The sequence below is a fragment of the Persicobacter diffluens genome (assembly GCF_036244895.1).
Classification (GTDB): domain Bacteria; phylum Bacteroidota; class Bacteroidia; order Cytophagales; family Cyclobacteriaceae; genus Persicobacter; species Persicobacter diffluens.
The window spans coordinates 576,716-807,401 of record NZ_BQKE01000001.1; the positions used below are offsets into that span (position 1 = coordinate 576,716).

Genomic DNA, 230,686 nt, shown 5'->3' on the forward strand with positions numbered 1-230,686 from the left:
CCGGAGAGCCAATTCCTGGCGTAAACGTAATGATTAAAGGGTCTTCGACCGGAACCATTACGGACATTGATGGTAAGTACAGCATCAATACCCCTTCTCCCAATGACTACCTGGTATTTTCATTTATTGGTCTGGCTACTGAGGAAGTGAAACTTGGTTCACAAACTGAGATTGACATGGTCATGACTGCTGACATTAAGCAATTGGAGGACGTGGTGATCGTGGGTTATACCAAGGTAGACCAGGCGACCACTGTTCCTGTTATTGAAAACGTAAAAGAAATTGTGACCCCAAACATTGCCCAAACTTTAACGGGTAAATCCACTGGTGTTACTATTCAGGCGTCCACCGGACAGCCTGGTGCTAAAAACAACATCCGTATTCGTGGTATCGGTTCTATTACCGGTAATTCTAACCCACTTTACGTGATTGATGGGGTGATTATGGACTCTGATGAGGTGATTACTGCGGGGCAGCAGGCCGAGCGTGACCCATTAGCGAACATCAACCCTACTGATATTGAGGATATTCGTATCCTGAAAGATGCGGCAGCTACTGCCCTATATGGTGCGCGTGCTTCCAATGGTGTGATCGTGATCACCACCAAGAAAGGTAAAGCCGGAAAAACGAACTTTACCGCTTCTTTGAGCGAAGGGGTTACTTCGGTATATCGTGGTAACTTTGAGCTTATGGACGGTAAGCAGTTTACAGAATTCCACGGTATGGAGTGGGATCCGGCAACGGGTATTAATACCGATTGGACCGACTTAGCTTTCCAGAACGGTAGAACTTCTGACTACCAAATCTCCGCATCCGGCGGTAATGAAAAAACGAGATATTATGCTTCCGGTGGTTATTTCAACCAGGAAGGGGTTTTAGTAGGCTCTGAGTTTGAGCGTTTCTCCGGTCGTTTGTCTGTAGATAATCAGGTAACGGACCGCCTGAAAGTATCTTTCGGTGTGGATTTATCGAAATCTTTCCAGTCAGATGCTTCTGATGGTAACCTGTATTCGTCTCCTTTATTAGGTTCTTACCTGCACGCACCGATCACCACTCCATTTGATGAAAATGGTAAACCTTACGATATTTTACCTTCTAATCCATGGACCTGGATTGATGCCAACTTCGTTTCCGACGTAGAAAAGAATTACCGTAAAACGGAGTCGCTTTGGGGAGGTGTTTCCGGTAAAATTGATTACCAGCTTATGGAAGGCCTGTCTTTCCGTTCCACGAATGCCTACCGTTTTGAAAACATGAAGAAAGACAACTGGAGTGATCCTACCTCTTTTGATGGTGCGGATCCGGTAGCTCCCGGTAATTTGGCTTTATATCAGGGGTATAGCGGTACGTTCACCACTACAAACTTGTTCAATTACGAAACCAACTTTGGCTTACATAACTTTAGCGCTTTAGCCGGTACGGAATTCCAAAATTCTCAGCAAGAGTGGAACTACATGTATGGTGCGGGTTTCCCTGAGTCGATTAATAACGTAGGTTCAGCGACACAGCAATTTTCTTTGGACGGACAGGGAACTGCTTACAAGTTTTTCTCTATCCTTTCGCAGGTAACTTATGACTATGACAACCGCTACTATGCTTCGGTTTCTTATCGTCGTGATGGTTCCTCTCGTTTCGGTTCTGAGAATCGCTATGGTAATTTTTACTCTGTAGGGGCGAGCTGGAAAGTTTCTAATGAGTCTTTCTGGAACTCTTCAGTGATTGATGATCTGAAAGTACGTGCTTCCTATGGTACCACTGGTAATGCCGGTATCGGGAACTTCCAGTCTATCGGGATGTATGCTTATGCCATCTACAATGGTCGCCCGGCAGCGATTCACGATCAAATCGCCAACCCGGATTTGACCTGGGAGGTGAAACATAAAGCCAACCTTGGTTTTGATGTGGCATTATTGAATCGCATCAATGTGAATGTGGACCTTTACCACGAAAACTCTACAGACCTGTTGTTGAATGTGCCATTAGCAGGAGAGACTGGTTTTACTTCGGTTACCATGAACGCAGGATCTATGGTCAACAAAGGGATTGAATTCAATATTTCGTCGAATAACTACGATAATGGCGCTTTCACCTGGGATACCGACTTTAATATTTCCTTCAACAATAACGAAGTGACTTCTCTGAATGGTCTTCAGCCTATCCGAACTTCTTTCAATACCATTGAAGAAGGAAAAGCGATCTATACCTTCTATATGCAGGAGTGGATGGGTGCCAACCCGACAACAGGGGAAGCTTCCTGGTATGTGAACCGTGAAGTAGCGCAGGAAGATATGACGGAAACCATGTTCGTGGCGCCTGATGGCCGATTGGCTACTACGAGCTATGCGGAAGCAGATCGTATTCATGCCGGTTCTGCTTTGCCAGTATGGTCGGGTGGTTTGACTAACCGTTTTTCCTACAAAGGATTTGACTTCTCTTTCTTGTTTACCTTCTCTGGTGGAAACAAGATTTTGAATGGTACGCGTCGTTACAATGATTCCGATGGTATCTATGCTTATAACCTTTCGACTGCCGCACTGGAAGATCGTTGGGAGCAGCCTGGTGACATCGCTTCTCGTCCGGCTTACGGTTCAACAGGTAACCAAATTTCAACGCGTTATGTAGAGGATGGCGATTACATCCAGTTGAGAAACGTAACCTTGGGTTACACCCTGCCGGACCAACTGATTTCTAAAATCGGATTGTCAAATTTAAGAGTATTTGTTTCCGGTCAGAACCTGTGGATGGCCACAAAATACACCGGATACACCCCAACCACTGTTGATTTCGACGGCTACAACTTCTTCGAATATCCTGAAGGTAGAGTCGTGACAGGTGGTCTGTCGGTAAGCTTCTAATTCTTTGACGCTAAATTTTGAATAAGATGAATTTAAATAAAATATTGATGGGGGGCGTTTTGGCCGCCTCCCTTTTAGCAACCGGATGTAGTTTGGATGTGAAACCTGACTACGCATTGGATGTAGAGGATGCCAATAAGTATCCACAAGATCAAATCAATGGTGCCATGAACACCATGTATGGTGTCGCTTATTATGGTCGTAACGCCTATATTTTCGGTGATATCGGTACGGATAATATTGTAGAAGGGATCAGTAACTCTAACCGTTACATCTTCGAGTCGCGCATGGAGAAATTCGAGGCGATGCCGAATACGGTAGGGAGTAATGAAACCAACCTTTATGATCAGATCTACCGTGTGATTAACAATGCAAACCGGGTAATCGCTAACCCGGAGGCAGATGACAACTTTAAAGGTCAGGCGTATTTCTTAAGAGCTTTGGCTTCTTTTGATGCAGTAAGATTCTTTGATGCGGTGCCTGTAGTGTTAAAGCCGGTGGAGAGCATTGAGGAAGCGGTGAACTTTCAGCCTGCTAATGATGATATGGCCGTGGTTTATAATCAGGTCATTGCAGACCTGGAAAAGGCAGCCACGATGATCACCAACGATCAGGTGAACGCACCGACTCCAAATGCGGCGCATGCCTTGTTGTCTCGTGTATATCTTTACATTGCAGATGAGGTATCAGATTTCTCTAAAATTGATCAGGTAGCGGACCGCGCAGACGCTTTGACAAAAGTAGTAGCAGCAGCTGATGCCGTGACAGGCGTTAAGATGATTGGTGTGGAAGGATTCGAGGAATATTTCTGGGATCAGGGAAATAATATGACCGAAACCATCTTTGAATTAGCGGTAGTAGAGTCTCAGAGTCGTGGATCAGATAACTTCGGCTATATTTACTATAAAGATGAGGGTGGATCAGGTTATGGTGCCTATACGGCTAATCCGGAATTCATGGAATTATTTGATGCCGAAGATGTTCGCCTTAAGCACTTTGTGGAGGTAGATGCTAAAAAACCTGGTTACCAGTATATTTATAAGTTTGCGCAAACCAGTGGAGTAACCGGATTGCACGCGCCAAAAATCTTACGTTATACGGAGGTATTGCTGAATAAAGCGGAAGCCTTGGCATCGGTAGATCCGGGACAGGCGGCATCCATCATTCAGGAAATTCGTGATGCGCGCTATATGGGCGATGCCCCTGAGGTAAATGTGGCAGACATTGAAAATGAAGTGTTCACAGAGCGTCGTAAAGAATTGGCTTATGAAGGTCATTATATGTTTGACCTGCGTCGCCACAATATGGGGGTAACTTTAGTGCGCCTGGTGGACGGGTCAAAAGACAAGGAAGTGGAGGAATTGTCAAGCGTTGCTGCTGGTGATAAGCAGTTCTGGTTCCCTATTCCACAGCGCTCCATGTTGGCCAATACGGCTTTGGAGCAACCAAAATATTAATGTTTTTGGTGCAGGAGGCTTCTTGCACTGAGTATTGTTCTTGTTTTGAGTGTTGAAAGCCGCCCCTTCATGGGGCGGCTTTTTTGCATGATATCCAAGGGTACCAAGCCGGCATGGAGGAGGGCGATCTGTTTTTTTAGGTTTTAACCCGAATGATTCACCACAAGATTCAGGGCTCAGCCGCAAGAGGATGATCACCCGTGTTTTGGGTTGGTATTGCTGGCTTGTTAATAGTCCAAATTGGGCAAGATTGCTTTCTCCTCCTTCATCCGTTTCGTTGGGGGAAAACTGGAAATAGCGCACGATTTGCTCATTTATTCTCCATTGCAGCTAAACGAGGAGGTATCCATGAATAATCAGGATTGAGAGGCCGTTTTTTTTAGGGGCAGTCCCTCGCCCAGGCTCGGCACCAGGCTTTCGGCAGTCGCTTTTTTTGCGAGCCGCTACGCTTTTAGGCTGCAAAAAAGAGCTTCAACAATGCCTCTATCCTTCTGCCGGTTGTACTCGAGGCACCTTCCGGGCGAATAGCCCGGCCGGGGCAGGGATGAAGCGGGCCTGTTTAAACCACAGCGGCCCAAAAGGCCGATGGGGGGAGCCGCGCCAGCCCGGTGCTGACGTCTAAGCCCAATTATTTACCGCCAGTTTCAGGAACAGGAGGCGAGAGGTTCAGTGCTTATGTTTTTTGCGGTTTTGCAGTTTATTTTAATAGCCCGAATTTGGGTGAGCTTGCTTTCTCCTCCTTCCTCTGCTTCGTTGGGAAAAATTCGAAATAGGAAACTATTCCTTCATTTCCCGCCTTGCAGCTAAACGAGGATTTAAGCATAAATAATTTGGGCTTAGCGGCAGCAGCCCCAAAAAAAAGCCACCTGCTGTCGCAAATGGCTTGGAGTATTTTTTATTTCTTTGGCTTGGCCAGTGGTTTTCCCTTATCCCAGAAGCGGATGGTGTAGAATAGGTTAAACTCCAGGAAATAGCGGGTGTTTCTCTGCAAATGTCCGAAGCCAGGGGCGTAAGAAGGGACAAAACTTTGAAGATCATCAGTGGGAGTGTTGGTAGCGAGCTGTACGCCACCAGTCATGCCGGCGGAGAAGTTTTGCCAAACATGTGTACGGTAGCCAAATAAAATTTCATACCAGCTGGTGTGATTGCCGCTTTGGCTGAGGCTTTCCTGCGTTTGCCCCCATACATTGTTGACCACATAGGAAAAATCCTCACTGTAGAAGCTATCGGCCCGGCGTACTCCGAAGAAGATCATGGAGTTGTCCCAGTTTCTTGGCGTCAGGTTAACATCGATGCCTGCTTTGATATACTGGCCTTGGGCTTCATAATCATAAACTGGTTCCAGCGGACGGTCCTCAATTGGGCTTCGGTTAGCCGAAAAGGTGGATCGGCCCATTTCAACGGACAGATTCCAGCGGCCAATATCAGTGTCGGCATGTATGCGCATATCGGTGAAGCCCTTTTCAAAAGCGGTTCTGCCCCAGCTGATCATATCTGTCCCTACCCGAATGTAGGAGGGAATAAACCAGCCCTCAACGGCCCTTAATTTGAACTCTTCGCCCAGCTTCTCGCGCTCCGGACGGGCGGGCATACGGGCAAGCTCTGCGGAATCCAGGGATATATCCTTGTCCATAATCCCATCATTTCGGTTGGAAGGATCTACATACTGGGCCGAAGCAAAATTACTGCTCAGTAATATTAGTATTAAACTGAATATTAAAGTTAAACTCGCTCCCTCTGAGATTTTTATTTTCATTGCCAATTGTAATATCGCTAATAATGGTGATCTTGGATTGTTCTGTTACATCGAGTTCGGTGAAAGTGACTCCCGGGCCACAGCCATTAGCAGCAAAATAGCGCTGGGCATTCACCTGTATAACAATAGAGTCGGGCTCGGCGAAATCAGCTGCTCCTCTTTTAAAATAATACGTTTGCTGAAAGGCCTCCTGATCTTCAGCAGGGATAACCACCGGTAGATCCAATGACACTCGCGCGCCTGTTCCGGCAATGACCAGGGTGTCATTAAAAAGGGGACGAAAAGTGTAAATAGAATCAAATTCCACTCCCGGGTTACCATCGCTGCCCAATAACTCCACCTTTATAAAATCATTATTGTCCTTTACCTGCTCGCATTCTAGCGTGAAAAGGATATTGGTTTGGTTATTTTTTAATTCATCATTGACCGTCTGCCCATTGGGGAGTACCTGCTGGGATTGTTCATCCTGGATCATTTCCAAATTATTGTAAATGAAGCTTACCCCGCAGTTTTCCGATAGGAACTGAGGGGTGGTTTTATAGGTGAAATCCAATTGGGTCCCGTAGCCTTTTTGAAAAAGGTAGTAAGTGGTTTTTGTTGTTAGCGGACTTAGTTCCAGTCTAAAAGGAACGCCCATGTCGAAGGGCAATAGTTCTCCGGTGGTTTCCGAAAATTCATTATAATAAATTTTCCTGCGGCCTTCCTCCGATTCTGTAATCGCGAAAAGGGAATCCACGCTGGCCCCTACTGCGGTTTCACGTCCCGCCTCGGTGACCAAAAAAGTTCCCACGACGAAAGCATTGTTTTCATCAAAGCATTCTTGATTATCGCGGCAGGCCGCAATGCTGAACATAAACAGGGCGATGAACAGCAAGTGGAAGAAAAGTTGAAAAAGGCTTAATCTTTTATTTTTCATAAACAAAAATGAGGGATCGCCTCAAATATACTAATTCTGCCAAAGTTAGTGTTTCCGATTTATTTATTCAGTGAAATGTCCTAATAATTCCATGGATATAGTTTTATCCTCGGGCGGTATCAAAGCAATCAATTTGTCCGTACGGCGCTGATTGCTTTTCTTGCATCTTCAACTAAAACGAGCGATGATGATGAGCCATATCCGGCTGGAAAATATTAGCAAAACCTACGAAAATGAAGAATTCCCTGCTGTGCATGAAGTCAATCTGGCAGTGGAGCGCGGAGAGATTTTGTCCCTGGTAGGAGGGAGTGGTTGTGGGAAAACCACTTTGCTGCGCCTTATTGGCGGATATGATGATCCGACCGAAGGAGCCATTTGGTTTGGTGATCAGCAGGCGGAGAAAGTAAGCAAGAAACTTTTGCGGGGCCATCCGAATGTTCGTTTTATCCAGCAGCATTTTGATTTAAAGCCTTTCCATACCGTATCGGGCAATATTGGTGAACACATTCGCGGTTTAGTCCGATCGGAAAGGGATAAGCGGCTAAAAGAACTAATTGCTTTGGTGGGCCTGGAAGGCTTCGAAGATAAACTACCGGGTGCTCTTTCGGGAGGTCAGCAGCAACGGGTGGCCATTGCGCAGGCCATTGCCAAAACACCGGAAGTGTTGTTAATGGACGAGCCCTTTAGTAATCTGGACACGCCTACCAAATTGGCGCTGATTCAGGATTTGAAAAAGATCATCAAAGATCTGGGCATTACGGCCATCATGGTCACACACCAGATGGATGAGGCTTTGCGAATGTCGGATCGGATAGTGGTGATGGATACCGGAAAAGTGGTGCAAAGTGGCACGGCGCAACAACTGTATGAGCAGCCCTTTAATGCTTATGTGGCGGGATTTTTCGGAAATGCCAATATTTTATCACGGGAGGAAGCCCATCGCTTGGCTTTGTCTGCGGAGCAATCGGTCTGCATTCGTCATCAGGATATTCATTGGGGGAGTGAAGGGATGCCTGTAAAAGTGCTTTCCGCCCAGTTTTTAGGGCATACGACGCAATATGAAATAGAGTCGGAGGGGATCCGGCTTTTTCTGAATAGCACGGAAGCACCCGAGGAGCATATTTCCATTAAGCGTTTTGTGGCGCTTCAGTAGTCGGAATAAAAGGTGGTGAGGGAAATTCAGGTTGGAGTAGATACAGGAACGAAAAAGCCCGCAGCTTGAAATCAGCTTGGCGGGCTTTGTAATATTATTGATCGCAACAATGGACTTCTAATACTGAAAGCTTCTCTGACGATAAGTCTTTATTCTTTGATAAAGCAGAATATCCAATCTGTTAAGTTCCTGCACTCGCTCCAGAGTTACTGTATCCAATTCTTCCACCTTAATTCTCCCTGCCGTGGCATTGGCCAAAACAGGCTTGAAAGCCGAAATAAAATTGAAGTGTTTTTTAGCCACGGCCAAATCCTGTTCCAGCTGTTCCAATAGACCAACATAGGCATATTCTTGCGTCAGTACCTGAAAAGCCATATCTACCGCAGCATCCCCCAACTCCAACATTTGACCTTCCTCTAATTGGGTAAAGCGATGCACATAATTATTACGTAGCTCCTTGCTAATTTCCAGCGTGATATAGTCTTTTAAGTCCAGCTGCTGCTCGATAACAGCCTGATGAAGGTAGTGGGTCGGACGACGCAAAACGTAATAATAATGAGACACCATCCGATCGATTGGATCTCGGAGAATGGTGAACTTTTTGGTAGCCGGATGGACAAAATCCTTAATCAGGTGCGCCTGATGACCATATAAAAAACGGTATTGGAATCTTTTCTCTTCGGGTAATTTACGGAACAATTCCACCGATTCCAGTGGCGCGCGATTGTCCATGGAAAAGGTTTGAAATCCGGGATATTGTTGTCTGAGGTAGGTAACCACTGAAGTACCTCCGCATTTAGGGACATGCTCGAATAGCAATCGGTGAGGTTGTTTATAAAGAAAGAACCTGACGTCCCAAATATTCTTAAGGCTTTGTTTGATAAGGGTCATTTTAAACTGCTCTGTTCATCTTAAATACCCCTGCCTAGCGTAAAGGTTAAATATCTCTTGATTTTCAAAGAATATTAATGATCAATATTGAATAGTTGATTTTAAGGTAGGTGTTTCATCGCCAAACTCAAGGGCTATCAACAACGCTGGAGCTGGCTAATTTTGTGGTGTTTAGTTTTTTGTCGTGGATGGTGGGGGAGCTGTATGTCTGTTGGAGCGATGATTTTTTTGCCACGAATTACACGAACTTACATGAATCACACGAATGATTTTTATTAATGGCGTTATTAAAAAGTTGATCCGACAAGCTGTTCTGTCCACTGCCCTATTGTTCGTCACCTTCGATTCCAACAACCGCGGCCTTGATCAATGGGCGGAAAGGCGAGGGTTCTGCTGTCGAAAAGAAGGTATCACAGCGACATTTCAGTAAGGTCGTTACTAGTTTGTCGTCTTTTCCAAATGTCGCCTTGATGGATTCCGACAGCAGGTTCTTCGTCCCGCCAACATTGATCACAGCCTTGATTTTTTTGTTTCGTTTTTTATCAAGAAAAAATGAAAAGAAAGACTGGATGCTGATTCATAATTTTGGGCGGGGAAGTGGGTGAGGTGAGTGTTGAGTTGTTTGTTGGAGTGGTGATTTTTTTTTTTTAACCACTAATTACACAAATTATCACGAATGATTTTTATTAATGGCGTTATAAAAAGGTGATCAGACAAGCTGTTCTGTCCACTGCCCTATTGTTCGTTACCTTCGATTCCAATAACCTCGGCCATACAGCTAGACATTTATTGATTTGGGGCAAATTTTCCGATCATGGCTTAAGAAGTGAATCAGGATATACTCGCCCCAATTTTCTATTCTGTAATCAGCTTCTGCGATGCATTCGACTCCTTTTCGAAAAACGGAAATGGATCTGTACCTTTTACCATTGGCATAAGTTTTCAGACGAACATTTTTGTACTTTTTTAACCCATGAGCTATGGATACCGAATATGCAAAAACGACAATAGCCATCATTAACCGACATCTATCTGCTCCCTGAACATTCATTTTTTCAAGGTCAAAACCATTGGTCTTCAAATGTCTGAAACATGTCTCAATTTGCCATCGCTTCCGATAGTCCTCAGCTACTTTATATGCGTTTTTAGATAGATTTGTCAGAAGGAAAATCACAGGTTCCTTTTCCGCATCTTCACTTTTCTTGATGACCATCCGGCAATTGTCTCCGGCTTCAAACTTCATCTTAGCGGACATCGTTTTGCCCTTCACCTTACTATTTATGACTTTTGAAATCATTTGCGCTTTCGTCATAGATTTTTCATTCCACTGATTCTTAAAGTTGCATTCTTTTACCCGAAGCACATATTTAAAGCCGTTATCCTCAAGGTATTTGATGAATTTCTGTCCTGCGTATTCACGATCAGCCAAGAGAATTTTGCCTTCAAGATTGAATAACTTTGACGCCTCTTCAAGCAACTGAATTCTTTCTTCCTGATTACTGATGCCCTTCTTTTCCAGATTCATGAAATAGATCGGCACCGCTACTCCATTATACAAAATGGCCAAGGTCATGAAATGAAAAGTACGATCCCCTTGCGTCCAGCTGGTGCCATCGACCATCAAAAAATCCCCACCTTTGTGCATATGCATGGCGGATAATTGCAATAGATCACTCCATAAATGGGTGTCAGAATATTCCGTAAATATGCGGGTTAAGCGTTTGTAATGGCCAGAGGCGGAAGTACGCTGATTATCTAAAATGCTACCGATGGAATCTTTCACTTTATTAAGACAAACGGTTCCTTTTCGGATGATGCCTAAACTTAGGGCGAGTACATTTTTCCAGCAAGCTTTACCCCATTTTGGAAATTCTTGCGTAAGTTTGCTGTGAAGCGAATTGAACATAGATCTTTGTTGGCGTTGGAACCCAAAGTTACTATTGTTGATTCGCTTTTTACGTTTTTAGGCAAAAATGTCTAGCTGTATGAACCTCGGCCTTGATCAATGGGCGGAAAGGCGAGGGTTCTGCTGTCGAAAAGAAGGCATCACAGCGACATTTCAGCAAGGTCGTTACTAGTTTGTCTCCTTATCCAAATGTCGCCTTGATGGATTCCGACAGCAGGTTCCTCGTCCCGCCAACATTGATCACAGCCTTGATTTTTTCTTTTTCGTTTTTTATCAAGAAAAAATGAAAAAGAAAGGCTGGATGCTGATTCAGAAGTTTTTTTGGAAGTGCGTTGGGTGGGTGTAGTTTTGCTTGTTGGAGCGATGATTTTTTTGCCACGAATTACACGAACTTACATGAATCACACGAATGATTTTTATTAATGGCGTTATTAAAAAGTTGATCCGACAAGCTGTTCTGTCCACTGCCCTATTGTTCGTCACCTTCGATTCCAACAACCGCGGCCTTGATCAATGGGCGGAAAGGCGGGGGTTCTGCTGTCGAAAAGAAGGCATCACAGCGATATTTCAGCAAGGTCGTTACTAGTTTGTCCCCTTATCCAAATGTCGCCTTGATGGATTCCGACAGCAGGTTCCTCGTCCCGCCAACATTGATCACAGCCTTGATTTTTTTGTTTCGTTTTTTATCAAGAAAAAATGAAAAAGAAAAGCCTGAAGCTGATTTGGAAGTTTGGTAGGCGAGGTGGGTTAGGTGGGTGTTTTTTAGTTTGTTGGAGGGGTGATTTTTTGCCACGAATTACACGAATTATCACGAATGATTTTTATTAATGGCGTTATAAAAAGGTGATCAGACAAGCTGTTCTGTCCACTGTTCTATTGTTCGTTACCTTCGATTCCAACAATATGGCCTTGATCAATGGGCGGAAAGGCGAGGGTTCTGCTGTCGAAAAGAAGGCATCACAGCGACATTTCAGCAAGGTCGTTACTAGTTTGTCTCCTTATCCAAATGTCGCCTTGATGGATTCCGACAGCAGGTTCCTCGTCCCGCCAACATTGATCGTAGCCTTGATTTTTTTGTTTCGTTTTTTATCAAGAAAAAATGAAAAAGAAAGGCTGGATGCTGATTCAGAAGTTTTTTTGGAAGTGCGTTGGGTGGGTGTAGTTTTGCTTGTTGGAGCGATGATTTTTTTGCCACGAATTACACCAACTTACATGAATCACACGAATGATTTTTATTAATGGCGTTATTAAAAAGTTGATCCGACAAGCTGTTATGTCCACTGCCCTATTGTTCGTCACCTTGGATTCCAACAATGTGGCCTTGATCAATGGGCGGAAAGGCGGGGGTTCTGCTGTCGAAAAGAAGGCATCACAGCGACATTTCAGCAAGGTCGTTACTAGTTTGTCCCCTTATCCAAATGTCGCCTTGATGGATTCCGACAGCAGGTCCCTCGTCCCGCCAACATTGATCACAGCCTTGATTTTTTTGTTTCGTTTTTTATCAAGAAAAAATGAAAAAGAAAGGCTGGATGCTGATTCAGAAGTTTTTTTGGAAGTGCGTTGGGTGGGTGTAGTTTTGCTTGTTGGAGCGATGATTTTTTTGCCACGAATTACACGAACTTACATGAATCACACGAATGATTTTTATTAATGGCGTTATTAAAAAGTTGATCCGACAAGCTGTTCTGTCCACTGCCCTATTGTTCGTCACCTTGGATTCCAACAATGTGGCCTTGATCAATGGGCGGAAAGGCGAGGGTTCTGCTGTCGAAAAGAAGGCATCACAGCGACATTTCAGCAAGGTCGTTACTAGTTTGTCTCCTTATCCAAATGTCGCCTTGATGGATTCCGACAGCAGGTTCCTCGTCCCGCCAACATTGATCGTAGCCTTGATTTTTTTGTTTCGTTTTTTATCAAGAAAAAATGAAAAAGAAAGGCTGGATGCTGATTCAGAAGTTTTTTTGGAAGTGCGTTGGGTGGGTGTAGTTTTGCTTGTTGGAGCGATGATTTTTTTGCCACGAATTACACGAACTTACATGAATCACACGAATGATTTTTATTAATGGCGTTATTAAAAAGTTGATCCGACAAGCTGTTATGTCCACTGCCCTATTGTTCGTCACCTTGGATTCCAACAATGTGGCCTTGATCAATGGGCGGAAAGGCGGGGGTTCTGCTGTCGAAAAGAAGGCATCACAGCGACATTTCAGCAAGGTCGTTACTAGTTTGTCCCCTTATCCAAATGTCGCCTTGATGGATTCCGACAGCAGGTCCCTCGTCCCGCCAACATTGATCACAGCCTTGATTTTTTTGTTTCGTTTTTTATCAAGAAAAAATGAAAAAGAAAGGCTGGATGCTGATTCAGAAGTTTTTTTGGAAGTGCGTTGGGTGGGTGTAGTTTTGCTTGTTGGAGCGATGATTTTTTTGCCACGAATTACACGAACTTACATGAATCACACGAATGATTTTTATTAATGGCGTTATTAAAAAGTTGATCCGACAAGCTGTTCTGTCCACTGCCCTATTGTTCGTCACCTTGGATTCCAACAATGTGGCCTTGATCAATGGGCGGAAAGGCGAGGGTTCTGCTGTCGAAAAGAAGGCATCACAGCGACATTTCAGCAAGGTCGTTAGTAGTTTGTCCCCTTATCCAAATGTCGCCTTGATGGATTCCGACAGCAGGTTCCTCGTCCCGCCAACATTGATCACAGCCTTGATTTTTTTGTTTCGTTTTTTATCAAGAAAAAATGAAAAAGAAAAGCCTGAAGCTGATTTAGAAGTTTGGTAGGGGAGGAGGATTAGGTGGGTGTTTTTTAGTTTGTTGGAGGGGTGATTTTTTTTTCACCACTAATTACACAAATTATCACTAATTATTTTTGATAGTACTGAGAGGAAGAGAAGGTGGTGAATAGGGGGGTATTAAGATGGATTGATGTTGAAATTGGAGTGATGATTTTTTTATTAAGCAAAAGACTGAGAATTAGAAGGAGGTGATTAAGGAGGGCTGAATTACGAATTGTGGAGCATTGAAACGTCTGCCGCCTTACATTCACATTATTTGAAAAAATAGGAATTCAAGCTAATAAAGTGATCAAATTACTTTTTGTAAAATGCTTTAGCTACCTTTGCAGTCGAAAAAAATACGATAAAAGTTTGAAAGCTAGAGGTCTTAAAAAAGATAAGGTAAATGTGATTACTTTGGGATGTTCCAAAAACCTGGTAGATTCTGAGGTGATGATCACACAGTTGAAGGGCAACAATATTGATGTGGAGCATGAGTCTGAAAAGAATGACTCCAATATTGTCATCGTCAATACCTGCGGATTCATAGCCAATGCCAAGCAGGAATCCATTGATATGATTCTGAAATTTGCCGAGGAAAAAGAAGCCGGAAATATTGATAAACTGTTCGTGACGGGTTGTCTATCTCAGCGATATAAAGAAGAATTAACCGCTGAAATCCCAACGGTTGACGCCTTTTTTGGTACCAATGAGGTTCCAGCCTTATTGCAACGATTTAAAGCCGATTATAAGGCAGATCTTTTGGGAGATCGGGTGACCACTACTTCGAACCATTATTCCTATTTAAAGATTGCAGAGGGCTGTGATCGCCCTTGTTCTTTCTGTGCCATTCCGATTATGCGCGGAAAGCACGTTTCTCAGCCCATTGAGAATCTGGTCAAGCAAGCAGAGAATTTGGCCAAGAATGGCACCAAAGAACTTTTGTTGATTGCCCAGGATTTGACCTACTATGGTTTGGATATTTATAAAAAACGCAATCTAGCGGATTTATTACGTCATCTTTCAGACGTCAATGGTATTGACTGGATTCGTCTGCATTATGCCTATCCGGCGGGATTCCCAATGGATGTAATTGACGTAATGGCAGAGCGCGATAATATTTGTAATTACCTGGATATTCCATTGCAGCACGGTTCGTCCAATGTGCTGAAAGCCATGCGCCGTGGCATTGACCGCCCAAAAACGGAGCAGCTGATCACTGATATTCGCGAAAGAGTACCGGAAATTGCCATCCGTACTACCATGATTGCCGGCCACCCAGGCGAAACGGAGGCTGATCATGAAGAGATGCTGAGATTTGTGGAGAAAATGCGTTTTGAGCGTTTGGGTATCTTTACTTATTCTCATGAGGAAAACACCCATGCATTCTCTATGGAAGACAGCCTTTCTGAGGAAATCAAACAAGCCAGAGCCAATGAGGTGATGCAGCTACAGGAAGGGATTTCAATGGAGCTGAATCAGGCAAAAATTGGGCGTATTTACAAGACGATGATTGACCGTAAAGAAGGTGGTTATTGGGTAGGCCGAACAGAATTTGACTCCCCGGAGGTAGACAATGAGGTGTTGATTCCTGCCAATGATTACCTATTGCGTTTGGGAGATTTTGCCAATATTGAAATTGAAGATGCCTCTGAGTTTGACCTATTCGGAAAACCAGTTTAAAGCGTTTTACACTATATTTTCAGGCCGGTTATGTTATTAACCGGCCTTTTTTATTTATGGTGTGTGTATCAGCTGAAGTAATCACCACTAAATTCAGCCGCTTTTTTCTAAGGACTTTTAGGACTGTGTCTTTCGAGTGGTCTTACTGTTTTTTTGTCGGCCCAAATTTGGGCAAGCTTGCTTTCCCCTCATTCATCTGCTTCGTTGGAAAAAACTCGAAATAGGAAACTTTTCCTTCATTTTTCCGCCTTGCCCCTAAACGAGGAGTAATCCAGAAAAAATCGACTAAAATGCAGCAGGGCAGTATCACGAAAAATTGAGGAGGGCAGCATGGCAAAAGGCTTATTTTTGTAAGAATAAAAAGTTTATTGTTGAATTGTAATCCGAAATCAATTCCAATCCTTCAAATTTGCCTTGTGAGGCGCGGTTTTTCACCCGATCAAAAGCATATTGCAGGATGAGATTAATACTGACCTTTCTTTTAACAATGGTGGCCGGCATTGCTTTTTCCCAAAAATATGGGGTGAAGATTGGGCCCAATATCACTAATCATAAGATTTCTGCCAGTAATGATGTGGATTTTCTATCCATGGACGAGCAATGGGGAATTTCTGGGGAGTTTTTTGCCGATTGGGATTTAGGGGAAGATATTTCCTTTTATACCGGCCTGAGTGTACAGTCTTTTGGGGCAAAGAGCAAATATGAGTTTGATGATGTGGTGACAGAAGAGGAAATTCAGGCTTATTATCTGCAACTTCCCATGCGATTCAGGGCTAATCTACAACTGGAGGAGCATTTAAGTGCTTATGCATTTGCCGGTCCATATGTGGCAAGATCACTTAGTGCTAAAAGAGATACGCCTGCACCAAATAGTGCTCAGATTGGTGGTTCCCCCTCCATGGCAACCTCTCCTGAGCAGTTGAAACCGGAAATGAACCCATGGGACTTTGGATTTTCTTTTGGGGGTGGGGCTTTTTATAGACAGCTGGTCTTCGAAGTGAAGTATGATATGGGAGTGACCAATGTATGGAAGTTGGAAGAACCGATTATACGTAAATCGAACTACTCCTTCAGCATGATGTTCGGATATATATTTTAGACTAAAATGCTTTGCGTCATTAATAGGAAGGTTTAAAGGGGTAAGTTGTTTTTAATAAATGCTTTAACGGGTGTTTGGTGCTAGCCATGTAGATTTTGGAGAGAATAGTAGAGGTGAATAGTGCAATATTTTATATAAATAAACTATATTTACTTCACCATTTCATTAACACCCATTATCATGAAAAACCTATTTACACTTATAGCACTTCTTTGCTGTATTTCAATATCACCGGCTTTAGCTCAAAAGCATAAGTACAAAAAAAAGCAAAAAAGAAAGTATAAACCGGAATCCCGGATGCACAATAAAGTGTTTATTGGCGGAGATTTTGCAAAAATGCAGGTTTTTGAAGGCAACAGGACCTATGAAGGTAACCCGATGAAGGGAGGTCATTTAGGCTATGTGCACTTTTTTCCTATTCATCCGGTAGTAGGAATAGAGACAGGGGCTATTTTCTCCATATATGGTATTGATCCAGCAGCGACTAATGGTATTGCCGACTATACTTTTGCAGATAATATGCTGATGGATATTTCCATTCCAGTTACCGCAAAAGGGACGTTTATGGTTCGGGAAGGGGTATTTTTATCCGGTTTTCTGGGTCCCTATATTGGAATGGTCAGAGGTAGAACCGGCTCCATTGATTATCAGGGAGGGGACTTTTATAACGGTAGTTTAAGACCAGAAGAAGATGAAGATGCCATGTACCACCAATTAGATGCTGGTGTAACGTTGGGAGGTTCCATACGCGTAAAGCGAATTGATTTTGGCCTGAGCTATAACATTGGTTTAATGGATGTCAATGGTGATACTTATTCAGAAGCGAAATTTGAAAAGCGATTGATGCGTTTAAGCGTCGGTTTTTGTTTTTAACCCGGATCATTCGGTGTGTAATTCATTTTTTTGATGGATGTTGGGCGGGTTGTTTAGTTTGAATAACCATAATTTGTGTGCTTAGAGCGTGTTTGACAGCCAAAATTCGCAGCGAATATTTGATTATTGCAGAGGCGATCGCCCGATTATTTTGAGAGAATAGCAGCGCTATTGTTGAGAATTTATCCAAAATCGCTTCCAATCATTCGAATTTGCAGTCGGAGGGTGCGCTTTTAAACACGCTTTTAGTGTATTGAAAATAATCTTGTTGATCCTAGTGAAGTATAATTCGGCTTAACACGGCTTTTTCATAAAACTATAAATGAGAAATTTATAGGAATGACCTAGTTCCTAATGAGAGTCTATTTGATTTGAGCGCTTTTTGATGAGTTAGCTTTCTATCTTTTTCAGCATTGACTTTATAGTATAAAATCTTCCACATCAATAATCCGGCCTTGATCAATGTGCGGATAGACAAAGGCTCTGTTGGCGACAAGAAGACATCACAGCGGCATTTTAACCATATTTCACCAGTTTCCTGCCTTGTCCAAATGTCGCCTTGATGGATTCCGGCAGCAGGTTCTTTGTCCCGCCGACATTGATCACAGCCTTGATTTTTTTGTTTCGTTTTTTATCAAGAAAAAATGAAAAAGAAACGATTGATTATTCAATATAAGGTATTGAATGACTGATCTAGCTTTTTATGAAAAAGCCCTGTTCAGCTTAATAAACAGGCATATAAATCAACTTTAAGTACCCTACCCTACAAAGAAAAAATCCCCAAACAATAATTTGAATGGGGATTTCTATTCATTTATGCTCGCATAAATTGAGGAAAAAGTCTACTTATAGCTATTATTCAAATAGCGCCGCTATTTCTGCTCCATCCAGTTGTTTTAACAGGGCCCCATCCGTGGAGATAAGCTCTTCAGCCAAATGCTTTTTCTTTTCCTGTAAATTCAAAATCTTTTCCTCAATGCTGTTTTTGCAGATCAGTTTATAGGTGAAGACGGTTTTGTCCTGTCCGATTCGGTGGCTACGGTCTATGGCCTGTTGCTCTACTGCCGGATTCCACCATGGATCGACCAAAAAGACATAAGAAGCCTCGGTAAGGTTCAGGCCAAAACCACCCGCCTTCAGACTAATCAGGAAGGCGGCTTTGTCTTCCTCCGTCTTGAATTGCTCCACCAGCTGTTCCCGGTCTTTGCTTTTTCCTGTAAGTTTTACCGTGCCAATGTTTTGCTCATGGAGCGCCTGTTCAATCAGGTCCAGCATTCCAGTGAAAAAAGAAAAGACCAATATTTTATGCCCCTCCCGATGAATCTCCTTGATTTTGGATAGCAGCATTTCTAATTTGATGCCTGAGGAGCGAACCTCTTCTCCCTCTGTGATCAGTTGAGGGCTATTGCATATTTGCCTCAATTTAGATAAACCCTGTAAAACAGTCAGGGGGCTAGAGATTCCTCCTTCTGATTCATTGTCCAGGATTTCCTCACGAATTTTGTTTTTGTAGTAATCATACACCTGCTGCTGTTCTTCCTCCATTTCACAATAAAGGGTGGTTTCTATTTTTTCCGGCAGGTCCCTGGCCACTTCTTCTTTTTTCCTCCTTAGCATAAATGGGTAGACCATTTCCCTTAATTGGCGGGCAGCATGTTCATTTTTATCTTTATCTATGGGCTGTGCAAAGGTCTTTTTGAAATGACTCATGGTCCCCAACATGCCGGGATTAATAAAATCCATCTGCGCATATAAATCAAAAGTATTGTTCTCCACCGGTGTACCGGTCATAATCAATCGGTAGCGTGTTTTTAGCTGCTTGATGGCTTTGGTGGTGAGTGCCGCCGGGTTTTTAATGGCTTGTGATTCATCCAGTATGGTATATAAAAAAGTTTGCTTTTTCAGCAGCAAAATATCCTGACGCACGGTGGCATAGGTCGAAAGCAGCAGGTCGTAGTCCGCCCAGGCTTCACCGCTTTTATCTCGAAGCGCGCCCTGATGTACATAGGCGCTCAGGCTAGGGGCAAATTTTTCTATTTCCCGCTGCCAGTTAAATAATAATGACTTTGGTACCACGATCAGAGATTGTTGCCCGGCATGCTCCTGATGTGTTTTTAGTAGCATGGCCAATACCTGTACGGTTTTTCCCAGTCCCATATCATCTGCCAGGCAGGCTCCCCAACCAATCTGCTGTAGGCTGTTCAGCCATTGAAAACCGCTTTGTTGATAAGGCCGAAGGGTGGCCTGAAAGTCTTTGGGTAATTCCGGTATAGTCTCGCTCGAGTGCCAGTTTTTGAGTTGGTCTATTTTTTCCAAATGCTTTTCAATATGCTCCTGTTGTGCTAATTCCTCCTGATAGCGTCGGATCAGGTGTACATCAAAAGCACTTAGCTCAAAACCTGTTTTTGTAATGCGTGCCCCTCGGAAAAGATCCATATATTGATCCAGCCAGCTTTCGGGCAGGAGCCCACGGTTCCCATCCGAGAGCATCACATAGTTTTGCTTGCGATCAATGGCTTTTTTGATATCAGCAATGGCCACCCGCTGCTCACCAAAGTGTACTTCTGCTTTTAGGTCAAACCAGTCTTCTCCACTGGAAGAGTTGAGCATCATTTTGGGGTAATGTGCCGAAAAATTGAAGGACTTCAGGTTGGTCTCTCCATAAACGATCACCCCATCTTCCTTCCATCTTTCTATAGCTTTTAAAAACCAAAAGCCGTCCAGGGCCTCATTAAAGGATAAAAATTTGTCATTTTGCCGTTGCCTGCCAAAGCGCGGGTGCATTTGGGTCAGAGAATCCAGAAAAGCCGCTTCCCCTGTGAGGTCCCGATGGAAGGCGATTGTCCCTTTTGGGGAGGCAAACATGATGGATTGCTGTTCTGAAAGAGAAAATTCCTTGTAAAATTCCCCAATTTCATAGCCAACGCGAGGTTTTATCAATAAAAAGCCGTCCAGTGTATCCAGATAAAGAATTCTGTTTTTTAGGGCCTGATACTTCAGCCCCCGGGCAGCCTTCCATTCCTCTGGAAACTGGATGTCATATTGGCTTTCCAGCCGGACGATAACGGATAAATCCAGAGAATGAAAACTTTTTTTATCCAAAGAAAGTGTTTCCTCAAGCTTTAAATCATGCAACAATAACGCTTGTTCTCTGGGGAATAATACCAGTAAATCCTTTTCACACAACCATAATCCAAGTCCCAGGGATTTCTTCAGTTGATAGCTTCGTTGACCGTAGATTATCCTGGCCCGAATTTGTATTTTTTGATTTACCTTTTGCTGTTCTAAAGTTAATTTGAAATGCTCTATCCAGCGTAGTTCCCGGGCTTTTTCATGCAATTTGGGATGATCAGGTCGTGCATTTTCAGGCAATAAATAAGGCGTTAGATTCACCAGACGGTTGCGGTTTTCCCACATCAGCTCATGTGCCTCTATTAACTCCTGACGTTTGGGAGTATAGTCCGATGGTTTACGTTTCCTTTGTAGAAAATTCAGCCAATCCAGCGGCATGATGCGCTCAAAACCACTAGCAAAATAGGCGGCGGCATCATCGGATTTCTTAAAATCCTTTTTGCTTCGAAGGAATCGTGGCGCCTGTATCAATTGGTCTTTCGCATTCACCTTTGAAGTAAAGCCAATGATATTCGGCCAGCTGTCCGGAATGTGTGTTCCATGAAAAACCGCCAAAGCCGGAACCCTTTTTAAACCAAAAATTACCCTATAAAAATCTCCTTGCATATACCTGAGTATTGATGAAAAATTGGAAATCGTTTTTATCCGGATTATTCATGCTAAAATCTTCGTATAGCGCTGCCAGGCAGGAAAAATGAAGGGGTTTTCCCTATTCCGAGCTTTTCCATGGGAAGCAGAGGAATGAGGAGAAAGCAAGATTTCCCCAATTTATGCTATTAAAAAACCAGTCAACCCATCCCTGATGCTGTTAATGAATAACTAAATCCAGCGGTGAATAATTCGGCTTTAAAGATATTTATATAATTGGGGAGAGGCAAGTCCTTTTATTCGGGATAGGGGCTCACCAATAAAGCTTGGTGGTGGATTCATCCTTTCAAAAGTCAGTAGAACAACATTCCCCAAAACGGACTCCCTACTTTTTTTGTTCTTAGCACAATATGTAGATATTTGCTGCGGACAATTTAAGCTCAAAAAATAATCATGACTACTACAAAAATCGCCCTGAAGGATACCAAGCGTTTTTCCTCCCTTTTCCTGGATTATTTGGATCAAAAACCGGAATTAAGCCCCTTCTATCATCGATTTCCTACAGTAGAAAACTTCGGAGAACAGCTCAGGGAAAAGGCTGCTTCCTTTCCGATGGCGCACCGGATGATTACCGCACAGGTTTTGCGTAACCAATACGCTTCTTTGCAGCGTTTTGATGCGGTGAAGGAAAATTTGCGATTAATGATGAAGGATAAAAATACCTTCACCATTACTACGGGCCATCAGCTGAATATCTTCACCGGACCCTTATATTTTATTTTCAAAATTGTATCGGTGATCAATACCTGTAAGGCGCTAAAAGAAGCCTATCCGGAATATAATTTTGTGCCGGTTTACTGGATGGCTTCCGAAGATCATGATTTTGCCGAGATTGCCTATTTCCATCTTTTTGGGAAAAAATATCAGTGGGAAACAGAGCAGTCCGGAGCCGTGGGGCGAATGAATCCACAGGAATTGAAGGCTGTTCTGGAAGCACTGCCAGAGGCTTTGCCTTTGTTTGAAGAAGCCTATTTGAAAAAGAAAACTTTGGCGGAAGCAGTAGCACACTATGTGAATGAATTGTTCGGAAAAGATGGTCTGTTAGTGCTGGATGCGGACAATAATGGATTGAAATCTTTGTTTCGCCCGGTGATTCGCAAAGATCTTTTTGAGAATGAGGCGCAGCAAATTGTACAGCAAACTTCAGAAGAGCTGGTCAATGCCGGATATAAAGCACAGGTGCACCCCCGGGAAATCAATTTCTTCTATTTGATGAAGGATGTTCGGGAGCGTTTGGTCAAGAATGAAAATGGCGATTTTGAAGTACTGAATAAAGGCTGGACGATGAGTGCCAAAGAGATTGATCAACTCATTGAGAAATCTCCGGAAAGATTTAGCCCTAATGTAGTAATGCGCCCACTGTATCAGGAATGGATTCTACCGAATTTGGGATATTGCGGTGGTCCCGGGGAGTTGGCTTATTGGTTGCAGCTAAAGCCCATGTTTGAGCATTTCAAAGTGCCTTTTCCGATTTTGTTGCCTCGTCATTTCGGCATGATTTTCAGTAAGAATTTGCAACATAAATGGGAGAAGATCGGCCTGCCGGCAGATGAGATTTTCCGAAATGCGGAGGATATCAAAGCCGATTACATCAATAAAGAATCGGAGCAGGAAATCAATCTGGAGGAGAATTTAAAGGCTTTAGCGGAGGTGTTTGCCGCCATTAAATCAAAAGCCCACGAGGTGGATCAAAGCCTGGAAGGCTTTATTGGGGCAGAGGAAGCCAAAGCTTTGAAAAGTTTGAATAATATCGAAAAGCGATTGAAAAAATCGGAAGAGCGCAAGCATGAAACGGGTCTGAAGCAAATCGACAGCGTATTGGAAAAACTATTTCCGGGCGGTGGCTTACAGGAGCGTCATGATAACTTTCTAAATTTCTATTTGAATAATGAGGATTTCCTGGAAGAACTGAAAGCAGCTTTCATTGCTTTTGATTTTAGATTCAATGTAATGAGCTAGACCAAGCAGAGCAAATCCTTGTGATCGATTACGATTGCAGGGATTTTTTATATCGATAAACCTTTTGCTGTTGGGCTTTTATGCGTCCTGTGTAAAGGAAGATGAGCAGTAATGCCAGCCCGAAAATTATACTCAAAGGGTAAAACCAGTTGGCCGGTAAACCTAAACCACCCTGACTTAAAGGCGCACCCAAAAGATATGCACTGCATACCACCGACATAAAAGTAGCCGGAATGGAGGAGATCCAATGGATTTTTTCGGATCGTTGTAAATAAACGGCGATCGTCCACAATACCAAAACTGCCAGAAGCTGATTGGTGATTCCCAAATATTTCCAGATGGTGGTAAAGTCCAGTTGACTCATAAAAAAAGCAAGCAGAAAAAGGGGAATGCTGATCATAAGCCGGTTTTTGATCGCTCCCTGATCCCATTGGAATATGTCTGCCAATATGAGTCTGGCCGAACGGAAGGCGGTATCACCGGTGCTGATCGGGCAGGCCACCACCCCAATGAGCGCTAATAGTCCGCCGACTTTTCCCATCCAACTATTGCAAATTTCGCTCACCACCCAGGCCGGTCCATGTCCGGCTATTTGCATTTCCCGGTTCAGCCCTTCTACATCTCCAAAATAGGTCATGGCGGCCATGGCCCAAATCATCGCCAGTATTCCTTCGGCGATCATGGCGCCATAAAAAGCCATTCGCCCCTCTTTTTCATTGCTAAGGGTGCGTGCCATCATGGGTGCCTGCGTAGAATGAAAGCCTGAAAGTGCGCCGCAGGAAATCACAATGAACAACATTGGGAACAGCAGGTGAACTTCAGGCTGGTAATGGGCATTGGATAAATGGCGCCAATGGAGTTCCGGCATTTGGACGGATCCACTAAATTCTCCCAGCAGCATGGTCCCTGCCACACCGAGCGCCATGATCATCAAAACGATTCCAAAGATGGGATATACTCTTCCAATAATTTTGTCAATCGGCAACAGGGTGGCCAACAGATAATAAGCAAAAATACCATACAGCCAATAGACCAGCCCACCGCCAGTGTAGGAGGTCAATAAATCTGCAGGCCCTGCCACAAATGCGACCCCCACTATTAATAATAGCAATAAGGAAAGGATGCGCATAGCCTGCCGGCCGGCCGGCCCCAAATATTTTCCGACCACTTCAGGAATAGAGGCACCACCCATTCGGAGTGAAAGCATGCCGGAGAAATAATCATGGACTGCACCCATAAAGATGCAGCCAATCACTATCCAGAGGAAGGCCATCGGGCCATAAAGCGCTCCAAGTACGGCTCCGAAAATGGGACCCAGACCGGCAATATTCAGGAACTCAATCAGGAATACTTTCCATAAGGGCATAGGCTGAAAATCCACACCGTCTTCCTTGCTAAAGGCAGGAGTCTGCCGCTTTGGGTCGGCTTCAAACAGGCGTTCCATCCAGCGGCCATACAAAAAATATCCGGTGATCAGGGCGGCAATAGCAATAAAAAATGTCCACATGGGGTTAATAACTTTTTAGAAAACAGCTTGAATGGAGATGATATTGGTCAGATAGCCAATGCTATTTCTCATTAAATTCGGGATTTATTCAATTAAAGTCAATAGCCCATTTTTTATGAACATTTCCCCCCTGAATAGTTTGCCTTTTGTGTTGATTTGTGCTGACGAAAGTGCTTTTTTTGTACAAAATTAATATCGGACATGTGTGAAGAGCAACTCCCTACGAAAGATAAATCTGACCAAAAATCCGCGGTGAAGATCGCTCCTTTCAGGAAAAATATCTTGAAAACGTCACATCATCGCCATAATAAATATTTTGAGCTCATCTTCTTTTCAGATGCGGAAGGCTATCATAAAATAGATGATATTAATTACCCTATTCATGCACCTTGTATGTTTTTTGTAGGGAAGGATCAGTTACATTCTTTTGATATGCCCAGGGAAGCGGAAGGCCATGTCATGATTTTTAAAGAGGCCTTCTTGGAAGATATGCTGGATATTGATCTGTTGGTGCTTTTCAGAAAGTTCCAGGCAGAAGATTTAACCAGGCTTCGTAAGGCTGCTCCTTATGAATTATTATTCCAGCAACTTTCGGAAGCTTTGCAACAAAGTGGTTCTTGGCAAAAGCAAATCGTACAGGGTTTACTCAAAACGTATTTAGCCTTAGCCTCTCAGGAAGAAGGCGACAGTAAGAAGGAAGAATACCAGTTGAAATTTTCTGAATTTCAAAAATTGTTACAAGGACAGGAATTTCCGGAGCGTTCTGTGAAGTACTATGCGCAGGAACTGAACATTTCCCCACAACGTCTGAATCAAATTTGTCAAAAAGCGGCTCAACGAAATGCAGGTGCGCTGATCGAAGAGTATTTGCTGCTTCAGGTTAAACGCTGGCTGATAACATCGGAGGAGTCTATTGCAGAATTGGCCTACAGGTTCCATTTTCCTGATGCTTCTTATTTTGGGAAGTTTTTCAAAAGGCAGACGGGACTTACTCCAAAACAGTTTAAGTCTGAACAATAATAGCACGATCTGACTTTGAAAAAATCAATATTAATGCAAATTTAATCTTGATTTTCAAATTGACCACTTTTTGGGAAAATTGCACCATTTTGTCCATCAAGTCTGCCCTAATTTTGTAATAGGGGATTTGGATAATTCCCTATGTGCTTTTCAACTAAGTCATCAATGATAAAATTATTGTAAACACACATTATTAATGAAACATTTTTTATTTAGCCTGCTGTTGTTTGTTCCCCAATTGCTTTGGGCGCAGTCCAAAATTTCCGGGACGGTAGTCGATGGAGAAAACCAGGCACCATTATCATTTGCCCAGGTGGCGCTTTTTGAAAAAGACCAATTAGTAACCGGCGGGATGACGGATTTGGATGGTAAGTTCGAATTGAAGAAAGTACCCGCGGGAGACTTTCAATTACAGGTCAGTTTCGTGGGTTATCATGCTCATCAGACTGCCGTGAAGCTGGCAAAAGGAGAAGATTTGAAATTGGGAAAAATCGGTTTAGGGATAGATGCCAAACAGCTTGAATCCGTTGAGGTCACCGGACAGCGTGAAACGGCCACCCGTCAGATTGACCGACAAGTATTTAATGCAGAAGATTTTGCCACTGCCCGCTCCGGAGCAGCTACTGATCTTTTGAGAAATATTCCTTCGGTAAGCATCAGCCCTGATGGTGAAGTGAGTTTACGTGGAACTTCCGGTTTCCTGGTATACATTGATGGGAAGCCGACCCAAATTGAACCCTCCGTTTTGTTACAGCAAATTCCGGCGGCCTCTATTAAGAATATTGAGGTGATCACCGTTCCTTCTGCACGATATGAGGCACAGGGAAATGCGGGCATCATCAACATCACCACGACCGGAAATGTGATGCAAGGGACTACTTTCACTGCGGATGTGATGGGTGGGGGAACGCCATGGCATGAAGGGATGGACCCAAGAAGATATTCGGGCTCGATGAACTTTACGCATGCCAAAGACAAATGGACCTTATACGGAGGCGCAAGTTATAGCAGCCGTGATGTAAGAGGAAGTCGTACCGGGGATGCCCGTATTTTGCAGGAAGATGGTAGCTACTACCATATGCAGGCTGCCGGTGACCGTCCGGAATGGCATAGAAATGCAACAGTAAATTTGGGCGTATCTTATGATTTTAGTGAGAGCAGTAAACTGAATGCTTCTTATTACTACGGTTTTAAAGAGGAAACGCGAACTGCTGACTATTACTACCATAACTTCATCGGAGATATTGATGGAAATCCGATTGCCGGCCGTGAAAATGAGGTGATTTTTAACCCCAACACCCACGCCAAAAAAGGTGCGTTTCAGTCCTGGGCAATGGATTATGAGAAAAAATGGGAGTCGGGCATTCAGTTGAATGTGGCCGGTTTGTATGAAAAGTCCAGACTTTGGGGTGATTTGGATAACAAAAATCAGGAGTCTAATCATGAGCATGACCGTGGCGAGCTTTTGGTGCATTACCGCCAGCATGATAATAACCCATTGGATGGTTATCGCCTGAGTTTTGATTTTACCATTCCGGTAGCGGAGAATCAGAAAATCGAGACCGGTTTCCAACCACAGTGGTTGAGACAGGGTGGTGATTTTGATTATGAAGATTACAACATCTCCTCCGGGGAATGGGAAACGCCTTACAGTAATGGGGTAGACCTTCGCCGTGATATTTATGCTGCTTATGTGAACTATGGCGCTTCTTTTAATAAATTGAAGATGAATGCCGGTTTACGTTTTGAGTATACCGATCAGGAGTTGGAGCTGGAAAATACCGACTACCAAAATATCTTTGATCCGGAGCGCGAAGGCGAGAAGATTTATGAAACCAAGCAGCCGAACGTGTTTCCCTCTTTGATGCTGGATTATCAATTGGCAGAAGATCAGCGATTGATCCTGTCCGGTTCCAGAAGAATCAACCGTCCGCCAACAAAGAATATGGCGCCATTCTTATGGAGAAGACATTATGAGGTGTATGAAATTGGTGACCCGACTTTGCAGCCGGAGTACATCAACAATATCGAGGCTTCTTATTCCAGGGATATGGCTATAGTGGATGTGATGATGACGGCCTTCTACCGCGCTACTGAGAATGCTATTTTCCGCGTGAACACCGTGGATCAGGAGCAAAACGTACTGATGCGTTCTTACACCAATGCAGGTAATGATCAGGCCCTGGGGCTGGAGTTGAATACCAACTGGAGACTGGGCAGCAAGGTGAAATTGTTCGTAGGTGGTTCCCTATACGCTTATGCCATTCAGGGGGATATTTTTGATTATACCGTTGATACCAAATCCACCAACTGGACGATCAATACCAACCTGAATGCCCCGATCGTGAAGGGGCTGGCTTTTGCCTGGGACATGCAGGTGAAATCGGCTACGGTAACCGCACAAGGAGAAAATGATTTGTTCTATCTTTCCAATGTGGCACTGAATTATACGCCAAAGAAGATGGATCAATTACAGATCGCTTTGCGCGTAGAGGATGTGTTCGGCTCCAATATCAAGGGGTTGAATACTGCAGGATATAACGGTCAGGGAGATCAGATTTTCTTCCAGGATACGGAATACTACCGCTATGGCCCGATCATGGAATTAGGCCTGACTTACAGATTCCAGTCCGGAAAATCGAAGAAAGTGAAAAAGACGAACGGCTCATTTGGTAAGGAGCAGTTTTAGAAGATATTACTTCCAAACAACAACGTCGAGCACCTCAGCAATGAGGTGCTTTTTTTATTGAGTGAGCTTTTTAGGTGGGCTATTTTCCTCGATTATCCTGTATTCTTCATGCTAAAACCCTCGTTTGGTAATAGGGGGGGAAAATGATGGAATAGTTTCCTATTTCGAGTTTTATCAGGGAAGCAGATGAAGGAGGAGAAAGTAAGCCTTGCCAAATTGGGGTAAATTAAAAAATAGTAATAGGCCTCCATTGCACTGAAAATAATTTTCTTTGTTGTGCTTTTTGTATCTGACGGAGAATAATGTTTATTAATAATTAGTGGTTGAAGTGGGACTGTTTTAATGAGGTTTCATGGCAGGGAAAGATTATTACTTTTTTTGGTATGATATAGTATTAAATATAATGAAAATATGAATTTTTTGTTTTGGATGTAATGTATAAATCATAGATTTATTGAATTTTGATCCCTATTTTTGATGAGTGCACCGAACCAATAAGGAAGTAGCAAAAACAGGGGTATGTTTTATTATACCTCACTTACCAGTGATGAAATGGCTTGCGGTACCTCATTAAACTTATTCCTGTAGCCTTTTTTGACTACTTAGGTCTCGCCTATTGGGAGAAAGGGATTCAGAATAAATTAAATACTCGTTGTTTGGGCTGAAACTCAATCTTTATGGACTTCTATTTCTTTGTAAGTCCAAGGTCTTCTGTGAACAGCTTTTTGATGTTATAGTTTTGGCGTCTAAAATGGATGCCTACAGTTAGATGTTGTGTTTTGTTGAAAAAAATATAGGTGTAATTTCAAAAAATATTTATATTTCAATAATACTATTTTTTTAAAATATCAGTGATTACGGCTGTAATGGTTGGAGGTCTTATTGTTGATGGTTGTTTTTTTTCAATAAAGAGTGAGGTAAGGAAGGATCTCTTTTGGATCGATTATAATGGTGGAAATGATGCCTGACTATTAAGCCCAAGTTTTGGGACCAATTTTTTATTTGTCTATCTGAACTTTTAACATGCTCTCTAGAAAATCACTATCTTCGCCCTGATATATAATGAGTCACAGCGGCTTTGCCGCATAAAAATAGATCAGCATTGAATTACCTATCCATAGAAGAGTTGCACAAAAGCTTTGACGAGCGGTTGCTGTTAAACGGGGTGAGTTTCGGAATCAATCAGGGGCAGAAAATTGCCTTGGTGGGAGTGAACGGTTGCGGGAAGTCCACCCTGATGAAAATCATTGCCGGAAGAGAAGAGGCAGATAAGGGTGTTGTGGCCTTTCGGGAAGGGGTGAAAGTCGCCTTTGTGGCTCAGTCACCTGTTTTTAAGGAAGGAGATAGCATTCGGGAGGCGGTTTTTGATGCGGAGAATTCTACGCTGTCATTGATCAGAGACTATGAATATCATTTGGAACGCTCTGCGACGGATGAAAAGTCAGCGGAGCGCCTGCAGGAATTGATTGGCGAGATTGATGCGGCCAATGCCTGGGATTATGAGGCACAGGTCAAAACGATTTTGGGGCAGCTCGGGCTTCATGATTTGGAACAAAAAGTGGGTGAACTTTCCGGCGGGCAGCGCAAGCGGATCTCTCTGGCGAGAGCATTAATTGAAAAACCGGATTTTCTGATTCTGGATGAGCCGACCAACCACCTGGACTTGGAGACCATTGAGTGGCTGGAGCAATACTTATCTACGGCCAATATGGCTTTGCTTTTGGTGACGCACGACCGTTATTTTCTGGAAAAAGTGACCAATCATATTATTGAGTTGGATGGTGGTCAGATTTTCCAGTATCAGGGCAACTATTCCTATTTCCTGGAGAAAAAGGCGGAGCGGGAGCAGATTGAGGCAGCAGAGGTTGATAAAGCTAAGAATTTATATAAGAAGGAGCTGGACTGGATTCGTCGTCAGCCAAAGGCGCGTGGGACAAAGGCCAAATACCGTGTGGATGCCTTTCAGGATGTGAAAAAGGCAGCGCATAAGAATTTGAAAAAAGATGAAATGGAGCTCAGTGTTCAGGAAAGACGCCTGGGCGGGAAAATTCTGGAGCTGGACAAGGTGAATAAGGCTTACGACGGCCAGCCGTTCGTAAAAGACTTTTCCTATATCTTCAAAAAGAAAGATCGTATCGGGATTATCGGAAAAAATGGGGTGGGTAAATCCACTTTCCTGAATATCATTACCGGGCAATTGGAAGCGGACAGTGGAGAAATTGATCGTGGCATCAACACCCATATTGGTTATTACCGCCAGGAGGATGCGACTTTTAATCCGGAAGCCCGTGTGATTGATGTGGTAAAAGAGGTAGCGGAAGTGGTGGAGTTGGCCGACGGATCAACTTTGAGTGCTTCGGCATTTTTGAACCTCTTCCTTTTTCCACCGAAAATGCAGTACAATGTGGTTGGTAAACTTTCGGGTGGAGAGCGCAAAAGGTTGCAGTTGCTTCGCGTGTTAATAAAGAACCCGAACTTCCTGATTCTCGACGAGCCGACCAATGACCTGGATTTGATTACCCTGAATGTTTTGGAAGACTTCCTGGCGAAATTCGGAGGTTGTCTGATGCTGGTATCTCACGACCGTTATTTTATGGATCGCCTGGTAGATCATACTTTTGTTTTTGAAGGGCAGGGGTTGATCCGTGACTTTGCCGGTAATTATTCTGATTTCAGAACTGAGGAAGCGGAAAAAGAAAGAGCAAGAGTGGAGGCGGCCAAAGCGGTAGAAAAACCTAAGGCGGATTGGAAGGCTGAGCAAAAGAAAGAACAGCCCAAAAAGAAGCTGAGCTTTAAAGAACAAAAAGAGTTTGAGCAGCTCGGAGAAGATATTGAGCAGCTGGAAATTCAAAAAGCGGAACTGGTCGAGAAAATGAATGCAGGAACAGGCTCTCATGAGGATTTAGCCACTTGGGCAAAGGAAATTGAGGACATCGGAGACCAACTCGATGAAAAAGAGCTTCGTTGGTTGGAGCTTTCCGAATTTGCGGAATAGTTTAAAGTAATAGTATAATTATAAACCGTCTCATTTAATTTGGGGCGGTTTTTTTTGGTTGATATTTTTTAGCGGGTGAATGACGGACGATACATTCTTTAACCCGATTTATTCACCGCTGATATTCACCAAGTCAGTTCAAAGCGATTACTTCAGGATTTTAAATGTGCTATTCTTAAATTTTTGATAGCCCAAATTTGGGCAAGCTAGCGTTCCCCTCATTCAGCTGCTTCGTTGGAAAAAACTTGAAATAGGGAACAATTCCTTCATTTTTCCCGCCTTGCAGCTAAACGAGGATTTATGCAGGAATAAGCTGGCTTTACTGTAAATAATTGAAGGCGGGGAGCCTTGTTTCGGGTAGCACATTTAGGGGTGGGTCATCCGGCTTAAAGAGGTAGCCTGTGTATTGTTTTTAATTCTGACCTTGTGCCATTGCGGATAAAGCATCTCTTCGGCAGGAGCATTGGTAATTGCCAAAAATTGGAAGAAGAATTAAAATTGAATGGACCCCCCGCTTTTTTTGAGCGAATAGCATTGCTGTTGTTGAAAATTATCCGAATTCACTTCTGATGTTTCAAATTTGAAATCACATAATATGGTTTTTAAAAGCATCTCAGATGAGGGGGACATTAACCCGAATTATTCACCGCTATAATTATTAATTAAGCATAAGGGGTTTATTTTCAGTTCATTATAATTTATTTTCTTTGGTTGATAATAGCCCAAATTTGGGCAAGCTTGCTTTCTCCTCATTCATCTGTTTCGTTGGAAAAAACTAGAAATAGGAAACTATTCCTTCATTTTTTCCGCCTCACAGCTAAACGAGGATTTAAGCATGAACTAATCCGGGTTAATTTTTCAAATGGACTAGGCAGTTTACGGTTCTTTGATGAAAGATGGTTTTCCTGGTCGGTAATCAGGTGGTATGAAATATAGGTGTGGTACTATTTTGTAGGATCCATGTTCACTAAAATGGATATCGGGAGGATAGAGGAGGGGGCTTGGGGGAAGTTGCTTTTTGAAAATCTCATATTTTAGTAGTTTGAACGAATAATATTTTAAGCCGAAAGTGAAATCCGATTTTTTTCGGAGGTAAAATCTGGTCTTGTTAGTCATCCTTGGGAAAAGTAGTCAAAACTAGGATTGTTAATTTGGCAAAAAGCAGCTTGTTTTTTTGATGATTTTTCGTTTTTCGAAATGGATTGTTGAAAATCAAATCTCTTCTATTTTGTAATTAGAGCCCTTTTTTATTTTTTTTTAGAATTTATCAGATTAGAATAATGCAATTTTAAGAAGTTGATAAGCATGATAAATGTCATGTTTTGTTGTTATTGTTATTAGGAATTTTAGAGGATTAGTTAGTGCAATTTTTTAAATTATAAGCGACTATTTATCAGGAGATTAAATTTTTTTTGTTTGAATTAATCAAATTAATAAAGCGTTAAAATTTAAATAAAGTAGCCTTAATTTACTTCCTGCGAAACGCTGCTATTCTTGTTAGACTCTGTTAATAGGTCAATTTGTGCGCCCTCCTGAGCTGATTACCCAATAAAATTTCGCTAAGCATCTTTGCGAAGGAATAAAATATTGTATTAAATTTGAGTTAGATAAAAATGAAGAGAGGCTCATTTTTTTGTTTGAACACCTCTTCTTTTGTCATCCTAATCTTAACCACTTATTATGAAAAAAGCTTTACTGATGGCTTTCGCCATGCTGCTTACTATGTCCGCAGCATTCGCGCAAGGCCGTGTAGTTACCGGGACGGTAACTGCTGAAGAGAACGGGGATCCCATCCCTGGTGTGAACGTATTGATCAAAGGTCAGGCGACCGGTACTGTTACCGATATTGAAGGTAAGTACTCCATTCAAGTTCCCGATGCTAAATCTGTTTTGGTATTTACTTTTATTGGATTAGCCAATGAGGAAGTTGTGGTAGGCGGGCAGTCTAAGATTGACATGACCATGACAGCAGATATCAAGCAATTGACTGAGGTTGTTGTGACCGCTTTGGGAATTGAAAGAGAAGAAAAATCACTGGGTTATGCTATTCAGCAAGTTGATGGATTGCTTTAACCAGACGCAGGAATCTAACATTGTTAATCGTTATCGGTAAAGTAGCGGGTGTTCAAATTACGGTTCTGGTAATATGGGCGGTTCTTCACGAATTTTGATTCGTGGTGTAACTCTGTGACAGAATAACAGCCCTTTTTGTGGTGGACGTGTGCAATTGATAACTCAATTATAGAGATAATGCCAGTCTTCGGTGGTGGAGGTTACGATTATGTAACGCTGCTTCAGATATTAACCGGATGATATCGAAACCATGTCTGTATTGAAAGGGCATCTGCTGCTGCTCTTTATGGATCTCGTGCCTCTAATGGTGTAATCTTGATTACTACTAAAAAGGATCAAAGTCGAAAAGAATAGGTGTTTCCGTAAATTCCGGAGTTACTTTTTCTAATCCTTTGAAATTACCAAATTATCAAAATTCTTACGGTGGTGGTTACGGTGGTTTCGGTGTAAATGAAGCGGGTGAATTCGTTCCTTCATATGCAGTGGATGAATCCTGGGGACCTAAATATGATGGTCAGTTGGTACGTCATTGGGATTCTTACGATGAGTGGGATACAGAGAATTACGGTCAGGTGCGTGAGTGGAAAGCCAATCCAAATAATATCGAGGATTTCCTTAGAACTGGCCGTGTTTTTAATAACAACATTGCTTTGAGTGGTGGAAATGATAAAGGTTCTTTCCGTTTGTCTTATACCAATGTGGATACCGAGGGTATGTTGCCAAACTCCTCTATGGACAAAAACACGATGTCATTTGCCGGAACGTATAACCTTACGAAAAAATTTACCGCTGGTGTAAATGCAACTTATGTAGATCAGTCTGCAGTTGGTCGTACAGGTACTGGTTATGATGGTCGTAACCCATTCCAGCAGTTCAACCAATGGGGGCAGCGTCAGTTGGATATGGACCGTTTGGCAAATTATAAAAACCCTGATGGTTCTCAACGTACTTGGAACCGTCGTTCAGCTAGTAATCCAGCACCTAAATATGCGGATAACCCATATTGGACACGATATGAGAATTATAATAATGATAATCGTCGTCGTGTTTTCGGTAATGCTAATTTGACTTACAAATTTACAGATTATCTTTCTGTGACTGGTCGCGCTATGTTGGATCAGTATACTGATCGTCGTGAGGAGCGTATTGCTGAAGGTTCAGTGGATTTATCAGAGTATAAGCACCAAACCTATCAGGTTCAGGAAACTAACTTTGATTTGATTGCGACTTTCAACAAGCGTTTTGGTGAGGTTTCGGTGAATGCCAATGCTGGTGGTAACCGCATGAAAAAGTCCATGTTCTGGAACTATGGTAAAACAGAGGGTGGATTATCAGTGCCTAATCTTTATACCTTAGAGAATTCCGTTTCTCGTCCGACGATTTACGATCAACGCGAAGAGAAAATGATTAACTCTGTATTTGCTTCCGCTTCTGTGGGCTATATGGATATGGTTTACGTGGATGCCACTTTCCGTAACGATTGGTCTTCTACATTACCTGACGGTAATAACTCTTATTTGTATCCTTCAGTATCGACCTCTTTTGTCTTTACGGAGTTGCCTGCGCTAAATAATAGCAGTGTACTTTCTTTCGGTAAGTTAAGAGCTGGTTGGGCTCAGGTTGGTTCCGATACCAATCCTTATAACCTGATGGACACTTATGTAGCGAACCCTAACTATGGATCTGATCCAGCATTTACAGTTCCGGATACTAAGAACAATGCTGATCTAAAGCCTGAATTCCAAACTTCTTATGAATTAGGTTTAGATTTGAGATTCCTTCAGGAGCGCGTAGGATTGGATGTTACTTATTATCACATTCGTCAGACGGATCAAATTATTCCAGTAAAAGTTTCTGGTGCTTCCGGATATACTGATATGTATATCAATGCAGGGGAAATGGAAAATAAAGGTTTTGAGGTAATGTTGTATGGTACTCCAATTAAAACCAAAGATTTTTCTTGGGATGTAACCGTGAACTATTCTCGTAACCGAAATAAATTGGTGGAATTGGTTGATGGACTTGAAAATATTCGTTTAGGTTCCCTGTTTGGAGGTTCTGTAAATGCGAGAGTTGGACAGCCATACGGTACTATCGAAGGAAAAGCTTTTGAAAGAGATGCTGCCGGTAATCCTGTTGTAAATAGCAGCGGTACTTACATCAGAACTGGTGCTGATGAAGTTTTAGGTACTACAATGGCTGATTGGACAGGTGGTTTGAATAACACATTCCGTTACAAAGGTTTTACTTTATCAGCATTGGTGGATGGTTCATTTTGGAGGATCATTATTCTCAGTATCTAATTATTTCGGAAAATATTCTGGTATGTTCGAAGAAACTGCGGCGAACGGAATTCGTGAAAACGGAATGGTTTTCGGAGGCCAAATGGCGGTTTATGATGAGGACGGCGCTGTAGTAAGAGATGAAAATGGAAAAATCGTTACTGAGGGTGCTAACAACCAGCTAGTATCTGCAGCAGGTGGATTTGCTTCTCTTTACGGTACGCATGAGTCTGCTACTTATGATGCTTCCTTCGTGAAATTGAGAGAATTGTCTTTAGGTTATACTTTACCTAATAGCATGTTGGGTAAGCTTCCATTTAGAGATGTAACCCTTTCTGTAAACGGAAGAAACTTAGCGATTCTTTACAGCAACGTTCCTCATATCGATCCAGAGGCTGCGGTTAACGCTGGTAACGTACAGGGTCTTGAGGGGGCGCAGGTTCCTTCAGCACGTACTTGGGTTTCAACTTGAAATTCAAACTGTAATCCTATCCATCACCTAGATTTTCAATAATATGAAATTAGTTTCAAATAAAATAAAAGTATTGGGTTTGGGAGCAGCGCTTTCTATGGCTGCTTGTACCTCTGGTTTTGAGGAGGCGAATACAAATCCATATCAACCCACTGAGGTTCCAACAGCTTATTTAATGACCAATGCTCAAAAACATGATGGACTTAACATGGGATGAGTGGCAGAATGGTCGTATGGGAATGTTGGTGAGCCAGTATTGGCTCAGAATGATTACCCGGAAGAATCTCACTATAACTGGGCAGGTAGAGCAAGTATGTTTAATAATACCTGGAACCGTTTATATGCAAGACCATTGCGCGATTTTCAAGAAATTCTTGATTTGATGCAAAGTGAAAATGCAGCATCCTATGAAGCTTCCGGAGCTGCAGTCAACCAAATTGCAGTTGCCACCATTTTGAGAGCCTGGGTTTTACAAAACCTTACTGACCTTTGGGGGCCAATTCCTTACACGGATGCTCTTCAGGGATCTGATCAAAAGTCTCCGGCTTATGACTCTCAGGAAGCAGTATACAAAGGTGTTTTGGCTGAATTGGAAAATGCTGTAGCGATGATTGATGCAGACAAAGCCGGAATGGAAGGTGATTTGATTTTTGGAGGGGATATGACCAAATGGAAAAAATTTGGTAATTCTCTTCGATTAAGAATGGCCTTGAGAATGGCAGATGTTGACCCGGCAACCGCCAAGACTCATGGCGAGGCAGCGATCGCTTCGGGTTTGATGACTTCTGTGGCTGATAATGCTGAATTCCCATATTTGACATCAGCACCTAACCAAAACCCATTATATGATAACCGCATCAATGGCGGTCGTAACGACTTTGCTCCTTCTGAGGCATTGTTGGAAACAATGAATGCATTCAATGATCCGCGTCGACCAATGTACGCCACTAAAGCCACTACCGGCGCGAATGCAGGTCAGTATAAAGGGCTTACTTACGGTCTTACCCGTGAGCAAGTGACGGCTATTCCATTATTCCGCTACCTCTCAGCCATCAGATTATGTTGAGGCTTCAGCGGATGCTCCTGGTTTTATTTTAAAGTATGATGAGGTAGAGTTCAACCTGGCTCATGCGAAAGAATTGGGATGGAATGTTTTCCGGTAGTGCTGCTGATCATTATTATAAAGGAATTACGGCCTCTCTACAGGCTGGGGAGTTTCAGACCTAGCGATTTCAGCCTATCTAGAACAATCGGCTATTCAATACAATGCTGCTGAATGGAAGCAGTCAATTGGAGTTCAAAAATGGTTGGCTTTGTATATGCAGGGTCAGGAAGGCTGGTCTTGCTACCGCCAATTTGATTTTGCAGATGTACTTTACGCACCAGCAGAGAAAAACGCTTTCGAGAAATTGGCTAACAGTGCGGTACCAACACGTTGGACTTATCCGGCAGATGAAGGGAACCTGAATGCTGCCAATATGAATGAAGGCGCTGCAATGCTTGACAATGGTGACGTACTTTATTCAAAGATGTGGTGGGATGTTAATCCAGCTGCCCCTTTAAAGTAATCTATAACAACATTTGAATTCACAATTATGAATAAGATATTAAAAAGTTTGGCTTTCGTGGCGGTAGCGGGTTTGGCGCTTTCCGCATGTACGGATCCCGAGGAGTCTTTTGATGTTTCAGTTCCTTCTGAATCGTTCCACGTGGCAGGTAATTATGCATTTACAGAGCTTGATCCCATCAAATTGTCGGTACCTTTAGAGGGCAATCCTTCCAAGGTTACGTTCATGGCAAATGGAGAAGAGATGGAAATGGTAGTGGCTGATGGCCTAGCGACCTATACAGGAACCTATGGGGATTTTGGTCTTGCGAATGAATCCGGCAAAAATAAATTAAGCATTGATTTTCGTTGTTACCAGCCTGATGGCTACATCGTTAAACATTCCGGTTTTTCTTTAGTAGATGCCAATAGCATCGAAATTGACGCACTGGTATATAACGAGGAGACATACGAAGCATTTGTGAGTATGGCGCGGTTGTATCTTCTGCTGAGGCGGCTGATATAAAATTGAAGTGGCCCTTAACAGTGGTGATTACGTTGAATTAGACCAAGACGAGATCGAAACTGTTACTGATAAGGATTCAGGTGATTTTCCTTGGATACAAAATCAGTAACGAAGGGGTTAATATCGGTATGATTGGTGATACCCTTAAGTAATGTTTACCTCCTCTAATGAGTTTGGAAGTAATACGGTAATGAATTACGGGATTGTAAGTAAATGGACATTCAGTGGCAATGCCGCCAATACTTTCACAAGCGCCACTCCTTATTATGATCTAGTAAGTAGCAAAGTAGTAGCTCCAGGAAGTGATTTTGATGTCATGTATACTGCAAATGGTATCGAAGCCGGAGATGACACTAAACTTGTAGTATTAGCGGATGGTTTCGATGTAAATAACCGTTATGAAGTGCAAGGACTTGATTTTGCTGCAGGTGTGGACAAAATCGATTTTGATGCGCCAGGTGCCGTTTTTTGCCTATCGTACCATGAGAGTGGTGGAAGAAGAGATGAAGATGGTAACAAAATGGATGTGACTTATTACTATTATGGAACAGCTTCTATTGATAATTATGTGTTATCTACAGGAGTAGACCATACTTTTGATTTGTCTATCTAAAGCATATGGATGGCGTAAAAGCGCCGGCATTATAATAAAAATTAAGAATGGATAATGTTGAGCCCCGGGATTTGTCTCGGGGTTTTTTATATTTCGAAATGAATAAAAACCTACTTTTTATTTGTTTTATTATCTTTACGTCTACCATTGTTTTTGGCCAGCGTAATGGTGGTGCGCAATTTACACAGGGATTGCTGAACTCCTCGGCCAATAATGTGGGGCGTTACGGTCAATTGGGACAAGCTTTAGAAAAGCATATTAATCAAAAGTCAGAGACTAAGGAGGAGAAGATTCCTTTGGTGGTCTCGGTTTTAGATATTGATCATCCGGATATTTCTGAAAAATATATTCGGGAAAAATATCCAAGTCTGGAATTTGAGGCTTTTGAAGGTGATTTTACCCTGCCTGAGGGTTTAACAGAAAATACCTTTATTCTGTATTGGGGCCTCAGCACAGAAAAGTCAAGTGAGAAATATATTCACGTAATGCTCGGGGAAGAATTTTCCGGGACAGTTCCAATTCTATCTGGATCTAGATGGGAATCGTGATTTTTCTTTACCGCCAGCATGATAATAACCATTGGATGGTTATCGCCTGAGTTTTGATTTTACCATTCCGGTAGCGGAGAATCAGAAAATCGAGACCGGTTTCCAACCACAGTGGTTGAGACAGGGTGGTGATTTTGATTATGAAGATTACAACATCTCCTCCGGGAATGGGAAACGCCTTACAGTAATGGGGTAGACCTTCGCCGTGATATTTATGCTGCTTATGTGAACTATGGCGCTTCTTTTAATAAATTGAAGATGAATGCCGGTTTACGTTTTGAGTATACCGATCAGGAGTTGGAGCTGGAAAATACCGACTACCAAAATATCTTTGATCCGGAGCGCGAAGGCGAGAGATTTATGAAACCAGCAGACCGAACTGTTTCCCTCTTTGATGCTGGATTATCAATTGGCAGAAGATCAGCGATTGTCCTGTCCGGTTCCAGAAGAATCAACCGTCCGCCAACAAAGAATATGGCGCCATTCTTATGGAGAACAATTTATGAGGTGTATGAATTGGTGACCCGACTTTGCAGCCGGAGTACATCAACAATATCGAGGCTTCTTATTCCAGGGATATGGCTATAGTGGATGTGATGATGACGGCCTTTCTACCGCGCTACTGAGAATGCTATTTTCCGCGTGAACACCGGGATCAGGAGCAAAACGTACTGATGCGTTCTTACACCAATGCAGGTATGATCAGGCCCTGGGGCTGGAGTTGATACCAACTGGAGACTGGGCAGCAAGTGAAATTGTTCGTAGGTGGTTCCCTATACGCTTATGCCATTCAGGGGATATTTTGATTATTACCGTTGTACCAAATCCACCAACTGGACGATCATACCAACCTGAATGCCCGATCGTGAAGGGGCTGGCTTTTTTGCCTGGGACATGCAGGTGAATCGGCTACGGTAACGCACAAGGAGAAAATGATTTGTTCTATCTTTCCAATGTGGCACTGAATTATACGCCAAAGAAGATGATCAATTACAGATCGCTTTGCGCGTAGAGGATGTGTTCGGCTCCAATATCAAGGGGTTGAATACTGCAGGATATAACGGTCAGGGAGATCAGATTTTCTTCCAGGATACGGATACTACCGCTATGCCCGATCATGGAATTAGGCCTGACTTACAGATTCCAGTCCGGAAAATCGAAGAAAGTGAAAAGACGAACGGCTCATTTGGTAAGGAGCAGTTTAGAAGATATTACTTCCAACAACAACGTCGAGCACCTCAGCAATGAGGTGCTTTTTTTTATTGAGTGAGCTTTTTAGGTGGGCTATTTTCCTCGATTATCCTGTATTCTTCATGCTAAAACCCTCGTTTGGTAATAGGGGGGGAAAATGATGGAATAGTTTCCTATTTCGAGTTTTATCAGGGAAGCAGATGAAGGAGGAGAAAGTAAGCCTTGCCAAATTGGGGTAAATTAAAAAATAGTAATAGGCCTCCATTGCACTGAAAATAATTTTCTTTGTTGTGCTTTTTGTATCTGACGGAGAATAATGTTTATTAATAATTAGTGGTTGAAGTGGGACTGTTTTAATGAGGTTTCATGGCAGGGAAAGATTATTACTTTTTTTGGTATGATATAGTATTAATATAATGAAAATATGAATTTTTTGTTTTGGATGTAATGTATAAATCATAGATTTATTGAATTTTGATCCCTATTTTTGATGAGTGCACCGAACCAATAAGGAAGTAGCAAAAACAGGGTATGTTTTATTATACCTCACTTACCAGTGATGAAATGGCTTGCGGTACTCATTAAACTTATTCCTGTAGCCTTTTTTGACTACTTAGGTCTCGCCTATTGGGAGAAAGGGATTCAGAATAAATTAAATACTCGTTGTTTGGGCTGAAACTCAATCTTTATGGACTTCTATTTCTTTGTAAGTCCAAGGTCTTCTGTGAACAGCTTTTTGATGTTATAGTTTTGGCGTCTAAAATGGATGCCTACAGTTAGATGTTGTGTTTTGTTGAAAAAAATATAGGTGTAATTTCAAAAAATATTTATATTTCAATAATACTATTTTTTTAAAATATCAGTGATTACGGCTGTAATGGTTGGAGGTCTTATTGTTGATGGTTGTTTTTTTTCAATAAAGAGTGAGGTAAGGAAGGATCTCTTTTGGATCGATTATAATGGTGGAAATGATGCCTGACTATTAAGCCCAAGTTTTGGGACCAATTTTTTATTTGTCTATCTGAACTTTTAACATGCTCTCTAGAAAATCACTATCTTCGCCCTGATATATAATGAGTCACAGCGGCTTTGCCGCATAAAAATAGATCAGCATTGAATTACCTATCCATAGAAGAGTTGCACAAAAGCTTTGACGAGCGGTTGCTGTTAAACGGGGTGAGTTTCGGAATCAATCAGGGGCAGAAAATTGCCTTGGTGGGAGTGAACGGTTGCGGGAAGTCCACCCTGATGAAAATCATTGCCGGAAGAGAAGAGGCAGATAAGGGTGTTGTGGCCTTTCGGGAAGGGGTGAAAGTCGCCTTTGTGGCTCAGTCACCTGTTTTAAGGAAGGAGATAGCATTCGGGAGGCGGTTTTTGATGCGGAGAATTCTACGCTGTCATTGATCAGAGACTATGAATATCATTTGGAACGCTCTGCGACGGATGAAAAGTCAGCGGAGCGCCTGCAGGAATTGATTGGCGAGATTGATGCGGCCAATGCCTGGGATTATGAGGCACAGGTCAAAACGATTTTGGGGCAGCTCGGGCTTCATGATTTGGAACAAAAAGTGGGTGAACTTTCCGGCGGGCAGCGCAAGCGGATCTCTCTGGCGAGAGCATTAATTGAAAAACCGGATTTTCTGATTCTGGATGAGCCGACCAACCACCTGGACTTGGAGACCATTGAGTGGCTGGAGCAATACTTATCTACGGCCAATATGGCTTTGCTTTTGGTGACGCACGACCGTTATTTTCTGGAAAAAGTGACCAATCATATTATTGAGTTGGATGGTGGTCAGATTTTCCAGTATCAGGGCAACTATTCCTATTTCCTGGAGAAAAAGGCGGAGCGGGAGCAGATTGAGGCAGCAGAGGTTGATAAAGCTAAGAATTTATATAAGAAGGAGCTGGACTGGATTCGTCGTCAGCCAAAGGCGCGTGGGACAAAGGCCAAATACCGTGTGGATGCCTTTCAGGATGTGAAAAAGGCAGCGCATAAGAATTTGAAAAAAGATGAAATGGAGCTCAGTGTTCAGGAAAGACGCCTGGGCGGGAAAATTCTGGAGCTGGACAAGGTGAATAAGGCTTACGACGGCCAGCCGTTCGTAAAAGACTTTTCCTATATCTTCAAAAAGAAAGATCGTATCGGGATTATCGGAAAAAATGGGGTGGGTAAATCCACTTTCCTGAATATCATTACCGGGCAATTGGAAGCGGACAGTGGAGAAATTGATCGTGGCATCAACACCCATATTGGTTATTACCGCCAGGAGGATGCGACTTTTAATCCGGAAGCCCGTGTGATTGATGTGGTAAAAGAGGTAGCGGAAGTGGTGGAGTTGGCCGACGGATCAACTTTGAGTGCTTCGGCATTTTTGAACCTCTTCCTTTTTCCACCGAAAATGCAGTACAATGTGGTTGGTAAACTTTCGGGTGGAGAGCGCAAAAGGTTGCAGTTGCTTCGCGTGTTAATAAAGAACCCGAACTTCCTGATTCTCGACGAGCCGACCAATGACCTGGATTTGATTACCCTGAATGTTTTGGAAGACTTCCTGGCGAAATTCGGAGGTTGTCTGATGCTGGTATCTCACGACCGTTATTTTATGGATCGCCTGGTAGATCATACTTTTGTTTTTGAAGGGCAGGGGTTGATCCGTGACTTTGCCGGTAATTATTCTGATTTCAGAACTGAGGAAGCGGAAAAAGAAAGAGCAAGAGTGGAGGCGGCCAAAGCGGTAGAAAAACCTAAGGCGGATTGGAAGGCTGAGCAAAAGAAAGAACAGCCCAAAAAGAAGCTGAGCTTTAAAGAACAAAAGAGTTTGAGCAGCTCGGAGAAGATATTGAGCAGCTGGAAATTCAAAAAGCGGAACTGGTCGAGAAAATGAATGCAGGAACAGGCTCTCATGAGGATTTAGCCACTTGGGCAAAGGAAATTGAGGACATCGGAGACCAACTCGATGAAAAAGAGCTTCGTTGGTTGGAGCTTTCCGAATTTGCGGAATAGTTTAAAGTAATAGTATAATTATAAACCGTCTCATTTAATTTGGGGCGGTTTTTTTTGGTTGATATTTTTTAGCGGGTGAATGACGGACGATACATTCTTTAACCCGATTTATTCACCGCTGATATTCACCAAGTCAGTTCAAAGCGATTACTTCAGGATTTTAAATGTGCTATTCTTAAATTTTTGATAGCCCAAATTTGGGCAAGCTAGCGTTCCCCTCATTCAGCTGCTTCGTTGGAAAAAACTTGAAATAGGGAACAATTCCTTCATTTTTCCCGCCTTGCAGCTAAACGAGGATTTATGCAGGAATAAGCTGGCTTTACTGTAAATAATTGAAGGCGGGGGAGCCTTGTTTCGGGTAGCACATTTAGGGGTGGGTCATCCGGCTTAAAGAGGTAGCCTGTGTATTGTTTTTAATTCTGACCTTGTGCCATTGCGGATAAAGCATCTCTTCGGCAGGAGCATTGGTAATTGCCAAAAATTGGAAGAAGAATTAAAATTGAATGGACCCCCCGCTTTTTTTGAGCGAATAGCATTGCTGTTGTTGAAAATTATCCGAATTCACTTCTGATGTTTCAAATTTGAAATCACATAATATGGTTTTTAAAAGCATCTCAGATGAGGGGACATTAACCCGAATTATTCACCGCTATAATTATTAATTAAGCATAAGGGTTTATTTTCAGTTCATTATAATTTATTTTCTTTGGTTGATAATAGCCCAAATTTGGGCAAGCTTGCTTTCTCCTCATTCATCTGTTTCGTTGGAAAAAACTAGAAATAGGAAACTATTCCTTCATTTTTTCCGCCTCACAGCTAAACGAGGATTTAAGCATGAACTAATCCGGGTTAATTTTTCAAATGGACTAGGCAGTTTACGGTTCTTTGATGAAAGATGGTTTTCCTGGTCGGTAATCAGGTGGTATGAAATATAGGTGTGGTACTATTTTGTAGGATCCATGTTCACTAAAATGGATATCGGGAGGATAGAGGAGGGGCTTGGGGAAGTTGCTTTTTGAAAATCTCATATTTTAGTAGTTTGAACGAATAATATTTTAAGCCGAAAGTGAAATCCGATTTTTTTCGGAGGTAAAATCTGGTCTTGTTAGTCATCCTTGGGAAAAGTAGTCAAAACTAGGATTGTTAATTTGGCAAAAAGCAGCTTGTTTTTTTGATGATTTTTCGTTTTTCGAAATGGATTGTTGAAAATCAAATCTCTTCTATTTTGTAATTAGAGCCCTTTTTTATTTTTTTTTAGAATTTATCAGATTAGAATAATGCAATTTTAAGAAGTTGATAAGCATGATAAATGTCATGTTTTGTTGTTATTGTTATTAGGAATTTTAGAGGATTAGTTAGTGCAATTTTTTAAATTATAAGCGACTATTTATCAGGAGATTAAATTTTTTTTTGTTTGAATTAATCAAATTAATAAAGCGTTAAAATTTAAATAAAGTAGCCTTAATTTACTTCCTGCGAAACGCTGCTATTCTTGTTAGACTCTGTTAATAGGTCAATTTGTGCGCCCTCCTGAGCTGATTACCCAATAAAATTTCGCTAAGCATCTTTGCGAAGGAATAAAATATTGTATTAAATTTGAGTTAGATAAAAATGAAGAGAGGCTCATTTTTTTGTTTGAACACCTCTTCTTTTGTCATCCTAATCTTAACCACTTATTATGAAAAAAGCTTTACTGATGGCTTTCGCCATGCTGCTTACTATGTCCGCAGCATTCGCGCAAGGCCGTGTAGTTACCGGGACGGTAACTGCTGAAGAGAACGGGGATCCCATCCCTGGTGTGAACGTATTGATCAAAGGTCAGGCGACCGGTACTGTTACCGATATTGAAGGTAAGTACTCCATTCAAGTTCCCGATGCTAAATCTGTTTTGGTATTTACTTTTATTGGATTAGCCAATGAGGAAGTTGTGGTAGGCGGGCAGTCTAAGATTGACATGACCATGACAGCAGATATCAAGCAATTGACTGAGGTTGTTGTGACCGCTTTGGGAATTGAAAGAGAAGAAAAATCACTGGGTTATGCTATTCAGCAAGTTGATGGATCTGCTTTAACCCAGACGCAGGAATCTAACATTGTTAACTCGTTATCGGGTAAAGTAGCGGGTGTTCAAATTACCGGTTCTGGTAATATGGGCGGTTCTTCACGAATTTTGATTCGTGGTGTAAACTCTGTGACAGGAAATAACCAGCCCCTTTTTGTGGTGGACGGTGTGCCAATTGATAACTCCAATTATAGAGATAATGGCCAGTCTTCCGGTGGTGGAGGTTACGATTATGGTAACGCTGCTTCAGATATTAACCCGGATGATATCGAAACCATGTCTGTATTGAAAGGGGCATCTGCTGCTGCTCTTTATGGATCTCGTGCCTCTAATGGTGTAATCTTGATTACTACTAAAAAAGGATCAAAGTCGAAAAGAATAGGTGTTTCCGTAAATTCCGGAGTTACTTTTTCTAATCCTTTGAAATTACCAAATTATCAAAATTCTTACGGTGGTGGTTACGGTGGTTTCGGTGTAAATGAAGCGGGTGAATTCGTTCCTTCATATGCAGTGGATGAATCCTGGGGACCTAAATATGATGGTCAGTTGGTACGTCATTGGGATTCTTACGATGAGTGGGATACAGAGAATTACGGTCAGGTGCGTGAGTGGAAAGCCAATCCAAATAATATCGAGGATTTCCTTAGAACTGGCCGTGTTTTTAATAACAACATTGCTTTGAGTGGTGGAAATGATAAAGGTTCTTTCCGTTTGTCTTATACCAATGTGGATACCGAGGGTATGTTGCCAAACTCCTCTATGGACAAAAACACGATGTCATTTGCCGGAACGTATAACCTTACGAAAAAATTTACCGCTGGTGTAAATGCAACTTATGTAGATCAGTCTGCAGTTGGTCGTACAGGTACTGGTTATGATGGTCGTAACCCATTCCAGCAGTTCAACCAATGGGGGCAGCGTCAGTTGGATATGGACCGTTTGGCAAATTATAAAAACCCTGATGGTTCTCAACGTACTTGGAACCGTCGTTCAGCTAGTAATCCAGCACCTAAATATGCGGATAACCCATATTGGACACGATATGAGAATTATAATAATGATAATCGTCGTCGTGTTTTCGGTAATGCTAATTTGACTTACAAATTTACAGATTATCTTTCTGTGACTGGTCGCGCTATGTTGGATCAGTATACTGATCGTCGTGAGGAGCGTATTGCTGAAGGTTCAGTGGATTTATCAGAGTATAAGCACCAAACCTATCAGGTTCAGGAAACTAACTTTGATTTGATTGCGACTTTCAACAAGCGTTTTGGTGAGGTTTCGGTGAATGCCAATGCTGGTGGTAACCGCATGAAAAAGTCCATGTTCTGGAACTATGGTAAAACAGAGGGTGGATTATCAGTGCCTAATCTTTATACCTTAGAGAATTCCGTTTCTCGTCCGACGATTTACGATCAACGCGAAGAGAAAATGATTAACTCTGTATTTGCTTCCGCTTCTGTGGGCTATATGGATATGGTTTACGTGGATGCCACTTTCCGTAACGATTGGTCTTCTACATTACCTGACGGTAATAACTCTTATTTGTATCCTTCAGTATCGACCTCTTTTGTCTTTACGGAGTTGCCTGCGCTAAATAATAGCAGTGTACTTTCTTTCGGTAAGTTAAGAGCTGGTTGGGCTCAGGTTGGTTCCGATACCAATCCTTATAACCTGATGGACACTTATGTAGCGAACCCTAACTATGGATCTGATCCAGCATTTACAGTTCCGGATACTAAGAACAATGCTGATCTAAAGCCTGAATTCCAAACTTCTTATGAATTAGGTTTAGATTTGAGATTCCTTCAGGAGCGCGTAGGATTGGATGTTACTTATTATCACATTCGTCAGACGGATCAAATTATTCCAGTAAAAGTTTCTGGTGCTTCCGGATATACTGATATGTATATCAATGCAGGGGAAATGGAAAATAAAGGTTTTGAGGTAATGTTGTATGGTACTCCAATTAAAACCAAAGATTTTTCTTGGGATGTAACCGTGAACTATTCTCGTAACCGAAATAAATTGGTGGAATTGGTTGATGGACTTGAAAATATTCGTTTAGGTTCCCTGTTTGGAGGTTCTGTAAATGCGAGAGTTGGACAGCCATACGGTACTATCGAAGGAAAAGCTTTTGAAAGAGATGCTGCCGGTAATCCTGTTGTAAATAGCAGCGGTACTTACATCAGAACTGGTGCTGATGAAGTTTTAGGTACTACAATGGCTGATTGGACAGGTGGTTTGAATAACACATTCCGTTACAAAGGTTTTACTTTATCAGCATTGGTGGATGGTTCATTTGGAGGATCATTATTCTCAGTATCTAATTATTTCGGAAAATATTCTGGTATGTTCGAAGAAACTGCGGCGAACGGAATTCGTGAAAACGGAATGGTTTTCGGAGGCCAAATGGCGGTTTATGATGAGGACGGCGCTGTAGTAAGAGATGAAAATGGAAAAATCGTTACTGAGGGTGCTAACAACCAGCTAGTATCTGCAGCAGGTGGATTTGCTTCTCTTTACGGTACGCATGAGTCTGCTACTTATGATGCTTCCTTCGTGAAATTGAGAGAATTGTCTTTAGGTTATACTTTACCTAATAGCATGTTGGGTAAGCTTCCATTTAGAGATGTAACCCTTTCTGTAAACGGAAGAAACTTAGCGATTCTTTACAGCAACGTTCCTCATATCGATCCAGAGGCTGCGGTTAACGCTGGTAACGTACAGGGTCTTGAGGGGGCGCAGGTTCCTTCAGCACGTACTTGGGGTTTCAACTTGAAATTCAAACTGTAATCCTATCCATCACCTAGATTTTCAATAATATGAAATTAGTTTCAAATAAAATAAAAGTATTGGGTTTGGGAGCAGCGCTTTCTATGGCTGCTTGTACCTCTGGTTTTGAGGAGGCGAATACAAATCCATATCAACCCACTGAGGTTCCAACAGCTTATTTAATGACCAATGCTCAAAAAACCATGATGGACTTAACATGGGATGAGTGGCAGAATGGTCGTATGGGAATGTTGGTGAGCCAGTATTGGGCTCAGAATGATTACCCGGAAGAATCTCACTATAACTGGGCAGGTAGAGCAAGTATGTTTAATAATACCTGGAACCGTTTATATGCAAGACCATTGCGCGATTTTCAAGAAATTCTTGATTTGATGCAAAGTGAAAATGCAGCATCCTATGAAGCTTCCGGAGCTGCAGTCAACCAAATTGCAGTTGCCACCATTTTGAGAGCCTGGGTTTTACAAAACCTTACTGACCTTTGGGGGCCAATTCCTTACACGGATGCTCTTCAGGGATCTGATCAAAAGTCTCCGGCTTATGACTCTCAGGAAGCAGTATACAAAGGTGTTTTGGCTGAATTGGAAAATGCTGTAGCGATGATTGATGCAGACAAAGCCGGAATGGAAGGTGATTTGATTTTTGGAGGGGATATGACCAAATGGAAAAAATTTGGTAATTCTCTTCGATTAAGAATGGCCTTGAGAATGGCAGATGTTGACCCGGCAACCGCCAAGACTCATGGCGAGGCAGCGATCGCTTCGGGTTTGATGACTTCTGTGGCTGATAATGCTGAATTCCCATATTTGACATCAGCACCTAACCAAAACCCATTATATGATAACCGCATCAATGGCGGTCGTAACGACTTTGCTCCTTCTGAGGCATTGTTGGAAACAATGAATGCATTCAATGATCCGCGTCGACCAATGTACGCCACTAAAGCCACTACCGGCGCGAATGCAGGTCAGTATAAAGGGCTTACTTACGGTCTTACCCGTGAGCAAGTGACGGCTATTCCATTATCCGCTACCTCTCAGCCATCAGATTATGTTGAGGCTTCAGCGGATGCTCCTGGTTTTATTTTAAAGTATGATGAGGTAGAGTTCAACCTGGCTCATGCGAAAGAATTGGGATGGAATGTTTCCGGTAGTGCTGCTGATCATTATTATAAAGGAATTACGGCCTCTCTACAGGCTTGGGGAGTTTCAGACCTAGCGATTTCAGCCTATCTAGAACAATCGGCTATTCAATACAATGCTGCTGAATGGAAGCAGTCAATTGGAGTTCAAAAATGGTTGGCTTTGTATATGCAGGGTCAGGAAGGCTGGTCTTGCTACCGCCAATTTGATTTTGCAGATGTACTTTACGCACCAGCAGAGAAAAACGCTTTCGAGAAATTGGCTAACAGTGCGGTACCAACACGTTGGACTTATCCGGCAGATGAAGGGAACCTGAATGCTGCCAATATGAATGAAGGCGCTGCAATGCTTGACAATGGTGACGTACTTTATTCAAAGATGTGGTGGGATGTTAATCCAGCTGCCCCTTTAAAGTAATCTATAACAACATTTGAATTCACAATTATGAATAAGATATTAAAAAGTTTGGCTTTCGTGGCGGTAGCGGGTTTGGCGCTTTCCGCATGTACGGATCCCGAGGAGTCTTTTGATGTTTCAGTTCCTTCTGAATCGTTCCACGTGGCAGGTAATTATGCATTTACAGAGCTTGATCCCATCAAATTGTCGGTACCTTTAGAGGGCAATCCTTCCAAGGTTACGTTCATGGCAAATGGAGAAGAGATGGAAATGGTAGTGGCTGATGGCCTAGCGACCTATACAGGAACCTATGGGGATTTTGGTCTTGCGAATGAATCCGGCAAAAATAAATTAAGCATTGATTTTCGTTGTTACCAGCCTGATGGCTCCTACATCGTTAAACATTCCGGTTTTTCTTTAGTAGATGCCAATAGCATCGAAATTGACGCACTGGTATATAACGAGGAGACATACGAAGCATTTGTGAGTATGGCGCCGGTTGTATCTTCTGCTGAGGCGGCTGATATTAAAATTGAAGTGGCCCTTAACAGTGGTGATTACGTTGAATTAGACCAAGACGAGATCGAAACTGTTACTGATAAGGATTCAGGTGATTTCCTTGGATACAAAATCAGTAACGAAGGGGTTAATATCGGTATGATTGGTGATACCCTTAAAGTAATGTTTACCTCCTCTAATGAGTTTGGAAGTAATACGGTAATGAATTACGGGATTGTAAGTAAATGGACATTCAGTGGCAATGCCGCCAATACTTTCACAAGCGCCACTCCTTATTATGATCTAGTAAGTAGCAAAGTAGTAGCTCCAGGAAGTGATTTTGATGTCATGTATACTGCAAATGGTATCGAAGCCGGAGATGACACTAAACTTGTAGTATTAGCGGATGGTTTCGATGTAAATAACCGTTATGAAGTGCAAGGACTTGATTTTGCTGCAGGTGTGGACAAAATCGATTTTGATGCGCCAGGTGCCGTTTTTGCCTATCGTACCATGAGAGTGGTGGAAGAAGAGGATGAAGATGGTAACAAAATGGATGTGACTTATTACTATTATGGAACAGCTTCTATTGATAATTATGTGTTATCTACAGGAGTAGACCATACTTTTGATTTGTCTTATCTAAAGCATATGGATGGCGTAAAAGCGCCGGCATTATAATAAAAATTAAGAATGGATAATGTTGAGCCCCGGGATTTGTCTCGGGGTTTTTTTATATTTCGAAATGAATAAAAACCTACTTTTTATTTGTTTTATTATCTTTACGTCTACCATTGTTTTTGGCCAGCGTAATGGTGGTGCGCAATTTACACAGGGATTGCTGAACTCCTCGGCCAATAATGTGGGGCGTTACGGTCAATTGGGACAAGCTTTAGAAAAGCATATTAATCAAAAGTCAGAGACTAAGGAGGAGAAAGATATTCCTTTGGTGGTCTCGGTTTTAGATATTGATCATCCGGATATTTCTGAAAAATATATTCGGGAAAAATATCCAAGTCTGGAATTTGAGGCTTTTGAAGGTGATTTTACCCTGCCTGAGGGTTTAACAGAAAATACCTTTATTCTGTATTGGGGCCTCAGCACAGAAAAGTCAAGTGAGAAATATATTCACGTAATGCTCGGGGAAGAATATTTTCCGGGACAGTTCCAATTCTATCTGGATCTAGATGGGAATCGTGATTTTTCTTCGGAAGCACCACATCGATTTAAGCCAAATGAAATGGGAGAGTGGTTCGAGATCCAAAAGGGGATGCAGCCCTACAAATTATATTTTACTAATCCTGGCTACGTAAAAGCCCAGGAAAAGCATTCTTTTGAAAATGAAAATGTAAATGAGGCTTTGGAGTGGCATTATGGAAGGGAAAGACCGGTATTAATGTTGCAGTCTTCTATTTTATCCTCCTCCGCACCGACAAAAATTGGATTTAATACCACCTCAGGAGAAAGTGTATATTACTCCTCACGCGTAAGATCCGGTTTTAATGGAAGTTTAGGTTTGGGTTTAGCTTATAAAGGAATTCAAATAATGACTTCGGTATTTTTTGAGCAAAGAGAAATCACGGATCGATACCGGTCAATCAGAGGGAATGGAGGAAGTAGTGAAGATTATTCCAAAGGCTTTTTTCCAAAACAATCCGTGGGATATAAGTTTAATCTCTCTTATGACTTGCGATTAGGAAATGGGATTTATTTGGTGCCCTATGGTGCTTATGAAGTGGGCAACTTTAACAGTCAGTCAGAATTCGATCCCAATTTTAAATTTGCAAGTGGGATTGAAACCAATAAGGCCTTCGCCAACTATGATTTATGGGAGTGGGGCATGGGGATAAAATTGATTCTGCATCGCTCTACCAGTTTAATGCTTTCTGCGGCTTTTACCAATAATAATTTTACGGCGGTTTCTTATTTTAAAGAGGTGACTCCCGGGACTTATTTCAATGATTTTGAGCCGTTGAGGGTTGGGGTTACCCTACAGACAAAGCTCTATTCCTTTTAAAATAAATGAAAAGGATAGGTGGTCTCGTTTAAAAAAATTGTGAGATATTTTAGCCACGAATGGCCCGAATTTTCACGAAAGATGCTTTAGTAGAGATTTAACAGAGAAAGTAGTCATCTGAAGTAAACCTACTTTTCAGTGTCTTTCCTTTTCACTTCGGCTTTATGTTATCGATTTAATAGGCGAAAAGCCGTCGGTTTTCTGCTACCGAAGTAAATGGTAGCTATGCTTTATTTCCACTATGCCCTGTTTGGCCCAAGCTTTCACTGATTGCTTCGGGCTTTGTGTTCCCCCCGAATTCTTCACCGCTAAATTCAGTAGTTCTGCTTAAACGGGTTATTTTTAAGTCATTAGTATTGTGTTTATTGACTTTTTAATAGCCCGAATTTGGGTAAGCTTGCTTTTTTTTCATTCAACAGCCTTCCTGGAATAAACGCCAAAAAGGAGGCTATCCTTTTATGAGTCACGTCTTTTGCAGCTACTTGAAGGTTTAAGCTTGAATATTCCGGTATAGCAGGCAAAATGCGGATTAAACTTCTTGCGATCTTAAAAAAAAGGCTTCGGATCATAAGCCATACCCCAATGGGCGAATGCTTTATTTATACAAAGCCTTGCTGGAAAAGGGGAGGTTTATTCTTGTTTATTGAAGACTAATTTTTCCATAAAATCAATGTTTTTTGAACTATTAGAGGTAAACCATACATGGTTTTTAATCGCTTCAAATTGTCGGTGAGTTACCTTATTTTTATTTATAAAGCTTAATTAAGGCTGAATTTAAGCTATTGTTATGAAGGAGATACTTTTTCCGCTTAACAGAACCTGAACATAGTAAGCTTTATTTCCCTAAAACCTTACCTGCGTTGTTCATTGCTCATTCTAATTCGTTATTAATTTTATCCAAGCGATTGAAAATGTTTCGGTTAGCTTGGAGGACTCCTAAAACCCGGGCATCAACCTTGGCCCCAAAACATCTAACCTATCCTTGCATGAAGCGGATTATACCCTTTTTGCTACTGTTGCTTTTTTGCCTCGCAGCGGAAGCCCAATCTCAACATACCATCAGCGGTACCATTAAATCCATTGAAAATGGAGAGCCTTTACCCGGTGTGAACGTGATGGTGAAAGATACCTCCATTGGTACGGTCACCAATGTGGATGGCTACTATTCATTAAGTGTACCTAATGATAATGTAGTGCTCCTTTTTACTTTTATTGGTTTACTTGCGCAGGAAATCCCATTACAGGGCCGAACCGTCCTCGATTTGGAAATGGAAGCAGACCTCAAAGAATTAGAAGAAGTGGTCGTGACCGGTTATACCGATATTAATAAAAAACGATTATCCGGATCGATATCCTCCATTGATGCCTCCGAAATTGAATCGGTGCCAGTGCCCTCATTTGATCAGGTGTTACAGGGAAAAGCCGCCGGCTTGTATGTCAATGCCGGTTCAGGACAACCCGGTGCGGCAGCCACGGTGCGTATTCGGGGGAACGGCTCCATATTGGGAGGCAATACGCCTTTATTTGTGATGGATGGCGTGCCGATAGAAGCAGCGGAGTTTGCAGCCTTAAATGCCAATGATTTTGAAAGTGTCAGTGTGCTGAAAGATGCTTCCGCCACCTCTCTGTATGGTTCTCGTGGGGCGAATGGGGTGATTGTGATCACCTCTAAAAAAGGAAAAGTAGGAAAGACAAAATTTAACTACTCCGGTCAGTTTGGTATTTCCGAAATTGGGGATTGGAAATATGAAATGATGAATACTGAGGAGCGTTTGCAGTATGAAGAAATGGTGCAGAATGGTCCGGGTTGGGATTTTTCCTCCAATAATCCGGAAAGACCATCAGGTTCCGATAATTCTCTGGACAGTCTTCGTCAGTACAATACCAATTGGTTAGATGTCGTTACGCGCACCGGTTTTACGCAGCAGCACCAGTTAAGTGCTCAGGGAGGAAAAGAACAAACCCGTTTTTTCATTTCGGGCGGATATCTGGAACAACAAGGCGTGGGTATTGGCTCTGCTTTGGAGCGGATAACCGGTAGGGTCAATATCGCCCACGAAGCTTCCAAACGCTTACGTTTTAACCTGGTTTCTTCTGTAGGTTATTCTCAATCTGATTTCCTGCCCTCGGAGTCTTTAAGCATCGCCAATCCTTTTGCTTCCACGCTGAATATGCCTTATCAGCCTCCACTAGATTCGGATGGGAATTATACTTACGGGCCATTGGACGCCAACCCTTTGGAATGGGATGAAAAAACCTCATTTCAGGAAGGGCAGCTCAAAACCAATCTGACTTTTGATGTTTCCTATGACTTCTATGAGGGCTTCTCATTCAAATCCAAAATTGGTCTGGACTATCGCTCTTCCAAATCCACCAGCTATATCAGTCCGGACTCCCAGCCCGGCAGTAGCCAGCGCGGACAGGAAGGTTCCTACGGTGCTTCAGATAATAAGTATTTCAAATACATCTGGCTGAATAGCGTAACTTACACCCGCACGATAGGAGACCATGATTTTTCCGGTGGTTTGTATATGGAATTAATCCGTAAGCAGGAATCCTCTTTTGGCTATTCCGGCTTTGGTCTGAATTCCAAATTACCCAATACGCCAGCAGCGATTACGCCCGGAACTGCCTCTAATGGCTTTATTCCAACCGTTGGAGGAGGGAATACGGAGAATGCCCTGAATTCTTACTTCTTTATCGGAAACTATACTTATAAAAGTAAATATAATTTGGCATTAAGTGCCCGCCGCGATGGTTCCTCTAAATTCGGTCAGAATAATCGCTGGGCAAACTTGTGGTCGGTCGGGGCTTCCTGGAATATTTCGGAGGAAGATTTTTTTAGCGCTTCCTGGGTGAATAGCCTGAAGCTAAAGGCTTCTTATGGAAAGTCAGGAAATCAGGATGATACCGATAGTTCGGTAGGGGATTTTCAAAGTGTACAGACCTTTGTGGCGACGAGTACTTATGCCGGGGTGAGTGGCATTTATCCGGCTTCAGTAGGGAATCCGGATTTGCAATGGGAGATTTCAAATCAGCTGAATGTGGGCCTGGATTATTCCATTTTCAAGGATCGCATCAGTGGCTCTTTTGAAGCTTACAATAACATTACTTCGGATTTATTCTTAGATCAAAAATTGTCTGCCACCGCCGGTTTTACCTCCGTAAGACGGAACGCCGGTAAAATGCGTAACCGCGGAGTGGAAATTACGCTGAATACGACCAATGTTTCCATAGGTGATTTTTTATGGACGACTAATCTCAATTATGCTTATAATGATAATGAGATTCTGGACTTGGGGCAGGTGACAGAATTTGAGTTCGGTACCTCCCTGGTGCGGGAAGGTTATCCTTTAGGATCTCATTATTCCGTGGGTTGGGCAGGGGTAAATCCGGCCAATGGGCAGCCCTTGTATTTGGATCAATTTGGCAATCCGACACCCATTTTTAATTCGTCCAATGCCACTTCTAATTGGGGAACCTCCAACCCTCCGCATGTGGGCGGTATGACCAATACCCTTACCTTTAAAGGTATTGAGTTTAGTTTCTTCTTTAACTTTCAGGCCGGGCATACCCTTTTCAATAACCAGTCTTTCTTCATAGAAAATCATAATGTGCCTTATAATCAGTCCACGGTGATGTTGACCATGTGGCAGGAAGAGGGAGATGTGACCAACATTCCTTCTCCCAGATATCAAAGACAGTTTACCTCTCAGGATATTGAAGATGCCTCTTTCTTAAGGTTAAGAAACGTGACTTTAGGTTATAACTTTCCGCGAAAATTGATATCCAGAATCAGACTGGATCGACTGAAGATATACCTGCAAGGGCAGAACCTTTATACCTGGACGGAATTTACGGGATTTGATCCGGAGATTGGAAATAATATTGCCCAATTCCAGTACCCTACACCGAAAATTTACACCCTGGGAATTGACGTTGGATTTTAAAAACCCCATGACATGAATCAATCATATCAAAAAATATTTTTGTTGTTGACAGTTCTTTTCGTTTGGGGCTGTACCAATGACCTGGAAATCGCCCCCACGGATTTAATCGACAGTGGGGTGGCCTATGAAAATGTAGCCGATCTGGAGTCGGGCCTGGCGGCGGTTTATGCCTTATTCCCCAAAAGCCCAACCCTTCGGACTTCCACCTATCAGACGGCTTTATGTAAGATGGCCTCCAAAGGGCGAAATATTGGCTCTTCGGCTTATAACTGGCAATATACTCCGGATACGCCCAGTCTGATGAGTGACTATGGCTGGTCCGGTTATTATAGTGTTATTAATGCGCTGAACTTGTTACTAATCGCTGCGGATCAGGTGCCTTTACCAACAGATGCTGATGTGGCTCTGGCCAATCAAATTAAAGGGGAAGCTTATGGATTAAGGGCTTTAGCGCATTTCGAATTATTTCGAATATTCTCAGAATCCTATACGCAGGAAGGAGCTTCTGCCATGCCGTATATGCTGGCACCACAAGTAGGGGAGCCTCCCAGGAATACGGTGGCGGAGGTTTATAACTTCTTAAAGGAAGACCTTCAGCAATCTGCCGCCTTTCAGCAGCAGGGGAGCCGGGAGGATAATGAATTGGAGTACATTTATTTCAATGAAAATGCCGTCAAAGCCCTGGAAGCTCGTATCGCATTATATGAAAAAGACTATCCCACGGCTATACAGAAAGCCACGGAGGTTTTGAACGTGAAAGACATTATTCCGCAAGGTAACTATGCCGATATGTTTGACTTTGATGCCCCTGATAATGCGGAAGTTTTATTCAAATTTGACATCCCCGCGGAGTCCGGGCGAATAGGGAATCTCTGGCGGGATAATAGCGGACTGGTGAATTTTTTCCCGACACAGGATTTTATCAATGCCTTTGCTTCTAATTCCCTTGGAGATCCGGAGCTGGATGTCCGCTTTGAAGTACAGGTCGCAGAGGATGCCGATCAAATTGAGCAAACGCAAATTGTAGGGAAATATATTGGCGGAAATTCGGCGGTCAACGCAGGAGATCTGATCGTCTTTCGGTCTTCGGAGATGTTGTTGATTCGTGCCGAGGCCTATTACTTCAATAATCAGCAATCCAATGCCCTGCAGGATATTGACCGTTTGAGGTCAGAGCGTATTAGCGGATTTACCAATGGGGGTGAAAATGGTCTTAGTATTTTAAATGCTATTAAGCAACAAAGGCTTTTGGAAATGAGCTTTGAAGGGCACCAATGGTTCGACTTAAGACGGTGGGGAGATCCGGTCATTCGGGTAGATGTGACCACGGTCAACACCCCCAAAGTGCTGGTTTCTTCAGATCACCGATTTGTGATGCCCATCCCCCAGCATGAAATGTTGGCCAATGATAATATGAGACAAAATTCCGGTTATTAAACCTTCAATAGCAACTGAACAGATGAAAAATATACTTCAAATATTAATCCTGTCACTGAGCTTTCCTTTATTGCTATCAGGCTGTGCGGATACTCCCAGCGAATACTATGAAGGGGCTAATTATGTCACTTTTAATTTGACAGATGCCGCCGTTTTTGACCTGACCGAAGGGGAGGGCGTACTGTTGGAGGTCAATATGTCATTGCCCAGAGAGGAAGATACAAAAATCAGCTTTAAGCTGGAAGAAGTGAATGCCCGAGAAGGAGTGGATTATGTTTTGAGTACCAAGCAGGTGATTATCCCCAAAGGAAAACAAGTAGGGGAACTGATCATTCAGGCCCTGGAAGATACGGAAGAAAATTTCGAGAGCCGTTCGGTGACCATTCGCATCATAGAGGTCAGTGCGCCGGAAGAGTTGGTCATCGGCTATGAAAATGGAACCGTTTATTCTTCTCTGCTGGTGAATTTTCGGGATAATGATTGCCCGGTTCTGCTTTCAGAGCGGTACAGAGGAGAAGTGGTGCAATCTACCTTTGGAGCCGTTGGGGACGGAAATCACGTTTTCCCGGCGCGTCTGGAGGAAATCTCGAATGGGGTTTATCGCTTCAATAATATATGGGGTGACTATGTGGCCTATCTCACCGAAAACCCGGAATTCTCCGGAGGATTTCCGGTTACCATGGATTTTCGAATTGACGAACAGGGAAATGTGACCATTATCGATGCGCAAATGGTTGGGTTTGAAGATGTGGAAATTTTGGTGGATGAAATGGAAGCCATTTATGACCCTTGTGAAGACCGCTTCCTCATTCACATGGTGCAAGTGGGGCTCTTCAGTGATGATCCCTATGATATCTACACTGAGTTTACTCCTTAGTGTATGGAATAGTCCTGATTTCTTTCCAAATTAATAAGGAAAAGAGAAAGCTTAACCTATAAACTTTGCCTAACACAACAGTAATGAAAATATTAATAAGACTTCTTTTTATTTGCCTGCCTTCTTTCCTGATGGCCCAAAGTACCGATAACCTCCGGAAGGTTGGAGGTGACTTAAAAGTAGCCTATGAGCTCAATATGGAAAAAGCCCGTGCTTTGGCCCGAATGCAAAATGCGCCCCTGTCTTTTAAATTGAAAGATGGTCGGACGGCATTTTTGGATGGACACCGGGGCGAACAGCTAATTTATATCACCAATTATAATAAGCAAGCCGCCATAACCACCGGGACAGTAAAGCTGGGGGATGGTGGTGATTTTCGCCTGGATTTAGAGGGGGAGGGCATGCGTATCGGCCTGGTGGAAATCGGCGATCCGAATTTTAACCATGTGGAATTGGTGGGCCATATTGAACGTTTTGGGAATAGTTCCTCCTCCAATACACCGGGATCTCAGGACCATGCAACGCATGTCGGAGGAACCATGGTGGGCGCCGGAGTAAATGCTGACGCCAAAGGAATGGCCCCCAAGGCGCAGCTTGTGAGCATGTCAGCAGCAGGAGACTTGAATAAAATGGCCACACAGGCGGAGGAAGGTTTGTTGATTTCTAACCATAGTTACGGCACCATCCGCGGATGGGACGGAGACCGTTGGTTCGGGGATGCCAGTGTTACGACCAAGGAAGATTACTTATTCGGTTTTTATGATTCCAAGGCACAGGATATTGATCGCCTGGCCTATAATGCGCCACACTATTTAATCGTCTGGGCGGCAGGTAATGACCGGGGAGATGCTCCCTCCAATTCCACCGTTCGCCCTGAAGTGGAAAAAAGAGTGGACGGTCCCTATGATTGCTTACCTCCGGAAACGACGGCCAAAAATAGCCTGACCATCGGAGCGGTAAGAGAAGTGTTGAATTATTCCGGGCCCCAGGATGTGGACATGAGTGATTTTAGCTCCTGGGGGCCTACAGATGATGGCCGCATTAAGCCGGAGCTCGTGGGGAATGGGGTAGGCGTGCTGTCTGCTGCAGCCTATAATTCCTCTTTTGAGTTGGATAATGAGGTTTATAAAACCCTTCAGGGGACTTCCATGGCGGCTCCAAATGTGGCTGGTTCTCTTTTGATTCTTCAGGAATTGTATGGGCTTTATCATCAGGGAGAATATATGCGGGCCGCTACTTTAAAAGGTTTGGCCATTCATACTGCCAGAGAAGCAGGTTCCTCCGTAGGGCCCGATTATTCCTTTGGTTTTGGTTTATTTGCAGCCGATCGAGCGGCTTATTTAATTCAGAATGAACACCAGGCGAATTATCAAATATTGGAAGATTCCTTAATTCAGAGTCAGACCAAGCGCTATGAGGTAGTAAGTGACGGTCAGCACCCTTTAATGGTCACCCTTTCCTGGACAGATCCGGAAGGAAGCTCTCCGGCAAAATCTTTGAATCCGCGGGATCCGGTACTGGTAAACAATCTGGATGTAGTGGTGAAAGATCAGGCCGGGACCTCTTATTATGCCTGGTCTTTAGATCCGGAATTTCCTTCCAGAGCCGCTACCAATGCTGCCAAAAATGATGTGGATAATAATGAAAAAGTTGAAATCGCCCTTCCTGCCGCAGGAACCTATACGGTAGAGGTATCGCATCGAGGTGCTTTAAGAGATGGAGGGCAGTCTTTTAGTTTGATTACTTCTGCGGGTCCATTAGAAGAAGAAAAAGATATTTTGTACTGGGTAGGTGGCAGTGGAGATTGGACAGACGGTACGCATTGGGCCGAGCAGTCCGGTGGGGATGCGGTAAATCGAATTCCGGATGAAGGAACGGATGTTTTGATTGATTCCAATTCCGGTAACCCTACAGTGGCCCTGATAGGAGCACCGGTGGCAAATTCTTTGACCATTTCTGCCGGAAACCTGAATTTATCCAACAGAACCCTGGCTTTGAATGGAGCATTAATATTAAAAGGGATCGGACAAATCAGTAATTCAGGCGTGATCGACCTTCGGGCTTCAGGAGGAGATTTAATTAATGTAAATGTTCAAAAAGAAATTGTCAATGGTGGCATTAACCTCACCGGGGCGGAATCTGCCGTATGGAATATCCGTGGTGAGCTGAATGCCCAAAGCCTGAACCTCAACGGAGGAACCTATTATATCGAAAATCTGCGTTTACAAGATATAGAGGTCAGTAATACGAATGCGCCTACATTGATGTATTCAGAAGGGGATTGGACTGTGGCAAATCGAATAGATTTTTCCAGTGGGGGAAATGCAGACTTAAATCAGGTAAGACTGGCGCTGACCAATGAAAACAGTAGCACCATTAGTTTATCCACGGGAGATGCCCTATTGGGCGCAATTGCCGCAAATGTGCCTGTTAACCTCTCCGGAGGTGAGGGTAAAATTCAGTCGATTGTAACCGCTTCTCCATTAAACGTTCTGAGTGATGCCACCATTGACAGCCTCTTCCTAAGGACTGGGGCGGCACTGGAGGTGCAGGCGGACCAGCGATTGAGTATTTCCGAACATATGGAAGGGATGGGACAGGAAGGAGCCTTGATGAATTTCAGTGGCGGTGAAGCTTCGGTGCTGTATAGTAATGCCCGCAGATTTTGCATGGATTATCTGAATATAGACGGCCTGAGTGTAGATGGGGCGGCGGTATTTGCTTCCGGAGATCATAGTCTTATCACCAATGCGACAGGCTGGGTGGAAAAAGATTGTGATGACATCATTTTCGCGCAAATGGACGTGGACTTTGCTTGTGCAGAAGGGGTGGCTTCTTTGACTTCCCTGAGCTCAGGGAGGATTTCAGAAACCACCTGGACCATCACCAAGGAGGATTATTCAGAAGTGATTCAGGGGGAGGATGTTGATTTTGTATTCCCGGAATCAGGAGAATATGAGGTGAATTTAAGCATCTCCAATGAAAATAATGAGCGAGACAGTTTTTCGGAAATTGTTTGGGTAGCGGAGAATACCATTAATGCGCGCCCATTGGTGCAGGAATCCGGCTTTTATATTACCCAAACCGTAGGAACCGATTATGAGTGGATTGTGGACGGGGAGGTTATTCCGGACTATAATCAAGGCTATTTTCAGCCGGAAGGAGAGGTGGGGAATATTGAGCTTTTTGTTGCGGATGGTACTTGTAGAGTGGTGCTCTCCTATGAAAATGTCTTATCTGTAGATTCGCTGGACCAGGTCAGATTAGTGCCCAATCCGGTGACCGACCAGGCCTCCTTGTTTTTGCCAAATGTAATGGGGCAGGTAGAATTGGTAATATTAAATCATCAGGGAGTGGCCCTCGATCGACAATATTTTTCAGATAAGCAAGAATTGAATTTATTGACGGATCAGCTGCCTACCGGCGTCTATTTGCTGGAAATAATCACAGAAGGAAATCGCAAGGTTTTGCGATTTGTGAAAAAATAGAGAGGTTATTTTGTGAAATTGATACCTTAAGCGGTTTAAGTAATCAATGAATCAGTTCATTTTCTTTTCCCTTATTTTAGGCGTGTATCTTCTTGTGTGATAAAATTGAATTAAAAATTGTCTAAAAACCGATTCTTTTAGGATCGGTTTTTTTTGTTGAATTCAGGGAGACCCGAGGGTTTGTTTTCTGCCTGAGCTTAAGTAGTTGATACTTAAGTTAAAGGGTGGGATTTGTGTTATTAGATGTTGGTTTTATTTATGATAAAAGTCATGATTGCTTGTATGAAATTAAACTTATGAAAGATGTAGTTTCCTATCAAATTTTTTTAAGTCAATTGTTTAAAGTTAAATTAGTGTTGCAGATTTTAACGTAAATCTAATTAAAATCCTGTTTTACTTGAGTTTTTAATAGAAAAATCCATGGATTATGATGGTTTTCGCAATCGGATGCGTAAACGATTGCGGAAAATTAATCAACTCAGTTCTCCCTTATTGTGCATTGTTTGACTTCCTATTTTTTAAAATTGAGCAAAATTACAAAGGTTTAATACGGTCAAATTTTGAAATTTTCAAAAAGCCCCTATTTGTATTATTCTAATGTGATGTTTGATGGAAACTTTATTAACCAATGTAAGCAATGACTAATTACTACTTAATCCGTAGGTCGCTTTCAATGGCAATCCTGTTCACTTTATTAACATTAACAGGTTTTGCACAAAGAGTTATTACCGGAACGGTAATCTCAGGAGATGATAGTGAGCCTATTCCCGGTGCCAGTGTGTTGATCAAGGGTACAACCCGCGGAACCATTACCAGTTTTGATGGAACCTTCCAGATGGAAGCCGAAAATGATGATGTTGTACAGGTATCTTTCGTCGGATATTTGCCACAAGAGATCTTGGTAGGGAACCAAGAGAAATTGGATGTGGTTTTAGCCACAGATGTAAAAAACCTGGAAGAAGTTGTGGTAATCGGTTACGGTTCGGCAAAGAAGGAAGACCTTACCGGATCTGTGACGGCCATTACCGCCTCTGATTTTAACCAGGGAGCCATTTCTTCTCCTCAGGAATTATTGAACGGTAAAGTACCAGGGGTACAAATTACCACCGCTGGTGGTGCTCCCGGTTCTGGTGCAACCATCCGTATTCGTGGAGGAGCATCCCTGAATGCCTCCAATGATCCTTTGATCATTATTGATGGAGTTCCAATGGATAACGGTGGTGTAGCCGGTATGCGTAACCCATTGAATACCATTAACCCAAATGATATTGAGACTTTCACCGTATTGAAGGATGCTTCCGCTACTGCTATTTACGGTTCTCGTGCCTCTAACGGGGTAATCATCATTACCACCAAAAAAGGAGCTCAGGGTAAGATGTCAGTGGATTATACAGGAACGGTATCGGTAGGTCAGGTGGTGGAGACGGCTGATGTATTGAACGCCAATCAGTACCGTGAATTAACACAGCAGGTATTCCCGGAAAATGCACACCTTTTGGGAGATGCGAATACAGACTGGCAGGATGCGGTATTCCGTACGGCAGTGTCTACCGATCACAATGTTTCTTTAGCGGGTTCTGTAAAAGACTTTTTGCCTTACCGCGTATCAGTAGGATACAATAAAAGCCAGGGGGTTTTAGAGGATTCAGACATGGAGCGTACCACGCTTGCATTGAATTTGAACCCTAAATTCTTTGATGATCACCTGAGTACAAATGCTTCGGTAAAAGTGATGGGCGTTTCCAATAACTTCTCCAACGAAGGAGCCATTGGGGCAGCCACTTCTTTTGATCCTACGCAACCTATCCGCTCAGGAGATGATAAGTATGCCAATTTTGGTGGTTATTACACCTGGTTAGATGCCAATGGAACGCCTCAGTATTCTATTGCGCCGGGCAACCCAATGGCCTTGATTGATCAGCGTGCTGATCAGGCAGATGTATTCCGCTCGGTGGGTAACTTACAGTTGGATTATAAATTCCATTTCCTTCCTAAACTGAAGGCGAACCTGAACATGGGTTACGATTACTCCAAATCCAACGGAAATGTATTGGTTTCCGGTCAGGCTGGTTTCGATCAGGGTGCGGCGCGTAATGACGGAACTATCCGTAATTACGAGCAAACCAAAAGAAATGAGTTGTTGGATTTCTACTTACAATACGCAGATGACCTGCCAGCAATTGATGGTAAGTTCGATGTGATGGGAGGTTATTCCTATCAGTATTTCAGAACAGAGGATTATGCAGAGAATATGTTCGGAAACGGTAACTGGCAACAGGATTCCGTTCAAACTTTCCGTAACCACAACAACCTGCAGTCTTTCTTTGCCAGAGCCAACTTCTCGGCTAAAGGTAAATATTTAGTAACTGCGACCGTTCGTGCCGATGGTTCTTCAAGATTTAACCAAGAGAACCGTTGGGGTATCTTCCCTTCCTTGGCTTTGGGTTGGAACATTGACAAAGAAGGTTTCCTTTCCAGTGTTGAGGCGATCTCTAGCATGAAGATCCGTGCAGGTTACGGGATCACCGGTCAGCAGGATATCGGATCTAACTTCGGTTATATGCCGGTATATTCTACTTCTCGCCCTGGTCATCAGTATTCTTTCTACAATCCGACCACCGGTCAGTGGGAGATTTTTGATACCATGCGTCCTTCCGGATACGATGAGAATTTGAAATGGGAAGAAACTACGACCTGGAACGTGGGTATGGACTACGGTTTATTCAATGACCGCGTAACCGGTTCCCTGGAGGTTTACTACAGAACAACAGATGATTTGTTGAACTATGTGCCGGTACCGGCAGGTTCTAACCTGACCAATATGCTGACCACTAACGTTGGGGCAATGATGAACAAAGGTTTCGAATTTGATATTAACACCAAATTGATCCAGACTTCTGATTTGCACTGGGATTTCGGTATCAATGCGACTTATAATGTCAACGAAATCACTTCCTTGACCATGACGGATGACCCGAACTATGAAGGGGTTAGAACCGGAGGTATTGCTGGTGGGCAGGATTTATATGCGCAGCGTCACCGCGTAGGTTATCCAGCATCTTCATTCTTCCTTTATGAGCAGGTATATGATGCCAATGGCACACCTGTGGAAGGAATGTATGTGGATCAGAATGGTGATGGCGTGATTGATGAAAACGATTTGGTTTACTCCGGTAACCCTGCTCCGAAATGGATGCTTGGTTTCACAACGAAACTAACCTATAAGAACTGGGATTTCTCTATGGCCGGCCGTGCTTACCTGGGGAATAAAATCTACAACAACGTTTCTTCGGACAAAGGGAACTATAACGCCATGCACACTTCCGGTCAGATCACCAACAACGTGCATGCATCGGTTTACGAAACCAATTTCCAGAACCCACAATTGTTGTCGGATCACTACCTGGAGAATGGTTCATTCTTCCGTATTGACAACGTAATGGTCGGTTACAACTTCTTCAATGTATTCGGTTCTGATATGAACGCCCGCGTTTACGGTACCGTAAACAACCTGGCCGTTTTCAGCCCATACAGTGGTTTGGATCCTGAGGTATTCGGTGGTATGGACAACAACCTGTATCCTCGTCCAAGAACCTATATGTTAGGAGTGAATTTGACATTCTAATCTGAAGCAAAATGAAATTATCATATATCAATAAAGCAATGGTAGCCGTGTTTTTAATGGCGGCTACCCTGTTGACTTCCTGTCTTGGTAAATTGGATTTGGATCCTATCGATCCGAATGACAAAACTACAATTGACACCGAAGAAGAGTTCTTTCAGTACCTGGTGAAGCTATACGCAGGTCTGGCGAACACCGGTCAGGGTGGTAACGCTGGCGGTGACCTGGGTGGAGGCGATGAAGGAGCCACCCAATACTGGCGGGTGTTCTGGAACGCTCAGGAATTTCCTACTGATGAAGTGGTGAATACCTGGACCGATGAAGGAGCTCCTCAGATGTCATTCATGACCTGGTCGGCCAACAACCCATTCGTTTTGGGATTGTATAACCGCATCTATTACCAAATCTCTGCCACCAATGAGTTCCTGCGTCAGGCTAAAAATGCGCCGGCAAGCTATGAGGATCTACCTGCATGGAAAGCGGAAGCACGTTTCTTAAGAGCATATTCTTACTGGCATGCATTAGATTTCTTTGGAAATAAGGTGCCTTTCGTAACGGAAGAAGATCCGATTGGGAAATTTTTCCCAAATCCGGCAGGTACACAGGAAAGAGGTGAAGAGCTTTTCATGTTTATTGAAAAGGAATTGAAGGAAATCGTTGGGGATGGAGAAAGCCAGGAAGAGGTGCTTCCGGCAGCGAAAACAGCCTGGTTGGGTCGTGCTGACAAAGGGGCCGCTTATATGGTTTTGGCAAAATTATATTTGAACCATGCCGTTTATTTAGGTGGAGAAGTAGATGGCTATTATCAGGCCGGACGCAACTACTTGAATAAAATGATTGCTGAAGGAGGTTATTCCCTATATACGCAGGGCGGTTCCGATAATGGTTATGCTTCCTCTGCTTACCAGCGATTGTTTATGGCGGATAATGAAAGAACGCATCAGGAAGCCATCTTCATGATCATGTCTGATGGATTGAATATGACGCATTGGGGAGGTACAACTTATATGATTGCTGCTGCAACCGGTGGAGAAATGGATGCCGCTGAAATGGGAATCGGTTCCGGTTGGGCAGGTAACCGTACCACGAAAACCATGGTGGAAAACTTTGATGCAGATAATGCCGGAGATCGTGCCATTTTTGCTACGGAAGAGGAAGGCCAGTCGCTGGAAATTGATGCTTATGAGCAGTTCACCCAGGGCTATGGTGTAAAAAAATGGAAGAATGTGAAGCAAAACGGAGAAGATGGAGAGAATAATGACGGCGTATTTTGTGCGACCAATATTCCGGTTTTCCGTTTAGCAGATGCCTACCTGATGTTGGCGGAGTTTGACCTGAGAATTTCAGGAGCAGTAACGGCTACTTCACAAGGATTGGTCAATCAGGTACGTGCGCGTTCCAACGCCAAAGCCCACAATGGTTCATGGAATTACGACTTTCTTCTGGAGGAGCGTAACCGTGAGCTCTACTGGGAAGGTCACCGTCGTACAGACCTGATTCGTTTTGGGAAATTTACCCAGGGCATGAGCTGGCCATTTAAAGGAGGAAGCAAAGAAGGAACTGATGTTGCTAACCATTTTGCTTTGTATCCAATCCCGGCAGCAGATTTGGGTGCTAACCCGAACCTGACCCAAAACCAAGGATATTAATTTTCCTGGCCTGTCAACTGGCAGGCCTACTAATCTTTGATTTTATCATCATGAAAAAATATATGATCTATATGTTGTCGGCATTGTCTATTTTGTCGACATCATGTAAAGAAGATGATCATGTAGTGGCTTCTGACCCTGTTTCGCCAGAAATCATTACAGATATTCAAGCTGAGAACAGTTTTGAAATTGCTAATGCCAATGAGCATTGGGACAATGTGGCCTGGTCTGATGCAGACTATGGATTGTCACTTGCGGTAAAATACTATGTGAATTTGGCGGTGGAAGATCAGTCTCCCATCACAATCGCGGAAGTAAGCCGTCCGGAGGCAAGCACTGAGGTATTAAGCGGAACCGTCAATAATGCTGCAATAGCATTAGGGATTGCGCCGGGGACTACGGGCGAATTGAATATTTTCGTTACCTCAAAAGTGTATAATGACAAAAATGATGTAGTAGATGGTTATGAATTGTCTTCCAATGCAAAGCCATTTAATGTAACGCCTTATGCATATGTTTCCCCGGTTCAAACTTCTGACCTTGCAGGAGTAGAGGAAGAGTTGCTGAAGGAAAATGCAAAAAGTGAATGGGCAACATTCTCCTGGGAGTTGGCCAACTATGGATTGAATGTTTCCTATAAATATACGGTAGTAGCACATGCGCAGGTAAATGGCGAAGAGGCAACTGCTGATGTGAAATCGGTTTCCGGTCAGGCTTCCGAGCTAACCGTTACCGTGGAGGAAGTGAACCGCGCCGTACTGGCCTTAGGAATTGGGGCTGATGAAGCGGGACAGGTTTCCTTTACCATTAATGCGATGGTGGAAGGCGGCGAGGAAGATGGTATTGCGTACGAAACTTTATCTTCTGAGGCTTCTGACGCGGTAAGTATTTTGCCTTATCTGGATATGCCAATGTTTGGATGGAAAGTTGGAAGCCGTAATGGTTGGGATCCCGGTGATCAGGATTCTTTCCGTTTCTATGAATTAGAAAAAGGAGTGTACACTGGTATTCATGAATTTGAAGCTGGAGAAAACTTCAAGATGTTTTTACCTGGAAAGGACTGGTTGGGTTATGCCTATTTCTCAGGCGGTGCAGATGCAGATTTCTCAGAAGATGGAGATGGAAACCTTGTATATAATGGTTCATCTGAAGTAAGAAAATTGGTGGTTGATGATAACGCGCAAACTATTTTCTTCGAAGAAATTGAGTCCGAGGATATATATTATAAAGTAGGTTCTGAAAATGGCTGGAATGATACTTCCAACCCGAACTACGATCAATTCAAGCTTTATAAGCGTTACGACGGCGTTTTCGAGGGGACCCTTGATTTTGTCTCTGGAGAAGAGTTTAAGTTTGTTCCTGAGGCAGGTAGCTGGAACGGAGAACTAAGTGGCGCTACTTTCCCAGTGAAATCTCCTGAATTATCAGGAGATGGTAACATTGAGTTCAATGGAAGCACCGGAACCTATTCCATGAAAATGGATATAGCTGCCGGAATACTGGAGGTAATAGCGCAATAAGCATCTGATACCTTATCGCATTTCTTTTAAAACCGCCCTAGTGGCGGTTTTTTTTGTTTCTGAGCTATTCCTATATAACCCGAGTTATTAATGGTTAAATCCTCTTTTTACCACTTGCCGGGAAAAATGAAGGAATAACTTCCTGTTTCGAGTTTTTTGCCAAGGCGGTAGAGGAATGAGGAGAAAGTTAGTTCTCCGAATTGGGGTTTTTGATATTTCAGTAATATAGATAGCAATAAATCGATGACAGGTGCTTTTTTGAGACTAACGAAAGCAAAGAACGAATTACTCAGTTTTAATTCTACTTTATCTGATATTAAAAAAAACAAGTTTAGGGGGCGCAGAGTATATACTGCTTTCTTAAACAAGCAGCTGTTTACGCAAATGATGGAGCTGAAATTTTACTTCCTATTTTTTGAAGATATTACGAAAGTCCAAATTTTGGTTCTATTGGACCCGAGCCGGATGTCGGAATTAATTATGAATCCCTTAAAATCAGAAAACCGCAGCCGGACTTCTTTTTTTTGACTGACTGCTTCTTTGACTTCCAATATTAGGCTTTAATCTCTTACAGTACCTGATAGAAATGCCCTCATGGAGCCTTAAAATCACTCAACATTAAAGTTGATAATAGATGAGAAGGCTTATTATTGGAATTTTAATTGATGGAGGTTTTTTTTAAAAATTTGGAATGGTCCTCACTTTGTTGTTTAAGGTTAAATTAATTTTCAGTTTTTTGAAAAATCCGCAGCAAGGCTAAAAATATCTCATTTTTTCAGGGGGAAGTAGATGATTCTGATTTTTTGACTAAAGAATTGTTAATAATTAACCAATATTATTGCTGCTATTTACATTTCAGGGGTTTCTTGGTGTTGAAAATTGCTATTGTTTTAATCGATCTGCCCGAAAACGATTGCGGCCTTTTTTTGCTAAATACTCTATATCGTGCGGAGATTCTGACTTAAATCTTTTTTAAGATTGTATAAATAATTACTGACAAAGGACTCCTGTTTTTAAAACTTTTTAAAAAAAGACCTGAAATCAGATTATTTCGCAAAAAAATGCTCAAAACTTACTTTTTACATTTTTTTAATAAAGTCCAATAAAACTATTTTCAACCAACAGCTATGACAAAATACTACCAATTGCGTAGAACGTTCTCGCTGGCTGTGCTTTTCACCTTGTTTTCGGTGGCAGCATTTGCACAAAAGATGATTACCGGGACGGTAACATCGGCAGAGGACAATGAGCCCATCCCTGGGGCTAACGTGCTAATCAAAGGTACTGCTTCTGGTACAATCACTGACTTTAATGGTGCTTTCCAGTTGGAAGCAGCTGATAGTGATGTGCTAGTGGTGTCTTTCGTGGGTTTCACCCCTCAGGAAGTAACCGTAGGTTCACAAACTAAAGTAGACGTTCAACTGGCTACTGATGTAACCAGTTTGGAAGAAGTTGTGGTAATCGGTTACGGTTCCGCTAAGAAAGAAGATTTGACGGGTTCTATTCAGTCCATTAATGCTTCTGACTTTAACCAAGGTGCAATTACCTCCCCTCAGGAATTGTTAAATGGTAAAGTTGCCGGTGTTCAGATTACTACTGGAGGTGGTGCTCCAGGCGCTGGTGCAACTATTCGAATTCGTGGAGGATCATCCCTTTCTGCATCTTCGGATCCATTGATTGTGATCGACGGTGTGCCGATTGATAATGGAGAGGTTTCTGGTATGCCTAACCCACTATCTACTATTAACCCGAATGATATTGAGACATTTACTGTACTGAAGGATGCTTCTGCAACAGCGATTTATGGTTCACGTGCCTCAAATGGTGTGATTTTGATTACCACTAAAAAAGGAACTAAGGATTTTACAGTTTCTTATACTGGTAATGTTCAGGTTTCTACGCCAATGAACACCGTGGATGTGTTAAATGCTAGTGAGTATCAGTCAGTAGTAAATGAGCGTTACGGTGAAGAGAATCGCTATAATGAATTCATGGGGATTGCAGGCGAAAATGGTGAACGCCAGATGTATAATACAAATTGGCAAGATCAAATTTTTCAAACTGCAGTTTCTACAGAGCACAATGTGGCCGTTGGAGGAACTTTAGCAGAGGTATTACCATATCGAGTATCTGTAGGATATAACCATAATGAAGGGGTGTTAAAGTCGTCAAGCATGGATAGAACCACTGTAGGCGTTAATTTGACTCCTAAGTTCTTTGATGATCATTTAAAAGTGAGCGTAAATGCAAAGTATTCCAATATCGCCAACCAATTTGCTGATGCAGGTGCTATTGGAGCAGCGGTAGCTTTTGATCCTACAAAACCAATTCATATTGAGGATCAGAAATATGGCGGGTACTTCGGTTGGGAAGATGCGGATGGCGCACCTAACATTTTGGCACCAGCCAACCCAGTAGCACTTTTGGAACAAAAGTCTGATAAGTCCAGTGTTAATCGTTTTATCGGTAACATGACTTTAGATTATAAATTTCATTTCCTACCTGATTTGAAGGCCAACTTGAATTTGGGATATGATCATTCTAAAAGTGATGGAAATGTATACATTGATCCACTTGGGGTTTTTGATGTGGAATCGTTCAATAAAGGAGGATATCACTCTTGGTTCAACCAAACTAAGAAGAATGAGCTGTTAGATTTTTATTTACAATACAACAAGGATATCTCTGCTATTGATTCTCGTATTGAGGTAATGGGAGGTTATTCCTGGCAACACTTCTGGTGGGAAAAGCTTGACGCAAATGAATTTGCCGATGGTACTCACCGTGGAGATACTGATGTATTGTCTCGTTCAGAGAATTATTTAGTGTCATTCTTTGGTCGTGCTAATTTCAACTTCAAAGAGCGTTTGAACTTAACTGCTACTTTGCGTCAGGATGGATCCTCTCGTTTCGTTGGAGAAAACCAGTGGGGACTTTTTCCTTCCTTTGCAGCGTCCTATAACTTCAAAAAAGACGGTTGGTTGAAAAATTCTTCAGCAGTTTCTTCTTTGAAATTTAGAGCTGGTTGGGGTGTGACGGGACAGCAGGATGTTGGATCCGATTACCCAGCTTTTGGTACTTACTCACGTGGTTTATCTTCCGCTCAATATGTGTACTACTCACAAGATGGAGTTGGAACAGTCATTCCTGTAAATACGCTTCGTCCAAATGCTTATGATGCGAATTTGAAGTGGGAAACGACCACTACCACTAACGTTGCTTTTGATTATGGATTCATGGATGAAAAGCTGACAGGTAGTGTGGATGTTTACTACAGAGAAACAACTGATTTGTTGAACCAAATTCCGGTAGCAGCAGGTACTAACTTCCGTAACCAGGTGATCACCAATGTTGGTTCAATGGTGAATAAAGGGGTGGAATTCTCGATCAATTACAGAGCGATCCAAACTTCAGATTTCAACTGGAACATGTCATTCAATGCGACTAGAAACTTCAATGAAATTACGAAATTGACCGCTGTTGATGATCCTAATTATAAAGGTGTATTGACTGGTGGAATCGAAGGTCCTACAGGTCAGACTGCTCAGATCCATGCTACTGGTCATACTGCTTACTCTTACTATGTGTATCAGCAAGTATACGATGAGAATGGACGCCCACTAGAAGATGTATTCGTGGATAGAAATGGTGATGGCCAGATCAATGAGGATGATAAGTATATCTCTGATAAAAATGCTACACCAGATTGGATGCTAGGTTTCTCCTCTAACATGACTTATAAAAATTGGGATTTCTCTTTTGCATTGCGTGCCAACCTAGGAGTTTACAACTACAACAACGTAGCTTCTCAAAACGGTAAATTTACCAATGTGAATACCGGTAATACTTTTGTAAATAATCTTCACAGAGATATTTATAATACTGGCTTTAATGGTAATTTGGATGAGGATCGTTTTTATCAGTCAGATTATTTCATTCAAAAGGCAGATTTCTTGAGAATGGATAATATCATGGTAGGTTACAACTTCTTTAATGTGATGGGATCCAAAATGAATGCTCGTGTTTATGCAACCGTAAACAATGCATTTGTAATTACTCCATACGAAGGAATCGATCCTGAGGTATTTGGTGGTATGGATAATAACTTCTACCCACGTCCACGCACTTATTTGCTAGGCGTTAATCTTACTTTTTAATCAATAGGAGATTAAGATTATGAAAATCAATAGAATAAAAAATATTTTTACTGCCATCGTTTTATTGATGGCGGTAGGCTTCTCTTCTTGTGTTAATGACTTGAATGTAGAGCCAATTGACCCAAACTTGGATACTGCTAATCGTATTTATAAGACCGAGGCAGATTTAGCCCAAGGATTGGCAAAAATGTACGCCGGACTTGCCGTGACTGGACAAAAAGGACCAGATGGTGATGGCGATATTGATGGTATCGATGAAGGGGCGTCAAGTTACTGGCGCGGTTACTGGATGTTGCAGCAGCTTCCAACCGATGAGGTTTTGAACGGTTGGGGGGATCCTGGAATTCCAGCGCTTAACAGAGTAAATTGGACTGCCTCCAATGGTATGGTAACCGGTTTCTATTACAGAATTATGTTCCAGGTGACTTTGGCAAATGAGTTTATTCGTCAGGCGAATAATATCATGCAGCCTGATTGGCAGGCAGCTCCTGGTTATGTGGCGGAGGCTCGTTTCCTAAGAGCATTTGCTTACTATCACGGTCTGGAGAACTTCGGTAACATCATCCCGAAGGTAACTGAGGAAGATGGTGTTGGTGCATTCCTTCCTCCTTCCTGGGGAGAGCTTGGAGGAGATGAGTTGTTCATGTACATCAAAGGAGAGTTGGAAGATGTTATTGCCGGAGATGCTCTTGTAGAGCAGGGAGCGGTAGGGCAAGTAACTAAGGATGTAGCGCGTACTTTGTTGGCGAAGATGTTATTGAATCATGAAGTGATTTTAGGTTCTTCTAATACGGCTTTTTACGCAGAGGCAAGTCAATTATTGGAGACGGTAGCAGCCAACCACTCTTTAAATACACAAGGTGGAGTAAATGGTAATAACCTGATAGGTGGTGATGGTGACCTTATTACGGTAAATGACGGCCAGGATTTTAGTGCTTATCAAGTATTATTCATGGCAGACAACTGGGAAAAAACGAATGAGATTATTTTCTCTATTAACTATCACCATCAGTTTGTTCAGACTTGGGGAGGCATGACCTTCTTGGTTTGTGGATCTGTATTAGGTGGAGAAGAAACCATGAATGCTGCAGAGTTTGGTGTGAGTGGTGGATGGTCAGGTAACCGCATTACCAAAACATTGGTAGATAAGTTCGATCGTGCAAATGATTTAAGAATTGCTGAAAATCAATTATTGTTTACCAAAAATCGCGGAGATGGTACTATCACGGAATTGGCGAACTCTAATCAGGGTTATGGTGTGGGTAAATTCAGAAACCTGATGAGCGATGGTTCCTGGGCCGGAAACGAAGGAACCAATGAGCGTGTCGATAATAATGTTCCTGTATTCCGTTTGTCAGATGTTTATTTGATGTTGGCAGAATTAGATCTTCGTCAGGGGAATGCGGTTTCTGGAGCGCACCTGGATATGATCAATCAAATTCAAAACAGAGCTGGATTGTCTGATGTTAGTGCAGGAAATGTAACCTTGGACTGGTTGTTGGATGAGCGCGCACGTGAATTATACTGGGAAGGTCAGCGAAGAATGGACTTGATTCGTTTCGGTAAATTCTCAGGTGGAAGTTATGTGTGGCCTTTTAAAGGAAATACCGTGAATGGTTCGGCTGTAGATGCTAAATATGAATTGTATCCAATTCCTACTGCAGACCAAACGGCTAACCCGAACCTAAACCGTAACCCTAATTATTAATCTGTAGCTATGGGGTGTAGAAGCCCCATACCTGAATTTTTTAAGGATATTATCATGAAATACGGATATAAATTAATGATGCTATTGTTAGGGAGCACAATGATGTTCTCGGCATGTAGTGAAGATAATAGTTTTCCTCGCTTGGATCCTGAAGTAGCGGTTCAGCCAGGTTTTGATCACACTTTTGACCAGTCTGAATATGTGCTAACAAAAGTGGACGAGTCGGGAGAAGTTATTGAAGATAACACCTGGCAGGAGTTATCTTGGGACGCTGCTCAATATGGCTTAGAAGTGGTTCCTGGATATAAAGTACAAGTTGTAGTTGAAGATCAGATGGCTACGGTTTTGGAAACAGCAGAAACTTCTGCGGCTATATCTATTAAACAAATAAATAATGGAGTATTGGCAGCAGGAGTGGCACCTGAAGCTACTGCAAACGTGACCATCAAGATTCAATCAGATTTAGCGGGTCAGCGCGTATTGTTTTCTGAGGAAGTCACTACAGTTATTACTACTTACAACCCTGAGCCTCCTCATATCTTCAAAGTTGGGTCTGAGAATGGATGGAATAATCCAGATGCTGATGATTTTGCTTATATGAAGCTTTACGAGCAAGAAGGACATGAAGATAAATTGTTTGAAAACACCATTAAAATGAAAAATGGTGAAGAATTTAAGTTTGTGTTAGTGGATGGCTCTTGGGACGCGCAGGTTAATGGTGGAAATACTACGGTTTACGCCGCTTTCAATTCTATCTCTGGTGATGATAACTTCAAGTACACTGGCGAAAGCGGTGATCAGTTGTTGACAGTTGAGTTTGTTGCAGAGAATGAGTATAAAATGTTCGTAGGTAGCCGTGTGTACATGGTTGGTAGTGCGAATGATTGGAATAAACCTGAGGCTGAGCGCAGAAATGTGATGGAAATTGAAGATGGAGTTTATAAAATTACTCAGAAAATGACGAAAGGTGAGCAATTCAAATTGGTTTACACTCTTGGAGACTGGAATGATCAATTGAATGGTTCGAACTTCTCTAATACGACAGATCCAAACTTCTCAGGAGATGATAATATTTCATTCTCAGGTAACGACGGTGTTTATGAAATCACTTTTGATACCAACGAAGGAACGATTACTTCTACTTTGGTTGATTAATAAGATAGACGACTAATCAATTCTTAAAATATAAAACCCACCCATTGCGGTGGGTTTTTTTATGCCCTCTTTTATGTCATTTCAGCTAGCGAAAGCCTAAACGAAAGCAGTATATACCTGAGTTTAGAGTTCGCGCCCGAAAAGTCGAATGCATTTAGAGCGCTGAAGCAGGCTTATGATAAGTTGAAGTAGCAAATGCTGAAGGTGGATTTTAAAAACCTCCAGGATTTGAGGTAGACGATGGGAGGATATTGGGCTTGAAAAGCTAAATGGATTTTAATTTTCCCAATGTTTTATTGTGAATGTGTTGTAATTCATTGATTTGTAGTTTAATAATGCTCGTTTTTGAAAACAGGATCTTTTGTTACAGCTGTACGGATCCTTTACAATAAGTGTATTAATATTGAACACTACCTGAATATATATTTTTTAAAATATGTGTTGTTGATGCCTGAGAAGCCTTTTGATTTCTGGCACTCCCTTGGCAATAGTGGTGGTAAATACCAAACCTTAAAACACCACTATTATGAAAAACTTACTGTATTTACTCGGAATCTGTGTTTTGTTGTTCACCTTCTCTTGCTCGGATGACGATGCCCTTGTTTCCCCTCAGACTTCCGGTGATTCAAAAGATAGTCCGGAGGCTGATTTTGCCCGGGCGATTCATGGAGATTGGACTTTAAATGCACAGTCCGATCTGAATAATTTGTTCAGCGACCTTGAGCTTTCCATTTTATGTAGTAGTCCACGAACGGCTTCAGGGAAAATTTATGCGAATAATGTACCCGAAGGGCTTGATTTAGGAACAGATTGGGAGTACGTTAACGGAACCTATTACACAATTAAATTAAGTGGGGAGAATGCCAATGTGATTTACCCTCAAATTATTTTCGTGGATGAAAGCGGAAATCCTCAAATACCCAATAATCAAAGCAAAATTTTGGTGAGATTCCGGGTTGAAAATGCGGATGATCCCCGATACTATGGCACTCATGAATTAGAGTTTATTGCCAGGTAAAAAGGCGATAACCATAAGCTTTTTTTTTTAGCCGAATATGGGTGCTTAAGCCGGATTATTCATGCTATAATCCTCTTTTAGCTGCAAGGCGGGAAAAATGAAAAAAGGCTTCCCTGTTTCGGTTGTTCCAGGTAAGTGGACGAAAGAGAGAAACTAAGTTTGCCCAATTTGGCTTGTCAAACATCAAAGGAAAAACACTTGTAACAGTGTATTGGTGAGTCTGTCGGTGCATAATTCGGATTCAATAGGCTCTGAACTTTTAGGAAACAGAAAGCCCTCAACATATTGAGGGCTTTTTGCTTTTCAAAGGGTCTTTCTTGGGAAATGCTGATTACCTTTTTCCTCTTCCTCCTCCGCGATTTTTGGCATTTCGGCTGCTTCCCGAGCGGTTCCGGTTTTTGCCGCCCCCTTTACTCCTGCCTCTGGAGGAATTACTAAAGGCGTTGCCGGTATTTCTCCTTCTTTCCTTATCTTCTCTGGCCTGAATCACCCGCTTCTTTTCATGGAAAGCTCCTTTAAAGTTAGGGTCTTCTTTTTTCTTCAGGTCATCAATATGGCGGAGATAGCCCTGTTGTTCTTCTTTTGGGGTGTCAAAAATCTTGACGCTTTCCGGTATTTCAGCCAGGGGAACTTCCATTTGAATCAGTTCCTCGATTTTTTTGAAATGATACTCCTCTGCCGGATTTATAAACGTGATGGAATTTCCCACAGCTTTTGCCCGTCCTGTACGCCCAATACGGTGCACATAATCCTCATAAATGGGAGGTACATCAAAATTGATCACATGGCTGACTTCCGAGACATCAATCCCGCGGGCGGATACATCGGTGGTCACCAATACACGCACATTGCCGGACTTGAATTCCTCCATGGCATTGATACGGGTATTTTGTCCTTTGTTGGCGTGGATAACTTTTACCGTTCCTTTGACTTTTCTTTCAATAAATTTGAAAATATTATCCGCCGTCGTCCGGGTATTCGCAAAAATGATGACTCTTTTAAATACTTCCTCCTCTTTCAGAAAATGTCCCACCATTTCAATTTTGGTACGGAAGTTCGGTACTTTAAAGGCCTGCTGTTGCACCGTATCCACAGTGGTGGCCTGCGGGGCGATTTCCACTTTTTCCGGGAATTCAAGGAATTCATGGGACAATTCTTCCACCCGTGGAGGGAAAGTGGCTGAGAATAATAAGTTTTGTCGCTTGGTAGGGATGATCTCCAGTATGTTCCGGATTTGTGGCATAAAGCCCATGTCCATCATTTTATCAGCCTCATCCAGAATCATGGTCTTGATCTGCTTGGTGTTGAAAGCGCCCGTCTTATAGATGTCTAAAAACCTTCCGGGGGTGGCCACGATGATGTCCACGCCGGCTTCTACCGCTTCCTTTTGTCGCTTGGGTCCCTGCCCTCCATAAAGCGGCACATGCCGGATTTCGGTGTATTTGGCCAATTCGCTGATGTTGGCATCAATCTGCATGACCAACTCGCGGGTAGGTGCTAAAATAACGGCGCGGGGATCATTTCCCTGCGGGTATTTTATTTTCATTAACAAAGGAAGCACAAAGGCAGCAGTTTTTCCTGTTCCCGTCTGCGCAATACCCAATAAATCATGCCCGGAGGTGGTCAGGGGAATGGCGGCTTGCTGGATTTCAGTGGGCTCAGCATAGCCGGCTTCTGATATCGCATTTAATAATTGACGGTTAAGTTTGAAGTCCTCGAAACTCTTTATTTCTGTTGCCATCTGTTTTTAGCCTTGTATCTTTGTGGAAATGTGTTCCTCGCCTCTGCGATTCACCTGTCAGAGAGCGGGGAAAGGATATTCATCAAATAAATACAATACCAATGAAGCTTCCCTCTATTCTCATTCAGAATGCAAATATAGTCAATGAAGATAAGATCTTTCAGGCCGATGTTTTAATCAAAGACGGAAAGATTGCAAAAATCGGAGAAAAGTTGACTGAAGTGGCAGATGAAACCATAGATGCGACCGGTCTTCACCTGTTGCCGGGCGTAATTGATGATCAGGTACATTTCCGTGAGCCGGGCCTGACGCATAAGGCGGAAATTTATACCGAGGCCAAAGCGGCCGTGGCCGGAGGGATTACTTCTTTTATGGAAATGCCTAATACGGTACCTCAGGCAGTAACCCAGGAGCTGTTAGCGGATAAATATAAGCGGGCGGAAGAAGTTTCCTTGGCGAATTATTCTTTCTTTATGGGGGCGACCAATGACAATCTGGAGGAAGTGTTGAAAACCAACCCTAAAAATGTTTGTGGAATCAAAGCTTTTATGGGCTCCTCCACCGGAAATATGCTGGTAGATGATGAGGCAACGCTGGAAGGACTGTTTTCGAAGGTGCCCATGTTGATCGCGACCCACTGTGAGGATGAGGCGACCATCAGAGCGAATACGGAGGCTTATAAGGAAAAATACGGAGAAGAAGTGCCGATTGCCTGCCATCCGGAGATTCGTTCAGCAGAGGCTTGTTACAAGTCTTCCAGCATGGCGGTGAAGCTGGCGAAGAAACATAACACCCGACTTCATATTTTGCATATTTCTACGGCGAAGGAGTTGGAGTTGTTTGAGAATCAAACGCCCCTAACAGAAAAACGCATTACTGCAGAAGCTTGTGTGCACCATTTGTGGTTCTCGGAGGAAGACTATGCGAAAAAAGGCACCCTGATTAAGTGGAATCCTGCTGTGAAAACCGCCAATGATCGCGATGAAATTTTTAAAGCCGTATTGGATGGCCGAATCGATGTGATCGCGACCGATCATGCTCCTCATACTTTGGAAGAAAAAGATAACAGCTATTTCAAAGCACCATCAGGTGGGCCTTTGGTGCAGCATTCTTTGGTGACTATGCTTGAAATGTACCATGCCGGCAAAATCACATTGGAAAAAATCGTAGAAAAAATGTGTCATAATCCAGCCATTCTTTTTGAGATAGAAAAACGAGGTTATATCCGTGAAAATTATTTTGCTGATATCGTTTTGGTAGATTTACAAGATGCCTGGACGGTGAGCAGGGATAATGTACATTCTAAATGTGGTTGGTCTCCTTTTGAGGGTCAGACTTTTAAGTCCTCTGTGAAGCATACAATCGTTTCGGGGCATCATGCCTATAAAGATGGAAATTTCAACGAATCAGTTAAGGGGCAACGTTTAACTTTTGATAGATAATCGACTTTTTTTTCAGGAGAGTTTTGCGTTTTAAAAAAACGATTCTACCTTTGCAATCCCAAAAGACAACAACAGTTGACTGAGGGGTTAGGAAGAGAATAGCTCTCCTGAAATATTTGAAATTTTTGGTGATTGAGTTTTGTACTATAAAAAGATCATCACACTGTTTGCATAAATTATTGGTTTGGTAGTTCAGCTGGTTAGAATGCCTGCCTGTCACGCAGGAGGTCGCGGGTTCGAGTCCCGTCCAGACCGCTAGCAATAGCAGTTTGTGTTTGATGTTTTAGCAAAAGATTTATTTAGGTTTGGTAGTTCAGCTGGTTAGAATGCCTGCCTGTCACGCAGGAGGTCGCGGGTTCGAGTCCCGTCCAGACCGCTAGCTCTTTGGAGCTTCTTGATAAATCTAATGCAAAGGTTTGGTAGTTCAGCTGGTTAGAATGCCTGCCTGTCACGCAGGAGGTCGCGGGTTCGAGTCCCGTCCAGACCGCAAAATTCATCACATAACAAAGCTTTTGCTTTTTTGGTTTGGTAGTTCAGCTGGTTAGAATGCCTGCCTGTCACGCAGGAGGTCGCGGGTTCGAGTCCCGTCCAGACCGCAGAAGAGAGGAATTATTGAAATAAAGATCATTTCAATATTAAAATGTAGAGTCAAGGCATGCCTTGACTGTACTGGAAGGATTTTAGATAATTCCGCAAAAGCATATGGTGATTGTAGCTCAGTTGGTTAGAGCGCCGGATTGTGGTTCCGGAGGTCGCCGGTTCGAGACCGGTCTTTCACCCCAGGGCTAAGCCCCTTAAAAAGCTTGGTTTGGTAGTTCAGCTGGTTAGAATGCCTGCCTGTCACGCAGGAGGTCGCGGGTTCGAGTCCCGTCCAGACCGCAGAAGAGTGGAATTATTGAAATAAGGATCATTTCAATAACAGGTAGAGAAAGCGCATGCCCTTTCTGTACTGGAAGGATTTTCGATAATTCCGAAGGAAATAAATGGTGATTGTAGCTCAGTTGGTTAGAGCGCCGGATTGTGGTTCCGGAGGTCGCCGGTTCGAGACCGGTCTTTCACCCACAGGGTTAAGCCCCTTAAAAAGCTTGGTTTGGTAGTTCAGCTGGTTAGAATGCCTGCCTGTCACGCAGGAGGTCGCGGGTTCGAGTCCCGTCCAGACCGCAGAAGAGTGGAATTATTGAAGTAAGGATCATTTCAATAACAGGTAGAGAAAGCGCATGCCCTTTCTGTACTGGAAGGATTTTCGATAATTCCGAAGGAAATAAATGGTGATTGTAGCTCAGTTGGTTAGAGCGCCGGATTGTGGTTCCGGAGGTCGCCGGTTCGAGACCGGTCTTTCACCCACAGGGTTAAGCCCCTTAAAAAGCTTGGTTTGGTAGTTCAGCTGGTTAGAATGCCTGCCTGTCACGCAGGAGGTCGCGGGTTCGAGTCCCGTCCAGACCGCATAAGAGTGGAATTATTGAAGTAAGAATCATTTCAATAATACGTAGAGAAAGGGCATGCCTTGACTGTACTGGAAGGATTTAAGATAATTCCGAAAAGCATAAATGGTGATTGTAGCTCAGTTGGTTAGAGCGCCGGATTGTGGTTCCGGAGGTCGCCGGTTCGAGACCGGTCTTTCACCCCAGGGCTAAGCCCCTTAAAAAGCCTGGTTTGGTAGTTCAGCTGGTTAGAATGCCTGCCTGTCACGCAGGAGGTCGCGGGTTCGAGTCCCGTCCAGACCGCAGAAGCCCGGAAGTGATTCCGGGATTTTTTGTATTTGGGGTTTTGAAACGGGAATGTTGGTGATGGACAGTTTTCAGACTCAGATCGCTGGAAATAAAAAAGAGGCTGTCCCAAACCCTGAGACAGCCCCCTTTCGATTGTTGATTTCTATTATTTAAACATCACTTTCTCCACTTGTTTCCAGCCTTCCTGACCTGAAACTTCCATGAGATAAACACCGGAGTTGAAGCGATCGCCCCCCAGATTCACTTTTAGTTCTTTTCCTTTCAGTTTTAATTGTTGAGTAGCTAAAACTTTTACAGCTCCGGCACCATCGACAATTTTCACTGCAGGTAAAGTAGAGGTGGCATTTTCTAACTGCACGGTAAACTGATCCACTACAGGATTCGGATAAACGCCGGCTTCCTCTTCCTGATCAAACCCATTCAGGAGGTTTTCATCTGCAATGGTGCGATTATCATCTGTGTATTCGTATTTTACACCCTCAATACAGATAGCAGAAACTTTCGGATAATTGGCTCTTCCTCTTTTGAATTCTAACTTCAGCCTTCCATTCTCTACGATGCAATAGAAGTAGTCGTAATTTGCATAGTCCTTGCCATAGCCATTTTTGTCATAGGACTCATAGAATGGGTCGTAATCATACCACTTTTGTTCGCCATTGGCATATACATTGAACTTTCGTTGTCCCGCTTCTCGGAAGTAAATTTCGGCACAGTAGATAGTCACCTTATATTTTCCATTTGGAAGATCTCTCAATTCCATATAGAACTCACCCCAACGTTCTGTTTGATAGAGGGCGTCGTCATCAGTACCATAGATCTCATGGCTTACATTATAACGGTTAGCCCCTATGAAATAAGAACCATCATCTGCTTTGAATTCGTTGCCATATTCATCTGTATGTGCACGTCCATTGGCATTGATGCAAAGTTTGCCCCATTGTTCCGGAGTGATACATACCTCTATTTGGAATTTCATCTTAGCTTCCCGTGATGGATATCCATCATCTTTAACGCTTACCTCAACCTCATAATACCCGGCTTCTGAAGCAACGGTACCATGGATCTGTCCGGTGTATTCGTCAATTTCCAATCCGTAAGGCAGGTTAGTGGCATAATAATGCAGGTTATGATCTTCTTCATCATGAGCGGAGACATAATAACTCACGTAATCATCCACATATATTTTTTTATCTTCCATCTGGACGATTTTCGGCGCAGCATTATACGGTAACGTTTCTTTTGGTTTGATACAAATGGCCGAGATTTTTGGATAATCTCTGTTACAGCTACCACCATAGAAGCGGATATTCACATAGCCATCTGAAATTTCCGTGGTGAATTTTCGTACGATGGCCACATTCTTACCCCCCTGTCCGTGATTCTCCTCATTGGCTTCTTTATAAATATCGAAGCAGTCTAAAACATTTTCTCTTTCGATGTCTACTGCAAACTTACGCTTGCCTTCCCGATCCCAATAGATTTCAGCAAAATGAAGCTCAACCTCATAGGCTCCGTTATCCACCGGAATTTGGTAGGTAAAATGCCCGTATCTTTCAGATTGGTATAAGTAAGGATCCTGAGTATTGTAAATCCTGGTTTCGCGGGAATAACAACGTCCACCTTCTACATAATGATCATCTGCATAAAAAGGAATGCCGGCATCCGAGCGGTATTCTCCTCCGCAGGCATTAAGACATTTTGGTCCGGTTACCGGAACTTCACATTCAATGTACGCCTCACAACCATTGGCATCTTTCACATAGACTTTATATGTCCCTGGTTTCAGTCCCATGAATTTACCGTGGTCCTGGTATTCTCCTCCTTCTATTTTAAACAGGTAAGGAGGAGTGCCACCCTGCGCACTTACTTCAAAACCACCATCTGCTTTTGAATAAGAAGAAGCGCCGTACGCCTGCCCCTGTACTAGTTCCAATAAGTCCGGTTCTCCAATGGTGAATCTTTTGGTTCTTTTACAATCCTTCGCGTCTGTTACTACTACTTTGTAGTCTCCGGCCGCCAATCCCATGATGGAGAATTTATCTCCAATAGACTGAATAGGTCTGTCATTGCGGTCAAACCATTCCACCATATACATACCCGTTCCGCCGGTAACCTTTACAGCGGCCATTCCATTAGCATCTCCATAGCATAGCGCATCAGTAGTTGCTAACTCAACTTTCAATCGTGGAGGATTGATCATGGTGAAATAACACACCTTATTACAACCCCGGGCATCCGTTACCAATACATAATATTCCCCTTTGGAGAGGGTTTCAATTCTACTTTCGGTTTCCCCTTCAATCTGGCTGCCATCAATTTCATACCAGGCATAATTATAAGGTGCTTTTCCTCCTTCAACATAGACCTCCGCAATTCCATTGTCATCATTGCGGCATTCCAGATTGGTTACTTCTATTACTTTGACAACCAGTTCATCTTTTTGCTTGAGCTCAACAGTTTTCATAATCATCTGCCCTGCAGCATCCCAAACTTTAATTTTGTAGGTTCCGGCAAGGAGGTCTCCCTGATAATTTCCTTCTTCCCCAACCATTTCCTGGTCTTCGTAATACCATTTGTAGGCGTAGGGTTCACAGCCACCTTCAACAATTACCTTTATGGATCCATTGGTTCCTTCATAGCAGGAAGGCTGATTTTTCTTAATGCTGATTTCAAGGGGGCTGGCTTTTACGATGACCGTTTGTTTTTGCTCACAAATATTTCCTGCAGCATCTGCATAATACCAGGAAATTTCATACTCCCCTTTTTGATCGTAATACAAAGGATCCTGAGTTTGTCCCAGGATTAAATCATCACAGTTATCGAAGGCTTTTGGGATATCCGTTACTTCTACTTTGCAATAACCCTCAATGACAGGTAAGTATTCCTTGGCGGGTACGGGTTTGCTGCCGTCTTTTACCGTTACAATAAAACTTTTGCTTCTACGGTTTCCATTGACGTCGCAAACCAATATCTCTACCTCAGTATCACCAAGGGGGAAAATAGTTCCGGATTCATTTCCTTTTACCACTTTGGTCCAGGCGATTTCACAGTTGTCCGAGGTCTGATATTCATACATTACTTTTGCGTAACATACTTCTCCGTTGTCGAGGCCGGAACCTGCATAGACGGTGAAATCATCCGGCACTTTTAGCTTGGGCTTCTCATTGTCTTTTACCGTAACATAAAAGGAGCAGGAAGCTTCATTTCCGTTTTCTTTCGCCGTAATGGTGACTTTGGTAGTCCCTACTTCGAAATAAGAGCCAGGCTCATGCGTGGAAGACCAATAAACTCCATCAGGCTCGGCCGGATATTCCCAATGGACAATTGCTCCGCATTGTCCGGCATCGTTATTTACCTCTATATTCGGTAGACATTCAAAAATATCGACGGGATCCGCCTTTGCCATAGATGACCATAAACCCGGGCTGGCCACCATCATCATACAGACCAGAACAGCCAAAAATGACTTTTTCCTGAAAATCTGATTAAAGTAGGTTTCTTTCATGTGAAAATTATGGTTATAGTGATTTGGTGAAATTCGCTTAAACATTACATGAATTTCTATCATGCCTATTTCAAGAGATATCACTGTTCAAACCCTGCCGATTAACGGCTGTTAGTCATTAAAACCTTAATCATTACCTGCTTTGGTGTTTTTTGATCAATTCCAAGAATTTCTATTGAACCCACCTAAAGCCTTCATTGTCAAGATGAATCAATTTTTAAATATGGTTTTTATGCCTTTTAATTTAATCATTTAAAAAATATCACATAAACAACTTTATTTAGTTATATTTTATCGTAAAATATCTAGTGTCTTTGTGGATCAGTGGGCCTTTCTTCCTAAAAAATCAGTAAAACTGCATTAAATGCCTGCTTTTTTTTAGATTTACATTTGATAGAGACCACATAGTGAAAAAAAATTGGTCGTCCGAAGGGTCGGGTATCATTTTAAATCCCTTTGGACCAATAAAAACTTATTAACCCATAGGATTTGAAATTTACAGACTTTGATCTTAACCCCAACATAGAGGATGCCATTCTGGCAATGGGGTTTGAAGATGCGACGCCCATTCAGGAGGCTGCTATTCCTCTTGCGATAGAAGGAAAGGATTTAATCGCCTGTGCACAGACAGGAACCGGAAAAACGGCAGCTTATCTTTTGCCGGTAATGCACAAATTGTTGGAGGGAGATGCTCCGAAAAGTAATTCGGTTAGTTGTATTATTATTGCCCCAACTCGTGAGCTGGCCATTCAGATTGATCAGCAATTGGAAGGCATGAGTTATTTTGCCCCTTTGAGTACGGTGGCCATTTATGGAGGAAATGATGCCGGGAACTGGGAAAAGCAGCGCTCAGCTATTAAAAATGGAGCTGATATTATAGTAGCCACGCCTGGTCGTCTGATTCAGCATTTTAATCAGGGCTACCTCAAAACGGATGATTTACAGTTTTTAGTACTGGATGAGGCTGACAGAATGTTGGATATGGGCTTCCAGGAAGATATCAACCAAATTGTGGGAAAACTTCCGGAGAGCCGTCAGACCTTGATGTTTTCTGCTACCATGCCACCAAAGATTCGCAGCTTAGCCAAAAATATCCTGAAAGATCCGGAAGAGATTACCTTTAAAGTATCTACTACTGCTGAGGGAGTGCTTCAGGGAGCTTTTATGGCTTATGATGAGCAAAAGGCCAGCATTTTGAAAGGTATTCTGGTTGGGAATGAGGAGAAATTGCCCACGGTATTCGTTTTTTGTTCTACTAAATCCAAGGTAAAGGAGCTGGGCCATGAAATGAAACGATGGGGCTTGAAAGCAGAGCCATTCCAGTCGGATTTGGAGCAGAAAGAGCGTGAGCAGATCATGCAGAGCTTTAAAAACAAGCAGTTCCAGGTTTTGGTGGCTACCGATATTGTTTCCCGCGGAATCGATATTGATGACGTATCGATGGTGATCAATTATGATGTGCCAAATGACCCGGAAGACTATGTACACCGTGTGGGCCGTACAGCAAGAGCAGAGCGTAAAGGTTTTGCGGTTACTTTGATAAACCCGAAGGATTGTGGCAAGTTCCGCAGAATTGAGGAGTTGATCGAAAAAGAAGTGATGAAGGTGCCATTACCGGAATCTTTCGGCGGGCAGCCAAGCTATTCCACGGAGCGCAGAGGAAATGGCGGACGTTTCAATAAGAAAAGAAACTACAGCGGAAATAAAGGTGGTGGAGGCCGTAAAGGCAATTACAACCGTCGCCCTAAAAACCAAAATGCTTAATTGTTTTTGGTGTTAAAGAAAATAAAAAAGGTTCGGAGACTATTCCCCGAACCTTTTTTTATGGCTTTCAACCGGTTTTACAGCACTGCCTTATCATCTTCCGGATAAGGAATAAAGACAAAATTCGTGAAAGCCCCATCCATCACGAACAAGCAACAAAACTCATCCGGATTTTTATAAGACTTTTTAAAGCCCTCTTCTTTCTCTCCTTTTTCAATCAGGCCTCTCTGAACAAATTCTTCCAGGAAGGTAATGTTGTAATTCCATTGTAAATCAAGCTCTCCCATTTTTAGGAAAACCTGCCCGACAGGCATTCCCATTTTGGAAATAGGGAAAATAGGAAAGTCAGAAAACCCTTTACGGCGAACCGCATAGGAAGCTTCCTTCAAATTATCTGCGATTTTGGCAAAATCCTGGGTGATGGTGCCCAGGTATTTACCGTCTAATTCCGGATCATTATGCATAGGTCGTATTCTTTTATTTCAATTCCAGTGCGACAACATTTTCAATATGGTGGGTGTGCGGGAACATATCCACCGGCTGAATTTTGGTTACCTTATATTTGACATCCAACAAGTTCAGATCTCTGGCCTGTGTTGCAGGATTACAGCTCACATAAACAATGCGTTTAGGCGCCAATTTCAACAACATTTCCACTACTTCCGTATCCATTCCTGCCCTCGGAGGGTCAGTAATCACTACATCCGGTGCAGGGTGCTTAGCGGCAAATTCATCCGTCAATACGTTTTTCATATCTCCGGCGTAGAATAAGGTATTTTCCACCTTATTGATTTCGGAGTTGATTTTGGCATCTTCAATCGCAGCTTCCACATATTCAATTCCCACGACCTGTTTCGCTTTCTTCGCTACAAAATTGGCAATGGTTCCGGTACCGGTATACAAGTCATAAACCACTTCCTCTCCGGTTAGTCCGGCGAAATCACGCGTAACGGAATAAAGCTGATAAGCCTGTTCTGAATTGGTTTGGTAGAAAGATTTAGGTCCCACACGGTAGGTCAGATCTTCCATGGTCTCCTCAATATAAGGGGTGCCATGGTGCAAAATCAATTCTTGATCAAAAATGGTTTCATTTCCTTTTTTGTTCACCACATAGTACAGAGAGGTGATTTCCGGGAATTCTGCTTTTAAATGATCCACCAAAGGTAAGGTCCACTTCTCCTCATCAGTAAACACTTGTAAAATCACCATGATCTGGCCGGTAGTATTGGCCGTACGAATGGTCACATTTCGTAAATGGCCTTCCTGAAATTTTACATTGTAGTAAGGGATTTCATTTTCCTTGGCGAAAGTATCAATCGCCGTTCTGATGGCGTTGGATGGATCCGGCTGCAACCAGCACTTGTTCACATGGATAATTTTATCAAATCCACCCGGAATATGGAAACCAAGGCCACGACGATCCTGATTCTCCTCTGAAGCGATTTCTTTTTTTGTCAACCAACGGAAATTCGTAAAAGAGAATTCCATTTTATTGCGGTAGAATTCGGTCTTTTCTGAGCCAAGCGCCAATGGAATCTCCGGGATTTCAATTTTTCCTAGGTGCTCCATGGTTTCACGAACCACCTGCGTTTTAAATTCTACCTGATGCTCATATTTCAGGTGCTGCCACTTACAGCCACCACAAAGGCCGTAATGCTCACACAACGGTTCCTGTCGCAAATCCGAGAAAGTATGAATTACCTCGGGAGCAGCCTGTATAAATTTCTTGCGTTTTTTTACCACGCGCACATCCATCACATCTCCGGGTGCTGCATGGGATACAAACACAATTCGACCTTCCTCATCATGACCCAGGCAGTTGCCTTCTGCTGCTACCTTCTCAATGGTCAATCCCTTAATATCTTTCAGTTTCTTTCTCGCCATAATACAAATTATTGTCCTCAATTGGACAACCAACGCTAAATCACTATTTTAACGCGCAAAGATAAGGAAATCCGATCTTTAGCCCTGATTTTTTTATAAAAAAACCGAGGCAGTGAGGATTGTTTACCCACATCAATTAGATTTTATGGATAATTATATAGAAGCCAATCGCGCACTTTGGAATGCGAAAACACCGCATCATCTGGAATCGGAATTCTATGATAATGAGAGTTTTGTTGACGGTAGGAATGCGCTGATGGAGATAGAATTAGCCCTTTTGGGAGAGGTAAAGGGCAAAAGTATTCTTCATCCCCAATGCCATTTCGGGCAGGATAGTCTTTCTTTAGTTAGGATGGGGGCAGAGGTTACGGGTGTTGATTTATCCGATGAAGCGATAAAGGCGGCGCAGGATTTAAGTAGTCAGACCGGATTGGCGGCTACTTTTCATCAGGGGAATGTTTTGGAAATGGATCAGGTGTTAAAAGGTAAAACTTTTGACATGGTTTTTACCTCCTACGGAACGGTAGGCTGGTTGCATGATATTAATCTTTGGGCAAGGCAAATTGCGCTGCACCTGAAGCCTGGTGGAACTTTCATTTTTGCGGAGTTTCATCCGGTGGTCTGGATGTTTGATGATAATTTTACCCAAATTACCTATCCTTATTTAAAGGCAGATACCATAGTGGAGGAAATAGAAGGAACTTATGCGGATCGTGAAGCTCCTATTAAAAACATTTCCTATAGCTGGAACCATGGCATGAGTGAAGTGATTCAGGCGCTATTGGATGCCGGATTGAAACTGGAAGTTTGTCAGGAATTTGATTATTCTCCCTATGACTGCTTTCCCAATACGGTGAAGAGCAAAAAAGGCTTTCAGATTAAAGGGATGGAAGGCCTGATCCCGATGGTGTATGCATTAAAAATGAAAAAATAAATCTTTAGTTATGAGTCTTCTGGGTAATATTATCTGGTTTGTTTTTGGCGGTGTTTTTATTGCCATAGAATATTTATTGGCCAGCGTGGCGATGATGCTCACGGTAGTGGGGATTCCTTTTGGTTTGCAGTCGATAAAGTTAACGGAGTTGGCACTATTTCCATTTGGGAAGGAAGTCCGCAAAAGAGAAACGGATCATGGTTGTCTGTGGACGATCATGAATATCATCTGGTTCTTTGTGGGGGGAATCTGGATCTGGCTTTCCCATATTGGTTTTGGCATCCTTTTTTGTATTACTATAATAGGTATTCCTTTTGGGAAGCAACATTTTAAATTAGCCGGTTTGGCTTTGAGACCTTTTGGTCGGGAGATAGTTTAAACCTTTTTACCAAGAAGATTTACTATCTTTGCGCACGAATTAAGCATGAAGAAATAAAATGGAAAATCCGGTAATTATTTTCGGTGCCAACAGCATCGGTAAAGCAGCCCTGGAAATCTTTAAAAGCAATGAGATTGAGGTTTACGGCTTTTTGGATGAAAATGAAGCATTACACCATACAGAAATAGATGTTGTTCCAGTATTAGGTTTCCCTGATGACGGAGGGTTTACCAAGCTTATTGGTAAAAAATGTGAGGCTTTTATCGCTACGGATGAAACTGAGCTTCGCAAAAATCAGGTGGAGATGCTGAATGAAAAAAGAAAAGTTCAGCCGGCTAATGCGGTTCATCAGGCAGCGATCATTTCAGATAGTGCTTCTTTTGGTTATGGGAATTTCATTAATGCCAAAGCATTTATCGGAAGTGGCGTGGAAGTGGAAAGCCATTGTGTAATTCACGCAGGCGTAAATCTGGACGCAGGTGTTAAAGTAGGGAATTTTGCTCAAATTGGTACGGGCTCTAATATCAATGCCGATGTTACCATTGAGGAGGAAGCGTTTATTGGATCAGGGGTTACCATCGTAGCAGGGGTTACCATTGGGAAAGGTGCTCGTGTGGGAGCTGGCTCAGTAGTGATCTCTGATGTAAAGGCAGGAGAGACGGTTTTTGGTAATCCGGCTAAAGCAATTGGATAAGCAGAAAATGTTAATTTGATAGGAAAAGCCCGGCAATTGTCGGGCTTTTTTATTTAATCCGGCTTATTCATGCTTCAATCCTCCTTTAACTACAAGGCGGGAAAAATGAAGGGATTTTTCCTGTTTCGAGTTTTTCCCAACGAAGCAGATGAATGAAGAGAAAGCAAGCTTATCGAAATTTGGATAATTATTCAATCAATGAAGTTAACTGCAATGCCCTGATAGTGATCCTCTTGATGGGGCTGCCTGAATCTATCGGTGCATAATTTGCCTTAGAGCGTGATTAAAGGCCAAAATTCGCAGCGAAAATTTGATTATGGCAGAAGTGATGCCCGATTATTTTGAGAGAATAGCATCACTATTGTTGAGAAATTATCCAAAATCGTTTTCAATAATTCGAATTTGCAACCGGATGGTGGGCTTTTAAACACGCTCTTATTCATCAGGCAAAAAAAAAGACCGTAACTGCTTTAGCCACGATCTTCTTAGTTATTCGCCTATTGATGTTCACTAATTCTAACGGGAACTATCAATTTCGGTTCCTTTTTTCCTGAAAAATTAAAAGGGAAAATAATCCGGTTTAAAATGTTACCATCGAATACCATCATCTTCTTCCACCTTGTTTCTATTCCAGCCTTTATTGTTTGGTCGATATATTTCAAACTCCACCCGACGGTTTAACTCCCGGTCAGATTCCGTTTTTTCCTCTACCAGTGGCTGTTGAGCGCCATAACCAATAGCCTCAATACGGTCTTTACTAATTCCTCCAAAATATTCAATATAATCTTTAATGGCGTCTGCCCGCTTTTGGGATAACTGAATATTGGCTTGTGGATTTCCTTTGGTATCGGTATGTCCCGAGATTTTGAGTTTAAAATCCGGATTATCGAGCAGGAAGTTTCCAATTTTGTCCAAATCGTAATACATGGCCGATTTTAATTCAAAGGAATTATTGTCAAATACCACAGATTCGAACTGCATTCGGGAGGAAATCGGACGGGTCTGATCATCGAAGTTAGTGTCTCCCTGCAGGGTGAAAATCTTCTCAATCCTGAAGAATTCATCTCCCTGAATCACCATTAAATATTGTCGGTTATCGATCAATTCAAATTGATAGGAACCATCTTCTCTCAAATACTTTGGCGCAATGGCAATCCCTTCTTCCATGTCAATGATGGAAACTATGCCGTCTGTAAAAGGGCTGTTGCTCAGGGAATCTGTCAGTGTACCGGTCAATTTCGTGGTCGCCAATGGTTGTGCGCCCATGGGCAGTGGGAAGGAATACAAATCCAGATTCTCCATATTGTTTTCTATGGATTTGGCATAGTAAAGATTTTCAGACTCCTGATCAATGGTGAAGTAAAACTCAGATCCCTTTCCATTAACCAGCGGGCCAATATTACTGGATTCGCCCCAGCGATTATTTTCTTCTAAATACGCTTTGTAAATATCAAATTCCCCAAAATTTATCAGCTGGCCACTGGAGCTGAAATACAATACATTATGCTTTGGATGAACGAAAGGGCTTACTTCACTTCCCCGGGTATTGATCACCGGTCCCATATTTTTTGCCGGTAGCCAGTTTCCGTTACGGTCTTTATGGGTGTAATAAAGATCCGACATCCCAAATCCTCCAATACGGTCAGAGGCAAAATAAAGTGTATCCTCCGTAGGAGAAAGACTGGGGTGAGAATCCCAGGCCGTAGAGTTTACGTTACGACCAAGGTTTTTGACTTCTCCCCAGGTGCTGTCCGCCTGCAATTGTGCCACAAAAAGGTCACAATTACCGAAGGTCTCCGGGGTGTTGCAACGTGAGAAATAGATGGTGGTGCCATCTTTCGAAAGGTAAGGAGAGCCTTCATTGGCTTCGGTGTTCAGTTCTTTTAAAGGAAGGGCCTCATCCCAATACCCATCTCCCAAGGATTTAATAATAAAAAGATCTTCATTGGGCACCGGATCAAAGTTGCGGCGAATACTATTGCGTTGGGAGGTGAAAATGATGGTGCTATTGTCCCAGCTGATAGAAGGGCCATAATCAGATTTATTGGAATTTACATAGAATCCCATATTCAGGTCAATCCCCTGCGGAGGTCTCAGTGTATCCAGTTTCTCTCTGAATTCCACCAAGTCATAATAATAATCTAAAGGAACGTAGTCTTCCGGTTTACGACCCGCCATTTTGTAATATTTGGATTGGACTTTCTGGAAATCCACCCCTGCATGATGATGTTTTAACACCAGTTTGTATAACCGTTGGGCATCATAAAATCGACCCTGTTCTTCTGTAATATTGGCCAATCGCCACAGCCAGTAGGTATCTCTTCTGAAATTATCAACACCAAATTTCGAAACATAATCCCATAGCAAAGGGTAAAGTGCATCGCTATCCTTGGCCTTGTCTAATTTGTTCAGCTTATTTAGTTCAGATTTATCGTAATAATACCTAATCTTATTTACATTGGGGAAAAGAAATAATTCCTGTAATTTATAATCATGGGGATTCTCAATAACATTTTTGTCTTTTTTTTGTCGTTTTTGTGCCAGCCCTTCTGAAAAAGGGTGTAAAATTGACATAAAAAAAAGCGCCCAAACCAAGGGGGTAAGCCTCAGGCTGACAATTTGTGTTTTATTTCTGCTCATAAAGTGCATATTGGCGCTCGAATAATACAATAATTAGCTATACTTTGCAAGATAGGGGTTTTGGCACATCCCTTGCCCAAATATAGTGACATCTTTATAATTTTTGCAGAATTTGCAATAACTGTCAATTTGACATATAAATATATCTATGGATTCAAAGAAAGACCTGTTCCAAAATGTGATTCTAGCGGAAATGCAGGAGACTGAAACCGGAGAATTCATTTCTATTAATGAGGAAATGGATGCCGCGGAGGTCAATAGTTCCGATATTCCGGATGAATTACCCATTCTTCCTATAAAAAATACTGTGCTCTTTCCGGGTGTGGTGATTCCGATCACCGTTGGACGCGCCAAATCCATTAAGTTGGTAAAAGAGGCTTATAAAGGCGACCGCATTATTGGTGTGGTGGCTCAAAAAAATAAAGACATTGAAGATCCTAAGGTACATGATTTTTATGCCATAGGAACGGTGGCCCGCATTGTGAAAATGCTGGTTTTGCCTGATGGAAACACCACCATCATCATTCAGGGGGTTCGTCGATTCCTTTTGCAGGACATCATTTCCGAGGACCCTTATTTTAAGGCCAGTATCCTAACCTTGGACGAGAGCTTCCCGGCGAAGGAATCGGAAGAAGCAGCGGCTTTGATTGAGACGCTGAAAGATTCCGCCAATAAAATTTTGAGGTTAAATCCGGATATGCCGCAGGAGGCACAGTCTGCGATCGACAATATCGACTCCCCGGCATTTTTGACCCACTTTTTGGCTTCTAACCTTTCGGTGCCGCCAAAAGAAAAGCAAAGAATTTTGGAGACAGACTCCGGAGTGGAGCGTTCTACGCTGCTATTGGAGTATATGTTGAAGGAAATTCATATGCTGGAGCTGAAGAATGAAATCCAAAGCAAGGTGCATTCTGATTTGGATGCCCAGCAGCGTGATTATTTCCTCCGCCAGCAGATGAAGGTATTGCAGGATGAGTTGGGGCAGGGTGGCCCTGAGTCTGAGGTCAGAACACTTCGCAAAAAAGGCGAAAAGAAAAAATGGCCAAAAGAGGTGAAAGATCACTTCCTGAAAGAGTTGGATAAATTGAGCCGGGTGAACCCTCAGGCGCCGGAATATGCGGTGAATTTGGGCTATGTAGAGTTCATGATAGACCTTCCATGGGAGGAGTTCACCGAGGATAATTTTGATCTGAAGCGCGCGCGTAAAATCCTGGATAAGGAGCATTACGGTTTGGAGAAGGTCAAAGAGCGGATCATTGAATACCTGGCGGTATTGAAGTTGAAGCGTGATTTGAAAGGCCCGATTTTGTGTTTATATGGCCCTCCGGGTGTGGGTAAAACTTCCCTGGGGCGTTCAATTGCCAACGCACTGGGGCGTGAATATGTACGGATGTCTTTGGGTGGATTGCATGATGAGTCGGAGATCCGAGGTCACCGTAAAACCTATATTGGCGCGATGGCGGGTAAGGTTTTACAGAATCTGAAACGCTGTAAAACGGCCAACCCGGTATTTGTACTGGATGAAATTGATAAGGTAAGTTCTGATTTCCGTGGAGATCCATCTTCTGCATTATTGGAGGTATTGGATCCAGAGCAAAACAACAACTTCGTAGATAACTATTTGGAAATTGGCTTTGACCTTTCCAAAGTACTCTTTATTGCCACTTCCAACTCATTGGAAACCATTCAGCCCGCTTTGCGTGACCGTATGGAGATTATTGAGCTGACCGGCTATACCCAGGAGGAAAAAGTAGAAATTTCTAAAAAGCACCTGATTCCTAAGCAACGCGAGGAGCATGGATTGAAGGCGGCGGATATTACCTTCAATAAAGCCGCCATTAAGTCGGTGATTGATGGCTATACCCGCGAATCCGGTGTTCGTAATCTGGAGCGTAAGCTTGGAGCAATTTGCCGTAATGTGGCCAAATCTGTAGCAATGGAGGAGGAGTACACCAAGTCCATTTCCAACGGCAGAGTGGAAGAGATTCTGGGGCCTCAGATTTTCGATAAGGAGCTGTATGAAAATAACCGTACCGCAGGTGTTGTGACTGGCCTGGCCTGGACACAAGCGGGTGGGGAGATCCTATTCATAGAGTCAGCTTTAAGTCGTGGTGCAGGTAAACTTACGCTTTCAGGCCAGTTGGGAGATGTCATGAAGGAATCCGCCATGGCAGCATTAACTTACCTGAAGGCCAATGCAGAAAGATTGGGCATCGATTATCGTATATTTGACCGATATGATTTGCACATCCACGTACCGGCCGGGGCAGTGCCTAAAGATGGTCCTTCTGCCGGTATCACCATGCTGACTTCCCTGGCTTCGGTTTATACGCAGAAAAAAGTCCGTTCCAAACTGGCCATGACGGGAGAAATCACCCTTCGCGGACAAGTGTTGCCAGTAGGTGGGATTAAAGAGAAAATTTTGGCGGCGCGAAGAGCGGGAATCAAGGAGATTTTACTTTGTGAGAAAAACCGAAAAGATGTAGAGGAAATTGAGGCACAATACATCAGCGATCTGAACATTCAATTCGTGAAAGATGCGCAAGAGGTATTGGATTTTGCCTTATTGAATGAGCAGGTCAGCGAGCCTGTGAACTTCATTTTGGAAGATAAAAAATCAGAAAAGGCATAATTAAAAAATTGGAGGAGCGATGCTTCTCCTCTTTTTTTGTTTTTTTAAATAATTCACGCTCCTGATCGTCTATATGCTGCAAGGTTAAAAATAAAGGACGAGAAAGCCATTACTTCTAAAATTGGGACTATTCTTGTTTTAAAAAACGCCCTAGAGAGGGTTATTCGATATATTTTGAAATAAAAAAATATAGCAGTGAATTATTCGGATTTAGGGAATTTTTACAAATTGACCCGATGCACCATTTATCCTTTAAATTGTTGAGAAATTTTTTTGGCTTACTGTTTATCATGCTGTTGTTTCAGCAACCTCTTTTGGCACAGTCCATCAAATCAAGTGCATTTGGTTTGTTGAACATGCCCTATTCAGCGCATTCCGCAGCAATGGGAGTAGTGATGCCAGCGGCTTATAAGCAGGATCCTTCAGCCTTTTTATCCAATCCGGCGGCGGCTCTGCCTGAATTTAATAATCATTTAGGTTTGCATTATGCAGGCCTGTATGCTGGCTTGAATCAAGGGGCGGTAGGCTATGTGTTGTCGAGTGAAAAGACGGGGAATTGGGGCTTCGGAGCCCAGTATTTGAACTATGGAGAAATGTTGGGCTATGATCCTTCCGGAAATCCGGAGGGGACTTTTACCGCCGCCGATTATGTGGTGTCAGTGACGAAGCAACATCAGGTGTCTCATTTTTCAGTAGGACTGACTGCCAAATTCATTTCTTCCCGAATAGAAAGCTATGGTGCCAGTGCCATGCTGTTTGATGCCGGGATTTTGTTTATTCATCCCAAAACGGATTTTACAGCAGGTTTAGTGATTAAGAATTTTGGTTTTCGTACCAGTAATTTTGACAGCGAACCGGTCCCGATTCCTTTTGATGTGCAAATGGGGGTGAGCTTTAAGCCGGAACACATGCCTTTGCGCTTTTCAGCCTCGGCTTCCTATCTGCCCCATGATGCGGCTTACCTGGAGGAGGAAAGTGATCAGAATACGACCATACGGGATGTTTTTCGCTATTTCAATTTTGGAGCGGAACTCTTGTTTCATAAAAATGTAAACCTGTTGGTCGGCTATAATCAGCATATTCGGGCAGGTCTGGCCATGGAAGATAAAAAAGGTTTATCAGGCTTCGCCCTGGGCGGAAGAATTCTCGTAAAAAAACTGACAATGGAGTACACCTATGCTGCTTATCATGCGGCGGCGGGAGCCCATTATGTAACCCTCAGTACCAATCTATCCAACTGGAAAAAATAAAATCATAACCGTCTGTAGATTTTAATTACAGGTGTAAAGAAATAAAAATGCTAGAAGATAAAAATTATTTGACCCCACGCGAGATTGTCGTGGAACTGGATAAATATATTATCGGACAAGCGGATGCCAAACGTAATGTGGCGATCGCCCTGAGAAATCGTTGGCGTCGAATGAATGTCCGTTCTGAATTGCAGAGAGAGATTGTTCCGAATAATATTCTGATGATCGGGGCGACCGGGGTAGGGAAAACGGAAATTGCCCGCAGATTAGCTAAAATCGCCAAAGCCCCTTTCACCAAGGTAGAGGCTTCCAAATTTACCGAAGTGGGTTATGTTGGCCGCGATGTGGAAAGCATGGTGCGCGACCTGGTAGAGCAGTCCGTGAACCTGGTGAAAAAAGAGAAGGAAAAAGGCGTTAAAGAGCGTGCGACGGAAGCGGTGGAGAATATCATTTTGGATGCTTTGATCCCACCAGTAGCAGGTTCGCAAAGCGTATCAACTACCTCCGGAGAACCAAAATCAGATGCCGAGCTGAATCAGCAAACGCGTGAGCATTTCCGTCAGAAAATCCAGAGTGGAGAGATGGACGATCGCAAGATCGAGATCAATGTGAGTCAGCCTTCTACTTCCGGTATTGGTATGGTTGGTGGTGGAATGATGGATGAATCATCCATGATCAACCTGCAGGAAATGCTGGGCAATATGATGCCGAAGAAAAACAAGAAGCGTAAGGTCACGATCGGAGAAGCGAAGAAATTACTTTTTGACGAAGAGGCCAGCAAGCTGATTGATATGGACGAGGTGAAAGAAGAGGCGATTCGTCGTGCCGAAAACACCGGAATGATCTTTATTGATGAGATTGATAAAATAGCTAAATCTTCCGGAAAAGGAGGGAGCGGTGGCCCGGATGTCAGCCGGGAAGGGGTGCAGCGTGATTTGTTACCTATAGTGGAGGGCTCTTCCGTCACTACCAAATATGGGGTGATCAATACCGAGCATATTCTTTTTATTGCTGCCGGAGCCTTTCATTTGTCTAAACCATCTGACCTTATCCCGGAATTGCAGGGGCGCTTCCCGATTCGCGTGGAGTTGCAGGATCTGACCAAAGAGGATTTCTATCAGATCATCAAAGAGCCCAAGAATGCATTGACCAAGCAGTATATGGCCTTGTTTGAGGCTGAGGAGGTGCGCCTGGAATTTAATGATGAGGCCTTGGATGAAATCGCACAGATCGCCTTTGACATCAACTCTGAAATTGAAAATATCGGAGCACGCCGTTTACATACCGTGATGTCCCGCTTGTTGAATGATTTCTTATTCGATATTCCGGATGTGATCGGGCCGAATGCCCATGTGATGGTCACCCGTGAAATGGTAAAAGAGAAACTCGATGGAGCGGTAAAAAACAAAGACTTGAGTCAGTTTATTCTGTAAAACACCAAAATGAAATAAAAAAAGAGGGTTTTTCGCCCTCTTTTTTTATTGCCTAAACGCTGAATTGCTTATCTTTTCAATGAATTCATTCACCAAATTTAAAGCAAATGCACTACTATATTATTACCGGAAGTAGTCGTGGGATTGGCCGCGCATTGGTAGAACAATTGATAAAGGAGGAGAATAATTTTGTGATCGGCATCTCCCGTAGCTATAGGGAAAGTAGCGATCGCTATCACCATATTGAATTTGACCTCGGTGATATTGCAGACTTGAAACAGCAGGTTTTTCATTTTTTTGAAAAAATACAGGCGCCCCAAAAAGTGGTGCTCATCAATAATGCCGGTACCCTGGGGGAAATAGGTCACGTGGGTGGGCTTTCTTCAGATGGTCTGGAAAAAGTGATGAATTTAAATGTGACTGCGCCGACGATTCTGATGAATGAGTTTGTGAAACAGTATGCCGGGATTTCCGCCGATAAAATCATCCTGAATATCAGTTCCGGAGCGGGTAAGTATCCGGTGGATGGCTGGTCGGCTTATTGTGCTTCTAAATCTGCACTGGACCTCTTTTCCAAAGTAGTGGCAGAAGAGTGCATTTTGAATGAAAATGGAATCAAGGTATTTTCGGTAGCGCCCGGAGTGGTGGATACGGAAATGCAATCTACCATTCGTAAGGCAGATCAGCAGGAGTTCAGAACACTGGGCAAATTCTTGAAATTGAAAGAGGATCAGCTCTTAAGTGCTCCGGAAGCGGTGGCGGATAAACTACTTCAAATCATTAAAGAATCAGATAAATACGCAGAGGTATTATTGGATGTCCGGAAGCTCTAGCTCGGGGATCATGTCTTCTATCGCAGTTCTGGGGCTGGATAGCCAATGAATTTTTCCTGTTCCTGCTTTTAGAGATTTCCAGTGGTCAACCGGAAGCTGAAGCCAGCAACTAGCTCCGGTGGGATAGTGCAATATGGAAATACCACTCAAGAGCTCTATGCAATGGGCAATTTCCGGATTGTGTCCGAAGACGATGAGCTTTTCAAATTGATCCGGTAGCTTTTGAAACATTCGGATCATATCATGGGCATCACAGCCATAGAGTTCCTCTCTCAGGTCTGTCTTTAGCCACTGGAAGGGGAGGGGCTCAACCACTGCCAGGCAGGTGTCCATTGCGCGTGTGGCGGTGGAGCAAAGGATTTTGTCCGGATGATAAGGCAGTTGCTTCAGCTTTTGGCCGATATCTAAGGCATTGGCTTTCCCTCTTTTGTTCAGGGGGCGGAACTTATCGGATAATTCGGGGATTTTCCAGCTGGATTTGGCGTGACGGATGAACATGATGTTTTTCATAGGAAATAATTTCAAAAATAACTCGCTGAATGTCAATCAGGAGGACCTAAGAGTCAAAAATAATTTTCAAATTACCTAGAAAAAGGCCTGACTGTTTCGTTCAAATAATGCAGGCAAATTAACAGAGAACCAATTTTTACCCGGGGAGGAACCGTTATGACTATTCGTGATCTAAAGAAACTGGTGCGGCAGGGGGAAGGTCAGTTTGTGGAGTTTAAGAAAAAGGCAAACCATCCTGAAAAAATTGTTAAGGAAGTAGTGGCGTTTGCCAATGCTTCTGGAGGAAAGTTGATGATCGGTGTGGATGACTTCGGATCCCTGGCGGGTTGTAAATATCCGGAAGAAGAAGCCTATGTACTGGAGAAGGCCTTCGCTGAAATGATCTCTCCGGCCATTATTATGCAAAAGGAAGAAGTGAAGTTGGATACCGGCAAGACGGTGCTCATCTATCATGTGCCCGAAGGCAGCCGCAAGCCCTACCGAGTTAAGTTTGAAGATAGTTCCAAAGTGTATATCCGCAGAGAAGACCGAAGTATTCAGGCTTCAGCACCAGTGAGAGAGATTATCCGCCGCAGGCAAAATCCCAAAGATATTCGTTTTCAGGTAGGAGAAGTGGAGCAAAAGCTGCTGGCCTATTTGGAGCAACACCGCTATATTACCGTAGCGCAACTCTCACAAATGGTGAAGGTCAATAAAAAATTAGCCGCCAGGAAGCTGATTATTTTGGTGTTGGCCAATGTGCTGGATATTCACCCTTTTGAAGAAGAAGATCGCTATTTTTTAAGAGCACAATAATATGAAAATCATTAAAGTTAGGGAAGGGAATAAGGGCATTTACCTACACCTTTGTCAGGCATATGAAGCCGAGTTTTCAGCCTTGACGGAAAAACTACCGGATGAAAGTGGCCTTTTTGCATTGGATACGCCATTGACAAAACCCTTTCTGGGCTTATTGTGGTATCAGGACCAGGATCAGGTTCCGGTAGGCTTTGCAAATATCCGCTTGGGGAAAGAATACAATAAGGTATGTGAATTTTATGTTATTCCAGCTGTAAGGAAAAAAGGGCTGGGGAAAGCTTTGGCTTTTGAAATATTTCAGAGTTTTCCAGGCAAATGGGACGTCCGGCAGTTGCAGGCAGCCAAGCAGGCGCAGCAATTTTGGAGGGCTACTATTGGGGCATTTACAGGAAATAACTTTCAGGAGAGCCAATTGAATGATCCTGATTGGGGAGAAGTGATTTGTCAGCGTTTTCAATCCTGATTGAGCATATAAAAACCGCAGAGCTTGAAAAACGCTGCGGTTGTTATTTTGTCTGGTGTTGAACGCACTACCAGGTTGTAGATTTCACCAAAAGCGCTGCTTTTAGAATGTCTCGACGGCTTACTAAACCCAACAACTTTCCGTTTTCCAGTACCGGGAATCGCTTGTAAGGCGAACGGGTAAACATCTGGGCAACATCGAAAAGATCCATATCCGAATGCACCGTGGTCAGGTCGGTAGTCATATAGTCTTTTACCAAATTGCCGCGAACGGGGTGGTTGTCGTAAGCTCTGTCCAAAACCATTCTTAGAAAGTCTGACTCTGTGATGATTCCAATCAATTTACCGGAAACATCCAGTACAGGAGCGCCAGAGATTCGCTTTTCCAAAAGGAAATCCATGGCGTCAAAGGCATTTTCATTCGGGGAAATGGTGACCAGCGACTTGTTCATGAAGCGGGTAACCTTTTCGTACTGATACCGATTAACCTCGGGCTCCTTTCTTGCAGGTTTAAAGTTCATAAGCTTAAAATTATAATTTGGACTCAAAGAATATAATCAAAAACTTGCTCAAAATCAAGTGATTGAGGTGGGGGTTGTGCAGTTTTATTGCGAAATTTAAAGAGGATTGCGGGAAAAAATGAAGAATGTTTTATTCAGGTATGGTTTGGAGATAAAGTGATTTAAAATCCCGTGATTCTCAGACAAATTATAGTGCAGTTATTGAGTTTTTGAAGATTTTACTTACCTTTGCACCACTAAAACATGAGACGGCTACTAAGCCGTTTTTTGGTGTTTTGAGAATTTCATTACCCCTGCATGCAATTGGTTGACATTCGGGGGTTTTTCAGTTAATTGGCAACTCAATTAAAAGTATACTACTTTGGATATTACATTAGACAAAAGCTCGAACACGGAAGCTTCTATCAATATTAAATTGACCGAAGCTGACTACAGTGAGAAAGTTGAGAAAAAAATCAAGCAGTACGCTAAGCAGGCTGATATTAAAGGTTTCCGTAAAGGAAAAGTTCCTGCAGGTGTGATCCGTAGAATGTACGGTACTTCAATTTTGGTAGATGAAGTAAATCACATTTTGTCTCATGCAGTAGAGGACTACATCCGTGATAACAAATTGCAAATTATTGGTCAGCCGTTGCCGAACGTTGAGGAAAACGCCAACATTGACTGGGATAAGCAAAAAGAATTCGAGTTTTCGTACTCAGTAGGTTTGGTAGGTGATATCACTTACACTACGGATCTTACAATCGATTCTTATTCAATCAGCGTTGATGAGAAGCAATTGAATGAGACGATCGAGAACTTGTTGCAAAACGGTGGTGAGCAAACTTCTCCTGAAGTAGCGGAAGAAACTGATAAAGTAACAGGTGAATTGACTATCGAAGGTGAAGAGGAAGCGATTCACGTGATGGTTGATATTGCTGATTTGGCAACTAAAACAGGAAAAGAAATCTTTATCGGTGCTAAAGCAGAGGACGAAATTACTTTCGATATCCGCAAAGCTTACCGTTCAAATGAGAAAGTGGCGAATTTCTTGCACCGCGAGGAAGCTGATGTAAAAGAGATCAAGGGCGACGTTAAAATGGTTGTGAAGTCTATCTCTCGCATCGCTGAGGCAGAAATGAACCAGGAATTTTTCGATAAAATCTTAGGTCCGGGTAAAGCATCTAACGAAGATGAGTTCCGTGCTGAGGTTTCTAAAATCTTGGGTGAAAACTATGACAATCAGGTAGAGAACTACACTGCTCGTCAGATCCAGGATAAATTGGTAGATGGTACTGAAGTAGAATTGCCAGAGGCTTTCTTGAAGCGTTGGTTGGTTGCTACTCAGGAAGAATTGACTGCTGAGAAGGTAGAAGCTGAATTCGATAATTATAGAAAAGAATTCAAGTGGATGTTGTTAGCGGACAAAATCGCTGCTGATAACGAAATCAAAGTAGAAGATGCCGATATCAAGACAAAAGCTACTGAGATGTTCAAAGTTCAATTCGGTGCAATGGCCGGTGGTGAGCAAAATGAGCAAATCGAGGAGATGTTGAAAGGTATCGTGGATAACTACCTAAAAGAGAACAACGGACAAAACTACATGAACTTGTACAATCAGGTTCGCTTCGATCGCATCATTAAATTGGTGGAAGAGAAAGCAACAGTAGTAGAGAAAGACGTTACTTTCGAAGAGTTTACTAAAGCAGTTTCTGCAGAGTAATATCCTTTGAATAATGATATTTTAGTCGGCATCTTTCAGGTGCCGACTTTTTTTATACTTTGGCAAACGTAAGCGGATCTCAATACGTATTTATAAAAGTATTATTCAAAACTAGGCGTATTTAACAAATTCCTGACAGGGAAAAGATCAAGTCCCCCTTTGTGATGGGGTCTTTTTTTTTATCTTTGTTATTTACAACCTGAATTAACCTCCAACACCAATGATGTTTGACAAAGACGAATTCAGAAAATTTGCCACTAAACACCAGGGCATTTCCAGTAGCTTGTATGACAGCTACGCACACCATGTAGAAGGAATGACGCGTTCAGTGATTGAGGAGCGTCCGACTAATTTCCGTGAAATTGACGTGTTCAGCCGTTTGATGATGGACCGTATCATTTTCCTGGGCACGCAGGTGGACGATCATATTGGAAATATCATTACGGCACAGTTGCTTTTCCTGGAGTCTGTAGACCCTAGCAAGGACATTTTGTTGTATGTGAACTCTCCTGGTGGTAGTGTTTATGCAGGTTTAGGTATTTATGACACCATGCAGTATGTGCGTCCTGATGTGGCGACCATCTGTACCGGTTTGGCCGCTTCTATGGGAGCCGTTTTGCTTGCTGGTGGTGCTGAAAACAAGCGTTCTGCTTTACCTCATGCCCGCATTATGATTCACCAGCCTTTGGGTGGTGCACAAGGACAGGCTTCTGATATTGAAATCACAGCCCGTCAAATTTTAACATTGAAAAAGGAACTGTACGATATTTTGGTAAAACATTCCGGTAAATCCTTCGAAGAGGTGGAGCGCGATTCAGATCGTGATTACTGGATGAAGGCAGATGCCGCCAAAGAGTATGGCCTTATCGATGAAGTTTTAACGCGATAAGCATTTAAAGCATTCCGCAACCAAGATGCGGAATGCTGTTAATTAAAATTAGTATGGCTCAAATTACTTGTTCGTTTTGCGGTAGACCTAAGAAGGATGTGGATTTGATGGTTTCGGGCATCAATGCGCACATTTGTAACTATTGTATCGATCAGGCATCTCAGATTTTACAGGAAGATGCCAAGTTACGTAAAGACAAAAAGGCGCCGCAATTCCAATTGAGTAAGCCGGCTGAAATTAAGGCTTATCTTGACCAGTATGTAGTGGGACAGGATGACGCCAAGAAAGTACTTTCAGTGGCAGTATATAACCATTACAAGCGTCTGATGCAAAAGACAGACCTGGATGATGGAATTAAGATTGAGAAATCCAATATCATTTTAGTAGGGGAAACCGGTACCGGTAAAACCTATTTGGCGCGTACTTTAGCGCAAATGTTGGAGGTCCCATTCTGTATTGCAGATGCGACGGTGCTGACCGAAGCCGGCTATGTAGGGGAAGATGTTGAAAGTATATTAACCCGCCTGTTACAGGCTTCCAATTACGATGTGGAGGCTGCAGAAAGAGGAATCGTCTTCATTGACGAACTGGATAAAATTGCAAGAAAGTCGGATAATCCATCCATTACTCGTGATGTGAGTGGTGAAGGGGTGCAGCAGGCTTTGTTGAAATTATTGGAAGGTACCTCTGTAAATGTTCCGCCTCAGGGAGGTCGTAAGCACCCGGATCAAAAAATGATTCAGGTAAATACCGAAAATATTTTGTTTATCTGTGGTGGTGCTTTTGATGGCATCAAGAAGGATATTGCCAGAAGAATGGATACCCGTCCTTTGGGTTTTGCATCGAATGATGAAAACGTTCAGAAAGGGGAGGTAGACAAGGAAAATCTGTTGCAGTATATTACCGCTCAGGATTTGCGCAGTTTCGGCTTGATTCCGGAATTGATTGGTCGTTTGCCAGTATTGGCGCACCTGAATCCATTGGATGGCGAAACCCTGAAAATGATTTTGACGCAGCCTAAAAATGCCCTGACCAAACAGTATAAAAAGCTGTTCAAGATGGAAGAGATTGAATTGACCATCGAAAAAGAGGCTTTGGATTATATTGTGGAGAAGGCCGTTGAATTCAAGCTGGGCGCTCGTGGATTGCGTTCCATTTGTGAAGCCATCATGACGGATGCCATGTTTGAATTACCCGGTCAGGATATCAAAGAATTTGTGATTACCCGTGAATATGCACAAGAGAAGTTTGATAAGTCAAAAATCTCCCAATTGCGTGTAGCGTAATCAAAAAAATAAATGATTAAAAAAAGCCATCGATTGAATTGTCGATGGCTTTTTCTTTGAAGAAGTATTTTTAATCCGAATTATTCACTGCTAGTTTTAGGGTCTTCTGCAAGAGCTTGTCTTTTAGTTTATTACGGGTGGGTTTGCTGAGTTTCTGATAGCTCAAATTTGGGCAAGATTGCTTTCTCCTCCTTCATCTGCTTCGTTGGAAAAAAACTCGAAAGAGGAAAAATTCCTTCAATTTTTCCGCCGGGCAGCTAAACGAGGATTTAAGTACGAATTATCCGGCTTCAGCATGAAAAATACGGGTTAATTGAGATAAGTCCACATTTTATCTGCCGCCCGGACAGAAGCCGGCTCCGTGCCCAGAATTTCTATATTCCTTTCATAGTCTGCCATAATCTCTTTTCGGCGGCTACTGTTTTCATCCAATAGCTGATCCAATTCCTGTGAAATATTTTCCACTGTCATTTTATCCTGAATCAATTCTTTGATTGCTTCTTTGTCCAGGATTAAGTTCATGAGGGCAATGTATTTGATCGTGGAGGAGATTTTAATGGCAAACTTCATGATATGGTACGAAATCGGGTTAATGCGATAACATACCACCTGGGGAACCTTCCATAAAGCGGTTTCCAGCGTAGCGGTACCAGAAGTTACAAGGGCCGCTTTGGCATTTGCGTAAAGATCATAAGTTTGTCCGGTCACCAGCTTCACATTGGGTAAGGAAGAAATGGGCGTATATAATGCCGGATCCAGATTTTCCACAGCGGCCACCACAAACTGATGATTGTGGTATTTTTTGGCAATCTCGGCAAAGGTGGGCAGCATATTTTTTAACTCCATCTTCCGGCTGCCCGGCAGCAGGGCAATAATGTCCTGCTCCTCACTCAATCCGTTTTGTTTACGGAAGTCAGGGTTTACCTGATGTGCCTGCACCGCATCCACCACCGGATTTCCGACATAATCCACTTCCCAGTCAAACTTGGCGTAAAATTCCTTTTCAAAAGGCATTATGCAGAACATGCGATCCACATTTTTCTTCAGCTTCCAGGCCCTTTTGGTATTCCAAGCCCAAACTTTCGGGGAGATATAGTAAAATACCTGAAGTCCCTTAGCTTTGGCGAATTCCGCGATTTTTAAATTGAAACCCGCGTAGTCAATCAGGATCAATACATCAGGTTGGTATTCCATTACATCCGCCTTACATTTCTTTAAAAATCCCTGAATGGTTCGCAGATTGGCCAATACCTCGACCACGCCCATAAAAGCGGTGTCTCTATAGTGGGTTACCGGTTTTTCACCGGAAGCTTCTTCCATCTGGTCTCCGCCCCAAAAACGGAAAGTGGCATTGGCATCTTTATTTTTGATTGCCCGAATTAAATTTCCACCATGTAAGTCACCGGAACGCTCTCCGGCAATCAAATAGTATTTCATATGTATGGGTATTGGGTATAAAAAAAGCACCTGAAAAACAGGTGCCTGAAGTTATTTCTAATTTTACAGACCTGAAAATATCTGTAAATATTATTCTCCATAGTATTCCGCAAAGCTGGTGCGGGTTTCATATAGCTTAAGCTTGTGCAATTGCGCATTACCTTCGCTGGCTTTCACAATTTTTGGTGCCAGTACTTCCCAGATGGCCTTGATGAAAACTTCTGCAGTAGTCATTTTTCCTTCCAGGAAATCAACATCAATATTCAGGTTTTTATGATCAACCTTCGCAATCAGTTCATCCTTAATGACTCTTTTAAGATCACGGAAATTCATCACCATACCGGTTTCCGGATGCGGCTCTCCCTTAACGGTAACCGTTAAATCATAATTATGGCCATGATAGTTCTCATGGGCGCATTTACCGAAGATTTCTTCGTTGACCTCTTTCGACCATTTGTCGTTGTAGAGTTTATGTGCAGAACAGAAGCTTACGTCTTTGCTTAAATATACCATATCACTTTTGAAAATAGCATGCGAATATAATTCATTATTGCGTGAAACAAAAACCATGTCAAAAAAGCTATCTGAATGATTTACAAGCCTTTTTTTGACAATGAAAGATCTTGGAATAATTAAAATTGAATCATATAAAGGAAGTTTTGATTTATCCTTTGATGCAGAAGTAAAAATTGAATGCCGATGTTTTCGCTTTTTTCATTTCAAATGGGATATTTGCAGCACAGAGAATAGTCGCATTTAAATTTACATCCTATGATCGTTGTTACGGGAGCTGCTGGATTTATCGCCAGTGCCTTAATTGCCAGATTGAATGAGTTGGGCTTCAAAGCCATAGTTGCAGTTGATGACTTTAAAAATGTCAATTCGGCAAAGGAGCGGAATCTTGAAGATAAGGCAATCCGGGAGCGGGTAGATTTAGAAGATTTCCATGCCTGGCTGGATGCCAATCAGGCAGAGGTGGAGTTTATTTTCCACAATGGCGCCTGTTCCGCTACCACGGTTTTTGATAAATCGGTTTTCGATAAACTGAATTATAATTATACCAAAAAGCTTTGGGAGCAGTGTGTGGACTATCAGCTACCGCTGGTGTATGCTTCCTCCGCTGCGACTTATGGTGATGGCGCTCTGGGCTATGATGATGACCACAGCTTTCCTCCTAAATTAAAGCCGCTGAATTTATACGGAGAGTCCAAAAATAATTTTGATATCTGGGCTTTAGAGCAGGAAAAAGCCCCCTTCTTTTGGGCAGGTTTGAAGTATTTTAATGTGTATGGTCCGAATGAATATCATAAGGAAAGAATGGCCTCTGTGGTGCACCATGCCTATAATCAGATCAAAGAAAAAGGCGCGATGAAGTTGTTCCAAAGCCATCATCCGGATTTTGAAGATGGCGGGCAAATGCGTGACTTTGTCTATGTGAAAGATGTAGTGGAAGTGCAAATTTTTCTGATGAACAGCCGTAAACATTCCGGTATTTACAATGTCGGGACGGGTAAGGCGCGTACGTTTAAAGATTTGGTGTTGGCCACCTTTGCGGCCATGGATAAGCCGGTAGACATTAGCTATATTCCTACGCCAGAAGATATTCGAGATAAATACCAATACTTTACCGAAGCGAAAATGGAAAAACTGAAGGCGGCCGGTTACAAAAAAGCCTTCCATACGCTGGAAGAAGGGGTGACTGATTATGTCAAAAATTATCTACTGAAGGAAAAGGCAATTTACTGATAAAGCAGATTTTTTTTCTTTTGGGGCAGCCCTCCTGACGTCGGTCGGGCTTTCGGGAGTCGCTTTTTTTGCGAGCCGCTACGCCTTAAGGCTGCAAAAAAGAGCTCCGACAATCCCTCTATCCCTCTGCCAGCAATGCTCGAGTACTACAGGAGCGAAGCTCCGCAGGGAAAGCGATGAAGCGGGTTTGTTTGAACCACAGGCGGGCGACAGGCCGAATGGGGTGAGCCGTGCGAGCGCGGTGCTGACGCTTGGGGCAGCATTCCCCCAAAAATATATCTCCTCATTTTAGGATAAAAAGGACTTTCTGAGAAGGAAGTCCTTTTTTTATTCTCCGACACTGTTTAGTTTTAAAAGAAAAGCATGTCGATAAAAATAAGAAAGGCGGAGCGTGCAGATGCCCCGTTGATATTTGATTTTATATATGGTTTGGCGGTATATGAAAAACTGGAGGATGAAATGGTGACTTCGGTCGCCGAGCTTGAAGAGAATATATTTGATAAGGGTTTTGCCGAGGTATTGATTGGCGAATATGAAGGTGCGCCAGCCGGATTTGCCCTGTTTTTCCACAACTTTTCCACTTTTTTGGGGAAGCCAGGTATTTTTCTGGAGGATTTATTTGTGAAACCGGAGTTCAGAGGCAAAGGGGTGGGTAAGATGTTGATAACGGCTGTGGGAGAGTTGGCTGTTGAACGAAATTGTGGTCGTTTTGAATGGTTTTGCCTGGACTGGAATCAGCCCTCTATTGAATTTTATGAAAGCCTTGGCGCACGCCCTCAGAAAGAATGGGTGCCATTTCGTTTAAGTGGGCGAGCGTTAGAGCAGATGAGGAAGGTTTAATCTTCCTTTACTTGCCAGCGGTAATTGCCAATTTTTTTACCGTTGGCAAAGCGTAAATCCATTTCCATGGCCACGGCCTTTTCTTGCAGCATGATCTTCAGTCGATCAATATTGGTAATGGAGGATTTGTGTTTATTTTCAAGCTTTTGGCGGATTTCTTCCCATTCTTCACAAGAGCCTTTGGCATTTTCTACATCGCAGAAGTTGTCCGGATCCACATTAACCATCTCAATGTTCATGCGGCTTAATGCTTCCCCTAATTCGGCCATGGATTGGCCAAAGCCGGAAAAGAAATCCGCAATGCCCATATCTTCAGCATCCTCAAATCTTTTTCCGAAGCTTTCGCCCCACTCTTCAAAGAAAGCTTCTCCATCAATTTCTTCCCCATTTTTATTGGTAATGGTAAAAGAGGTCAAGGAATCGGCGTCATTGATTTTAAGGTTTTGAGCCTGCACTTTTCCGCTCAGGAAATAGAGTAATACAATGGCAAAAAGTGTAATCTGATTTTTCATAGTGGTTCTGTTTACCATAGAAGCTAGAAAGATTATGCCAAAAATAAAACTACTGTTAATGAGGGGTGTAGAGCATTTATAAATGCTTAAAGCTGTTCGCATTCGTACAACTTGTCCGTTAATGAACAAATATTGTCCGGATTTTAATAGCGACTTTTAGGCTGAAAACAAACCTTCAGGCAGAGCAGAAAAATCAGAAAAGTACCGATCAGTAAGGCGCCGGCAGAGGGGATCGCTAACCAATTTAAACTTTCCTTAGCGGCATGTGTGCTTCCTAAACCCGGTGCTTTCAGGCCTGCCAATAACCAAAAAATGGGATAAATCAGGGCCCCCAGACCAATGAGCCAACCGTTGAATAGCTTGGAGATATAGCTTACCGGCAAGGCGCCCAATAACAATAGAAGCGCAAGGGCTGCTGCTCCGATAGCTCCTGCATGTAGGTGAGCTCTTTTTAAATACGACCAGGATTTGGCGACAGTCTTGTTCATGGCGGCCTCATCGTTTTGATAGACGGTCGACAAAACTGCTTGTCCTTCGGTTTTAAGGTGATTTTTTAGTGCATCTTCATTGGCGCCAAATAAGCCTCCGATCAGGAACCCCAAAAAAATGGCCAATACGCTGAGGGTAAGTCCCCATCGACAAGGATAAAGCATTCGCTCAAAGAAATCCATAAGTAAAGGTTGAATTGATTAAAATATAAATCTATTGATTTTCATGAATAATGCATAAAAACTTACATGGCTAATTTGAGTGACCTAATCTCTTAAGTGCTTAAAAAGATAGAACATCTCGAGGCTGATTTGCTTGTTGAGTGCAAAATCATCCAACTCACCAAATTCGTTGTAGGGCAGGTAAACGGTGAGGTCGGAGCCTTTTAAAAGGGGGCTGCTTGCGTCCACAATAACAGTGCAGTAATCCTCCAGAGGAGTCCCTTTTTCCTGAGGGCGATAGGACTTCATTTTTAATGGTTGTTGTTGATAACCATAATGAAGCTGAAATTGGAGTCTTCCGTATTCATCATTGTAGGCGATGAAGCCCATTTTTTCCAAGGCCTTGATGGTGTTGGCTTGAATGGCTTCGCCACTACCACTAACTGCATAAAAGGAAACTTTATTCACTCCATAGTAAAAGGCTGCAACTGTGGCCCATGCCATGGTGAATTGGATGGTCTGAGCATTTTGATCCGCATAAAAAATGAAACGTGCAGGCTTTCCCGCTTTTTGTTGCGATCTGAAATAAAAAGCCATTTCCTTGAGCGCTTGAATTCTTGGGCTGCTTACAGTTGGGTATTCCTCTCTAAGTTCCTTGTATCGATTATAAATGATAGGATAAATTTTCTGCCCTTTCCTGTCGGTGAGTGAGAGGGTGTTATTGGCCTGCCCAAAAAGCTGGCCTGGCAAAAAGGTCAACATCAGCAGGAGCAGCATAAGGCCCGTCCCAAGCAAAGGATGTTTGGTCATGAATATGGGGTTGGAATGGTTGGGTGTTTAATGACTTTCAATAAAGGATAAATTATTTAAATAAGAAATAACTGTTTTGACCATTTAGCTAAAATAATGACCGATTTAATACTTCAAGGCGGTGTTTTTTTGTGATAGGTCCTGAAATCTACGCCGAGATATTGAAGTGCGTCGTTTTCAGTGATATTGAATATTTCTTCTTTGAATCTTAAAAAAAGAAAGGATCACTCAACATTTTAAATTATTTCTAGTATTTAAAAATAGATATTATTTCTTATTAAACGATTTTTCCACTATGAACAAGGCAGGAACTGGAATATTTGCTTTTCTCACCGGCATCTCTTTGGGGATAGTAGCGGGCTTATTATTAGCACCGGAAGCCGGAAAAGACACGCAGGATAAGCTTAGTCAAAAAGCTAAAAAATGGGGAGGGGATTTAGAGCATCAGGCGGAAAGTGGCCGAAAGAAAATTAATGAAGTGGCAGAACAAATTGGTAAGAAAGCCAATGAGTTGATGTCTTAATTTCCCTATTAAGGATTTTGAAAAAACGACTGAGATCTATGACAGTCGTTTTTTTTTGCCCCATCCCAAAAGTTGAATGGCGAATCGAGGCATTTTGCATAAAATACGCGAAATGCAGTCTGTAAATAGGCTTGTGCTTTAGCCCAATTATTCACCACTAAATTCGGATAAGTCCGTCAAAGTTTTAAATATCAATACGTTTTGAGGGCTTTTAATAGTTCAGATTTCGGTTAGCTTGCTTTCTGCACAATCATCTGCTGCGCTCGGTAAATCTCGAAATGAGGAAACTATTTTTTCATTTTTCCGGCTTTACAGCTAAAGGAGGATAATTCAGCTTAATAAAACGCCTTTGGGTGAAATTATCGTTTTTTTTTCAGTCCTCCATTTATATTTAGAAGGAAAGTATGAATAATCCGGGTTAGGTATTGAAAAGCCGAATGCTTATTTTTGTTGCCAACATCAAATTATGAGGAAGTGATCAAAAATTGGGCTGCTCACAAGTGTCCGCAAGGGATTTTGTTTTTCCTGTTTTTATGCATCGGACTGTTTAGTCAGGTAAGTGTAAGTGCTGAAACGGCACAAAATGAAAAGGCGAAGGTGAAATTTTCAACCAAAACGCCCAAGGCCACTATGGCTTCTCATTTGTATTTTTTGGAGAAAGCGCATTACCAACCATCGGTGGCTGCATACACCATTGCCGGGGATAGCTTGAGTTTACAAGTGAAAATAGGCATGGCACTGCAGTTGAAACAAATATTTGGTCGCTTGGGTGGAGTAGACTGGGATGAGGTGCCGGATAAGCGCAATTATAAGGATGGTTTGCTTGGTGGCGAAAAGAAATTTCAGCCCTTTGATGATTTCCCGGAAATCTATTTGGAAAAGATTGGGGCTAAATGGCTTTATTCCGAGCCAACGGCCAATGCTATTCCTATTCTTTATGACCGGCTTTTTCCATCATTAAACATACAGGATGAATTGGTGGTGCTACCGGATACGCTACCAGATGAGCCGGTGGAGGAATTTGTACCCGAGGATTCTTTAAATGTAAAACCCAGACCGGTAAAAAAGCCGGTGGTGGAAAATAAGGGGACGCCAAAAGAGTTTAGGTTAAAAACTCCGCGGCAGACGCTTCAAACTATTTTCTATTTTTTAGCATCCGATCATTATCGACCTGATCTTTCAGCCCGAGCGATGGAAGGAGATGCAGAAACCGCAGAGAAAATTGAGGCGGCAATTAAGCTGAAAGAGATTTTTGATGGAATGGGAATAGCCATCAATTTTAGGGATTTATCAGATGATCCAAATTATACAGACACCCTGACTAATGAGCAACGCTTTGTGATTCACCGCAGGCTGCCGGAATTATATTTAGAGAAGGAAGGTAGTCAATGGCTCCTTTCCGAAGTAAGTGTGGCCATGTTGGATGATATTCATAGCGGAGTTTATTTATTTGGAAAAGAGCGGATAGATAATGTAGCTCAAAAAGTGCAACGCTGGGTGGGAGAAACCGCCCGGGATCCTATGTGGGGACTGGAACGCTGGCAGGTGGCCATGATTTTATTGACCATCATATTGGGAATTATCTTTTTTATTGTGCCAGTAACCGTATTCAATTTCTTGGTTCGGGCAATTTATGAGGATGAAGATGATAGGAAATATCCCATGATGATTTTCCCACCATTGTTGGCTTCAGGAATATTTTTGGTGGTTTTTAATTTTATGCCAGCGGCGGAACTCCCGATTAATTTCTACTCCTATCTACGTTTCTTTACCAAAGTTTTCTTTCTGATTTTATTATCCTCCGGAGCTTTCAGGGTGCTGGACTGGTGGACGGACAGAAGTCATAAAAAGAAAACGGCTAAGAAGCGAGGCCTTTATCCCTTCCTGGCCATGGTGATGAAGATTGTCACTGTGATATTCGTAATTCTGATTCTGTTGTCAGAAGCCGGGGTGAATATGGGGAAATTGCTAACGGGGCTTTCAATAGGGGGTATTGCCCTGGCACTGGCGGCACAGGAAACGATCAAAAACTTCTTTGGTTCTGTCATGATTCTGTTAGACCAGCCTTTCACCGTTGGGCAGTGGATCAGTGTGGATAATTTTTCAGGATCGGTAGAGGAAATAGGATTGCGATCTACTCGCATTCGAACTTCGGATAATTCTGTGGTTTCCATTCCTAATAGTAAGATGGCCGATTTTACGGTCAACAATCTGGGGAGGAGGGAGTATCGTAAGTTTAGGACGGTATTGCGAATTTCACAGAATTCTCCCTTACCTAAAATTAATGGTTATGTGAAGGGCTTAAGAAAATATTTTGAGGAGCATGAACATATACGGGAGAATCCAAGGGTATATCTATATGACGTGACGGCCTATAGTTACGATGTACTGGTGTATATTTACCTGAATGTGGCAGATTATAATGAGGAGCTGGCGCTAAGGCATGATTTGGTACATGAAATAATCCGATTAGCCGCAGAACTTGATATTCACCTGGCTTCCGGCAATAAGCTATCGCTTGCGGTGGATAACAACCCTCCGACAAACTTTATAGAGTAAATATTGATCCCTGGCTTTGGTCAGGGATTTTTTTTGAACGTTTGGTGAGCCAGGGAATCTCGGTTTGCTTTCAAACGCTTTTGGCATCTTAAGAAGATCATTTTTTTATTTTAGGGAAATTATTCAAGCCTGACCTTCAAATTTGACCTTTTCTCGAATTGATACCCCTCAAATTCAATATCAATGCTTTTTTTTTGATAAATTCGCAAGCTAGATGTAATACTGTTTTTTTGCGAAATGCTTTGAGGCATTTAAAGGTGGAAATTTTGGCAATTCATTTTTCAACCATCTTTTTATCTTTTTGGGCTTAGGGGGCAATGAGCTGCAGAAAGCAGAGAACCAAACGAATTTTAGGAATCTTATAATTTTAAAAATGGAAAAAACAGTCGATAGGAGCTTCTTCGGGCATCCAATGGGATTGTCTACGCTGTTTGCGACAGAATTCTGGGAACGCTTCTCGTACTACGGGATGCGCGCAATTCTAACCTTATTTTTAACAGCGCAGCTGGTTGATGGTGGTTTTGGCTATACAGATGATCAGGCTCTGGCTTTGTACGGTATCTTTACCGCCTTGGTTTATGTAACTCCAATTATTGGCGGAATTTTGGCCGATAAAGTACTAGGCCAGCGCAAAACAATTTACATAGGTGGAATTGCTATGGCGATTGGTCAATTTATTTTGGCTTATTCAGCCATGCATGGCAATGATCCTACTGCACATCACCAATTCATGTTCAACCTTGGATTGGCGGTATTGATTTTGGGTAACGGTTTCTTCAAGCCGAATATCTCGACCATGGTGGGGAGCTTGTATGATGCCAATGATGATCGTCGTGACGGTGCCTTCACCCTTTTCTACATGGGGATTAATGCAGGTGCGTTCTTCGCACCATTGGTTGCTGGTGCTTTAGCGGAAGGTATTGCTTGGTACTATGGTTTCTTGTCTGCTGGTGTGGGCATGTTGATCGGTACGCTTTGGTTCTACTTCCGTGCCGAAACTTTGGGTAACGTTGGTTTGCCTCCAAAAGCGCCAAAAGAGGCTTTGCGTATCGCCGCTTCAGATTGGAAAGACATCATTCTTTATGTAGCTGGAACCGTGCTTTTGGCTATTGGTGTAATGCTAGGTTGGGCTGCTTTGCCTGAAATCGGTCAGGATATTTTAGTTTACACCGTAGGTGGTGGTGGTATTCTTTACTTGTTATTCACAGTATTCAAAAATACGGAAGGTAAAACAGAGTGGAGCCGTGTAGGAGTTATCTTCCTTTTGACGATTTTCAACATTGTTTTCTGGTCTGGCTTTGAGCAAGCAGGGGGTACTTTCAACTTGTTTGCCCGTGATATGACAGAGCGTAGCCTTTTCGGAATGGAAATTCCTGCTTCGGCTTTCCAAGCGATCAACGCCATTGCTATCTTCATTTTTGCCCCTGTATTTACCGTAATTTGGGATAAATTAAGCCGTGCCAAAGCAAATCCACGTACTCCGGTGAAGTTTGCAATAGGTTTATTCTTATTGTCAGCTGGTTTCTTTGTAATGGCCTTAGCTGATGAGGCTACAGGCGGTGGTTTAAACAAAGTTTCTCCACTTTGGCTGGTAATGGTTTATTTGCTACACACCTGGGGTGAGCTTTGCCTTTCACCAATTGGTCTGTCGATGATTACCAAGCTTTCTCCACCAAAAATCGTCTCTGTTATGATGGGGCTTTGGATGGGTTCTATTGCCTTGGGTAACTTCCTGGCGGCTTCTATGAAAAGTATTGTGGAAAACTTTGACATTCCATTGTTCTATTTCATTGGTGCTGAAGCCGCGATTGCCGGGGTAATCCTTTTGGTATTGTCACCATTCATGATCAAAATGATGAAAGGTATTCACTAATCCTTTCTGCATAAGAGCCTGTTGAATCATGCTTTTACAAAACTAAAGGAGGTTGTCCACTACGGATGACCTCCTTTTTTTATGGGATTTATTGAACAATCACCTTTTGAGATTGTAGGCTGCCATGCTCCCGATATCGGAAAATGTAGAGTCCGGAAGGGATGTAGGCTTGCCCACTAGGGGCATTGGTTTTGTAAACGGTGTTGCCGTTCAGGTCGGTGATGTTGAGTAGGAAGTCGGGAGCAGTACTGTCCCATTGGAGGTGTTGGGAGGAGGGGTTGGGGAAATGAAATGTAGGGGGAGCGGGCTTTTCGGAAATGGGCATTTGGCGGAGGTTGTTGTTCGGTTCTGAGGGGCTTACCAGATATTGCGGAATGACTTCTTTCGCAAAATCCGGGCCCTGCCAGGACAGGGTGGCATTCGCCCAGCTTCCGGAATTATAATATTCCACCTGAATCAGATGCGTGCCGGCACTCAGGTTGATCTGCGCCGTCCGCTCTGTTCTTTTTTGGTTGAACCAGGCATCCATGATTAAATTACCATCAATAAATATACGACTTCCGTCATTGGCGTCCATGGTAAACAGGTAGTCGCCCTCCGTGCTAACTTCCACCGCTCCTGACCAGCGGGCGGAGAAAGCTTTTGGGTCAAAGCCTTCCGCAGGGGCGCTTTTTCTCCAATGGTTAAATATGGCACCGGAGGTATCCACCTTAGGGGTTCCGCTGAAATCGCTGGTAGGAAATAATTCCAAATGCCATCCTTTTCCCTGATAATGATCTTCAGGAATAAAAGGGTTTAGGAATTCCATGCCAATGGGAAATTGTTGCTCGCCGTCCGGCAGGGTCCAGCCAATGGTAAGATGATCATTAGAGCCGGTCTCTTTTCTAAGGGCTTCGATATAGTATTTTTTTCCGGCTTCAAGGGAGACTGGCTCAGAGCTTTGTGCGGTTTGTTCATTAAAAACATTGTAAGTCGTTTTTTTGGTGAGATTGATAATTCGAACAGCATTATTCATCTGCTCATTGGTACTTAGCCAAAGCTCCACCTTATTGTCTGCGCTGGCATGGAAAGTATATTGCCCACTTTGGGGAGCTGTTAGCCATCCCGATATCCGATCCCCATAGTAATTTCCCTGATCCTGTGGTATGGTGAACTCACTGATTGCTTCCTGAAAAGTGGGGGCCTCCTTCAGGGGGATCTCGCTGATTTTGCCATTTGACATATCGGTCCATACTTCCCGCCAAAGGCCTTGTGGCTGGCTGATACGGGAACTTCCACCTTGATTTTCATAGGCGCCGGCATCGGCCATTGCACCATAAATACGACTATTACCTTCGAAATCAGTACTCACCGGGAACGGTAGATCAGTCCCCTTGTCGATGGCCGGGGAATCATCATTCAGGCGTAAGTCAAAAGCGGCGGAGTCCAAAAAAGAAGCAGTCAGGGCATATTCGTACCGTTCATTGGCCAGGGTGTCCATTGTAGGAGAAATGTGATCCGGCACCATGATGTAGGACTTAATTCTTTTTGCAAATTGGTATTCTTGTAATTTTCCTGGGCCTACGATGAGGTTGTTCCGAATGGAGGTCAATCCAATTTCATAATTATAAGTGATGATGCCATGATGTCCGGGTTTGTATAAGGTGTTGTTGAAAATGCGAATGGCCCGATTGGCATCGGAGGATCGGTTGGCTATGTAAATGGCATCCTGAAACGCATTGATCACCACATTATTGTAAACTTGGGTGTCGTTGGCAGAAAAAAGGATAATGGAAACCCCGTAGCCATTTTCTACATAATTGTTCGAAATGACAGAGTTGATGGTGTTTTCTCCAAGAAAGATGCCTGAGGAATGATTTCGGATTTGTTCCTGTGAAAAGTCTTTCAGGCTATTGTGAGAAATGTTGACATCGCTAATGGCATTTACTACCTGTATGCCATCCCAGCCAGTGCGCTCGATTTGATTATGGGTGATGGTCACATTTTGCATTTTCGCCGGACTGAGGCCTGTGCATGCTCCTTGGTTAACGGAGGTCCCAGTATGGCCTATGTATAAGGCCTCTCCCCCGGTATCATGAATAAATAGGTGATGCAGGCTAATATTTTGGATGGTGAAATTTTCCCCCCAGGTTTCCGGTTTATCACAAATGGGGTCACATTTGATCTGAACCCCGGCGAATCTGGTATTGGAAATTTCAATATGATCAAGCTGATAATCCGTCGATACGCCAGAAATCCCAAATCCTGTATTTTCCTGATTGTTTATCCAGAAGCCATATTCAAAATTAGCATCTCCAGTACCGGTAAATATGAAATGCTTACTGTCTCTGAAGTTGATGCCATAATAATGCTGCAATTCACCAATTTTCACCTGACCGCCTTCATTAATGATGACCACAGGCTGTTCCGGGCTGCCGACAATCTCCACAAAACCAAGGAAGGGGTATTGTCCAGCCTGTATGGCCAAGGTGTCTCCGGGCTGAACCCCTAAATCAGGGCCTTTGACATAATTATTGGCAGGGCTAATGATATGCTTTTCTGCAAAAACCGAAAATGGCAAAATGAATAAAAGCAGGAGGAAAAGCAGGTTCGGGTGACTTTTAAGTGTAAAAATGCGAAACATTATTCTTTGGAGGTTTTATAGTTTTCTCCTCTCCTAACCTGCTTGAGTACCCATTGTTTTTAAAGGTGAATAATTAGGGTCTGCTGAAATAGTTCGAATTATCTAAAAACGACTGAAGATCAACTTATTAAATCACATTAAATCTCTTTTAGTGCAAGGGGAAATTTTGTAAATTGTCCTTTAAATAGCCCCAGGGCTCCTTTCCTACTTTTTTAGCTTGCACTATGATTAAGCATTCCCCTGATCAACTTGAGATTTCTGATTTTATGGACCCGTATTTGGGTGGCCTTAATCCCAATAATAGATGGATTATTATGGCCAAAGAAATTCCTTGGAGTCAATTAAAAAGGATCTATGAACGGAACATGTCCTTCGACAAAGGAGCTAGACCTAAACCAGCGCGTTTAGTGATTGGAGCCTTGATTATCAAACACAAATATAAGTTGTCTGATAGAGAAACAATTGAACAAATCAAAGAAAGTCCATATCTACAATACTTTGTTGGATTGCATAAATTTCAACATGATCAGGTATTCGATTCTTCATTATTTCCGACAATTAGAAAGCGTTTGACCATAAAAGACTTTAATGATTTAAGTCACTTACTCCAGAGTCATGACGTTAGTATTGATGAGCAAAGCGAACTTCGTGATGAAAAAAATGTAGAAAGTGATACAAAATATAAGAAGCCTGAAATTGAAAACTCGATATCAGTTGATGCTACTGTAGCGGTGCAAGAAATTCCTTATCCGACCGACCTGGCTTTGATCAATAAGGCTCGCATTGAATCAGAATCCAGGGAAACCTAGAAGCTATCGACAAAAAGCCCAAAAAGAATTTCTAGCGTTGACAAGAAAAAAGAAGAAAGGCGCCGATTTTTGGAGGGCTGCAAATCGAAAACAACTACAGTATCTTCATCGAAATATAGGGCATATTCATCGTCTATTAGACCAAATTAAGGTAGGTATTCCTTTGAATAAGCGTTTTTTGAAGCTATTGTATGTTATTCAAGAAGTGTATCGCCAACAAATGGAAATGATTGAAGAGAAGAAAAATACGGTTGGTTTCCGTATTGTAAACTTATATCAACCACATATTCGCCCCATCATAAGAGGGAAGTCTGGAGCGAATGTTGAATTTGGAGCTAAAATATCAATATCTATTGACCAAGGCTATTCTTATATTGACCATCATGATTTTGAAGCATACTATGAAGGGGAAGAGGAGATTATCAAAAAGCATATTGAAGCACATAAACTACGGCACCCTCACACTAAGCTAAATGGAATTGTTGGAGACAAAATTTATGGAAATCGAAATGCTAGAGAAGTTTATGATCAAAATGATATAACTTTCGTCGGCTCACCTCTTGGAGCTCCTCCTAAAGATCCTGAAAAAATTAAAGAGCGGGAAGAGAATAAGGTTATCCATCAAAAATTGAGGAGTCATGTAGAAGGAAAATTTGGACAAACTAAAAGGGGGTATGGATTGAATAATATTAAGGCACGAAGATCAGACACCACAAATTCATGGATTGGTGCCATCTTCTTTATTGCTAACCTTGAAAGATTCATGAAAGGAATCTTTTTTGACCTGTTTTTTAATATTTATAAATATGATTTATGGGCATTAGTTACATCAATCATCGAAGCTGGAATTGGTAAACCAAATTTCAAGAAAAATAAAGAGACCTTTTTAAGCAGACCCTAATTAGAGTTGTAAGTTTTGTCCAGGAATTGTGATTTCGTTTTTTATTCCTTACTCATTTTTATTTTTGTTTAGTAATCAGTATTTGTCTTGTAATTATTTAAAGTGCAATTGAATGGTGGATTAGTGAATAATTTATTGAGGTTTAAAGTTTTGATTTATTTTGGGGTTGTATCATGCGTCAAATCTTCATGTAAGTTTCATCGGTGGATTATGACAAGCGGTTTTGTTTTTTTTGAAATGAATCCGAAGCCGGCTGAACTTTAAAAATAAATGATGCAGCTTAATGGTATTATTTTTTGAGTCAAACTTTTATTTCCATTCCTATTTTTGGGGTGTACTCAAGTGAAATTTGATTGAAAATAAGTTTTAGTAGGGCTTTTTTAATAGATTTATGCTAAGGGCTTATTTATTTTCTAATCCCTATTGTTTCTCAATTCAATTTTCGGATATTTAAACACGGAAAAAGTGTTTTCGTAATTCCCAATGACTTTCGAGGCCTTTAAAACGCTGGTACATAATGGTATATCAGCGCATATTCGTGTGTCTAAGGTTTTGGAAGGATTGGGCCAAATAATAAAAATATGAATATCAAAAAAGCGTATAGTTTCGATGATGTACTGATTGTACCAAAGTATAATACCATTAAGTCTCGTCGAGATGTATCCTTCCGTACACGCGTAACCAAGAATCATTCTATCGATATTCCGATCCTGATTGCCAATATGGATACCGTATGTGAGGCAGATATGTGTATTGCTGTTGGAAAATTGGGTGGTTTGGGTGTATTGCACCGCTTTTTAACCATTGAAGAGCAGTCTTCAGAAGTCATGAAGATTAAGGCCGAAGGCTTGCTATGTGCTGCTGCTTTGGGGATTAAAGATTATGAGGAGCGTTTGGCCTCTTTGGCTGCTGCGGGGGTAGATATTATCGTTTTAGATATTGCTCACGGGCATTCGGAGATGGCTAAAGATACTTTATTGTTTATCAAGAAAGAATATCCAAACATTGATGTCATGGTAGGGAATATTGCCACTGCCGCTGCTGCTTTGGATTTTATGGAATGGGGAGCGGATGGCCTGAAAGTAGGGATTGGCCCAGGTTCCATGTGTACCACCCGCGTGATGACCGGTTGTGGAGTTCCGCAGCTTTCCGCAATTGATAATGTGTTTCAGGCTGTGGCTGGCAAAGTACCGATTTGTGGTGATGGCGGCATTAAGGTGCCTGGAGATGTGGTGAAGGCGATTGGTGCCGGATCGGATACGGTGATGGTGGGTTCTATTGTTTCCGGAACGGATGAGACCCCGGGGGAAGTGGTTTCCATGGATGGTAAGAAATACAAGACTTATCGTGGTATGGCCTCTTTCGATGCGGCAATCCAAAAATTGAAAAAGGACAATGTGAAATCAATGGAGGTAGTGTCTGTTGAGGGAGAAAAAACATTGGTAGATTATAAAGGTCCTGTAGAGCCGATCATTAAGAAATATTTGGGTGGATTGGCATCCGGTATGACTTATAATGGATCCAAGACCATTGGAGAAATGAAAGGTCAGGTAGAGTTCGTTGAAATATCTACACAGGGGATGAAAGAAAGCATTGCCCATGGGGTAAAGAAGATATAAGGATGTAAATCCTTTTTGATTGAGAGGAAGAGCGGCCAATGGCCGCTTTTTTTGTGGTTTTTGGTTTTTTTAAGCAATTTACTGGCTCATGTAAGGTGCATCGTAAAAAAGGTGATTCCTTATTCATGATTACCGGTAACATTCCATGTTAGAAAAGGAATGATTTTTTGTCGATTGCTCCAAAATTTTCGTAGAAGATTAAAGATTGTTTTGGCCCAAAAACCTATTGTATGAAAAAATATCTCCTGCCCCTGTTAATAGCCATGATCATCGGGGCCTGTCATGCTCCTCCGGAATTGCCTTCAATTCCTTTTATTGAATTTAAAAAAGTGGAGATTAAGTCTGGCGGAGAAACCACTGATTCTCTTAATATCTATCTTTATTTTGAAGACGGGGATGGGGATTTGGGCTTGGCCGTTTGGGATACCTTGCCGCCCTTCAATCCGATTAATTACCTGTTTGATGCGAGCGGAAACCCGATTACCTATGCGAATCGTCGTCCGGAAGATCCACCTTTTAACAGTCAAACCAATAATATTTACTGGCAAATATTGTCCTCAGGAAGCGGGGATAATTTTCGAGCGGACACTTTCCGGATTGAGTTAAACCCTAATCATAAAAATTTCTTTTTAAGAATTTATAGTAAACCCGCCGGGACAGATCAACCCTATGAGGAATTTGACCTTTTAGAAGAATTTGGATTGTCATTGGATAGTCGTTTTCCTTACCTCAATACTACAGATAAGAATCGACCCTTACAAGGAGAGTTGAAATATGGGTTAAATACGAGAGGATTGAATAATACCGATTTAAGGTTTGATTCCGTTAAATTTGAAATCTGGATACAGGATAGGGCTCTGAATGAAAGTAACAGAGTTTTTACACCACCATTTACCTTTAAAGATATAACAGTCGATTAAAGCATTACCAATCCTAAACTAAATTGATGATCAATGAGGAAAGTAATGTTATTTTTGGGGATACTGATTTACAGTAATGCCCTTTTCGCCCAAAACAACACCGCGATGAAAGAGCAGGATGATGCTTATTGGAAAGACAAACTCTCGGACCTGGAATACCATGTTTTGCGTGAGAAGGGAACAGAACGTCCCTTTACAGGAGCGTATGATGACTTTTATGAGGTAGGTTTATACTCTTGTAAAGGTTGTGGACAGGACTTATTCCTGTCGGATGCAAAATTTGCCTCTCATTGTGGATGGCCAAGTTTCTTTAAACCTATTAAGGAGGATGCGCTGACCGAGACCAGAGATGAGAGCCACGGCATGATTCGGACCGAGATTACCTGTTCTAATTGTGGCGGGCATTTGGGACACGTCTTCAAAGATGGGCCGCCTCCAACAGGCCTTCGGTATTGTATGAATTCGGTTTCTTTAAATTTTAAACCGCTTTCAGAAGAAGATCAAAAGTAATTTCAGGCTGCCTTTGGGTGGCCTTTTCTTTTAATATGATATCTAAACTATTTTTTATTGTGTAATTTACCGTTTTAAGAAACGCTATGAAAGTATATACCAAAACTGGAGACAAAGGAACGACCGCCCTGGTGAATGGAAAGCGTGTTCCCAAGTCGCATATTCGTCTGGAGGCTTACGGTACTACGGATGAGTTAAATTCCTATATCGGATTAATCCGTGATTTAACTACTGATGAGGAACGTCGTTCTTTATTTTTAGATATTCAGGATCGCCTGTTTACCATTGGCTCTCATTTGGCCTCAGAAGGAGATTCCAGAATCGTATTGCCGGCATTACATGAGTCGGATATTGAGCAATTGGAGCAGGCGATTGATAAAATGCAGGAAACTGTTCCTCCCATGCGTTCGTTCGTGTTGCCGGGCGGACATCAGACCAGTTCATATTGTCATATCGCCAGATGTGTCTGTCGACGGGCAGAAAGAAACGCTATTCGGGTGACGGAAGAAAGCGAAGTGCCTGAATTAGTGATTAAATATTTGAATCGCCTTTCGGATTATTTATTTGTCCTGGCCCGAATGGTTATTTATGAACAAAAGTTGGAAGAGATTCCATGGGTTCCAAAAAAATAAGCGAGAGGAAACTTTAATCTCTCAGAATTTCTCTACTTTTGAAGAGATTATAGACGAAATCCCTGTTTTTCGTTTTGAAACCAACAGAATTCGCCTTTATCACAATCATTTTGTTATCTTCAAGGCCGGTTTCTTATCAATTTGAGAATCCGTCTGGAATTTAATACCCTTTTTAAATATGGCAGAAACGCTCACAATCTCGGAAAATTTGGTGGCGGAGAGTCGCCTCCCACAAGTTGATTTTAATAACATTCCATTTGGTCGAGTCTATACCGATCATATGTTCGTCGCTGATTACGTCAATGGGGAGTGGACTGACTTGCGTATTGTGGAATACGGGAATATGTCGCTGAGCCCTGCTAATATGGCTTTGCATTACGGACAATCCATTTTTGAAGGAATGAAAGCTTTTAAAGATGAGGAAGGTAATGTGTTGATGTTCCGTCCGGAAGACAATGCGAAGCGTTTGAACCGTTCGGCGGTGAGAATGTGTATGCCGGAATTACCGGTGGATATTTTTATGTCCGGCCTGACCAGATTGTTGGAAATTGATCGTGGTTGGGTGCCGAATTTGCCCGGAACAGCTTTGTATATCCGTCCATACATGTTTGCGATGGATGAGTATGTAGGTTTGAAGCCTTCACAGAATTATCGCTTCATGATCTTTGCCTGCCCTGTGGGAGCTTATTATTCTGAACCAGTTTCAGTGAAAGTGGAGGAAGAATTTACCCGTGCGGCGGCTGGTGGAACCGGTGAAGCAAAAGCAGCAGGTAATTATGCTTCTTCATTGTATCCGGCGAAATTGGGTCAGCAGCAAGGCTATGACCAGTTGATCTGGACGGATGGCATTGAGCATAAGTATATTGAAGAAGCAGGGACGATGAACCTGATGTTCGTCATCGATAATGAGCTTTATTCTCCAGCATTGTCCGGAACGATTCTTCCAGGAATCACGCGTGCATCGGTATTGCAAGTGGCGGAAGAATGGGGGGTGAAGGTTCACGTTGGTCGTTTGGCCGTGGAAACGGTGATCAATGCGCATCGGGAAGGCAAGCTTCAGGAGGTGTTTGGTGTTGGTACGGCTGTGACAGTGAGTTCAGTTTCTAAAATCGGATATCGCGGAGAGGATTTCGAGTTGGATATGGATAATCGTGCGTTGTCACAGAAGATCGCGACTTATTTTGAAGAAATTCGTTATGGCAGAAAAGCAGATTCCCATGGTTGGGTAATTAAGCTTTGATGCTGAATTATAATATTTTTAAAAGCCGCTTCATTTATTTGGAGCGGCTTTTTTTTGTGCCGTTGAATTGAGGATTGAGCCAGGGCATACCCTGGCTGTACGGGAAGGGATTTTTGGTATGTGATATTTGAATGATGATTGCATTCATTTGCGGTAAAATTTGTCATTATTCCATTTTTCCGGGTTCCGGATGATGTAGTTGGAGATGTTTTCATAGGCGCGGCGGTCACGGATTACGATGTCGTAGTAGAGGCGCTGCCATTGGAATGCATAGTCGAGGCGGTTGCAGTGTTTGGTGACGGCGGATTTGTATCCGCCGATGATGGTGGAGATGGAGCCGTGGCCGATATTTTGATAGCGGGATTGTGCAGGTTGTGGTGTATTGGGTAGAGACAGGGCATGCTCTGTCTGTACGGAATTGGAGTCCTCCTCCAGGATTTCGATGATGCCGTGGATGTGATTGGGCATCACGATGAATTCGTGGAGGCGGGTGTTAGGGTTGTGATGCGGGATTTCATGCCAGAGCACATGTGCGATGGCGCCAATGGGGGAGAGGTGCATTTTTTTGGATTGGATGTATCCGAAGTAGTGGCGCATGTGTTGGGTGCAGATGGTGATAAAATACAGCGCTGGCCAACGGTAGTCCCAGGCAGGCCATCGGGCAGAGGGGATGCGGTATTTGTTTAGGTATTTGAGGTTGGGCATGGGAGTTAGGATGGATGAGGGAAGAAAAGTGGGAGGAGGGTGTTTTTGTTTGCAGGGGCTGGAGTAGGTTTGTGGTGGAATTCCACTCCAACCGGCTTAGGGATGAAGGCATTGTGGAGCTCCTTTTTGCAGCCTTAATGCGTAGCGGCTCGCAAAAAGAGCGACTGCCGCGAGCCCGACCGACGTCAGGAGGGAAGCCCCTAAAAGTCATCGGAATTATTTTTTCGTATAGTTGGATAAAAAGCTTAGGTTTGTAGTTCGATTGGGAGCGGATGTTTTTCGTTTTCTTTAATAAAATTATTTTCAACAATTTATTTATCCATGACAGTAGATCAACTGAAGGATTTAAAGGCGCGCATCTCGGCCTTGAGGGGGTATCTTTGACTACGATCGTAAGGTAACTGAGATCGCAGAAGAAGAAACTATTACAGCACAACCTGAATTTTGGAATGATCCGAAGGAGGCTGAAAAGATTATGAAGGGTATTCGCAATAAGAAGGTGTGGACGGATGCCTTTGCTATTTGCCAGACAGGTTTGGACGATTTGGAAACGCTCTATGAATTTTACCAGGAAGGTGAAGTGCAAATGGAGGAAGTGGACGTCGATTATGCCAAAGTGGTCAAGGATGTAGAGGAGCTGGAATTTAAAAAGATGTTGTCCGCTGAGGAGGATCAGTTGGGCGCCATGCTGGAGATTAACCCGGGAGCAGGGGGTACGGAGTCGCAGGATTGGTCTGAGATCCTGATGCGGATGTATATCATGTGGGGAGAGAAGAACGGCATGAAGGTGAAGCAGATTGACTATCAGGCGGGAGACGTGGCTGGATTGAAGCGTGCGACTTTGTCTTTTGAGGGGGAATTTGCTTACGGCTTGTTGAAATCGGAAAATGGGGTACACCGTTTGGTGCGTATTTCTCCATTTGATTCCGGTGGACGACGCCACACTTCTTTCTCGTCGGTCTATGTTTATCCGATGGTGGATGACACGATTGAGATTAATGTGAATCCGGCAGATATAAAATTTGATACTTTCCGGTCATCGGGTGCCGGTGGGCAGAACGTGAACAAGGTAGAGACGGCCGTTCGATTGCATCACGCGCCTTCGGGTATTGTGATTGAATGTCAGCAGGAGCGTTCGCAGTTGGGTAATAAGGAAATTGCGATGCAGATGCTGAAGTCGAAGCTATACCAAATTGAGGTGGACAAGCGTAATGCGGCACGTGCGGAGATTGAAGATTCCAAAATGGGCATTGATTTCGGTTCGCAGATTCGTAACTATGTCTTGCACCCTTACAAACTGATCAAGGATGCGCGTACCGGAGTGGAGCGTACGGATGTTCAGAATGTATTGGATGGCGATTTGGATGATTATATCAAAGCCTATTTGCTAGCCGCTCAGGGTGGAGGTGAAAAAGAGGATTAATCCGAATTTTACTCTGCTAGACTTAGTTTATCGTCTTGAATGATTTATTTATTAGTCTGATAAAGCTATGTTTGCCCATTTGTGAATAGCCCAAATTTGAGCAAGCTTGCTTTCTCCTCATTTATCTGCTTTGTTGGAAAAAACTCGAAATAGGAAAAATTCCTTCATTTTCCCGCCCTGTCGCTAAACGAGGATTAGCATGCATAATTCGGGTAAAATCTTTTAGAGATTGATTAAAATATAAAAGGAAGCTTGATTAATTTCGGCTTCCTTTTTTTTATCACGATGAATACCCTTTCGAAAAATATGACCGCTCCGGCATTGGACCAACCAAAAATTTATAATACTCAGTTTTGGCTTTTATGCCTGAGTTCGCTGCTGTTTTTCAGTAGTTTTAATATGCTGATTCCGGAGCTTCCAGCTTACCTCACGGCTATGGGTGGAGCGGATTACAAAGGCTTGATTATCGCATTATTTACTTTGACGGCAGGTTTGTCAAGACCATTTTCGGGGAAGTTGTCGGACCGGATTGGGCGGATTCCGGTGATGGTGTTTGGTGCCGTAGTCTGTTTTGTGATGGGCTTTTTGTACCCTTTGATGCATACAGTGGGAGGCTTTCTGACACTTCGCCTTTTTCATGGATTGTCTACAGGCTTTAAACCGACGGCGACTTCTGCTTATGTGGCGGATGTGGTGCCAGCGACGAGAAGGGGGGAGGCCATGGGGATTCATGGTTTCTTTAGTTCCACGGGAATGGCGATCGGGCCTTATATGGGTTCTTTGATCGCGAATGAATTTGGGATTGATGCGCTTTTCTATACTTCCTCTATGGTTTCCATTATGTCGGTTTTGATTTTGTTGGGCATGCAGGAAACACTACCGAATAAAGAGCCTTTCCGTTGGAGCTTGTTGAATGTTGGGATGGAGGATTTCTTTGATCGTGGCGTGGTAGTGCCGGCCGTAGTGATGCTGTTTACGGTTTTTTCCTTCGGCGTCGTGCTGACGATTGTACCGGACTTGACGGTGCATTTAGGCTTTGAGAATAAGGGGATTTTCTTCACCACCTTTACTTTGGCTTCCCTGAGTTGTCGGATATTTATGGGGAGGTTATCGGATAAATACGGACGTCGTCCGCTGTCGATTTTTGGTTTGGTGTTCCTGATTGCCGGGATGACTTATTTGGGCTTTGCGCATGATCTGTTTTCGCTGTTAACCGCCGCGCTTTTGTTTGGCTTTGGCTTCGGGACGATGATCCCGTCTATTTATGCCTGGACGATTGATTTGGCAGAGGAAGGAAAGCGTGGAAGAGCCATTGCGACCATGTATATTGCCCTGGAATTGGGGATTGGTTTGGGGGCATTGATTTCGCAGTCGGTGTATCAGAATAAGGCGGGAAATTTTCCATTTACCTTTTGGTTGGCAGCGGCTTCCGGGGCTTGTGCGTTGGTTTATATTTTGTGGGAGAGAGGAAAATAGATAAAGGTGTAGGTATGTTGGGGAAGCTTTAATATACTTGTATAAATTTATTTTTTAATACTTATAAGTCTATTTATGAAAGCCAGATGGTATGTAATCTGTTTAATTCTTCCTTTTTTAATTTCATGCGGAGAAGGGGAGGATGATTTGTCCTATGATAATCCTAATGATATTCCTGTAATTTGTGATTTGACAAAAATTACCTTAGAATATAATTATAATGAAAATCTAATTCAGTCTCAGACGATTTTTGATTATAAGCAGGGAAGAGTAGTTGCGATGTATGAGCAGTATCAGGATAATCCTGTAGAACTTAGCATGCTATATGATTATCTTCCTTCCGGGCAATTAGGGCGCCTTTATGATCAAAGTAACGAGATCTTATATAGTTATGATCCCTCAGGGAGATTGACCAGGATGGAGAGTTTATATTTGGGTTCAAACTTAAAGAAGCCTTTTGGCGGTAAGATTAAGCATAATTTTATGAATCGAAAGGCCAAAGCAGCAAGTAATTCATTGATTACCTGGGCTGATGAGCTGATTTACCCTGTGGCGAAAATGTATCCAACTCAATGGGTGGAATATATTTATGATTATGATGGTCAACTGGTGGACGAAATGACTTATGATCTTCATTATGAAAATGGAAATATGGTTTCGGCCATTTCAAAACTTATTTTGGAAGATGAGTATGGGTTTACTTTTGAAGAAAATGTTGAGGTTATTTTAGAATATGATCAGCAGCCTTCCTTTGTAGCCTCATTGCCATTGGCTCAAGTATGGCATGAAAATTTTTGGAGTAGAAATAATCCAACTAAGCTAATTTATAAAATAGGAAATCAGGTTATTCAGGAGACATTAATCACTTATGTGTATGGTGAAAATGGCTTACCGGTAAGTAGCCTAAACAAATCGACCTATTGGGATGGAAATGGAGGAGAGGAATATGTCGAGGTGGATGAATATGAGATGGAGTATAATTGTCCCTGATTACAGGAAGTGGTATTTAATTTAAAGTCCAGAAGGCTACCTTATAGGGTAGCCTTTTTTTACGGGAATTATGCACACCTGGATTTAAGCCGAATTATTCACCGTCGCATCCAGTAAACTACCCAAGTTATTTATTGTCGATTAGATGGTGGTGTTTTTTGTTGAGTTTAATAGCCCAAATTGGGGTAAGTTTGATTCCTCTTATTCAATTGCCTCACTTTTTCCGTCACGTAGCTAAACTGGCTTTGAAGCAAGTGAGTTCGGTTTAATCATTCGAGTATCATTATTGGAATTTTTTCATCTAATTAGACCGCCTTGGTGGATTAAATTATCCAATGATTGAATTTCAGAAGGAGATTAGGGTATTAACGGAAGGGATCGTTAGTAGAAATGAAAGGAGGGCAGGGGCGTAATTACGGTTTGTCATCAGTTTAATAAGCATTCAGGTTAAAAGAAATTGCTAATTATTTTTTATTTTAATCTCCACTTCCTCAAAGGATTAATTTTTGACGATTATTTTCTTTAAAAAAAATGCGAGCAGCTATTTGCAAATATCATTTAGCTGCGTACTTTTGCAATCCCTTAAGGAAACAACAAGCCTACAGGCTTGGGACTTTCTACGGAATCTTCAACGGAAGATCGGCAAAGGGCTTTTTAATGGATAAAGATATTCAACTGCGGGTGTGGCGAAATTGGTAGACGCACTAGATTTAGGATCTAGCGCCGCGAGGTGTGTGGGTTCGAGTCCCTCCACCCGCACGACTAAAGAATATCTTATCTGCGGATATGGCGAAATTGGTAGACGCACTAGACTTAGGATCTAGCGCCGCGAGGCGTGGGGGTTCGACTCCCTCTATCCGCACCAATCCATTAAAAAGGATTTATTTATAGCTTTTCGGAATACGACCTGCGGGCGTGGCGAAATTGGTAGACGCACTAGATTTAGGATCTAGCGCCGCGAGGTGTGTGGGTTCGAGTCCCTCCGCCCGCACAAAACCGAAAAGCAGCGGATATGGCGAAATTGGTAGACGCACTAGACTTAGGATCTAGCGCCGCGAGGCGTGGGGGTTCGACTCCCTCTATCCGCACTAGGAGTAGTTTTTGTACTCCTCACCAGGCCTTCGGGCATCAAATATATATCTTAAGCGGATGTGGCGAAATTGGTAGACGCACTAGACTTAGGATCTAGCGCCGCGAGGTGTGTGGGTTCGAGTCCCTCCATCCGCACAAGGGCAGCTCTTTTTAGAGCTGTCCTTTTTGTTTTATAGCCGAATTATTTACCGCCGTATTTTTTGGGCCAACTCAAGTTGTTTACGCACAATTTATTACAGAATTTTTTGAGTTTTAATAGCCCAGATTTGGGTACGCTTGCATTCTCCTTATTCATCTGCTTCCTTGGCAAAAAATTCGAAATAGGGAGCTATTCCCTCATTTTTCCCCTTTGCAGCTGAATGGGTGTTTAAGCATGGATAATTCGGGTTATTTTATAAGGAAGTGGGAGAGTGGTTGATCAGCTCCAAAAATTATCAATTGGATTTAGCATTACCGCTTCAATAAAAGTGGAACAAAGAAAAGCGCCCTGTTGAGCAAGGCGCTTTTTGTTTTAAATGAGATGGACTGCCCTTTTTCTTGCGTACAACAGGGCCGAAGGCCCGCAGGGGCAGGGATGAAGCGGGCTTGTTTGAACCACAGCGGCCCAAAAGGCCGATGAGGTGAGCCGCGCGAGCCCGGTGCTGACGTCTAAGCGGCAGCAGCCCCCCAAAACATCTAAACGGGCATATTACATTTTATACAGGCCGTCCATTTCTTCCAGTACTTTGCGGGAGATGACAATCCTCTGGATCTCGCTGGTGCCTTCATAGATCTGGGTGATTTTGGCGTCCCGCATCAGGCGTTCGACATGGTATTCCTTCACATAGCCATAGCCGCCGTGTACTTGTACGGCTTCGACGGAGGTTTTCATGGCGACTTCTGAAGCCATCAGCTTGCCCATGGCGGAGAATTTGGAGAAATCCCTTCCCTGATCTTTCTCAAAGGCAGATTTGAGTACCAATAACCTCGCTGCTTCGATCTCTGTGGCCATATCAGCCAGCTTGAAAGCGATGGCCTGGTGGCGGGCGATTTCCTTGCCAAAGGCTTTACGCTGCAGGCTGTAATTACGGGCTAATTCGAATGCACCCGAAGCAATGCCCAGGGCCTGTGCCGCGATGCCGATGCGTCCACCATTGAGGGTATTCATGGCGAAGTTAAAGCCAAAGCCATCTTCCCCGATGCGGTTTTCTTTGGGGACTTTGACATCGGTAAAGCTCAACATATGGGTGTCGGAGCCACGGATGCCGAGTTTATCTTCTTTTTTACCGACCACGAAACCTTCCATGCCTTTTTCCACGATCAGGCAGTTGATGCCATGGTGGCCTTTCTCCCGATTGGTTTGGGCAATGACGAGGTAAATGGAGGCATTGCCCCCATTGGTGATCCAGTTTTTGGTGCCGTTGAGCAGATAATGGTCGCCCATATCCAGAGCTTCGGTTTGCTGGCTGGTGGCATCACTTCCGGCTTCTGGTTCAGACAAGCAGAAGGCGCCGATGACTTCTCCTTTGGCGAGCGGAACGAGGTACTTTTGCTTCTGCTCTTCAGTGCCGTATTTTTCCAGTCCCCAGCAGACCAGGGAATTGTTTACGGACATGCATACCGAGGCCGAAGCATCCACTTTGGAGATTTCTTCCATGGCCAGTACATAGGAGATCGTATCCATACCACCACCTCCGTATTGGGGATCTACCATCATGCCCATAAAGCCTAGCTTGCCCATTTCTCGGATCTGGTCTTTGGGGAATCGTTGCTCATTGTCTCGCTCAATAACGCCCGGCAGAAGTTCTGTACGGGCGAACTCTCTGGCGGCGTCCCTGACGGCCAGTTGTTCTTCAGTTAAGTTAAAATTCATTTGGGTATTTATAGGGTTTAGTTGACAGGAATCTTTAGGTACTATATAATTTAAAAATTATCAGATTGATTAAAAAGGAGAATGGAAGGAATGTCTGCTTGTGGGTCAGGGTTTAGAAAGGCTATCTGAGAATCAAAATAAATCATAAGAATCATTAAGGAAATTAATGTTGGAGATCATTTTTGTAAAATTTTAACCTTAAAGACAAAATCATATACCGAAAGCTTGATATTATAAGGGTTTGTTCTGTAGTCTTCTATATCCAATGCTGCTTTGTTTTATGCCAATTTGAGCTACAAATAAGTGGAATGGGGTAGTTGAGTTTGGTTTTATGTTTGTAATTTTGAGGAAACATTTAGTTAGCATTAAAATAACATTCGGTTTGAAAAGATGGCTTGCCCTATGGGCCATAATTATATTAGGTTGGAATAACGCAAAAGCGCAAAGTTCAGATTTGGGTTCCTGGTATGTGTATAATGGTTTTTATGATTTAAGTCCGAAATGGGAATTGTTTTTAGAGAGTCAGGTTCGTACTTATTCAGTGATCGCTGAACCGCAAAACTTTTTCTTCCGACCTTATATTTCCTACAATTTCAATTCTAATTTTCAGTTAGGTATAGGAAATGAATATCATTCAAGCTGGACTCAGGCGACAGATGAGTTTGAACCGGAGCAATCCTCAGAATATCGATTAACGGTACAGTCGATAATAAAGAATAAAATTGGCCGGGTTAATTTGCAACATCGACTTCGATATGAATTTCGCTTTTTTGAGGGGAGTAGCAGGGGGCAAAGAACACGCTACCGCCTGCAAGCTTCCATTCCCTTGCAGGGAGAGCGTGTGGAGCAAGGTGAATTTTTCCTGACTGCTGGAAATGAGATTCTTTTAAATACGCAACCCTCTTTTGAGTTCAATCAAAATCGAATTTACGGAATGTTGGGCTATCAGCTGTCAAAAACCATTCACCTTCAGGCGGGCTATATGAATTTGCATTTTGGCAATAAGGTATCAGACCATCGTCTTCAATTCTTCTTTACCCACAAATTACCTTTCTACAAATAGAGGTTGAGCGCGTTCCAAGAGCATGCAGCGCTCAGCAAAGGAAATTGCTGCTAATCAGAAAATAATACTATTGGGCGTTGCGTTTTTCGATGCCCTTTTGTTTTTAGTGGTAATGTATAGCCTTTTAAGCCGAATGATTCACGGCTAAATGCATTAACCCATCACCATCCCTTCCTTATCAAAAATTACAGCTGTTTTTCTCTAATTTTTAATGGCCCAAATTGGGATAAGCTTGTTTTCTCTTCATTCATCCGCTCTGTTGGAAAATACCCGAATATTGGGAACAATTCCTTTATTTTTCCAGCTTACAGCTAAACGAAGATTTAAGCATGCATATTCCGGGTAAACTTTACTTTTTGATGAAGCTAATAAGCGAATCTCGCTATTCGGTAATATTAATGGAGGTGTGTTGGGTGGAATGATAAGAGGATAACTCCCTAAGCATAGAGGGCTATGGTTAGTTGCAATCCCAATAAACCCCTTTCACCGTGAGATCTGTTTCCGTGGGGGTAGTCAATAGATTCAGATTGTTGGCGCCATCACAAAGCTTCACATTTTCAAATGAAATATGGATGGTCGGGCTTCCACTACCCGGTGCCATTTCAAAAAGCTTACTTAAGCCGCCAACGTTAAAGGTGGTATTTTTGATGGAGAAGTTACTGCATTCCATGCCATAAAAAACTAATAAACCATTATTGGGACCGGTAAAGGTTCCCCCGACGATCTCAACATTTCGGATAGGATCTCTGAACTCAAAATAACGGTTACAAGACCCTCCGCCATCTACTATTGGGTTTTCAATATAAAGGTCATCTCCCCCAATGCCATCGAATTTATCCCATGTTCCTCCCTGTTGGGTATATTCTCCGATAAAGAAGGGCGCATTGGTTCCTGTGCACGATACAACAGGGTTAATAATCCGATTATTATCACTCCTGATTAGGAAACCCCCATTGCCATTTTTTACGGTGCAGTTGATCCAGTCTATATCGGAGGCTGCGCCATGGGTACTAAATCCTGATCGCCAGTCCGTATCGGTTTCGCAGTTTTCAATTCTGATATTCCGACTTACAGGTACTTCATTATAACCGGATATCTCGAAGGAGTGCTTATTGTTATAACCCTTACAGTTTTTGATAAGACCGTCTTCAGCTCCGGAAATATAAAAGCCGTAACCGTGCGGATTGCTGGTAGAGCGTCCATGCAAAATTCCCTCGGCATAAAGGTCAGTATATTCAAAGCCGTAAACATTCATAATTCGGAAGCCCTGCCAACAGCCTTCCGTGGGGTCTATGAGGTTGATGTTTTTATAAAACACATTAGTGGCAAATTCCATGGACATGGCGATGGAATTGTTGGAAACCCGTAAGGTAAAGTCTTGCATACCTACATTGTCCACGAAATTATAGGTGGCAATTCTCGGTGTTGATTTATAGTCTAATTTGATTGGAGATTCGACGGTAATCGTCCCCCCACTGATGGACTTCACCACCGCTCCTTCGCCATTTTTGTAATAACCCCTCAGGCCACAGTATAAATCCTGCGAGAAGATCAGGAATTTTTCTCCTACGGCTAATTCCGGATTTCCATTGACGGTAAAGGTGGTCGCACCTGCCGCAATGTTTCCACTAACATTAAAACGCCCCTGGTCTCCACGGCCTGTTTTTCGGCTACCTTTCAGGGTGATCGCTGTGCCCGTGGTGGAAATAATAGTGGTAGCATCTTTTCCTTTCCCCTGAAGGATATTGTTCCCTCCGGCGATGGTGCCATTGCAGCGGAAAGTACCAGAGGAAAGTTGCACCGTCTTACCTTGCTTAAATGCCTGGTTGATTTCATTTTGATCCGCATTTCCGTTACACTGAAAATCCGCCTCATTTTTTTCTGCCTGGGTAGCATCATTTGCCGCTACTTTGATTTGTGCAAAGAGAATGGAGGGGAGTAATAATAAGAACAATAAGCCGGTGAATTTCATTTGCATGATGGTTTTCTTTTTAAAACAGAATAAAAAGGAATTCCTCCCTCATTGGGGATAGAAAAAATGAAATAGGCCGATGTGAAAGGGTAAATGGTGTTGATCAGGAATTTAGGAGCAACAAACCACAATGAAAACGGACAAGCTTCTTGAAAGTTGTGCCCCTATTGTAAAAGCAAAGCGGACTTTGGTTCGTATGGATAAAAGATATAATTCGGGTTGAAAAATATGATGATGGGGGAGATTTCATTATACAGGGAAGGGAGCTTATCTTTCTTTGGTGGGCGTACTTTCCTTTTTTGTTTAAAACCAGGGGTTTATGTTTTGGTGTTCATTCGTTGAGATAATTTTGTCTTGAATTAAAAAAGGATTATTCAAGGTAAAATTTTGCTGCTTTCGGTTGGTGAAGGTAGAGCGTCTCTTAGGGTAATAATTTTTTTAGGGCAGGATTTTGTTTGTTAGCGACAAAAAGGCCACAGCTTCCCTATGCTGATTTGTTGCTGCTTTAAAACACCCATTAGCTGCAAGGCGGGAAATTGGAAGGAATAGTTTCTTATTTTGAGTTTTTCCAGCGAAACAGCTGAATGCGGAGAGAGTAGCTTTACCCAAATTCAGGCTGTAAATAAATCAGCAAAACCACTGACCAATACGCTGTTCTTTTAAGGTATCGGCTTGGTACCAAACAAATGGCTGTGAAATAGGAGTTAATCACAATTCCAATCTACTCCGCTGAATTGCAGGTCTGTCGCTACGGGGGAAGTCAACAGGTCCTGAGGGGCACCGCCTCCGCAGAGCTGTACATTTTCAAAAGAGACCTGCAGGGTGGTGTTGTAAGTGGTTTCGCCTTTACCCGGTTGCATCTCGAATAGATGCTTTAACCCTTTAATATTGAAATAACAGTTTTTGAGGGTGAAATTGCTACATTCCATACCGTAGAAAATGAGTAGTCCATTCCTTGCACCAGTAAAAGAGCCACCGACCACTTCCATATTCCGGATTGGGTCACGGAATTCAAAGTAACAATTGGTGACCCCGGCGCCGTCTACGGTGGGGTTTTCAATATAGAGGTTGTCTCCCCCAATGCCATCAAATTTGTCCCAGGTGCCATTTTGCTGGGTGTACTCTCCAATAAAAAAAGCGGAATTATAATCCCGGCATTCCACTACCGGGTTAATGATACGGTTATTGTCACTCCTGATCAGGAACCCACCATTGGCATTTTTGGCCGTGCAATTGATCCAGTCTATATCGCTGGCGGCACCGTGGGTACTAAAGCCTGCCCGCCAGTCATTGTCAGTTTCGCAATTCTCCAGGCGGATGTTACGGCTGACCGGTACTTCCAGATAGCCGGAAATTTCAAAGGAATGCTTGTTATTATACCCCTTACAATTTTTGATGATGCCATCTTCGGCGCCGGAGATGTAAAAGCCATAGCCATGAGGTGTCGTGGTGGAACGTCCGTGTAGTATGCCTGAGGCGTACAGGTTACTATATTCAAAGCCATAAACATTATTAACGCTGAAGCCCTGCCAACACTTCTCCGTAGGATCAATCAGGTCGATGTTTTTGTAAAAGGCATTGGTTGCATATTTGATCATCAGCGCAACTTCTCCATTTCTGGTTTCGAGTGTAAAGTTCTCCATCCCTACATTATCATGGAACTGGTAGGTCACGATGCGAGCATTCTTCTTGTAATCCAGTTTCAATGGTTGTTGTAGATTAATGGTTCCCCCGATGGCTGATTTCACCACAGCGCCTTCACCGTTCATATAATAGCCTCTCAGCCCGCAATACAGATCATCTGAGGCGATCAGAATAATATCTCCTGAACCGATATTGGGATTACCCCGGACATTGATGGCATTTGAGCCGGCATTTAACTCTCCTGTGGCATTAAATCGGGCAAGTAAACGACCTTCAAAATGAATTCCATTCTTAGCCGTGGTGATGATCTTGGTGGCATTCTTCCCTTTTCCGCGAAGAATGTTATTTCCTCCTTTGATTTCCCCATTACAGTTAAAAGTTCCGGAGGAAAGCTCTACGATTTTACCCTGCCGGAGGGCGTCATTAATTTCTTTTTGATCAGCATTTCCATTGCACTTGAAATTTGCAGCATTGATTTCTGCAGCGGTGGCATCTTTGGCAGCAACTTTAATTTGGGCAATGGAAAGTAAAGGAAGGAAGCAAAGTGTCAATACGCTGATCAGTTGCATAAAAGGATTTTTCTTTTTTTAACTGATTTTAAGGCCAACCTTCCCGCAACATTGGAGAAAGTCATGAAAAGGTCAGATGAATAGCGGAATTATTTTATAGGAGGACTCAAAAAAAAAGGAAGCCTGCTTAGCTTCCTCTTCTTCTTCTTATTATTTTTCTACTCCTGAATAACTTTTTTTTGTTCTGCTTCCGGCCAATCCTTAAAGGGATAGTTTACCAATGAAGCATTGTAAAATTTCGGATCTTCGGTAACTTCTTCCGCTATCCAGTCCGGTTTTTCAAATTCGGTATCTTCCGAAGGCAATTCAATCTCCGCTATGACCAGGCCCTGGTTTTCGCCATGAAATTCATCAATTTCCCAAATGAATCCCGCCCATGGAATTACATAGCGGTGCTTTTCAATGGTGGGACGAATGCAGAGCTCATTGAGCATTTCCTCGGCCTCATCCATCGGGATGTCATATTCAAACTCCGAACGGGTAGCGCCTTCTGTAATGCCTTTAATGGTCAGGAAGGCATCATCTCCTGCAATCCGTACTCTTACCGTCCGGTCTTTATCCGCATTCAAGTATCCCTGGTGGAAATAAGTACCGGAAGCCAGCGACTTATAAGCATCCGAGGACACTAAAAATTTGCGTTCAATTTCTTTAGCCATGTTGGTTCAAAAAGTGATTGGGCAACAAATTAAGTAAAAAACCCCTTCCGTCGCAAGGCGATTATGCAAACATAAAAAAATCCCGCTGCCCTCCAGCCTGGGAGCGCATGCGGGATTAATTTTTTATTTCCGGTCTTGGATTATTCCGCGTCCATGAATGGGTAACGGTGATCTACCGGAGGAACGAAGGTCTCCTTGATGGTGCGTGGAGAAACCCAACGCAACAAGTTGATCATTGATCCTGCCTTATCGTTTGTACCGGAAGCACGACCACCACCAAATGGTTGCTGTCCTACTACTGCACCGGTAGGCTTGTCATTGATATAGAAGTTACCTGCCGCATTACGCAAAGCTTTTGTAGCTAAAGAAGCCGCATAACGATCCTGAGAGAAGATCGCACCCGTCAAGGCGTAAGGGGAAGTTTGGTCTACAATTTCCAATGCCAAACCGAAGTCATTCGCATCGTAAACGTAAATGGTCAATACCGGGCCAAAGATTTCCTCAACCATAGTGGTAGACTGAGGATCGTGTGACAACAATACGGTAGGCTCCACGAAATAACCTTTAGACTTGTCATAGTTACCACCAGCAATTACTTCCACCATATCGTTGGCTTTCGCACCGTCGATATAGCCTGCGATATTGTCGAAAGATTTTTCATCGATTACGGCGTTCACGAAGTTGGTGAAATCCTCTACAGGGCCCATCTTCAATTCCGCAATCTTCGCGACCAACTTCTCTTTTACTTCCTCCCAAATCGTGTGTGGGATATAAGCACGAGATGCAGCAGAACATTTCTGTCCCTGGAATTCGAATGCACCACGTACCATACCGATTACCAAGGCATCGATATTAGCCGATTCATGCGCTACAATGAAATCCTTACCACCTGTCTCGCCAACAATGCGTGGGTATGATTTATATTTGTGGATGTTCTCTCCAATAGTTTTCCAGATGTGCTGGAATACACCAGTAGATCCGGTGAAGTGGATACCGGCAAATTCAGGGTGGTTGAAGATCACCTCACCAGCAACAGGACCGGAAACGTGTACCAGGTTAATTACCCCGTCAGGAACACCCGCCTCTTTGAATACTTCCATCAACACATTGGCAGAGTAAATCTGCGTGTTAGAAGCCTTCCAAACTACGGTGTTACCCATCATTGCAGCGGAAGTAGGCAAATTACCCGCAATTGCGGTGAAGTTGAATGGCGTTAAAGCAAATACGAAGCCTTCCAACGGACGCTGCTCCAAACGGTTCCAGATACCGTCTGCAGAGTTGGGCTGCTGTTCGTAGATCTCTTGCATATAGGCAACGTTGAAGCGCAGGAAGTCGATGATCTCACAAGCAGAATCAATCTCCGCCTGGTAAGCACTTTTCGACTGTCCCAGCATTGTCGCTGCATTTAATTTAGCTCTGTATGGTCCGGCAATCAAATCTGCTGCTTTCAGGAAAATAGCCGCGCGGTGTTCCCAGCTCAAATCTTCCCAGTCCGCTTTTGCTGCCAAGGCTGCATCAATCGCTTGCTCTACGTGTGCTGCATCACCCTCATGGTAATGTCCAAGAATATGTTGATGATCGTGAGGAGGATTCATCGGCTTGGTGTTGCCGGTTCGTACTTCTTCACCACCGATAAACATCGGTACATCCACCGTAGTGGAACGTGCCGCCTCCAAAGCTGCTTTTAATGCCTCGCGCTCTTTAGATCCTGGTGCGTAATTCAACACAGGCTCGTTTTTAGGGGTCGGAACGTTAAATACTCCTTTTGCCATGATAGCAGTGTATTTTATTTGATTGATAATATTTATGCTTTCTGCTTCTCAGAAAAGCCAAGCCTTCAGAGAAGGCTCCTAAAGTTAAAAGAATCCGTGGAGAATAGAAAATTAAGATTCCCTCCAAATGCTATTCTCTAAAGGAGAATTAGAAGATGATTTAGTGCCAAAGTCAGGCCTGAGGCCAAATTTTCACCTGAAATTGTTTCCTTCTTCAAGGAGTGAAAAGAAAGGTGGCGCGCTGACATTCTTTATGAAAATGAAGTGATGGGCGTGCTTTTGGGGCAGAGCTTCGTATGCACTTCGCACCGGGCTATCAGCTTTGCTCTTTTCCAGAGCCGCCACGCTTTTAGGTCGGGAAAAGGAGCTCCAACAATGCTTCTATCCCTCTGCCGGTGAGGGGCGGGTAGCTTTGCGGGCGATGAGCCCGCCCGGGGCAAGGATGAAGCGGGTTTGTTTAAACCACAGCGGCCCAAAAGGCCGATGGGGTGAGCCGCGCCAGCCTGATGCTGACGTCTAAGCGGCAGCAGCCCCCCAAAAAAATACCGCTAGTGGTTACCTGTTTTGATATTCCAATAGCGGTAAAATTTAGGCCTTTAATTTGGGGTTGTTTTTATGCCGGTCGGCATCCCGGATATTTTTCTTTTCCAGGTTTTTACGAAGGGCATCGGTAAGGTCGATACCGGTCTGGTTGGCCAGGCAGATGAGCACCCACAGCACATCGGCCATTTCATCGCCCAGGTTTTTGGCCAGGTCCGATTTTTTAAACGACTGGTCGCCATAGGTGCGGGCCATGATGCGGGCCAGTTCACCCACTTCTTCGGTCAGTATGGCCATATTAGTGAGCTCACTGAAATAGCGAACGCCCACGGTTTTGATCCAGTGATCCACCATTTCCTGGGCTTGGCGGATGCTGATGTCTTCTTGTTTTTCCATGTTTATTCTCGGTTTTTACTGTCGATCCAAATGGTCACCGGGCCATCATTGGTCAGGCTTACCTGCATGTCGGCACCAAATTCTCCGGTGAACACCGGCTTGCCCAGGGCTCCTTCCGTTTGCTTGATGAAAGTTTCATATAGGGGAATGGCCTGATCCGGCTTTGCCGCATTGATGAAGGAAGGACGGTTGCCTTTTTTGGTAGAAGCGTGCAGGGTGAACTGGCTCACCAGCATGATGTCGCCGCCTATATCCAAAACGCTGCGGTTCATTTTTCCCTCTTCGTCTCCGAATATTCTCAGGTTGATGATTTTATTGACCAGCCATTGAATATCCTCTTGGCCGTCTTCATTCTCTATCCCTATTAAAACGACCAGCCCTTGTGCGAAGCCACCTTTATCCTCGCCATCCACTGTGATGTGCGCATCTTTTGCTCTTTGAATTAATACCCGCATGATGATTATTTTATAGCCGTGAAATTACATTTTTCCGACGAAGGAAAAAGCCGGAGCGGGATGCTTTATTTTTACTAAGCGTTTTTTCCGGATAGACTTATAGCAGGCCTGTATATCAAAATACCTGTAAAATTAAACCATTTCTTACGTCATTCGTTGTAATAAACATTGTTTTAAATGAATACTTTAAATACAAGATCAGGTGGAAGCAGAACCTTATAAAGTGCTTCATCATGACCTTGGTTATGTAGAGGCCGGATGTTCGGGATTTGTGGAGGAACAAAAGTTCAGGCAGTGGGGAGAGACAATTCTGAGGTTCGCTCAGCAGAAAGGGGTTAGCCGTTTGCTGATCGATCTACAGGATTTAAAAGTCCTTCGTCCAGGGAATCAAATTTTTATTAGGGAAGAATGGTTTCCGGAAGCGTTGGAGCGAGGCATTAGCCGCTTTGCGATTTTGGAGCCGACGAATTTTTTTGGTAACGCATCAGTGAAGCAAGCGGTGGATCTGGCACCGGAATTATTCGAAAAAGTGGAAATTGAGTATTTTCTTCAGCGGGAGGCTGCTGAGGATTGGCTACTCGGAAAATAAATCAAAAGCCCGCTGATAATCGGCGGGCTTTTGTTATGAGCGAATTTTTCTGGTCCTCATTATGCTACCAAAAAGATCGGATGATTACACCATTTGGTCATTCAAAATAATGTTTTTCCCTTCTCCTGCTTCCTGAGCTTTTTGGTACATGGCCTGAGCGACTTGTAGCCCGGCTATGGGTTGGTATTTTTTTAATGGTCCCCGAAGGAGGAATTTCATAAGAGGGGCCAACGCTTTTCCAATATCCTCGGCTGTACGTTGCTCTTCTCTTTCCCCCATTAATAAGGAGGGGCGGAAGATGGAATAACGAGGAAAGTCGAGCTTCCCGATGGCTTGTTCCACTTCTCCCTTTACTTTGTTATAGAAGATAGAAGAATTGGCCTTTGCCCCCATGGCGGTTACTATTAAAAAGTGATGGGCTCCTTTTGCCTTGGCGGCCTTGGCAATGTCAATTGGAAACTGGTAATCCACCTGCCGGAAGGCGGCCTGACTACCGGCTTTTTTAATGGTAGTGCCGAGGCAACAGAAAACATCCCGCACATGGTTCGGTATCTCATGAGTCAAGTGCAAAGGCGAGAAGTCGCTTCTGATGAAATGAATTTTCGGATGGCTGGAAGCCGGAGCCCGCCTTCCCAAAACGTACACCTGATCATAATGAGGTGATTCCACCAGTAAATTCAGAAGATGCCCTCCGATCAGGCCGGTTGCCCCGACTAATACTGCAATTTTTGCCATGCTTATTGATTTAACAAAGCGATAAACTCTTCCTGAATGGTCAGCCCTTTATCCTTGGCGTACCATTTTTGAATAGCCACATTTTTTTCATCCGGATTGGTACTGCCGGAGGCTTTCCAGTCCAATACAATTTGCTGTGCCGGGGCCGGTCTTGGTCCCCAGGTGAAGAGCTCTGCTCCACTTTCGGCATCTACTGCTATAAGTTTGGGAATGGACCTGCCACCATTGGTGAGGTATTGATCCATCACCTCAGGGTTTTCATCTCTTAAAAGAATGCTCAGTTTAATGTGATCATTCACTTCGGCCATTTTGGCGATAGCCGGAAGATTGAGGGCGGCATCGCCACACCAGGCTTCAGAGAGTACCACCCAATAAATGGGGCGATCAATAGCCTGAAGGTGTTTTTCGGTCTCCTCATTGAGCATAAAGACTTTTTCTGCTCGCTTCATGCGTTGTACATTAAGCTGCGTGTATTCGATCATGGCTTCGGACTGATTGTCTCCGGTGGTTTTACCTTCGGACAACAGTTGATCAGTAAGTGCACGGTATTCGGCATAGGAATAACCCTGCTCTATTTTTTCAAAAGGAATGGCGATTGACATATTCTATAAAAATTATATTTCAGAAAAGCTAACGCAAAAAAAGGACTTCCCGCTCTGTTTATAAGGTCAGGTGGAAGACTTGCGGCTTATTCTATAGGGTTTTTATCCGGTTCTTCCCGATCCAGTATGGTTTGTTCTTCATGCAGCTTCCAGTCTTTAAATTTGTCAATCTCATGTTTGAGGGAATTGTAAATCCACAAAATGACGGAAATATCATCGACCAATCCCGCTACGGGGATAAAGTCTGGTATGGCGTCTATCGGGCTAATGAAATAAACCAGTCCGGCAGTAATCATGGTGATGGAACTCCAGGGGATGCCGGTATATTTTCCTTTGGCATAGGCTACTACCATTTCTGCGAATAGTTTGATCTCCTCGGTTGCCTTACGTAATTGTCCATTCCGATTCGTTAAATGATAATGGACATCCCCGTAGAGTTGGTCAATGCTTTTGTAATCAGCCAGCAGGGATGCGCCTCTTTGCAGGGCATAACGGAAAAAGCCGCTGTTAATCGCTCGGTTCAAAATTCTTTGTCTTTTGCTCATATCGAAAAAGAAAAATAAAAAAAGGCGAAGGAATTACCTCTCCTTCGCCTCATTCTTTTTTGTTTACGATTAAATCCCCTCGCTTGTTTGTCTTCCATAGCTCCTGTTTTGAGGTCACAGCTAACAGTTGTTTTGCTCTCAGGAGCTTAATGCCTGACATTCAAAAGAGAATGGGATGGAATGCTTCCTTATTTTTTGATTCCGGCTTAAAACAAAGTCCGGATTTCTTTTTTGATTTCGGATAGTGCACCGGTAATGAAATCTTCCTCCCTGCTCATGCGCTCAAAGATTACTTTCGCTAAATCCAATCCTTTGGCATCAGCGGGAAGCTTGCCTGCTTCCTCATTGATGAGGAGGATAAGGTTTTCCGAAGTGCCTTTGACCAGGTTCCAGGCATTATCACTCATATAGACCTGCTGGCTCAAGTTGTGATTCAGCTCTTCCCGGATTTCATGCGCCAATACGGACTTCAATTCTGCCGCAGTCAGGCCCGGATGATTCACTCTTGGCAATAAATTATGCGGGGAAACGCGTTCCAGAAATAAGCATATGCGCTCATAAGCCTGCAGGCGGTTGGGAAGGATGACTTCTGAATTTTTGACCTTGAGCTCGATGAGTTTCTTTTCGAAATCTTTCTGTAAAAAGGACCGGATGGTTAAAAACATGGCGTACATCACCAGGGCCGCCGGTAAGATTAGTTTGGCGCTTTCCGCTAAAAATTCCATTTATTTGTTTTATCAATGTTGGCTTAAATCAATGCGATGGAGCCATTTATTAGAGAATAGCTCAAAAGCATTATATTTACGCAAATTTGGCTTAAAAATTGGAATTACAAATATATGGAACCGATAAAAATTACCGAGAAGGCGGTGGCCTTTATTAAGGAAGCTTTCGAGTCAAAAAAGGTACCCGAAGGTTATGTACTTCGAGTAGGAGCCAAAGGTGGTGGTTGTTCTGGCGTGAATACCTACCTGGGCTTTGATAAAATTAAAGAAGACGATAAGGAATTTGTCATTGAAGGGCTGCAGGTGGTGGTGCAGAAGAAGGAGATGATGTTCCTGATTGGCAAGAAGCTGGATTATGTAGAGGAGGGAGAGTTGAAGGGTTTTGTTTTTGAATAAGGCCTTATCCGTTGAAGTCAGGCAAGAAAGCAGTCCGGTTGGGTTGCTTTTTTTTATGTCAATTTTTCAGCCTCACTATTGTGAATTTTTAAGAATCAGCGTGCTGAATGTCATAGATTGCTGAGATAATAAGAAAATATGTCACATTTTGTGGGCATTGTATAAAGTTTGATTGGGGTGATATAGACTGCATAGTTGAATTTTTTTGTTGAACCTTAAAAGAATCTCAGTTATGGAAACATCCTATTTAGATTATGCCAAAGAGGTGCTTTCAAAATTAACTTTCGATCCTTTACTGTTTGAAAAAGAGAAAATGAAAATGCAAGCTTGGTTGAGCCCTCAGGAGCGTCAGGCTCTTCAGGAGTGGCTGAGTGATTAACCTTAACCTTTGGCTTAATGATGAAGCAGTGGCTGTATAACCTATTATTATTGCTCCTTTCCTTTTTGTTAGCTCCTTATTTTGACTATGGCGAAAGCACCTTCAGCTTAATGATCGTCACTTTGTTGATATTCTTTGTTCTGAAATCTTTATTTGTGTCTTTCCAAAGTCTGTTGAAGGAGATTTTCTAGGTATTTTTTTAAGCCTGGATTCTGAGGGAGCGTCTGGGGGTAACGGTCAATTTTGCAGCCTTATCGGCTCCCTTTTAAATTGTGATTCACTTTCAAATTTTATTTTACTTAAAAAATGGAGGTAGTTATGATGACCAACGGAAAAATTTCCTCTTTACATGCTGATTTATTAAATCACCTGTTTTCTGAAGAGCAGAAAACCAATGATGAAGGCCATTCCTCGAAATTTCCACCAATGAATGTGGAAGAGGATGAGGACAGCTTTAAAGTGTACCTGGCAACGCCGGGATTGTCAAAAGAAGATTTAAGAATCTCTCTGAAAGGGGATCTTTTAGTCATTAGTTCTGAAAAAAAGGAACATAAAGAACGAGAGAAAAAATCCCAATTTATTCATCGGGAATTCGGAATCCATCCCTTCGAGCGAAGCCTAAATCTGCCCAGAGAGGTAGATAAGGAGCAAACGACAGCTAGCTATGAACGAGGTATTCTAATGATATATTTGCCCAAGAGAGAGGATGCCAAAGCCAGGTCCATTAAAATAATTGGGATAGCGTAATTTCCTTTTTTGCTTCCGGGGAGCGATTTTTTCCTGGCTGTTAAGCCGGGCTATTCATGCTTTAAGCCGGATTATTCATGCTAAAATCCTCGTTTGGCTTCTAGGCGGAAAAAATGAAGGAATAGTTTCCTATTTCGAGTTTTTTCCAAGGAAGCAGATAAATGAGGAGAAAGCAAGCCTAACTACCCAAATTGGGGCTACCAGAAATTTAGCGGATCCAATTATAATCAATTGATAAATAGGTTCTTTCGGTAGGCTGTAAAACTAGTGTTGAATAATTCGGGTTAATCCTCGGGATCTTATCCGTGAAGAGCAATGGTTTCACCTAAAAATTGAATATCATGAAATATTTATTTGGAGTATTCGTTTTGAGTTTGTTGCTGATTGGTCTTGATTTAAAAAGATATCCTAATGGCCATATTTTATCAGCTTCGTCAGAGCAGGACAGTTTGTTGTATCAAGAAAGATCTTTCTCTGCGGAGGAAGGGCCTGCCGCTGAACCCTTGGATAGTATTATTCCATTAAAATCTCCGATTTCGGTGAACTCAAAAGAAAAATATCAATGGGATTACCTATTTCCGCCTTATAGGCAGCCGGAATCAAATCAGTAAGGAGAGTTAGCCCGGATTATTCATGATTGAATGCTCGTTTAGCTGCAAGGGAGGAAAAATGAAGGGTTTTCCTATTTCGAGTTTTTTCCATGGAAGCAGATGAATGAGGAGGAAGCAAGATTGCCCCAATTTAGGCTATCAAAAACCAAAGAAAACACACGTAAGAATTTAAGAGTAAGTGTCTTGATTTGGTTTTGTTAATTTAGCGGTGCATAATTCGGCTTAGGAAAACAAAAAAGGAGGCTGTTTGGCCTCCTTTTCAGTTAAGGGTGATTTCCCCTTATTTCAATTTCTTCAGAATGTCTTCAAACTCATGCAATGGCACCATATTCGGGCCATCCGAGAGTGCTTCTTCCGGCTTCTCATGCACTTCAAAGAAGAAACCATCCACACCTACGGCCTTAGCTGCAGCAGCGATATAGGGGGCATACTCTCTGTTTCCTCCGGAAGCACCTCCAAGTCCGCCGGGCTTTTGCGTAGAGTGGGTCACGTCCATCACCACCGGGAAGCCCAGGGCTTTCATATCTACCAGGTTGCGAATATCCACCACCAAATCACCATAGCCCATCAAAGTACCACGCTCAGTCAACATGACTTTATTGTTGCCAGAATCAATGACTTTTTGTGCCGGATAAAGCATGTCTTTACCAGAAAGAAACTGTGCTTTTTTGATGTTTACAATCTTATCGGTCTTCGCACAAGCCACTAAAAGATCAGTCTGACGGCAAAGGAAGGCCGGGATTTGCAGGATATCACAAACCTCCGCTACCGGAGCAGCTTGGTTAGTCTCGTGAATATCAGTAGTGATGGGAAGGCTGAAATTATTTTTCACCTTTTCCAAAATGCGTAAGCCTTCTTCCAATCCCGGACCTCTGTATGAGGTGATGGAAGTACGGTTGGCTTTATCAAAAGAAGCCTTAAAGATATAGGTCAGTTCCTGACGCTCACACATGGCAGAAATGTTTTCTGCCAATCGCATGATCATGTCTTCGTTTTCAATCACACAAGGTCCGGAAATGATGAACGGACCGGATTTAAGTTTATTATAAAGTTCCATTGAATGAAATACTATTGCGCTTTATTATAACAATACAAATTAATGAAATTGAAAGGAAATGTGGATAATCGCTGAAATTTATTCTGTTTCCGCTTCAATAATCGCCTTTACCTTTTCAAAATCCTCCAGCGTATCCACGCCAATAGGAGAGTGTTCGGTCTCAATCATTTTGATCTTGAACCCATTCTCCAGCGCGCGTAACTGCTCTAGCTTTTCCACCTGTTCCAGGTAGGAAGGGGGCATTTGCGCATATTGCAAAAGGAAATCCTTGCGGTATCCATAAATGCCCAGGTGCTTGAAATATTTCAGATCTTCGGGAACATAGCCATTGGTTTGCATTTCTTCGACCCGGTCCCGGTAAAATGGAATCGGAGAGCGGGAAAAGTAAATGGCATGACCACTATGGTCCGTAATCACCTTTACATTGTTGGGATTGTTCACCTCTTCGCAACGCTTGATTGGTGTTTTGACCGAAGCCATGGGCAAGGCGGCATCCAGTTTGAACTGGGTGGCCAACAGGCTGATGACTTCAGGATGGATTTGTGGTTCGTCTCCCTGCACATTAATGATCACTTCGGCCTCTAATTGAGCCGCTGCTTCTGCAATACGGTCTGTTCCGGATTGGCAGGCCTCCGAGGTCATGAGAATGTTCTGAGTGAAGGTCTGGCATCGGTTACGCACTTCATCTGCGTCGGTAGCAATGTAAACAGCATCAATGCCTTCAGCAGCGATTGCCTTTTCATAAACCCATTGCACGACCGGTTTTCCCTTAATCTCCAGTAAAACTTTTTCAGGCAGTCGGGTTGACTTTAATCGGGCGGGAATGACAACGATGGTTTTCAATGGGTTATTGGTTTAGGTCGTAAATCTGAATCACTCCCAGTAGCTGATCTTCTTCAGCCACTAAAAGAGAATTAATTTTATGCTGGTTCATCAGCTGGTCTGCTTCTCCTAATTTGGCATCTTTATGAATGCATTTAGGATGCGCACTCATCAGTTCCCGGGCTGTTTTCTCAAAGAAAGCGGCTTGCTGACTTTCCATTGCGCGGCGGATATCTCCATCGGTAATAATGCCTACAATTTTTTGTTCTTCCTGAACGATGGCAAGCCCTAAACGACCTTCCGATACTTTTTGCACAACCAGCAAAGAGGAAGTGTCCGGTGCTACGATGGGTAATTGCTCCTTGCGCATCACCGTCTCTACATTGGTGAGCAGCATGCGTCCTAAACTTCCACCAGGGTGGAAACGTGCAAAATCCTTTTCCTGAAAAGAACGCTTTTTCATTAAGGCCACTGCCAAAGCATCGCCCATGGCCAGAGTAGCTGTCGTGGAACTGGTGGGAGCCAGTTTCAATGCGCAGGCTTCCTTCTCTACGGCTACATTCAGGTGAAAATCTACGTTCTTGGCCAAAATGGAATCCGGCTTGCCCGTCATTCCAATCAGTAAATTGCCATTGTCCTTGAAAAAGGGAATCAGGTTCAGGACCTCATCGGTTTTGCCGGAATTACTGATCAGTAAAACGGAATCTTCCGGAGTTACCATACCCAGGTCACCATGAAAAGCTTCTCCCGGATGTAGGAAAAAGCTGGGTGTTCCGGTGGAGGCCAAAGTGGCGGCAATTTTATTTCCAATATGGCCGGACTTGCCCATTCCGCAGACAATTAATTTTCCGGTACTTTTTAATACGGCTTCTATGGCTCCTACAAAATCTTCATCGATTTGCTGAGACAAATTTTTTACCGCTTGTGCTTCTATATCAAAAACTTCCTGCGCCAGTGCAAGAATTTCGTGTTTCCCCATGGGTTATGTTTCAAAAGGGTTTGAAATGCTGCAAAACTATAAAAATTCAATCAGGAATTCAGCTGATGTCCGGGATTTTGTCCGCATTAAAGAGAATAGAGGTCCGGGCTTTGGGGAAAATAAAAGGAATGAAGGGCGCTGGGAGTCCCCAGTAGAAATAGCATTCATTTGAATGTGATGGAAACTGTAATTGGAGGAATTAAAGAAGATTGAGTGATGTGGGTTGTAAATGATGTAAGATAAGAAGGTTATAAATCTTTTTTCAGGAAACTTGAGTACTAAAGGTATAGCAAATCAATTTTTTACAGCGATGAAGGGAGGTTTACATGAAACAGTTATTTACAGTTTTTATTTTTGTAGGGTTGATTGGTTGTACTTCTATCGCTGAAGAGGTTGACCCCGTTCCAGTTGCAGTGAACGCGCCCACCGAGCAATTTCCAAAATATTTTATTCAGCAGTTTGAGGAAGAACGAGACACGATCCTGTCTTTCCGGTACTCTTCTGCTAATCGCTATATTGAACTTGATTATTTAGGGCAATCTCAGTTTTTTTTCGCTTTTGATGAAAATGGTGAATTTTTGTCCTATACCTTACGTGCTCAGGGCGTGGATATTAAATCGCTGAAAGTTGTGGGGCGTGATCGACAAACGATCCGTTATGTGATGGAGCAAACGTCGTCTGAGACTCCTATTTACTTTTTTTACGGGCGAAAAAAATTATTGGATCCTGTTTTTGAAATAGAGGAGCAGTTAAGTGGAAATGGACAGGTGGAGCGTGTTCAGTTTTATGAATTCGGTCAAGAAAAGATACTGACGGATGAAATCACTTTCTTACATGATGAAAAGGAAAATCTGAATCGACTGGAGTATTATCAATATACCGAGGCGGGAGGAAGTCCCCGGCTTTTTGTTGATTTTGAATATGATCAGCAGGCTTCTGTTTTTCATTTTTTGGAAGCGCTGCCTATGGTGGTAATCCTTGATATATTGGTGGAAACCCGCCTGAGTGCCTTCAGTGGTTTAAACAATGCCCGCAAAGTCTCCATTGAGGATTTTAATTTACTCAATACTTTTCGAGAGGAAAATGAATATGTATATGCCTATAATAATTTGGGCTATCCAGGGCAAATAAGGTACATCACAAATCGCTTTGGAACTCCGGATAGTTTAAACTATTTAATAACCTATCGTTAGGAATCGGGGTAAAAAAAATATCGGCAGCAATCTAAAATGTTTAGCTGATTCAAACTAAAACCTTACCAATGAAACTATTTTCTAGAACATTAGCCTTATTCTTGTTGACTGTCGGTTTTTTCGCCTGTTCATCAGATGATGATGGGGTAGACCCCTCAATTGTTGCTACACCCTCTGAGATTTCAGTGGATGATAATGGTGTACCTTTTACGTTTTACCGATTTGAGTATAATGATGATCAAAGTGTCAGCAATCTCTATATTGTGCCGATGGGACTTAGAGCGAATTTCACTTACGATTCAGAAGGGAAGTTAACCTCCTATATTTTTCAAAATGAGGATGGTAGTCAAAGTTTTTGGGAATACCGGATAAGCTGGAACGATGGGCAGGTGGCGCAAATAGATTATTATCTGGACCTGGATCCGGTCCCTACAAGAGAGAGCCAGTCTAAGGGGGTAGATTTTGATGTCAAAATGCGACCTCCCGTATTTGGCTTAGAAAATGCCCGTACCGGAGAATGGACTGTTGTGCAGACTTTTGTTCCCTTTAATGAAGATGGCCGGATGACAGAAGCATCGATTAATCAGGGCGAGTTCAATTTAGGAACTATGGGCTTCTCCTATGATGCTGCCGGTCAGATTGTCGCTATGGAAGAGGAATATAAATATAATGATGGGGGAGATGAGGTTTATTTCAAAACCACCTATCAGTTTGCTTATGATGCACAGCCTTCTCCTTTCAAAAGTTTCAATGGTTTTCCTGCTTTAATTAAATATAAATTGACGGATTTATTATTTACAGGGCTTTTACAGTCCGGAGCATTTGACTTGTTACATTTTAGTAGTGTAAATAACCCGGTGTCTATTCAATATAATGTAACAAACGGGGAGGAGTCCGATGGCTTTACGCAACCCCTGAGTTATACCATAGGTGAAAATGGTTTTCCAGTCCAATTAATTATCGATGGGGATACGCCGGAAAATAATTTTGTAAAGAATGTATCATATCCATAATTCCGGTCATTTTTAATGATCAAAACCGCTTCTCAGGAGGCGGTTTTTTTTTGCATTCTGAATCCTTAATTTTATTGCTTTATAAATTGAAACTACGATGGAATACAATATTAAAATGGTGGTGACCGATGTAGATGGCACCCTGACCGATGGCGGAATGTATTATACCGAAACTGGGGATGAGTTCAAAAAATTCAATGCCAAGGATGGTATGGGGATGAATATTTTGCGTAAGGCCGGTATTGAGGTGGGGATCATTAGTCATGGGAAGGCCCCTCATATGGTGTTGAACCGGGCGGAACGTTTGGGTTTAAAATATGTGTATGTGGGTTCGGAGCCTAAAATGCAGGTTTTGGAGAAATGGTTGCAGGAGCTGGGCATTTCCAAATCGGAGGTCTGTTATATCGGAGATGATATTAATGATGAGGCTATTATGGAGTCCGTTGGACTTTCGGCTTGTCCCTCAGATGCGGTGAAGGTGATCCGGGAAACGGCCGATATAGTCCTGACGCGCGGAGGTGGGAATTGTGCTTTCCGGGAATTGGTGGATGAGCATTTGATTCCGGTGAAGAGCAAGCGGAAGGACAAAATTGGTTTTTAAATACTCCTTGGGGAAGGCTCTCGGATGTATTTCAACATTTGATTTTGAGCGTGTTTAAAAGCAGGGCATCCGGCTGCAAATTTGAATTATTGGAAGCGATTTTGGGTAATTTCTCAAAATTAGCGAAGCTATGCTCTCAAAATAATCGGGTATCGCTTCAAGAATCATCTAATTTTCGCTGCGAATTTTGGCTTTTAAGCTCGCTCTTAGATAGGGGATCCTATAATCACATTATATGTCATTGTGATTATCATGAAAAAGGAAGAGATTGAATTAAACACAATATCTGTGCGTGGTTTTTGATTCTAAGGGGGGATTGGTATTTTTGCATTCTGTAAGAAACAAAACGCTTTAAAGAAAGCTCATGAATATTAATAGTGCGATTAAAGAAGCCATCTCAAAGGCTTTTGAGGCTCAGTTCGGGGCCGCATTACCAGTAGAGGAAGTGAAATTGCAGCCATGCCGCAAAGATTTTGAAGGAACTCACACTTTTGTGACTTTCCCGTTTGCCCGCATCAGCAAGAAGAACCCTCAGGAGACCGCTCAGCTGATCGGGGAATATGTGAAGGAAAACAGTGAGGTAATCGCTGACTTCAATGTGGTAAAAGGCTTTTTGAATTTGGTATTGGATCGCACGGCATGGGTGAAAACTTTAGGCGCGATGGTAGCGGAAGAAAACTTCGGTTTTGCGGCGCCAAATGGCCAAAAGGTAATGGTGGAGTATTCTTCTCCTAACACCAATAAACCATTGCACTTGGGCCACCTGAGAAATAACTTTCTGGGCTATTCAGTTTCTGAAATTTTGAAGGCTGCCGGATATGAGGTGCAGAAGGTAAACTTGGTGAATGACCGTGGTATCCACATTTGTAAGTCCATGCTGGCTTATGAAAAGTTTGGAGAAGGGGAGACCCCGGAATCTGCAGGCATCAAAGGCGATAAGTTGGTAGGAAACTACTACGTGAAGTACGATCAGGAATATAAGAAGGAAATTGAAGCCTTGGTTGCTGATGGTATGGATGCGGAAGAAGCGAAGAAAGAGGCGCCATTGATGAAAGGTGCGCAGAAAATGTTGCGTGACTGGGAGCAGGGCGAACCGGAAGTCGTAGCGCTTTGGGAGAAGATGAACGGCTGGGTGTATGATGGTTTCAATGCCACTTACAAGACGATGGGCGTGGACTTCGACCAGTTCTACTATGAATCCAATACTTATTTATTAGGTAAAGATATTGTAGATGAAGGCTTGGAGAAAGGTGTTTTCTTCAAGAAAGAGGATAATTCTGTCTGGGCGGATTTGAGTAAAGAAGGTCTGGATGAGAAATTAGTATTGCGCGGTGATGGTACTTCGGTATACATTACGCAGGATATGGGTACTGCTGATTTGAAACATAAGGACTTTGCTTTTGATAAGTCGATTTATGTGGTAGGTAATGAGCAGGATTACCACTTTGATGTATTGTTCCGCATTTTGAAAAATGTTGGACGTGAGTACGCTGAGGGGATGTACCATTTGTCTTATGGAATGGTGGACTTACCTTCCGGTAAGATGAAATCTCGTGAAGGTACTGTAGTGGATGCGGATGATTTGATGCAGGAGATGTTTGATACTGCGGAGTCACATACCAAGGAATTGGGTAAGATCGACGGCTTTACCCCGGAGCAGGCAACAGAGCTTTACCGTAAACTAGGCTTGGGAGCATTGAAATATTTCTTGCTAAAAGTAGATCCAAAGCGTCGCATGTTGTTTAATCCTGAGGAATCTATCCAGTTTCAGGGGAACACAGGGCCATTCATTCAGTACACGCATGCGCGTATTTCCGCGATCGCACGCAAGGCGGCGGAGCTTGGGATTGATACTTCTGCGGAGGTCATCAGTCAGGTAACGGAATTGGCGCCATCAGAAATTGAAGGTATCCGTCTGTTGACCACTTTCCCTGAGGTAGTAGCAGAAGCAGCAGCAAACTATTCGCCGGCAGTAATTGCCAACTACTGTTTTGAATTGGCAAAGGAGTACAACCGTTTCTACGCAGAGGTGTCGATCTTCAACGAGGAAGATGCCAATAAGCTGGCCTTCCGCGTGGCTTTCTCTCAGCAGGTAGCAGACGTGATTCGTCGTGCACTATTGTTGTTGGGTGTGGAAGCTCCGGAGCGTATGTAATAAAAAGATCTGATATAACATTTTTAAAAGTCCTTTCGTAATTACGGGAGGACTTTTGTTTTGGAAGCCTTTTTGGATTAATTTGCCCAATCCGGTATTTTTATACCAACCTTATTTTTTCGAAATCAAACCGAAATCAATCAACGATAACCATACGACCATGAAAAATGTATTTATTGCCTTAGCGGCAGCGGCCATGATGGTCACGGCCTGTGGAGACGCAAAGGTAAAATCGAAACCCGTGACGGCGGCATCTGAAAAGGTAGAAACGGTGAAAGAAAACAAGAGTAAGCGTCCGGATGGAGTTTCAGAGTTTTACACTTTTAAGATGAATGATATTGATGGGAATACCATTGATTTCGCTGAATTTAAAGGACAGAAAGTGCTATTGGTGAATGTAGCTTCCAAATGTGGTTACACTCCACAGTATGAAGGCTTACAAAAGCTACAGGAGAAATACGGAGACAAAGTAACTATATTAGGTTTTCCGGCGAATAATTTCGGTGGGCAGGAGCCGGGCTCCAATAAAGATATTAAATCCTTCTGTACTGGAAACTATGGCGTGACTTTCCAAATGTTTGAAAAAATTTCCGTAAAAGGAGATGATCAGCATCCACTTTACCAGTGGTTGTCAATGAAAGACAAAAATGGCTGGAATGATCAGGAACCTAACTGGAACTTTAATAAGTATCTGGTGAATGAAAATGGCGAGTTGGTTAAATACTTTGGGTCAAAAGTCAAACCAATGTCAGAGGAACTGGTAGCAGCTATTGTAGAATAATGTTATATTTGCATAAAGTATTAAAGTCAGGCTAAAGTCTGACTTTTGTTTTTTCTGGCAGGTAATAGCATATAATGAAGGAGAATGATATGGTACTAGGAAAAGGGGCTAAAATTAAGGCTTGGATCACTGCATCCCGCTTGCGGACCTTACCGCTGGCTTTTTCCAGTATTTTTATGGGCAGTTTTATTGCGGCCTATTATGGGCATATGCGCTGGTCCGTGCTGGGCTTAGCAACGCTCACCACACTATTTTTACAGGTGCTTTCCAATCTGGCTAATGACTATGGGGATTCGGTGCATGGCGCCGACTCAGATCAGCGGCAAGGACCACAGCGCGTGGTGCAGCAGGGTTTGATTAGTTTGCCTCAAATGAAAAGGGGAATGATTATCTGTGGACTGCTTTCATTGTTGTCCGGTATTGCCCTGCTTTATGTGTCTTTTGGTGCTCAGTTAGAGCTCTTTCTCGTTTTTCTGTTATTAGGCTTGTTCGCCATTGGAGCCGCAGTGACCTACACCGCCGGCGTTCGGCCTTACGGCTATATGGGGCTGGGAGATATTTCGGTATTTTTATTTTTTGGGCCGGTAGGCGTATTGGGGGTATACTTTTTACATAGCGGAAATTTGGCGCCTGGCATTTGGTTGCCAGCGGCTGCATTGGGTTTTTTTAGTGCAGGGGTATTGAATGTAAATAATATCCGGGACATTGAGTCAGATCGTGAAGCCGGAAAATATTCGATACCTGTTCGCCTGGGTCGTAAGAAAGCGGTAGTTTATCATGCCCTTTTATTGCTGGCCGGCTGGGCGGCTATATTGGTTTATTCCATGTCAATAATAGACAAAAAATCCGTGTGGATTATTTTGTTAATGTTACCCTTGTTCCTGAAAAACTTTTGGGCGGTGAAAAATCGAACGCATCCCAGTGATTTAGACCCCTTTTTGAAGCAGTTGGCCATCAGTACGTTTTTGTTCGTTTTGGTGTATGGATTTGGGCTTTTAGTACCATTCTAAATAGTAGATTATTTTCGTAATCTTGGGAAAATCATGTATTTAGCTGTATCTTTGACTAGTTGTTAATGGTCAAAATCCTGATGATTGTCATTGTATTTTTTCTGGATTCCTGACCTGTTTGGTTGTTTAAATTTAAGGCGGTAATTGTGGCAGTAAATAAAGTTCCAAAAAACACCTGTGATTCCTGTCCAAGGGTATCGCAGACACTTTTTGACGGCGTCAATTCTGAAGAATTGGTAAAAGTTTCAGAAAATAAATCCTGTATCCGATACAAAAAGGGACAGACTTTATATTATGAAGGGACACGTCCTTTGGGATTGTTTTGTGTGAACGGCGGAAAAGTGAAAGTTTTTAAGATGAGTTCTGATGGTAAGGAGCATATTGTTCACTTAGCGAAGGATGGTGATTTTTTAGGGTATAAAGATTTGATCGGTGAGGAGTTTTATACAACTTCCGCTACGGTGCTGGAGGATTCTATCATCTGTTATATCCCGAAAACCAATTTCCTTTCCCTATTGCAGGGCAATCCGGTATTTTTTAATAAGGTCACCAAGGCGATCATTAAATCCCATGGTATCCTTGAAAATAAACTCTTGAACATTGCTCAGAAATCTGTGCGTGAGCGTTTGGCAGCAACTTTATTGATGCTGAAAGAAACTTACGGTATGGAAGGAAATGAGCAAGGAGTGTTACTGGACATTGCGCTTACTCGTGAGGACTTAGCCAATATTATTGGTACTGCAACCGAGACGGTAATCCGTTTATTATCCGAATTCAAATCGGAGGGAATGGTAGCCCTTCAAGGTAAGAAGATCCGAATTATTAATGAGGCGGCTTTGGTAAAAACAGCAGATTTTTACGAAGCGCTGAATTAACAATAAAGATTGACCTGAATAAGAAAAGTGAGTTTCGTTTCGGAGCTCACTTTTTCCATTTTTGTCCTATTACGATTTATTTTTTAAATAATTATAGGAGGTAGGGGTGAAATATTAATGATTTCACAGGTCTTGACTTTTTTCACACCTCTTCATGATATTTGTCAGAATGGCTTTCTGTGAATTATGCTAATTTCATGTATACACTTGAATTTAGCCCCCCATGATCAAGAAAGTATTAGTTCCCACAGATTTTTCCCAACAGGCAAATTACGCCTTAACCCTCGCTATAGAGATTGCCAAGCGCGCAGATGCTGGCCTGACTTTAGTGCATGTAGTGGAGATGTCGGCTCCGAATGTCTCGGCATTAGGAGTCCCTTATATGGAATCCGGCGAACAAATAGAAGTCGCCCGCCAGCAGCATGATGCTGCTTTGGAAAAGATGAAAAAAATTGTGGAAAGCAAGCAGTCTGCAGATGTGGCCATTGAAATGGCGGTAGAGTATGGCAGTACTTTCTCCGATTTGTATACGCAGCTGGAAGGTTTCCATGCGGATATGATCGTAATGGGGAGTAAAGGCGCAGGCGGCTTGGAGGAAATCATCATTGGCTCAAATGCGGAGAAGGTGGTACGTAATGCAAAAGTACCGGTTTTGGTGGTGAAAAATGAAACACACCTTAGGGATATTCACTCCATTATGCTGGCAAGAAAGTTCCATGACCATAAGGAAGATCATGCCATTGAAGCCTTAAAGGCGCTGCAGGAATTCACTGGGGCAGATTTACATCTGGTGAAGGTAAATACTCCAGCCAACTTTGAGGATGATCGAACCAATTATGCTCATATCAAGGCATTTGCAGAGAAATATCAGTTGGAGCGTTACTATTCCAAGGTTTATAATGCCTTTACCGAAGAGGATGGTATTCTCTTTTATGCAAGAGACAATGAGATCGACCTGATCGCATTGGCAAGTAGCGGAGGCAGCATTATGCAGTCTATATTTGGGTCCGTAACCGGTGATGTAGTTAATCACGCTCAGCGACTGGTGTGGACTTGTAGGATTTAATCATAAGGAATTTTTTAGAGTTAGAATATAAATTAAAGCTATATGGCAAGAATTTTTGCAGCCTTGAAAGGGGATTTTTCCTCTCTGGATAATTTGAGAGAGATGGGAGCATCTATTGGGAATGATGAAGTGAGCTTTGATGTGGCCCTGTTAGGGATGGAAGGATGCGAGGACCAGCGAAAGAAGCAGGAGCGCGAAATTCAGGCTAAAGCTCAAGAGCTTAAAATCAATCTTCGGGTGCTCAAAACAGATCACCTTGGCGTGAAGGAAATCGTAGAGAAGACCCCTTTTTATGATATGGTGTTTTTCGATTATGCCTCTGCTTTCCATTTTGTGGATGGTGAAGACAATTCGGAGCAGCTGTTTAAAATATTGATCGGATCACGTTGTCCGGTGGTGATTATTCCATCCAATTACTCAGAAGTGAATAATCTGATTTTCACTTATGATGGAAAGGATGCCTCTATCTTTGCCATTAAAATGTTTGCTTTGCTTTTCGGAAAAAATTGCAAAGACATGGAGGTGACCATTTTGTCTGTGGTGCAGGAAGATGAGTCCATGTTTGGCTTTGAACGTCACCTCATGGATTTTGTGCAAAGTCATTTCAAAAATGTCGGGCTTAAGCACGTATACGGAGAAGAGGTTTCTACCAATATCCATGATTTTTCACAGACATTAAGTGATTCTCTGGTCATCATGGGTGCTTATGATCGCGAAGCAGATACCTATAAGGAGCGTCCATCTGCCGCCAGAGGAATTATCTTCCAACAAGATACCCCGTTATTTATTGCGCATCACTAATAAGGCAAAAGGACGAGTTTCAGGAGTTAAAATAAAAGGATAATTAAAAAACCGCTGGAGGAAATCCCGCGGTTTTTTGCTTTAGGTAACTTTACTCTCAATAATTCTCGTGAATGGCTTTGGTAGTGGAGGAAAGCGGAATAAACCACTAAACGACATGAATGCCCCTAATTAGCGTTGATGCTTTGAAGAGGTGATTTTTGCCCCAGATTGCACAAATTATCACTGATTTTTGAAAGGGTCTGTTAGGGTGATTTTTGCCTTAAGCCGGATTATTCAAGCCTAAATCCTTGTTTAGCCGCATGGCGGAAAATGAAGGAGAAGTTCCCTGTTTCGAGTTGTTTCCAACGAAGCAGATGACTGAGAAGCAAGCAAGTTTGCTCAAATTTGGCTCATTAAAAATCAAAGAAAAGCGTCTACATTAATCTGGATGTGAGTCGATTGAGTTGTGCTGGTGAATTCGGTGGTGAATCATGCGGCTTAAAAACCGCATGGAAATTCGCCTGAAACAATCTTGACTTAAATAGTGGACCTTTAATTAACCCACCCCATTCTGGCTGTAAAAGGCTCGCTTGGAAAAGGGTGCTCACCATCAAAAGCCTACATCCTATTTATCCTACGCCCACTGCTTCTTCAAAAACTTCTTCCACACCAGCTTAATGCTCGGGAAAGTGTTGCTCAGCGCCGCCTGTACTTCATAGTCGCTCATCCAGCGCACTTCATGAATATCTTCCTCTATCTGTGGACGCATATGTTTGTCCGAAAGGCAGGTCATTTCATACCAATACGTTTTCTTCAACACATTTTTGCCCTTATACACATAGGTATGCCAGGTGTGGCATATTTTATCTCCCAGCTTCGCCTTAATGTTGCACTCTTCCTCTACTTCCCGCAAGCCCGCAGCAGCCGGCTTTTCTCCTTTATCCAGCTTGCCTTTAGGAAGATCCCATTTGCCCAAGCGGAAGATCATCAGCTTTTGGTCTTTGCCATTCGTCACCAGGCCACCCGCCGCTTCCACAATATTGAATTGCTGCTTAAAAAAAGTCTTGGCGCGCTCAAGATCTTTGAACTGCATCGTCAGGGCCTTCCAGTTTCCCTGATCCTTCCTCCGGCTGATCTCAATACTTTGTGCCAAATGCACCAAATCCGCATTCTTAATCAGAACATTGCCCTCCAACTCTGGGCTAAGGTGCTCTTTCTTGCCATCCAGTCGGTGCTGATAACTACGATGGGAAACCTCTTTATCCCGATCAATCAGGCGGATCACCCGATCATTGATAAAAACTTTCATCTCAAATTATGGCCCTGTTAATTTTTTTCCAAAAGTGAACATTGAGATGCAAAATCACAATGCTTCCACCAAAATACTTTTTAAATTTGCGACATGAATATGGATCCTAAAGAAATTTCACAGAAAGTTGCTTCCCATTTGTTGGAAGTAGAAGCGATTAAATTAAGCCCGAGCAAGCCATTCACCTGGAGCTCAGGATGGAAATCACCGATCTATTGTGATAACCGCGTGGCACTGGCTTACCCTGCTGTTAGAACCTATATCAAAGAAGCTTTGGCAGCCATGATCAAGGCCAACTATCCTGAAGTGGAAGCGATCGCCGGTGTGGCTACTGCAGGTATTCCACAGGGCGCTTTGGTAGCAGATGCTTTAGGGGTACCATTTATGTATGTACGTTCTAAGCCTAAAGGTCACGGCATGGAAAACCTGATTGAAGGGGATCCAAAAGGGGGACAGAAGGTGGTCGTGTTGGAAGATTTGGTTTCAACCGGTGGAAGCTCATTAAAAGCAGTAGACGCATTGCGTCAGGCAGGTATTCAGGTATTGGGTATGGCCGCCATTTTTACTTACGGTTTTCAGATTGCGGATGATAATTTCGCGGCTTCCAATGTAGACTTGTCGGTATTATCAAACTATGCGGATATGATCGATACCGCTTTGGCTTCCGGTTATGTGAAAGAGGGAGAGGTAGAAGTATTGAAAGCCTGGAGAGTAGATCCATCTAACTGGGGAGGGTAATCTAATCCGGAAAAAAAATTGAAGGAAAGGGGGCGAAAGCCCCTTTTTTTTGCTACTGTCCTTTTTCCTCAATACCAATGCCGAAGAGGGCAAAATCATATTTTACCGGATCCTCCGGATCAAAAGTTTTCAGGTTTTCCGTCAGCTCCAGGGCAGCCTGCCAGTCTGTTTGTTTTCGGCGCAAAAGGCCAAGCCTTCGGGCAATGCGATCCACATGCACATCACAAGGGCATATAAGTTGGGCAGGTTTAATTTTTTTCCATAAGCCAAAGTCCACCCCACCCTCCTCAGAGCGCACCATCCACCGCAAATACATATTCAGCCTTTTACAGGCTGATTTTCTCGCCGGCGTAGCGATATGTTTTTGCGTTCTGCGGGGAAAATGTTCCGCCGCACTGAAGTCCTTTTGAAAATACACCAGAGCCGATTCCATATCCCCATTTCCCAGCTCCATGCCCTTTACAAATACCTCTTCCAGACTTTCATGTGTCTGATACACCCTTTGCAGGTAGTCCACAAAATAAAGTAAATCCTCCTCATTAAAAGTACGGTGTTTAAAGCCCAGAAGCTTTTTCAAATCATCCGCCTGATGGTGGAGAATGAAATCATAAGGCGCCTGATCCATTCGTTCCATCAGCTCCCGGCATTTGTTGATGATGGTCTTCCGCTGCCCCCAGGCCAGAATGCCCGCGAATAATCCCGCAATCTCAATGTCCTGCTTTTGGCTGAACATATGCGGAATCGTGATCGGGTCATGAGGTATGAAATCCGCCTGGTGAAATCTATGGTAATGCTGCTCCAGCAGTTCAAAAAGTGCTTGATTGTTTTGCATAGCCCAATTTAGGGAATCCACCATGGAATTTTACGGTGAGCCCTATCGCAATTATTGATAGCCCGAAAAGAAGTTTTTTTGGGGGACTGCTGCCGCTTAGACGTCAGCACCGGGCTGGCGCGGCTCACCCCATCGGCCTTTTGGGCCGCTGTGGTTTAAACAGACCCGCTTCATCCCTGTCCCGGCGGGCTCATCGCCCGCAAATGCTATCTGATATTATAGCAGAAGCAAAGGTTACACTTCAGTAGTCCGTTTACTTGCCTTCCAATCCATTACAAAAATCAGAGATAATTTGTGAAATTTGTGGCAAAAAAAATCACTTCAACTTTTCTCAAAAAATAGAGTTAAATCGTTCAATTAGTAGATTCACGCCCTCATAATTCAACCTCTTCCACTCCTTTATGAAATCAGAGATAATTTGTGAAATTTGTGGCAAAAAAAATCCCCCTCAGCTTTTCTAATAAATTAGTGTTAATTCGTGCAATTAGTGGTTTCGCACCCTCATAGTTCAAGTCTTCTAGCCCACTACAAAAATAAGAGATAATTTGTGGCAAAAACACCTCCCCAACAGCATACCCTACAAAGCATAGGGCTGTCCTAAAAGTGCAACTCAATAAATCTCCTTTGCGATTTTCTGATAGACCTTTAAATCATGATCGGAAAAACAGACGAAATAAATCTCCTCATAAACATGTGGATGCTTTGCCAGGTAAGCGTAGATCGTTTGCAAAGCAATCTTCGCCGCCCGCTCAAGCGGATAAGCGAAAGCTCCCGTACTAATGGAGGGAAAAGCAATGCTTCGGGCGGCAATTTTCCGCCCCAGTCGGAGGCAGTTTTCATAACAAGAGCGTAATAGAGCCTCCTCGTCTTCCTGTCCGCCTTGCCAGACCGGCCCCACCGTATGGATAATATAATGGGCGGGGAGTCGGAAAGCCTGAGTGATCTTGGCCTGACCGGTGTCACATCCTCCCAGATTTCTGCAGACCTCCAGCAATTCCGGCCCGGCAGCATGATGTATTGCGCCGTCTACTCCGCCACCTCCGAGTAAAGTGTTGTTAGCCGCATTGACAATGGCATCCACCTTTAAGGTAGTGATGTCTCCTTTGATCATCTGGATTTCAGTCATAAGTCAGAGCTTGGTTAAGTACTTTTTGGTCTATATTTATAATACTTTATATGTCTGCTTTGGGTTAAGTTGAATTTTTTTCCTTTGATGCCGCCGATGGATATTAAGTGTAAGAAATCAAAGTGTTGTGATAAAAATCGAATTCAAAGTGAAGGCAGGGGAGTATCCCTTTAAAAAAGACTGTCCTTTATCCTGCTCTGTTTGAGTGGGTTGAGTTATTTTTGAAATCTTCTTCAAATCAGAAAAAGTCATAAATGAAGAGGAGGTGTTCAATAGCTTACTTAGGGCCGATGTAACATCCTTTCTGCAATCGTCTCTGACCGTTGAACACAGTCCTCTATGGAAAGTCCAAGGAAATAATTGCCAGTGAAATGCAGTCCATTCGCCTTGGATTGTTGGTCAATGGTTTTTACTAACTCATCTTGTCCCAGTCTTAGTGATGGCAGGATGTTCTCTTTTTTATATAATTTTTGAAAGTGGTCTTTTCGGATGCCAAGCACTTCGCAAATAATGTTTTCTTTCACTGCATCACTGCCTACATTGGGTTTGAAGTGAAAGACAAAGCCGCGATAGCGCTCGTGTCCCACTACATCTCGAGATACCACTGAGAAGAAATCACTCCTGGGGGCAAAAATTCCCGCCACTTCAGGGAGCTTAAGATCTGATTTTTTCACTACCACGCCCATGGCTTCGCTATAGGCCACCGGGATCTTAGCCAACGCCATTGTCAGGTCTTCATTGATATCTTTCACCAGTCTTTGCGCCACATGTGGCGGAGTGGCTATGGCCAGTTGTTTGCCTTCAAAGGATTGTCCGTCGGTAAGGTGCGCCCTCTTGGCTTCTTCCAGCAATTCCACCTGATTTACCCTAGCATTGGTGATCACCTTAATATTGGGGTGGTGTGCCATCTTTTCAATCAGGGACTGAAGGCCGTTTTTCAGGGTGAAGCTCCTCAAAATATCTTTGCGTTTTTCCCGCTTTTTGAATAGCATGTCCGCCGGGAAATCATCTACTGACTGGCAGGGGACGGCGGCAAAAATATGTTTGAAGTAACGCTCGTAATTGTGGTTACCCAGTATTTTGGAATAATAGCTCTTCACCGTCTCTCCCTCTTTTTTCTGCCAGAATATTCGGGGAACAGAAAATAAGGCTTCCAGCTTATTTACCGGACTCACCACACTTTTCAGCTTTCCTTTTTTATAAATCTTATAGGGTACTTTTTCTCTTGGCATGAGCTCCTGTAGCCAGTCACAGGCTTCAATAAGCCGAATGAAAGCACCGTAAGAATTGTAGGTGGTGTGGGCGCCCATCTCAATCCAGAAATGATCCTGAGCTTCATCTTTGGCAGACTGAATGCATCCTCCAAGCTGTGGGGAAGCTTCCAGCACTAAAACTTTCTGATCTTTTTGGGCTAATTGGAAGGCAAGGCTAATGCCGCTGATTCCTGCGCCTACAATAATGGCATCGTACATAGGGAAAAATCTGTTATTGCTCCAAAAATAGCCGATGGGAAGGAATAAAAAAAATGCCCGCAATGGAGCAGGCTTGAACTGAATTATTCCTGCTTAAACCGTCCTTTAACTACAATGTGAGCAAAATGAAGGGATAGTCTTATATTTCAGGTTTTTTCCGATGCAGTAAATAAATGAGAAGCATGCAAGCTCCGCTGAGTAGGAGTGAATAATATGTCAGGGGAGTTGTCTGTAAGGTATTGAGTGCGTGGTTGTTGGTGCGGGGTTTGAATTTAGCAGGGCGAAATCCGGTTAATGTTTAATATCCGGACCAGCCGTAAATATTTCCCTGGCGGTCGAGGGCGAAATAAGTAGACCCGTTTTCGTGTTCCAGCATGCCGGTAAATAATTGCCCCATCTTTAATTGCATGCTGATATGAGAAGAGTCCAACCACTGATGACAGTCTTTCTGGATGATTTCCTGTACCAAAGCATAGTCAACCGGCTTTAATTGCTCCTTGAGGTGGATCAAATCCATATGCTGGTTAAGTCTGAACTGGAAGAATTCCCTGTTTTCTTTTGAGGTGTGCTTGGTAAAGTCCACTTTTTGAAGGGATAATATATTTTCTAGGGAATTTTGGGAGAGGGATTCTGCAAGTGTCTTGGTGGGCTCGGGCTGCTTTTCCACTTTTTTTTCTCCCTCAGCAAGGTACATCATGAAGGGAAATATCAATAATCCTAACGCCCAAATCTTCATTTTCTATTTTTAAGCTAACGATTTAAAAATAAGTTAATTGTAAAGGAGATGATTAACGGTTTAGCTTTGGGGAAAAAGTTCATTCCATTAAAAAATCTTACTCCTTAAATTTAAATTACAAATCCCTAAATGTAAAGGATTATTACTTGAAAAATCTTTAAAATTTTCGAATGTTTTTAAAATATAAAATAGAACCATGCTTAGATTGTAATTTTTGTAGTGGAAAATGCATGGTTTTTGGATGGTTACATTGAATTTCCGGATTTATCCTACCTGCAATTTTGTATACTGTATTGGAAGGTTTTAAATTGGGGTGATCTAATAGAGATAGATGTTGATTTTTAATAGAACCAAATTCAAAATTTAAAGATGAAGAACCGCGAGGTGAAAAGATCCCTTTTTTCAAAAGGATCCCGCTTATTGGTGTTTGCAGTTGCCTTTGGTGCTGCCGGCCTACAGTCTTGTAAGAAAAAACCTGCTACATCAGAACCTGTGGAAAGCGCCACAGAGGCAAATGAAAATATCAGTGCATTGCTGGAGCAAGCACAATATTTATTGGATAATGTAGAAAAAATGTCATCCAGCCATGTGAAGACAGAAATTGACCGATTACGTAAAGCTGCTGGCGGTAATGAAGAGGTGGAGGCGATCCTGAAACAGGTGGAAGCCAAGCTGGGTGCCAAGGAAAGTATTAATCAGGCCAAGATGTTGGTCGATAATTTTGAAAATTATGACCTGGAATACGTAAAGGAAGAAACGGAAAAATTACGTAACTCTTCTTATGCGGAGGTGCAGACTTATGTGAATCAGCTGGACAAAATGATCGCCGCCAGAGAGCAGCGTGCTGTGGATGCTCGTCCTCTAAAAGTACGTTTGAACGATTATATGCTGAGTATTGCCAATGCCGACTCTCCGGCAGCTGCAGATGGCTATGTAAATAAAGCCCTGGAGCTTTTTGCTTCTCCTTCCGTGGATGTGTTGATCATCATCGGCATTTTTGACGGGGAAAAAGATTTTGACAAACCTACGACGATCAGCCAGTATTTGGATTACCTGAAATTGCAAAAGAAAGCTCCTTACCGTATTGAAAATATTGAGCAGGATGCGAACGGGAAAATCCGCCTTTTGGAATTGAAAAAGTAAGTCGTTGATTTTTTAAATAAACAGAGATTCATGAAAAGATATATGTTAATGATGCTGTGCTTTTTTTGGGGAAGCATGGCCATGGCACAAAATAATGAACCGGATATCAGTCCGGAAAGAAAGCAGGCCATTGACTCTTTGGCTTTGGAAAAAGTCCGTGACCTAAGTAAATACATCACCATCATCGGGGATAAGAAAACCCGCGATGTGGATGCCAATGCAGCCATTGAACGTGCGGTGGAGCTTTTTGATGAGGGTGCCAAGATTGACGTTTCTTCCCTGAACCGACCGGATGATATTCGGGCCTATCCGGTGAAGGACTATTTGAAGCGGCTGAAGTTATTGAACTATGATCAGGTGAACATCGAATGGTTCCATATTCAATATATTTCGGATTTGGTGAAGCAGGCCGATGGTCGTTACGTCGGGGTGATCACCATTTATCAGCGATTCGAAGGAAAGCGAAAAGACGGGATGAAATATGTGGACACCACCAAGAAGGATATCACCGTGTATGTAGAGCGTAAGAAGACGGTCATTCAGGGTAGAACTATCGGCTTCTGGGATGTTTTACTGGGAGATATTCGGGTGACCAACACTTATAAATAATCTCAAACGAGACAGGCAGAATGATCAGCATTTTGCCTGTTTTTATATATTGACTATGCCACTGAAAAGAATTTTGTGTTTGCTCCCCTTCTGCTTGCTGGTTTTGCCGGTTTTCGGGCAGGTGGGCAATTATTTGGATGCGGAGGAATTTTATGCCCGTACCAAGCAGGTGAATCAGTTTATTCGTCGCTTCAATGGGGAGGAGGATCTGAAAGGAGTCCGAATCAATACCAAGGACAAGACCTACCGTTCTCAAAAGCTGCGAAAGAAATATTTACCTCAGCTGATAGATCAGCAAAATCAGGCGATAGTAGACCAACTGACTGCCTTCGGAGTTGATATAATTGAGGGAAAGCCGGCAGAATTTTTGGATTTTTACAGCCCTGATTGGTTTGCTGAAGTGCATGCGGACGTGCGCTTTGAAGGCAGGAACATGCCGATCACCTTTTTCCTGAAATTAGAAGAAGCCAATGGCGGCTGGAAGTGGGTGATTGATCATATTCAGTTTGCACCATATCAGGGACTTTTTGATATGGAACGTACGCCAAAGGAATTTTTAAACCCGCTCAGCCATGAGCTGTACTTTATGCCTTTGAATGAAGCCATGCAGGACCCTGCCCGTTTGGAGGATTATGCCTCGAAAAATTATACCCCGGATGTATTGACCCTCTTTTTGTATGATATGAAAAGGGGACGGCTGCAATTTAAGGGGGTGAACAATGTACACCTTCATTTCTTTCAATTAGAAGGCTGGTATTTTGAATTATCCGAATTTAACCGCTCCGGAAAAAATGCCGGCTGGCTGATTTCTAATTTAGTGAAGGCCGGAACAGCGGATAAAGAAAAACTTAAAGCCTATATTTTGGCCCAATAGCAGGCCCATGGACTACAAATAAGCTATGAAAATAATGAAATGGAATATCAAGAGCCTGTTGCTCCTGTTGCTGATAGTCGGACAGGGCGGATGGGCACATGCCCAACAGGATCACTTTGAGGATTATAAAGAATCCGCTGAGCGACTGATTGGCTACTGGCAGATATATGTGAATATTCTCGGGGATTCCACAGAGATGATGGAGGATAAAGACCGCATCATTGAGGAGAGTTATCTACGGGTGGTGGACAACCCGAAAGTGCAGGTAGAAGATGATTTGGATGAAGAGCGGTTGGTTCCTTATTACAAAGATGTTCAGGCCTATCTGAAAGACATCACCTTTTTCTATCGGTTTGCGCAGTTCAATTATTCTATTGAAGCCGTCGAGCCTTTGGTAAATGAGGCCGGAGAGTACACCTTACTTGTGAAAACGCAGCGTAACCTGCAGGGCAAATTGATCAAAGGCGCCAAAATGGTGAACAACACCCAGGAGGTATTCTTTGAGATGTCCGTGAATGAGTCTGATAAATCGGTGAAGGTTATCAGTGTGTATGCGACCAAACTGAATGAGGACGAAGAATTGTATAAATGGTGGCTGGCACTACCGGAAAACTGGAAAGGTATATTAGGGCAGGAAGTTTACCTGCCGGATTCCAGCACTTTGGCTTCCTGGGGGAAATGGGAACCGGTCCCGGTGGAAGCAACAGAAGAGACCGTAGCTGAGGAGGACAACCTGGCGCTTTCGGATAGCTTGGAAGCCGATACACTTTGGGTGATGAATAAAGCAGATTATATTCAGGCCATTAAGCAAGCGGTAGAGCTTGAAGAGCTGGATTTGTCGAATCGCATGGAGTTGTATGAGTTCGGTGCCCTGTCCAGACTGCGCAACCTGAAAGCGTTAGACCTTTCCCATACTTTTATTGATACTTTAGGGGTTATTCGAAACCTGACTCATTTGGAAAAACTGAATTTGAGCTATACGCGCATTCGCGATTTGAATAACCTTCAGTTTTTATTGTCGCTGAAAGAATTATCGGTACAATTTACACCCTTACATGAGGCCAGTACCCTGTCCCGATTGTCGGGCTTGCAGCGGCTGAATCTGAGCTATACACCATTTGATTCTTTGGCAATTCTCAAGTACAATAAGGCCCTACAGGTGTTGGATATTTCCGGAACGGCGGTTTACGATCTGGATCCGATTAAACAAGTCACCGGGCTCAAGGAATTGCGTCTGGCAGAAGATTCTCTGGTGAACTATGACCTGCTATCCGAATTTTACCAGTTAGAAAAGTTGGATCTTACCGGTGCTACGATTAAGGATTTGAAACCTCTGGAAGAGTTGAGTAGCCTTCAGGTTGTGGTGGTGAAGAATACGCAGGTAGAGGACTTAAGCCCTCTACAATATTTGTCTTCCCTGAAAACAGTTTACTGCGATAATTCTGGCGTTGGTATTGAGCAGGCGCAGGAATTCATGCGACAGAAGTCCGGCACGCTGGTAGTGGCAGATTCTGAAATGCTGCAGAAATGGTGGGAAACGCTGCCATCTGCCTGGTCGGAGTTGTTCTATGAAATGCTGCCCGATAGTCTGGAGGCACCAACCGGGGAATGGTTACACCAAACGGTTTTCGGAGTAGAAGAGCTGGATATGCATGGTCGGGACATTATGGACCTGGAACCTTTGCGAGTATTGCCGAATCTGAAGAAGCTGAATTTTTCTAATACAGGGGTTTATCGATTAGATCCGCTTGCGGATATGACCGGTTTGTTGAAGCTTGATTTTGCCAACACAAAAGTGAATGACCTTGCAGCCATCAAGCACCTGAGTCAGTTGGAGGAGATTGATTTTTCCGGTACGCAGGTGGGGCATTTAGATCAGTTTACAGGGCTGAAAAATCTGCACACCATTAAGGGAAATCAAACTGCTGTGGGGGATTTGAAAGCCCTGACAGATTTGCCCGATTTGAGAAGAGTGGAATTTGATAATAGTCGGGTGGAGGATGAGGACGTCCAATTATTTTTAGAAAATCACCCGGACTGTCTGGTGATCTATAAAGGAGAAGTTTTGGGCAAATGGTGGGCAGGTCTTTCCCGTTCCTGGAAACAAGCCTTGGAGAAGAATCTGCCTATGGGTACCGCTCCGGATGTCGATAAGTTGCATGAACTGATTTTGAGCAAAACCATTGATATTTCCAATCAGCCGGACGTGCAGCGTCTGGAGGCTTTGGATCCTTTTGTGAATTTACAAAAGCTGGTGGCTCGAAATATTCGACTAATGGATTTTAAACCTACACTCAAACACCAAAGCCTGAAATACCTGGATTTGTCCAACAACCCCTTAGAGGATATCGAAGGCATCGGCGAGTTGGCTAATCTGGAAGTCTTGTTGTTGGAAAATGCACAGATTCCATTGTTTGAACCTATTCTGGATTTAAAGTCATTGAAAAAATTGAATATTTCCGGAACAAAGGTGAAGAGAATCAATGGGGTGGAAGATATGACTGCTTTGGAAGATCTGGCCTTTTTCAATACCCGTATCAAAGGCATCAGCAGACTGTCTGCGTGTAAGAATTTGAAGAAGCTTTCTTGTTACAACACCAGGGTGAAGGATTCCGATTTGAATAAATTGAAAGCAGCCTTGCCGAAGCTTGAAGTGGATTTTTATTGATATTGAAAATTTCAATCCATCAAAATATCATCAAAAGGGTAGTCATTTTGGCTGCCCTTTTTTTTATGGACATCTGTCGAATGCTGCAGTATTCAATAGACCAAATCCAAATTATTCACTAATAAATTCATTGGTTCAATTCAAGTGGCTTGTTGGTAATCTATGGTGGGTGTTTTTTTTGATTATTAGCCCACATTTGGATAAGCTTGCTTTCTCCTTCATCATCTGCTACTTAGGGGAAAATCCGAAAAAAGTAAAATTCCTTCATTTTTCCATTCATACCGCTAAACGAAGATTTATGCATACATAATTCGGGATAATTCATTTAACTTACCAGACATATAATTTTAAGATCAAATTTCAAGATAGTGGAAAAGGTTGTTTTGGTTACCGGCGGTTCTTCCGGTATTGGAAAAGCGATAGCAGTTCATTTAAAAGCAAATGGGTATCGGGTGTTTGGTACCAGCCGAAGAGCAATTTCGGATGATCCTTCCGGATTGGAATACCTGCAGATGGATGTGAATGAGGAGGCTTCCGTTCAGACGGGTATCAAGCAATTGCTGGAGATTACAGGTCGATTGGATGCGGTAGTGAATTCTGCAGGCTTAGGGACTATAGGCGCCGTGGAAGAAATGCCGGTGGATACCATTAAGGAAGTCTTTGAAACGAATTTTTACGGGGTATTGCGGGTATGTCAGGTCGTCTTACCCATTTTCAGAAAGCAACGATCAGGTCATATCATTAATATTTCTTCTATTGCCGGAGAGGTGTCTCTGCCTTTCAGAGGGTTTTATTCCGCCAGTAAATTTGCCATGGAAGCTTTTACGGAGGCCATGCGAATGGAGGTGAAAGGCTTCGGGGTGAAAGTTGCTATTATTCAGCCCGGAGATTTCAATACCAATATTTCCAATTCCAGAAAGAATGCCGACTTCAAGTCAGATTCTCCCTATTCCAAGCTGATCAATGAAATGAATAAATTGATCGCTTCCGGAATGGATAGTGCTCCTACGCCGGAAGTGGTAGGTGAAGTGGCATTGAAAATTCTACAGGCGGATCAACCTAAACTCCGCTATCCGGTTGGGGCTTTTACGGAGAAGATTTCAACAAAATTGAGGAAGTTTTTACCGGTGCGTCCTTTCGAACGCATTATTATGGGACACTACAATATGTTGGATAAGGAAATGTATGAGGAGTAATTATTCCTCTTTGGCCCGGCTAAGTTGATGATGAATATATGCCTTAAGAGTGGGATTCTCGTTTAGTAAATCTTTCAGATGCTTAAGGCATTTACTCTTTTTATTTTTAAGCGATTGTTCGCTGGATAAGCCACTGGAGCCCAGTAATTCGTCGTATTTTAATTGATGAAAGTAGTAATCTGTGAGTAATTCTTTACAGCCGGAGGGCAGTTGATCGAAGATTTTTTGAACTTCTTTTTTTCGGTCGATATTGAAGGTCAGGACCCGGTCTAATTCTTCTTCAATTTTTGGAGACTGATTAGCAATCATATGATCCCCGATTGCTTCATAATTCTTTATGCGACTATTTTTTTTGAGCGTTTGCAACCAGCGGTTTCTGGAAATGGCATATAAAATGGTGTTAAGGGTGGCGGCCTGCTTAAAGGTTTTTGCCTGAATCATGTCAATGAGAATCAGTACCGCATCCTGAAATATATCTTCCGCATCCTCTTCGATACCGTTATTGTAGCAAATCCATTTGCGAATAGCCGGATAGGAGCTTTTGTATAGGGCCAATACCGCCTTTCTCATATTTTTTCCACTCTGAATAATCTTTATGATTTCCTTATCTTGCATGCTTAGTCCAATTTTCACTGAAAGCATAACAAGAATAAGCAGAAAGAGTGATCTCAAAGTATGGAAGGGGCAGGTAGGGTTTTACTTAAAATTGATCCCAAATCACTGCTATATTATTCTAAAGTTTGAAGTAATAGCCCATAGTGAAGGTTACAGCGCTATTCAGCAGGGCTTTGATGTTTTCGCGATTCCCGGTGACATCTGTAAGTCCAATGGTGTAATAAGAAGAAATAATGAAATTTGGTCTAAGCTCATATTCCAAGCCAATATTCGCAGAAATATCCAATGGATTAAGCAGGGAGGTTACATTTCTTTTTTTTCCATCCTCTATTTCAGAAGCGTGCATCAGTAAGCCAAACTGCGGTCCTCCGATCATGTTGAGATTCTTCTGGTTAATGGAGACCTTTCCCCAAATGGGAAGCTGTAGGTAGTGAATGTTCAGGTCAAATTCGCCTTCTTCCCCTTTGAAAGAGGCGCCATTTTGGGAATAAAAAAGGCCTACTTTTGAATGTACTTCATGGGTGAGTGGCATCACAAACATGGACCCAAAGCGAAATCCCATTAAACCTGAGCCTCCTTCCTGCCCAACACCGGACATGGAAGAATAATTCAGTCCCAATTGTGACTCCAAGCCAATATTGGAAAAGGTATCCTGAAATTTCCAGCCTCTGGCTTGTGCTGAAAAAGAAAAAAATAGCAAGGAAACAAAAAGGGCGATCTTATTGGTCATGGTAGCAAGCAAGAAAAATGCTGTAAGTTTTTATTTTGGCGGGGTAAAACTAAAAAATAATTAAAGCCTAATGAAGGAAATTTTTAAACATCCTTCATTAGTTGTTCAAAATCTTGACGGCTTCTGTCAATGGTGATTTTGGATCGGTAACAAACGCCACCTATCGGTGGGTTAAATTTAGAAATGTCCACCTTGCAATGGGTCACCGAAGGGATTTCTCGCATGATCTTCATCAAAATTCTTTGGGCAACATTTTCCAATAATTTGGCAGGAATGCCCATTTCTACCTTAATAATATTGTAAAGGTGTGTGTAGTCAACCGTTTTACTTAAATCATCATGAATGGCGGCATTGAGCAGGTTGGTTTTTACTTCTACATCCACGCCATATTTATTTCCTATTTTTTGCTCTTCCTTGTGGAATCCATGGTAAGCAAAAAATTCCATTCCCTCTAGCGTAACTTTCCCCATGGCTTATAAATCATCAAAAAATGAGGAATCCCCTCCCTGATTATTATCTTCTTTCTTTGGAGCTTCCGGTTTTGTCTTCTTTTGTTCAATTTCAGGGACGCCGAAAGTGTCCGGTTGATCCGTAATTTTACTGTCCTCTTCCTTTTTTTCAGTAGCTTCCAGTTGCTCCATGGTAGGATCCTGCGCTAGTTTGCTTTGTATCTTTTCCATACCGGCAATAAGGAGTTCGTGCTTCTTTCGGATTTCCCGTTTTTTGAAGTCCATTTTTCCAATACGCAATTGAAGGTCTTCCAAATTGCCTTTAAGCTCACTTATAAAGTCTTCTCCCATTCCATCAATAGCACGGTAATGTTGCATCATGGATTTGATTTCTTCTTCCACATCTGTGCTGAACTGATGAGATTTCTGCTTCAGCTCATGGTTCATATTGGCCACCCTTTCCTCGGCCTCATTCACCATTCTCGAGGCTTCCATTTGCGCCTGACCGACAATTTTTCCCGCTTCCATCTGCGCTTCGCGAAGGATAATTTCGGCTTCTTTATTCGCCTGTTCTTTAATGTTGGCGCCAGTATCTTCGGCCGTTTTCAAAGTCTTGAATAGCGAATTTTCTACCTCTCGAAGTTTTTCTACTTCCTTCTCCGCAGCAGCCAGCCTGAATTTTAGTTCTTTGCTTTCATCTATGACTTTTTCCCATTCCGAAGAAAGCGACCGCAAAAAGGCATCAACCTCTTCTTTGTCGTAACCACGAAAAACTTTTTCGAATGATTTTTGGCGAATTTCTAAGGGTGTTACTCTCATAGTTTTACTCAAAGGTGATGTTCCAAATGGAAATATTTCTATCGTCGCTGCCGGAAATTAGGAAGTTTTTTTCCGGTAACCAAGCTAATTTGTTCACAGAAGTGGCATGCCCGGCATGTCGGGATTTATCGACCACTTTTAATAGGCGAAAGTCCTCATATCGCCAAATTTTAATGGATTTGTCCATGCTGGCGGTGGCAAAGTACTTGCCGGAAGGATCAAAGCAAATATGGTTAATGGCATACATATGCGCGATGATGTCCTCTTGCAATTGATAATCTTTCTCTACTTCCCATACTTTCAAATGGGCATCCCGACCAGCGGATAATAAATGCGTACCGGAAGGGCTGTATTGTAGTGTGAAAATAGAATTGGTGTGTGATGCAATCGTCTTCACCAGTGATTGATCCACACTATTGAAAATCCGAATTTTATGGTCGCTATAGCCTACGGCGAATTGCTCCCCGTCGGGAGAAAGAGCGATGGTTCGGGCGCTTTTTTCGGAAAGTTTTATTCTGTTTTTAACGATCAACTGTTTTCGGTCCACCAGGGTGATATGACCATCAGACTCTGCCATAATGATCTGATCCCCTAAAACCTGTAAATCAAAAATACTGGCTTGCGTACATTTTAAGCTTGCGATTTCCTTTTTCTCTCCTACCCGAATAAAATGCAGGCCCTCAAAGTTTTGCCCTACAATCAGTAAGTCTTCCTCCGGAATGTATTTTAACGCATAAATAGAATGGGGTACTTTAGCCAATAAGTCGCCCTGATCCGGTTGGTTCAGGTTCCAGGCCACCACCATGCCATCACCGGATCCACTAAAAAACTTATGACCTTCTTTTTCCTTTTCTAATGCATAGACGCAGTCGCGATGTCCTGAAAAGGTGAACTTTTTTTCTACTTTAACCAAAATCGTGATTTAAATTTCTCGATATAGCGCGGGATACTCCCAATATCCATGGATTTGTATAATTTTGACGGAAGAATCCATACAAAATCAAAAAATGCCAATCGCTAAGATAGAAAAATTAAAGGAAAACCTTTTTTATAGTTTGTGGGAAATTAGTGAGCAGGAGAGCCTGGATACCCAGCTATTTCCTGAACTGGAGCGCATCCGGCACGCTTCCCGTAGGCGGGAGTCTTTAGCGGCCAGAATGGCTCTATTGGCACTTTTGGAAGAAAAGGGAGTGGATTTCAGGGGGTTGATCGTGAATGAAAACAGGAAGCCTTTCCTGAAAGGGGGGGCGGGCCACATCAGTTTGACGCATGGCGGACAATGGGCTGCATCTGCATTTTATAGCCAGGGACCTGTTGGGATGGATATCGAAAAAATTTCAGAAAAACCGGTTCGGGTGGCTGAAAGATTTTGCTCAGAGGGGGAATTGGAATACGCAGCTGGCAGGAAGGAGTATTTAACCACCCTTTGGACCATCAAAGAGGCGGTATATAAATGGTATGGTTTGGGTGGGGTGGATTTTCAAAAACACATTTTAGTCCCTGGCTTTCAATTTGAACCGACGGGTGGAGAATTAGATGTCATGTTGGACTTTAAGCAGCTCAAAATTCAATTGAAGATCTGCTACTTTCAGGTGGGAGATGCTATTTTAACCGTTTGCTATCAGGCATAAAAAAAGCGGATGATTGAGTTTCATCCGCTTTTTTTTGCTTCAAGTGCTAGAAAAGATCCTGCCAGCTTCTTGTTCTGTTAATTTTCAGATCTCTCAACAGAGAGGATTTGGCATTAATGGTAAGTACATAGGACTGGTAAGCGCCAAAAGGTACCCAGTTAAAAGACATTTGCCAGCAGTGCAAATCCCGGTTAATACCAATATTGGTTTGGGTCAGGGCTCTGGCTTCAAAATCGAAACCGGAGCTGAAGTTAATTTTCCAGTGCTCGGTCAGGGTCAGGTCTCCGGAGAATCGCATGGCCTGGGTAATTCTCGGATCCTGAAATCCGGTTTTATTATAACCAAAGTCATAATTAATTCTCAAACTCCATGGAATATCGAAGTCCACATAGGCTTGTGGATTTCTGATTAACCATTCCTTATCTGCAATATCCAGATCAGAATCATCTACATCTTTCTGAAATTTACGGTCCTTTTCCCGTGCCTTCGGGTTAAGGTTGGTGCTCAGCGCCACTCTAAAGCTGGAAAGGTTTCCTATGCCATTGCCACTTTTCCAAGCGTATTCATTGATCCGGATCTGATCTACCGTTCGGTCTCCATTGGCATCTGTACCTTCATTCAGCAAAACATAGGTGTAGGGATCCACTGTGGCATTGACACTAATGTTCAGCTTTTTATTGAAAATGGCCGTACGGGCGGCAATATTGAAGTTCGATAAGTTAAAGGAGTCCGCTGCAAAATTGTAACTGGTACTGAATGAGAAGTTGTCCAGTATGGGGACTTTCTTCGTTCCGACGCCCGTGGAGTCCTTTTTGTCGAGGACTTTGGCCTCCAGGGTGTTGGATAGAGAGAAAGAGGCCGTGGCGGCATTACTCGCACTCGGCGTTCCGTAGGCAAAGCCATCATATCGGGATAGTGTACGTTCCTCTCCGGGAGCTACCTGTACCGTTTGGTAGTAACCAAATTTGTCATCTGTAAAATCCGGAGAAGCACTAAAGCTCATAGAGGGCGTCATCACATGGCGAATGGCCTGAAGATTACCTCCCTTAAAGTATTTCGTACCGTACAGACGGGTGTTTACCGATACACTCATATTATAATCGTAAACATTATAAAAGCCCGGAATGGTGTCTACTTTTACGGCTTCCTCTTCAGGAATATAATTATAGTCCAATTGCTTGGTGTACTGTCGGATAGTAGAGTTAAAAGAAGGAGAAACCGTAAAGAACTTAAACAAATTGAAAGAAGTAGTCACCGGAATCTGGTGTCTGATACCAAACTGTCCCCTGGCGATTAGATCCTCTAAACTGGCTGAGCTGATATCCAGAATGGAATCAGCCTGCACCGGTCTGTCAGAGACCTCATAGGAGGGATTGGAAAATGGCTTATTGGAAAGCTGATTAGTTAGCGTACCATTATAGTTCAGGTTAACCTTCTCGTACCACTTATCTCCACGAGAGTTTTTTCCACGAAAAGGGTAAATCCGGTTCATTAAGTTCCAGGACATATCCGGTAGGGTAATGTCCATTTGCCCGGTGTTTACATTCTGGTTGATCCTTCCCGAGGCACTGTAGTTAAAAACGTTTCCTAGTGTTCCGCTGTACTGCACACTGGAAGTAAAGTTCTGGCTCAGGTTGTTGTCCAGGCCACCTTGTCCGTAACCAGGGTTTATCTGGTTATAGTTGTTGGACATAAAGTTAACGTTAGCCGAGAAGCGTCCCTGACCCGGGCGGGATTTCGGCGCATGACGCCACTGTACCCGGAAGGTGTTGGAGCTACCGCTTTCATTTAAAATGCTGTTCAGGCTGCTGTTGGACTGATATTCAATGTTAATACCCCCGTCATACTTGTAGCGGTCCCGGTAGGTGGACTCAGCGCGGAAGCCCCAGTCTCCGCGGGAGTAAACGGTACCATACAGGGTTAAATTGACATAGTCATTAATGTCAAAGAAATACCCTAAATCTCTTAAGAAAAAACCTCGGTTACGTTCTTCTCCAAAAGAGGGAATCAAAACCCCCGAAGAACGACGGTCGGGCATGGGGAACATTCCTAATGGGAAAATCGCCGGAACGGGAATGTCCATCACGTACACCTGAAAAGGACCCGAAACTAATTTGTTATTCGGGATCATTTTAATCTTACTGGCTTCGATATGAAAGTGAGGATCCGGTAAGTCACAGGTAGTATAGCGGGCATGGTCTACCATTAACTCATCCTGTGGGTTTTTAACAATGGTGTCTCCATGAATATATCCATCCTGCTGCTGGGTGATTACTCCGGTAATCATGGCTTTTTTGGAATCAAAATTGTAAGCCATGTTTTCAGTTTGGTAGACTTGCCCATTATCACTGAATACCGGCTTTCCAATAACATTCCCCACGGTATCTTCCGTTCCCTCTGCCACCACCACATTGGTCGCATAGTTCAGCTGAATATGGTCCGCATCAAGCTCGATGGTGCCATAAGTAACCTTGCCCTCTCCGTACATTTCAACGTCCTGAGTACGAAGGTTTAAGGTGAGGGAGTCTGCCGCCTGATAATCAATTTTAACTTTAATCGGGCCTTTAGGAACCCTGTTTAAGGAATCCTGAAGGGCTAATGAATCTAAAGCTAATGAGTCCAGCGCAAGAGAATCGGTTAATGTCGAGTCAACATCTGTTGAGTCACTACGTAAATATGGTACAGTAATCTGCTGGTTTTCTTTATGGTTTGCGGCGATATTAAGCCAGCCAATAAAAACCAGTAGACTTAGATATTGGATTTTATACACTCCTATTTTTCCGTTTTTAGAAAAATTCACAATTTTGTGTAAAGTTAATGTCTTTCTAGTATTCCAAGCATTAAAAAGGTGAAAAATCTTCCTATACTGTTACTATTGACCTTGGGCCTTTTGGTAATGTCCAATACCTCACTTGACAAGCACCGCTATCAGGTGAAAACTGTTGTAATTGATGCCGGCCATGGCGGAAAGGATAACGGTACTTCCGGTAATAAGTCCCGAGAAAAGGACGTTGCCTTAAAAATTGCCCTGAAATTGGGGGAAATCATCAACGAAAATATTCCGGATGTGAAGGTGATCTACACACGGAAGGAAGATAAATTTGTGGAATTGGCCGATCGGGCATTGATTGCCAATCAAAATCATGCGGATGTTTTCATCTCCATTCACTGTAATTCCACGCCTCATAGCCACAAAGTGAAAGGAACAGAAACCTACGTAATGGGTTTGCATACTAATGAAGGTAACCTGGATGTGGCCATGAGAGAAAACGAATCCTTGCTTATGGAGGACAACTATACGCAGACCTATGAAGGCTTTGATCCGAATTCTCCGGAATCTTATATTTTATTTAGCTTATATCAGAATGCATATTCCGACAATAGTCTTAATTTAGCTTCTAAAATTGAAAAGCAGTTTAAATCGAGGGTGGGGCGACATAGCCGAGGAGTGAAACAAGCAGGATTTGTAGTTTTGTGGAGAACCTCCATGCCAAGCGTATTAGTAGAAACCGGCTTTTTGAGTAATCAGGATGAAGAAAAGTTTTTATCCGATAAGTTAGGGCAAACCTATATTGCTTCCGGTATTTATCGGGCATTCAGAGATTATAAAAACGAGATAGAATCAATATAAACCATTTAGTTTTGAATACATTAAAAAGCAAGGAGCTTAAAGTGGGGGCCATGGTTTTGGTCGCCTTTTCTTTATTATATGTGGGATTAAGGTTTTTAAAAGGCATTAATTTCTTCTCCAGCTCCAATACTTATTATGCAGTCTACACGCATGTAGATGGGCTTATTCCTTCAAATCCCGTTTTGGTGAACGGACTGAATGTGGGAATGGTGACCGATATTGAAATCTTACAGGATCAGGGAAATCAATTGAAAGTAGAAATGCTGATTGATCGAAAGGTAAAGCTGGGACCCAAGACGGTGGCGGAATTAGCCAGTAATGGTTTGTTAGGGAGTAAGATTATTAAATTAAATGTAGAAACCAATATTAGCGAACCGCTGGAAAGTGGAGCCAAAATATTATCACAGGAAGAAAAGCCTTTCACAGCAGTGGTGGCTGATCAGGCCGCTCCTATAGTAGATAAGCTGGAAAAATTATTGACTGATTTTCAGGGAAGTGGGGCCGAAGCAAAGAATATGATGCATTCTTTAGCGCAGACTTCCGCCAGCGTGGATTCATTGGTATTGGCCAATCAGTATCGAATTGCATTGATGTTAAGTAATATTTCTCAAACTTCCGCTCAGTTGACTACCACCTTAGTGGCTTTGGATCCCACACTTAAAAATGTAGAGAAAATTACAGCGGATGTTGCTTCTACAGATCTCTCCGAAACCGTGGATCACTTAAATAATAACCTATTGGCTTTGCAGGATATTTTAGGCCAGGTCAATAATGGAGAAGGAAATATGGGGAAGTTATTGAAGGATGAGGCCCTGTATGAGAACATTAACCATACCGTGCAAAGCATGGACAGCCTGTTAATGGATCTTAAAGAACACCCAAAACGCTACGTTCATTTTTCTATGTTTGGTAAAAAGGATAAAGCCGAAAAAGAGAAAAAATAGCTTTTTTCTTACTTGTGTTAGTTCATTTGACAAAAAAAAGGTTTTTCATTACGAAAGACCTTTTTTTATTTCGCGGGAAATGGTCTTTGATGGAGAAGGTCTCTATCCGGCTCAGGCGCAAAATATCTACTTGCCAATTTCATGATCAAAACTCGGGAGTTTAAAGCATTGGTGTCCTTATTGGATGATGAAGATCAAATGATTTCCAGTCATATCAATGACAGAATCCTTTCTTTGGGGGTAAATGCGCTTCCGCTTTTGGAAAAGGCCTGGGAGGAATATACCTGGAATCCGGAGATGCAGTTAAAGATAAGCGAGCTGATGCATCACCTTCAGTATCAAAAAGTGGTGGAAGGGCTTGAAAACTGGAGAGATGGTGATCAGAAAGATTTGATGGAAGCCCTGTATTGGATGGCCTGTTACAGCTATCCGGAGTTGCAAAGGGAGGAGTTGGACAATATGCTGGACGCGATTATTCGAAAGGTCAGACAAGGTTTTAACCCTGATGGACATCCGGTGAAGCAGGTCAAGCATATTAATCAGGTGTTTTTTGATGAATTAGGCTTTGGACCTAATAGTCGCAATTTTCACAACCCGGCCAATTCGATGGTGAATCAGGTGTTGTTGACCAAGAGAGGGAATCCAATATCCCTCTGTAGTGTATATTATTTAGTGGCCAAAAAGCTGGGTATGCCCATTACCGGGGTGAATTTGCCGAATTTATTCGTTTTAATGTATCCCCATGAGACGATGCCATTTTATATTAATGTCTTTAATAAAGGCCTCATTTTTTCAAGGGAAGATTTAAAAGAATACGTGCGCCATCTGCAACTCAAAATGGAGCCCGTATTTTTTGAGCCTTGTTCGCATTGGGATATTGTGGTGCGTTCTCTACGCAATTTACATTACTCTTTTGAACATCTGGGGGCTACAGACCGTGCCAAAGACATTCAGGCGTTAATTGATATTTTCTCTAAATGAGGGGGTGTTTGTTGTTAATCACATATTGAATGCCTTTATTTTTTCAATTGTTAAAAAAATATTAGCTTCGGTTTGAATTTGGCTTCACTAGCTAATTCTTTGCATAAGATTGAATCGAAAAAGTTCCATAAACCAATAAAGGATATTCTTGTAGGAAATTTTAGACCTTTTTTGGCATATTTTATGCATAAGTGTAAAAGGAATCAACAAAAACCGATTATGAAGAATATCAATCCCACCTCGGCTAATCAAAGGGTAGCTGTTATTGATGCTTTGAGAGGCTTTGCCATTCTAGGTATTTTATTCGCTAATATTTTATCCTGGAGTGGTTATAAGTTTATCCCCTCTTCTACCTACGATAGCCTGCGCTGGCATGAGTTAGATTCCTACTTATCGACCTTTCTGAGTGTTTTTATTGACACAAAGTTCTATACTATTTTCTCCTTATTGTTTGGAGTAGGCTTTTATTTTCAGTTTAGAAAATACAAGGAAGATCAGGGGCCGTTTATCAAGACTTATAAGAGAAGATTATGGTTTCTTTTCTTATTTGGCTTTATCCATATGATCTTTTGGTCAGGTGATATCTTGATGCTGTATGCCTTGATGGGCTTTGTTTTTATTCAGTTTAGAAACTTATCCTCTGATAATATCCTGAAGTACAGTTTGATTTTACTCATGTCCTCTTTGGTAGTGGATGTGGTACTCTTATATGTGGCGCCAGGTTGGGGTGTTCCTGAAACACATCTGGCCAAAAAGACCTATATAGATATGAGCCCTGAAGCCGTGACGGCTGCTTTTCAGTCTGGAAGTTGGGTGGAGACCTTGAAAATGAACTGGCACAATGTGTTGTGGAGATGGTTTGATTTTATTCCTTCCGGTCGTCCAATGAAGGTGTTAGGTTTGTTTCTATTAGGATTCTTTTTAGCGGAGCAGAATTTCTTCACGACTTCTGCCTTAAAAATGAAGAATTTCTGGAAGTTCTTTATCCCGGGATTGGCTTTGACCCTTATTGGTAAATATGCGATTGGTGGAAGTATGGGAGAGGTTCCTTCACAGTGGAGTGATATTGCTTATAAAGCGGTGGAAGTGCCTGGTCAGGTGTTATTGTCCCTTTCATATGTTTGTATGATCTCGATTATTTTCGAATCTAAATTCGGACAGGCGGCGCTACAAGGATTAACAGATGTGGGAAGAATGTCATTTACGAATTATTTATCCCATACCATTTTTGGAATCATATTCTTTTACGGCGTTGGTTTTGGTTATTTTGGAGCCTTCAGCTTGACAGAGATTTGGGTGATCGCGGTTATTTTCTACGTGGCCCAGATCGCTTTCAGTAAAATTTGGCAGAGAACGTTTGCATTCGGTCCTTTGGAGTGGATCTGGAGATGTTTAACATACAAGAACATGTTCCCGATTAGAAGAAAGACCATTGCGGCACAAAAAGCAATGCGTGCGGCGCAAAAAGCCGCCTAAAATTATCCTTTGATATATAAAAAAACCGCCTCCAAATCTATGGGGGCGGTTTTTTTTATTCAGCATTTTGTTGCAGCCATTCGAGGCGTCTTTCGTCCGGCAAGTGCTTTATTTTGAATGCTTCAAAAATTGCCTTGAAGCCATTCCCGTCAGGGCTGGCGGCCATCATGCCTACTTTTACGTCTTTATATTCCGGAAAATAGGCCGTATTGCTCATGGTGAATTTTTTACCATCCATGGAATAGAATATCTCAATAGCATCTCTTTTTCGGGTGGCCTTAATCCAGATGGAAGCAGGCTTTTCATTTAAGGGTACCACTGACCAGGAGCTTTTTTCAATTGTATGGACGGTGCTGAAATTGTATACTCCGTCTACAAACTCAATCCCTGTTTTAATCCAGTGGTTTTCATCAATTTTGAACATTAGTCCCATTTGGTCGAAGCGTGTTTCATATTCACCGGTAATTTTTAAGGTCACCTCGAACTCTCCGCCTCTTTCGGTGTAAAGAAAAGGACCATCATTGACCATAAATCCATAGTGAGATTTGTTCCAGTAATCGCTTTGGCCTGTTACCTGCATGATCAGGCGACCATCTTCAATTTCCCATGCTTCAGGTTCATTCAGCCATTGCATGGACGTTAATTTTTGTGCCAGGCTCTCCAGAGGAGACAATAGTAGCAGACTCAAAATAATTGGAAGGTATTGCATAATAAATCGTTTGTTTTGATAAGGAAATTAATGCTTCGGATGGTGAAAAAAAAGGCCGTCTGATTAAAGACGACCTTTCGGTGATGGAAACTATAATTTTTTCAAGCCTTTAAGCGTACTGGTGTCAGTGACCTCCATAATGCTAATGGCGTATCCGCCTCCCGGGGCACAATATTGGTTAAGTTTGGATTTACTATTTACCTGATATTGCTTGATTTGGTAGGCTTTGGGGTTGTCTTTATAATGCGCATCTTTTTGGTCCGCATAAACGGTGGCAATGTATTTTTTGCCGGGTGTCAGGAAGTGGAAGTTGATTTTGGAAGTTCTTGCTTCTTCATCATTTGTTCTGCCCACGAACCAGTTTTCCGACGCTTTGTCTTTGCGGGCATAAGTGATGTAGTCTCCGGGTTCGGCCTCCAAAATGACTGTTTCCTGCCAGTCTACCGGAACATCTTTGATGAACTGAAATGCGTCCATATACTTTTCGTAGGTCTGAGGGAGATCCGCCGCCATTTGTAAAGGGCTGTACATCGTTACATATAGAGCCAGCTGACGCGCCAGCGTGCTGCGTACATAAGAAGTATTGTTCGGATTGTACTGGGAAATATCCGTTTCAAAAATTCCCGGGGTGTAATCCATTGGCCCACCAATTAATCGGGTGAAAGGCAGAATGGTAGTGTGGTCAGGATTGTTGCCACCAAAAGATTCATATTCCGTTCCTCTGGCGGATTCATTCCCCACCAAATTGGGATACGTTCTGCTTAAACCTGTCGGGCGTACGGCCTCATGGGCATTGACCATGATTTTATAGTCCGCCGCTTTCGTTAAGGCATATTGATAATGATTGACCATCCATTGGCCGTAGTGTGTTTCTCCTCTTGGGATCATATTGCCTACATATCCACTTTTTACCGCATTATATCCATGGTCGACCATAAATTGATAGGCCTGATCCATATGGCGCTCATAATTTCTGGTTGAACCGGAGGTTTCATGGTGCATCATCAGTTTTACTCCTTTAGAATGGGCGTATTCATTCAGGGCTTCCACATCAAAGTCCGGGTATGGGGTAAGGAAGTCAAATACATAGTCTTTTGATTTCCCAAACCAGTCTTCCCAGCCTTCATTCCAGCCTTCTACCAGCACCTGATCAAAACCGTGTTCCGCCGCAAAGTCAATATAGCGTCTCACATTTTCATTGGTGGCACCATGAGTGCCATTAGGTTCCGTTTTATTGTAATCGGTTTCTCCCAACTTTACTGCAGGTAAATCGGTATAGGCCCAAGAGCTCATGCCGGAAATCATTTCCCACCAGACGCCAATGTATTTGACCGGTTTAATCCACTCCGTGTCCTCATAAGCGCAGGGCTCGTTCAAATTCAGGGTTAAGGTGGACTGTAAAATGTCCGCCGCCTGATCACTCGCGATTACGGTTCTCCATGGGCTTTGGGTGGGCGCTTGCATATAGGCCATATGGCCCAAAACATCCGGCGTTAGGTGAGATTGGAAAATGAAGTTTACATCATCCAGTTCTAAATGCATACAAGAGTAATCAATTAGTGCTGCTTCATGTAAATTAATGTAGAGATTGTTGTCCGTTTTCATCATCAATGAAGTTTGCACACCCGTGGGGGAGAACTGGGTCTGTGAAGCATTGGGGGTAATGGCTTCTTGCATTAAACTTCTGATTTCAGAAAGCCTGGATTTGTTGTAATTGTATTCCTGTGTATCGAAATCGCCCGGAATCCAGAAAGCAGTGTGGTCGCCAGCCATGGCGAATTGGGTGTTTTCAGATTGAATGACGAAGTATTGTAAGTTATCCTGTTGGGGGAATTCATAACGAAAGCCCAGCCCATCATCAAAAAGGCGAAATCGAATATTAATTTTTCTCTCTGTTCCTTTTTGGTTCAGGGCGACCAACAGCTCATTGTACTGATTTCGAATTTCACTTCGCTCCCCCCAGACTGGCTTCCAGCTTTCGTCAAAGGAATCGGTGTTTTCGGCAATCAACTCGAAGTTATCGAGTAAGTCCTGCGCTTTTACCAGTTCAAAACCCAGGGTAGAAGGTAAAATGATTGCTTGATTTTTATAGTCTAATTGATAAGTAGGCTTTCCATTTTCCAGGGAAAATTTAAGCTTAAAATTTCCATTTGGGGAATTTAGTTCGCCGGCTATGGCTTTATACGATAGCAGCAGGCATGTGAAAATATAAAGAAGCTTTCTCATGAATGTTTATTTTGGATGCTTGATGCTCAAATGTAGCATTCCCACCAAAACATTAATAGAGAAAGTAGATGGAAAGGAGGTGGTTAGTGGCTTAAATATGCCTTAAGGGTTATATAACGGCATATTTAATAATTATAAAGTAGTATAATAAGTAGTGGGTTACATTCATGAGGTAATCATTTTTACCTGATTTTCGAATAAATCCCTTGGGCCGGCCGCTTTATTCCTGGCACTGGTGCGATAATTATAGATGGTAGTGGTGGAGTATCGAAGAAATTCTGCGATCTGTGGACTCTCATTTATGCCCAGGCGGATCAAAGCAAAAATTCTTAGTTCGGTATTGAGCAATTCTCCTTCTTTTAAATGCACCTGAGCATCCGGTTTTAGGAGGGCATTGAAATCCCGGACAAAGTTGGGGTAGAGATCCAGAAAGGCCTGATCAAAATCCCGGTAGAAAGCGAGTAATTCTTCCTCTATCCATTCTTTCGATTTTAATACTTTTAATAAATCATCCATGCTCGAACTGCTCGCTTTGTTGCGAAGCCGATTTCTAAAATGATCCATCTTGCCGATGTAGGAAGAGCATAGTTTGAGGTATTGGGCAATATAAGTTTCCCTTTGTTTATTGGCGGCGGCCAATTGCTCATTTTTAGTTTGAATGAGCTGATTGCTTTCTGCTAAACCCTGTACGGAAGACTTCAAACGAAGGTTAATTTCCTGATTTTCCTGATAAGCGGTTTGCAACTTTTTTCTTTGTCTGAGAAAGAAGAGAAAGGCGATTAAAATGAATAACAATAAGCCTCCGCCCAGCCAAAGAGACCAAAGGTAAAGGCGCTTTTTGCGGTCACGGAGGTTAATATAGCTTTGATTAATCAATGGCAGAATTTGCCCGATTTCGAAAGTCCGTAATTTGGATCCGCTGAAGGTGGCGTCTTCCAGGGCAATTTTAGTATAGTAAAAAGCGCTTTCGCTTTCGCCCTTTTTTTCCAGCAAAATAGCCAGCTCGCGCAGGGCAGCATGTTCCTTAATTCCATTTTCAATATCCGACCGGGCCGATAGCGCCAAAGCCTGAATTTGCTTGTCTTCTTCACCTAAAAGACCGTAGGCAGTAGCCAGCGTATAGGCAGTAAAAGCAAAGGGGCGGTCTGTAGGTTGTAAGCTGGACAATGCCTTCTGAAGAATGGGGATAGTGGCGGCTGTCTGCCCGTCAGCCATCATGTTTTCGGCAATAATCACGGGGTAAATCACATCAGTGGGCTTCAATTGACTAAGCAAGGAGTCCTGATATTGGTGATATAATTGCTGATAGTTGGCCAGTTGCGGAGACTTGCTAAGGTAAGCGCGTAAGTAATTGTATAAAGTGAGTCGGCTGGAATAATAAGCGGTTTTTTGCCCCTCATTCAGGGCTTGTTTCTCCAGCTGATCCAATAACAGCAGGGCCTCATGCGTCATACCGGCCAAAATATAGGCATGGGATAAGTTCAGGGCAGCATCCTTTAAATACCGATCATTTGGTAATTGGCTTCCAAGCGATTCATTTTGAAGGCAATAATATAAAGCCGAATCAATGCGAAAGGTGCTGTATTCTTCCCATAGCTTTTGTTGCAAACGGAATCGCTCCTCTCCACCCAGGTTTTTATCCAATAATAAAGACCGGAGTGAAGAGATTTTACGATTTCTTTTTTGGGTAAATTCCGCTCTGTGCTGAAGCGTTTCATCCAGTTGAATTAAAGCAGGATTGTCCGTATTCTCTGCCCGGGAGAAAAAGGGAAAACCTGCCAAAAGGGCGATCAACAAAAATTGGGGCATTGGTTTATGCTTTTTTTACTTTTAGCGTATTGCTTTCCTGGCTAATGACTTTAATTGCAGTGCCCGCATCAATAAAATCTCCACGGGTAAAAGCATCATGGATTTTTCCGTCAATCTCCACCTTGCCGCTCGGACGAAGCACGGTATAGGCGGCCCCTATTTTACCTACCAGCGATTCCTGATGGAAGTTTACCTGATAGCCTTCACTGGATTCCTGGGTGGTGGTCAGGGCCAGGCGGTTGATGAAGGAGGATTTATGTAGTCGCATGGAGCCTACAACGACCAGAATTAAAGAAAGTGCAAATGAAATGGAGACTGCCCCCATTGCGGAATAGATTTGATCCGTGGGTACACCGGAAAAGTCAAAGAAGTCATTACCGAGCATAATCAGCGTTAGGGAGCCCAAAGTCAGGATTAATCCGGAGATACCTGCAATACCAAAGCCCGGAATTACGAATATTTCCAGGCCAATGAGCACCAGTCCTATAAAGAACAAAATGATTTCCCAATAGGCGGCCAAGCCATGAAGGTAATGCGGAATCAGGTATATGGTCAATGCGATTACTGCTGCTGCAATTGGAAAGCCTACTCCTGGCGTTTGAAGTTCAAAATAAATGCCGCCCAGGATAATCAGGATCAGAATGCCGCTAACGGCGGGATTTAGTACCAGGGCGATAATTTTCTCTAAGGCAGAGAGTTCAAATTCCGTTATCTCGTAGTCATAAATTCCCGCATGTTCCAGCGCGTCCGTGACAGAAATTACCTCCGCGGTCGCAATTTCATATTTGATGGCTTCGGAAGTGGATAGTGTCAATACTTTTCCGGAATCTGAAATGCCCTCTATATAGATGCTTTCATCCACCATTGCTTCGGCGATTTCCGGATTGCGTCCCTTGGCTTCGGCCGTGGATCTCATGATGGATCGCATATAAGACTGGTATTTATCCGGCGCGGCTTCTCCGGTTTGTACCACTACGGTGGCTGCGCCAATGCTTGCCCCGGGTGCCATATAAATGCTATCGCAGGCAAAAGAAATTAATGCACCGGCAGAGGCGGCGTCTTTATTGATGAAAACGTAGGTCGGGGTTTCTGTGTCCAGCAGAGCGGTGCGGATATCATCCGCATCATTTACGGCCCCGCCATAGGTGTCCATTTCAATCAGGATAATATCGGACTCCTGATTTTCGGCTTCCTCTAAGGCCAGTTTAACATAGCGATTCATTCGTGGGTCGATATTATCGTCTATGTGCATGTGAAAGATCCTGGTGCTTTGCGCCATCAATATAAATGGAAGGCAGATAAGCATCAAAGAGAGGCCCGATTTCAGGAAAAATGGTTGATGACTTTGCATATTGAATTGATAATTAAAAAATCATTTCGAAATTGGCTTCGGACAAATGTCGGAAAGGCTACAGCAATTCACTTTTGATAATTTGCAGATCCATGCCGAAATCCTTCTATTTGTCCATCTGTATTTAATACGTCAAATTCGCCAATTTTGAACAAATTACAAACCATAGACCTGCCCGGAAGACTTTGGAAGCTGGAAATTGCAGAAAAAGGCAATGGCCTGGGCTTTGAATTTCGCAATGAGGATGAACTTCAAGCCACTTTTGCCTATTTGGATGACTCCCGGAAATTATGGGGTCCTTTTGAAATGCCCGAAAGCTGGTGGGTGACACTGGACGCAGTCGTGGAGGGTAAGCTATTGATTCGCTCCTATGAGGATCATACCAATCCCACCTCCCGTAAGCTTTGGTTTTTGGAGGTAGTAAAAAATGAGATCTTATGGGAAGCGGAGAAATTTCTGCCCGCGGACATCATCGATGGGAAATTATATGGTGGATTTGTGGAGGATGGCGAGCGTAAGCCTGCCTTTATTGAGCTGGAAAGCGGAGAGGCCCACTGGCTGGAGGAGGAAATAAAAATTGACCCGAAGAATGGTGATAATCCCGTCAAAATTGCGCATTATGCAGAGGATTCGGAGTATTTTGAAAAAATCAGGGTTTTTATTGAAAAAAAAGCCGGAGATACCATCCAAAAAGGAGTGGATTATTTCCAATCTGATGCTCAAATAGTAATTTCTTACTATATTTACGAAGAAGAATGCTTGATCAATAAGCTTCATATTTATGATCGGAAAGGAGCGCTATTGCTAGAAAGTATTTTGGCGGAAAATTTGCCTAACATCACCCTGCAAAGCTTTTTTGTTGTTTCTGATCAGTTGATTTTTGTCAACCGTCATAACCAGTTATGTATCTATGACCTGTAAAAAAATCGCATTAGCCCTTACCGCATTGCTATTTTCATGGACTGTTGGAAATACCGATGTGGTAGCACAGTCGCATGCATATCACACCATTGAAAAGGGGCAAACCCTGTATTCAATTTCGAGGAAATATAAAACTACCGTGGCCAAATTGGAGGAAATGAATCCAGGGCTGTCGGAAAACCTCGGCGTGGGGCAAAAAATTAAGGTGCCGGCCGCAGCAGGTGCAGTTGGTGAAAAAGCCACCAAATCTAAGTCCGGCTCAGAGATTGTTCACGTAGTCCAGTCGAAAGAAACCCTATATAGTATTTCTAAAAAATACAGTGTGAGCGCGAATCAGCTTATGCAGTACAATGGGATGTCCAATACTTCTCTTTCATTAGGACAGAAAATTAAAATTCCTACGGATGGTACGGATGCGGTAAAATTTGCCAACCATATTGCCGATGCCAGTAACCAAAAGCATCAGGTAGCGAAAGGCGAGACCTTGTATGCCATTTCTTCCAAATATAAGGTGTCGGTAGACAATATTAAGAAATGGAATGGTTTGAGTAGCAATAGCCTGAAAGAGGGCCAGTATTTGATTGTTGGCCTGGGGACGGGAAAACCGGAGCAGGAAACTGAAGTTGTGAAAACACTGCCAGCCACTACGAAGCCGAAGCCGGTGAAGGAAGTGACGGCTAAAGCAGATAATCCTGAGGTGAAAGAAATTGCTTATTCCCGTGAGGAAATTGAAGATGGTACGGATTTCAAGAAAATTCGGGAAAGAGGAATGTCGGGTATCATGACGGGTTCGGAAGACACCAAGAAGTATCTGGCTTTACACCCTAGCGCTCCAGTTGGGACGATTATGCAAGTGAGGAATGATATGAATAACTATAGTGTGTTCGTTCGGGTGATTGGTAAATTGCCACCAACTGGTGATAATGCCAATTTGGTGATTGCCTTAAGTAAAACGGCCTATGAACGTTTGGGCGCATTTGATCAGCGCTTCCCGGTGGAAGTGACCTATGTGCCTTAACCAGAATTATTCATCGCTAAATTTATCAGATTAGTGTAAGTGGCTTGTCTTTAGTTTATTATAATTTATTTTCTTTAGTTTATAATAGCCCAAATTTGGGCAAGCTTGCTTTCTCCTCATTCATCTGTTTCGTTGGAAAAAACTCGAAATAGGAAAAATTCCTTCATTTTTTCCGCCTTACAGCTAAACGATGATTTAAGCATGAATAATCCGGGGTAAAAGTCTTCCTTCTGAATAGATAAAGAGCGTCTTGAGAAATCAGGACGCTTTTTTTGGGCTTGATGGTATTTTGCTACCTATTTCACTAATTATCACTGGTGCCTGCGGAGAAGGGAAGGCAGATGATTATTGCTGCGATTGATTCAGATGATATTTTGATAGGAAATTGGGATTAAGCCGAATTATGAATAATTAACTAAATTTGGGCTATTAAAATCCAAAGAGAAATATTTGTAATGGATTGAAAATAAATAATTTGCGGGCTGGTAAAACCAGCGGGGAATAATTATCACTGAATTAACACGATTAGGAGTGGTTTGAAAATGAAATAAGCCTGAAATATCGGCTTACTGAACTTAGTGGCCTTTAGAATCCAGAGCAAACTACAAAATGATTGAAAAATGGAAAATTCATTGGCGAAAATATTAATGATGGCCGGTGCAGGGCTGTTTCTTATCGGGCTGATTATTTACCTTCTACAGGGAAAGGGATCCTGGTTTGGCCATCTTCCTGGTGACATCCGTGTGGAAAAAGAAAATTTCCAGCTTTACATTCCATGGGTCAGTATGTTGCTGGTTTCGGTGATCCTTTCGGTGCTGTTTCATTTATTTAAACGATTTTTTTAGAAAGGGAACTCCCCTTTAGATATTTGGAAACTTAGTGCTTGTTTTAAGTTTTATTTTTTTATATTTTATTTAAACTGATTGAAAATCAAACATTCAATTTCATTTCTGATGAAGGAGTCTCAGCACTTGGTTTTAAATCATTTTGGAAAGCACTATCTTTGCAAAACTGGATATTATTTTAATTAAATGAATCAAATGAACCCATTACGTTATTTTCTAATGGCCTTTGCATTATTGTTTTGCTTGCAGGCCGAAGCGCAAAAAGAAGTTTCAGGAGTTAAATTAGCCGCTAATGTTACAGTTGCAGGGAAGAAACTGGACTTAGTTGGTGCAGGAACTCGTTCGAAATATTTTATGGATTTGTATGTGGGCGCATTGTATTTGGGTCAGGCATCAAATGATGGAATGGCCATCGTAAATGCTGACGAAATACAGTCCGTACAGTTAACCATTATCTCCGGAATGGTGACTCGTGATAAATTTACTTCCTCTACAATGGATGGCTTTAAAGCTTCTACGGGTGGGAATTTAGCCCCAATTCAGAAAGAGATTGACCAGTTTATGGGAGCATTCGCGGATGATATTGAAAAACAGGATACCTTCACTTTTAATTATGTTCCGGCAAAAGGAACCGAGGTACTGAAAAATGGTAAATTGATGACTACCATTGAGGGAGTAGCATTCAAAAAGGCATTGTACGGAATCTGGTTAGGGAATAAGCCAGCAGACAAAGCTTTGAAGGCGGGAATGTTAGGGAAATAAAAAAATCAGATAAAAGAAAAGGCTACTCATTTTGGGTAGCTTTTTTTATATCGTATACCGTTTTACTCCCCATTGTCAAAGGGTTCATTCAGGAAAGCGTTCAAGGGCGCGATGCCTTCGAATATTTTTTTCGCTTTGGATACAATTTTATCATCCATAAAATCTTCGTCTTTGAGGTAATGGATCGCCAGGAAGTCTTTCTTTCTTAAATACTCGATTAAAGGATCTGCCTTGTCATAACCTTTTGGAGCGGTTTTCAACTCATTCCCCTGTAGGTTTCCAAACATTTTTTTAAAGGCCGGAGCTTCTACGATGGATTTGAATTGCTCCCCATTATAACTGATTTCTTCCCGAATACTTTTTAATCTGGGGCTCTGTGGTTGCCAAACCCCACCGGCAATCATGCATTTTCCCGGTTCCAAATGAATATAATATCCAGCACGATCTGATTTTGGGTTACCACTCAACCAACCTCCAAAATGTTCCTTATAAGGTCGTTTGTCTTTGGAAAACCGAATATCCCGATAAATCCTGAAAACACTTTTCTTAGCTTCCTGCTGTCCGACAATCGGATCAAATTCGGAAGCAATGGCAATCATTTGCCCCATAAGGTCTACAAATTCCGCCAGTGCCTTTTGGTATTTGGGCTTATGTTCGTTGAACCACTCTCGGTTGTTGTTGGTCTTTAGCTCATTTATAAAGTCAAAAGTACTTTGGCTTATCATTGCTTGGAGGTTTTAGAGTTGAAAAATGCTATTTAGGGATTGTAATTTAATATTTAATAGATTAATCGCCGGTGTTTTTTTTTGTTATTGATTTAAGCTGTTGGATGGTAGGTTTTTAGGGGGTTGATTTTGTTTCGCCTCTTTGGCTTTTGTATATAAATATTACAAGAGTTGCTGACTGTTTTTTAAACTTTTCTAATAAAAAATTTACATAATGTAGTTTTTATTACATCAAATTATTGCGGAAAGACCGAAACAGGGGTGTTAAAATTTGCGCTTAATTCACTTTCCGTTTGATTTTTAGAGAATTACCATGACAATAATTACATGATGCGCAATTTGGATAAAATATTAAATAAATTGGGAGTGTAATAATCAATTTAATTATGGTAATAATGATGTTTCTGTGGTCGGTATTGTTTCCTCCTCAAGAAACACTAACGGGTTTTTTGGTGGATCAAACGATTACGCCTCCCGGTCGTGAGTTTTTTTCTCAATTTGAAAAGCAATGGGTTTGGCCGAAATATTCTGAAGGCTTAACAGTAGAAGTGAAAGAGAAACGAGCGATGGGTAACTCCTCTGAAATCGTTATTACCGTCAATAATGAACAGGCCGGGGTTTTTATGATTAGTCCGCGTCCGGAAGTGATTGAAGCTTATTCTACTTATGCAGTAGGGCGGGTTCATGGCTTTATTCGGAATAATCAGGATTTACTGAAAGCATTTGATTTATTGGGAAACGGCATTTATTAATATGAAACAAAAAAGCTTAAAAATAGCCATGCTGATGGGGCTTTTATTCATGGTCACTTCCTGGGCCTCTGCGCAGGACTTCGTCTATCAGCCTATCAATACCTCCTTTGGGGGGTCTTATTTGAATTATTCCTCCATGCTCAATGCAGCCAATGCGCAAAATACCTACAAAGACCCCAAGGAGGATGCCATCAATAAATTGATAGAATCCGAGGATCCAAATCAAAAATGGAATGATTTACAGACCGGTTTGGAGAACCGATTGGTGGATGCCATAACAGAAAAAATCCTAAAAGAATACCTGGGCGAAGACGGTACCTTAAAGACCGGCAGTTTTTCCCTGGGGAATTTTGATGTGGATATTGAGGAAAGCCTTGGTGGTTTTAATATCAACATTGAAGATGTCAGGTCCGGTGGTTCCACACAAATAGATGTTCCTTTTTTCTGATGAAGCAATTTATTTTATTTTTTTTTGCGGCCTTGTTGCTCGCAGCCTGTAGTCCACACTATAATATGTTTCAGACTACTCCGGCGCGCCTGGGCACCAAGACACCTACTTCAAAAGCTTTTAATGAGCTTCCTCCTCCGGAAAAGAAAATTATTGCTGCGGTATATAAATTCCGAGATCAGACGGGTCAATATAAGCCCTCCGCAGCAGGGACTTCCTGGTCTACGGCGGTTACCCAAGGGGCGACTTCAATTCTTCTTCGCTCTTTGGAGGAATCGGGTTGGTTTGTTCCTATTGAACGGGAAGGGCTTTCCAACTTATTAAATGAGCGGAAGATTATTCGTTCCAGTCAGGCGGCATATTTGGAGGATAATCAACAGTCAGAAGCAAAGCTTCCGCCACTATTGTTTGGGGATATTGTGTTGGAGGGAGGGATCATATCCTATGATGCCAATGTGGTCACCGGAGGTGCTGGTTTACAATATTTTGGGTCCGGAGGGAATGGGCAATACCGCGAGGATCGCGTGACCGTATATTTGCGTGCAGTATCCACGACCAATGGTAAAATATTGAAAACGGTCTATACCACGAAAACAGTGCTTTCGCAAATGATTGATTTTGGGGTTTTCCGATATGTGGCTTTTAAGCGGCTGCTAGAGGCTGAGGTGGGGACCACTTATAACGAACCCATGGAGTTGGCGGTGACGCAGGCGATAGAAAAGGCGGTACACACCATGGTGGTCGAAGGCATGCTGGAACAATTATGGTCACCCGCACAGGGAACTGCGGAAGATCACCCCGCTGTGCAGGATTATTTAGTAGAAAAAGAATTGAATGCACAGCAAAACGATTGGGGGGAGTTGGATGAAAACCGCAGAGGGAAATTGAAGTTGGGATTAGGCGCTGGAGGAAGCTTATTTTACAGTGATATTTTAGAGGAAGGCGTCGGTCCATTTGGGCGGTTTACTGCCGGCTATATGATGCCCAAAGGCTTAGGCTTGAACTTAAATTTTGAGGCTGGAGGCCTTACCGCTACGGGTTTGGAAATGAATTATATGCAGTTGGGAGCAGATGTTCAATATTATCTCAGACCAAAGTCCATTTGGTCCCCATATTTTAAGTTTGGAGGGGGCTATGCACTCAGTAATGTCAATCTTGGTTTTCCTTATGAAAATACAGATTTAAGCAGCCATCAGAGTGCCTATTTTATGGCCGGAGCCGGGGTGGACGTTGCGCTTTCTAATCGGTTTTCCCTTTTTCTGGACATTGGCTGGCAATTATATGCCAATGACAAATTTGATGGTTTAAAGCGTGGCCGATATAATGATTATCATTTTAATGGCGCCCTGGGGGTTAGCTTCTATTTATTCTCCCATTAATTATTGAAACTATTCGTTGCTTAATCTACAATTATGAGCACAACATCAAGATATCGACTTTTACCTTTAATTCTTTTTTTTCTCTTTGTTTTAAATGCTTGCAGAGACGAGCCCGTTAGTCCTGATTTATTTGGGGATTTAGAAGGCGTTGTATTGGATGAGGAAATGAACCCTATTGCAGGGGTGAGTGTAAGTACCACTCCGGCAAGTTCGGCAACTATTACCGATGATTTGGGGATGTTTAGAATATCAAGCATTGCCGTTGGGGAATATGTGGTCTCTTTCTCCAAATCTGACCTGAAGGGCAGGGCCGTAAATGTGGCGATACGTTCTGAGGAGTTACAATCTATTCAGGTGATAATGGAGGAGAAATCGGAGGAGGAAGAGGATGATTCCGCCCTGGTATTTCCTCACAGCCCGTCCCCTGAAGATGGCGCACAGGGGCTGGAAAGCACGGTGCAATTGGCCTGGGCCGCGGATAGTTTAAATGCAGAAGGTATCACCTATAATTTGGTCGTGTACCAGGGAAGTCAGGATCAGATCTTTGATCAACGATTAGGTTTAACAGATACCACTTATACTTTAAATGCTTTTCAGGGACAAAATTATTTTTGGCAGATCACTACTGTAAAAGGAGGTTTGGAAAAGGCAGGGCCTATTTGGAGTTTCAGTACGGCCTCCTCGACGAATAATCGGTTGGTATTTTCTAAAATGACCAACGCTGGATTACAACTTTTTTCCGGGAATGTAGCATCTCAGGCGGAGGTACAATTAACCCGCTTTGCAAGTGGCGTTTATTGGCCCCGAATTAATCCTTTGAATGATTTAGTCGCTTTCGCCTCTTTGGAGGAGGGACGCTGGCAGCTTTACTTGACGGATTTAGACGGCTCTACGCCAAAAAAGCTCACCACCCTTCCCATGGATAATTATCATAGTTATGGTGGAGGGTTTTGCTGGTCAGCCGATGGAAAGTATTTGATCTATCCGCACTATGATAAGTTGTTCAGAATCGATTATAACGGAACGGGACTAACCGAATTTGCTACCGCTCCTGCCGATCGGCATTTTGCGGAAGTGGAATGGGCGCCGGATAATTCAAAAATTGTCACCAGAGTAATAGGCAGTAGTGTCACCGAAGATGATATCTATTTGATGGATACGGACGGGGGCAATATGGTTTTATTGGTCGGGAATCAATCTGGTGCCATGCGCGCTCCTAGTTTTTCCATCGATAGCCGCTATGTTTATTATACCGTGGATAAATCGGGTAGTACTAGTGTGGATGGGCGACAGTTTGATGCCGCCATTTTTAGCATTCATCTCACTTCAATGGAAGTGCAGGATTTGAGCTTAGGGAAACCTTCGGGAACGAATGATTTTTTTCCAAGAGTTAGCCCTGATGGTTCCTCTTTAATTTTTCAGAATGGCTCCAATCAGATAGGGGCTGTTTCTAACGTAATGGTAGGGAGTAATCTATCGGATTCTGAGCTGGGGCAGCGGATCGTCGTTTTTGAAGGAGCCTGTTATCCCGATTGGAAATAGCTTTGGTTATCACATCCTATTTATACCGGCGAGAAATGGCCGTTTTTTTTTTGTGGTGATTGTATAAGCCGAATTATTCCTTGCTAAATTTAGTGATTCCTTTAATTAAATTATTATCAGTGGATTACATTCGTGTCGGCTGAATTTTGTAGCCCAAATTGGGACAAGCTTGTTTTCTCTTCATTCATCTGCTTCTTTGGAAAACCTCGAAACAGGAAATTATGCTTTCATTTTTCCTCTCAGCAGCAAAACGAGGATTTAAGTATGAATAATCCGGGCTAAGCTGAATTATGCCCAGTCAGGTTCAATAAATCTACGCAAAGCCTATCTTTCAGTGTATTGATGGCGTTTTTTCGGATCCTGGAATAGCCCAAATGGGGGAGTGTTTATTTGCATCTCATTGCTTTGCTCCCCTGGTAAAAACTTGATACAGGGGATCATTCCGTTATTTTTTTTGCCCTGCAGTTAAACGAGGGTTGAAATATATATAAATCGGCTTAGCCCGAATTATTCACCGCTATATTTATTGATTAATCGTAAGTGGTTTATTTTCAGTTTTTTGAAGCTTATTTTTTTGAGTTATAATAGCCCAAATTTGGGCAAGCTTGCTTTCTCCTCAGTCATCTGTTTCGTGGGAAAAAACTCGAAATAGGAAAAATTCCTTCATTTTTTCCGCCTTACAGCTAAACTAGCATTAAAGCATGAATAATCCGGCTTAGGGCAAACCAGTAGGGAGGGATGGTAAAGGAAACCCTGTTATCGATCTTCGGGTTCTACTCTTGTGATTTAGTTTTAAATCCCCATGTAGACAAAGAAAAAGGCTAACCATTCGATTATGGCTAGCCTTTTTTTTCAGAGTATTCTTTTTAGTTAAATGTGATGGTGGCTGTCATTCCCCCCGTTTGGGTGATGGAATACTCTATAGGGTTTGCGGCATTAGATCCGCTTCTCAGTTCATTGTGTTCAAGCTGGTTGCCTTCTCCAAATTGATTCACCCGAATATTCAGGTTATTCCCTTCAATTTTTTGAGTAAGTTCATTATCTAAGCCTATTTGGAGGTTACTCACCTGAATATTATTCCCCTCCATACTTAGGTCCACCTGATTATTCAGGCCAAACTGTAAAATAGAGGTTTCATATGCTTCTGCTGATATATGAACGTCAGCTTGTTGCCCGGTTCCCACTTGGAGAATTTGAGCAGTGTTTTCATTAACATTTTGAGGTTCCGGTTGAATGCGTTCAAGAAGTAAAAACTCTTCCTCTGAAAAGGTGGCTTTCTGCTTTCCGCTAACCTGCCCCATTGCTAATTGAACGGAGAAAATAATTAGACATGCCAAGAGAATATGTCTCATAATGGCCTGAGTTTAAGAAAGGAGGAGGGTTTTAAGCTCCTCCTTAAAATTTCTTATTATTGTTGAATGATGGTTGCCGTTTGGTTTGATCCCATTTGGTTGATGTAAGCGATATCGCCATCTGCCATTTGGTGAATATCTGCTGTAGATACACCTCCACCGGTTACATCTTGCATAATAATCGCGGTGTTGTCATTACCTTCAGTCAGAATGTTCGCCAATGCGGTTTCACCCGCTGTTGAGGTTTGATTCACATAACCGGTATTACCATCTCCAACCTGGATAACTCCCGCTACTCCCATAGCAGAGGTAATGGATTGTTCAATCATCGCGGAGTTGTTATCACCCAATTGACCAATGCCTGCTATGGCAACAGCTCCATCATTGGTTGACGTTTGGGAAATAGCAGCAGTGTTCATAGCTCCATCCTGACCAATTCCCGCCAATGCATGTGCTTTGGTAACATCCTGCCCAATGAAGGCGGTGTTATCTGAGCCTGTTTCAAGGATACCTGCGGCAGCGAAACCACGATCTACCATTTGGTCAACAACTGCAAGGCTGTTGGTTCCACCCTGGATGATTCCTGCTAATGCCTCACCTTCGTTTTTAGCGTTCTGCGTAGTATACACTTCACTCTCATCACCAAATTGACCAATACCAGCTAAAGTAGAAGCTCCTGAGGAGGCTTCTTGTACGGAAGCGCCGGTATTTCCATATCCTTCTTGGTAAGCGATCACCTCATTTTTGGAATTTAAGCCAGTCACTTCTTGATTGACATGGTAGGCGTTCATTACTCCTGTGCTACCCTGAGTAATGGTGGATTCGTTATTTCCTTTGTTTCCGGCGGTTTGGTTAACCGAAGCAAGGCCACCATTTCCGTCTTGTAATACTAAGGATTTGTTGGCGGTCCAGTCGCTACCAGTGGTCTCCTGAGAAGTGTACACGGTGTTGCCATCTCCACTTTGTTCCGTTCTGGAGCTGTTCATGCCGGCAGTACCTTCCTGCGACAATGCAGCAGCGTTGCCGGATCCGCTTTGGTAAGATCTCCCCCAGTTGGCAGAAGCATCAGCGGATTGCGTCATATAACTTGTGTTGTTATCACCGCTTTGTCTGATAAAAGAGTAGTTGATAGCATCTTTTCCTTTTGCGTCCTGATCCACACCTGCGGTGTTGTCATCTCCACCCTGAGCGGCGTCAATTTGGTTAAAAGCTACTTTTTTGTTCGCCCAGTCCTGGGTGCCGTAAAAAGTATTATTGTCTCCTTTTTGCTCAACAACCGCCTGGTTCGTTCCCATTTTACCTGCATCGGCAGTCGCTTTATTTTTGGAGCTTTGCCAGATATAAACAGATCCGCCTTCACCTAATTGATCTACTTTTGTATAGTTGGCGTCATAGCGAACTTGTACTTCAGCTGCATTGTTTTTGGATGATCCTAAAGCAGTGGTTGCTCCTCCGTTATACAATTCACCCTGGTTGACGAAAACCTGGTTGTTTTCTGCCCAGCCTACACCAATCTGTACTTTTACCTGACTGTTTTCCCCTAATTGTTCTACTTCAGTAAGGTTATTAAACTGCCCCAACTGCTTGACATCAGAGGAAAGATTTCCACCTCTTTGTTTTACAATGGCAGTATTTTCAACCCCTACCTGATCCACTACAGAAGCGTTTCCATTGGAATTGTCGTGCCAATAGTTCATTCCGGTTTGGTTTACTTTGGCCACATTGTCAGATCCTTTTTGGTTTACAGCGGAGTAGGTGTCGTTATTGGACTGTCTTACCACAGCTTCATTGCCGGAACCGTTGGAGAAATCATCGAAACGACTTTGCTTTATCTCATTAGGTTTTGCCGCAACATCCCCTTGAGAAATAATGGAGGTGTGGCCATCACCCCGCTGACTATTGAAGGCTTCTTGAGAATTGACATCCTGATAAATATAGGAGCCGTTTGGAGTTTGCGCATAAGCCGCAGCAGAAAATACTACTGCAGATGCAAGCATTAATAGCTTTTTCATAAGTGGTTAAAATTGATAGATAAAACTTTTGTTAAAAGAGATAATATTTGCATTAGACATTACGCTGTCTAATTTTTTCAATTGAAAATTGGAATGGACTAACTCCCAATTGCGCAATACTAAATTATCGTTTCGTGTGGAATTACACAATAAAAATGCAATTTATAAAAGGAATAGTGATGTTTGGTTTTTGGTGTTTTTAGATTTTTTTTGAAAAAATGTGACTTATTATCGAAAAAAAAATAAAAAATTAAGGCCTGTAAAATTAATGAAGTTCCTTTTTTGAAGGAATCAGGGCATTTTGGATTTGTTTACTGCAGTGATCTCCAAAAAAGTACAGATGTAAGATTGTAGAGAGATGCTAAAGCTTTGATTTTTTTAAAATTAAGGCAAAAAAAGGGGTTTCATTTTTCCTTGAGTATTTATACTTAAATATGATGAATTTCTTATCGTGATAAAAATCACGTAATCTTCTGCCTGAAGTAGTGTTTTTTCATCAAAAAGTTTGTTATGTCGGTTTTTTGCGCTTTTTGACATTTTTTAGGATTGGGCGCTTTCACAATGTTGGGTGTTTTTACCCTACTTGCTCAAACAATCTTACATTCATCATAGTCCTTTGAAAAAGGGAGTGTATGAAAGCATTATTGTGGGTAATTTTGATGACGGTCGGGCTGAGCTTCAGCATGGAAGGGCAGGATGTTTTTCTTAGGGAAAAATTGCTTTTGATGCAGGAGCAGGCTTCAGTGGCCACCTTAATGGAGGAGCTATATGGGCAGGAGGAGGTCTTGGTGGATATTGATTTATCACCAGACTTAGAAGAGATCTATTATTTGAAAAACTGGGAATATCAAAGAAGGCTGGATCAACCAGTGCAGTTTTTCCCTCAAGAGGTGTTTTTCTATCCCTGGGATTGTTTTGTTTTTCCAGGCCTGGGACCGAATCCCTGTGTGATCGCTCAGCCTTTTCCACAAAATTTCCGTAAGTTTGGGGTCTATTGAACCAAAATGGAAATGAGGAATTTGGATATTTCAGTAATTGTGCCTCTTTATAATGAGGAAGAATCTCTGCCGGAATTAGTAGCCTGGGTGGATCGCGTGATGCAGGAAAACAACTTCCGCTATGAGTTAATCATGGTGGATGATGGAAGTTCTGATTCTTCCTGGGAGGTGGTCAAACAATTAGGCCTTGAAAATTCCAATATCCATGCGCTGAAATTTAATCGTAATTATGGAAAGTCTGCCGCTTTGAATACAGGCTTTACGGCTGCAAGTGGACGAGTAGTCATTACCATGGATGCAGACCTGCAGGACAGTCCGGATGAAATTCCAGGTTTGTACAAAATGATTGAGGAAGAGGGCTATGATTTGGTGTCCGGGTGGAAGGCCAAGCGTTACGATCCCATATCCAAAACCATCCCTTCCAAATTCTTCAATTATGTGACACGCAAGCTATCCGATATTGAGCTGAATGATTTTAACTGTGGCCTGAAAGCCTATCGATTAGAGGTGGTAAAATCTATTCAGGTATATGGAGAAATGCACCGCTATATTCCGGTATTGGCCAAATGGGCCGGTTTTTCCAAAATAGGCGAAAAAGTAGTGCAGCATCGCGCCCGTCAATATGGGGTGACCAAGTTCGGTTTGGAAAGATTCATTCACGGTTTCCTGGATTTGCTTTCGGTGACTTTTGTTTCCCGATTTAAGAAGAAGCCGATGCACTTTTTTGGCTTATTGGGGACATTAAGTTTTATGATGGGCTTCTTCACGACGGTATATATTATCTTGAACAAGGTTTATTGTTTGTATTATGATTTACCGGTGAGGGAGATTGTAGATCAACCTTTGTTCTATATCGCTTTGGTGGCGGTGGTGATTGGTATGCAGCTGTTCCTGTCCGGTTTTATCAGTGAACTTTTGGTGATGAAAAACCATAATGAAAAGGATTATCTGATTGCGGAGCGCTTTTCAGAATCCAAGCCCAAGATTATGGAAGAAGTAAGTGTCAGAAGAGTTTAGTCATTCCCCATTTCCACATGTCATTATTTTTTTCGGTAGTGGTGCCGGTGTATAATCGCCCACAGGAAATTCAGGAATTTTTAGAAAGTGTAAAAAATCAGGATTACCGGGATTTTGAAGTTTTGGTAATTGAGGATGGTTCCTCGGTGGATTGTAAAGCCATCGTAGAGCGCTATGAGCCACATTTCCAATTGCAGTATTTCTATAAGCCGAACAGTGGGCAGGGGCCTAGCCGGAATTTTGGCTTTGAACGCGCCAGGGGTGATTACTTTCTGGTGTTTGATTCTGATGTTATCCTGCCTCCGAATTATTTGGCACTGGTGAATGCCGCTTTAGCTAAAGAGGGCTTTGATGCTTTTGGGGGACCGGATGCCGCTCACCCTGATTTTGATGATCTTCAGAAAGCCACCACCTATGCGATGACTTCTCTATTTACCACTGGTGGCATTCGTGGCGGGAAAAAGGCGGATGCCAAATTCCAACCACGAAGTTTCAATATGGGCCTGAGTCGGGCTGTATGGGAGAAAACCGGCGGATTCCAGCTGGAGCGATTGAGTGAGGATATTGATCTTTCAATCAGAATGCGTGCGGCCGGATTTAAAGTAGGTTTGATTCCGGAAGCCTGGGTGTACCATAAACGCCGCACCAGCCTGAAGCAATTTTTCAGACAGGTATTCGCCTTTGGGCATGGCCGCTGGATTTTGTCCGCATTACATCCGGGGCAGTTGAAAGCCATTCATTTTATGCCCGCCTGTTTTGTGCTAGGCTTGTTGTTTTCCTTTTCTACTTATTTTTGGTGGCCCGAAGTGTTTCCCTTTTTTCTGGTTTGCATTCTGATGTGGTATTTGGCCATTTTCATTGATGCTGGTCGCCATTACCGGTCAGTAAAAGTGGGCGCCCTGAGCATGATCACTTCCACCGTGCAGTTGGGGGGATATGGCCTGGGTTTTATCCGTGGGGGTTTTAGGAAAATACTGGGGAGGAAAATCTATTAAGCCGGATTATCAGGCTTCAATCCTCGTTTAGCTGTCAGGCGGGAAAAATGAAGGAATTTTTCCTATTTCGAGTTTTTCCCAACGAAGCAGATGAATGAGGAGAAAGTAAGCATACCCAAATTTGAACCATTGATAATTCGACGAAGCTAACCGCAAGACACTTATATTTAGGTGTTTACATCGACTCACTAAAACTGGCGGTGAATAATTCGGCTTAATTTGCCTTCAATCCGGCAAAAAAAAGCAGAAGTGATCCCTCTGCTTATTATACTTTATTTCTTACAAAAATACACAATCTCCTCCGCTGGCAATCCATATTGATGCACCACCTCAGCGGGTAATTGCTTTACAAAGTCATCCTCAATGACATCAAATCCGGCCTTTTCCAATCGCTTGCCATAGTCTCTTCCGAACAGGCGCACATGATCTGACTGCCAAAAGGCTTCTTCCCGGGCTTTAGGGTCAGTGATCGTAGGATCCTCATATGTTTCCTCCCGGCTCATGTCCTGTGGCGATTGCATAATGGCAAAGCCGCCGGGCTTCAGCACGCGGTGAATTTCACTCATGGCCTTAATGTCATCTTCCACATGTTCCATCACGTGGTTACAGAAAACGGCATCAAAGGAGTTGGCTTCAAAGGGAATTTCATGTACATCCATTTTTACCTTGGCCAGCGGTGATTCTATGTCTCCGGTGATGTATTCCAGATTATCCATGGCCTCGAAGCGCTTGATGAAACACAGCTCCGGTGCTACGTGCAATACTTTTTTGGGAGCCGAAAAGAAGTCTGTTTTTTCCTGCAGATACATCCACATCAGGCGGTGGCGTTCCAAAGTAAGGCAATTGGGACATAGGGCATTGGAACGGGGAGGTTTGCGACCGTAAGGGAGAAATTCCCGATAACTGTGATGGCAAACATTACATTCCACTTTATTTCCCAAATAGAACAATCCTAAAAACTTTGCACCGAAGTGGGCAAAAAGTTGTAAGTATTTTCGTGGGATATGCTTAATGACAAAGCTGATTAATCGCTTCATTTTCCTTCAAAAAATTTCATGTGTTAAGAGCGGCTACAAAGATAGACAAGATTTTGGTATCGCCAATCCCACCCCTTGAATACAGTTCTCTGCAGATTCCAATCCCCAATCCTGATTTTTTCGTTGAATATTGTAAATTAGAGGAATTTTGGTATTGTTTAAACATTTGTTACTTCTATGGCTGGTAGGGGACTCTTCCTTTTTCTCTTTTTATGCGGAATGTCAGTGAACATTTCTATGGTTCAGGCGCAAAGGCTTAGTGACCGCACGAACGCCACTGCCTTTCGGTCATCGAAAGAATTACGAAAAAAGCACCAATCTTCTACTAAAGTGTACCCGGTGATTATTAAAAAGAATACCCAAAATACCTTGAATGGAAATCCCTGTTTTACAGAGGAAACACGAAAAATGGGCTTTGAATATTTGGTGATGCCCAAGGGTACTGCTCCCTATAAAAATGAATGGTCACGATTTTGGCGAAATTTTGGGGTGAAAACAAAGCTATGCTTTACCCGTGGACCGTGGTGGAAAGCCACTCTGAATAAGAAATACAAAGATTGTCAATACCAAACCGGGGATTATACGCCCCACTTTTAAGCATAATACTATGAAAAACCTAATTTTTTCACTTCCCCTTTTGGTTTTCTTAATGGCTTGCGGATCTGATGACAAAGTGGAAAATCCGAGCCTTAAAATCAATATGCTACATACCGTGGATGGCGCCAAATTGAAAATGGATGCCATGCTGTATGCCAATGATTTGGGGGAGCAATTCAGCGTGACCAAAGTCAATTATTATTTGTCCGAATTGGAGTTGGTGAAAGCGAACGGGGAGTTGGTGAAAATAGACAGCATGTGGTATATATCACTTAATCCTCAAAACATGGATGCCACGATTAATTTGCAAAGTCTTCCGCTTGGGGATTATCAGCAAATCAATTTTATTTTTGGATTGACGGATAAGTGGAATGATCAGTCTTTGGTGCCGGTGGATCAATTGCAAGCCATGATTTGGCCGGAAAATATGGGCGGTGGGCTACATTTTATGAAGCTGGAAGGGCGCTTTTCTCTACCCGAAGCGGAAGCTTTGAATGGTTACAATACCCATATGGGGAATCTGAAAAAGGGAGAGATGGATTTGGATCACTTTTTCAAAGTGGAGGTGCCGGCGGCGGGTCTTTCTGTGGGGCAGGGGTTGACGGAGGTGAACCTGGAGATGGATTTGCTTAAATGGTATACGCATGGAAATACGCATTATTCGCTGACTGAATTTCAGGCTATTATGAATAAACCAGAAAAGCAGGCGATTTTAATGGAAAACGGGCAAAATATCTGGTCATTTAGTATAAAAGGAGAATAATCATGAGAAGGATTTGGATACTTTGTCTGTCTGTTGTGTTTTTTGTGGCCTGTGAGGCCGACGAACCTGTTGATCATTCCGCAGCAACGCCAATAAGCCTGAATGTTCCGGGAAAATTCCCTAAGGTGGTTATTCCGACAGATAACCCCTTAACAGCGGAAGGTGTGGCACTGGGCAGAAGGGTTTATTATGACCGTAACCTAAATACCAAAGATAAAGGAAGGGCTTGTGGGGACTGTCATCAGCAAAAGACCGGTTTTGCTTCCGCCAATGAGCAGGGGCAGTTGGCCATTATGCCACATGCGAACCTGGCTTATGACCAGTATTTTCTTTGGAATGGCAGTAAGGAAGGCAGTCTGGAGGGCGTGATGGTCTTTGAAATCCGTGATTTCTTTGAAGCGGATCTCGACTATGCCAATGGGAATGAGGAATACCGACGTTTGGCCAAACTGGCTTTCGGGCATGAGGAAATTTCTTACAAGACTTTGGGCTATGCGCTGGCACAGTTTTCCAGAACGCAATTAAGTGGGAATTCCAAATTTGATAAATTTAACCGGGGAGAGGGCACGCTCACGGAGCAGGAAAAGAGAGGATACGACTTGTTTTTTACCGAAGATGCGGATTGCTTCCATTGCCATTCCACCGTTTTGTTCCGGGATGGTGATTTTCACAATATCGGCCTGGACGCTACTTTTCATGCTGGAAATTCCGGACGTTTTTTAGTGACAGGCGATTCCGTGGATATCGGGAAATTCAAAACCCCCTCATTGAGGAATGTTGCGGTGACGGCGCCTTATATGCATGATAATCGTTTCGCTACCCTGGAAGAAGTAGTGGATTTCTATTCGGATCAGGTGAATTTTACGGAGTTTACAGATCCCTTGATGAATCATGAAGGAGGAATCAATATGACTGCTGCGCAAAAGGAGGATTTGATCGCTTTTCTAAAAACCCTGACCGATGAGGAGTATTTGGAAAATGAAGACTTTTCCAATCCTTTTAATTCTCCAACCACAGATCGCTGATTTTTCATAGGCAATAACTATCTTTGCACGTCAATTAACCCTCATTGCTGTTCATTTCGAGCGGCTTGTATAAATTATTATTGTGCTGAATAGTTTCTTAAGACTTTCTGTTTTCGGAAAGATCATGGTGGTATTGCTGTGTTTTTTCCTTGCTGGCTGCCTGTCAGTCGTTGGATTTGTGTGGTCCGTAAAGTGGGGAACCTTCGGGGACCTGCCTGTTGAGCAGGATTTACGGAAGATAGAAAATGCCCAGGCGTCTTTGGTTTACAGTGAAGATGGTCGGATTTTAGGGAAGTATTTTATACAGGAACGTTCCAATATTAAATATGAAGACCTTTCTCCGGATTTGGTTCATGCCCTGGTGGCTACAGAAGATGCTCGTTTTTTTGAGCATGATGGGGTAGACTATCGTGCCTGGGGGCGTGTATTGGTGAAAACCGTGATCTTGGGGCAGCGCTCGGCTGGTGGAGGTTCTACCCTTACGCAACAATTGGCCAAGAATCTCTTTCCCCGAGATGGCTATGGAAAGCTGGATTTAGCCGCTTCCAAAATTAAGGAAGTGTTAATTGCCCGTCAGATTGAGTCCATTTATTCTAAAGAGGAAATCATTAATCTTTATCTGAATACCGTTCCCTTTGGTGACAATAGCTATGGCATTCGGACCGCCGCGCGAAAGTTTTTCAGTAAGGAACCCAAGGAGCTCAGCCTACAGGAATCAGCAGTTTTAATTGGCATGCTGAAGGCGAATTATTATTACAATCCACGGGTTTTTCCGGAAAGATCTAAAGAGCGAAGAGATGTGGTGATCTCGCAAATGGAGAAATATGGCTATTTAAATGCCCAGCAGGAAGATTCTCTACAGCAATTACCTTTGGAAATTAAGTATCGCTCTACCGGAGAGAATGAGGGGCTTGCCACTTATTTTCGGGAGCAATTGAAGTTTGAGGTGAAGGATATACTGGATTCTATTAATCAGCATCTGGAGGCGAAGGATCGTTATGATCTGAACCGGGATGGATTGAAGATTCATACGACCCTCAATTACCGAATGCAGGAATTGGCTGAAGAAGCCATGCGGGAACATATGTCGGACCTGCAAAAAAGCTTTGATGCGCATTGGAAAGGGAAAAAGCCCTGGGCCAGACATCCGGAAGTTTTTGAGCGCGCCAAAAGAAATAGTAATCGTTATAAGGAGCTCAAAGCACGTAATGCCTCTAAAGAAGAAATTGAAGAGGCCTTTAATACGCCGGTGTCGATGGAAATTCTGACGCATGAGTTTAAGCGTGAAAAGCTGGTGATGACGCCGAATGATTCCCTTTCCCACTTTCTTCATTTCCTGAATATGGGAATGATCGCCATGGAGCCCAGAAGTGGGGAGGTGAAAGTTTATATTGGTGGGATTGATCATCGATATCTGAAGATTAATCATGCCAAAGACTCCTATAAACGTCAGGTGGGGTCAACCATAAAGCCCTTGGTATATGCTACTGCCCTGGATCAGGGCGCTAAAGCCTGTAATTATTACCCTGCTGCCAAGCAGTATTATTTAGAAGACCCGAAAAAAGGTTGGTTGCTGGCAAAATTGCCATCCACGGAGGATTTGGAAGAGGGAGAGGAAGTAGAAATGCCGGATTTGGAGGATGCCTGGGCGCCCGGAAATGCAGATGGGAAGTATGAAGGATTGTATTCTATGAAAGGAGCGCTCACCAACTCTGTGAATACAGTTTCGGTTCAGGTGGAAATGGAAGCCGGTTTGGTGACCGTCGGAGATTATCTGGAGGAATTTGGCTTGTCAGGAATTGAGCGAGATAATGAAGATCGCGTTCCGCCTTCCACTGTGTTGGGAACGCCGGAGGTATCTATTCAGGAAATGGTAAATGCTTATGCGGTATTGGCAAATGGAGGCTACAAGGTTCGTCCAAGGTATTTGACAAAGATAGTGGATGGTTTGGGGAATGTAATTTATGAACAAGCCCCGGCAGAAAGAGGGGAACGTGTCATTAAGCAATCTACCGATCACCAGATTCTGGCCATGATGCAAAATGTGGTGAATAATGGAACCGGAGGAAGATTGCGTTATGTGTATGGTTTGAGAAATGATTTGGCGGGGAAAACCGGGACCACCCAGTCCAATACTGATGGTTGGTTTATGGCCATGACGCCCCGATTAGTGGTCGGAACCTGGGTGGGGAATGATGAGCCGGCCATTCGCTGGAGAAGTACACGCCTGGGCCAGGGGGCGAATACCGCTCTTCCTGTTTTTGGTAAATTCATGCAAAAGCTAAACAAAGAGTCGGCATTCAGGCAGATTACCCATTCGCGTTTTCCATCTTTAACCCACTATGAATTGCAGGCCATGAACTGTGAGGACTGGATTGAGGAGCCGGAGACAAAATCCTTTAATGATGTGCTAAAGGATATTTTCAAATCTGATCCCATTAAAAAACAGGAGCGTATTCAGAAACGAGAGGAGAAGCGTGAGCCGAGGGAACCAAAGGATTTCCGTAAGCATAAACGTAAAAAGAACAGGAAGAAGTTCTTTGAAAAGATATTTGGATAATGGCAAGAAGGCGGTAGAATTGATTCTACTGCTTTTTTTATTGATTTAGGGCAGAATGAGCGGGATATGCCCACTTCATAAATAAGGTGATTTTTTAATAATATTTGATTAGTGGCTCATTCCTGCTGTAAATTGGAGCCAAAAAAAAGCCCAACGATATTTCACCGCTGGACTTCGACTAAATTTTACCCCTAAAAGCTAAAATGACTAACGAAAACGTTAATCTAATTCTAACTCAATAGCAAGACTACTTTAATATCAACCATTATTTTTAATATTCCAATGTATCATCTCGCTTTTTTGGATTTTTTTTTGGCAGTCGCACCTGTTAGTGGGGACAGTGCCTGAAATAGAAAAAAGTCATTCCCATTAAGGTTAAAAACTATCCCACTTCTATCACCACTCCTTTGCTTTTTGGGTGACTGACACAGGTTAGAATATAACCGCCTTCCAATTCGTCTTCGGAGAGTCCGTCATCTTCTTCCATGGCCACTTTACCTTCAATGCATTTGCCTCGGCAGGCGGTGCATAATCCGCTTTGACAAGAGAAGGGCATATCAATATCCTGGTCTAATGCAGCCTCCAAAATGGTTTTCTCTGCCGGTACATTGACTTTAAAGGTTTCTCCTTCCAATAGAATCGTCACCTCTTGCTGCACAATTTCTGCGGATTCTGTTTCGCTTAATCCGCTGCTACCGGAAAATTTTTCATGATGAATCTGTGCTTCCGCAACACCCGCAGCCTGCAGGCTTTCAGCTACCAAATCCATCATGGCTTCCGGACCACAGTTGTAAACCTGAGTCGCTCCTGCTTTTTGGGGAAGGTTTTGGTAAATTTCCTGAATTCGTTCTTGGCTTAACCGGCCTCTTTCTCCCGTCCATTGGTCAGAAGCCCGCGTTAGGGTATGGATTACCTCGAAATTTTCATATTGTGCCTGAAGCTGGGAAAGCGTTTCAGAAAATATGATGCTTTCTTCATTCCGATTGGTATATACCAAAGTGACATGACTATCAGCCTCCTGGGCCAATACTGTTTTTAATATGGATAGCAAGGGCGTAATACCACTACCAGCACCAAATAATAAAATATTTCGACTTTGGCTCTCCGCTGGCGCTAGTACAAAAATTCCTTCCGGAGGAATGACTTTGATAAAGTCCCCTTCTTTTACCTGATCGTTAATATAGTTGGAGATCAATCCTCCTTCCACCCTTTTTATGGTAATGGCGAGGTCTTTATCAGTTACAGGAGAAGAGCATAATGAATATGATCGGGTTTCGGTTTGCCCATTGAGTTCAAAACTGAGGCTCAAAAATTGGCCAGCCTGATAGGTCCAGTTAGGATTTTCAAACACGAGACTCACCGTATCGGCAGTCTCTTGAATAATAGCTTTTACTTGTAAACCGCCTTGGGCAGTAGCTGGGGTTTCGGCCTTATTTTTTTTAAAAAAACTGAATGCCATATGGGTATTATTTTAGGTTATTGCTTGTTGATTATACGTTTCCTTGAGGAAACTAAAGTACGGAATAAATTTTTTTAACCGCCCTTTATGCTATAAGTTTAGCTATACTTCCTATTGTTTTTATCCATAGCCAAGGAGGTTTGGTTGCTAAAGTTTTCGCATTTGATAAGGTGATTTGAAATCTGTTTTGCGCACGTTCGCTACTTATTTTACAAGGGATTGGAAGACTGACCAATACAATGTGGGGTGTTTCAACCCGATTGATTCAACGCCAGATTCCATTACGCTAAAATTCTAAAAGCCCTTATATTTTGAGTCAATTTGCTGATTTATTAATAGCCCAAATAGGGGCAAGCTTGTGCTCTCCTTCTTCATCTGCTTCTTTGTGAAAAATTTGAAATGGAACATTATTCCTTCATTTTCCCCTCATGAAGTCAAACAGGGAATTAAGCCTGGATAATCCGGTTGTTGGCATTAGCGTGTGCATTCAGATCCTTTTGTCAAAGAATATGGTTTTTGATAATAACAAGCCGGCGCTATTTTAATTGCAAATTCTTAAGATCACTTGGGTATTCTCAAAGAACGATGTTATTTTTGATTTTGAAATAATATCTCATTTACGTTTAATTTTGATATGGAATTGAATCGTCTTACTGCTGTTTCGCCAGTTGATGGTCGTTACGGGGCGCAAACGGAGCCATTGGCGCCATATTTCTCAGAATATGGGTTAATTTGCTACCGTGTACGCGTAGAAATCGAATACTTTATTGCTTTATGTGAATATCCATTGCCTCAGCTGGAAGGTGTTGATGCGGGATTGTATGAGTCGCTTCGTGATATTTATCGCAACTTCACTGAAGAGGATGCGCAAAGCATTAAGAATATCGAGAAAACGACTAACCACGATGTTAAGGCGGTTGAATACTTTATCAAAGAGAAATTCGACGCTTTGGGCTTGTCCGATCACAAAGAGTTTATCCACTTTGGATTGACTTCTCAGGATGTGAATAACACCTCTGTGCCTTTGTCTTTAAAAGAGGCAATGGAAGAGCAGGTGTTGCCACTGTTCGAGGAAGTTTGCGTTTTAATGGAAAATAAGTCCAAGGAGTGGGGGAATGTTTCTATGTTGGCAAAAACCCATGGTCAGCCGGCTTCTCCAACGCGTTTGGGTAAAGAAATTGAAGTGTTTACCGAGCGTTTGGCCATTCAGAAAGGTCAGTTGCTGCAGGTTCCTTTCGCTGCTAAATTTGGTGGCGCTACGGGTAACTTCAATGCACACAATGTAGCCTACCCGGCTATCCACTGGAAATCTTTCGGTGATCAGTTCGTAGCAGAGTATTTGGGCTTGGTTCGTTCTCACCCTACCACTCAGATTGAGCATTACGATAACCTGGCCGCATATTTTGATGCACTGAAGCGTATCAATACCATTTTGATTGACTTCTCCCGTGATGTTTGGCAGTACGTTTCAATGAACTACTTCAAGCAGAAAATCAAGGAAGGGGAAGTAGGGTCTTCGGCGATGCCACATAAAGTAAACCCGATTGATTTCGAAAATGCTGAAGGTAATTTAGGTATCGCCAGTGCGATTTTTGAACACCTTTCCGCCAAATTGCCCATCTCCCGTTTGCAACGCGATTTGACGGATTCTACCGTATTGAGAAATATTGGGGTTCCTTTAGGCCATTTGGTGATTGCATTGAATTCCCTGAAAAAGGGACTCAATAAACTGGAATTGAATGAGGCTGCTATTCGTCAGGATTTGGAAGATAACTGGGCGGTAGTTGCTGAGGCGATCCAAACGATTTTACGCCGTGAGGCTTATCCGAATCCATATGAGGCACTGAAAGCTTTGACGCGAACCAATGAGAAAATCACCGGGGAGTCTATTGCTACCTTCATTGAAGGCCTGGATGTTTCGGAAGAAATTAAGGCAGAGCTACGCGTAATTACGCCATGGAATTATACTGGAATCTAATTATTAGATTTTTTGCAATAAAAAGGCCTTGAGGTGATGCTCAGGGCCTTTTTCATATCAAATGTTTGCTTTCTCCTCATTCATCTGTTTCGTTAGAAAAAACTCGAAATAGGAAACTATTCCTTCATTTTTTCCGCCTTACAGCTCAACGAGGATTTAAGCATGAATTATCCGGCTTAAGCATGCATAACCCAGTCTATTTTAAAAGGAAGGACAAATCATCCTGATGATTTACTTCCTCTGCTTTTTCTGCATTGAAGAATACTTTTCCGCTATATTCGCCCAGGTAGGTCGCCTTACCATCACGAACTTCCACCATGGTGCCTTCCGGTAAGCCCAAAACTTCAATATCTGTATTTTTGGTCAGGAACTCCTGTAAACGTTGGGCGCGGCTTTCGCCTCCGTGGTTTGGAATGCGTTCCTCTGTATAATGCGGGTTAATTTGGAAGTGGATCAGGTTCAGGGCTTTGAATGAAATTGGCATTGTAATCGGCATATCATTCGTAGTTTTAATGGTCGGGCAAGCCATATTCGATCCGGCGCTCCATCCGATATAAGGTGTTCCGTTCATCACCTTTTTACGGATGATTTCAACAATGCGCTTATCGTATAATTTAGAAAGTAATTCAAAAGTATTTCCACCGCCAACAATAATGGCTTTGGCGCTCTCCACGGCATTAATGGGGTTGGAGAAGGTGTGAATGCCCGTAACCTCAATGCCAAATGGATTCAGCGCTGCCGCTACATTTGCGGTGTAGTCCTCATAACTAACCGTAACACCAGCATAAGGAATGAAAAGTACTTCCTTAACGTCCCCTAAAAACTGGGCGATATTTTCTTTACAATACCCTAAATATGCCTCTCCGGGCATGGTAGAGTTGCTGATCAGTAAAAGTTGTAGATTATTCATTTAGATTTTATTTCCATACGTTCACCGCAAATATGCAAAAGCCGGAGAATTATCAGCTATGATCTACATTAGTTTTCAAAAAGATCATCTGTGCTTAATCCCGTATTTTCATTGGAAATTTGTTGAAAGATATGGGGGGAGGCCCTTTATGGCTGAAAAAATGGACAAAAAAACGCCCGGATTACCAGTCCGGGCCGAAATAATAATATATCAACGTTAATTTTTAGATTGTGCTCATCTTAAAAGGGGGAAAATGACCTTTACACTCAAATGCCATTTTCCATTACCCCATCAATCACAAGGTTATTTTAGCAAATTCTATACCAAATCAGCTATTTGTTATTAATTTTTTAATGATAAAGGTGGAGGTATTTCCGCACACGACTCCACCCGAATTTTGTCTGCCTAAACCGGATTATTCTGGCTTCACCCTATTCTTTCCGCTTAAATCCTCGTTGAAATGCATGCGGTAAAAATGAAGAATGAGTTCTTATTTTCGAGTTTTTTTCAAAGTAGTAGATGAGTGAGGAGAAAGTAAGCTTGCCCAAATTTGGGCTATTATAATTTAATGAAAATAAATTCCAAAGAACTGAAAATAAGCCACTTATGGATAATCGATAAATTAAGCGGTGAATAATTCGGGTTAAGCGGAAATTTAGGGCTGTGATTAAGAGCTTGTTTAAAAGCACACTATCTGGTTGCAATTTCGAATAATTGCATGCGATTTTGGATAATTTCTCAACAAAAGCGATCCGACGCCCTTAAAATAATCGGGTATTGCTTCTGCACTAATCAAAATTCGCTTTTAAATACGCTCTATGTTTTTACCTGATGATAAGTCGATCACCCTGGTTTATGAAAAGATGAAATTCATGCTTAGGAGCGGAAAATCGGGCTAATATTTTTCGGAAGGTCCAATCTGAAATTAAGGGTAATGATCGTGAGCAGTACCTGAAAGAGGTAGGGAATTGTGCTAATTTCGCGACCAACAAAAAAAGCCTGTTAACAGGCTTTTAGGGAGTTATTGGTGCGCACGAGAGGATTCGAACCTCCACGACCGTTAGGTCACCACCCCCTCAAGATGGCGTGTCTACCGATTTCACCACGTGCGCGCTTATTGAAAGCGAAGCAAATGTAAGGGGTTTTCTTTGAATTGTCTATGAAATTAAAGAGAAAAAAATAGTGCTGGAGGTAGGGGTTTGATAATGAGGGGTTTTGTGTGGAAAAATTAATTTTTACTCTAAACCTTACCTTCCGGGATGGGGCAGAATTGAGATAATCAGGCTTATTTGTCTTGTAAGGTTCTGAGGATGAAAGTGCTAGCTATTTGGTGATCGTGCAATTAAAATGACGTATGTTATATAGAACCTCTATTTGCCCTTTTATGCATATTCATCCTTCTAAACTCAAGCGCCTTAACGTAGTATTTGCCTATTTTTTGTTGGTCTTGCTAACCAGCACTTTATTGGTATTATTTCTTTTTGACCGGAAGTTAGACCAGCAAGGCGCCATTACACATTTGGTGGATCAGCAAATAAAACGTATTCAGGCCATTTCAATCAGTCCGGATGTTTGGCGGTGGAAAGGGATTCATGATGGTCATTTGGAAATTAAAAGTAAATGTTCGGATTTGACTTACGGCGCTCAATGGGAAACCATGCTGTCTAAAGCCAACATGAGTTTTAATTATCTGCAAAAAGAGCGGGAGGCGCACCTCTCCTTTTTACAACATCCCATCGTTAAGAAAGACTTGATTCAATATGAACGCCAGCTGGAAGCGATGTACGAATTATTGATATTAAAATTCAAAAGACAAAACTCGCAGTTGATTGACCTGGCTATGGGGCTGGTATTTGCCATTTCATTATTAGTGTTTTTGGGAATAATATTGATTACGCGACCGCTGTTTCGTCATTTGAATACTAAAAACAGAGCGCTGGAGAATGCATATAAGACTACCCGAGAAAAGGAGGTGGAGTTACGAGATGCCATGATGGAGCTTTCAAACACGCAGGAGCACCTTGTAATTCACGAGAACCGTTACCGCACGATTACTGAAAAAATGAGCAATGTGATTTTGCTATTAAATGAGGATGCCAAGATCATTTATGTCTCTCCTTCTTGCCTTGAACAATTAGGATATGAGGTGGCGGACTTATTGCAGGCCGGTTTTTCAACATTAATAACCACGGATAATCATCAGGATATTGAGCAACATCTGGAAGGGATTTCCGAAGAGGAAATCATTGAAGTGCCAGTGCAATGGATACGATATGATGAGGTCGAGGTCTGGATGCAAATGAAAATTCAGCGGGTGCAAGGGATGGTGGATGCAAGTTTTTTGATAAGTGCTCAAAATATTGAATCGGAAATACGTGCAGAGAATCTGCTAAAAGGTACACAGGATATTGCCCGCCTGGGAGGCTTTGAGATCGATTTTAAAAAACAATCGGTGGAGTGGACCAGCCAAATGAATCAAATTCATGAATTAGGAGAAGGGTTTGAGATCTCATTTGACAAGCTACCTGCATTATATGGCTTAAACAACCAAAGTGCGTTGATGACATTTCTGGATTTGGATGAGAGTACCGCTTGCTTTCAAAAGGAGTTTCAAATTCCTATTAAGGCAGGTGAGTTCAAATGGGTCAGGGCATTGGGACATGTGGAGTTTGAAAATCAGAGCATCACCAAATTGGTAGGGACGCTTCAGGATGTGGATGAGCAGGTGAAGGTGGCTAAAATGTTGGAAGATAAATCGCTGATGGTCGAGCAAATCATGAAAGCATCCCCTAATTTTTTAATGGTGGTGGAAGCTCGAAAACAGGAGGTTATTTATACCAAAGGCTCCGTGAATCGAGTTTTAAAATTAGAGGGAGAAGAAGCAGACTGGCGAAAGTACCTGCATGCGGAAGACCGGCGGAGCATGGAGGAAATGCTAGCCTCCTCTTCATTGGACTTGCAAACAACCGATAAGTTGGAAATGGATTTGCGATTAAAAAATGCGGAGCGCAAAAACCATTGGTTTCATTTGACAGTAAGCCCCTTCCGTCGAAATGAGAAAGAGGAGGTGACGGAATTGTTATTCACCCTTTTTGATATTCAGTTGAAGAAAGAACGGGATGAAAAACTTAGAAGAAATGTCGTTTCGCTAAAAACTTTTGTAGGCGAAGCGCCGGCTGCTATTGCTATGCTAGATCAGGATTTGAAGTTTTTGGCGGTAAGTGAGCGCTTTCGGGAAGATTATCGCACCAAAGACCGGCAATTGGTAGGGCAATCCTACCATACCGTTTTTCCTGATTCTCCCGCTTATATGGAATTTTTATTGAAGCGCGGTTTGAAAGGTATTATTGAGGAAGAGGAGGAAATGCAGGTTTTTCGTTGTGACGGTAAAGAGGAATGGGCCAAATGGGAAATGCGCCCATGGTTTACCGATGATTATGAAATTGGGGGCATCATACTGTTTTCTCATTTTATTACAGAAGACCGAAAACTTCGGGGTGAATTAATTGAAGCCAAGGAAAGAGCAGAGGAGGCTTCCAGAACCAAAGCCCAGTTTCTTTCTACCATGTCTCATGAAATCAGGACTCCCATGAACGCCGTGGTAGGCCTTTCTCATCTGTTAATTGATGAGAATCCAAGACCCGAGCAATTGGAGTACCTGAGTAAATTGAAATTTTCTGCGGAAAGTCTACTTGGCTTGATTAATGATATCCTGGATTTCTCCAAAATTGAATCCGGAAAGCTGGAAATCGAAAGCATCACTTTTAATCTTTGGAAAGATGTAAAAGGCGTTTATGATATGCTTTTCTTCAAGGCACAGGAAAAGAAAATTTTATTAAAATATTTCATTGAAGAGGATGTGCCTAAAATGGTCATTGGTGACCCGGTTCGGATTCGCCAGATTTTGGTTAATCTGGTGAATAATGCCATTAAGTTTACGCCAGTAGGCATGGTAGAAATCAAAGTTTCAGCCACCTCGGTGGGGGATAATGCCTGCCAGATAAAGTTTCAGGTCATTGATACCGGTATTGGTATTCCGGAGGATAAGGTGGATGCTATTTTCCAAAGCTTTTCACAGGTAAGCGCAGAGACTACCCGGAAATTTGGCGGTACCGGCTTAGGCTTAACCATTACTAAAAAGTTGTGTGAGATGCAGGGCGGAAGTGTTTCGGTTTCCAGTGAACTGGAGGTGGGTTCAAAGTTTACGGTTCAATTACCTTATCGCCTCCCGGACTCTGTAGAGGAACGGGCAGAGGAAAAACAAGAAACAACGACCATGGGGGAAGATTTGGAGGGCGTACGTGTGCTTTTAGTAGAGGACAATACGATGAATCAATTTGTAGCGAAAAAGTTCTTATCGAAGTTTGGGGTGATCGTACAATTGGCGCAGAATGGCGTGGAAGCCGTAGAAATGGTCCAAAAAAATAAATTTGACATGGTATTGATGGATCTGGAAATGCCAATAATGGACGGTTTTGAAGCCACCAAAAAGATTAAATCCTTTAAGGAGGATTACTATCAAAAGCTACCCATTCTTGCGCTTACGGCTTCGGCCCTGTCGGAAGTTCAGAAAAGAGTATACGACTGGGGAATGGTAGATTTTATTACCAAGCCTTTTGACCCCAAAATATTCTACAATAAATTGCTAAAGCATTATCGTCCCAAAAAGAAGGATGGTTTGCCTGTCCTCAATGCCAAGAAATCTCCCTGACTTGTCCGTGTTTTTGCATAAATCTTTCTTTCAGAAGCGCATTTATTCGGCCAAACATCTCTATCTTTGCGGCTATCGCTATGAAAGAATACGAGATTTTAGAACTCCCCAATGGCATTCGGGTGGTTCATAAAGAAGTGAGTCACACCAAGGTGGTGCACTGCGGATTTATTTTGGATGTTGGAAGCAGGGATGAGAGTGCCGAGGAATTGGGAATTGCTCACTTTTGGGAGCATATGGCTTTTAAAGGCACGGCGAATCGTCGGGCCTTTCATATTTTAAACAGACTGGAAGCAGTAGGAGGAGAGCTGAATGCTTATACCACCAAGGAAAAGGTATGCTTTTATGCCTCGGTACTGGATGAGCATTTTCATAAGGCTTTTGATCTGCTGACGGATATCACTTTTCATTCTACTTTCCCGGAAAAGGAAATTTTGAAAGAACGGAATGTGATTCTGGAAGAAATGGCCATGTATCATGATACCACGGAAGATGCTATTCAGGATCATTTTGATGAGTTGGTCTTTCCCAATCATCCGCTGGGTTACAATATATTGGGGACTTCGGATTCCATCGCTCAATTTAAGCAGGAAGATTTCCTTAAGTTTGTTCAAAAAAATCTAACTTCTGGACATTTGGTGTTTTCCAGTATCGGGAACATTCCAGCCAAGGTAGTTTTTGAGAAAGCCAAAAAATTCCTGGGAGATATTAAGCTTACAGGCACTCCTCAGCAACGAATAAAGCCGGATTATTATGAGCCGGTTAGGAAAATTGTGGAACGCAGAGATATTACCCAATCCCATTCGATTATCGGTTTGCCGGCGCCCCATTTTGAGCATCCCAAGCGATTACCCTTTTTCATGTTGGTGAATTTGCTTGGAGGACCAAGCCTGAATTCCCGACTGAATTTGTCTCTGAGAGAAAAATTTGGACTGGTATACTCTATAGAGGCTAATTTTACGCCTTATACGGATGCCGGACAGGTGAGCTTTTTCTTTGCAACGGATCCGGCCAGCCAGAGGAGAAGTGAAGCTTTGGTGATGAAGGAGATTCGACAGGTGAAGAAGAAAAAACTTGGGCCCATGCAATTGAGACAGGTAAAGGAACAATTAGTAGGACAGCTGGCCATGGCGGAGGAAAATAATATGGGATTGATGCTGAGTATGGCAAAGGGCTTGCTTGATCAAAACAAAATTGAGTCATTGGATAATATCATCCGGGGCATTCGGGCCGTAACGGCTGAGCAATTGATGGATGCAGCCAATGAATTTTTAGTAGAAGAGCAATTTAGTTATTTGACTTACCAACCGGAGTTGGAAGCATAGAAAGAGTTAATATGGAATTTATAGATCCTGAATTACAGGCTTATTGTGATGCGCATACCGATAAAGAGCCAGAAGTTTTAACGGCTTTGGATCGTGATACGAATGTAAATGTATTAATGCCCCGCATGCTATCCGGACATTTTCAGGGAAGGTTTTTAAGCATTTTCACCCATATATTAAAGCCGAAGCGGATATTGGAAATTGGAACCTTTACGGGGTATTCCGGGATTGCCATGGCGGAAGGCTTGCCCGAAGACGGAGAGTTGGTGACAGTAGACATCAATGAAGAACTGACCGATATGGTGGAGGAATATGCGGAGCAGGCGGGAGTTTTGGATAAAATTAAAATCCTGAGTGGTCCGGCATTGGAGATTATTCCTGCCCTGGAGGGTACATTTGATTTGGTTTTTATCGATGCCGACAAGGGTAATTATGCCAACTATTATGAGTTGATCGTGGAGAAGCTTAATCCGGGAGGTGTGATTTTGGCCGATAATGTGCTTTGGAGTGGAAAGGTGCTGGAAAAAAACCGAAAGAAGCTAGATAAGGACACTGCCGCCGTACTGGACTTTAACCGAAAAGTACAGGAAGATCCCAGGGTGGAGAATATTTTACTTCCCTTAAGGGATGGCCTGATGATGGCACGAAAAAAATAAAGAAGAGCTACCTTGGGTAGCTTTTTTTTTGTATCAAATACTATCTAAGATCATTTTTTGATGCATGCATACGAAAAATGAAGGAATAGTTCTCGGTTGCGAGATTTTTCCAAAGGGGCAGATGAATGAGGAGAAAGCAACCCTCCCACAATTTGGGCTATTAATCATCAAAGAAGATTGCCTGCAATAGGTTGATATTTAGTGAGATTAGTGGTTTTGGTGGTGAATAATGCGGTTTTATACTTGAGTGATCCTTAAACTTGAAGGCGGAAAAATAAGGGAATTTGGCCTGTGCCGAGTTTTTCTTACGAAGTAAAGAAATAAGGAAAATCAGATCACCCTGATAGGGGCGATGATCAAAACAGGAAAGTCAGGTGCAATTTACCGTAGGTTACTTGTCTGTGAGTGGTTGTAATGTACCTCTTTGCGCATAATTTGGGGTAAGCCGGATTCCATTAGGATTGTTCAGTTTTTGTAAAAAATGGGTTAATTGGCAGTTGGCCAGGGGGGGGCAAGGTGAGTCGGGGGAAAGCTTTGTTTAGAGGAGGGTAAAGCGAAAACTGCTTTGGGAATTTTGACGGGCTTTAGCCGTAATCCTTGATTCTAGGGCATTGTCATGTTGATGATGTGAAGTGATCCATGCCCTCTACTCATCATTGGAATTTGCCGTTGATGATGGGGTTTGGAATACGCACTTTATTTTTGTGACAAATATTATTCAGACGAAATTCAATCCCGGAAAACGATTTTTTTGGTATTATTGTGAGCTTGCTTAGCAAGAATGATCTAATAGAATTTTTTAGCCCAATATTCATGATTAAAAAATTTGTGGGAGGCCTTTCCCTTATCCTTTCCCTTTTTATTGGAATGCAGTCCGTAATGGCGCAGAAGATAAAGGTTTCTGAAACCATGTACTTTGCTGGTGTAAAGCTTCAATTATCCAAATCCCTGCAGGCGGAACTGAAGAAAGAGGCCGAACAGCTACATAGAGGCGGCGTTTATTTCGATCAGAAATTGCAAAGAATTTATGCCTATATGCCCGTTATTGAAGAGGTCATGAAGGAGGAGGGTTTGCCGGAAGACTTTAAATATTTGCCCATACAGGAAAGCTCTTTAATTGGAGATGCGGTATCTTCTTCAAACGCGGTAGGTTTTTGGCAGTTTAAAAAGCCAACAGCACTGGAAGTGGGCATGCGTGTGGATGGCAGTGTAGATGAGCGGATGAGTATTACGGGGGCAACCAAGGGAGCCGCGAACTATTTGAAGAAGCACAATCGCTATTTGGATAATTGGGTGCATACCTTGTTATCGTATTATGCTGGTTTGGGAGGTGTTAAGCGGCATATTAACAATAAATACAAGGGCGCCAAAAGTATGAAGGTGGATACCAAATTGCACTGGTATGTGAAAAAGACTTTAGCGCATAAAATTGCTTTTGAATCTTATTTGGAAAATATACCACCGCAAAAGTATTATCTGAAAACTTATAACCGGGGATCCGGCAAGACTATGCGTCAGGTAGCATATGAGCTGAAAATTGATGAAGACATTCTGAAAGATTATAACCTGTGGTTGAAAAAAGGAAGAGTGCCCACCGGGAAGACTTATACTTTTGTGTATCCTATAGAGGGACCAAGCAGAGCGCTGGACCGATTAAGTCCGGCCTACGCCCATAATGATGGGAATGTGCCGGCGGAGATTAAAGATTATCCGGCTTGGAGACGAGTGGGAGATCGGGTGAAAAAGATCAATGGCATCCGGGGGATTGTAGCGCAAAGAGGCGAAGATATCTCTGATTTGGCCACCATTGGAAAGGTTTCTGAAATCAAGTTTATCAAATACAATGATATCCCAGCGCACAGGCTGGTGCATGAAGGGGAAATTTTCTATTTCAAAAGAAAGAAAAGAAAAGCACCGAAAGGAGTGGACTTTCATATTGCGCAGTATGGGGAAACCATGTGGGATGTGGCACAGCATTATGGTATTAAACTGAAATCGTTGTTAAAAAAGAACCGCATGCATGAATTCGATCCATTAAAGCCGGGTCGTAAATTGTTCTTGCGCGATACGCGAGCGTCCAGACAAGCTATTGAGTATGTAGAAGTAGAGGAACCCCAAAAACAAGCGCCTCAGGCGAAGCAGGAATGGAAGCCCCTGCCAGCGCCTGAAGAAAAAAGTGCCGGCGGGGAAGCCGAAAAGGAATACAATTCTCCCAAATCGGAAGAAGTAGTGGTGGAGCAAGTGCCGGAGGAAAAGCCCCAGTCATCCCCAAAAAAGGTAAGCCGCGCGGAAACTGAACCATCAGCAAGTACTTCGACCTATCATACTGTAGTCAAGGGGGAAACCTATTATGGAATTTCAAGAAAATACCAGCTTTCAGTGGAGGACCTGTTAGCATTAAATGGTTTAGCGGAAAACGCACCCTTATCCATTGGCCAACAGTTAAAGGTCAAAAATGGAGGTGTTACTGCAAAACCAAAATTAATAAGCAGTGATAAAATACATAAAGTACAAAAAGGGGAGACGATGTATAAGATTTCCAAGCAATATGGGGTGTCTGTTGAAGACATCCTGAAATGGAATAATAAAAAAGACGCGTCTTTAAGTATAGGAGAAGAGTTGAAAATCCTTAGTTCCCTGACTCAGTAGTGTATTGAATATAGTTAAATTTGTGCAAATCCAATGCAAATCCTTATATTGGGAGCTTCTTGGGTTATAGACCACCCAAAAGGTTGGAGCAAAAATAAGGACCTCATTTAATAAATGGTAATGATATGCCTTCGGAAAAAATAGAATTGGTGATGTTGGTGGATGATAATGACACCGATAATTTTATAAGTAAGAGAATAATTGAAATAGCAGGCTTTGCCGAGAATATTGTAGTGCAGAATTCGGGGAAAGGGGCTTTAGATTACCTGAAAAATAATGCAGATAATCCGGGGGCTTTGCCTAATTTGATTTTTTTGGATATTAATATGCCCATTGTGGATGGCTTTGTTTTCCTCTTTGAGTTTGAAAAATTCCCCTCTTCAGTGAAAGACAAATGCCGGGTGGTGATTCTCTCCAGCTCGGATAACGAAAGAGATATTGATCAAATTATGAGCAATGATCATGTTTTGACTTTTATTACGAAGCCTTTGACAGATGTCTCATTAAATAAGGTGAAAGAATTTGTTTGATTTTCCTTAAAAGCTTGGCATAGGCCAAGCTTTTTTGGTTTTTTTGCAAATCAATCAAATTTTTACATTTCAGCCGCATGAAAAGACTGCTTTGGCTCTTCATCTTTTTTTTTCCAATGGCAGTGTTCGCTCAGCAAGAGGACGAACAGGATCAGGAAGATATAGAACAGATAGAAATCCTCAATTTTGGAAAGAAGTATAAAGCCAGGATGGATTCCCTGGAACGGGTGACCGAGGAATTACGCTACGACTCTCTTTATTATCTTTTGGAACCTGAGTATGTTGTCATCGCTCCCACAGCGCTGATGGATACCTTGAAGTTGTCCAACATTGATACGCTCAAGTTTTTCTTTCCTCCAAAAGTCTTACTGGTAGATGTGAATCATTACAATGATTCCATTTCAGTATATCAGGCCTCCACCGATACGATGGAGCTCAGAATGAACCCCAAATTTATGCTGGTGCCGGAAGGCTATGAAGTGGAACCGGATGAGAAACCTAAATACTGGACGCACGGCGGGTATTTAAGAGTGCATATGGCGCAGGTATCTTTAACCAACTGGAACCCGGGGGGGGAAAGTTCTCTGAATGCAACTACAGAGTTTAAAGTCTGGGCCAGCAAAAAGAAGGGGCATGTCGAGCTGGAAAACAGAATGGAATTACAATATGGGGTGATTCGGTCAGGTCAGAAGCTAGAGAAAAACAATGATCAGATCTGGTTAGTCTCCCGGCAGTCCCGGCAGATTACCAACTCCTGGCAGCTTTCCGCACTGGAGGATTTTCGTACCCAGTTTCAGCCGGGTTTTACCATCAATGATGATAACAGTAAGAATTACATTTCCAATTTTATGGCGCCGGCCAATTTGGAACTTTCGCTCGGTTTCTCCTATAACCGCATCAAGAATTTGAACGTTTTGGTATCCCCGATTAAAGGTAAAGTAACCTTTCTGCTGGATGATCAACTTTCACAAGATGGAGCACATGGTGTGGAGGCCGGGAAAAAGTTTAGATCTCAGCTCGGTTCGGGTATTTTCCTCGATTTAAAGGAAACCGAAATTTTGCCGAATATTTATTACACCTCTTCGGTCAACCTCTTTGCCGGTTTTCAGGCTTTTTCGCAAGTAGCAGTAGATTGGCGAAATGACATTCGTTTTCGTGTGAATCGTTATATGTCAACTAACTTTAGTTCCAGACTTGTATATGATCATGATGTGGCGGTAAGCCGGGATGATGGAACCTCCGGGCCTGCATTGCAAATGCGTAATGAGATCAGTTTGGTATTCATATTGGATTACTCCAAATAATAAAAAGGGAAAGCAGTATTGGTTGCTTTCCCTTTTTATTGATTAGCCAGCTTTTATTTGTCCACCGTTAAATTCCAAATCCACCAGCTCGAAAGATTCTTCCATCTGGGCATAGGTGATGAGTTGTTGCTTTTGTGAATTGAACTTTCGTTTTTCCATATCGGTAGAAAAGCCGGCAAAAAGGGTTTGCCAACCCATTAGGAAGGCTCTGTTCAGTACTTCGTAAAGCACTTGCCCATAAGGATTCAAAGAATAAAAGGAGTGGTCAAGCCCGATGAGCTTAATTTCTATATGGCTATTACCTGCATAGATCCAAACCACAGCAATAAGTTGGTCACTTACCCGATGCCTGATTCTCAATATTTGCCAGTGCGGATCTCTCTCCATTTCTTCAAACCAGGCCTTTGGCAAGGGAGCGGTATTTATTGCCCTTCCCTTTTTTTGTACATTCAGGTACAGTTGGTAATCCTGAAGGTTATTTGCCTGGCCATTCCATTCAAACAGGAGTTCTTCCCGATGTCGAAGTACTTTCTGGCGAATATTTTTTCTTTTCTTGAGACTCATCGCCTGCAGGTACGCTGTTATGGAGGAAAAGGGTTTAAGGTCATAATAATGATAGGCCGGCAATGGTGCCGCCACCCATCCTTTCTGGACAATTTTTTGATGCAGCGCACTATTTTGACTTTCCTGAGGAAAGCAAAGCATGAAGCCATGTTTGGTGTTGTATTGTGCTTTGAGATCTTCATAGAACTGGTTGATTAAATCAAAGCTTTTGGCTTTTAATGTATCCTCCAGTGCTGCCTGCCACTTAAGATGTTCTCCTTCCGTAATGAGGGTTCCTGCCATTAATACCCGCTCACAAAGGTAATTTGGTCCATAAATCTTCCTCATGGTTTCAGCATACTCACTCACTTCTGCCCCGGAAAAAATATCCAGCTTTATTTTTAGTTCCGTGAAAAGTCCCGCGGCAATTAATTGCTGGTCATGGAAAACACCAAAATAGTGGAAGTTCCATCGTTCCTCTTTAGGAAGCTGGGTGAAAACCTTTTCCAAAGAACTAAGTCCTTCATAACTTAATTGCCCAGCATCCTGAAACAGGCTGCGCCAGGGTTTTTCCATCTCATGAACAGAATGATAGCGCTTAAGTTTTAAAGCATGTTGTGGCTTTGGAATAATGGATACTTTTTGCTTTTTTTTGAGCTTGAAAGGACGGAAAATTTGTTGCTCATTAATATCTAATTGGCTAATGCCTTCCCAGTAAGCGGCTTCCATTTTATTCAGTAAGGCAAGGATGTCTGCTTTTTGGTGTAATGCTGTCACGGTGAATCGAACTCCGGACTTACGGATAGAGGTTGCCGGAAAAGTGCCTAAATTGGTCCAGTAGCCATCGGCCTTGAGCGAGGCAATCATCTCATGTGCCAGCTCCGGATAAGAGGTGCCCCAAAAGAAGATAGGTGTGTCATTTTTTCTTACTAATGGGTAGTCTCTTTCCTCAAACCAATCATTTACAGTTTGAATGTTCTCCATTAATTTGGCCTGTAATGGCAAAAATTCCTCTGAAAGCATGATATTCGCAGAGGCAATAGCCGCCCCTAAAGTGGCAGGCTGTAATGGGCCGGAGGTAACCATGGGCCCCCCTACAGTACGGATCAGGCTCATCATTGCTGCATTTTCGCTACAAATCACCGCTCCTCCGGTAGCATAGGCCTTAGCTAGTGAAGTCGTGATGACCAGTCGTGGGTGGTTGCGTAAAGCATTATGTACATAGCCTCTTCCATTTTTACCATACCAGCCCATGCCGTGGGCATCATCAAGATATAAATATAAGTTATCATATTTGTCCAGTAAGCGCTGGAGTTCTTCCAGGGGTGCGGCATCGCCATACATGGAATAAACCCCATCCGCCATATACCAAACTTTTCTGCCGGTATTGCGGTAATGCAATATTTTGTTTTCCAGCAGGTCCATGCGGTTATGGGGCAGTAATTCCGCCTGAACTCCCCTGGCCCGACAAAGGTCTACTGCGGCAGAGATAGAGCGGTGTGCCTGATGGTCAAGCAGAATGATGTCCTCATTGTCTACTAAAGTAGGAATAGCGGAAGCATGCGCCAAAGTAGTGGTAGGGGCAATGACTACCGGACATTCAAAAATCTGCACAAAAAGGGCTTCTAATTCTTTGTAAAGGCTAATGCTGGCGTAGGCACGGGAAGAAGAAAACTGAGTTCCGAATTGGTCAATGGCGTCTTTGGCGTATTGGCGTAACTTGGGGTGAAATTCCAATCCTAAATAGGAACAAGAACCAAAGTTAATAAGTTTGTCAGCGCCTATCTGGACTTGCATGTCTTCAGATGAAGTGGCTTGAATTTCCTGGTGTAAAATGGATTTGCTTACCGCAAATTGAAGGTTGTCGTAAACGGTTTTCAGTTTCTGAGAGTGCTTCATATAGAGGAATAGTAAAGTGTATTTTGCCTGAAAAGCCTGTTCCCGATTCCTGTTATGGGGAACGAAAAAGTAGGGCAAATAATTTCTAAAAATGGGAGTGGCATAAAGTATAATCACTCAGCCACCCCATGTGCTTTATGATACTGATTTTGAGGAGTTGAGTTAGGGGTAGGCCAATGACGACTTGTACAGGAAAATACAGGGATCGTTTTGCGTAAATTGAAAAAAAATGCGGTGAAAGTAATTTGAAGTAAATTTTAATTTGTTCGTCAAATCTTACATCCTTTGATCACGCTTTATCCTGATGAATTACGTATTTTGGAGGATTATTTTTTTTTATTGATGTAATAAAATGGAAGATTTGGTGCCGGAAAAAGCGGGAAATATGCTTTTTTTTCACTGAGGAATGGGTTCCTGATTACTTTTTCGAAGAGGTAGACTGAGAGATGACTTCTTTAAGCTTAGTAATATCAAAGGGTTTTACCAATGCATCTGTAAATCCTTTGTCTTTCATATTCTCCAAATTAGAGGGAAGGGTGGCGCTTAGCGCAATGATAGGGCGTTTATATCCCTGGTCCCGAAGTACTTGGGTGGCTTCGTAACCGTCCATTACCGGCATTTGCAGATCCATCAGGATGAGATCAATATCTGGTTTTTCTTTTATTTTATTTACCGCATCCTGCCCATGAGAGGCTGTAAATACTTTGCAGCCAGCTCGACTTAATAATTTTTTGAGCACCATCAGATTAATGGGGTTATCATCAACGCCCAGAATATTGAGATTCTCGATTTGAACTTCCTCGATCGTCTCCGGAGTGGAGGAGTGTTCCGGGCTTTCATCGAACTCAAGCTCAAAAAAGAAAGTAGTTCCTTTGCCTACTTCTGATTCAAATAATAAATCTCCACCCATGGCATGCAGAATTTTCTGAGAAATGGATAGCCCTAGTCCTGTGCCACCAAATTCTTTGTAAACATTTTCGGTTTCTTGCTCAAATGGGCGAAAAATAATGTCTTTTTTCTCCGGGGCGATTCCCTTCCCACTGTCCTCAATGGCAAATCGAACCCGGACTTTTGCATCAGTCTGCTTGATCTTTTGGATGGAAAGTTTTACAAAACCTTCATTGGTAAATTTAATGGCATTATTGATCAGGTTATTGATACACTGACTCAGACGGGGGCCATCGAATAACAATAGCTTCGGAATGCTTTCATCAATCTCTAATTGGGTCGTTAAGCCTTTTTTGTCCGCACTGATCTGGTGGATGTTAAGGATCTCCTTTCCCAAAATAGAGAGCTCAAAGGGCTGTGGGTTGATGGGGATGTCCCGGTCATCA

178 protein-coding genes, 18 tRNA genes and 1 pseudogene (2 of these 197 cut by a window edge) are annotated in these 230,686 nt (G+C 42.7%); 140 read left to right on the forward strand and 57 right to left on the reverse strand.

Features of this window, described 5'->3' with window-relative positions; genetic code table 11:
• Together AAA970_RS02425 and AAA970_RS02430 are read left to right on the forward strand one after the other, a co-directional pair.
• Window positions 1-2,855 carry the 3' portion of a SusC/RagA family TonB-linked outer membrane protein gene (locus AAA970_RS02425; protein ID WP_338235843.1) on the forward strand. Its footprint begins 100 nt before the window's first position, so only the last 2,855 of its 2,955 coding nucleotides appear in the window; the start codon falls outside the window, past its left edge; the stop codon is at window positions 2,853-2,855.
• Window positions 2,856-2,881: 26 nt separating this feature from the next.
• Window positions 2,882-4,312, forward strand: coding sequence for a RagB/SusD family nutrient uptake outer membrane protein (locus tag AAA970_RS02430; RefSeq protein WP_338235844.1), 1,431 nt, complete (start codon window positions 2,882-2,884; stop codon window positions 4,310-4,312).
• Window positions 4,313-5,207: 895 nt separating this feature from the next.
• On the opposite strand, the gene AAA970_RS02435 is transcribed toward AAA970_RS02430, so the two are convergent.
• Together AAA970_RS02435 and AAA970_RS02440 are read right to left on the reverse strand one after the other, a co-directional pair.
• A complete protein-coding gene (locus AAA970_RS02435) occupies window positions 5,208-5,945 on the reverse strand; it encodes a DUF6048 family protein (protein WP_338235845.1) in 738 nt (245 codons plus the stop codon).
• A gap of 49 nt (window positions 5,946-5,994) precedes the next feature.
• Complete coding sequence (locus AAA970_RS02440) at window positions 5,995-6,984, reverse strand: hypothetical protein (protein WP_338235846.1); 990 nt, start codon at window positions 6,982-6,984, stop codon at window positions 5,995-5,997.
• Window positions 6,985-7,168: 184 nt separating this feature from the next.
• On the opposite strand from AAA970_RS02440, the gene AAA970_RS02445 reads away from it, so the two are divergent.
• Window positions 7,169-8,137 carry an ABC transporter ATP-binding protein gene (locus tag AAA970_RS02445; RefSeq protein ID WP_338235847.1) on the forward strand — a complete coding sequence of 323 codons (969 nt, stop codon included), beginning with the start codon at window positions 7,169-7,171 and terminating at the stop codon, window positions 8,135-8,137.
• A gap of 117 nt (window positions 8,138-8,254) precedes the next feature.
• On the opposite strand, the gene AAA970_RS02450 is transcribed toward AAA970_RS02445, so the two are convergent.
• Window positions 8,255-9,028, reverse strand: coding sequence for a sulfotransferase family 2 domain-containing protein (locus AAA970_RS02450; protein WP_338235848.1), 774 nt, complete (start codon window positions 9,026-9,028; stop codon window positions 8,255-8,257).
• A 778-nt stretch (window positions 9,029-9,806) separates the two neighbouring features.
• Window positions 9,807-10,934: a transposase gene (locus tag AAA970_RS02455; RefSeq protein ID WP_338235849.1), complete on the reverse strand. Its 1,128-nt coding sequence runs from the start codon at window positions 10,932-10,934 to the stop codon at window positions 9,807-9,809.
• A gap of 903 nt (window positions 10,935-11,837) precedes the next feature.
• On the opposite strand from AAA970_RS02455, the gene AAA970_RS02460 reads away from it, so the two are divergent.
• From AAA970_RS02460 to AAA970_RS02495, 8 genes are all read left to right on the forward strand, one after another.
• Window positions 11,838-12,173, forward strand: a complete 336-nt coding sequence (locus AAA970_RS02460) for a hypothetical protein (protein ID WP_338235850.1) — start codon at window positions 11,838-11,840, stop codon at window positions 12,171-12,173.
• On the forward strand, window positions 12,160-12,585 hold the full coding sequence (locus AAA970_RS02465; RefSeq protein WP_338235851.1) for a hypothetical protein: 426 nt from the start codon (window positions 12,160-12,162) through the stop codon (window positions 12,583-12,585). Before AAA970_RS02460 ends, AAA970_RS02465 begins: the two co-directional genes overlap by 14 nt.
• Complete coding sequence (locus AAA970_RS02470; protein WP_338235852.1) at window positions 12,572-12,997, forward strand: hypothetical protein; 426 nt, start codon at window positions 12,572-12,574, stop codon at window positions 12,995-12,997. The genes AAA970_RS02465 and AAA970_RS02470 overlap by 14 nt, the downstream gene beginning before the upstream one ends.
• Window positions 12,984-13,409: a hypothetical protein gene (locus AAA970_RS02475; protein ID WP_338235851.1), complete on the forward strand. Its 426-nt coding sequence runs from the start codon at window positions 12,984-12,986 to the stop codon at window positions 13,407-13,409. The genes AAA970_RS02470 and AAA970_RS02475 overlap by 14 nt, the downstream gene beginning before the upstream one ends.
• The gene (locus AAA970_RS02480; RefSeq protein WP_338235853.1) at window positions 13,396-13,722 is read left to right on the forward strand and encodes a hypothetical protein; all 327 of its coding nucleotides are present in this window, start codon (window positions 13,396-13,398) and stop codon (window positions 13,720-13,722) included. The genes AAA970_RS02475 and AAA970_RS02480 overlap by 14 nt, the downstream gene beginning before the upstream one ends.
• 365 nt (window positions 13,723-14,087) lie before the next feature.
• Window positions 14,088-15,398 carry a 30S ribosomal protein S12 methylthiotransferase RimO gene (rimO, locus tag AAA970_RS02485; protein ID WP_338235854.1) on the forward strand — a complete coding sequence of 437 codons (1,311 nt, stop codon included), beginning with the start codon at window positions 14,088-14,090 and terminating at the stop codon, window positions 15,396-15,398.
• Between the two features lie 457 nt (window positions 15,399-15,855).
• The gene (locus AAA970_RS02490) at window positions 15,856-16,497 is read left to right on the forward strand and encodes an outer membrane beta-barrel protein (protein ID WP_338235855.1); all 642 of its coding nucleotides are present in this window, start codon (window positions 15,856-15,858) and stop codon (window positions 16,495-16,497) included.
• A gap of 180 nt (window positions 16,498-16,677) precedes the next feature.
• Window positions 16,678-17,370, forward strand: coding sequence for an outer membrane beta-barrel protein (locus tag AAA970_RS02495; RefSeq protein ID WP_338235856.1), 693 nt, complete (start codon window positions 16,678-16,680; stop codon window positions 17,368-17,370).
• A gap of 855 nt (window positions 17,371-18,225) precedes the next feature.
• Here AAA970_RS02495 and AAA970_RS02500 read toward each other — a convergent pair.
• On the reverse strand, window positions 18,226-21,108 hold the full coding sequence (locus AAA970_RS02500) for a DEAD/DEAH box helicase (RefSeq protein WP_338235857.1): 2,883 nt from the start codon (window positions 21,106-21,108) through the stop codon (window positions 18,226-18,228).
• A 435-nt stretch (window positions 21,109-21,543) separates the two neighbouring features.
• Between AAA970_RS02500 and bshC the strand changes: the two genes are divergently transcribed.
• Entirely contained in the window at window positions 21,544-23,109 is a 1,566-nt protein-coding gene (bshC, locus tag AAA970_RS02505) for a bacillithiol biosynthesis cysteine-adding enzyme BshC (protein ID WP_338235858.1), read from the forward strand.
• Window positions 23,110-23,137: 28 nt separating this feature from the next.
• Here the strand turns inward: bshC and AAA970_RS02510 are convergent, their stop codons facing one another.
• Window positions 23,138-24,616, reverse strand: a complete 1,479-nt coding sequence (locus tag AAA970_RS02510; protein ID WP_338235859.1) for a carbon starvation CstA family protein — start codon at window positions 24,614-24,616, stop codon at window positions 23,138-23,140.
• Between the two features lie 201 nt (window positions 24,617-24,817).
• On the opposite strand from AAA970_RS02510, the gene AAA970_RS02515 reads away from it, so the two are divergent.
• The 31 genes and pseudogenes from AAA970_RS02515 (at window position 24,818) to AAA970_RS02665 (ending at window position 77,064) form a co-directional block, all read left to right on the forward strand.
• Window positions 24,818-25,636, forward strand: coding sequence for a helix-turn-helix domain-containing protein (locus AAA970_RS02515; RefSeq protein ID WP_060685412.1), 819 nt, complete (start codon window positions 24,818-24,820; stop codon window positions 25,634-25,636).
• Window positions 25,637-25,832: 196 nt separating this feature from the next.
• On the forward strand, window positions 25,833-28,325 hold the full coding sequence (locus tag AAA970_RS02520) for a TonB-dependent receptor (RefSeq protein ID WP_338235860.1): 2,493 nt from the start codon (window positions 25,833-25,835) through the stop codon (window positions 28,323-28,325).
• A 1,102-nt stretch (window positions 28,326-29,427) separates the two neighbouring features.
• Window positions 29,428-31,320: an ABC-F family ATP-binding cassette domain-containing protein gene (locus tag AAA970_RS02525; protein ID WP_338235861.1), complete on the forward strand. Its 1,893-nt coding sequence runs from the start codon at window positions 29,428-29,430 to the stop codon at window positions 31,318-31,320.
• A gap of 1,680 nt (window positions 31,321-33,000) precedes the next feature.
• Window positions 33,001-33,393, forward strand: a complete 393-nt coding sequence (locus AAA970_RS02530; RefSeq protein ID WP_338235862.1) for a carboxypeptidase-like regulatory domain-containing protein — start codon at window positions 33,001-33,003, stop codon at window positions 33,391-33,393.
• Window positions 33,394-33,785: 392 nt separating this feature from the next.
• On the forward strand, window positions 33,786-35,696 hold the full coding sequence (locus AAA970_RS02535) for a TonB-dependent receptor domain-containing protein (protein ID WP_338235863.1): 1,911 nt from the start codon (window positions 33,786-33,788) through the stop codon (window positions 35,694-35,696).
• 22 nt (window positions 35,697-35,718) lie between these two features.
• A complete protein-coding gene (locus AAA970_RS02540; RefSeq protein ID WP_338235864.1) occupies window positions 35,719-36,147 on the forward strand; it encodes a protein kinase family protein in 429 nt (142 codons plus the stop codon).
• A gap of 43 nt (window positions 36,148-36,190) precedes the next feature.
• Window positions 36,191-36,364 (forward strand): hypothetical protein, encoded by a 174-nt coding sequence (locus AAA970_RS02545; protein ID WP_338235865.1) that lies wholly within the window; start codon window positions 36,191-36,193, stop codon window positions 36,362-36,364.
• Window positions 36,365-37,213, forward strand: coding sequence for a SusD/RagB family nutrient-binding outer membrane lipoprotein (locus AAA970_RS02550; RefSeq protein ID WP_338235866.1), 849 nt, complete (start codon window positions 36,365-36,367; stop codon window positions 37,211-37,213).
• A gap of 190 nt (window positions 37,214-37,403) precedes the next feature.
• Window positions 37,404-37,715, forward strand: coding sequence for a SusD/RagB family nutrient-binding outer membrane lipoprotein (locus AAA970_RS02555; RefSeq protein WP_338237699.1), 312 nt, complete (start codon window positions 37,404-37,406; stop codon window positions 37,713-37,715).
• A 27-nt stretch (window positions 37,716-37,742) separates the two neighbouring features.
• Entirely contained in the window at window positions 37,743-38,219 is a 477-nt protein-coding gene (locus tag AAA970_RS02560; RefSeq protein ID WP_338235867.1) for a hypothetical protein, read from the forward strand.
• A gap of 151 nt (window positions 38,220-38,370) precedes the next feature.
• Complete coding sequence (locus AAA970_RS02565) at window positions 38,371-38,832, forward strand: hypothetical protein (protein WP_338235868.1); 462 nt, start codon at window positions 38,371-38,373, stop codon at window positions 38,830-38,832.
• A gap of 98 nt (window positions 38,833-38,930) precedes the next feature.
• Complete coding sequence (locus tag AAA970_RS02570) at window positions 38,931-39,380, forward strand: hypothetical protein (RefSeq protein WP_338235869.1); 450 nt, start codon at window positions 38,931-38,933, stop codon at window positions 39,378-39,380.
• A gap of 31 nt (window positions 39,381-39,411) precedes the next feature.
• The gene (locus AAA970_RS02575) at window positions 39,412-39,576 is read left to right on the forward strand and encodes a hypothetical protein (RefSeq protein ID WP_338235870.1); all 165 of its coding nucleotides are present in this window, start codon (window positions 39,412-39,414) and stop codon (window positions 39,574-39,576) included.
• Between the two features lie 29 nt (window positions 39,577-39,605).
• The gene (locus AAA970_RS02580) at window positions 39,606-39,968 is read left to right on the forward strand and encodes an outer membrane beta-barrel protein (protein ID WP_338235871.1); all 363 of its coding nucleotides are present in this window, start codon (window positions 39,606-39,608) and stop codon (window positions 39,966-39,968) included.
• 414 nt (window positions 39,969-40,382) lie between these two features.
• On the forward strand, window positions 40,383-40,628 hold the full coding sequence (locus AAA970_RS02585) for a hypothetical protein (RefSeq protein WP_338235872.1): 246 nt from the start codon (window positions 40,383-40,385) through the stop codon (window positions 40,626-40,628).
• Window positions 40,629-41,684: 1,056 nt separating this feature from the next.
• Window positions 41,685-43,575 (forward strand): annotated as a pseudogene (locus AAA970_RS02590) (ABC-F family ATP-binding cassette domain-containing protein).
• A 1,678-nt stretch (window positions 43,576-45,253) separates the two neighbouring features.
• The gene (locus AAA970_RS02595; RefSeq protein WP_338235873.1) at window positions 45,254-48,433 is read left to right on the forward strand and encodes a SusC/RagA family TonB-linked outer membrane protein; all 3,180 of its coding nucleotides are present in this window, start codon (window positions 45,254-45,256) and stop codon (window positions 48,431-48,433) included.
• A gap of 29 nt (window positions 48,434-48,462) precedes the next feature.
• Window positions 48,463-49,989: a SusD/RagB family nutrient-binding outer membrane lipoprotein gene (locus AAA970_RS02600; RefSeq protein WP_338235874.1), complete on the forward strand. Its 1,527-nt coding sequence runs from the start codon at window positions 48,463-48,465 to the stop codon at window positions 49,987-49,989.
• A 27-nt stretch (window positions 49,990-50,016) separates the two neighbouring features.
• Entirely contained in the window at window positions 50,017-51,147 is a 1,131-nt protein-coding gene (locus AAA970_RS02605) for a hypothetical protein (RefSeq protein ID WP_338235875.1), read from the forward strand.
• A 64-nt stretch (window positions 51,148-51,211) separates the two neighbouring features.
• Window positions 51,212-52,483, forward strand: a complete 1,272-nt coding sequence (locus AAA970_RS02610) for a hypothetical protein (RefSeq protein ID WP_338235876.1) — start codon at window positions 51,212-51,214, stop codon at window positions 52,481-52,483.
• Window positions 52,484-53,469: 986 nt separating this feature from the next.
• Window positions 53,470-56,433, forward strand: a complete 2,964-nt coding sequence (locus tag AAA970_RS02615; RefSeq protein ID WP_338235877.1) for a SusC/RagA family TonB-linked outer membrane protein — start codon at window positions 53,470-53,472, stop codon at window positions 56,431-56,433.
• A gap of 12 nt (window positions 56,434-56,445) precedes the next feature.
• On the forward strand, window positions 56,446-57,870 hold the full coding sequence (locus tag AAA970_RS02620) for a RagB/SusD family nutrient uptake outer membrane protein (RefSeq protein ID WP_338235878.1): 1,425 nt from the start codon (window positions 56,446-56,448) through the stop codon (window positions 57,868-57,870).
• Window positions 57,871-57,892: 22 nt separating this feature from the next.
• Window positions 57,893-58,747, forward strand: a complete 855-nt coding sequence (locus AAA970_RS02625) for a hypothetical protein (RefSeq protein ID WP_338235879.1) — start codon at window positions 57,893-57,895, stop codon at window positions 58,745-58,747.
• Between the two features lie 83 nt (window positions 58,748-58,830).
• Window positions 58,831-62,235, forward strand: coding sequence for a S8 family serine peptidase (locus AAA970_RS02630; RefSeq protein ID WP_338235880.1), 3,405 nt, complete (start codon window positions 58,831-58,833; stop codon window positions 62,233-62,235).
• Window positions 62,236-62,872: 637 nt separating this feature from the next.
• Window positions 62,873-65,860, forward strand: coding sequence for a SusC/RagA family TonB-linked outer membrane protein (locus AAA970_RS02635; RefSeq protein WP_338235881.1), 2,988 nt, complete (start codon window positions 62,873-62,875; stop codon window positions 65,858-65,860).
• A gap of 11 nt (window positions 65,861-65,871) precedes the next feature.
• The gene (locus AAA970_RS02640; RefSeq protein WP_338235882.1) at window positions 65,872-67,506 is read left to right on the forward strand and encodes a RagB/SusD family nutrient uptake outer membrane protein; all 1,635 of its coding nucleotides are present in this window, start codon (window positions 65,872-65,874) and stop codon (window positions 67,504-67,506) included.
• Window positions 67,507-67,556: 50 nt separating this feature from the next.
• On the forward strand, window positions 67,557-69,026 hold the full coding sequence (locus tag AAA970_RS02645; RefSeq protein ID WP_338235883.1) for a SusE domain-containing protein: 1,470 nt from the start codon (window positions 67,557-67,559) through the stop codon (window positions 69,024-69,026).
• Between the two features lie 1,127 nt (window positions 69,027-70,153).
• The gene (locus tag AAA970_RS02650; RefSeq protein ID WP_338235884.1) at window positions 70,154-73,183 is read left to right on the forward strand and encodes a SusC/RagA family TonB-linked outer membrane protein; all 3,030 of its coding nucleotides are present in this window, start codon (window positions 70,154-70,156) and stop codon (window positions 73,181-73,183) included.
• A gap of 19 nt (window positions 73,184-73,202) precedes the next feature.
• Window positions 73,203-74,891, forward strand: a complete 1,689-nt coding sequence (locus AAA970_RS02655) for a RagB/SusD family nutrient uptake outer membrane protein (protein WP_338235885.1) — start codon at window positions 73,203-73,205, stop codon at window positions 74,889-74,891.
• 54 nt (window positions 74,892-74,945) lie between these two features.
• Window positions 74,946-76,046: a SusE domain-containing protein gene (locus AAA970_RS02660; protein ID WP_338235886.1), complete on the forward strand. Its 1,101-nt coding sequence runs from the start codon at window positions 74,946-74,948 to the stop codon at window positions 76,044-76,046.
• A gap of 526 nt (window positions 76,047-76,572) precedes the next feature.
• Window positions 76,573-77,064, forward strand: coding sequence for a hypothetical protein (locus tag AAA970_RS02665; protein WP_338235887.1), 492 nt, complete (start codon window positions 76,573-76,575; stop codon window positions 77,062-77,064).
• Window positions 77,065-77,395: 331 nt separating this feature from the next.
• Here the strand turns inward: AAA970_RS02665 and AAA970_RS02670 are convergent, their stop codons facing one another.
• Complete coding sequence (locus AAA970_RS02670; RefSeq protein ID WP_053405910.1) at window positions 77,396-78,805, reverse strand: DEAD/DEAH box helicase; 1,410 nt, start codon at window positions 78,803-78,805, stop codon at window positions 77,396-77,398.
• A 101-nt stretch (window positions 78,806-78,906) separates the two neighbouring features.
• Between AAA970_RS02670 and AAA970_RS02675 the strand changes: the two genes are divergently transcribed.
• The 13 genes from AAA970_RS02675 (at window position 78,907) to AAA970_RS02735 (ending at window position 81,971) form a co-directional block, all read left to right on the forward strand.
• Window positions 78,907-80,247: a dihydroorotase gene (locus AAA970_RS02675; RefSeq protein ID WP_338235888.1), complete on the forward strand. Its 1,341-nt coding sequence runs from the start codon at window positions 78,907-78,909 to the stop codon at window positions 80,245-80,247.
• A 181-nt stretch (window positions 80,248-80,428) separates the two neighbouring features.
• A tRNA-Asp gene (locus tag AAA970_RS02680) sits at window positions 80,429-80,502 on the forward strand.
• 47 nt (window positions 80,503-80,549) lie between these two features.
• Window positions 80,550-80,623 (forward strand) — tRNA-Asp (locus AAA970_RS02685).
• A 37-nt stretch (window positions 80,624-80,660) separates the two neighbouring features.
• Window positions 80,661-80,734: transfer RNA gene (locus AAA970_RS02690), tRNA-Asp, on the forward strand.
• A gap of 35 nt (window positions 80,735-80,769) precedes the next feature.
• Window positions 80,770-80,843: transfer RNA gene (locus AAA970_RS02695), tRNA-Asp, on the forward strand.
• Window positions 80,844-80,952: 109 nt separating this feature from the next.
• A tRNA-His gene (locus tag AAA970_RS02700) sits at window positions 80,953-81,029 on the forward strand.
• A gap of 23 nt (window positions 81,030-81,052) precedes the next feature.
• A tRNA-Asp gene (locus tag AAA970_RS02705) sits at window positions 81,053-81,126 on the forward strand.
• A 106-nt stretch (window positions 81,127-81,232) separates the two neighbouring features.
• Window positions 81,233-81,308 (forward strand) — tRNA-His (locus AAA970_RS02710).
• A 26-nt stretch (window positions 81,309-81,334) separates the two neighbouring features.
• Window positions 81,335-81,408: transfer RNA gene (locus AAA970_RS02715), tRNA-Asp, on the forward strand.
• Between the two features lie 106 nt (window positions 81,409-81,514).
• Window positions 81,515-81,590: transfer RNA gene (locus tag AAA970_RS02720), tRNA-His, on the forward strand.
• A 26-nt stretch (window positions 81,591-81,616) separates the two neighbouring features.
• Window positions 81,617-81,690: transfer RNA gene (locus AAA970_RS02725), tRNA-Asp, on the forward strand.
• A 107-nt stretch (window positions 81,691-81,797) separates the two neighbouring features.
• A tRNA-His gene (locus AAA970_RS02730) sits at window positions 81,798-81,874 on the forward strand.
• Window positions 81,875-81,897: 23 nt separating this feature from the next.
• Window positions 81,898-81,971: transfer RNA gene (locus AAA970_RS02735), tRNA-Asp, on the forward strand.
• Between the two features lie 151 nt (window positions 81,972-82,122).
• On the opposite strand, the gene AAA970_RS02740 is transcribed toward AAA970_RS02735, so the two are convergent.
• Window positions 82,123-85,482, reverse strand: a complete 3,360-nt coding sequence (locus tag AAA970_RS02740; protein WP_338235889.1) for a malectin domain-containing carbohydrate-binding protein — start codon at window positions 85,480-85,482, stop codon at window positions 82,123-82,125.
• 489 nt (window positions 85,483-85,971) lie between these two features.
• On the opposite strand from AAA970_RS02740, the gene AAA970_RS02745 reads away from it, so the two are divergent.
• Window positions 85,972-87,246, forward strand: coding sequence for a DEAD/DEAH box helicase (locus AAA970_RS02745; protein WP_338235890.1), 1,275 nt, complete (start codon window positions 85,972-85,974; stop codon window positions 87,244-87,246).
• A 77-nt stretch (window positions 87,247-87,323) separates the two neighbouring features.
• On the opposite strand, the gene AAA970_RS02750 is transcribed toward AAA970_RS02745, so the two are convergent.
• Together AAA970_RS02750 and rlmD are read right to left on the reverse strand one after the other, a co-directional pair.
• Entirely contained in the window at window positions 87,324-87,710 is a 387-nt protein-coding gene (locus tag AAA970_RS02750) for a hypothetical protein (protein WP_053405906.1), read from the reverse strand.
• Between the two features lie 13 nt (window positions 87,711-87,723).
• Complete coding sequence (gene rlmD, locus AAA970_RS02755) at window positions 87,724-89,130, reverse strand: 23S rRNA (uracil(1939)-C(5))-methyltransferase RlmD (RefSeq protein WP_338235891.1); 1,407 nt, start codon at window positions 89,128-89,130, stop codon at window positions 87,724-87,726.
• Between the two features lie 145 nt (window positions 89,131-89,275).
• Here rlmD and AAA970_RS02760 point away from each other — a divergent pair, with 145 nt between their 5' ends.
• From AAA970_RS02760 to AAA970_RS02770, 3 genes are read left to right on the forward strand one after another with little or no spacing between them, the layout of a single operon-like run.
• On the forward strand, window positions 89,276-90,064 hold the full coding sequence (locus AAA970_RS02760) for a class I SAM-dependent methyltransferase (protein WP_338235892.1): 789 nt from the start codon (window positions 89,276-89,278) through the stop codon (window positions 90,062-90,064).
• 10 nt (window positions 90,065-90,074) lie between these two features.
• The gene (locus AAA970_RS02765; RefSeq protein WP_060685435.1) at window positions 90,075-90,443 is read left to right on the forward strand and encodes a YccF domain-containing protein; all 369 of its coding nucleotides are present in this window, start codon (window positions 90,075-90,077) and stop codon (window positions 90,441-90,443) included.
• Between the two features lie 58 nt (window positions 90,444-90,501).
• Window positions 90,502-91,137: a NeuD/PglB/VioB family sugar acetyltransferase gene (locus AAA970_RS02770; protein WP_053405904.1), complete on the forward strand. Its 636-nt coding sequence runs from the start codon at window positions 90,502-90,504 to the stop codon at window positions 91,135-91,137.
• Between the two features lie 588 nt (window positions 91,138-91,725).
• Here AAA970_RS02770 and AAA970_RS02775 read toward each other — a convergent pair.
• The gene (locus AAA970_RS02775; RefSeq protein WP_338235893.1) at window positions 91,726-93,777 is read right to left on the reverse strand and encodes an OmpA family protein; all 2,052 of its coding nucleotides are present in this window, start codon (window positions 93,775-93,777) and stop codon (window positions 91,726-91,728) included.
• Between the two features lie 148 nt (window positions 93,778-93,925).
• Here AAA970_RS02775 and lon point away from each other — a divergent pair, with 148 nt between their 5' ends.
• The 4 genes from lon (at window position 93,926) to AAA970_RS02795 (ending at window position 99,925) form a co-directional block, all read left to right on the forward strand.
• Window positions 93,926-96,409, forward strand: a complete 2,484-nt coding sequence (gene lon, locus AAA970_RS02780; RefSeq protein ID WP_338235894.1) for an endopeptidase La — start codon at window positions 93,926-93,928, stop codon at window positions 96,407-96,409.
• Window positions 96,410-96,669: 260 nt separating this feature from the next.
• A complete protein-coding gene (porQ, locus tag AAA970_RS02785) occupies window positions 96,670-97,659 on the forward strand; it encodes a type IX secretion system protein PorQ (protein ID WP_338235895.1) in 990 nt (329 codons plus the stop codon).
• 47 nt (window positions 97,660-97,706) lie between these two features.
• Window positions 97,707-99,092 carry an ATP-dependent protease ATPase subunit HslU gene (hslU, locus tag AAA970_RS02790; RefSeq protein ID WP_053403897.1) on the forward strand — a complete coding sequence of 462 codons (1,386 nt, stop codon included), beginning with the start codon at window positions 97,707-97,709 and terminating at the stop codon, window positions 99,090-99,092.
• 107 nt (window positions 99,093-99,199) lie between these two features.
• The gene (locus AAA970_RS02795; protein WP_338235896.1) at window positions 99,200-99,925 is read left to right on the forward strand and encodes an SDR family NAD(P)-dependent oxidoreductase; all 726 of its coding nucleotides are present in this window, start codon (window positions 99,200-99,202) and stop codon (window positions 99,923-99,925) included.
• On the opposite strand, the gene AAA970_RS02800 is transcribed toward AAA970_RS02795, so the two are convergent.
• Complete coding sequence (locus AAA970_RS02800; RefSeq protein WP_338235897.1) at window positions 99,902-100,435, reverse strand: SixA phosphatase family protein; 534 nt, start codon at window positions 100,433-100,435, stop codon at window positions 99,902-99,904. The two genes, AAA970_RS02795 and AAA970_RS02800, sit on opposite strands and share 24 nt — an antisense overlap.
• Before the next feature lie 156 nt (window positions 100,436-100,591).
• Here AAA970_RS02800 and AAA970_RS02805 point away from each other — a divergent pair, with 156 nt between their 5' ends.
• Window positions 100,592-101,230 (forward strand): AlbA family DNA-binding domain-containing protein, encoded by a 639-nt coding sequence (locus AAA970_RS02805; protein ID WP_338235898.1) that lies wholly within the window; start codon window positions 100,592-100,594, stop codon window positions 101,228-101,230.
• A gap of 1 nt (window position 101,231) precedes the next feature.
• On the forward strand, window positions 101,232-101,696 hold the full coding sequence (locus AAA970_RS02810; protein ID WP_338235899.1) for a GNAT family N-acetyltransferase: 465 nt from the start codon (window positions 101,232-101,234) through the stop codon (window positions 101,694-101,696).
• 67 nt (window positions 101,697-101,763) lie between these two features.
• On the opposite strand, the gene AAA970_RS02815 is transcribed toward AAA970_RS02810, so the two are convergent.
• Complete coding sequence (locus tag AAA970_RS02815) at window positions 101,764-102,216, reverse strand: CBS domain-containing protein (RefSeq protein WP_060685448.1); 453 nt, start codon at window positions 102,214-102,216, stop codon at window positions 101,764-101,766.
• 361 nt (window positions 102,217-102,577) lie between these two features.
• Between AAA970_RS02815 and AAA970_RS02820 the strand changes: the two genes are divergently transcribed.
• The 3 genes from AAA970_RS02820 (at window position 102,578) to clpX (ending at window position 106,093) form a co-directional block, all read left to right on the forward strand.
• A complete protein-coding gene (locus tag AAA970_RS02820; protein WP_338235900.1) occupies window positions 102,578-103,918 on the forward strand; it encodes a trigger factor in 1,341 nt (446 codons plus the stop codon).
• Between the two features lie 223 nt (window positions 103,919-104,141).
• Entirely contained in the window at window positions 104,142-104,807 is a 666-nt protein-coding gene (locus AAA970_RS02825; RefSeq protein ID WP_172674395.1) for a ClpP family protease, read from the forward strand.
• Window positions 104,808-104,860: 53 nt separating this feature from the next.
• Window positions 104,861-106,093, forward strand: coding sequence for an ATP-dependent Clp protease ATP-binding subunit ClpX (clpX, locus tag AAA970_RS02830; RefSeq protein ID WP_053406839.1), 1,233 nt, complete (start codon window positions 104,861-104,863; stop codon window positions 106,091-106,093).
• 309 nt (window positions 106,094-106,402) lie between these two features.
• Here clpX and lpxB read toward each other — a convergent pair whose 3' ends face one another.
• Together lpxB and AAA970_RS02840 are read right to left on the reverse strand one after the other, a co-directional pair.
• Window positions 106,403-107,530, reverse strand: a complete 1,128-nt coding sequence (lpxB, locus tag AAA970_RS02835; protein WP_338235901.1) for a lipid-A-disaccharide synthase — start codon at window positions 107,528-107,530, stop codon at window positions 106,403-106,405.
• Window positions 107,531-107,620: 90 nt separating this feature from the next.
• Window positions 107,621-108,043: a 6-pyruvoyl trahydropterin synthase family protein gene (locus tag AAA970_RS02840; RefSeq protein ID WP_338235902.1), complete on the reverse strand. Its 423-nt coding sequence runs from the start codon at window positions 108,041-108,043 to the stop codon at window positions 107,621-107,623.
• A 258-nt stretch (window positions 108,044-108,301) separates the two neighbouring features.
• Between AAA970_RS02840 and rfaD the strand changes: the two genes are divergently transcribed.
• Entirely contained in the window at window positions 108,302-109,276 is a 975-nt protein-coding gene (gene rfaD / locus AAA970_RS02845) for an ADP-glyceromanno-heptose 6-epimerase (RefSeq protein ID WP_338235903.1), read from the forward strand.
• Between the two features lie 363 nt (window positions 109,277-109,639).
• Complete coding sequence (locus tag AAA970_RS02850) at window positions 109,640-110,116, forward strand: GNAT family N-acetyltransferase (RefSeq protein WP_338235904.1); 477 nt, start codon at window positions 109,640-109,642, stop codon at window positions 110,114-110,116.
• Here the strand turns inward: AAA970_RS02850 and AAA970_RS02855 are convergent.
• From AAA970_RS02855 to AAA970_RS02865, 3 genes are all read right to left on the reverse strand, one after another.
• The gene (locus AAA970_RS02855; RefSeq protein ID WP_338235905.1) at window positions 110,113-110,628 is read right to left on the reverse strand and encodes a hypothetical protein; all 516 of its coding nucleotides are present in this window, start codon (window positions 110,626-110,628) and stop codon (window positions 110,113-110,115) included. The genes AAA970_RS02850 and AAA970_RS02855 overlap by 4 nt on opposite strands.
• A gap of 143 nt (window positions 110,629-110,771) precedes the next feature.
• Window positions 110,772-111,299 carry a hypothetical protein gene (locus tag AAA970_RS02860; protein WP_338235906.1) on the reverse strand — a complete coding sequence of 176 codons (528 nt, stop codon included), beginning with the start codon at window positions 111,297-111,299 and terminating at the stop codon, window positions 110,772-110,774.
• 84 nt (window positions 111,300-111,383) lie between these two features.
• Window positions 111,384-112,088: a hypothetical protein gene (locus AAA970_RS02865; protein ID WP_338235907.1), complete on the reverse strand. Its 705-nt coding sequence runs from the start codon at window positions 112,086-112,088 to the stop codon at window positions 111,384-111,386.
• Between the two features lie 295 nt (window positions 112,089-112,383).
• Here AAA970_RS02865 and AAA970_RS02870 point away from each other — a divergent pair, with 295 nt between their 5' ends.
• The 3 genes from AAA970_RS02870 to AAA970_RS02880 all read left to right on the forward strand — a co-directional run bounded on the left by AAA970_RS02870 (window position 112,384) and on the right by AAA970_RS02880 (window position 117,043).
• Window positions 112,384-112,611: a YtxH domain-containing protein gene (locus tag AAA970_RS02870; RefSeq protein WP_053403913.1), complete on the forward strand. Its 228-nt coding sequence runs from the start codon at window positions 112,384-112,386 to the stop codon at window positions 112,609-112,611.
• A 474-nt stretch (window positions 112,612-113,085) separates the two neighbouring features.
• Window positions 113,086-115,170 carry a mechanosensitive ion channel family protein gene (locus AAA970_RS02875; RefSeq protein WP_338235908.1) on the forward strand — a complete coding sequence of 695 codons (2,085 nt, stop codon included), beginning with the start codon at window positions 113,086-113,088 and terminating at the stop codon, window positions 115,168-115,170.
• Window positions 115,171-115,543: 373 nt separating this feature from the next.
• The gene (locus AAA970_RS02880) at window positions 115,544-117,043 is read left to right on the forward strand and encodes a peptide MFS transporter (protein WP_338235909.1); all 1,500 of its coding nucleotides are present in this window, start codon (window positions 115,544-115,546) and stop codon (window positions 117,041-117,043) included.
• 88 nt (window positions 117,044-117,131) lie between these two features.
• Here AAA970_RS02880 and AAA970_RS02885 read toward each other — a convergent pair whose 3' ends face one another.
• Complete coding sequence (locus AAA970_RS02885; RefSeq protein ID WP_338235910.1) at window positions 117,132-119,666, reverse strand: PA14 domain-containing protein; 2,535 nt, start codon at window positions 119,664-119,666, stop codon at window positions 117,132-117,134.
• 224 nt (window positions 119,667-119,890) lie between these two features.
• On the opposite strand from AAA970_RS02885, the gene AAA970_RS02890 reads away from it, so the two are divergent.
• The 17 genes from AAA970_RS02890 (at window position 119,891) to AAA970_RS02970 (ending at window position 132,118) form a co-directional block, all read left to right on the forward strand.
• On the forward strand, window positions 119,891-120,475 hold the full coding sequence (locus tag AAA970_RS02890; RefSeq protein ID WP_338235911.1) for a transposase: 585 nt from the start codon (window positions 119,891-119,893) through the stop codon (window positions 120,473-120,475).
• On the forward strand, window positions 120,450-121,376 hold the full coding sequence (locus AAA970_RS02895) for a transposase (RefSeq protein ID WP_338235912.1): 927 nt from the start codon (window positions 120,450-120,452) through the stop codon (window positions 121,374-121,376). The genes AAA970_RS02890 and AAA970_RS02895 overlap by 26 nt, the downstream gene beginning before the upstream one ends.
• A 581-nt stretch (window positions 121,377-121,957) precedes the next feature.
• Complete coding sequence (locus tag AAA970_RS02900; protein WP_053403916.1) at window positions 121,958-122,995, forward strand: guanosine monophosphate reductase; 1,038 nt, start codon at window positions 121,958-121,960, stop codon at window positions 122,993-122,995.
• 230 nt (window positions 122,996-123,225) lie between these two features.
• Entirely contained in the window at window positions 123,226-123,915 is a 690-nt protein-coding gene (locus tag AAA970_RS02905; protein WP_053403917.1) for a hypothetical protein, read from the forward strand.
• A 33-nt stretch (window positions 123,916-123,948) separates the two neighbouring features.
• Complete coding sequence (gene msrB, locus AAA970_RS02910) at window positions 123,949-124,425, forward strand: peptide-methionine (R)-S-oxide reductase MsrB (RefSeq protein ID WP_338235913.1); 477 nt, start codon at window positions 123,949-123,951, stop codon at window positions 124,423-124,425.
• An 86-nt stretch (window positions 124,426-124,511) separates the two neighbouring features.
• The gene (locus tag AAA970_RS02915) at window positions 124,512-125,057 is read left to right on the forward strand and encodes a cob(I)yrinic acid a,c-diamide adenosyltransferase (protein ID WP_338235914.1); all 546 of its coding nucleotides are present in this window, start codon (window positions 124,512-124,514) and stop codon (window positions 125,055-125,057) included.
• 178 nt (window positions 125,058-125,235) lie between these two features.
• Window positions 125,236-126,297 carry a branched-chain amino acid aminotransferase gene (locus tag AAA970_RS02920; RefSeq protein WP_338235915.1) on the forward strand — a complete coding sequence of 354 codons (1,062 nt, stop codon included), beginning with the start codon at window positions 125,236-125,238 and terminating at the stop codon, window positions 126,295-126,297.
• Between the two features lie 138 nt (window positions 126,298-126,435).
• A complete protein-coding gene (locus AAA970_RS02925; protein WP_338235916.1) occupies window positions 126,436-126,687 on the forward strand; it encodes a hypothetical protein in 252 nt (83 codons plus the stop codon).
• 9 nt (window positions 126,688-126,696) lie between these two features.
• The gene (locus AAA970_RS02930; RefSeq protein ID WP_338235917.1) at window positions 126,697-126,984 is read left to right on the forward strand and encodes a hypothetical protein; all 288 of its coding nucleotides are present in this window, start codon (window positions 126,697-126,699) and stop codon (window positions 126,982-126,984) included.
• A gap of 339 nt (window positions 126,985-127,323) precedes the next feature.
• Window positions 127,324-128,425, forward strand: a protein-coding gene (gene prfB, locus AAA970_RS02935) for a peptide chain release factor 2 (protein ID WP_338235918.1) whose coding sequence is annotated in 2 segments (ribosomal slippage) — window positions 127,324-127,383 and window positions 127,385-128,425 — 1,101 coding nt in all. Because the reading frame shifts where the segments join, the coding sequence is not laid out codon by codon here.
• Between the two features lie 285 nt (window positions 128,426-128,710).
• Window positions 128,711-129,901 carry an MFS transporter gene (locus tag AAA970_RS02940; RefSeq protein WP_338235919.1) on the forward strand — a complete coding sequence of 397 codons (1,191 nt, stop codon included), beginning with the start codon at window positions 128,711-128,713 and terminating at the stop codon, window positions 129,899-129,901.
• Window positions 129,902-129,976: 75 nt separating this feature from the next.
• Window positions 129,977-130,891, forward strand: a complete 915-nt coding sequence (locus tag AAA970_RS02945; protein WP_338235920.1) for a hypothetical protein — start codon at window positions 129,977-129,979, stop codon at window positions 130,889-130,891.
• 677 nt (window positions 130,892-131,568) lie between these two features.
• A tRNA-Leu gene (locus AAA970_RS02950) sits at window positions 131,569-131,650 on the forward strand.
• Window positions 131,651-131,671: 21 nt separating this feature from the next.
• Window positions 131,672-131,756 (forward strand) — tRNA-Leu (locus tag AAA970_RS02955).
• A gap of 44 nt (window positions 131,757-131,800) precedes the next feature.
• Window positions 131,801-131,882 (forward strand) — tRNA-Leu (locus AAA970_RS02960).
• A 15-nt stretch (window positions 131,883-131,897) separates the two neighbouring features.
• Window positions 131,898-131,979: transfer RNA gene (locus tag AAA970_RS02965), tRNA-Leu, on the forward strand.
• Between the two features lie 57 nt (window positions 131,980-132,036).
• Window positions 132,037-132,118, forward strand: a tRNA-Leu gene (locus AAA970_RS02970).
• 553 nt (window positions 132,119-132,671) lie between these two features.
• Here the strand turns inward: AAA970_RS02970 and AAA970_RS02975 are convergent.
• Window positions 132,672-133,835: an acyl-CoA dehydrogenase gene (locus AAA970_RS02975; protein ID WP_053403924.1), complete on the reverse strand. Its 1,164-nt coding sequence runs from the start codon at window positions 133,833-133,835 to the stop codon at window positions 132,672-132,674.
• Window positions 133,836-134,217: 382 nt separating this feature from the next.
• Here AAA970_RS02975 and AAA970_RS02980 point away from each other — a divergent pair, with 382 nt between their 5' ends.
• A complete protein-coding gene (locus tag AAA970_RS02980) occupies window positions 134,218-134,898 on the forward strand; it encodes a DUF2490 domain-containing protein (protein ID WP_338235921.1) in 681 nt (226 codons plus the stop codon).
• Window positions 134,899-135,355: 457 nt separating this feature from the next.
• Here the strand turns inward: AAA970_RS02980 and AAA970_RS02985 are convergent, their stop codons facing one another.
• The 6 genes from AAA970_RS02985 to dtd all read right to left on the reverse strand — a co-directional run bounded on the left by AAA970_RS02985 (window position 135,356) and on the right by dtd (window position 142,902).
• Window positions 135,356-136,876, reverse strand: coding sequence for a hypothetical protein (locus AAA970_RS02985; protein WP_338235922.1), 1,521 nt, complete (start codon window positions 136,874-136,876; stop codon window positions 135,356-135,358).
• A 698-nt stretch (window positions 136,877-137,574) separates the two neighbouring features.
• Window positions 137,575-139,083 (reverse strand): hypothetical protein, encoded by a 1,509-nt coding sequence (locus tag AAA970_RS02990; protein ID WP_338235923.1) that lies wholly within the window; start codon window positions 139,081-139,083, stop codon window positions 137,575-137,577.
• Window positions 139,084-139,241: 158 nt separating this feature from the next.
• The gene (locus AAA970_RS02995) at window positions 139,242-139,739 is read right to left on the reverse strand and encodes a CYTH domain-containing protein (protein WP_053403930.1); all 498 of its coding nucleotides are present in this window, start codon (window positions 139,737-139,739) and stop codon (window positions 139,242-139,244) included.
• Between the two features lie 140 nt (window positions 139,740-139,879).
• Window positions 139,880-141,511 carry an L-glutamate gamma-semialdehyde dehydrogenase gene (gene pruA / locus AAA970_RS03000; RefSeq protein ID WP_053403931.1) on the reverse strand — a complete coding sequence of 544 codons (1,632 nt, stop codon included), beginning with the start codon at window positions 141,509-141,511 and terminating at the stop codon, window positions 139,880-139,882.
• A 588-nt stretch (window positions 141,512-142,099) separates the two neighbouring features.
• Complete coding sequence (locus AAA970_RS03005; RefSeq protein ID WP_053406844.1) at window positions 142,100-142,429, reverse strand: nucleotide pyrophosphohydrolase; 330 nt, start codon at window positions 142,427-142,429, stop codon at window positions 142,100-142,102.
• 20 nt (window positions 142,430-142,449) lie between these two features.
• Window positions 142,450-142,902, reverse strand: a complete 453-nt coding sequence (gene dtd / locus AAA970_RS03010; protein ID WP_338235924.1) for a D-aminoacyl-tRNA deacylase — start codon at window positions 142,900-142,902, stop codon at window positions 142,450-142,452.
• A 202-nt stretch (window positions 142,903-143,104) separates the two neighbouring features.
• On the opposite strand from dtd, the gene AAA970_RS03015 reads away from it, so the two are divergent.
• The gene (locus AAA970_RS03015; protein ID WP_338235925.1) at window positions 143,105-143,491 is read left to right on the forward strand and encodes a hypothetical protein; all 387 of its coding nucleotides are present in this window, start codon (window positions 143,105-143,107) and stop codon (window positions 143,489-143,491) included.
• Window positions 143,492-143,575: 84 nt separating this feature from the next.
• Here AAA970_RS03015 and AAA970_RS03020 read toward each other — a convergent pair whose 3' ends face one another.
• The 4 genes from AAA970_RS03020 to AAA970_RS03035 all read right to left on the reverse strand — a co-directional run bounded on the left by AAA970_RS03020 (window position 143,576) and on the right by AAA970_RS03035 (window position 146,098).
• A complete protein-coding gene (locus tag AAA970_RS03020; protein ID WP_338235926.1) occupies window positions 143,576-144,226 on the reverse strand; it encodes an NAD(P)H-binding protein in 651 nt (216 codons plus the stop codon).
• Window positions 144,227-144,228: 2 nt separating this feature from the next.
• Window positions 144,229-144,828 carry a thioredoxin family protein gene (locus AAA970_RS03025; protein ID WP_338235927.1) on the reverse strand — a complete coding sequence of 200 codons (600 nt, stop codon included), beginning with the start codon at window positions 144,826-144,828 and terminating at the stop codon, window positions 144,229-144,231.
• An 86-nt stretch (window positions 144,829-144,914) separates the two neighbouring features.
• Window positions 144,915-145,373 (reverse strand): DUF1232 domain-containing protein, encoded by a 459-nt coding sequence (locus AAA970_RS03030; protein WP_060685477.1) that lies wholly within the window; start codon window positions 145,371-145,373, stop codon window positions 144,915-144,917.
• 206 nt (window positions 145,374-145,579) lie between these two features.
• The gene (locus AAA970_RS03035) at window positions 145,580-146,098 is read right to left on the reverse strand and encodes a DUF7935 family protein (protein WP_338235928.1); all 519 of its coding nucleotides are present in this window, start codon (window positions 146,096-146,098) and stop codon (window positions 145,580-145,582) included.
• 114 nt (window positions 146,099-146,212) lie between these two features.
• Between AAA970_RS03035 and AAA970_RS03040 the strand changes: the two genes are divergently transcribed.
• From AAA970_RS03040 to AAA970_RS03060, 5 genes are all read left to right on the forward strand, one after another.
• Window positions 146,213-146,494, forward strand: coding sequence for a HesB/IscA family protein (locus AAA970_RS03040; RefSeq protein ID WP_338235929.1), 282 nt, complete (start codon window positions 146,213-146,215; stop codon window positions 146,492-146,494).
• Window positions 146,495-146,726: 232 nt separating this feature from the next.
• Window positions 146,727-146,873, forward strand: coding sequence for a hypothetical protein (locus AAA970_RS03045; protein ID WP_338235930.1), 147 nt, complete (start codon window positions 146,727-146,729; stop codon window positions 146,871-146,873).
• Window positions 146,874-146,890: 17 nt separating this feature from the next.
• A complete protein-coding gene (locus AAA970_RS03050) occupies window positions 146,891-147,064 on the forward strand; it encodes a hypothetical protein (RefSeq protein WP_338235931.1) in 174 nt (57 codons plus the stop codon).
• Window positions 147,065-147,179: 115 nt separating this feature from the next.
• Complete coding sequence (locus tag AAA970_RS03055) at window positions 147,180-147,620, forward strand: Hsp20/alpha crystallin family protein (protein ID WP_338235932.1); 441 nt, start codon at window positions 147,180-147,182, stop codon at window positions 147,618-147,620.
• A gap of 341 nt (window positions 147,621-147,961) precedes the next feature.
• On the forward strand, window positions 147,962-148,231 hold the full coding sequence (locus AAA970_RS03060; RefSeq protein WP_338235933.1) for a hypothetical protein: 270 nt from the start codon (window positions 147,962-147,964) through the stop codon (window positions 148,229-148,231).
• 280 nt (window positions 148,232-148,511) lie between these two features.
• Here AAA970_RS03060 and kdsA read toward each other — a convergent pair whose 3' ends face one another.
• The 3 genes from kdsA to AAA970_RS03075 all read right to left on the reverse strand — a co-directional run bounded on the left by kdsA (window position 148,512) and on the right by AAA970_RS03075 (window position 151,089).
• Window positions 148,512-149,288, reverse strand: coding sequence for a 3-deoxy-8-phosphooctulonate synthase (gene kdsA, locus AAA970_RS03065; RefSeq protein ID WP_338235934.1), 777 nt, complete (start codon window positions 149,286-149,288; stop codon window positions 148,512-148,514).
• Window positions 149,289-149,366: 78 nt separating this feature from the next.
• Complete coding sequence (gene kdsB, locus AAA970_RS03070) at window positions 149,367-150,131, reverse strand: 3-deoxy-manno-octulosonate cytidylyltransferase (protein WP_338235935.1); 765 nt, start codon at window positions 150,129-150,131, stop codon at window positions 149,367-149,369.
• A gap of 4 nt (window positions 150,132-150,135) precedes the next feature.
• On the reverse strand, window positions 150,136-151,089 hold the full coding sequence (locus tag AAA970_RS03075; RefSeq protein ID WP_338235936.1) for a KpsF/GutQ family sugar-phosphate isomerase: 954 nt from the start codon (window positions 151,087-151,089) through the stop codon (window positions 150,136-150,138).
• A 326-nt stretch (window positions 151,090-151,415) separates the two neighbouring features.
• Between AAA970_RS03075 and AAA970_RS03080 the strand changes: the two genes are divergently transcribed.
• The 9 genes from AAA970_RS03080 (at window position 151,416) to AAA970_RS03120 (ending at window position 160,584) form a co-directional block, all read left to right on the forward strand.
• Window positions 151,416-152,282 carry a hypothetical protein gene (locus AAA970_RS03080; protein WP_338235937.1) on the forward strand — a complete coding sequence of 289 codons (867 nt, stop codon included), beginning with the start codon at window positions 151,416-151,418 and terminating at the stop codon, window positions 152,280-152,282.
• A 68-nt stretch (window positions 152,283-152,350) separates the two neighbouring features.
• Window positions 152,351-153,295 (forward strand): hypothetical protein, encoded by a 945-nt coding sequence (locus AAA970_RS03085; protein ID WP_338235938.1) that lies wholly within the window; start codon window positions 152,351-152,353, stop codon window positions 153,293-153,295.
• Window positions 153,296-153,392: 97 nt separating this feature from the next.
• Window positions 153,393-153,896, forward strand: a complete 504-nt coding sequence (locus tag AAA970_RS03090) for a KdsC family phosphatase (RefSeq protein WP_338235939.1) — start codon at window positions 153,393-153,395, stop codon at window positions 153,894-153,896.
• Between the two features lie 364 nt (window positions 153,897-154,260).
• Window positions 154,261-156,051, forward strand: a complete 1,791-nt coding sequence (argS, locus tag AAA970_RS03095) for an arginine--tRNA ligase (RefSeq protein WP_338235940.1) — start codon at window positions 154,261-154,263, stop codon at window positions 156,049-156,051.
• A gap of 160 nt (window positions 156,052-156,211) precedes the next feature.
• Window positions 156,212-156,832 (forward strand): glutathione peroxidase, encoded by a 621-nt coding sequence (locus AAA970_RS03100; protein WP_338235941.1) that lies wholly within the window; start codon window positions 156,212-156,214, stop codon window positions 156,830-156,832.
• A gap of 74 nt (window positions 156,833-156,906) precedes the next feature.
• Window positions 156,907-157,842, forward strand: a complete 936-nt coding sequence (locus AAA970_RS03105) for a 1,4-dihydroxy-2-naphthoate polyprenyltransferase (RefSeq protein WP_338235942.1) — start codon at window positions 156,907-156,909, stop codon at window positions 157,840-157,842.
• Between the two features lie 146 nt (window positions 157,843-157,988).
• Window positions 157,989-158,717, forward strand: a complete 729-nt coding sequence (locus AAA970_RS03110; RefSeq protein ID WP_053406846.1) for a Crp/Fnr family transcriptional regulator — start codon at window positions 157,989-157,991, stop codon at window positions 158,715-158,717.
• Window positions 158,718-158,940: 223 nt separating this feature from the next.
• Window positions 158,941-159,783, forward strand: coding sequence for a universal stress protein (locus tag AAA970_RS03115; RefSeq protein WP_338235943.1), 843 nt, complete (start codon window positions 158,941-158,943; stop codon window positions 159,781-159,783).
• A 42-nt stretch (window positions 159,784-159,825) separates the two neighbouring features.
• On the forward strand, window positions 159,826-160,584 hold the full coding sequence (locus AAA970_RS03120; protein ID WP_053403951.1) for a hypothetical protein: 759 nt from the start codon (window positions 159,826-159,828) through the stop codon (window positions 160,582-160,584).
• 616 nt (window positions 160,585-161,200) lie between these two features.
• Here AAA970_RS03120 and AAA970_RS03125 read toward each other — a convergent pair.
• Window positions 161,201-161,875, reverse strand: a complete 675-nt coding sequence (locus AAA970_RS03125) for an NUDIX hydrolase (protein WP_338235944.1) — start codon at window positions 161,873-161,875, stop codon at window positions 161,201-161,203.
• 93 nt (window positions 161,876-161,968) lie between these two features.
• Here AAA970_RS03125 and pyrE point away from each other — a divergent pair, with 93 nt between their 5' ends.
• Entirely contained in the window at window positions 161,969-162,613 is a 645-nt protein-coding gene (gene pyrE, locus AAA970_RS03130) for an orotate phosphoribosyltransferase (protein ID WP_420916707.1), read from the forward strand.
• Window positions 162,614-162,665: 52 nt separating this feature from the next.
• On the opposite strand, the gene AAA970_RS03135 is transcribed toward pyrE, so the two are convergent.
• The 4 genes from AAA970_RS03135 to AAA970_RS03150 form a co-directional block, all read right to left on the reverse strand.
• Window positions 162,666-163,445, reverse strand: coding sequence for a TIGR02757 family protein (locus tag AAA970_RS03135; RefSeq protein WP_338235945.1), 780 nt, complete (start codon window positions 163,443-163,445; stop codon window positions 162,666-162,668).
• A 610-nt stretch (window positions 163,446-164,055) separates the two neighbouring features.
• Window positions 164,056-164,571 (reverse strand): O-acetyl-ADP-ribose deacetylase, encoded by a 516-nt coding sequence (locus AAA970_RS03140; protein WP_338235946.1) that lies wholly within the window; start codon window positions 164,569-164,571, stop codon window positions 164,056-164,058.
• A 281-nt stretch (window positions 164,572-164,852) separates the two neighbouring features.
• Window positions 164,853-166,043, reverse strand: a complete 1,191-nt coding sequence (locus AAA970_RS03145) for a protoporphyrinogen/coproporphyrinogen oxidase (protein ID WP_338235947.1) — start codon at window positions 166,041-166,043, stop codon at window positions 164,853-164,855.
• A gap of 298 nt (window positions 166,044-166,341) precedes the next feature.
• On the reverse strand, window positions 166,342-166,779 hold the full coding sequence (locus AAA970_RS03150; protein ID WP_338235948.1) for a hypothetical protein: 438 nt from the start codon (window positions 166,777-166,779) through the stop codon (window positions 166,342-166,344).
• A gap of 369 nt (window positions 166,780-167,148) precedes the next feature.
• Between AAA970_RS03150 and AAA970_RS03155 the strand changes: the two genes are divergently transcribed.
• The 5 genes from AAA970_RS03155 (at window position 167,149) to AAA970_RS03175 (ending at window position 173,269) form a co-directional block, all read left to right on the forward strand.
• On the forward strand, window positions 167,149-167,922 hold the full coding sequence (locus AAA970_RS03155; RefSeq protein WP_338235949.1) for a hypothetical protein: 774 nt from the start codon (window positions 167,149-167,151) through the stop codon (window positions 167,920-167,922).
• Between the two features lie 30 nt (window positions 167,923-167,952).
• Window positions 167,953-168,531: a hypothetical protein gene (locus AAA970_RS03160; RefSeq protein WP_060685495.1), complete on the forward strand. Its 579-nt coding sequence runs from the start codon at window positions 167,953-167,955 to the stop codon at window positions 168,529-168,531.
• A gap of 55 nt (window positions 168,532-168,586) precedes the next feature.
• The gene (locus AAA970_RS03165) at window positions 168,587-169,405 is read left to right on the forward strand and encodes a hypothetical protein (RefSeq protein ID WP_338235950.1); all 819 of its coding nucleotides are present in this window, start codon (window positions 168,587-168,589) and stop codon (window positions 169,403-169,405) included.
• A gap of 25 nt (window positions 169,406-169,430) precedes the next feature.
• Window positions 169,431-172,073 (forward strand): leucine-rich repeat domain-containing protein, encoded by a 2,643-nt coding sequence (locus AAA970_RS03170; RefSeq protein ID WP_338235951.1) that lies wholly within the window; start codon window positions 169,431-169,433, stop codon window positions 172,071-172,073.
• 368 nt (window positions 172,074-172,441) lie between these two features.
• Window positions 172,442-173,269, forward strand: coding sequence for an SDR family oxidoreductase (locus AAA970_RS03175; protein WP_338235952.1), 828 nt, complete (start codon window positions 172,442-172,444; stop codon window positions 173,267-173,269).
• On the opposite strand, the gene AAA970_RS03180 is transcribed toward AAA970_RS03175, so the two are convergent.
• The 5 genes from AAA970_RS03180 to AAA970_RS03200 form a co-directional block, all read right to left on the reverse strand.
• Entirely contained in the window at window positions 173,270-173,884 is a 615-nt protein-coding gene (locus AAA970_RS03180) for an RNA polymerase sigma factor (protein ID WP_338235953.1), read from the reverse strand.
• Between the two features lie 118 nt (window positions 173,885-174,002).
• Entirely contained in the window at window positions 174,003-174,614 is a 612-nt protein-coding gene (locus AAA970_RS03185; protein ID WP_053403963.1) for an outer membrane beta-barrel protein, read from the reverse strand.
• An 83-nt stretch (window positions 174,615-174,697) separates the two neighbouring features.
• On the reverse strand, window positions 174,698-175,084 hold the full coding sequence (gene folB, locus AAA970_RS03190) for a dihydroneopterin aldolase (protein ID WP_053403964.1): 387 nt from the start codon (window positions 175,082-175,084) through the stop codon (window positions 174,698-174,700).
• Window positions 175,085-175,087: 3 nt separating this feature from the next.
• The gene (locus AAA970_RS03195; RefSeq protein ID WP_338235954.1) at window positions 175,088-175,882 is read right to left on the reverse strand and encodes a DivIVA domain-containing protein; all 795 of its coding nucleotides are present in this window, start codon (window positions 175,880-175,882) and stop codon (window positions 175,088-175,090) included.
• 4 nt (window positions 175,883-175,886) lie between these two features.
• A complete protein-coding gene (locus AAA970_RS03200) occupies window positions 175,887-176,795 on the reverse strand; it encodes a WD40 repeat domain-containing protein (RefSeq protein ID WP_338235955.1) in 909 nt (302 codons plus the stop codon).
• A gap of 94 nt (window positions 176,796-176,889) precedes the next feature.
• Between AAA970_RS03200 and AAA970_RS03205 the strand changes: the two genes are divergently transcribed.
• Window positions 176,890-177,513 carry a 4'-phosphopantetheinyl transferase family protein gene (locus AAA970_RS03205; RefSeq protein ID WP_338235956.1) on the forward strand — a complete coding sequence of 208 codons (624 nt, stop codon included), beginning with the start codon at window positions 176,890-176,892 and terminating at the stop codon, window positions 177,511-177,513.
• 46 nt (window positions 177,514-177,559) lie between these two features.
• Here AAA970_RS03205 and AAA970_RS03210 read toward each other — a convergent pair whose 3' ends face one another.
• Complete coding sequence (locus AAA970_RS03210; RefSeq protein ID WP_338235957.1) at window positions 177,560-180,313, reverse strand: putative LPS assembly protein LptD; 2,754 nt, start codon at window positions 180,311-180,313, stop codon at window positions 177,560-177,562.
• Window positions 180,314-180,361: 48 nt separating this feature from the next.
• On the opposite strand from AAA970_RS03210, the gene AAA970_RS03215 reads away from it, so the two are divergent.
• The 4 genes from AAA970_RS03215 to AAA970_RS03230 all read left to right on the forward strand — a co-directional run bounded on the left by AAA970_RS03215 (window position 180,362) and on the right by AAA970_RS03230 (window position 184,545).
• Entirely contained in the window at window positions 180,362-181,144 is a 783-nt protein-coding gene (locus AAA970_RS03215) for an N-acetylmuramoyl-L-alanine amidase family protein (protein ID WP_053403969.1), read from the forward strand.
• A gap of 11 nt (window positions 181,145-181,155) precedes the next feature.
• A complete protein-coding gene (locus tag AAA970_RS03220) occupies window positions 181,156-182,088 on the forward strand; it encodes an MlaD family protein (protein ID WP_338235958.1) in 933 nt (310 codons plus the stop codon).
• A 141-nt stretch (window positions 182,089-182,229) separates the two neighbouring features.
• The gene (locus AAA970_RS03225) at window positions 182,230-183,069 is read left to right on the forward strand and encodes a transglutaminase-like domain-containing protein (protein WP_338235959.1); all 840 of its coding nucleotides are present in this window, start codon (window positions 182,230-182,232) and stop codon (window positions 183,067-183,069) included.
• Between the two features lie 219 nt (window positions 183,070-183,288).
• A complete protein-coding gene (locus AAA970_RS03230) occupies window positions 183,289-184,545 on the forward strand; it encodes a DUF418 domain-containing protein (RefSeq protein WP_338235960.1) in 1,257 nt (418 codons plus the stop codon).
• A gap of 55 nt (window positions 184,546-184,600) precedes the next feature.
• On the opposite strand, the gene AAA970_RS03235 is transcribed toward AAA970_RS03230, so the two are convergent.
• The 4 genes from AAA970_RS03235 to AAA970_RS03250 all read right to left on the reverse strand — a co-directional run bounded on the left by AAA970_RS03235 (window position 184,601) and on the right by AAA970_RS03250 (window position 190,640).
• A complete protein-coding gene (locus AAA970_RS03235) occupies window positions 184,601-185,254 on the reverse strand; it encodes a DUF1349 domain-containing protein (protein ID WP_338235961.1) in 654 nt (217 codons plus the stop codon).
• Window positions 185,255-185,344: 90 nt separating this feature from the next.
• Entirely contained in the window at window positions 185,345-187,480 is a 2,136-nt protein-coding gene (locus AAA970_RS03240; RefSeq protein WP_338235962.1) for a glycoside hydrolase family 97 protein, read from the reverse strand.
• Between the two features lie 165 nt (window positions 187,481-187,645).
• A complete protein-coding gene (locus AAA970_RS03245; RefSeq protein WP_338235963.1) occupies window positions 187,646-189,289 on the reverse strand; it encodes a DUF6377 domain-containing protein in 1,644 nt (547 codons plus the stop codon).
• A gap of 4 nt (window positions 189,290-189,293) precedes the next feature.
• A complete protein-coding gene (locus tag AAA970_RS03250) occupies window positions 189,294-190,640 on the reverse strand; it encodes an NfeD family protein (RefSeq protein WP_479531367.1) in 1,347 nt (448 codons plus the stop codon).
• 147 nt (window positions 190,641-190,787) lie between these two features.
• Here AAA970_RS03250 and AAA970_RS03255 point away from each other — a divergent pair, with 147 nt between their 5' ends.
• From AAA970_RS03255 to AAA970_RS03270, 4 genes are all read left to right on the forward strand, one after another.
• Entirely contained in the window at window positions 190,788-191,561 is a 774-nt protein-coding gene (locus AAA970_RS03255) for a DUF4905 domain-containing protein (protein WP_338235965.1), read from the forward strand.
• Complete coding sequence (locus AAA970_RS03260) at window positions 191,551-192,579, forward strand: LysM peptidoglycan-binding domain-containing protein (RefSeq protein ID WP_338235966.1); 1,029 nt, start codon at window positions 191,551-191,553, stop codon at window positions 192,577-192,579. Before AAA970_RS03255 ends, AAA970_RS03260 begins: the two co-directional genes overlap by 11 nt.
• A gap of 620 nt (window positions 192,580-193,199) precedes the next feature.
• A complete protein-coding gene (locus tag AAA970_RS03265) occupies window positions 193,200-193,424 on the forward strand; it encodes a DUF2905 domain-containing protein (RefSeq protein ID WP_338235967.1) in 225 nt (74 codons plus the stop codon).
• A 195-nt stretch (window positions 193,425-193,619) separates the two neighbouring features.
• Entirely contained in the window at window positions 193,620-194,186 is a 567-nt protein-coding gene (locus tag AAA970_RS03270) for a chalcone isomerase family protein (protein ID WP_338235968.1), read from the forward strand.
• 62 nt (window positions 194,187-194,248) lie between these two features.
• On the opposite strand, the gene AAA970_RS03275 is transcribed toward AAA970_RS03270, so the two are convergent.
• Window positions 194,249-194,911: a DUF2461 domain-containing protein gene (locus tag AAA970_RS03275; protein WP_338235969.1), complete on the reverse strand. Its 663-nt coding sequence runs from the start codon at window positions 194,909-194,911 to the stop codon at window positions 194,249-194,251.
• Between the two features lie 395 nt (window positions 194,912-195,306).
• Between AAA970_RS03275 and AAA970_RS03280 the strand changes: the two genes are divergently transcribed.
• Genes AAA970_RS03280 through AAA970_RS03295 form a run of 4 tightly spaced genes read left to right on the forward strand, consistent with a single transcriptional unit; the run spans window position 195,307 to window position 199,032 of the window.
• Window positions 195,307-195,663, forward strand: coding sequence for a CsgE family curli-type amyloid fiber assembly protein (locus AAA970_RS03280; RefSeq protein ID WP_172674296.1), 357 nt, complete (start codon window positions 195,307-195,309; stop codon window positions 195,661-195,663).
• 1 nt (window position 195,664) lies between these two features.
• Window positions 195,665-196,111 (forward strand): curli assembly protein CsgF, encoded by a 447-nt coding sequence (locus AAA970_RS03285; protein ID WP_053403983.1) that lies wholly within the window; start codon window positions 195,665-195,667, stop codon window positions 196,109-196,111.
• Window positions 196,111-197,490: a CsgG/HfaB family protein gene (locus AAA970_RS03290; RefSeq protein WP_338235970.1), complete on the forward strand. Its 1,380-nt coding sequence runs from the start codon at window positions 196,111-196,113 to the stop codon at window positions 197,488-197,490. The genes AAA970_RS03285 and AAA970_RS03290 overlap by 1 nt, the downstream gene beginning before the upstream one ends.
• Window positions 197,491-197,523: 33 nt before the next feature.
• Complete coding sequence (locus tag AAA970_RS03295; protein ID WP_338235971.1) at window positions 197,524-199,032, forward strand: carboxypeptidase-like regulatory domain-containing protein; 1,509 nt, start codon at window positions 197,524-197,526, stop codon at window positions 199,030-199,032.
• Window positions 199,033-199,898: 866 nt separating this feature from the next.
• Here the strand turns inward: AAA970_RS03295 and AAA970_RS03300 are convergent.
• Window positions 199,899-200,384, reverse strand: coding sequence for a hypothetical protein (locus AAA970_RS03300; protein ID WP_338235972.1), 486 nt, complete (start codon window positions 200,382-200,384; stop codon window positions 199,899-199,901).
• 56 nt (window positions 200,385-200,440) lie between these two features.
• Entirely contained in the window at window positions 200,441-202,396 is a 1,956-nt protein-coding gene (locus AAA970_RS03305; protein ID WP_338235973.1) for a hypothetical protein, read from the reverse strand.
• Between the two features lie 632 nt (window positions 202,397-203,028).
• Between AAA970_RS03305 and AAA970_RS03310 the strand changes: the two genes are divergently transcribed.
• From AAA970_RS03310 to AAA970_RS03320, 3 genes are read left to right on the forward strand one after another with little or no spacing between them, the layout of a single operon-like run.
• Window positions 203,029-203,394: a hypothetical protein gene (locus AAA970_RS03310; RefSeq protein ID WP_338235974.1), complete on the forward strand. Its 366-nt coding sequence runs from the start codon at window positions 203,029-203,031 to the stop codon at window positions 203,392-203,394.
• 12 nt (window positions 203,395-203,406) lie between these two features.
• Entirely contained in the window at window positions 203,407-204,411 is a 1,005-nt protein-coding gene (locus AAA970_RS03315; RefSeq protein ID WP_060687369.1) for a glycosyltransferase, read from the forward strand.
• A gap of 17 nt (window positions 204,412-204,428) precedes the next feature.
• Window positions 204,429-205,406: a glycosyltransferase gene (locus AAA970_RS03320; RefSeq protein ID WP_338235975.1), complete on the forward strand. Its 978-nt coding sequence runs from the start codon at window positions 204,429-204,431 to the stop codon at window positions 205,404-205,406.
• A 272-nt stretch (window positions 205,407-205,678) separates the two neighbouring features.
• Here AAA970_RS03320 and AAA970_RS03325 read toward each other — a convergent pair whose 3' ends face one another.
• A complete protein-coding gene (locus AAA970_RS03325) occupies window positions 205,679-206,443 on the reverse strand; it encodes a class I SAM-dependent methyltransferase (RefSeq protein WP_338235976.1) in 765 nt (254 codons plus the stop codon).
• A 219-nt stretch (window positions 206,444-206,662) separates the two neighbouring features.
• Here AAA970_RS03325 and AAA970_RS03330 point away from each other — a divergent pair, with 219 nt between their 5' ends.
• The 4 genes from AAA970_RS03330 (at window position 206,663) to AAA970_RS03345 (ending at window position 211,388) form a co-directional block, all read left to right on the forward strand.
• Window positions 206,663-207,040, forward strand: a complete 378-nt coding sequence (locus tag AAA970_RS03330; RefSeq protein WP_338235977.1) for a hypothetical protein — start codon at window positions 206,663-206,665, stop codon at window positions 207,038-207,040.
• Between the two features lie 10 nt (window positions 207,041-207,050).
• Window positions 207,051-207,803, forward strand: coding sequence for an MbnP family protein (locus tag AAA970_RS03335; protein ID WP_338235978.1), 753 nt, complete (start codon window positions 207,051-207,053; stop codon window positions 207,801-207,803).
• Window positions 207,804-207,805: 2 nt separating this feature from the next.
• Window positions 207,806-208,828, forward strand: coding sequence for a cytochrome-c peroxidase (locus AAA970_RS03340; RefSeq protein ID WP_338235979.1), 1,023 nt, complete (start codon window positions 207,806-207,808; stop codon window positions 208,826-208,828).
• An 82-nt stretch (window positions 208,829-208,910) separates the two neighbouring features.
• Window positions 208,911-211,388 carry a transglycosylase domain-containing protein gene (locus AAA970_RS03345; RefSeq protein WP_338235980.1) on the forward strand — a complete coding sequence of 826 codons (2,478 nt, stop codon included), beginning with the start codon at window positions 208,911-208,913 and terminating at the stop codon, window positions 211,386-211,388.
• A 382-nt stretch (window positions 211,389-211,770) separates the two neighbouring features.
• Here AAA970_RS03345 and AAA970_RS03350 read toward each other — a convergent pair whose 3' ends face one another.
• Window positions 211,771-212,847 (reverse strand): 2Fe-2S iron-sulfur cluster-binding protein, encoded by a 1,077-nt coding sequence (locus AAA970_RS03350; protein ID WP_338235981.1) that lies wholly within the window; start codon window positions 212,845-212,847, stop codon window positions 211,771-211,773.
• Between the two features lie 634 nt (window positions 212,848-213,481).
• On the opposite strand from AAA970_RS03350, the gene purB reads away from it, so the two are divergent.
• Window positions 213,482-214,825, forward strand: a complete 1,344-nt coding sequence (purB, locus tag AAA970_RS03355) for an adenylosuccinate lyase (RefSeq protein ID WP_060685528.1) — start codon at window positions 213,482-213,484, stop codon at window positions 214,823-214,825.
• Window positions 214,826-215,021: 196 nt separating this feature from the next.
• Here the strand turns inward: purB and pepE are convergent, their stop codons facing one another.
• Together pepE and AAA970_RS03365 are read right to left on the reverse strand one after the other, a co-directional pair.
• A complete protein-coding gene (pepE, locus tag AAA970_RS03360; RefSeq protein ID WP_338235982.1) occupies window positions 215,022-215,735 on the reverse strand; it encodes a dipeptidase PepE in 714 nt (237 codons plus the stop codon).
• Between the two features lie 1,025 nt (window positions 215,736-216,760).
• Window positions 216,761-216,847 (reverse strand) — tRNA-Leu (locus AAA970_RS03365).
• A gap of 242 nt (window positions 216,848-217,089) precedes the next feature.
• On the opposite strand from AAA970_RS03365, the gene AAA970_RS03370 reads away from it, so the two are divergent.
• The 6 genes from AAA970_RS03370 (at window position 217,090) to AAA970_RS03395 (ending at window position 226,910) form a co-directional block, all read left to right on the forward strand.
• A complete protein-coding gene (locus tag AAA970_RS03370) occupies window positions 217,090-220,446 on the forward strand; it encodes an ATP-binding protein (RefSeq protein WP_338235983.1) in 3,357 nt (1,118 codons plus the stop codon).
• An 80-nt stretch (window positions 220,447-220,526) separates the two neighbouring features.
• Entirely contained in the window at window positions 220,527-221,771 is a 1,245-nt protein-coding gene (locus AAA970_RS03375; RefSeq protein WP_053403999.1) for a M16 family metallopeptidase, read from the forward strand.
• An 11-nt stretch (window positions 221,772-221,782) separates the two neighbouring features.
• Window positions 221,783-222,427, forward strand: a complete 645-nt coding sequence (locus tag AAA970_RS03380; protein ID WP_053404000.1) for an O-methyltransferase — start codon at window positions 221,783-221,785, stop codon at window positions 222,425-222,427.
• A gap of 813 nt (window positions 222,428-223,240) precedes the next feature.
• Entirely contained in the window at window positions 223,241-225,076 is a 1,836-nt protein-coding gene (locus AAA970_RS03385; RefSeq protein ID WP_338235984.1) for a LysM peptidoglycan-binding domain-containing protein, read from the forward strand.
• Between the two features lie 125 nt (window positions 225,077-225,201).
• On the forward strand, window positions 225,202-225,606 hold the full coding sequence (locus AAA970_RS03390) for a response regulator (RefSeq protein WP_338235985.1): 405 nt from the start codon (window positions 225,202-225,204) through the stop codon (window positions 225,604-225,606).
• Between the two features lie 77 nt (window positions 225,607-225,683).
• Window positions 225,684-226,910 (forward strand): DUF3078 domain-containing protein, encoded by a 1,227-nt coding sequence (locus tag AAA970_RS03395; protein ID WP_338235986.1) that lies wholly within the window; start codon window positions 225,684-225,686, stop codon window positions 226,908-226,910.
• Between the two features lie 42 nt (window positions 226,911-226,952).
• Here AAA970_RS03395 and AAA970_RS03400 read toward each other — a convergent pair whose 3' ends face one another.
• Window positions 226,953-229,352: an aminotransferase class I/II-fold pyridoxal phosphate-dependent enzyme gene (locus AAA970_RS03400; RefSeq protein WP_338235987.1), complete on the reverse strand. Its 2,400-nt coding sequence runs from the start codon at window positions 229,350-229,352 to the stop codon at window positions 226,953-226,955.
• A 418-nt stretch (window positions 229,353-229,770) separates the two neighbouring features.
• A protein-coding gene (locus AAA970_RS03405) for an ATP-binding protein (RefSeq protein ID WP_338235988.1) crosses the window boundary here: on the reverse strand, window positions 229,771-230,686 show its 3' portion. The gene runs 872 nt beyond the window's last position; 916 of the gene's 1,788 nt are visible here — the last part of the coding sequence; its start codon lies off the right edge, out of view; the stop codon is at window positions 229,771-229,773.

Bases quoted from the DNA above. Each gene is read 5' to 3' on its own strand.
- AAA970_RS03165 (WP_338235950.1), top strand. From the start codon at position 168,587: ATGCCACTGAAAAGAATTTTGTGTTTGCTCCCCTTCTGCTTGCTGGTT.
- AAA970_RS03395 (WP_338235986.1), top strand. From the start codon at position 225,684: ATGAAAAGACTGCTTTGGCTCTTCATCTTTTTTTTTCCAATGGCAGTG.
- AAA970_RS02500 (WP_338235857.1), bottom strand. From the start codon at position 21,108: ATGCAAGGAGATTTTTATAGGGTAATTTTTGGTTTAAAAAGGGTTCCG.
- AAA970_RS03285 (WP_053403983.1), top strand. From the start codon at position 195,665: ATGAAACAAAAAAGCTTAAAAATAGCCATGCTGATGGGGCTTTTATTC.
- AAA970_RS02840 (WP_338235902.1), bottom strand. From the start codon at position 108,043: ATGGTATATTTAAGCAAAGACGTAAGCTTCTGTTCTGCACATAAACTC.
- AAA970_RS02985 (WP_338235922.1), bottom strand. From the start codon at position 136,876: ATGCAAATGAAATTCACCGGCTTATTGTTCTTATTATTACTCCCCTCC.
- AAA970_RS03145 (WP_338235947.1), bottom strand. From the start codon at position 166,043: ATGTACGATGCCATTATTGTAGGCGCAGGAATCAGCGGCATTAGCCTT.
- AAA970_RS02515 (WP_060685412.1), top strand. From the start codon at position 24,818: ATGTGTGAAGAGCAACTCCCTACGAAAGATAAATCTGACCAAAAATCC.
- AAA970_RS03155 (WP_338235949.1), top strand. From the start codon at position 167,149: ATGAAGAACCGCGAGGTGAAAAGATCCCTTTTTTCAAAAGGATCCCGC.
- AAA970_RS03335 (WP_338235978.1), top strand. From the start codon at position 207,051: ATGAAAAACCTAATTTTTTCACTTCCCCTTTTGGTTTTCTTAATGGCT.
- AAA970_RS02670 (WP_053405910.1), bottom strand. From the start codon at position 78,805: ATGGCAACAGAAATAAAGAGTTTCGAGGACTTCAAACTTAACCGTCAA.
- AAA970_RS03125 (WP_338235944.1), bottom strand. From the start codon at position 161,875: ATGAAAGTTTTTATCAATGATCGGGTGATCCGCCTGATTGATCGGGAT.
- AAA970_RS03055 (WP_338235932.1), top strand. From the start codon at position 147,180: ATGGAGGTAGTTATGATGACCAACGGAAAAATTTCCTCTTTACATGCT.
- AAA970_RS02510 (WP_338235859.1), bottom strand. From the start codon at position 24,616: ATGTGGACATTTTTTATTGCTATTGCCGCCCTGATCACCGGATATTTT.
- AAA970_RS02565 (WP_338235868.1), top strand. From the start codon at position 38,371: ATGTTTACCTCCTCTAATGAGTTTGGAAGTAATACGGTAATGAATTAC.
- AAA970_RS02435 (WP_338235845.1), bottom strand. From the start codon at position 5,945: ATGGACAAGGATATATCCCTGGATTCCGCAGAGCTTGCCCGTATGCCC.
- AAA970_RS03040 (WP_338235929.1), top strand. From the start codon at position 146,213: ATGGAACCGATAAAAATTACCGAGAAGGCGGTGGCCTTTATTAAGGAA.
- AAA970_RS03315 (WP_060687369.1), top strand. From the start codon at position 203,407: ATGAGGAATTTGGATATTTCAGTAATTGTGCCTCTTTATAATGAGGAA.
- AAA970_RS03340 (WP_338235979.1), top strand. From the start codon at position 207,806: ATGAGAAGGATTTGGATACTTTGTCTGTCTGTTGTGTTTTTTGTGGCC.
- AAA970_RS02770 (WP_053405904.1), top strand. From the start codon at position 90,502: ATGGAAAATCCGGTAATTATTTTCGGTGCCAACAGCATCGGTAAAGCA.
- AAA970_RS02640 (WP_338235882.1), top strand. From the start codon at position 65,872: ATGAAATTATCATATATCAATAAAGCAATGGTAGCCGTGTTTTTAATG.
- AAA970_RS03090 (WP_338235939.1), top strand. From the start codon at position 153,393: ATGGAATACAATATTAAAATGGTGGTGACCGATGTAGATGGCACCCTG.
- pepE (WP_338235982.1), bottom strand. From the start codon at position 215,735: ATGAATAATCTACAACTTTTACTGATCAGCAACTCTACCATGCCCGGA.
- AAA970_RS02915 (WP_338235914.1), top strand. From the start codon at position 124,512: ATGAAAGTATATACCAAAACTGGAGACAAAGGAACGACCGCCCTGGTG.
- pruA (WP_053403931.1), bottom strand. From the start codon at position 141,511: ATGGCAAAAGGAGTATTTAACGTTCCGACCCCTAAAAACGAGCCTGTG.
- AAA970_RS03170 (WP_338235951.1), top strand. From the start codon at position 169,431: ATGAAAATAATGAAATGGAATATCAAGAGCCTGTTGCTCCTGTTGCTG.
- AAA970_RS02920 (WP_338235915.1), top strand. From the start codon at position 125,236: ATGGCAGAAACGCTCACAATCTCGGAAAATTTGGTGGCGGAGAGTCGC.
- AAA970_RS03380 (WP_053404000.1), top strand. From the start codon at position 221,783: ATGGAATTTATAGATCCTGAATTACAGGCTTATTGTGATGCGCATACC.
- folB (WP_053403964.1), bottom strand. From the start codon at position 175,084: ATGGGGAAAGTTACGCTAGAGGGAATGGAATTTTTTGCTTACCATGGA.
- AAA970_RS03030 (WP_060685477.1), bottom strand. From the start codon at position 145,373: ATGAGCAAAAGACAAAGAATTTTGAACCGAGCGATTAACAGCGGCTTT.
- AAA970_RS02805 (WP_338235898.1), top strand. From the start codon at position 100,592: ATGACTATTCGTGATCTAAAGAAACTGGTGCGGCAGGGGGAAGGTCAG.
- rfaD (WP_338235903.1), top strand. From the start codon at position 108,302: ATGATCGTTGTTACGGGAGCTGCTGGATTTATCGCCAGTGCCTTAATT.
- AAA970_RS02445 (WP_338235847.1), top strand. From the start codon at position 7,169: ATGATGATGAGCCATATCCGGCTGGAAAATATTAGCAAAACCTACGAA.
- AAA970_RS02665 (WP_338235887.1), top strand. From the start codon at position 76,573: ATGAAAAACTTACTGTATTTACTCGGAATCTGTGTTTTGTTGTTCACC.
- AAA970_RS03115 (WP_338235943.1), top strand. From the start codon at position 158,941: ATGATCAAGAAAGTATTAGTTCCCACAGATTTTTCCCAACAGGCAAAT.
- AAA970_RS03100 (WP_338235941.1), top strand. From the start codon at position 156,212: ATGAAAAATGTATTTATTGCCTTAGCGGCAGCGGCCATGATGGTCACG.
- AAA970_RS02775 (WP_338235893.1), bottom strand. From the start codon at position 93,777: ATGAGCAGAAATAAAACACAAATTGTCAGCCTGAGGCTTACCCCCTTG.
- AAA970_RS03240 (WP_338235962.1), bottom strand. From the start codon at position 187,480: ATGAGAAAGCTTCTTTATATTTTCACATGCCTGCTGCTATCGTATAAA.
- AAA970_RS02995 (WP_053403930.1), bottom strand. From the start codon at position 139,739: ATGGCTAAAGAAATTGAACGCAAATTTTTAGTGTCCTCGGATGCTTAT.
- AAA970_RS03235 (WP_338235961.1), bottom strand. From the start codon at position 185,254: ATGCAATACCTTCCAATTATTTTGAGTCTGCTACTATTGTCTCCTCTG.
- AAA970_RS02900 (WP_053403916.1), top strand. From the start codon at position 121,958: ATGAATATCAAAAAAGCGTATAGTTTCGATGATGTACTGATTGTACCA.
- AAA970_RS02635 (WP_338235881.1), top strand. From the start codon at position 62,873: ATGACTAATTACTACTTAATCCGTAGGTCGCTTTCAATGGCAATCCTG.
- AAA970_RS03305 (WP_338235973.1), bottom strand. From the start codon at position 202,396: ATGAAAAAGCTATTAATGCTTGCATCTGCAGTAGTATTTTCTGCTGCG.
- AAA970_RS03245 (WP_338235963.1), bottom strand. From the start codon at position 189,289: ATGCCCCAATTTTTGTTGATCGCCCTTTTGGCAGGTTTTCCCTTTTTC.
- AAA970_RS02630 (WP_338235880.1), top strand. From the start codon at position 58,831: ATGAAAATATTAATAAGACTTCTTTTTATTTGCCTGCCTTCTTTCCTG.
- lpxB (WP_338235901.1), bottom strand. From the start codon at position 107,530: ATGAAATACTATTTGATTGCCGGAGAGCGTTCCGGTGACTTACATGGT.
- AAA970_RS03350 (WP_338235981.1), bottom strand. From the start codon at position 212,847: ATGGCATTCAGTTTTTTTAAAAAAAATAAGGCCGAAACCCCAGCTACT.
- AAA970_RS03035 (WP_338235928.1), bottom strand. From the start codon at position 146,098: ATGGAATTTTTAGCGGAAAGCGCCAAACTAATCTTACCGGCGGCCCTG.
- AAA970_RS02605 (WP_338235875.1), top strand. From the start codon at position 50,017: ATGAATAAGATATTAAAAAGTTTGGCTTTCGTGGCGGTAGCGGGTTTG.
- AAA970_RS03290 (WP_338235970.1), top strand. From the start codon at position 196,111: ATGAAGCAATTTATTTTATTTTTTTTTGCGGCCTTGTTGCTCGCAGCC.
- AAA970_RS02885 (WP_338235910.1), bottom strand. From the start codon at position 119,666: ATGTTTCGCATTTTTACACTTAAAAGTCACCCGAACCTGCTTTTCCTC.
- AAA970_RS02975 (WP_053403924.1), bottom strand. From the start codon at position 133,835: ATGAATTTTAACTTAACTGAAGAACAACTGGCCGTCAGGGACGCCGCC.
- AAA970_RS03160 (WP_060685495.1), top strand. From the start codon at position 167,953: ATGAAAAGATATATGTTAATGATGCTGTGCTTTTTTTGGGGAAGCATG.
- AAA970_RS03250 (WP_479531367.1), bottom strand. From the start codon at position 190,640: ATGCAAAGTCATCAACCATTTTTCCTGAAATCGGGCCTCTCTTTGATG.
- AAA970_RS03045 (WP_338235930.1), top strand. From the start codon at position 146,727: ATGGAAACATCCTATTTAGATTATGCCAAAGAGGTGCTTTCAAAATTA.
- AAA970_RS03025 (WP_338235927.1), bottom strand. From the start codon at position 144,828: ATGTCAATCGCCATTCCTTTTGAAAAAATAGAGCAGGGTTATTCCTAT.
- AAA970_RS02615 (WP_338235877.1), top strand. From the start codon at position 53,470: ATGAAGCGGATTATACCCTTTTTGCTACTGTTGCTTTTTTGCCTCGCA.
- AAA970_RS03390 (WP_338235985.1), top strand. From the start codon at position 225,202: ATGCCTTCGGAAAAAATAGAATTGGTGATGTTGGTGGATGATAATGAC.
- AAA970_RS03085 (WP_338235938.1), top strand. From the start codon at position 152,351: ATGAAACTATTTTCTAGAACATTAGCCTTATTCTTGTTGACTGTCGGT.
- clpX (WP_053406839.1), top strand. From the start codon at position 104,861: ATGGCTCAAATTACTTGTTCGTTTTGCGGTAGACCTAAGAAGGATGTG.
- AAA970_RS02545 (WP_338235865.1), top strand. From the start codon at position 36,191: ATGAAATTAGTTTCAAATAAAATAAAAGTATTGGGTTTGGGAGCAGCG.
- AAA970_RS02430 (WP_338235844.1), top strand. From the start codon at position 2,882: ATGAATTTAAATAAAATATTGATGGGGGGCGTTTTGGCCGCCTCCCTT.
- AAA970_RS03020 (WP_338235926.1), bottom strand. From the start codon at position 144,226: ATGGCAAAAATTGCAGTATTAGTCGGGGCAACCGGCCTGATCGGAGGG.
- AAA970_RS03205 (WP_338235956.1), top strand. From the start codon at position 176,890: ATGCCAATCGCTAAGATAGAAAAATTAAAGGAAAACCTTTTTTATAGT.
- AAA970_RS03050 (WP_338235931.1), top strand. From the start codon at position 146,891: ATGATGAAGCAGTGGCTGTATAACCTATTATTATTGCTCCTTTCCTTT.
- purB (WP_060685528.1), top strand. From the start codon at position 213,482: ATGGAATTGAATCGTCTTACTGCTGTTTCGCCAGTTGATGGTCGTTAC.
- AAA970_RS02825 (WP_172674395.1), top strand. From the start codon at position 104,142: ATGTTTGACAAAGACGAATTCAGAAAATTTGCCACTAAACACCAGGGC.
- AAA970_RS02480 (WP_338235853.1), top strand. From the start codon at position 13,396: ATGATTTTTATTAATGGCGTTATTAAAAAGTTGATCCGACAAGCTGTT.
- AAA970_RS02490 (WP_338235855.1), top strand. From the start codon at position 15,856: ATGAGATTAATACTGACCTTTCTTTTAACAATGGTGGCCGGCATTGCT.
- AAA970_RS02880 (WP_338235909.1), top strand. From the start codon at position 115,544: ATGGAAAAAACAGTCGATAGGAGCTTCTTCGGGCATCCAATGGGATTG.
- AAA970_RS02760 (WP_338235892.1), top strand. From the start codon at position 89,276: ATGGATAATTATATAGAAGCCAATCGCGCACTTTGGAATGCGAAAACA.
- AAA970_RS03320 (WP_338235975.1), top strand. From the start codon at position 204,429: ATGTCATTATTTTTTTCGGTAGTGGTGCCGGTGTATAATCGCCCACAG.
- AAA970_RS03260 (WP_338235966.1), top strand. From the start codon at position 191,551: ATGACCTGTAAAAAAATCGCATTAGCCCTTACCGCATTGCTATTTTCA.
- kdsA (WP_338235934.1), bottom strand. From the start codon at position 149,288: ATGGAACTTTATAATAAACTTAAATCCGGTCCGTTCATCATTTCCGGA.
- AAA970_RS02600 (WP_338235874.1), top strand. From the start codon at position 48,463: ATGAAATTAGTTTCAAATAAAATAAAAGTATTGGGTTTGGGAGCAGCG.
- AAA970_RS02530 (WP_338235862.1), top strand. From the start codon at position 33,001: ATGAAAAAAGCTTTACTGATGGCTTTCGCCATGCTGCTTACTATGTCC.
- AAA970_RS02850 (WP_338235904.1), top strand. From the start codon at position 109,640: ATGTCGATAAAAATAAGAAAGGCGGAGCGTGCAGATGCCCCGTTGATA.
- hslU (WP_053403897.1), top strand. From the start codon at position 97,707: ATGCTAGAAGATAAAAATTATTTGACCCCACGCGAGATTGTCGTGGAA.
- AAA970_RS02470 (WP_338235852.1), top strand. From the start codon at position 12,572: ATGATTTTTATTAATGGCGTTATTAAAAAGTTGATCCGACAAGCTGTT.
- AAA970_RS03080 (WP_338235937.1), top strand. From the start codon at position 151,416: ATGAAACAGTTATTTACAGTTTTTATTTTTGTAGGGTTGATTGGTTGT.
- AAA970_RS02450 (WP_338235848.1), bottom strand. From the start codon at position 9,028: ATGACCCTTATCAAACAAAGCCTTAAGAATATTTGGGACGTCAGGTTC.
- AAA970_RS02655 (WP_338235885.1), top strand. From the start codon at position 73,203: ATGAAAATCAATAGAATAAAAAATATTTTTACTGCCATCGTTTTATTG.
- AAA970_RS02660 (WP_338235886.1), top strand. From the start codon at position 74,946: ATGAAATACGGATATAAATTAATGATGCTATTGTTAGGGAGCACAATG.
- AAA970_RS02930 (WP_338235917.1), top strand. From the start codon at position 126,697: ATGCTCTGTCTGTACGGAATTGGAGTCCTCCTCCAGGATTTCGATGAT.
- AAA970_RS03300 (WP_338235972.1), bottom strand. From the start codon at position 200,384: ATGAGACATATTCTCTTGGCATGTCTAATTATTTTCTCCGTTCAATTA.
- AAA970_RS03150 (WP_338235948.1), bottom strand. From the start codon at position 166,779: ATGAAGATTTGGGCGTTAGGATTATTGATATTTCCCTTCATGATGTAC.
- argS (WP_338235940.1), top strand. From the start codon at position 154,261: ATGAATATTAATAGTGCGATTAAAGAAGCCATCTCAAAGGCTTTTGAG.
- AAA970_RS02540 (WP_338235864.1), top strand. From the start codon at position 35,719: ATGTTCGAAGAAACTGCGGCGAACGGAATTCGTGAAAACGGAATGGTT.
- AAA970_RS03135 (WP_338235945.1), bottom strand. From the start codon at position 163,445: ATGCAAAACAATCAAGCACTTTTTGAACTGCTGGAGCAGCATTACCAT.
- AAA970_RS03105 (WP_338235942.1), top strand. From the start codon at position 156,907: ATGAAGGAGAATGATATGGTACTAGGAAAAGGGGCTAAAATTAAGGCT.
- AAA970_RS03185 (WP_053403963.1), bottom strand. From the start codon at position 174,614: ATGACCAATAAGATCGCCCTTTTTGTTTCCTTGCTATTTTTTTCTTTT.
- AAA970_RS03370 (WP_338235983.1), top strand. From the start codon at position 217,090: ATGTTATATAGAACCTCTATTTGCCCTTTTATGCATATTCATCCTTCT.
- AAA970_RS02675 (WP_338235888.1), top strand. From the start codon at position 78,907: ATGAAGCTTCCCTCTATTCTCATTCAGAATGCAAATATAGTCAATGAA.
- AAA970_RS03060 (WP_338235933.1), top strand. From the start codon at position 147,962: ATGAAATATTTATTTGGAGTATTCGTTTTGAGTTTGTTGCTGATTGGT.
- AAA970_RS02520 (WP_338235860.1), top strand. From the start codon at position 25,833: ATGAAACATTTTTTATTTAGCCTGCTGTTGTTTGTTCCCCAATTGCTT.
- AAA970_RS02815 (WP_060685448.1), bottom strand. From the start codon at position 102,216: ATGAACTTTAAACCTGCAAGAAAGGAGCCCGAGGTTAATCGGTATCAG.
- AAA970_RS02765 (WP_060685435.1), top strand. From the start codon at position 90,075: ATGAGTCTTCTGGGTAATATTATCTGGTTTGTTTTTGGCGGTGTTTTT.
- pyrE (WP_420916707.1), top strand. From the start codon at position 161,969: ATGAATATGGATCCTAAAGAAATTTCACAGAAAGTTGCTTCCCATTTG.
- AAA970_RS03230 (WP_338235960.1), top strand. From the start codon at position 183,289: ATGAAGAATATCAATCCCACCTCGGCTAATCAAAGGGTAGCTGTTATT.
- AAA970_RS02800 (WP_338235897.1), bottom strand. From the start codon at position 100,435: ATGAAAAACATCATGTTCATCCGTCACGCCAAATCCAGCTGGAAAATC.
- AAA970_RS02570 (WP_338235869.1), top strand. From the start codon at position 38,931: ATGAATAAAAACCTACTTTTTATTTGTTTTATTATCTTTACGTCTACC.
- AAA970_RS03195 (WP_338235954.1), bottom strand. From the start codon at position 175,882: ATGAGAGTAACACCCTTAGAAATTCGCCAAAAATCATTCGAAAAAGTT.
- AAA970_RS03140 (WP_338235946.1), bottom strand. From the start codon at position 164,571: ATGACTGAAATCCAGATGATCAAAGGAGACATCACTACCTTAAAGGTG.
- AAA970_RS03180 (WP_338235953.1), bottom strand. From the start codon at position 173,884: ATGCAAGATAAGGAAATCATAAAGATTATTCAGAGTGGAAAAAATATG.
- msrB (WP_338235913.1), top strand. From the start codon at position 123,949: ATGAGGAAAGTAATGTTATTTTTGGGGATACTGATTTACAGTAATGCC.
- AAA970_RS02440 (WP_338235846.1), bottom strand. From the start codon at position 6,984: ATGAAAAATAAAAGATTAAGCCTTTTTCAACTTTTCTTCCACTTGCTG.
- AAA970_RS03275 (WP_338235969.1), bottom strand. From the start codon at position 194,911: ATGATAAGCCAAAGTACTTTTGACTTTATAAATGAGCTAAAGACCAAC.
- AAA970_RS03280 (WP_172674296.1), top strand. From the start codon at position 195,307: ATGATGTTTCTGTGGTCGGTATTGTTTCCTCCTCAAGAAACACTAACG.
- AAA970_RS02455 (WP_338235849.1), bottom strand. From the start codon at position 10,934: ATGTTCAATTCGCTTCACAGCAAACTTACGCAAGAATTTCCAAAATGG.
- rlmD (WP_338235891.1), bottom strand. From the start codon at position 89,130: ATGGCGAGAAAGAAACTGAAAGATATTAAGGGATTGACCATTGAGAAG.
- AAA970_RS03325 (WP_338235976.1), bottom strand. From the start codon at position 206,443: ATGAAGCGATTAATCAGCTTTGTCATTAAGCATATCCCACGAAAATAC.
- AAA970_RS02890 (WP_338235911.1), top strand. From the start codon at position 119,891: ATGATTAAGCATTCCCCTGATCAACTTGAGATTTCTGATTTTATGGAC.
- AAA970_RS02865 (WP_338235907.1), bottom strand. From the start codon at position 112,088: ATGACCAAACATCCTTTGCTTGGGACGGGCCTTATGCTGCTCCTGCTG.
- AAA970_RS02905 (WP_053403917.1), top strand. From the start codon at position 123,226: ATGAAAAAATATCTCCTGCCCCTGTTAATAGCCATGATCATCGGGGCC.
- AAA970_RS02990 (WP_338235923.1), bottom strand. From the start codon at position 139,083: ATGCAACTGATCAGCGTATTGACACTTTGCTTCCTTCCTTTACTTTCC.
- AAA970_RS03265 (WP_338235967.1), top strand. From the start codon at position 193,200: ATGGAAAATTCATTGGCGAAAATATTAATGATGGCCGGTGCAGGGCTG.
- lon (WP_338235894.1), top strand. From the start codon at position 93,926: ATGGATTCAAAGAAAGACCTGTTCCAAAATGTGATTCTAGCGGAAATG.
- AAA970_RS02750 (WP_053405906.1), bottom strand. From the start codon at position 87,710: ATGCATAATGATCCGGAATTAGACGGTAAATACCTGGGCACCATCACC.
- AAA970_RS02625 (WP_338235879.1), top strand. From the start codon at position 57,893: ATGAAAAATATACTTCAAATATTAATCCTGTCACTGAGCTTTCCTTTA.
- AAA970_RS03075 (WP_338235936.1), bottom strand. From the start codon at position 151,089: ATGGGGAAACACGAAATTCTTGCACTGGCGCAGGAAGTTTTTGATATA.
- AAA970_RS03375 (WP_053403999.1), top strand. From the start codon at position 220,527: ATGAAAGAATACGAGATTTTAGAACTCCCCAATGGCATTCGGGTGGTT.
- bshC (WP_338235858.1), top strand. From the start codon at position 21,544: ATGACTACTACAAAAATCGCCCTGAAGGATACCAAGCGTTTTTCCTCC.
- AAA970_RS02460 (WP_338235850.1), top strand. From the start codon at position 11,838: ATGGCCTTGATCAATGGGCGGAAAGGCGAGGGTTCTGCTGTCGAAAAG.
- AAA970_RS02560 (WP_338235867.1), top strand. From the start codon at position 37,743: ATGAATAAGATATTAAAAAGTTTGGCTTTCGTGGCGGTAGCGGGTTTG.
- AAA970_RS02740 (WP_338235889.1), bottom strand. From the start codon at position 85,482: ATGAAAGAAACCTACTTTAATCAGATTTTCAGGAAAAAGTCATTTTTG.
- AAA970_RS03120 (WP_053403951.1), top strand. From the start codon at position 159,826: ATGGCAAGAATTTTTGCAGCCTTGAAAGGGGATTTTTCCTCTCTGGAT.
- AAA970_RS02595 (WP_338235873.1), top strand. From the start codon at position 45,254: ATGAAAAAAGCTTTACTGATGGCTTTCGCCATGCTGCTTACTATGTCC.
- AAA970_RS03310 (WP_338235974.1), top strand. From the start codon at position 203,029: ATGAAAGCATTATTGTGGGTAATTTTGATGACGGTCGGGCTGAGCTTC.
- AAA970_RS02465 (WP_338235851.1), top strand. From the start codon at position 12,160: ATGATTTTTATTAATGGCGTTATTAAAAAGTTGATCCGACAAGCTGTT.
- AAA970_RS03225 (WP_338235959.1), top strand. From the start codon at position 182,230: ATGATCAAAACTCGGGAGTTTAAAGCATTGGTGTCCTTATTGGATGAT.
- AAA970_RS02810 (WP_338235899.1), top strand. From the start codon at position 101,232: ATGAAAATCATTAAAGTTAGGGAAGGGAATAAGGGCATTTACCTACAC.
- AAA970_RS02620 (WP_338235878.1), top strand. From the start codon at position 56,446: ATGAATCAATCATATCAAAAAATATTTTTGTTGTTGACAGTTCTTTTC.
- AAA970_RS02945 (WP_338235920.1), top strand. From the start codon at position 129,977: ATGAAAGCCAGATGGTATGTAATCTGTTTAATTCTTCCTTTTTTAATT.
- AAA970_RS02650 (WP_338235884.1), top strand. From the start codon at position 70,154: ATGACAAAATACTACCAATTGCGTAGAACGTTCTCGCTGGCTGTGCTT.
- AAA970_RS03295 (WP_338235971.1), top strand. From the start codon at position 197,524: ATGAGCACAACATCAAGATATCGACTTTTACCTTTAATTCTTTTTTTT.
- AAA970_RS03385 (WP_338235984.1), top strand. From the start codon at position 223,241: ATGATTAAAAAATTTGTGGGAGGCCTTTCCCTTATCCTTTCCCTTTTT.
- AAA970_RS02940 (WP_338235919.1), top strand. From the start codon at position 128,711: ATGAATACCCTTTCGAAAAATATGACCGCTCCGGCATTGGACCAACCA.
- AAA970_RS02475 (WP_338235851.1), top strand. From the start codon at position 12,984: ATGATTTTTATTAATGGCGTTATTAAAAAGTTGATCCGACAAGCTGTT.
- AAA970_RS02795 (WP_338235896.1), top strand. From the start codon at position 99,200: ATGCACTACTATATTATTACCGGAAGTAGTCGTGGGATTGGCCGCGCA.
- AAA970_RS03330 (WP_338235977.1), top strand. From the start codon at position 206,663: ATGTCAGTGAACATTTCTATGGTTCAGGCGCAAAGGCTTAGTGACCGC.
- AAA970_RS03400 (WP_338235987.1), bottom strand. From the start codon at position 229,352: ATGAAGCACTCTCAGAAACTGAAAACCGTTTACGACAACCTTCAATTT.
- AAA970_RS02870 (WP_053403913.1), top strand. From the start codon at position 112,384: ATGAACAAGGCAGGAACTGGAATATTTGCTTTTCTCACCGGCATCTCT.
- AAA970_RS02645 (WP_338235883.1), top strand. From the start codon at position 67,557: ATGAAAAAATATATGATCTATATGTTGTCGGCATTGTCTATTTTGTCG.
- AAA970_RS03270 (WP_338235968.1), top strand. From the start codon at position 193,620: ATGAACCCATTACGTTATTTTCTAATGGCCTTTGCATTATTGTTTTGC.
- dtd (WP_338235924.1), bottom strand. From the start codon at position 142,902: ATGCGGGTATTAATTCAAAGAGCAAAAGATGCGCACATCACAGTGGAT.
- AAA970_RS02610 (WP_338235876.1), top strand. From the start codon at position 51,212: ATGAATAAAAACCTACTTTTTATTTGTTTTATTATCTTTACGTCTACC.
- AAA970_RS02860 (WP_338235906.1), bottom strand. From the start codon at position 111,299: ATGGATTTCTTTGAGCGAATGCTTTATCCTTGTCGATGGGGACTTACC.
- AAA970_RS02495 (WP_338235856.1), top strand. From the start codon at position 16,678: ATGAAAAACCTATTTACACTTATAGCACTTCTTTGCTGTATTTCAATA.
- AAA970_RS02855 (WP_338235905.1), bottom strand. From the start codon at position 110,628: ATGAAAAATCAGATTACACTTTTTGCCATTGTATTACTCTATTTCCTG.